The following is a 220,676-nucleotide window of genomic DNA, read 5'->3' as shown; positions in this document are numbered from 1 at the left end:
AGCAGGTGGTGTTCGTGATGGTGCCGCCGCTCGGCCTGATCTTCCTGGTGCTCGGCACCATCTTCATCGGCGTCGCTACGCCGACCGAAGGCGGCGCGATGGGTGCGGCCGGCGCCATGCTGCTGGCGCTGATGAAACGGCGCCTGACCTTTGGCCTGACCAAGCAGGCGGTCGAGTCGACCGCCAAGCTCGCGGCGTTCGTGATCTTCATCCTGATCGGCGCCCGGGTGTTCTCGCTGACCTTCTATGGCGTCAACGGCCATCGCTGGGTCGAAGAACTGCTGGTGTCGATGCCCGGCGGCCAGCTCGGCTTCCTTTTGTTCGTCAACGCCTTCGTGTTCATCCTGGCGTTCTTCCTCGACTTCTTCGAGCTGGCATTCATCGTGATCCCGCTGCTCGGCCCGGCGGCCGAAAAGCTCGGCATCGACCTCGTCTGGTTCGGCATCATGCTCGCGGTCAACATGCAGACCTCGTTCATGCATCCGCCATTCGGCTTTGCGCTGTTCTTCCTGAGATCGGTGGCACCCAAAGTGCCCTATATCGACCGGATCAGCGGCAAAACCATGGAACCAGTGACCACCGGGCAGATCTATTGGGGCGCGGTGCCGTTCGTGATCATCCAGCTGGTCATGGTGGCGCTGGTGATCGCATTCCCGTCGATGGTGATGCACTACAAGGGCACGGCGACAATTGTTGACCCCTCCAAGGTCAATATCGACGTCCCGCAGATCGAGATGCCGCCGCTGGATTTTGGTCCGCCGAAATTCTGACGGGTACGTCGAGGCGCGCTCTACCTCATTGCGAGCGAAGCGAAGCAATCCAGATCAGTGCACAAACATGGATTGCTTCGTCGCTTCGCTCCTCGCGATGACGGCAGTTTGAAACCAAGCCGCAGACAATAAAAAGCCCGGCCTTCGCATGAAGGCCGGGCTTTGTTTTAGATATCATACCATCGGGTTGTACCAATGACCGTCATACCCGCGCTTGTCGCGGGTATCCACGTCTTGAAATCGTATCAAGATCAAAGGCGTGGATGGCCGGGACGAGCCCGGCCATGACGTGCGGATAGGTTGGTATCAATCGCCGTTGCTATCAGCTCGATCAGCCGCGGGTGCGCGAGCGGATCTGGAAGCTGTCATAGGTGTATTCGGCAACCTGCCACCACAGATACTGGTCGGAGCGATAGGCCTGCATCGCTTCGATCGACTTCTTGAACTCGGCGTTCTTCTCCGAAATCTCGCTCCACAGCTGGTTGGTGGCCTTCAAGCAGGCGTCGAGAATTTCATTCGAGAATGGACGCAGCTGGGTGCCGCTCGCCACCAGACGCTTCAACGCCGGCGGGTTCTGCATGTCATAGCGCGCCTGCATCCAGCTATTGGTGGCCTGCGCCGCGTTCATCAGCACCGACTGGTAACTCTTGGGCAGCGAGTTGAACTTTTCCAGATTGGTGAAGGCGTGCACGGTCGGGCCACCTTCCCAGAAGCCCGGATAGTAGTAGTACTTCGCCACTTTCTGGAAGCCGAGCTTCTCGTCGTCATAGGGGCCAACCCACTCGGCGGCGTCGATGGTGCCCTTTTCCAGCGCCGGATAGACGTCGCCGCCGGCGATCTGCTGCGGCACCACGCCGACCTTCTGCAGCACCTGGCCGGCAATGCCGCCGATCCGCATCTTCAGGCCGGACATGTCGGCCACGGTCTTGATCTCCTTGCGGAACCAGCCGCCCATCTGAACGCCGGTGTTGCCGCACGGAAAACCGATCACGCCGTACTTCTTGAAAAACTCGTTGGCGAGTTCATTACCACCGCCCTGATACAGCCAGGAATTCTGCTGCCTCGCGTTGAGGCCGAACGGCACCGCCGCAAACACCGCAAAGGTCGGGTCCTTGCCGACGTAATAATAGGAGACGGTGTGGCTCATCTCCACGGTGCCGTTCGAGGTAGCGTCAAGCGCCTGCAGGCCGGGAACGATTTCACCGGCTGCGAATACCTGGATCTGGAACTTGTTGTCGGTCATCTCGGCGACCTGCTTGGCGAGGTATTCGCCGCCGCCATAGATGGTGTCGAGCGACTTCGGGAAGCTCGAGGCCAGTCGCCACTTCACTTCCGGCGACGATTGCGCGATTGCCGGAGACGCCACCGCGGCCACTGCGGCGCCGGTTGCAGACACTTTCAAAAAGTCACGACGTTTCATCGAGCCATCTCCTTGTTTCCGGCGTTCCCGGGCTTCCCCTACGCTGCACTGATCGGCAGACTCAATCACTTGCGCCGATCGAGCGGCGTTTGGTGTGTACCATGGAAGAACGGCCGCAGAAAACGCGGCAATCGATCCACGTGTAACCATACAACCAAAGTCGAAGCTAGTCTTGCAACCGCTTAAAGCGCTTTGGAGCGAAGTTGATTTCAGTACACGTTGGGAGAGCGCGGCGGAAACAGCCGCAGCGGGCGCGGTTCTGCTTGGCTTCGAACCGCGCCGACGCCATCAGGGCCGCAACTGATCGAGCAGCTGCACGGCAATGGCGCGATAGGCCATGGCGTGCACGCCTTGCGGATCGCTGACCATCACCGGCGTGCCGGCGTCCGAGGTGGCGCGAATGTCCATATGCAGCGGGATTTCGCCGAGGAACGGCACGCCGAGCCGCTCGGCTTCATCGCGCGCGCCGCCATGGCCGAAGATGTCGGAGCGGGTTCCGCAATGCGGGCATTGGAAATAGCTCATGTTCTCGACAATGCCGAGCACCGGGACCTCGACCTTGGTGAACATCGCAAGGCCGCGCCGCGCGTCGATCAGCGCCAGGTCCTGCGGCGTCGAGACGATCACCGCGCCGCGCAGCGGAACGTTTTGTGCCAGCGTCAGCTGGGCATCGCCGGTGCCGGGCGGCATATCGACCACCAGCACGTCAAGCTCGCCCCAATCGACATCGCGCAGCATCTGCGTGATCGCCGACACCACCATCGGCGCGCGCCACACCACCGGGCTGTCCGGATCGATCAGGAAGCCGATCGACATCACCGCCAGGCCAAACTTTGCCAGCGGCACCATGCGGCGATTGTCATCGAGCTCCGGCCGTGCGCTGGTGCCGATCAGCTTCGGAACCGACGGGCCGTAAATATCGGCGTCGAGCAGCCCGACCCGCAGGCCGAGTTCGCGCAGGCCGAGCGCCAGATTGATCGCCGTGGTGGACTTGCCGACGCCGCCCTTGCCGGACGCGACCGCAATCACCGCGTTCACGCCGGGAATAGCAGCCTGACGCGACATCGGCGACGGCGCGCCCGCGCCGGGCGAGCGATGGCTGCTGGCCGGCGCAATGCCGGAACGGGGCGCCGGCGCGGCGCCGGCTGCACGCTCAGCGGTCAGCGCCACCATCACCGCGGCAACGCCGGGCACGGCCCGCACCGCGGCCTCCGCCTGCGCGCGCACCGGCTCCCAGGCTTTGACTTCGCCGGCGTCGACATTGATCGCGAAATAGACCTTGTCCTTGACGATGGTGATCGCCGACAGCACGCCGGCATTGGTGAGCGCGCCGCGCGGCGACGGCACCTTGGACAGGCTTTCGAGAATTTGCTGTTGCGTTACGCTCACGATGTTCTCCTGCAAGCACCACAGACAGACCAGCTCGCGACGCATACGGGATCACTGGTCAGAACCGCGCCACTCGGCCGCGGTTCGGCTGGCAAGAGGACCTTGCCGTCGATCTGGCCGGGTTTATGCTGTCGCGCCCAGCTCCGCAACGGGCTCGCAGCCGTTGCGGCCGCGAACTGCAACACGGCCTCCCCTCGCCCTCATTTCAGGATCGATCGCATGGCGAAAGTCGCTTTTCTGGGTCTCGGCGTCATGGGTTTTCCCATGGCTGGCCATCTCGTCGTCAAGGGCGGCCACGAGGTCACGGTGTACAACCGCACCGCGGCAAAGGCGCAGGCTTGGGCGGACAAGTTCGGCGGCCGGACCGCGCCGACGCCGCGCGAGGCCGCGGCCGGTCAGGATTTTGTGATGGCCTGCGTCGGCAATGACGACGATCTGCGCGCGGTCACGATCGGCGCCGATGGCGCGTTTGCCGCGATGTCGCCGGATGCGATCTTTGTCGATCACACCACCGCCTCGGCCGAGGTCGCGCGTGAACTCGACGCCGAGGCGCGCCGGCGCGGCTTCCACTTCGTCGACGCCCCGGTGTCGGGCGGTCAGGCCGGCGCCGAAAACGGCGTGCTGACCGTGATGTGCGGCGGCGACGAGGCGGCCTATGCGCGCGCCGAAGCGATGATCGCCAGCTATGCGCGGATGTGCAAACGGCTCGGCCCGGCCGGTGCCGGCCAGCTCACCAAAATGGTCAACCAGATCTGTATCGCCGGGCTGGTGGAAGGGCTGTCGGAAGCCATCCACTTTGCCAAGAAGGCCGGGCTCGACGTCAATTCGGTGATCGAGACGATCTCCAAGGGCGCGGCGCAGTCCTGGCAGATGGAGAACCGCCACAAAACCATGGCGGAAGGCCGCTTCGATTTCGGCTTCGCGGTCGAATGGATGCGCAAGGACCTGGCGATCTGCATCGCCGAAGCGCGCCGTAACGGCGCCAGCCTGCCGGTCACCAGCCTGGTCGATGCCTTTTACGCCGAGGTCGAGGCGATGGGCGGCACGCGCTGGGATACCTCCAGCCTGATCGCGCGGCTGGAGCGCTGACCGATACCGGCCTGCGCAACGCCTGCGGGTGTTGGCCGCGCTCATCTTTAGGCAGTTGTTAACCGGAATGGCGTCCCTTCTAAGGCGTCCTTAACGATTTCTGACTGAAACTGCCAAAAGCTCGCGCGCGTCTGCGCAGGAATTGTATTGGTTGATGAGCACCTCCGCGGACAGGCCAGAAGTCGTTCAAATCCCGGCTGAAACTCCGGCCGCGTCACCGGCGCGCACCCGGCGCGCCGCGGCGCAGCGCGTCCGCGAGGCCCGCGATCGGCTGACTTCGACCAGTGGCACGCGGCCGGCTTTCGACCACGAGTTGCTGCGCCAATACGCCCAGACAAGACAATCGGCATCGCTGGTGGTGCTGCTGCTGGTGCTCGGCACCGGCCTGCTGTTCGCGATCTGGATGCAGCCGATGGCCGCCGCGATGTGGACCTGCGGCATGATCTGCATCCACACGGTGATCATCCGCAACTGCAACCGCTTTTTGGCCGAGCCGCAATCGCCGCAAGCCACCCGCCGCTGGCGCCACCGGTTCGTGCTGCTCGATCTGCTCTATGGCGTGTGCTGGACCCCGGTGCTGCTCAATCCGCCCGGCGCCGACATGGTGTCGAACACGCTGCTGATGTTCTTGATGCTGCTGGTGGTGGCGCTCTCGACCATGCTGTCGGCCAGCCTGCCGATCGCGGCGCTCGCGGCCACCGTGCCGGTCACCTTCGCGATCGCCATCAATTTCATGCTGACCAACACGCTCGACACCTATGTTCTCGGGCTGCTGACCCTGGCGGCGGAAGGCTATTTTGCACTTTTGGCGCGGCGGCTGCATTCGACAACGCTGGCAACGCTGGAGGCGCGCGCCGAGAAGGACGCGCTGTTTGGCGAGCTCGAACAGGCCAAGGCGATTTCCGACGAAGCGCGCTACCGCGCCGAGGCGGCCAATGTCGCAAAATCGCGTTTTCTGGCGCAGATGAGTCATGAGCTGCGCACCCCGCTCAACGCCATCCTCGGCTTTTCCGAAGTGATGAAGAGCGAGATTTTCGGGCCGCATGCGGTGCCGGTGTACAAGGATTACTCCGCCGACATCCATAATTCCGGCGTGCACCTCCTTAACCTGATCAACGAAATCCTCGATCTGTCGCGCATCGAGGCCGGCCGCTACGAACTCAATGAAGAAGCGGTGTCGCTGGTCAATGTGGTCGCCGATTGCCATCATTTGCTGAAACTGCGCGCCTCAAGCCGCGGCATCACCATTCATGAGGTGTTCGAGCAGGGCATGCCGCGCATCTGGGGCGATGAGCGCGCCGTGCGCCAGGTCGTGCTCAATCTTTTGTCGAACTCGATCAAGTTCACGCCGCAGGGCGGCGAGATCTGGCTCAAGGTCGGCTGGACCGCTTCGGGCGGCCAGTATCTCAGCGTCAAGGACACCGGCTCCGGCATCGCCGAGGAGGAAATCCCGGTGGTGCTGGCCTCGTTCGGCCAGGGCTCGAACTCGATCAAATCGGCCGAACAGGGCGCCGGCCTCGGCCTGCCGATCGCGAAAAGCCTGATCGACATGCATGGCGGCACTTTTACGCTGAAATCCAAGCTGCGGATCGGCACCGAAGTGATCGTCACCTTCCCGCCCGAGCGGGTGATGGCGGCGCTGGCGCCGCTCACCGAGGATTCGCCGTCGCTGCAACCGGCGGCACCGGAACCACCATTGTCCGACGACAAGCGCCGGGCACGGCACAAACCGATCATGAGCGCGGGCACCGGCCTATAAGTCCGGTTCGCGACCGGGGATCGCATGAGCGTCGACGTGAGAAAGGACCTGACACAGCATTGCCGCAGCTGGCGCACGCACCGCCAGCGCTGCGCCTGTGCGCCCTGCCCGCGCCAGGCGGCTAGCGCGACGGAGGCGGGACGGTGATGGTCCGCTTTCTGCTGGTGCTGCTGATGCTGGTCGCCACCGCGGGCGCGGTGGTGGCGTATGGCGACCCGGAACGGCTCGCCACCGCCAGCGACGTGGTCAGCTCGATGCTGCACCAGAAGGCCAAGCCGCGGCCGCGGGTGGTGCGGATCGATCGCGCCGACGACGGCGAGTTCTCGCTGAAAGCAAAGATCAACGGCATCGCCGCGCCGATGGTGATCGACACCGGCGCGACTTCGGTGGTGCTGAGCTATGAGACCGCCAAGGCAGTCGGGTTGCCGCTCGAGCTGCTGAGCTTTGATGTCGATCTGGAAACCGCCAATGGCCGCACGCGCGCCGCGCGGCTGTCGCTCGACCGGCTGGCGATCGGCAAGCTGGTGGAGTGCTCAGTGCCGGCGCTGGTGGTGCCGCGCGGTCAGATCAAGACCAATTTGCTCGGCATGAGCTTTCTGAACCGGCTGGAAAAGTGGGAAGTGCGCGCCGATCATCTGGTGCTGCAAGGCTACCCGTAACAGCGACTACGCCGCCACCGGATCGGCGTGATCTGCGACCAGCGCCACCGCCTCGCGCAGCACCTCAATGCCGGCTTCCGGCTTGACGCCCTGCTCGGCCAGCCGGCGGCGGAACGCCCGCGCGCCCGGCACCGCCTGAAACGCCCCGACCAGATGGCGGGTGATGGCGTGCAGCCGCAGGCCGCGCGCCAATTGCGCGGCGATATAGGGCTCGAGCGCCGCCAGCGCCGCCTTCATGTTGGGATGCGGCGCCGCCTCGCCGAACAGCTCCGGATCAACCGCAAGCAGCCGCCACGGCTCCTGATAGGCCGCGCGCCCCAGCATCACGCCATCGACATGGGCAAGATGCGCCTTGGCTTCGGCAATGCTGGTGATGCCGCCATTGATCACGATCGGCAGGTTGGGCAGCGCCGCTTTCAGCCGATAGACCCGGTCGTAATCGAGCGGCGGGATATCGCGGTTCTGCTTGGGCGACAGGCCCTGCAGCCAGGCTTTGCGGGCGTGCACGATCAAGGCATCGACCCCGGCCGCCACCGTGGCCTGCGCCAGCCGGTCGAGCGCCTGTTCGGGGTCCTGGTCGTCGATGCCGATCCGGCATTTCACCGTGACCGGCACGCTGACCGCCTGCTTCATCGCCGCCACGCAATCGGCGACCAGCTCGGGCTCGGCCATCAGGCAGGCGCCGAACCGGCCGTCCTGCACCCGATCGGACGGGCAGCCGACATTGAGATTGATCTCGTCATAGCCGTACTGCTCGCCGATCCGCGCCGAGCTGGCGAGATCGCGCGGATCGGAACCACCGAGCTGCAACGCCACCGGATGCTCGCTGACATCAAAGCCCAGCAGCCGGTCGCGGTCGCCATGGATCACCGCGCCGGTGGTGATCATCTCGGTGTAGAGCAGCGCGCGCCGGCTGAGTAGCCGGTGAAAGACGCGGCACCGGCTATCAGTCCAGTCGATCATCGGCGCGACGGCAAAGCGACGGATCATTGATTTTGCTGAGTTTTCAGAGAAATCAGGCATTTAGACGGTATCCTTAGGCGACTTTAACAAGTCCTGCTTTCCATATTTGGAAGCGTAACTTGCCATTTCCGGTCATTTCCCCCCTTATTCAGTACATTGTACCGAGCTTGGGCGGCTGTACCAAATACCTGGGATGGCATGTACCAAGCCAAATTAGGGGCTTGTACCAGATGGGGAGCATTCTCAATCGGCCACGGGCGGACGGCTCAATGGCATACCTAGCCAAAATCGCAATCATGAAGGACGGGAAGGCGTTCAGGCAGAGCCGCACCTTCGACCGAAGGCAGGCGGCGGCGGAATGGATCGCTAAGCGCGAGAAGGAATTGGCAAAGCCCGGCGCGCTTGCCGCGGCCGCCTTGACTGAGGGCCGGCTCACCGACGCGATCGAGCGGTATATTTCGACCAGCGTCAAAAAGATCGGCCGCACCAAGATCGCGACCCTTCGCGTGATCCAAAAGCACCGCATCGCGAAAATGCAATGTCGAGATATCGACAGCGCCGTGATCGTGGAATATGCGCAGGAACTGCTCACGACCGGCAGCCGGCAGCCGCAGACAGTTGGCAATTACCTGTCCCACCTCCAATCGGTGTTCGCCATCGCCCGCCCGGCCTGGAAATTCGAGCTTGATCCTCAAGCGATGGTGGACGCCATCAAGGTTCTTAAGCGTCTTGGCGCCATCAGCCGCTCGCGCGAGCGCGACCGGCGCCCCACCCTGGATGAGCTCGACGTGTTGATGCGCTACTTCGTCAAGTGCTCCGAGCGGCTGCCAGATAAAGCCCCCATGCACAAAATCGTCCCTTTCGCGCTTTTCTCAACGCGACGGCTGGACGAGATCGCCCGCGCGAAATGGGAGGACCTCGACGTAGAGGGAAGCCGGATGTTGGTGCGGGACATGAAAAACCCAGGCGAAAAGATCGGCAACGATACGTGGTGCGACCTGCCTCCCGAGGCGCTGCGGATCGCCCTGTCCATGCCGCGGACCTCCGAGTACATCTTCGCCCCGGTCAACAAGGTCCAATCCCGTTCGATCAGCGCGGCATTCACGCGGGCAGGCATCTTTACCGGCGTCAACAACATCGACATGCCTGACGAGCAGCGCCTGCACTTCCACGACCTCCGGCACGAAGGCATCTCCCGGCTTTTCGAGCTGGGGAGGAATATCCCGCAAGCTGCCGCCGTCTCGGGACATCGATCATGGACCTCGCTCAAGCGTTACGCCCATATTCGGCAGACCGGCGACAAATGGGCCGGCTGGAAATGGCTTGACATCGTATGCACGCCAGATCGGGAGAAGGTTTCGCCTTTGGCAGCATCGCGTCCCAGGCTGCGAGCGGTATGATGCCGGCGCAACTGATAGGAGACCAAAATGCTCTCAGGCGAACAGATCGAGGCGTGGATCGTCGGGCTCGTCATCGGCTTCGCCATCTTCGGCGTCTATTTCCTCCCGACCATTGTTGCGGCGCGGCGCGGCGCGGAACGCACCAGCGCAATCGCCGCGCTGAACATCCTCGTCGGCTGGACATTCCTTGGATGGGTGGCGGCGTTCGTGTGGGCGCTGGCGGACCGGACAGCGCCGAAAGCGCAAGCCTGATGCGGCCGGGCGTTACCCGGCAGGCCGTGCCGCCCGGCTTCCGGCTACTTCTGTGCAAAAAATGCACTTAATACCCGGCAATTGATACCAATCACCGTGCACGCCATGGCCGGGCCAGCCCCGGCCATCCGCGTCTTTGATCTCGCGGCGATCGCCAGCGCTGGAACAGCGCCCTGGCATTGGAGTTTTCAGAGGGCCAAAAAATCTCCCGCAATATCGCCGAGAGCTATTTACAAAATTATCGCTCTAAGCAATATTTAGGGCATGAAATCGATTGCCTACACAGCCACCGCCGCCCGCGCCCTGCTACGCCATGCCAACAAGGCCAAGCTGATCCGCGGCAAGATTGAACAATATGCGGCAGACCCCGCCTCGCAGGCCCGCAACGTCAAATCATTGACCGGCAGGAACGTTAGCCGGCTGCGGGTTCAGAATTACCGAGTGCTGTTCAACGAGACGGCAGACGCGATCACAGTGCTCGACATTGGCCCGCGCGGCGAGATTTACGACTGACCGACTGACCGACTTACGACTAAGGAGACAACATGCCCGTAATGACGAAAGCGCCAAACGGCGACGAAATTGTGATCCTTGCCCGCAAGGAATATGACGAGCTGATCGCTGCTGCGGCCGTCGAGGACGCGGCCGACATCGCGACTGCCAGCCGACTGATGGCGCGCATCAGCAGCGGGGAAGAAAAGCTCCTCACCAGCGCGGAGATGGACGAGCTGCTGGCGGCAAAATCACCGCTGGCGTTCTACCGCAAGCGGGCCGGCCTGACCCAAGCCGCGCTGGCGCAGCGCGCCGACCTCGCCCAAGGCTATGTTTCGGAGATCGAGGCCGGCCGCAAGAGCGGCGACATCCAGACCATGCGAAAGATCGCATACGTTCTCGGCGTGCAAATCGATGACCTCGTTGTCGCCGATGCCCCTGTTTGCAGCCGCGCGAAGCGCAAGGCAGCGCAATAGCGGCGACGCCACCGATGATCGACGGCGACCCCAACGAGGCATACGAAATTGACCCCGAGCGCGACGCAGCGTTGCAGCCCCCGCTTTGGGTCGTCCGCTGTAATGGCATCAAGGTCCGCTGGTTCGCCGCCCATAACCAGGCCGAGCGTTATATTGCGGACCCCGAATTGCGGGCCAAGATCAGGCGGGAAGAGAAGCCGCTGCATTTGGGAGGTAGGGGGCTATGACCGACACCCCGCGCGACGGCGAACTCGTAGAGGTCGAGTATAAAGGCCGCTGGCTCCCGGCCAAATTCGCCGCCGCCGATAGCATCGCTGCATCAGACGGCGGCGACGAGGTTTGGTGGCTCGACCATTTTTTGGTCCTTAGCGATGATCCGTCAGAGCCGCTAACCATCCCCGAAGACACACAATCCGGCAGCCCTTTGCCGCGATGGCGCCCGCAGCGACATTGAGGCCGATGGGGGAGCTAAAACGCAAAAAAGGCCCCCAGGACACCCGGCGCTATGGCCGGGGCCTGGGGGCCAGATTTGTGGGGGCAATCTCCCGGCCGCAGGTCGGGGGAGGCATTGATGATGGCGGGCGGCCGCCAATCCGCAGGTCACGGATGTCCCGTTCAGCCGCGTCAATCCGCGTCTCAAGGACTTTGATCTCGCCGCGCATGTCGGCCTGGGTGATCAGGATTTGCCCGATCTGTTTGATCTCGGTCTGAATTCCGGTGATGTCGGCGCGGGTTGATTTTTTGAGCTCCGCAAACTCTGCCTTGAGAAAGGTAACCGTGACACGTAGCGCAGCGATCGTCCCGCCAACGCTCGATACAGCCAACAGCAGCTCGAACCAGCCCTTCAAGGCGGATTGGTCAACGTCCACTGCCATCCCCTCCCGCGATCGCCCGGCAGCGGGCGCGGAGCGTCCCATAGTCAGCGATCAGCCGGGCAGCCCGCGAGCCGTGCGGCATGGCCCGCACCTCTCGCGCAGCAGCCTGCTGATCTCGCTTCGAGTAGACCGCCAGCGGCGGACAGCGAATGGCCGGCGCAGGGGCCGCCTCCGCGGCCCCGCACCACATGATGAGCAGCCCCACGCAGATCATCTCAGAACTCTCCGTTTTCGAGATCGTCGGCGGCCTTAGCTACCGACTTTTCAGCGACCGCGGCGGATCGCCGTTCTGCGTCCGCCGCGGCTTTTTGATCTGCGGCTCGCTGCTCTGCGCGCCCGGCCGCCTTCAATTCCTCGTCTCGGCGCGCGTCCGCGGCAAATCGCGCGAGGAAATCAGCGACGAGCCGCAACAGAGCAGTCAGCCACAGCGGCATGGCTTAGGACGCCTTGCCGCCGGTCACATTCCAATCCTTGCCGAACAGCAAACCGACACCAGCGACAATGGCGCCGAAATCAGCGAACAGCTCGTTGCCAGTGAACGTGCCGTTCGCGACGTTCGTGGCGATGTGGCCTGCGCCGAGCAGAATGGCGCCGATGCCGGCGACGGTCGTTTTCCAGTTCGTGAACATAGGTCTCTCCTTTGACTGCCCGGCAGCCGGCCGGGCGCACGGGAAGCCGTCAGGCTTCGTTGATCGACGCGCCGGCCGTCGAGACGACGGGCAGCGTGTCGAAGCCGATGCGGGTCGGCAGCGGGTGCTTCGCAGGCCACCAGAAGCCGCGGTCGAGCCGATCGCGCGGGAAGCCGCGGATGCTCACGGCATCGCCCTGGTTGCCGCCCAAGCCCGCGATGAGGCCGGCGCTGGTCTTCCCAGCAACGACGGTGATGTGCCCCCCGCCGGGGCGCTTCATCGGCGCGAAGGCGCCGAGCGCTGGACCCGACAGCCGGACCGCCGGCCACTTGCCTGCGAAGTCCAGCGCCCAAAGCGTTTCGGTGCCTTTGAGATCGCACTTGGTCAGGATGTGGTTCGCGAACAGCGCGCACCACGGCGTCGCGTCGTGCTTGTAGTTTGCGGCGATGTCGCCGCCCTCCTCCTCGGCCCAATCGATGATTGCGGGATTGTCTTTGCTGCCGGCGCCTTCTTTCGTACCGAGCAGCGACAGCCCATAGATCAGCCAGGGAGGGCGCCCGCCCGCCGCGGGCTTCACAACCTGCGGCGTCGTCGGGGTTGACGCGTTCTCGTCATCGATCGATCGCGCAGTGACCGGGCCAACGATGCCGTCAGGCTTGAGCCCATGCTTCAGTTGATAGTCGGTCACGGCGATGTCGGTGAGATTGCCGAAATAGCCGGTACCCGTGAGCCCGTAGCCCCGGAGCGCGAGCCGCTTTTGCAGGATTTTGACGGCAATGCCGCTGTCCCCAAGCGACAAAGCCCCATCCGCGGCGACGAGCGCCGAAATACTGCCGACCACGGGCGCCCCTGATCGGCTGGCAGTTGCATTAGGCTGGTCCACCAATTTGGTTCTCCGCTTGCGCAAAGCAAAAGGGCCGCCCGATGGGGCGGCCCTTTTCGCTCTGCTGGTTGTGATGGTGGCGGCTTAGTCTTTGCCGCGGTTGTCTTTGCCGGCCTCGCCGGCTGGGGCTTTGATGTCGAGGCGCGTCGTGAAGCCGGAGCTGCGGGATAGCTCGTGCTGCACTTTGTCAATCTTGTAGAGGCCATCGACGCCGGGGCGCGCCCCAACCAATGCGAAAGCCCCCTCGGGCTGTGCAGTAATGTCGCCATCAATGGTGGCTGTGCCGCCGCCCTTGTTGCGCTCACTTTCCTTCGCAGCGCTGTCGGCGTGCCCTTTCGCTTCGTCGGCATTGGCGCTCGTCCAGCGCATCGTCTGCTCGGCCTCGGCATCCATGTCGTTGACTTCGACCTTTTCCTCCCGCCACTTCGCCGCCTTGGTGTCGTACCAGCGGACGCGAATGCGATTGTAGCGGGGCCTCCCCACGATCGGCGACACGTCCCAATCGATCAGGTTTCCGCCGCGCCGGCCGATGACGGTCGGGAGCGCGATGCCGGACGCCGAGATGCCGCCGTTGCGCGCGGCCAAGATCGCCGTCTTCCCGACGACCTTAAACGTGCCGCCGATCTCCTCTGACAACCGATGCCCAAAATGCAAAAAGCTCTCGGCGCTCATGGCCCAATAAGGGCGCTCGATCTTGCCGAGCTTGGGATCAACGATCGCGGTGAGGCCGGCAAGCCGGGCAGCATCTTGGAACACCGCCGAAAGCGGCTTCTTGTCCCAATGCTTCTCGACCGATTGCTTGACCTTGGATTTGGTGTCGGCGCCCTTGGCGCTAATCACCATCCGCATCCCGCCGCCCCTGTCACCGACTGAGCGCGCATCGCTGACGGTCCCATGGAATACGGGGGCGATGCCGCGATATCGCCAGCCCAACCAGATCGCGATATCGGCGCTCTTATCCGGGAAGGCAATTTGTGCCCCGATGTCATCGAGCTCAATTTCGGCGGCGTCGCTTGTTGTGCCGGCTTGATCCGTCACCGACAGCCTGTGGAGGATCGGGAAGACCTTCTCGCTGATATCAAGCCCACCAACCACGATGCGGTAGAGCGATTGGTCGGCCATACTAACCCCACAGGCGAATAACTTTGACGGTCTGCGGCTGATCACTAACCACTGGCATCTTAAACGTTGTGCCCACCGGCAGTATTGGCGACACGGCCGCCAGCCCAGGGTTGATGGCGAACACCTGCTCAGCGAGCCCCGGCATCCGGCGGCGATAACGCCGCCAGATCATCCGCGAGACGGTCATGCCTTCCGATTTGACGGTGACGTCTTCCGTGGTCATAGCAACCTCATCAGCGCTGCGACGTATCCCTGCGCTCCGGGCGCGTCGGCCCGCTTCATGGACACGTCAACGTCAATGATCTGCCCGACGCCGGCAGGGTCTAGATACGTCGATTTTTCGCGGACCTGCACAAGGCAGAACCAGCCGAGCGGCACTCCATCGCCGCGGATCAGGATGTGCGGAACGCCTGACGCTCTAATCGCGTCGAGCACCGCCAGAGATGACATGCCGCCGAATTTTGCCGGAAACAGCCGAGCGCTGATGTTGAATTCTTCGGGGCCATCACCGACGAATTCCAGCGGCGGCCGGCGGCCGATCACCTGCTTTTCGACAAACCCTGCCTCTGTCGCGCGGTCTGTCGTTTGCGGGTTGAGCGGATAGACCTCGAAGGCCACCGGCCCGAACGCCATCAATGTCATCGTGCCGCCCCCTTGTCGTAATCGGAGTGTGCGCCGTAATAGCCGGCCGTCCGGCGCGCTTCGGCAGAGCCGCCGGCAGCGCCTGCCGGCGCGGGGGCGAACTGCGGTGCGATCTTCGGGCTCGCCGTGAAGCTCAGCGTCCCGACCATCGCCTGGACGCGCGCGCGGATCAGCGCCTCCGCGCGATCCAGCTCGCTATTGATCGCCTGGGTGAAGCTTGCCCCGACGTTCTGCCCGATCGCCGCGGCGCGGCCTTCCTGCCCGGTCAGCCCCTGGATAGGATTTGCGCCGCCCTCCCAAACGCTGGCCGAGCCATCGGGGCGCGCGCCGCCTTTCAGCGCCGGGTGCTCAGTGTTCGGCACAACGTTGCCGTTGCCGTCGCGCTTATAGAAGGGCACCTCGCCGCCGTTTGCCTCCCCGGTCATGCCGAAGTACCAGCCCAGCGGGCCGAGCAGCCGCATAAGCCAGCGGCCGACACCAGCACCAGCCGCCGCCTCGCCAATTGCAATCTCGCCGCCGGCAGCGCCGCCAAATAGGCTCTTTGCGATCCCGGCCGCTTTGCTGGCCGCATAGGCCGCGGCAGCAGCACCGCCGGCAAGCAGCCCGCCCCCTACCGCAGCCGCCTGTTCTGGCTTCGCCGACAGATACGAACTGATGCTGTTGATCACCCCAGCCAATCGTTCAAGATTGGTTGCGGCCACCCCCATGATCGGATCACCAACGACCGATGCGAAGTTGCGCATCGACGCCATGAACCCCTCCCACGCGACGAACGGGTCCTTGGCCGGCAGCTCCTTTGCCGCTTTCAGACCAGGGGCGCCCTCATAGGCTTTCTCCTTGTCCTGATATTGCTGGCGCTGAGTGATCATTTTGGTGAACAAGTCAGCGACGATCTGGTTGCTGAAAATCTTGTTCAACACTTTAGCCACCTCGATCGGATCGTCAGTATTCACCCCGCGCTTTTGTAGCGCCGGGATCAGCTTCTCAAGCGAGTACCGGAAGGGGTCGGACATGATCAATTGCTGATCCTTCCACCCCTTCGCATCGCGCAGCCCATACCGTTCCTGCTCAGCCTTCGCCCGCTTAGTCGCCCGATCGCCGATCACCTGGGCGAGCGTGGAGCCCAGCGCGGTACCGAAGCGCATCGGCGTCATGTCGCCCATCAGGCCCGGTGCGATTGCCATCAAGAACCGCTCGGAAAGGCCGGGGCCGGCAGACTTCGACATCTTCGCGACCTCGAACAGCGAGCCCATGTTCAACTCGGCGCCTTCCCAGCCGAGCGCGCGAATATATGCGTCGTAATACCGCGCGATCTGCGCCGGGTCCTGGTTCTTGCCGAGCGTGTCCAGCGCTCGGAAAAACCGCTGGTTCTCCTCGACAGCCTGCTCTTTGCCCTTGAGCGATTGCAGAACAACCAAGCCCTTCGCAATCGTTTCGGACAGGTCCATGGCCTTGCCGAAATCGCGCATGGACGTTCCGGCCTCGCGCAGTTGCGCGTGCATGGTCGCCATATCCACCGACGAGTACTTGCCGGAAAGCTGCAACGCCCGAGCGGCAAGCGCTGCACTAACTTGCGGATCAACACCCGCCAGATAGTCCCGCGCGCCCTCGCGCATGTTGGTCGATGCGTTGCGGGCAGCATTCCGCCCGACCCGCCCGAGCCCATAGACGCCGCCCGACGCCGCGAAAGCGGCGCCGGCCAACTTCGTCGCCTTCGCGATCGATGTCCCGGTGCTGTCCGCCTCGCGGCGAACGGAGCGCAGATGCGACAGCATGTTGCGCTGCCATTCGGACATCGCGCCGAGCTGCACGCTGGCTTTGAGCGGTGTCGGGCCGGTCAAAGCCCGCTGCAACTTCTCCCATTCCGCGCGGACCTTCGCGAGCTGGGCCGGCGCGAGCTTGAGCTTATCAAGCTCGGCCTGGAAGGACGAACCCCAGCCCCGAATGCCGTTCGATTGCTTGCCGATACCCTGCAACGCCTTTTCGACGCCACCGAGGTTCTTGGCTGCATTGGCTGCCGGTCCGCTCAGCCGGTCAACGAGTTGGAGGATCAGTTGGGCGGTTTGGCTCGCCATGGTCAGCAGTCCTTTGTGCCGATCAGCTCGCTCGCGTCCTGATACCACGCGAGTAGTTCAAGCCAATCCATAGCCATAAGCGCCGGGATCGGCGTATGCAGCGCGCGGGCGACTACCGCGACGAACCATCGCCAGTCTGCGGGAGCGAGGCGCCGGCCTCCCGCAGTGCGCGGGGCAAAAAATCCATCACCGCCGCATCAACGCGTTCGCCGTCGTCCGCATCGAGATGCGGCAGCAGCTCGTGCGGGCAATCGTACATCGGCAGTTTCGCCTTGCCGCCCTGCTCGTGAACCGCCGCCATGAAGTCAGCGACCTGCGCCGTGGTCATGCGACTGACCGTCACCTGATCGTAACGCTTCCCATCGTATTCGACGGGGAATTCCAGCGGGATCGAGCGCGAGCGCGGCTTGTCGGAGACGTACCGAACCGCAGCCACGTCGGCGTCAGGCTGCGGCATCATCGAAACTTCGGTCATTGCCATGCCCCTTAGATAGAGCCAGGGATGCGCAGGATCGCGTTCTCGGCGGCGAACTGGCTGACACCATCCACTTCCCAGACGTTCGTGAAGAAGTCGAACATGAACTTCCGCTTGTCCTGAAACCAAAGCTCATAGTGCAACACTTCATTCAGCGCGTAGTCGTGGCCTTGAAGTTCCCCGCGCTTGAAAGCCTCCGGGTCGATCTTGCCGAGCCGGGCCTCAATGATCGCCTTGCTCTCAAGCGCAACGCCTGCGCGCTTGTCCCGGATCACGCCGTATGCCGTGTACACTTTGCGCACACGCGACCCGAGGCCGAACTGCGACAGCAGGTCCGGGTCCCACCCCGCGAGCTTGAACGTCGGCGTCAGCTTACTGAGGACGTTCATGCCAAGCTCGACACCTGCCCGGCCGCCGCCGGGCAGGTGATCAACGAACTTCTCCTCAAGCATCGGCAGCTTGAGTTCAGCAATGGTGAGATGCTTGGACTTGGTCGGGTCTTCGTCGCCGCAAAACAAGTTCACGGCTTCCATGAGATACATCGTGGACACTGTAGTCTCCGATTAGTTCGAAAGATGATTTGCAGCGCTATGCAGCAAGCTCAAGCTGGGTCAGCAGGTCATCGAGCATCGCGTTCAGCGCTTCGCGGTAGCGCGCCGACTGGATCGTCAGATGACGGAAGACCGGCGGCTCCTCGGCCGCGAAGCGGACGCAGAACCGCCCCTTTCGGATATTCTCCGGCGAGTTCTTGTCCTTCGTGAACCCGACCGTGTAACCGAGAATATGCTCGTCGGCTTTCAGGTCGCGAAGCGCGAACGACATCGTGTTGAGAACCGATTGGATGGCGTGTCCGGTGATGTTGAAGCGCCCGAGATAGTACCGCAGGGTGCGCAGGAACATCAGGTGGATGAAATCGCGCCCGCGAACCTGATTGTAGAATTGCCACAACGTATCTGCCGAGCAGGTATCGGTGCCGATGAACACGAACCCGCTGTCAGAAATTGCCGTATCGACGCCCATCTCGCCGCGCACGATCACCCCGCCGTTCATAGCGAGGATTTCTTGGCCCTCGGTCGCCCCGTCAGTCAGCGAGTAATCGATCGGACGGTTCGGCCCAGCAATGCCCTGGACCGGCTGGTTAGCCCACGAGTGAAACGGGAAGCCGCCTTTCTCGAAATCGCGGCGAACCGCAACGCCGAGGATGCGCCCAGACGCCGGCCGCACGCTGGTGGTGCCGTCTGCATTGCCTGCTTTGACCGCAGTTTCGATCGGGATCAACCGCTCGCTCTGCATGGTTTCCCGCCAGTTGGTGAAGCCCTGCAACGAATTGGCCGGGCCATCGACAGCGGCGACGGCCATCAGCTTCGCCAACACACCCGGCAGCGAGGCGCAGATAAGGTTCGCCTCATTGACTGCCGTCTGATGGCCGGTCAGCCCCGGGCACGCGATAAGCCGCGGGATCACGCCGAGCGCGGGGCCGGCCTTGAGCAGCCCGTACATGCCGCTCCCTTCGGCTTGCGTGCCAACAGCGCTGCCGATGTTCTCGTTGATCTTTGTCGCGGGATCAGCGGAAGTGGACGCCGGGGTGCGCACAAGGACGACGCGCGCCGCCCGTTGGAAGTCGGCGAGCTGGTCGTTGATCCCGCGCACAGCATCGGCAACATCATTGCTGCCAAGCGCGTTCAGCACCGATGTGTCGTCCGAGTTGAACGTGATGGCGCGGTTGATCGGGATGCCATCCTGGGCATCGGCCATCGGCCCGAACAGGCCAACGACAGACATATCGGCGGTCACCGCCGGGCGCGGCTCATTGTCGTCGCGCAAGAAGCTAATACCGAACGTGGGCTCGGTCATCTGGGGGGCTCCTACTCCATAAAAAAAGGCCGCCCATCAGGCGGCCCAGGTTCGGTCCACGTCGGAACGGATGTCCCGGCGTGCAGTTAGTTTGCGGCGTCTACAGCGCCGCCGCTTGCTGGAAGAAGGCGTCGATCTGCGCCGCCGATTGGCCGTGCGCCGCGCCGATGATCTCGACCAGAGGATGGTCGCGGCGAAATTCCGCGCCGCCAGCGAGCAACATGCGCGCCGTGAAACGCTCTTGCTCGGCGAGCGCATCGACGGCCGCGCCAAGCGGCGCCGGGATCACGCCGGCCATGGCCGCAAGGGCTTCGGCTTCGGTGATGTATTGCGACCGCGCCAGTGCCTCATAGAACTGACGGCGCGAAAGCGGGACGATGGGACGCGGCAACGCCGGGTCAACATCTGGTGGGTCTGCAAATTCGCGCGTTCGCGGCTTGATTGAATAGCCGGCGCCAGACCAGCCCGGTTCTGCCCCAAATACAACGTCAGCACTGCCCGGGATTTCGATCCGCGCCGGGATCACCTCCCACCACCCGATCTCCGTGTGATCAGCATCACGGATCAGAGCAAAGCCATCCTTCGTCATCACTAACCCCAATCGATATAACAGCGGCCGTACCCGCCACCAGCCCCGGACGCCCCGGCGATATAACCAGAGCCACCGGGACCGCCGACGCCTGGGGCGCCGAGTTCAACAAGGCACGACAGCAGCGCCGCGATTTCGCCCCAATAGTACGTCTTCGAGCAATAGCCTCCGTTGCCGCCTGTTCCGCCTGTCCCGCCGACAACGGAGCCCCAAACCCCGCCTGCACCGCCGCCACCACCGAGCGCGCCACCGCCACTGGTGTTGGTGTCCCCACCAACACCAGTTCCGACGCCAGAAGTCGTTCCGTTAGCTCCGCGCGGAGCGGATGGGATTGCCCATTGGCCGCCCGTTCCATAACCGCCGCCAGTGGCATATGGCCCGCCATTGAAGCGGGCAATGCCGGCGCTCGTACCAGCACCGCCGCTCGTGCACCCGGCGCCGATCCCGCCGCCGCCGCCACCGCCAGCGCCAGGCCCCCACAACTGAACTCGAAACCAACTAAAGAACTGAGGCGTGCTGATATTCCACGTTCCGGACTTCCAGCCACTGTCCCAGTTGCCGCTCGACGCGGTGCCGGTCGTTACAGACCACGTCGAACTTCGTCCGCCAATCGTGACCGTGGCGGATGCCTGCGTCGCCCAGGCGTTTGGTGTGGTAAGCTTGAGTTCAATTGTCTCGCCCGGGGCGATATAGGTGACAAGCGACGTCCATGCGCCGCCATTGATCCGCACCTGACCGCCAACCACGGCCACCTCGGCCGGCGTATCGTATCCGATAGGCGCTATCGCGCCGCTCATCACCGTCGCCGACTTCGGCGCGTTCACAACATTCGCGAACGAAAACGGCGCCGGCATAGAGTTTCCTGGGCAGAAGGCCGGAAATGGGAATGTCATTGGAGCGCCTGAATATGCAGGTGGCTCGCGCTGTTGGTGCGAGTGATGAACATCAAGAACTTGTGCCCGGCTGTCGCGGTGTAAGATGCGCCAGTGACCTTTGCGAAGCCGGATGTCGTCAGCGCCCCAGCAGAGGCGCCGTTGGTGTATTCGACAACGAAGGAGCCGGGCGCATCCGGCGGCGACAGGGTGTGCGCTCCGTTGTTGACGATGTGCTGGAAATTGCCCGTCGCCGGGATCGGCTTGTAGGAGCCGCCCGAGATCGACCCGACATCTCCACTCGTCGCAGCAAATCCACCTTGAAGCGTCTGGTTTCCATAAATCAGCACCCGCGCAGCAAGGCCGTCAGCCACCTTCTTGAACGTGTCGAATGACGCCGGAGCGTCTTTGATTACTGACAACAAAGTCGCCAGCGGCAGCGAGCAGACTTCGCCACCCACGTTCCGCCAGAACAGCTTGTTGTCGGCTTCGTTGATCGCGACCTCGCCGCTCCCCAAACTAGTCGGCACCTCTCCTTGGATGGTCGATCGCAGCAACTTGATCTTCTGGGGGCGCGGGGATGAAATCGTCCCCGCATCGACCCCGCCCGCCAGCGCGGCGCCAAGCTGTTCAGTTGCCTCGGAAATGAAGGCTGAAAGATTGGCGTTCGCCGCGTCGATTGCTGCGTTGAAGTTGGAGGCGCCTTCGTTGATCGTGACTTGGACGGCCGCTTGCGCATCATGCAGCAGCTGCGTTGCGTCAGCCATCGCCTGTTGCGATTGCTGGATCAGCGGGTTGAACGTGACGTTCACCCGCTGAATTCCGATAGCAATCAGTTCTTGGGCAGCCCGATCGATCTTCTCTGCGTCGCGCTCCCGCGCATCAAGGCGGATGTCGATGTCCTTGAGCCGGACGTTCCAAAACTCGGCGGAGCCGAGGTTATCGCCACGCCACACACGGTAAAGCTGATCGAACCGCTGCATCACATCACCCGATCTTCTTCGCGCCCGCAATCTTGTCCCGGATCAGCTCCGCGACTTCGCCGCTGACCACCACATCGCTGATCGGGCGTAGGATCGCGCCGGACGGCAGCACAGCGAGGCCAGACAGCTTCACCCGATATGTCGCCGCCGGGTCGAACTTGGCCGGAACCTTGCTCAACCCCGCAGCATCGGCGAGCAGCGCGTCCATTGCCGCCCGCTGGGGCATTACCCCCGAAAGATGCGACGTATCCCCTGCAGCCTGCTGGGGGCCGGCAGCAGCGCTTTCATTTGCCATTTCTCACTCCTCTGCTTTCTTGATTGGCTGGGCGCCGATCTACAGCGCCCAGAAAACACGTTCCGCGATGTGGTAGACGGTCGCCGGGGAATTGGTGGTTCCTACCGACACGATCGAGAACGTGGAGGTCGGCGCTGCAAGGGTGTAGTTGCACACGACCTCGTAGCGCATCACCGATGCGTCAACGAGCGTCACCGTGGTCGTCGCCGGGCTGACGTACTGCCCCCCGACACGCAACTGCCCCGAGAACGTGTGCGGCGTCGGGTCGTACCCCTCCAACAGATACTTGACGGTGATGTTGCTGGAAGGCGCCGCCAGAACTTCGGGGGCAGCGATGTGCCGAAACGCGGTCTTGGGACGCGACACGTACACCCGCGACCCCGGCAGCCGAAGGCCGGGCTGCACATCAGAAGTTCCGTTGAACCGAGCGCGGAACTGGCAGAGCGCCGGGGCGCCGTTCAGTGCCGTGAGATTTTCCTTCGTCAGCGGCTGCCACGCACCCGAGCCATTGGCTCGGATTTCATAGATCAGGTCAGTCGATGCCGGGACGATCTGCTGCGCAGTGATGTCGATGTTGCGCAGGCCGCCGTCCAAGTTGATTACGCCAAACTCGATCGTCACCTGGGCGGCGCGGAATTTGGCCGCCCGAACACGGAGCATCAAATCCTTCGTCAGATCGCCGAGGAAGTACACGCCGTCGGTGTTGTAGAAGAACGTCCCGTCCAAATAGGACTGACCGCTGGTCATCCCGACCTTGTGGTTTGCGCCAGTGGTCAACACAACTGCATAGCGCCCCCCCTTCGAGAGGAAGGTCGGCGGGATTTGAGCCGTGTTCCAGCCAGCGACGATGCTCGCATGCGGATAGGCAACGTGCGCGAGCGTCTTGGACAAATCGGGCTGCCCTCCGGTCACCTCGCAGAGCGTTACCCAAATGTCCTCGGCTGCCGCCTTTGACGTGACATAGAAGTCGAGCCCCGTCGCCCACATATCCGATGAGTTAAGGAACGTCTGCGCGACCTGGGCACCGCTGATCTTATGCTCAACGGTTTTCAGCTCCCAATACGGCTCCGCCCAACTGTCGTGCCACCAATAGTCATAATACTCGATGAGATGGCTGTAGTTGCCGTTATTGCCGACGGCAGCCACCGAGCGATAGGTCGAGAAGTTCGGCAACCAGTAAGGCGCGTCGCCGGTAGCCGATGCCGTCTGCCACTGCGACCCGTTCGAGCAGACCGCATAGCGACCGCCGTAACGCAACCGCTCAACCTTCATCTGCTTTTGCTCGAGCGCGTACGTTTGCCACCCGAACTGCCCGAGCGCGAGGTCGGTGTAGAAATCACCTGTCGAGAGCTTGACGACGCTATCGTATGCGGGCAGCAGCAGGCCATTGCTATAAGCGGCGTTCGCATCGTTGGCCGAGAACAGCGAGATTTCGAACTGAGTGGCGTTGGCCGACGGGAAGCGGACGCCCATCTCGACTTCGGCATCGAAGCCAAGGTTCTGGGTGTTGTTGATGTCGCTTCGCGCGGTGTCGGGCCACAGGAAGTAGTCAGCCCCGTATTGAGAGAACGCCTGCGGCAAGCCTGCCTTTTCCTTCACTTGCGCGAGGTCCTGATACAGCTTGACGATGTGGATGTTGCTGCCAGCCATATCGACCCGTTTCGCCAGCGCCGAGATATCGGACGCCAAGCTGTCCACGCGCGGCTGGACGATCGACCGCCACGCTTCGAGCGCCAGCGCCCGCATGTCGAGCCCTTCGGTTGACGCCACCTGATTGCGCGTCAGGGCCGTGATCGACACGACTTGCGTGGGATCGAGCAGGATGTTGGCGATAGCCACGTTGCTCGCAGGGATCGCGGGAGGCTGCGGATCGGCATTCTCCGCGCCGGCAGTGAACGCCAGCACAGCGTTGCGCGCCCGCACAGTAGCAACGGCCCGCGGCTCGGTCTGACCAGTATCGACGTTGGTCAAGAAATCCCGGGTCTCAACATCGGTGTCGGCTTCGACGCCGGATACGGACACGGTCACAATCCGCCGAGCGATGACCGGCAGGAACGACACCAGCAGCTGAGTTGTCGGGGTTGCGAGGTTGTAGACAGCGCCGCCTTGATCATAGAACCGACCGCCCGAGACAATCACTTCGGCTTGCGCGCTCTTGACGACGCCGAAGCCCGAATATCGGCGCGACGCCGTCACCGCATCGGTGACGATGTGGTCGAGCGATTGCTCGGTGAAATCCTGCAAGTTCGTGTGGTCCGCGGCCTGCTGTTCTTGGTAGTCGCGGAACTGGACTTTCTTTTCCATCTCGGTGGACCTCGTTATGGGCGCCCAACAACGAACTTGTCGATGCCGGCAAGGAACGGCTTGTCGGCGACAAAGCGCGGTATCGGGCCTGATTGCAGTAGGAGCTTGTCGGACAGCCGCTTCGCCAGCGAGATCGCATTGCGGACGCGCTGGAACGGCTCAGGATTGCTCGGCAGCCAATAGCGGGCTCCCGGGGTGGTAATGCCCTCGCCAGCGGCGTGCCGGCTGCGGCGGCCAGGGATTGAGACGTGGATGATTGCAGAATGAGCCGGGGCGCCATAGCGCCCCGTCCCCATGAACTGAACGTTTGGGCGTTTCAGGCCGACCGAGCCGTCGAAAACGGGGTAACGATCGAACAGGCGCATCGGCGCCGTCGTCGGCACGAAGTAATTGCGGCGCAGGAACGAACCTGTGCTGCGGTAATAGACAGAGCCGGAGAACACGCCGCGCCCGCGGATGCCGTGTTCCGCAATCCGCTCGGGCTCGGCTTGGACTGCCTGCAATGTGGGCCCCACTGCGATCCGCCATGGCGAGATCGCTTTCGGCGCGATCGTTACCAGCCGGCGCCATGCTTCGCTCGGCACGAAGTAGCGCCGTGCGAACGGCCTATCGCACATCACCCGACGACCGGCGGAGCTGCGGAGATGGAGTTGGAAGTGGCTCCCGAACTCCGTGACGCGCTCGTCTGTTTCCTTGCCGCGGACGACCCACCGAGCTTTCAGCCCCATGTGATCGCGCGCAGTTGATGGCGTCGCAACGATGGCGGCCATATAGAACCGACGCGACTTGACGCGCCCCGATCGGCCGCCGAGGAACGCCTTGTGGGCGGCAGCGGTGCCGGCTTCGCGGAAGGTCCACACGCGGACCTGCGGCAGCTTAGACAGCCAGGCCTCGCGCTCCTCGCGCGTCAGCGCCGGCCCGCTGAATACGCGCGACGGCGGGCGCTCGATGCGGATAACCTCGCCGTCACAGTAACGGACATACTCGCGGATCGCTTTGGCGGTCCCGAGCTTGAAGTGCAGGCGCAGCGATGCGTCGATGACGTTGCGCTTTCGGGATTGCGACCAGTCGCCATTCCACAGCGCGACGGCGCGCTCCCAAGCGAGCAGCGGGACAAATCCGTCCGGCGTCTCATAAGGCCGCTTGAGCAGATCGAGCGGCACCGGCAGGCGCTGCAATCGCGCGCCGGCCGCCGCCAGCGTCTCCATGAGGGGAGACGCATTCGGCGGCAGCAAATGCTCCGCGAACTGGTTGGGCTGTGCCATGGGATCAAATCGTCTGTGTGGTGATGCGGACCGAGCGGAGCCACGGGATTTGCGAGGGGCCGCACTCGATGTCGCCAGCCGGCGCCGTGCGGATCAGGTTGGCGGCGCCAGGGCGCAGCGCTGCACCGTCCATCGCCTTTGCGTAAGCCGTCGCCCCGATCTTGTACCGCTCTGCCCCGTAAGCCCGCACAGCGGCCGTAGCGGCGGCGATCATCGCCGCCGGATCAGGCCCGCGGGGGATTTGCAGCACAGCCTCGTAGTCATAGGCCAAGACCTCGGCGCGGATCACCGACACGATGTCCGTCAGCGACGCGACATCCTCGCGGGTGAAGAAGGCCACAAGCGCATTGATGTCGCTGTCAGGCACCGGCTGCCCATCGAAGCCGGCGACGTACACGTCCACGCGGCCGTCCGCCTTGCCGGAAACGCCAGGGGACACCGGGTTAGCGTCCTTGACTGTCGGGGCGACCGTGCGCGCCCAGTAGATATAGGCCCCCGCGGGGCCGAGCGTTGAGAAGGCGTTCGGGGCAAGCTGGATACGGCTCCGATAGTCTTCGTCGCTTTCCATCACGGCGGCGACCGGCGGCGACGCCGTAGGGTCCGCAGGGGAGCGCGTCAGCCGGAAGCAGTCGTAGCCGGCGCCGATGTGGTCAAGGTCGCTGCCGCTGGCGTATGCCAGCATGCTCGCCTTCGCCTTGTCGTTCATCACGCCGCGAACGATCGTCTCGCGGAAGGCGTAGCTTTCGAGAATGATCGTCATCGGCTCGGTTTCGAGCCCGAGCGTGTCGAACGCCGGCAGGCCGGGCCGCTTCTTGCGGACCTCCTCCCATCGCGCCATCACCCACGCCTTCTGATCGGCAAGGATCGCCTCAAAGTCGAGCTCTTCGACCACCTTCGCCGGGGGCAACAGCGACAGGTCGAGAGTAACGAAACGAGTTGACGACACCGAGACCCCCATCAGGTAGCGCGCCGGACGGAAAAGGAACCGCCGGACCAATCAACGTGAACAGCGCGCATCCCTTCGGGCGTAAGATCGCCTTCCAAAGCACGCGGGCGGTACTCGCCGTCGATGCGGATGCCAAGCACGCCGCGCCGCACCTTCTCAGCGCTGGTCTGCAATGGCGTGATTTTGATGACGCGGAAGCGCGGCTCCCACAGCTCGATGGCCGTGCAAATAGCCGAGTAGATGTTCACGACAAGGCTTGGGACCAAGTTGTTGCCGAGCTGTTTAGGGACCAGCGTCCCGAACCATTCGCGCATAGCTCGTGCGCCGAACCCAGTCGTGAACAGCTCCATCAAGCACTGCACAACATGGTCCCAGCCGTCCAGCAGCCGGCCGGTTTCGCGATCCATTCCAGCCATACTCACACCTTCGCGAATACCTGTTTCGCCGGCTGGTCGGGATCGACCTTTGCCCGCGGCGCGCCCTCGCCCGCGCTATCCAGGCCAAGGAACGTCGCTCCAATCGTCTCGACACGATCGCCCGTGACGCGCAGCTTGATCTGCCCGACCGCGATTTCGACCACGCCGTCTTTGACCGTCAGCTGAACCTTGCCGAATGTCGCCACGACCGCGCCCGGGTCTTTGCTGGGCGCCGGGTGATCGCTCCACCACGTCAGCGGGATAGCGACAGCCTGTTGAGGATCGCCAGCGGGCGAAAGCATCGTCATCTGGGCGCCGACCTGCGGCACGTAATGAACATTCAGAGCGCCATTGCCGAACGCCACCTGCGAATATGGCACCCACGGCCCCAGCATCGGCTCGGCATCGGTGCCGCCGACGCGGAGCCGAACGTGCCAGCGCTTCGCGTCGTCGTCGTATTTGCGCGCCGCGACACGGCCGTGCCGGAACATGCCGTCAAGTTTGCGCTCGATCTCGGCGACGCGCGTCATCAGCTCAAGAACTTCCGCTGGGATCATTGCGTGGCCTCATCCAGCGAGACAGTGACGCCTTGCGCCCCGTCATCCGGCTCGATGACGATTTCTGCCGCGGCGATGCCGTCGGCGGCGTCATCAATCGGCGCTATGCCGATCGCTGCGGCAGTATCCCGGTTGACGCCCAGCGAAGCCGCTGCGCGCCGCCAATCCGGGAGCGGCGGCGTCGCGATCTCGGCGGCGATCAGGCGAGACATCGGCTCCCGATCCGGGATCGCCGCGAGCGCAGAGATCAGACGCGCCCAAGGGCCGCCCGGCGCTGCCGGGGCGCCGAATTCCGGCTCGCTCATCGTCTCGCAACCAATGATGATCTGCCGCGCAGCCCAGCGGACGCCCTTTTCCGCGCTGGCGCCGCGAATGGAATTGATCGAGTTGACGCGCATGACGAACGATCGCCAGAGCTGCGCCCATTCGGTGTCGGCGGCCGCCAGAGCGCGGGTGATTTGCCGGCCCATGATGTTGATCGCGGCCTCAAGGCCGGGGTCAGTGTGCGGGATGACGATTTGCTCGGCGCCGCCCGGCTCGGTTGCCTCCACGCGGCTTGCAACCGAGACCTCGATAACCAGAGAGACATTGCGCTCCCCGTCCAGCAGGTCCATGCCAATTGGCCGACAGCTGTCGTCATCGATATAGACGACGATGACGGGCGCCTTCTCTTTTGTGATGCGCTCGTCAATCGCGTCGATCTGGCTGTCGTAAACACGCTCGTCGGCATACGTAGCGCCGCGCAGCGCATGGATCGTAACAAGCCGCAGCGCGAGATTAACTAGGCTCATTCAGCCCTCGTCTGTCAGGATGAGCGTTACGTCGCCAAGGTCAGACGGCGTAGCGCGTGAAACCGCATAAGTTGGCTGACCCGGCGCATCGAGCAGCGTGACTGCATCACCACGGACAAGCTCGTAACCGAGCGAGGCGTAAACAGCTGCACGAACCCATAGCGTCGTCGGCGAGGTCGCCATCAGGCTCGACCCCTGCATTCTGCCGCCGCGCCGGCCGCGGTCGATCGGGTCCGCTTCCTGCCCCTTCGAGAACACCGCTTTGATGTCCCGCGCCGGCCGGGCGGGATCGGGCGCGCCTTCGGCGTACTCGCTCGCTATCCGCGGCGTGATGCGGACGCGCTCGCCCATATACCCGTCGATCTGCCGCGATATGCGGTCCCAGCGCTCCAAGAATTGCGACATGATAGTCCCCAAGCGCCCCCCGGCCTCATCGGCCGGGAGGCTTTAGCCAGCACACCGATCAGGCGCTTGCCTTGCCCCGCATGAGCACGCGCGGGCGCGTGCAGATCGACAGCGGGTTGGTCTGCATCTCCAACCGGGTCGATTTGCCGTTGTCAGACGGGATCGACTTTGCATAGCGGGGCAACCCGAGGGTGTTGACCGTCTCTTGGTAGTCGGCCGGCGCAAAATAGGTTTGAAACAGGTTCGGGACCCCAACCGGGAAGAAGCGGCATTCGTTCGGCTCGATGAACGGCACGACCGGCGAGCCATCGAAGCCGCCAACCCATCCCTTGTAGTTCTCGAACGTGATGCCGCCGTAATTCAGCGTCTGGAACGCAACGCCGTCACGAAGCGCCCGCCCCTCCTGATATTTGTAGGTTTCGCGAACCTCGTCATGGTCGATCAGCGTGTCCCAAAAGTCATCGCCGGCCATACCGATCACGCCATTGAAGCCCACGCCGCCGAGGTTCTTCGCCAACGTGCGAACGACCTGCGTGCACTTACTGCGAACCTTCGTGGTCCCGGTGGTCAGTGCGAAATTGACCGGGGCCTCGGCCTGGACGCCGAACTCGCTGAACAGGTCATAGATCGTGTTGCCATCGCGATCGAGGATCAGCCCCTTGATTGCGCCAACACGCTGGTGCTCAAGGGTAGCGTCGAGGTTCGCGGTGAACAGGCTCATCCGCCCGGACAGGTAGGTGTCAACAGTCCGCATGCCCATATTGAGGCCGGCCTCGCGAACGTTCTGCACCTCATCGGCGAGAATGTTGTCATCGAGCTGGTAGTGCGGCACGTTCAGCGTGCGGGCGTTGCGGCCCAGCTTCGGCCGGGTCTCGCCGGGGCCGCCACGCGGCGACGGCGCAACGAGGCTCAGCTGCCCAGCGACTTCCTCGATTGCGATCTTCGTCGTCGGGACGGGGATTTCGTTGAACAGCCCGAAGCTGCCAAGGCGGCCAGGGACGAACGGGATTTTGTTGATGCTGGCGGTCAGCGACATAAAGCTGAAAGCGTCGCCAGCGAAGACGTCGAGAATTTCGGGCATTTTTGTCCCTCAAAAAGCGAAAGCCCCGGGCTTTCGCCGCGGGGCTCGCAAACAGGTGGATGGATTGTTGGTAGTTCGGACGCTTAGCGGACGACGATGCCGGCCGCCTTGAGCTGCGCGTGCTTCGCGGCTTTCTTGGCGTCGGTGTCCACACTGGCGTCGTAGTACAGGCCGTGGTGATTGACCTCGGCGTGCCGCATGATGCCGGTCGTCTCTACGTCATGGTCGGTCGCATCGACTTCATCGATCAGACACGCCGAAGCGACTTGCGAGCCATCATTGCCGGCTTCCGGCGACGGCACGTACTTCTCGGACGCGGCGACCATGCCGAGCACAGTGCCGGGCCGGAGCTTGCCCGAGCCCGCCGCGACGGTGATGATGTCGCGCGAGAGCCGGCCCTCGTCGTCTTCGGACAAGATGAAATTGCCCTTGCGGGGACCTTCGGTCAGAACACCCATTGCTCTTTCTCTCCTTGCTTCTCTGGCTCTGCCGAGGATTACTTGCGCGCCGCGGCGACCGCCGCCTGACGGGCGGCGTAAATGCCGCCGAAGTCGATCGATGCGCTCTGCACCGCGGGTTGCGCGTCAGCGCCGACGGGGCCTGCGAACTTCGACATGGCGCGATCGAGCGGCGACTGAGCGGCCATCGCGGGCGCGGTTGCTTCCAGCGCCGGGGCTTTGCCCATCATCGCGACCGCCTGATCTGCGGACATGTCCGTCTCGAAGGCGCAAAAGTGCGCCATGGCCTCGCGGCCCTTGGCGGCTTCCGCGCCCAGGATTGCAGCGCAGCGGGTGCGCTCGGTCTTAACGGCTTCGGCGCGCCCCTTCTGCTCGCCCTCGGCAAAGCCCTCGGCGCGGGCCTGGGCGATCTGCGCGGCGCTGGCGTCGATCACGCGGGCCGTGGCGCCCTGATCCGGGGCATCGGCGGCAGCGTTCACAGCCGCCAAAAGACTGTTGTTCATAGATGGTCCTCTCAGTGGTGGCGGCGCTTGTTGACGGCCGCGATGAAGCTGCTGAACGCAGCGTTGGCATTGCCAACAGCGTCGGCGAGACCCAGGGCAACGGCATCGCTGCCGTCATAATCCTGAGCCTCGGTCGCCAGCGCCGCCGCCGCAGTCAAACGGCTGCCGCGGAAGCGACCAACGTGCTCGGCAAAGCTCTGCCGGGCTTTCCCCAGACCCCCGCGGATGCGGTCCGCGGTTTCCTTCGGGAGCGGCTCATACGGGTTGCCATCGGCCTTATGCTCGCCGGCTGCGAGGATCGTGACGCGAACCCCGTTCTTTGCCAGCGCGGCCGAATAGTCCGCGTGAAGGGTGATGACGCCGATCGATCCGGCGCGGCCGTGCGGCGGCATGATGACTTGCTTCGCCGCGCTGGCGAGCAGGTATCCAGCCGAGAGTGCGTGGTCGGTCAAAATCGCGATCGTCGGCTTGATCTGCCCTAGCTCGGCGATCATCGAGGCCGTCTCGAATGCCCCGGCGACCTCGCCGCCGAAGCTATCAACCTCGAACACGACACCAGCGATCGACTTGTCCAGGGCAGCACGCTTGATCTGCGTCTGTAGCCCCTGGTAGCTCGTCCGCCCCGACGACATCCCGATGAACGCGCCCTTGTGAACGAGCGTCCCTTCGATGCCGATCACGGCGACATTGCCGACGCGATCGAGCGTGTCGATCTTGTTGGCGTCGTAGTAACGCCCCATGCGATCCGAGATGCGCGCGGCGCTCGGCCGCCCGCGCTCGAATGCGACGTGCGCGATCGGAACCGCGCCCTCGAATTCGAGCCCGCCGTCAACAAGGCGTCCGCCGATCGCCGACAGGATCGAGGCCGCCTTGCCCGGGTGCATCATCAGCGGTGTGCCGAAAATGCGTGTGGCAATCTCGGGATAGACCAGCCCATTCATGCCGGCTCCTTTCGCTTCTTCTTCGGCCGCGGTTCTTCGTCGTCGTCAGCCGGCGGCGCCGCGCCGCCGGGTTGCGATCGGAACTGCTTCCAGTCCATCCCGAGCGAAGCGATCTCCTTGCGCTCGCGTGCGGTCTGCCGAAGGTTTTCGAGATAATCCTCGCCCGCCGCTTCGGCGGTTTCCCGCTCAAGCGTGGACAGCCCGCTCGCGATGCGGAACGCAGACGCCTGCGCTTCCTTGAGCGGATCAACCCAGCCGCGGCCGGGGCCGATCCACCGCGCGGCGCAGTAGGCCGCCTTCGCCGCATAGAAGTCAGGCGCGCCGGAAGGGAGCTTGACGCGCCCCTTGTCGATCGCCTCCTCCAACCATGCCGCATAGATCGGTTGGACAGCCTGGGCGACGAAGTGACCGCGCCGCGCGGTGTAGCCGCGCCACACTTCAAGCAGGGCGGCACGGGCGGACGAGTAGTTGACCTGCCCCCAATCCATGGACAGCTGCTCGTAGGACATGCCGAGCGCCGACGCGACATTGCGCAGGCTTGCTCGAACGAAGTGCTCGAACACACTGTTCGGGTGGCTCGGCTTCGTCAGCGTCACCTTCTCGCCCGGGAAGGCGAACGCCATCTTTGCGCCGCCGAGGTTGATCGGTGAGGCGTCGTAATAGCCGAGGCGCTGCGTCTGATACGACGACAGCTCGTCGCCGCCAGCGAGCGCGGCTGCAAACTGCTCGTGGTCGAACGGGCTCTCAACGATCGCCGCCATGACGGCGTTGATAACCGCTGCCTGCAATTCGGCCTCGTCGTAGCGGCCGAGCATCCGAAGCTTCTTGATGATCGGCGCAAGCACCGAGATGCCGCGAACCTGCCCGGCCCGCTCCGCCTCAAACGCATGCACCATCATCCGGCGGCCGAATGTCGTCTCGCGCGCGAAATACTCCCACCGCCAGATGTTCGGATTGTAGACCCCGGCATCGCCGGGATGCGCCATGCGGATGTGATAGCCGATCGGCTCCTCGTGCGCGCCCAGCGCGATACCCATGCGCAGCGATACGGTGTCGATCTGGTTGTGCGGGTTGGACAGCCGATCCGGGTCGATCACCTTGACCGCGGTCGAATAAATGCCGCCGCGCCCGGGTAGCCATTCGATCTTTGCCAGCGCCTCGCCATCCACAAGGCGGTGTCGAAACATGAGCCCTAGATTGCCGGTGAAGCTGTTCCGACGCCCGGCGTCGCAATAGCAGTCGGGGTCGTCAGCCCACATCGAGAACTCGGCCTCGATGTTGTTGGCAAGCTCGTCCGCGGCATCGTCGTCAATGCCAAGGACGCGCGCGATCGGCTTCGACGTCAGCCGAAATTGGGCGCCGATGATCGTGTCAACAACGCGCGTAACGCCGCCCGCCGTCCATCCGTCGTTGCGGACAAGATCGTGGACGCGGGCCGCCAGCGGGTTCCGGTCCCCCATGTACGCGGCATGGGCCGAGTACAGGTTCGGTGTCCAGGCGGCGAGGTCGGGGTCGGAATACGACGCGCCGCGGAAGCCGCCAGCCATGACGCGACCACGGTTGCCAACGCTCCGGATCGGGTCGCCATACTGGTCGAACAGAGCGGTAGCTTTGCTGGACATCAGAACACCACCCGCCGCGCTTTGCCGCGACCGCCGCCGACATTCACGCCTGCCTCGGCCAACTTGCCCCGAAGCTCCGCGATGTAGCCGGCAAGCTCACTAAGCGAGACGCGGCCTGTTTGAACCTCCTTGTCACCGTGGCGGATGCGGTTGACGGACCCGCTCATTCGAGCCTCGTGATACGCCGCCTCAGCTTCGGCGAGCTGCTGCCGCCAAAGCGCGATTTGTTCAGGCGTCGCCATGTTAGCGTCCCATCTGGTTGAGGCGCGCAAGCCCGGCCAAGCCCCGCGGGGGCGCTGCGGCTGGGATGGTTGCGCTGGTTGGTTTAGGCGGCGGCGCGGGCGGCTTCGGCCGCTTCGCGCCATCCCTGAGCATGAACACGCGGAGCAGATACGCCGCGCCGTAGGCCATCGCCTCACAATCGAGGTAATGGTTCTCCCCGGTCCGAACCCACATGAAGCCGCCTTTCGGCTTCGGCACGCGGCTTTCCGCTACTACCTGCTTGCAATATTCGTCCGTCGCATCTTCCGGGATGTGCCAGCCCCCCGGCGAGGCCGCATCCCAAAGAATGCGTCCATGCACAAATGACTTGAGCATGTCCGTATCGAGCAACGCGAGATCGAGCCCGTACTTCGCCTTTTTGCCGCTCGGGACTACTTCGATACGGCTCAGCGAAACGGGCGCGTCACGATGGTCGTACCCTTTCGACGGCAGAGCGATGCGCTGATGCTTCCGACAGAACTCATAGACCATGTGCACAGGCACGTTGTCTTTTCGCCCAGGCCGGAAGCCGGCATCTACAAACGCCTTACGGATAGTTAGCCCGCCGTAGTTGTTTGCAAGCAACCCGGCCAGATCGTCCCAGACGTGCGGCAAGTGCGTGTCGCCCCACAGGACGCCATGCTCAATGAGCCAGCTTTCCTGTCGCGAACCCCAACCGCGAATGACGTAGTGCAGCCGGCGAGCACCAACGTCGATGCCGGCCGTCAGAAACACAACGCCATCCGGCACGTCGCCGGCCTGATACGGCAGCCGAAGCGCCGCAACCTCTGCCCAATCCGGGGTGTCGGCGCCGGTTGGCGTCCACAACTCGCCGAAGTCGGCGTTGACCGCCGTCTGAATTTTCGGGTTCTCGCCGCTCGCCAGCGCTTGGAGATAAGCCTCAGCGCGCTGGCCGATCGTTCTGAATGGCGAGCAGAGCCCGGACACCCAAAACGACACCGTGGAGCTTTCCGGCGGGGCGCCTTCAACTTCCCCAAGGTCGTTGATCGTTTGCCCCGGGGCGACATAGATGCCCTGCGCATTCAGCGCAGCCTTATGGCGTTCCTCTACGACACCCCCGCAGCACGGCGCGGCGATGTACGCCGAGCGCAGCGCTTCGGCTGGCGTCGCATTCTTCGGCCACCGCAACAGCTTCAATCGAGGGATGAACCAGCCGCCGCAATGCGGGCAGCGCCACGTCCAATGATAGCGCGTGCCCTCCTGCCAGAGGCGCCAGATAGGCGAGAACAGATCAGTGGCGGCGGCGACCTTCCAAAATTCAAGGCCGGACTTTTGGTCGATCTCCGTTTCAACGGCCCCGACGGAGGGTGTCGAGGAAACAACCGCGACGAAATCCGCGTATGTGTGGCCTCGGGCCTCAATTAGCCCGAGCGGGTCGCCTTGCTTGCGGACGTTCGCAAGCATTTCGTCGTACTCGTCCACGATGGCGAGCGCCGCCGGGTCCGACTTTAGGGCGGTCGATGATCCAGCATGCGCAAGGCGCACCGGCACGCCGGCAACTAGTTTGCGCGTCTTCCTGTTCGATTTGCCGCGCGTGACCTTGAGTGACAGCGTCGCGGATTGGTCAAACAGTTCGTTCAACCGCGGCTCGAACTGGTCCCGGATAAAGTCGAGCGACGGCCCGGCATACAGGATCGGCGCCGGCTGGGTGTCCAGCTTGCAGCCGATCAGGTCGAGCTCGGTATCGGTTTTGCCCATCTGCGCGCCACAGACGAGCACCGCGCGCTTTGCTGCGCCGATCATCGCGGCCCGGCCGAACGCCACCGTGTATGGCGTTAGGTGAGGATCGCGGCGCCCCGGCACACCGGCAGTCGGCGGATAGATGCGTTGGGTACCCCAAACGTCAGGCGTTACCCTCGCCGCCGGCCGGATGATCGTTTCCAACGACAGGCAGGGAGAGACGATATTCTCGAATGAGATCGGCCACTTCGACGCGGATTGCGTCAATGGAGCCTTCCAGCCGGCGACGCTCATTCAAATCTCGCGTGAATTCGGCGGGCAAGCCCGCGACGCGCGAGATCAGCAAGCCGACCACGCGGTTACACAGGGCGACCGCCTCCTCTGTTGGGAGTAGTTCGCGCTGTTGCCGCGCGATCTTGAGCTCAATTTCTTTTGCGCGCGCATCGCGCACGCGGCTATCTGCGGCCGATTTGCTCGACCGGCGATCTTCGTCCTTAAGGAACTTGATGTATCCTTGAACGGCAGCAACTAACGGGATCACGCCCTTGACAGGTCGTGGCACATATCCCGACTTGATTAGTTGCCGGACGCGCTCGCCTGTTACCATCAGCAAGCGGCCCGCCTGCTCAGTGGTAATCATGCCGGCTTGCGGCGCTTCCTGCTGGCTCGACATTTTTTCGCTAACAACGGTTGAGGAGGTTGAACTTGTTAGTGTTGCGCATAGTGTCGCGACAGCCGGCAAGGCAAGGCCGGACAGATTGGCAAGTAACCGATGACACAGGCAACCAAACTCTCGCGGCTCAAGGCCGCGGCGGATCGTGCCGATTGGCGCGAAGCGCTGCGGATCGCCGCCCGCTTTCCCGAACTTGGGAAGCACGGCCCGGCGATCAAGCGAGCCCACGAGGCGTTCGAAAACGGGCGCTTTTACGAGCAGCTTGGCATGAAGCCCGCGGAACTAATCGCCGCCGGCATCGACGCGCTGTGCAAGCGGTACAGCCTCAACGCAACTACTCACGGGGTTAATACCATGTCGAAGACCTACACCGCCAAGTCCGCAGCCGTGCGCGCCGCTCGCAAGGAGCTGAACAACCCGCAAGCCAAGCCGGGCGAAGATTTCAAGGTCGCAGGCAGCGACGAGCGCGGCTGGCGCTACACGATCCCCAGCAAGGGCGCCGCGGCGCCGGCGGCCGAGCCGGCGGCCGATCCCAAGGCCGAGCCCACGCCGGCTGCGATGCCCGAGCGCGATCCGCTGCAAATCCCGGCGTCGCTCCTGCGCCCGCCGATGACCGAGGAAGAAAAGGCCGCCGTTGCCGCCAAGGCGCGGCGCGCGGCCAGCCCGGAGCGCGAGATCGTGGTGCGCAAGACGCAGGCGCCCAAGGCCCAAGCCGCGAAGGCGCCGACCGACGGAAACGCGCCGCGCGAGGGGACGATCTCCCGCCAGGTCTATGACCTGCTGATCCGCCCCGAGGGCGCGACCACCAAGGACATGAAGGCCATCGGCCTCGTGGACATCAGCGTCCTCGTCCGGGCGAAGAAGTTCGCGAAGTCCTACGGCCTGGAAGTCCGGCACGAGAAAGAAGGCCCCGTGACGCGGGTATATTTGAGCCAGCCCGCCGCGTAATCTTGCCGCGGCTCAATGCGAGGGGGCGCCTGCAAGGGCGCCCCTTTTTCATGCCAACCGCGCGGGGAACTCAATGGACTGCATCTGGCCGCACCGCCGGCACGACACCCTGCGAATGCAGGAGCCGAAGCCCTGAGATAATCGCCTCGAACACGGGCTCGCCGACCCAGATCAAGCGAACGTTTTTTCCGTTTTCGTCGATCAAGCCATGCAGCGAGACCAGAGCGTCGGCGATTTCACCGAATGATGCTTTCGGAAGATCAGACATTGCTACCTTCATCTTCGGCCCAGGGGTCGCTCACCAGATCATCGGCATCTCCTGCCGCATCCAACGCGGCGCCGAGGTCGATCGTCCCCGGTTCGCCCTCACCAAATTCGACATCACCGATCGCGGCCACTGCCTTGACCGGATCGCCCTTGCAGAAGACGAGGACATTCTGGTGCGATTTGCCGAGCTTGCGCGACGCCTGAAATTGCTTGCCGGTGCGGATTGGCAGAGAGCCAATCGCCGTCAGCAGCACAGCCTCGTTGTACAGGCGCAGGCCGGCGCGCTGGAACGCCTCAATCGTGTGCCACGGGAACCCGCGATACATGCCGTCCTTGTCGCGCACATCCCCCACAACGAAGCAAGCGAAGCGATCCGGCTTGAGCAGCTGGCATGTCCGCTCGATGATGTCGGCATAGGCTGCGCGGAAGTCCTCATAGTCCATCGTTGACAGGTCGCGAGGATCGTTGCTGTAGACTTCGAGGTCCGCGTATGGCGGGCATGAGAACACGAAATCAGCATCGACCCCGGCGAGAAGCCCGATGATCTGCGCGCTGTCCCCGCAAACCCAGGTCGGCATGTTGTCCGGCGTGATGCGCGCGGCCTGTTCGTGGTTCGCCTCGATCTGCTCGGCGCGGAGGTCAACGCCGTAGTATTGGCGCCCCAGCTTCGCCGCGACCAAGCCGCGAACCGAGCCCCCAGCGAAGGGATCGACCACGACGCCGCCGGGCGGGCAGAACCAGCGATAGGCCAGCTCGCACAGCACAGGGTCGAACACCGACGTCCCGGTGGTCGGCAACTCGCCGCCCTCGCCCGAATACTTGGGCGCCATCTCGCCGAACGTCAGCCCTGATCTGCCGGCCTTGCGATCGCCCTTGCGCCGAAGCGCGGCAGCAGGCGAAGCGCCGCCCGTGTTGAACGTCTTTGCGTCAGGCTTCCGCATTGGCGCGGCCTTTCCCTTTCTTCCCGGTGCCTTTGACGGGGCGCCCGCGGCTGTCAGACCGAACGATCTTGCCCGTCTTGGGATCGCGCGCCGGCATCAGCGAGCCGCCCGGGGCGACCTTGCTGCGATATGAGCGCCCGCCTTCGCCCTGCTCACCGGCGCTGGCGCCATGATCCTTCGCCAGCGCGCCGCGGCCGAGTTCAGATTGGATGCCGAGGCCAAGCCAAGAGCGCTTGCGCTCCTGCCACCGCCCATCGCGGGCGCTCAGAACTGAAAACGGCGGGACGCCAAACCGCTCCGATAGCCGCCCATGCGATGCGCGCTGCTCGGCCTTGGGATCGACCGGCGCCAACATGGCGTCGATCTCATCCGAGCTAAACCCAAGCAAGCCCGTGTCAAAATCAGCCGCGGCGAGATCGCCGATTTCCAGCTTAAGCAGGTCCTCGTCCCACTCAGCGTTCTCCGCCAGCTTGTTGTCGGCGATCCGATAGGCGCGGGCCTGATCATCGGTCCAGCCGCGCGCAACGATCACCGGCACCTCATCGAGGTCGAGCAGCTTCGCCGCCTCATAGCGGCCGTGCCCGGCAATGATCTCGCCGCTCTCGTCAACCAAGATCGGAGTTGTCCACCCCAGCTCGCTGATCACCGCAGCGATCTGCCCGACCTGCTCCGGCGGATGCCGCTTTGTGTTCCGGGCATAAGGGCGAATGTCGGCGATCGGCCACCGCTCAACTTTGTCGGCGGGCCATGTCTTCTCGATAGTCATCGGCAACCTACAGCAGATTGGCGCCCGGCCGGGACGCAGCACATACCCGGCCGGGCCTTTCGGGCGGCAGCAGTTGCGCCCACGAATGATCATGGAGGCGGATCACCGCCCGGCGGATGGAACGGGTGGCCACCCGCGACCTATGCGTTTTCCGCAGGACAACGCCGCCCGCCTTGCCGCCGCGGCGGTATCACACGGCCGGCCGCCCCCCGCCGACCAAAACAAAACCGATTTTTTGTCCGCCCAACTTTTCAAAAGTATTGGGCTCCTCCCCCGCGCAGCCCCCTCGCCCCGCCACAAGTACCTTTGACGGGGCAGTCGGGGGCGCTGGGCATGGGTTCGCGCTCGGTTCCCTTGAGAGATTGGGGCGGTCGAACGCCCATCAGCGACCATCCTAGGGGTTCTGTGCCCCATGCCCCTCGCGCCTGATGGCGCTGGCATGGGGCAGCCCAAGCCGGAGCCGGCCCCGCTCGTCCTGCGCTGTGCGCATGGGTCATGCGGTTTTGGTGGGGTAAGTGGGGTACCCCCCCATGGGGAGCCCCCTTGGGTGGGTGGTGCCACCGCCCTAGCGCGGCGCGCGTCTGCCAGGGCCAGGGCGAAGGATTGGGGTCCCCTCCCCTCCTATGGAGCAGGATGGCCGCGGCAAGTCCGCCAGGCGGTGGCGAGCTGTTGCCCCGCCAATGCCACCAGATGCTCGGCGCTGCGCACCCCGGCCCAGGCCATCAAGAGGCCGCGGCCCGGCGTCGCCGCCGGCCATGACCCAGCTCCTACACCCCGCCCATCAGGTACGTCAGCTCGTGCATGATGCGGTCCGCCATCCCGCCGGCTGCGCCCTGGAATGCGTCGGCAGTCGCCCCCTGCACCATCTCTGCCGGGATCACCACGCCTGACTTGGCCGTCTTGATCGGCAGCCGGGACTTGCCGGCGCGATACTTCACCTCACCCCCGAATTTCAGCGCCACGCGGGCCGGCCATTTGCCGCCGCGGATGAAGTAATGCGGGAAGCGCGTCAGCGTGTTGTGGGGATACGCGGTGACGCCGGACTGCGTTTCGCGAGATCGGAAGAACTTGAGCCGGACGTCGCCGCCCGCGCTCTCCATGAGGTACTGCATCCGGGCGCCGCCCCCGTTGCTGCCGTCATAAGCGCCGATCCGCTTGACTGCCCGGGCGATCACCTGCCGCTGCAAGCCGGTCTGATCAGTCAGGGCGGCGATGACCTTGGTGCGGGCTTTGTCGCCTTCATGGTTCAGCGCGCGGCACATCGCGAGGCGCGCCTTATCTGATCCCAGCACGGCAACCATGTTGTGGAAGCGCGTAACCTTCGCGGGGTCGAATTCGACCTTGAGTTCCAGCCCGGACATAGCGCCCCCATAAAACGGCCCGCCGCCCGAGGCAAGGCGGGCGGCGGGCTACGGCTTGCCATTGGGTGGTAGCCGAGGCTCAGCGTGGGGGAGAAGGCGGATTGGCAACCGCGCAGCGCCAAGGGGTGGGCGCACGCCCCCCATCGAGCGAGCGCGCGTATGGGGCAGCAAATCGCGGCGCTGGTCAATCGCCCGCGGCGGGGTTGCAACGCGTTATATTGTGTCGAGCACAGCGCTCGCCACCACAAGAAGTATGCGCCTGCCCGGCATTACTTGACGAATGCTGTGTCGCTCGGCACCAGCCAAAAAAATCGGCGCCACGGCAAGGCCGGGCGCCGAAAGCGAAGCGGACGAACGAACCCTAGTCGCCCAGCACCAGGTTCGGCGTACCAGTTTCGAACTGGATGAATTGGTCGCCGAAATCGACGTCGCACAGAGCGCCAGATTTGAAAACTCGAACAACTTCCCCCCGCCGGGCGGCCATATCGCGCTCGCCGGCATCGGTCGTGCTCGTATCCTTGCAAAAGGCGTCGGCGTATCGCACTCGATCGCCTACTCTAAAACGCATGGATTTCAGCCCTTCCTCCAAATCTCGTGCAGGTCGCCGTTGAAGCCGAGCTCGACCAGCGCGTCGCGGATCGGCTCGGTGATTGGGTCGATCCCGATGAAGAAGCCCCGCTCCCGGTGCCAATCGACAACGCGGCGAAGCTCGGCCTTGAAATCATCTGCATTCTCGGCCCACGCGCGGCTGATGTCGCCCTCGCTGTAGCTGACAATTTCCCGGGTGGTCGGGTTGCACCATGTCCCGTAATAGGGGGCGTCCTGTCGGGTGTCGATCTGCGCCCACCCCCTCTCCGGCGAGCACAGCTTGAAATCGAACTGATAGCGATCGCCCATCAGATCGAACGATGCTTCACGCTTCATCGGCGCCTCCCTCCTAGCATTTCACGTTGATGTCGTGCTTGGCCGCGAGCGCGGCGCCGGCCGGCGTGAATTCAATAAACGCGCACCCATCCTCAACGAACGTCGTGATCAACCCTGCCTGCTTTAGCTGGGTCAGGTTGCCGCGGTCTGCCTTGGAGCCGCCGACATTGCCGCCAACAGCCGGGGTGCCCGACCAATTCACAGCGTCCTTTGCATACGCAAGGAACAGTTCGAGGCTTCGGTCGGTGAGTTCTTGCTTGCAGGTCATTGCCTTTGTCCTTGCCTTGACAAACAGAGGGCGGCCCTGAGGCCGCCCTGATCCAGCTCCGCGCGTTAAGCGCGAGCCTTGATGTACGAATGGACGTATTCATAGGCCAGCTTCTTGGCCGCATCGCCGTGGGCGATGTCGTTCACGATGATCGCACGGGCGATCTCATCGCAGATGCCATCATCGCCCAGGCGCTGGGAGCGGGCATCATCGAGCGCGGCGGCCAGGATGCCGAGGTCTGCGGGGGAAAGCTTGCTGATGGTCATCTACTTCGTCCTTGCCTTGGGATCATCTATCCCGTTGATCTTGTTATGATATTATCGGCGGACTGATGACGTGGCGAGCCCCACGTTACAAAAAATCGCAATTATTTATTGCGCCGACGCGATTAGTTCGCTGCTCACTCGCTACTAACCACCCACGCTTCAAACTCGCGCAGTGCCGCGATCAACTTCGCGGCCGCATCGGCGAAGTCATCGCCGCCTCCACCCGGCTTCGCCGGGTGGCATACAAGGACCCATGACCAACCGCAGACGTGACGCCAAACTGTGCCGAGCCAATCATCACCGCGGTAAAGCTTGGCCCCGCCGAACTCGTCGGTGTTCGCGTATTTGGTCGGCCGGAATTCCAACATCAGCCCCTCCTAAAAACGACCTTGAGTGCATCGCCATACTCAAGCCCCGCGGCTTTACCATGCGCCGGCCGGCTTGCGATCTGCGCAACCATGTGCCGGCGAAAGCGGTTGTAAGCCTCGCCATAGGTCATGAACCGCTCGCCGCGGCTCATGGCTTGCTGCCGATAGTTCTTGAACGCCGTGTTGAAGAACTTTAGCCCGCCGGCCGCCTTGGCTTGCGCCAGCGCGGTGTCGAGATGATCGATGGCGGCGCGGACACGCCCGAGCGCGACATCATGCCGGGTCGCCGTCCAGCCGTTGCGATCAATGACAGCATCAATCGCGCCCACCAGCCGTTCGCCGCGCACCTCAAAGACGCCCTTGGTGCTGCTCGCCAGCGACGGCCCGAATACCGCGGCGACCTCATCAACGATCGCCTCGGCGCGCTGATGATTGGAGGTCCAGATCGCGTAGTTGATGAAAATCGCCGGCTGCCATCGCTCGCGCAGCTTCGCGAGGGCGCGGCCAAGGTCCCGCGCGACGCCGATCGCCGCGGGCTCGCCGGAAAGCGGGGCCGCCACATATACCGCAGCGACACCGAACGCGAGCAGATATTCCTTGGTCGCGCCGTGCGGGATTTCGAGTTCAACGGGCATGGAACAGCCCCTCGGTGATCTCGCGGGCGATGGATGCGCCAAGGGCGGACACGAACCGATCCCGGCGCTCGGCGCGCTCGTGGAATTCCGCGGCATTCTCGGGGGACAGGCCGGCGGCAGGATCGGCCGGCGGCGCAATCGCCGCCAGATCGAGGGGCATGATCGCCTTTGATAGCGACAGCGTTTTGCCGTCAATGTTGATCCGCACCTCGCATACGAAGGGCAAGTTCATCGTTCATGGTCCTCAGTTGGGTTTCAATGCAAGCCTCGAAAGCGTCCCGGCGTTGATCGATGAACGCCAATGCAGCTTCGCGACTTGGCAACCCGTGAAAGACCGTCGAGCCCGGTGCCGCCGGGTCGCTCTCGATGACAGCGAAGCCGGCGCCATCGCGCGCGACCTGCCATTCCCGACTAAAAACGCACTGCTGGGTCATCATGCACGATCCTATTCCAAACCCTTGCTTCATGGACGAAATACGCGCGGCCGATTTCGTTGGTATCGAACCCCGCGTTCAAAAGCCGCCGCAGATCACTGGCTGTCACAAGTTCGAAATCGCTCGTGCCGGCGATGCGCCTCACCCGCTGGTCGTTGATAGCGACGCTCACCACGGCTGCAATCCTTCCCTGTTCAGTGCCCAGGCGACCATTTGCAGCCCGCGACGGTTCTGACGCAGCACAGTCGGCAAATACCAGCCACGGCGCTGGCAAAGCCGCTCCTGCCGCCTCAACAATTCGTCGTCATCGCGGGAGAACGCCCGCGCGATAGCGATCAACTGGACAATCCGCATTTGCGCCGGGACGCCGCCGAGAATGCGGCTCGGCCAGGAGATCGCCTCCTCCATGTGCGAAATCTCAGCCGGCGCGAAGCGGCGGCGCTGGGGCTGCCGCTGCTCACCCTCATCGCTGATCTCATCGGCGGCATCGCGCACGTAGTCGGGCCATGCTGTCACCATCGCGCCGTGAGCCTTGATCGGCACCCCGGCGAGCGTTTGGAAGGCCTCGGCGAGCCGCTTCCCGGCATGCGGGCCTGTCCATTCGGGCGGGATGAAATCACCCATCGGGCCGTCTTCCAGCGGATTGAACTTGCTGGCATCAAACACCGCACATCCCCTCGCATTCGTGATTGAACATATTCAACTGCCCGCGATCCTCCGCGGTTGACAGATCAACATCGCTCAGTGGGATGCGCTGCGCGTGCATGAACTGAGAACCCCGCATCTTGGGAACGCCTGGGCGATCGACCGGGTTGCGAATAATGCGGTCGATCTCCACAGCATCCGCCCAGGCGCCAACGTCGTTGTCTCTCATATCTCGCCACATCGAATTAGAGTGGAACGGGCACCCGATGCACGATGACTTCGGCGGGGGCGGATAGCCGTTGCGCTTCAGCCAAGCGAGGCAATCCTGTCGGCTCATCCGCTTTTCGATCAGCGGATGACGATTGACCTCAAACCGAACGCGAGATGGCGTCGCGCGGATGATCTCGTCGGTCGAAATACCAATCCACTTCTCGACAGCCCCCGGCGCGATGCGATCCCTGGGGCCTTTGCCGAGCAGTTCGCGAACCTTCTTTCGCACAGGCTCGATCTTGTAGTGGTTGGAGCATTGCCGCCGGCTGATGCCATGCTTGCCGTTCGCGTGCTTGAGGAAGAACGGCACAGTGATGAACCGCCCGCCCTCGCCATTGCTACGCGCGACAAGATCATCGCGGATATTGCCCGCCGACACGATATGAACGGGGAACGGCAGCACGTTCCCTGACATCAACCATCTAAGATGGTCATAGACAGCGGCAGGCTCCCACCCGGTGTCTCCCATGATCGCACAATCGGGCATCGGCCCGATTTCTCCGTGGGCTGCCATAAGCGCCAAGGTAGTTGATTGCACGCCTGCGCCAAGGCTTAGGACACGCAAGACAGGATCACTCACAAGTCACTCCCGTTGATCTCTTGGTCGAGGCCGTCCGCCCATGACGTGTCGCCGCCTGATAGCGGCGGGCGGGGCAGTTCGAACGCAGCCACAGCGCGCTCAAATCCGCGAACCGGCTTTCCTGTCAGCCAGACGAACGGGTTGTCGCGCTTAATGACGCCGTATTGCATCAGCTTCGCGCCGCCGCTCTTGAGCGCCTTATTGACGCGATCGGTGATCGTTTTCTCGTCGTCATCGTCGGATGCCGCCGGGTCGATCGCCTGATATGCGGCCTTCCAATGCGAGGCACGCACAGCGATTGACGTCTCTGGGATCGATGCGTGGCCGGCGGGCCGTTCACCGTGCGCTTGGAGCGCTTGAAGCAGCGCGCGGAAGACAATGTTCTCATCGGCGTTCAGGCGGACGCCCTGATCCTTTTTCTCGCCGCCGGGCTTGATATCGGCCTCCCCGCCGAGCGGCTGCACAACGCAGGACGTCAGCGGCTTCCCATTCGGCCGCACCCCGATCTCAACTTTTCTCAGCCTGAAGCGGATACGAACGCCGTCCTCATCGTCCTTTTGCTTGTCGAGGGTCGCTGTTCGAATGTTCGTTTCTTCGTCGCGGGTCACAATTATGACCTGGTCGATGTTCGCGAAGATCGATGAATGCCCGCGCAGCTTGGTGCCTGCGGCGTTCAGGTGATGGACGAGCGCTACGTGCGTGCCCGGCAGCGCCTGGACGATGCGATCGATGTTCGCCATGACGGCGCCCATGTCCTTTCCGCTGTTCTCATCGGCGCCGGCAGTCGCAGTCGCCAAAGTGTCGATAAATAGGGCGCGCAGCGGCACGTCGTACATGTCCGCGATAGCTTTGCATTCTTCGATCAGCGGCGTGGTGTCCCCATCCGCCGAATAGAGGTCGATTTTCGACTGCAGGAGCACGAACGGAACGCGGGTCCCAGATGAGATGTTGTGGTGCTTGCGATAGGCGCGCAGCCTCTTCTTGACGCCCCTCGCGCCCTCGCCAGCCTGATAGATAACCAATCCCTGCACCGTATCGCGCTGAAAGAACGGTACACCGCGGGCGATCGACATGCCCGCATCAATTGCAAGGAACGATTTGCCGGACCGGCTAGGGCCGCCGATGATGGACTTGTCGCCGATCGTCAAAAAGTCATCGATTAAGTATTCATGCTCCGGGCCGGGCTGATCCAAGTCCTCCCAAGCGAGCGCTCCAAAGCGGCTCTTGAGCTTCGGGCGGCAGATTTCGAGCGCCGCTGCCTCGAAATCCTCAAACGATTGGATCGCGGGCATATTGGTCACGCCGCGCCCTCCATACATCCCATGAGGACGTCGTTCCAATCGCTCCCCTCGGGTGCCATGTGGACCGAGACCGCCTTCCCGGCGGCGCGGTAGCGCCGGCCGGCGGTCAGAAGATGCGCAACGGTGGTCGGGCCGTCGCTATCGCCGTCGCCGAGCAGGATCACTTCGCGGGCCCAATCGGGCAGGATGATCCCCGGCCGATCTTGGTCGGGAATGCCGTTGTAGATTGTCCGCCCCTTAATCGTCGGGTGGCGCATCGTATCGGTGGCGCCGCCGCTCATGTTCCCGAGGGAATAGGCCGCAGCGATCGTCACCTCATCCGGGCCGATGCCGAGCGCATACCACGCGCCGGCCGTCTCAATGCCCTCGCCAATAGCGACAACCGGGCACGGGCGGCCGAGCCAGATGATCGAGCCCCGCGCCTTGCCGAAAACCTTCTTCGCCTTGTTGCGGTTGCGGTCGCCCGGCGGGACCAGCTTCACCGGCCGATCCGGCGCCAAATACGTTCGATGGACGGCGACGATCCCGCCGGCCGGGTCGCGCATAGCGGCCACCATCGCCGGGAATTCACCGAGCGACGTTTCGGCCTGCGCCTGCTCGTCTGCATAGCCGCGATATTCCAGCGATGGGATGAAACGCAGGTTCTCGCACTGATCGGGCGTCAGCGTAACGCCGCGGCGCGCCAGATAAGCCTCCGCGAAGCTGCCGCCGAACGGCAGCGCTTTGCGCCAGAGATCGGATACCGCCTGCGCCTGCCAATCGGAACGCCGCTGTTCATCCTGCTCCTTGCTGATCTTCCGGTCGCGGCGTTCTTCCTTGCGCTCGCGAACAATATCGGCGTCGATCTGCCGGCCGTCGCGCGGCGGCGCCTCGCCAGTCAGCTGCTCGCAAGCCGCAAGGAACGGCAATCCGCCCGCGTGCATCAACAGCGAAATACTGTCGTTGCCGCCCTCTGCGCCGCGGCAGTTCCACAGCCCTTTCCCCTCGTTGATGCTGAACCGATCGGTGCCGAGGCACTTCGGGCAAGGCCCGATCATTTCGTGGGCGCTGCGCTTGAGCTTGGCGCCGGCCATCGCCGCAGCCGCCTCAAGGCTGACCTCGCGGGCGCGATCAACCCATGCCTGGAATGCGGGGTCGGTGTCGTTGCTCATGACTGCGGGCGCCTGTGCTTGCGCGGCGCCGGGGCCAAGTCCCGCCCCAGCATAGTCTTAACCCCATCATCCAGAATGCTGTCGGTCAGGTTCTCGCAGGCGACGACTGATAGTATCTTGGCCGCTAAATCATCCAGCGGCACCCCGCGGGCCTTCGCGGCGATCGTCAATCGCGACGTGGCAATTGGCGACAGGCACGCGATTAGGCAAAGCCCCTTTCGGCGGCGCGACGCTCGCGCGCCCCAGGCGCGCAGTTTGACGCCAAGCCACTTGCCGCTAATGCCGCCGATCTCATCCGCGATCTGCTCATAAGACCAGCCGCGGCCGGCAAGATACGCTGCGCGCGCAGCTCGGGCCGGCGTCCATCGATTTGCCCGCTGCCGCGACATTAGGCGCCCCACAGCGGCAGGAGCTTGACAGAATGCTGGGGCGCCATGTGCGCGGCCTGATAGCACCACAGCGCCAGGGCGTCGGCCGCGTTGTCATCTTGCGGCGACCAACCGAGCTTCCGGCATTTGTATTTGGTGGCGTCCTTGGCGTCTGCGCGTTTAATCCGATTGGTGCCAAGGAAGAACGTTCTAACGTCCGACACGCGCGCCTCACGGACGTCAGCGCGATCGAACAGCAACTCGTCCACGGTCTCGGCGATACCGATTAGCAGCCGAATGCTGTCGATGTTCGTGTGCCCCTGCAATTGGCCGGGCGTCAGCGGCGCCTCGAATACGACCAGCCGCGCCGGGCTGGCGACTAGGAAGCTGACCATCCATTCGCGGCAATTGCGCAGAACACGCGCCCGCGTTGTGTTTTCATTGCCGAACGTCACCGAGCCATAAATCGGCTCCTCACCGGGGGCGCCGTAAGCCCAGCCGGTGGTCTTGGCGAGATCGAGCGCCAGAATGTCCCCAGCCCAAGCCATCAGACGACCACCTTTTCGATCGCCGCAATCCCGCGCTCGATACGGCCGAGCGTCCGCGAGCACTCGCCTACCTGGTTGCGGAATTGCCGGTCGATCGTCGCGTGGAGTTCGGCGGCTTCCGCTGCCATTGCCGCGCATTGCGTCTTGATGACGTCCAGGCGGTCCAGCGATCCCGACACAGCCTTGAGCATCGTCGCCGCGTCGTTGGCGACAGCTCTGGCCTCGCCGAGCGCGGCGCGAACATCCTCGCTATCGGCCGCTGGGCCGAAGCGCTTCTCGCGGATTTGGCGAACCCAATCGCGGGGGACGTTCAGGCTTTCGGCGACAAGCTTGTCCGACCAGCCGTCGCCGTATCCCTTGTCGCGGCCGGCATACACTTCGGTCAGCTTTTCGGCGATGATCAAAGCATCATCGACGCCAAGCTCACGCGGCGGCTCGGCTTTGACGGGCGCGGGCTGAACGGTCGGCATCGGGGGCTCCTTCATTTGTGCGTGGGCTTTGCGCCTGATCATGCCGGCGCATGTCGGGCAGATGTCGCGGTTCGGCTTGTGTCCAAGCTCCCAACCGGCGCGGGCGAGAACCTTCATCAAGTCCTCTCTCGCGCGCGCGCCGCCGTGCGTGTTTGCTGATACGTCATGCTGCGCGCCGCAGCGCGAGCATTGGAAGCGATAGACGCGCCGTCGCTTTGATCTATCGCCTTCGACCTCGACTGAGATCGGAAGAAGTCGCCTGCCCCCTGACATGCTTGCCTCATGTTCGATGGAAAGGGCGCCCGGCGGCAGCAGCGCCGCCGGGCCGTGCTAACTAATCGTCGTTTTCGGATGCCTCGATCGCGGCTTTGAACAGCGGCAGGTCCGCCGCCTCGCCGAATGCTTCGGCGAGCATCAAGATCGTCTCTTGCTGATCGCGCTCGAGTTCTTCGATCGTGGCGCGGGCTGCGGCCAGCTTTGCGCGCGTGTCGATCATGATCCGAAGCTCTTTCTTCGGGATGCCCCGGGCCTTCGCTTCCTGATAGACGCCCGAAATACTCTCGCGGATCGAGCGGCACGCCTTCATGTACTTTCCGCGCTCGCTGTTCAGATCGACAACGTACCCCTCGATCTTGTTAACGAGCGACTTGACCAATTCCGGGTCGTAACTATTCGAGGCTGCGGCTGGCTTGGCCATGGTCCTCTCTCCCTATTCCGCGGGCGCGGAATTGCGCTCGCGTGGTGCGCACTTCACGGGGATGAAGAACCGCTTGTAGTGATCGGCGCAGTAATCCCGCCGATGGACAGGCGCCCCACACATCACTGCGAAGCCGTCGGGGCCGCAGCAATCCAGAACCGCGGCGCATTGATCGCGCCGCCTCGACATCAACCCGACAGCACCAGGGGGGATTGACGACGCAATCCGCGCATCATCCGCGGTTGGCGACTTGGCCTTTGCAGCGCGCTGGCGGCGCGGGCCTAAAGGCATGGCGCCGCCAGCGCCATGGCCGCGCCTGATGCGATAGAGCTTCCCGACAACGGAATTGACGGTAACCCCCAATTCCGCAGCCATAGCAGCGCGCGTCATGCCGCTGGCGTCCATTTCAGACAGCTGCCGGCACATTTCGGCCGTCCAAACCACCATGCTCACGATAGGCCCCCTGTTGTTGCGCGATCAGCGCTTGCAACGACAGCTTGCATTTTTTGCAAGTTTTACTTGCAACATAACTGGTCGCCGATACTATTGCGCATGGCGCTTATGTCGGATCGGGGAACACATCGGGGCGCAGGATATGGAGGGGGTAGCCGGTCACATCGCTGACAATCCGCGCGCGCTCGGGCGGGACTTGACGCCAGTTATCGATTGCTTGCCGAGTGATGCCGCAGCGCTGTTGGATTTCTGTACGCCAGCCCTTGTTCGCCACGATCTCCGCGACGATTTCGTCCCGGCCAGTTTTCGCGCCCATGGTAATAACCCCTTACCTGCAAATCAGTGCGGAGCCGAATTAAGCAGCGCTTGCCAATTTTGGCAAGCTTACCTTTCAGCCTTTAACCGATCCTCAAGGGGGGAAAAAATGTCATCTGACGATCTTGATACGTTGGGCCAGCGACTTCGGGCGGCCCGGAGGTCCCGCAATATGAGCCAGGACGATCTCGGCGAGATCGTTCAGGTGTCGCACGCAGCAGTCCAGCAATGGGAGAAGGACAAAACCAAGCCATCGATCGACAACCTGACCGCCGCAGCCGAGGCGCTGGAAGTTCCTCTTGCGTGGCTGACGTCGGGGGTCGGGCCAGCGCCAGACCTTACCCCGCCAGAACCAAAAGGGCGAAGAAGCTGGCGCAATGCGCGCCCATCTGCGCAGTGCGTTAGTTTCGCGTCCCGCATCCCCGAAGTGCAAAGCCGATCGCTTGCAAGCCAGGGCTCAGCTCAAGACGCCGATAAGGCCGCCATCGCGCATTGGTGCATCCCCGCCGATGTCGTGCGGAACATGCTACACACGAGCGCCGATGCGCTGACGATCATGCGCGTTACGCGGCCAACCGCGGCCCCGGCAGTCAACGCAGGGGACTATGTCGTCGTGGATCGATCCCGCACAGAGGTAAATGAACCCGGCCTATGGGTCGTTCTGGCTGGCGGCGCCGCGTTCCTCTGTCGCGCCGAGGTTGGGGCGGGGCCGGCAGAAGGCGGCATCTCCTTGATGCTGACGACCGCCGACGGCAGCCTACCCCCAATGCACCCAAGCAATCCAGCCGTGAAACTTGTCGGCCGAGCCGCCGGCCACTTCAGAGCGCTATGATCTCACAGCGCCCATTCCCAACAACCCACCCGCAAGGATCGGTAACTATCTAATCAACAATCAATTGATTGATATCATTATTATAAATGATCAGGGGGTCCCCCCTTAGGGGGGGAACCCCCTTTATTTTAATAATTGGATCATTACAGATTTGGCAAGCAAGTCTTTCTCATTCTCCCTCAAAAAGCTGTCACGATTGCCAGAACCGTAAAGTCCCGCTTGCAATGACCCCTTGCGCGGCATAGCCTGATCCTTGCCTGATTTGGCAAGACAGGCTTTCATTAGGGGTACAAAATGCAAGTGGGGATATCACTGCAACAATTGGCCGCCCAGATCGAGGGCGCCAAGAGCTTGAAGCACGACCTGATCGCTCACACCTCCGCGCTGGAAATGGGTGTTGATGACGACGGTGTGGCGCGGATTGACGTTCATGCCCAAGGGATGGCAGGCGGCTCCTACCCAGTTCGGCCTATCGCTCACAGCCAGATCGGCGAGCGGCTTGCGATCCCGGCCAAGTATTATAACCGGCTGCTCGCCGGGACGCCGGCAGATCGCGGCCTCCTCGCGTCCAACGTCAATCACTGGTTTGCTACCAAGCCCGAGAAGCGGATGATCCGCACGCTCGGAGGCGACGTTCGGGCTTTCCTCTCCAACCGATATCAGCGGATCGATCACGAGGAAATCGCGTCGGTCGCTTTGCCGATCCTCGCCGAAATCCCGGACGTCAAGATCGTGTCGTGCCAGATGACTGAGGCCCGGCTGTATATCCAAGCGGTCGCGCCGCGGATCAGCGGCGAGGTCAAAGTTGGCGACCGCGTGCAGGCCGGCGTCATTATCAGCAATTCCGAGGTCGGGCTTGGGAGCGTGTCCGTCCGGCCGCTGATCTACCGCCTCGCCTGCCTCAACGGGATGATCATCGCCGATGGCGCTTTTCGCGCCTACCACGTCGGCCGCCAGATCGAGGACAACGCTGCGCTTTGGGCCGACGATACTAAGCGCGCGGATGACCGCGCAGTGCTCCTTAAAGTTCGCGACATGGTACGGGCGTCTGTCGATGATGTTCGATTTGCCGAGACGGTCGGCCGCATGTCTGAGCTGACCGAGCAGCGCGTCACAGGCGATCCGGCGAAGGCCGTCGAAGTGCTTGGCCGCAAGGTCGGCGCTAGCGAAAGCGAGCGGGGCGGCATCCTCCGCTCCTTGATCGAGGGGGCCGATCTTTCCGCCTGGGGCCTCCTCAACGCTGTGACCCATCAGGCCCACACGGTCAAGGACTACGACCGCTCGATCGAATTCGAGGAAGCCGGCGGCGCCGTGCTCTCAATGTCGCGCAAAGACTGGCGCGAAATCTTGGAAGCGGCCTAACGCCTGATCCGGCGCCCTGCCTGATCGCGGGGCGCCGCCCGCACTAACCCCATCAATGGTATCAGCATCATGTCGATCTCCGAACGCATCTGCGATGCGGTCTGCGGCACTTTTGCAATCGCCGTTTGGCTCATCGCCTACGCTGTCATCTGCCCCGCCGACGCTGCCGCCAGCGAGCTTAGCGGCTCCGAAGTGGTCGCCCTGATCATGGTCGCTTATGCGATCGTCGGCGCAATCGCCGCGCTCATTGCGATCGCCGCTGCCGTCGCCGCGATCCTGCGCCGCTCCCGTCGCGAAAACGGAGCACGATGATGCGCGCCGCCATCACCCGCCTTTCGCTCGTTGCAGCAATGCTCGCCTGCGAAGCGGCGGAAGCCAAGCCTGCCCGAAAGCCGCTCACCAGCGGATACGGAGTTGTTTCTTACTACTCACACGGCAACCGTGTTGCATCAGGCCGCCGCTTTGACCCGCACGGCATGACGGCCGCTCATCGCTGGCTTCCATTTGGCAGCCGCGTGCGGATCACCCGTGGCCGCCATTCTATCGTTGTGATCATCAACGATCGCGGCCCATTTGTCCGCGGGCGATTGTTCGACCTTTCGCTTGGCGCTGCCCGAGCGATCGGCATCACCACCTCTGGCGTGGCCAACATCCACTACGAGGTGTTGCGATGACTGAGGAACGCAAGAACGAACCGCTCGACGTCATCCACATCGGGCGCCTCGAATACCTGACGTGGGAAAGCCCGTGGAAAATCGGCGCCGTGGACATCCGCCGAGACTTTTGGCGCGCGGCGATCCGCTGGCGCGGCAAGCCGTGCGTCCACGAATACGGCCACGCTCATTACGGGCTCTACCCACGCAATGCCGCGCGCTGGGAGCTGCATTGGGAAACTATCGGCGGCGGCCTGATCCTGCGCTCGCGCGAGAGCTTCGGCTTTGTGAACGTCGCCGCGTACTTCGAGGACGCCATGATGCGGATGAACGGCCGCGGCGTGATCTTCGAGGCTAGCGAAACGTCGCTACTCCTTCGCGCCGATCCTGCCGACGAAGTACCCGGCCGCCTCTACCACAAGAGAGGCAATGAAGCGGTGATCCCCCCGGGCGAGGAAAAGACTGTCTGCAAGGTAGGCGGCGCAGACGCCTGTCTATTTGTCGCGTGCGGCGACGACGGCTTCACCTGCCTCAAGTTCGAAGGGCCTGCGGCGCGGTCGCTGTTGGCCCGCAAGGCTGACGGGACGATCCGCGCAACGCGGATCGGGCCATGCGCCATCATTGGACGTAGCTAACTACAAGGATACGCGATGTTTACGACGGAAGAAGAAGCCAAGCGGAAAGCGTGCCCATGCGTCGAGCGTAACCCGCTCTGCCTCGGTGAGGAGTGCATGGCGTGGCGGTGGGCCGAAGATGAAACCGAAGTCGCGTTCACCGCCATTGGCGCGCGCCCCAATGGAGACGGCTGGGAAGGCCCGACCGAATATCGCGACACCAACGGTTGGGTTGGCCACACATGGCAGCGCCACCGCGTCGATCGCGTCGGTTTCTGCGGCTTGATCGGGATCGCTGAGGGCCAACAATGACAGCGCTGCACATCGTCTACGCTAGCGCCTTCGTCTGCTCGGCGATCGCGCTCGGCGCTGCCGCATTCGCGTGGGGGTATGCCATCGGCTGCGAGCGGACTGCCGCCAAACTCAACGAGATGATTGACAAGTATCGTCGCGCCCATGGCGCATCGCCGTCATGACAGCAGCCCCCGGAAACCGCCAGCCCGTCAGCACCACCCGCGATCTAGCCGCGCTGGACGCTGATGAAGTAACCGCCGGCTATTTGATCGGCTTCGCTGGCGGCCAATGCCCGCCCGATGCGTCTCGTTCATTCTGGCACGGCTGGCGAAACGGCCTTGTGGATGGCGGCCACACCACCCCTGACGACGATCAGCGCGCGCTTGCGCGCGAGTATCACACGCTAACGAAAATGCCGGCGCAAGGCCGGGCATAGAGGCTCACATGGACTACTCATTGCGTGAGGCATTTGCCGATCTTCTCGAATTCGCTGTCGACACTGCCGTCGAAAAGCACAAGGCGCGGCAACGCGCCGACGAGCAGCGCGAAATCGCTCAAGAGGAAGTGCGCCGCCGCAGCTGCGCGGAACAGAAGGCCGCCGAGCATCAATCCAAGATCGATCTGCTTGAAGCAGAGGTCGGTCGCTACGTCGCCAAATTCGGCCCACTGCCCACCAACAATGAGAGCGCGCATGGACACAAGTGACGAAATGCTGCCGGATGGCATCCACTTCGGCGTAAACGCCGATGCCGTTTATCACCCCCATGAAGGGCTTGGGTCCGGGGATGTCCGTCGCCTGCTGCTGAACCCCGCGGAATTTTGGTGGAATAGTCGGCTTAACCCGCTGCGCCCTACCGACACGGACAGTGCGTTCAAGACTTTCGGCCGCGCTGTGCACGTCCGTGTGCTGGAAGGCGAGGAGAAGTTCAACCGGCTCTACGAGCGCGAGGACACCAGCGACGACATGTTGCGCACCGACGCCGATCTGGCGGCATGGCTACGCAAACGCGATATCAAGCCGCTGCGCAGCAAAGCCGAGAAGATTGCCCAAGCCCTGTTCGCTGATCCGGGCGTCAAGATCGAGGACGACATCAAGGAACGCGCCGAGAAGGAAGGCCGCACGATCCTCAAGGCCGATGACTACGACCGCATTATCATCTCGTCAGCGCTGATCGCCGACAACCCCGACCTCGAACATGCGTTCGACGGCGGCATGCCCGAGGTCGCGGTGATCTGGACCGAGACGATCGACGGCGAGCCGGTGCGCTGCAAAGCGCTGTTTGATTACCTCAAAATCCGCGGGATCGGCGACCTCAAATCCACTTCTAATCCGAAAGAGATGGATTTCCCGCCGCTTTGCCGCATCCGCTTCGCTGAGCGAAGGATGGACTTGCAGGCTGCGCACTACATGCGCGGGCGCTCCTTCATTCGTCAGTTCGTCAAGGATGGCGCCGTTTTCGGCGACCACGATCCGCAATGGCTGCGGAAGGTAGCCGATCAGGCGGAGTACGGGTTCGCGTTTGTCTTCTTCCAAACGACAGGCGCGCCGTCGTCTTGGGCGTGCTCGCTGTCGCCCGAGAATAGCATCCTCCGCGATGCCGCGATCTACCGCGAGGCCGCGCTCAAAGCGTTCGTGCTTTGCCGCCGCAAATACGGCGACGGCATGTGGCTCAAGCGCGAGCCCATCCAAGAACTCGACCCGGCCGACCTGCCGATGTGGTTCGGCCGCCGCTAATCCGCCCCAAGCAACCGAGGACCAAATGAGCAACGACATCATTACCAGCAACGGCGAAGTGATCGAGGGCGACTTGCCGGCGCTGCTCGACACCACGATGGCGAGCGCGCTGGCGCGCGTCGAGATCGACAGCCAAGTCGCCACCGCCCGAAATTTCCCCCGATCCATTCAAGCGGCTGTCGATGCTATTAAGGCGCTGGCTACGCTGGACGAACAAACCGCCGCCGAATGCGTCTATGCCCTGCCGCGTGGGGGCAAGACGCTGCGCGGCCCTTCGATCCGGCTTGCCGAAATCATCGCCTCGCAATGGGGCAACTGCCGCGACAGCGCCACCGTCGTAACGATCGACCGCGTCAACAAATTGATCGTCGCCGAAGGTGTGTTTCACGACTTGCAGACGAACCGCGGGACGCGCTGCACGGTTCAGCGTCGGATCAGCGACAAGAAGGGCCGGCTCTACAACGAGGACATGATCGCTGTCACCGGCAACGCCGCCTGCTCGATCGCCCGGCGCAATGCCATCCTCGCGGGCGTGCCGAAGGGCGTTTGGCGCAAGGGGATGGACGCGGCCGAGCAGGTGATCCGGGGCGACGCGAAAACGCTTTCTGCGCGCCGCGAAACCGCCATTGCCTCGCTCGCCCACTTCGGGTTGCTGCCCGACCAGGTGTTCGCGATCCTGGGCGTCAAGGGTGTCGATGACATCGATCTAGATACGATGGTCACGCTCCGCGCGATCTATTCGGGATTGAAGAACGGCGAAACTTCCGCGGAGGAACTGTTGCGCGGCACACGGCCCGAGGCGCCCGTGCACAAGGTCATTAGCAACCCGCTGTCTGACAATGAACCCGAGCCGGCCGATCAGGAAAGCGGCTCGGACAACTCTGGCGCCCAAGTTGATGAAATGCCGGAAGCTGGTGAGAAGCTTCCCGCCACTGACCTGATCATTGTCACTGCTCGCGCGCGCGGCGCCCAGGCAAAGCGCGACGGGATGGCGAAGCGCGCAATCCCGCCGGAATACCGCGCCCCCGGCCGCGAGGCCGAGGCCGAGGCATGGAAGGCCGGCCACGATGCCGAGCCGGCGCCGGCAAAAGTCGCGGAGTAACTGCCATGACCGAGGCATCCCGCACTTTGACCCGCGACGACGCCGCGCTGATCCGCGCATTGTTGCCGAGCATGTATCAGCACGACATTGCCGCGCTGTTCGACTGCAACATGGGCCGCGTCGCTGAGATTGCGCGCCGGCAGAAATTCGCGGGCGTAGCGCCCGCGGACCTCAAGCACCCGGCTGTGGCGCGCCGCGTCGTCTGCTTGCTTGCAGACCACCACGACAAGCTGAACCGCGAAGTGCGCAAAGCGCTGGGGGCCGCGAAATGAATTCGCTCCATCGCAGCGTCGCAAAGACGATTGAAGCCCTTGGCGGGACTAACGTCCGCATCCGCCCGGGCAGGCGCCACACCATTGCCGAGTTTGAAGCTGGCGGGCGCCCGCTATCGATCCCCGTGCACAGCGGGAGCATCGCCAGCCGTCGCTTTGAACCGATGATCCGATCCCAAATCCGCCGGAAAATGGAGGCCGCCCGATGATCGCAACGGATAGCGATGCCCGCACCAAATGGTGCCCGCACGCGCGGATCGCGCGGCGCGAACTCGGCGTCTCGGGCGGCGAGATCATCGGCGGCGTGAACCGCGACGCGCTCAGCACGCACGGCGGCGCAATCCCAGCGTCGTGTCGGTGCATAGCCTCCGACTGCATGGCGTGGCGCCTGCAATGCACCGTCCACATCGCATCACCCGAAGGCACTCAGCAGGCGACCCGCCAACTTGGGTACTGCGGCGCATTCGGCCACCCGTAACTACCAACCACGAGAAAGCACATCATGAAAATCGTCGGACTGATCGCAGAAAACGTCAAGAAACTCACGGCCGTCGAAATTGCCCCTAGCGGGGCTGTGATCGAGGTGACCGGGAAGAACGGCAACGGCAAAACCAGCGTGCTCGATGCGATCTGGTGGGCATTGGCGGGGGCTAAGCACATTCAAGCGGCGCCGATCCGCCGCGGCGCCGATAGCGCCCGGATCAGGCTCGACCTCGGCGAGATCAAGGTGACCCGCAAGTTCGAGCGGAAGGGCGACGACGATTTCACCACGTCGCTGATCGTGGAGAATGCCGCCGGCAATCGCGCGCCGTCGCCGCAAAAGGTGCTGGACGATCTGGTCGGCGCGCTGACCTTCGACCCGCTCGAATTCGCCAACGCGGACGCGCAGACGCAGTGGCGCATGATCCGCGACTTGATGCCCGAGATCGACTTCGACGGCGTCGATAAAGCGAACAAGGAGGACTTCGCCGCCCGCACCGATCTCAACCGGCAGGCCAAGACGCTGCGCGCCCAGGCCGCCGGCATCGAGGCGCCGATCGGCACGCCGAAGCAGCCGATCGATGAGGCGGCGTTGGTCGCCGAATTGGAGGCGGCCGGCCAGCACAACGCCGAGGTCGCGCAGCGCCGGGCGCGCCGGGAGCAGGCGAAGACCGACATCGCGCAGGCTGAGGTGACGGCGGACGCGCGCCGGAAGGAAGCCGCGGACCTTCTGGAACACGTCAAGGAACTGAACGCGCAGGCGGACCGCTATGCCGCCGACGCGGCATCGATGCGCGCCAAGCTGGAAGCCGCGCCGCCCCTGCCCGATCCGATCGACACCGCGGCGCTGGTCGAGCAGATCGCAACCGCGAAGCGCACAAACGCTCATGTCGCGGCGCGACAGCGCCACGCCGAATTGTTGGAACAGGCAACCGGCATCGAAGCACAGGCGCAGGCGCTGACCGCCGCTATGGACCGGCGCAAGGAAGCGCTCGCCGCGCAGATCGCCGCGGCGCAGCTGCCCGTTCCCGGCCTTTCGTTTGACGACGGCGCTGTGCTGCTCAACGGCCTGCCCTTCGACCAGGCCAGCACCGCCGAGCAGCTGCGCACGTCAATCGCCATCGCAATGCGGATGAACCCGAAACTGCGCGTGCTGCGCATCCGGCACGGCAACGATCTGGATGACGATAGCATGGCGATCCTCGCTGAGATGGTCGAAGGCGCGGACTATCAGTGCTGGGTCGAGAAGATCAACGCGAGCGGCAAATCGTTCGTCGTCATCGAAAATGGCGAAGTCATCGCCACCGAAGCAGGGGCCGCCGCGTAAGCGGCCCCACCCCACGCAAGGAGCATTGCAATGAAAATCATCGGGACGGCCGGGGTCAACGATTACCTCGTGCAGATGTCGGATTACGAAATCGTCAAAGCGGCAGGGTATTCGTCCAGCTACGACAAAGGGTGGCCGTTCCGCGACCGTAGCATCCCGGTAGGAGCGACGATCGAAATCCACGCCGCCTGCGACTTCCACAGCCGGATCGCCAACAATCAGGACAGTGCCCGCAAGGCCGCCGGCACTCTGCGCGCGCTCGCCGATCTGCTCGACGGCGCGATGCCCGACGTGGTGATCCCGCCGCCGGCCGAAGCCCCGGCCGAAGCCCCGGCCGAAGCCCCGGCCGAAGCCTAATCCACCACCGCATAGCAAGGACAAGCCATGGCCCGCATCATCGCAACTACCCAAGAAACGATTGCTATCCACGAAGCGCTCAAAGGCCATCTGTCTCCGACGGGCGACGGGGCATTCTTCTATGCCGGCGGCCTGACGGACGAAGATATTGCCCGCAAGGCCGCCCCGCGCCTCTCCGCCGCGCACGTCGCCCGCATCCGAACCGAAATGTTCGGCAAGCTCGGCAAGCCGCCGGAAGCTGAGCCGGCTGACTTCGCTGCGATCGCCGCCAACATGACAACCGACTTGGCCCAGATCAAAAGCGCAATGACCCGGCTCGGCGCCATCGACACCACGCTGAACAGCGTCGAGGCCGCAGTCGCCCGCATCGAACAGCGCGTGGCATCCATCGATAGCGCCGCGCGCCAGCAGTTCTAAAGGGGGCAGTGCAATGGCCGGCGATATGAACCGGGCGACCTTGATTGGTCGCCTGGGCGGCGATCCAGAATGCAAAAGGCTGCAAAATGGCTCGCGCGTCGTCAACTTCTCGATCGCTACGTCAGAGAGCTGGCGGGACAAAAATACAGGCGAGCGGAAAGAGAAGACGCAGTGGCATCGCGTCGTGATCTGGACGGAAGGTCTGTGCAACGTCGCCGAGCAGTATCTGCGCAGGGGCTCTAAATGCCTCGTTGAGGGCGCGATCGAGCACCGCAAATGGACCGATCAGAACGGCGTCGAGAAATACACCACAGAAATCGTCCTCAAGGGGTTCAACGCGCAGCTGATCCTGCTCGGCGGCAGCGGCGGGGGCGATGGCGGGGGCGACAGCGGGACACCCCGCAGCGCCGGCCGCGCGCCGAGCCAGAACATCCCGATGGATGACGACATCCCCTTCTAGAGCCAAGGAACACACCATGACCACGATTAGCAAACTCGCTGACGCCTTCGCGTCCGACGAAAAAACAATTCCCCTCACAGGCGAGGAGTGCCAACTGATCGCCGCCGCCCTGCGCACCATGGACCGCATCGAGACGGTGCTGCCCAGCATCGTTATGACGACGAAGCGGGCGTTGCAGGATAACGCGAAGCCGGCACATCGGCCGAGCCAGCCGGGCGCCGCCCCCGAGAACGGGTGGACGATCTACGAGGGCAACATTGTGTTCGTCGCGAGCCGGATCGCCGAGGCTGTCGAGCGCGCGCAGAGGGGAGCCAACGCGAAAACCACGCTGTCGCTGCATTACGCGCGGCAGATGGCAAACGCCTGCTACAACCTGAAACAGGACATCCGGCTGCCCGATGATGCGCGCAAGGCCCTGGGTGATGCGCAGGCGGCGTTCGACGCAGCGGCGGCGACGCTGCCGGATAGCTTTGAGAGCTTCGTCCGGAAGATGGTGGAGCGGCTCACGGAGCAAAATACGTTCGAGCAGACCGTCGCTGAAATCGTCGCCCATCTCAAAATGGCGCGCAGCGCTGCATTTTATGCCACCGGCCGGCGGCCGACGGCCCCGCAGATGCCCGACAACTCCGAGCCGGCGCCGCGCAGCAAACCTTATTGCGTTTGGTGCCATCAGATCGGGCACGCGGCGACTGATCGCTGCCGCGCCCGGTACTATGCGACCAACGAGCAATGGGAGTGCGAGGGGGCATAACCCCTCGCAACATCTCGATGGATCGAACGCGGCTGATTAAGCTGATGATGCTAACCACATCATCAAACGACAACGAGGCGCTGAGCGCCCTGCGGATGGCTAACAGGATGCTCGCCGACGCATCATTGGCTTGGTCCGAAGTGCTTGGCTCAGGTCGGCAGCCGCAGCGAGCCGCCGACCCGCCGCGGCGCCAGCCGCCGCCTCCCCCGCCATCGCAGCGCCGGCAGCAAGCCAAGCGCAACGACGCTGACGATGGCGACGCCGACGATATCGAGGCGATGTTCGAAGAACTGACCACCGCCGAGTTCGCGAACAGCTTCATCGAGAGCCTGCACCGGCAATGGAAGGAGCGCGGCCGCCTTACCGCGAAGCAGATCATCGCGTTGAGGCGCGTGCACCTCGCGGCGATGAAACAGAAATACGGGCGAACCAGCTATTACGGGCGTTTTTCATGAACCAGCGAAGCAAGACCGTTAGCTCAGCGATTGGCCGAGGGTGGGCATCGATCGCGTCGAAGATGATGACCTATGCAATGGAGCGCGCCAAGGAAGGCGACGGCGCGAGCGCCGCGACGGCAATGCTTCAAGTCGAGGTCTGGCTTGATAAGGCCGGCGCCGACGCGACGCGCTATCACTTCACGGTGCGATGATGATGAAAGCTCAAGTCATCGTGTGGCGCGCATGCGTCGCCGTGGCCCTGCCATGGGGCATCGCAGAAGCAATCACGCACGAGGTCCGGGTTTTCCTGCGCTCCGCATACCTCGCGGTGCGCTTGGAGATCAGCACGGCGCGGGAGTGCTGGAATGAGGCGCCGCCAACGTGAAGAAGCCCCGCCCGCTGACGCGCCGGGAGCGGCACATTCTGGCGCTGCTGTATCCCGACAAGTCGCTGGCGGTCGGCCTTTCGATCTGTGCCGAACTATACGCCCGCAAGCTGATCACCATCGATCGGTTCCGCAGGCGCTATGTGCTCACCGAGGCCGGCCGCGCCGCGCTATCGCAACAAGAACTGACACTCTGACCATGGCAAATCGCCGCCATATCCCTCTGAAAATCAAGCTCGCCGCAGCGCTGCTACAGATGAAGCGGCCAGACGATGCCGGCCGCCTCGTCCCGGTGATCCCGCACGACGAGGCCAAGCGGCTGACGGCCGACCAGATCGTCAGCCGTTTCGAGTTCAATCACTACCCGATCCCGCACGCCGCGGGTGGGCCCGACGAGCCCTGGAATTTGGACCCGATGCCGAAGGCCGATCATCGCGAGCGGACGGCGAAGATCGACATTCCAGCCATCGCCAAGACCAAGCGCGTCGCCAAGGCGCAAGAGGAATTCCGGCGCAGGCTGCTCGCCAAGGGCGAGCCCGATGCGGCGCAGGATCGCCCCGCCCGGAAATCTAAGTGGCCGAGCCGCCGGTTCGGCCGGGCGAAGTGGAGCAATGAAGCATGAGGAATGAACACCAGATCAAAAGAACCAACCAAGCTTGGCAGCCGATCAGCGGCTGCTCGGCGGTCTCCTCGGGCTGCGATGATTGCGCGATGGGGCTGAGGGAGACGCCAGCGCTGAAACGTCTGTTGCGCACTGGCTTCGTCAACATGACGGACGCCGGCCCAGCGTGGTCCGGCTCGGTGAAACTCAACAAGGGGACGTTGCTTCAGCCTATGCGATGGCGGCGGCCCCGCAGCATCTTGGTTTGTCCCCATAGCGACCTGTTCAACGAAAGCGTCCCCGACGCTTGGCGTGATCTCGTGTTCGCCGCGATGACGCTGGCGCCGCAGCATACGTTTGAGCTCTCGACAAGGCGTAGCGAGAAGATGAGGGCGTGGGTTTCTGACCCTGCAACGCCGGGGCGCATCGCGCGCTCTATCTTGGACATGGTGATCGCGAGCATCATCTCGCCGTCGCGGATGATGGCCGACGATTGGCCGGTTACCAGCGTCGGCCCAAACCCAGAAGAACCTGACGACGTGACGCTCATGGCGTGGCCGCTTCCGAACCTTCGGCTCGGAGTAGCGGTTGAGGATCAGCAGCGCGCAAACGAGCACATTCCGAACCTTCTGGCGACGCCGGCAGCTGTGCGTTTTGTCAGCGCTGTGCCGCTGCTGGGGCCGATTGATCTCACCGACATTGATCTTTTGCCGATGCTTTTGCGCGGCCGGCTGCGCAGCGAGAACGACCCGAAGTGTACCTTCGATGCGCTCACCGGGAAAACGAATGTGCATCCGGTACACGGGGTTGATGATCCGTTCGATCGCGGCGTGGATTGGGTGATTTGCGGCGGCGAAAGCGGGCCGAAGGCTCGGCCGCTGCACCCCGATTGGGCGCGCGGCCTCCGTGACCAATGCGCTGCGGTCGGCATCCCGTTCCTGTTTAAACGGTGGGGCGAATGGGTGCCGGAAGACCAGTCGCCGGAAGACGCCATTCTGCCGGGCTGGGCGCGCTGCCCGTGGGCCGAAAGAGATCGCGATGGGGGATGGAGCCATGGCGACCAAACGAGCGTCTACCGCCTCGGCAAGCGCGCCGCGGGCCGCTTGCTTGACGGCATCCTACACAACGGCACGCCGGGGGCGCAGTGATGGCGGACAGGTCGATCCGTTTTCCTGCACCGATGATCCTAGCGGCGCTCGATGGCCGCAAGACGCAGGCGCGGCAGCTCGCGTGGGGGAAAAACAACCGCCAGCGAGGCGTACTCACTGACCCAAAAGACTGCTTTGAAAAGCCAACGCCATGGCAGGCTTTGAAGCCCGGCGATCGGTTGTGGGTTAAAGAGGCTTTTGCGCAGGTCGGAACGGTTGATCCGCCGTGGCTCGTAACCAAGGCTGACTATCCGGAATGCGCTAAGATATATGGTTTCGACTGTATCCCCGAGACGATCGAGGAGGTGGGGTATCGCTGGCGCCCTTCCATCCACATGCCGCGCTGGGCGTCGCGCCTCACGCTGATCGTCACCGGAGTCCAGATCGAGCGGCTGCAGGATATCAGCGAGGCTGATGCCGTTGCGGAAGGATGCCGCGGCACGTTGGGGGCAAACTCGGAATTCCCGGACGAGTGGGACCCATCGCCAGCCGAAGAATTTCGCGACCTATGGAGCAGCCTCTACGGCCCCGAGGCTTGGGCCGCCAATCCCGAGGTTGTGGCGATCACGTTCCGAACGATCCGCGCCAACATCGACAGCCAGGAAGCGAAATGAAGGAAGAAGAATGAGCCAACCCCTGAACCAGATCATCGCCGCGATTGAGGCCGGCGGCGCAGATGAGACCAACGGCAAGCCGGCCGGCGACATCATTGAGAAGGGGTGCGAGGCGGCCGGGTATATCCACCCGGCCGACGCCGCCAACGAATTCTGCCTCGAAATCGCCGACGCGATCCTTGCGCCGGCACATCCGCAAAAGGAGCCGAGCCGATGAACACCGCATTCCTGCTCATGGCGCAATACGCCGGCCGGGCCGTGATCCCGATCGAAATTGTGCAGGCCGACTACTTCCCGCACCTGCAATTGGAGCAGCTGGTCCGCAAGATGTGCCGCGGCGAGATCAAGCTGCCGCTGATGCGGATCGAGGGGAGCCAGAAGGCCGCCCGCGGCGTGCACCTCCAAGACCTCGCCGCCTATCTGGATGCCCGGCGGGCTGCTGCGGCAAAGGAGCTTGAGCAGATGACGCGCCCGTAAACGCCCGGTGCCAGCACATGTACTTAGTACAAACAGAGCCAAGCCCCCGGCAAGGCTCTGTTTTTTTTGGCTTATTCCGCGGACGCAATCCAGTCGATCATCGGCGCGACGGCAAACGTCCGATCCAGCATGGCGTCCTAACATCCGATCCAGTTGCGCCGCGGCGGCAAGCGCTCGCCCCGGCTCACAGCGAGCCCAGCTCAAGCACGGCAGCCCCTTGGCAGGCAAGCCACATCCCCCTCGTAATTCAACGAGGCTGCAAGCGCGGCCGGTTCCGCTATCAAACAGGCTGACGGGTATTGCTATAGCTCAATGCGGTATTCCGGGAACGGCAGACACTCGCTGCATCTCCGCAAGAGGGGGTAGATATGCTCAAGATCGCAATCCTCATCTGGATCATCGGCGGCGCGACGCTGGCCGGCATGTGCATGGTGGCCGTCCTTGTGGCTGCCAATGACCAACTGATCCCGGCCGCGGTCGCTACCGGCTTCGTGCTCGCCATGCCGATTTCGGTGCTGGTGGCGCGCAAGATCGCCAAGCCGGCGGCGTAGCCAGACCACCACAACCGCTCATGGCGATGCCGCGCCAAACGGTCCGCCGCAGGAACTAGGTCATATTGCTGCCACCGCGGCGGCCGACGCTGCGCAGGCGTTCAGCTCGGGCCGTCACGCCTTCGGCTGTCACCTCTGCGACGCCGTCAGGCGCCGCCATCGCGCTTTTGCGGTGCAAGTTACCTGCGGGCGCCTCTTGCCGCACCCGCTGCTTGCCCGCGCGCCCATCGCGCCCGCGCGGCCCGTTTCAGGCAAGCATTTTGGCGGACCGAGGCTGCCCAACGACACGCCCCACCCGCCGCAACAAGGAGATCATCATGACCAAGCTCTTGTCTTTGACCGCCGCCGCCATCGCGGTGCTGACGATCAGCGCCGCGGCGCCGGCGCTGGCTCAAGACGGCCGCGGCCCGGTCGGCACGATCTGCGCCAAGGATATCGACACTTATTGCCGCGGCCTGGCGCATGGCAGCGGCGAAGTGCGCGCCTGCCTGGAGCGCAATCGCGACAAGGTTTCGCCGGACTGTAAGACCGCGCTCGACACCACCGGCGGCGGCCGGATGGCGCCGATCAGCCGCTAAGCCGATCGATCGCTGAGATCATCGTCAGGGTCTCCGCCCGGGTAACCCGGGCTGAGACCCTGCTCAGATTTCCAATTGCGTACCGAGTTCGACCACCCGGTCGGTCGGGATCTTGAAGAAGATCGTCGCCCGTGTCGCGTTCAGCGTCATGAAGGTGAATAGCCGCTCCCGCCACAACGCCATGCCCGGATTGAGACTGGGCACATAGCTCTCGCGGCTTAAGAAGAACGAGGTCGACATCATGTTGAACTCGAGCCCGAGCGGCTTGCATAGCGCCAGCGCCGCCGGCACGTCGGGCGTCTGCATAAAGCCGTAGCGGATCAGCAGCCGGTAGAAGCCGTTGCCGAGCGTGGTCAGCTCGATGCGCTCGCTATCGGGCACATAGGGCGAGTCGGTGGTCATCACCGTCGCCAGCACCACGCGCTGATGCACCGTCTGATTGTGTTTCAGATTATGCAGCAGCGCCGGCGGCACGCCGTCGGTGGCCGCGGTCAAAAACACCGCCGTGCCGCGGGCGCGGGCGATGTCCGAGCCGAGCGCGCGCATCACGACATCGAGCGGCACCGCCAGCTTCTTGACCTGGTTGCGCACCAGTTCGCGACCGCGGCGCCAGGTGGTCAGCACGGTGAACGACAGGATGCCGATGAACACCGGGAACCAGCCGCCCTGCGCCACCTTAATGACGTTGGCGGTGAAGAACGCGAGGTCGATCATCAGCAGTGAGCCGGCCACAATGATCACCACCGCCAGCGGCCAGCGCCACAGCAGCGCCATCACAAACGCCACCAGAATAGTGTCGATCATCATGGTGCTGGTGACCGCGATGCCATAGGCCGCGGCCAGATTGCTCGACGACTGGAAGCCGATCACCAGCGCCATCACCGCGATGTACAGCGTCCAATTGGTGAACGGCACATAGATCTGCCCTTCCTCGGAGCCCGAGGTGTGCACAATGGTCATGCGCGGCAGAAGGCCGAGCTGGATCGCCTGCCGGGCCACCGAAAACGCGCCCGAGATCACCGCTTGCGAGGCAATCACCGTGGCGCAGGTGGCGAGCAGCACCATCGGCACCACCATCCAATCCGGGCTGAGCCGGAAGAACGGGTTCTGAATCGCCTCCGGTTCGGTGATCAGCAGCGCGCCCTGGCCAAAATAATTGAGCAGCAGCGACGGCCACACCAGGGCGAACCAGGCGATGCGGATCGGCAGTTTGCCGAAATGGCCCATATCCGTGTACAGCGCCTCGCCACCGGTCACCGACAGCACCACCGAGCCGAGCGCGAAGAAGCTCAGCAGCGGGTGCTTGACGATGAAGTCGGCGGCATACAGCGGGTTGATCGCGGCCAGCACGTGCGGCGCGGCCACCACATTGATGATGCCCAAAATGGCAACGGCCAGGAACCAGATGGTCATCACCGGGCCGAACAACATGCCGACCCAGCCGGTGCCGCGCTTCTGCAGGAAGAACAGCGCGGTCAGCACCACGACGGTGATCGGCACCACATAGGATTTGAACTGCGGCGCGACCACTTCGAGGCCTTCGACCGCGGACAGCACCGAGATGGCCGGCGTGATCATACTGTCGCCGTAGAACAGCGCCGCGGCGATCACCCCGAGCAGCATCAGTGGGTATTGGACGCGAAAACCCTTGGTCAGCTCGGTGACCTGCGCCAGCAGCGCCAGGCTGCCGCCCTCGCCGTGGTTGTCGGCGCGCATGATGATGATGACGTATTTCACCGTCACCAGCATCATCACGGTCCAGAACACCAATGACAGTACGCCAAGGATGTTCTCCGGTGTCACCGGAATCGGATGATGGCCCGAGAAGGTTTCCTTGAGGGCGTACAGCGGACTGGTGCCGATGTCGCCGTACACCACGCCTATGGCGCTGATCAGCAATCCGGCGCTGAGGGTCTTTTGCTGGCTCATAGCGTCATCCTGGCTGGGGAATTCCGTGGGGTTCGCTGGCAGAAGTGAAACGGCTTGTCCGGCGGCTAGGCTGTGCAGTTGATGCCCAAGGACCGCGCTGTGCGATTGGCAGAGTTCGACAAATGGCGCCGTTAAGCCTTTCTTAAACGGAAATTCTAACGCTGGTTTAGATCACGAAGCTGCGGCTTGCCAAGCCGGGCCCCCGGTTTGTCTTTGGTTGTTGCACAGCGAATTGCGTGCCAACCGCTATTGCCGTTAGTTCGCCACGCACACCGGAACAAGTGGCGAATTGTCTCCCCAGCCGCCACTCGATCGATCCCGAGGCGCACGTTTTCGCGCAAACTGTCGTGATCCACCGCCTTCGCCCGCCGAACCGGCGGCTTTTCACTCTGTTTCAGGACTGGCGAACGCGCCGCCTCCCCGCGATCGGCAGCGCCGGGACGCGCCTTGACCACTGGGATGTGGTATGCCACGAATTACTCGCAAAGAACCGAGGCACCGGCACTCGCGCCGCTTTGCATTGCGCGCAAGACCGGCAGAGCGACCGCGCAGGGATTGGCAAGGATGGATGCAGCGGAATTGTCGATCGCCCGGCTGGTGCCGGAGACCAGCTATAAGGCCCGGGCCTATGAGGCGCTCAAGGATGCCATCTTAAAGATGGACATCTACGCCACACCCGAGCCGGTGATGCTCGACGAGCGTGCGCTCTCCGAACGGCTCGGCGTCAGCCGCACCCCGATCCGCGAAGCGATCGCCATGCTGGAGCAGGATGGCTTTGTAAAAATCGTGCCGCGGCGCGGCATCATGGTGGTGCGCAAGACCAAGATCGAGATCGTCGACATGATCCGCGCCTGGGCGGCGCTGGAAAGCATGGCAGCGCGCCTGATCACCGCGGTCGCCAAGAAAGACGACATCGCGGCGCTGCGCGACTTCTTCAAAGACTTTTGCGACGACCACCAGCCGCAGCATCACATCGAGGAATATTCGCGCGCCAACATCGCCTTTCATCAGGCGCTGATCTCGCTGTCGCAATCGCCGACGCTGATCAAGATGACCAATGACATCCTGCTGCATGTGCGCGGCTATCGGCAGTTGACCATCGGCCGCGCCGATCGCATCGCCGCCTCGCTGCCCGAACATCTGGCGATCATCGAAGCGCTCGAGCAGCGCGACGCCGAAGCCGCCGAACGCCGCTCGCGCGATCACACGCTGGCGCTCGCCACTTATGTCGATACCCACGGCCAGGAGCTGTTGGCATGACCACCGCGCGGCCGGTTCACCATCTTGCGCGCGCGATCAGACCGATCCCGCGTCATCGCGAGAAGCGAAGCGACCAAGCCATCCAGCGCTCCCTGCTCTGCGCCCCTGGATGGCTTCGCTTCGCTCGCCATGACGAGTTGAAATTGCAGTTAGAAACGGCGGAGTAACTCGATGACCAAAGCGCTCGATGGCGTTCGCGTTCTGGATTTCACCCATGTTCAGTCCGGCCCGACCTGCACGCAGCTGCTGGCGTGGTTCGGCGCCGACGTTATCAAGATCGAGCGTCCCGGCTCCGGCGACATCACCCGCGGCCAGTTGCAGGACATCCCTCATGTGGACAGCCTGTATTTCACCATGCTGAACCACAACAAGCGTTCGATCACGCTCGATACCAAAAACCCCAAGGGCAAGGAACTGCTGACCGAGCTGATCAAGCAATGCGACGTGCTGGTCGAGAATTTCGGACCCGGCGTGCTCGATCGCATGGGCTTTCCCTGGGAGACCATTCAGGCGATCAACCCCAAGATGATCGTGGCGTCGATCAAGGGCTTTGGCCCCGGCCCTTATGAAGACTGCAAGGTCTATGAAAACGTCGCGCAATGCACCGGCGGCGCCGCCTCGACCACCGGCTTTCGCGACGGCCCGCCGCTGGTGACCGGCGCGCAGATCGGCGATTCCGGCACCGGGCTGCATCTCGCGCTCGGCATCGTCACCGCGCTCTATCAACGCACCCGCACCGGCCGCGGCCAGCGCGTCACCGCGGCCATGCAGGACGGCGTGTTGAACCTGACGCGCGTCAAGCTGCGCGACCAGCAGCGCTTGGCCCATGGCCCGCTCAAGGAATACAGCCAGTTCGGCGAAGACATCCCGTTCGGCGAAGCGGTGCCACGCGCCGGCAATGATTCCGGCGGCGGTCAGCCCGGCCGCATTCTGAAGTGCAAGGGCTCGGAGACCGACCCGAACGCCTACATCTATGTCATCACCCAGGCGCCGGTGTGGGAGAAGATCTGCGACGTGATCGGCGAGCCGGAGTGGAAGACCCATCCCGACTACGCCAAGCCGGCCGCGCGGCTCAAACACCTCAACGCGATCTTCGCGCGCATCGAGCAATGGACCATGACCAAGACCAAGTTCGAGGCCATGGACATTTTGAACGAGCACGACATTCCGTGCGGCCCGATCCTGTCGATGAAGGAGCTGATGGAAGACGAATCGCTGCGCGCCACTGGCACGGTGGTCGAGGTCGATCATCCGACGCGCGGCAAATATCTGTCGGTCGGCAACCCGATCAAAATGTCGGACAGCCCGACCGAGGTGAAACGTTCGCCGCTGCTCGGCGAGCACACCGACGAGGTGCTACGCGAAGTGCTCGGCTTTTCCGACGCGCAACTCGCCGATGCCCGCGCCTCCGGCGCGCTCGATCCGCAGCGCCAGGCCGCCGCCGAATAGGTAATGATGGCGGTGCACGGCGTTCGATTTGTTTGAGACCAGATTGGCTGGGAGGTTGCTTTGAAGGTGTGCATCTACGGCGCCGGCGCGATCGGCGGCTATCTTGGCGTGCAATTGGCGCGGACCGACGCCGAGGTCAGTCTGGTGGCGCGCGGCGCCCATCTCGAAGCGATGCAGCAGAACGGCCTGAAACTGCTGATCGGTGACCAGCAGCGCGTCGAAAAGGTGCGCGCCACGGCCAATCCCGCCGAACTCGGCGTGCAGGATGTCGTGATCATCTGCCTGAAGGCGCATTCCATCACCGGCGCGATCGATGCGATCAAGCCATTGCTCGGCTCGCACACCCGGATCGTCACCGCGGTGAACGGCATCCCCTATTGGTACTTCTATCGGCACGGCAATCAGTTCGAGGGCACGACGCTGGAGAGCATCGACCCGGGCGGCCGGCAGTGGCGCGAGCTCGGCCCGGAGCGCGGCATCGGCTGCATTGTCTATCCGGCCACCGAGCTGGAAAGCCCGGGTGTGATCCGGCACATCTATGGCGACAAGTTTCCGATCGGCGAGCCGTCTGGCGAGAGCACGGCCGACGTCGAGCGCTTGTCAAAACTGTTCGAGGCCGCCGGGCTGAAGGCGCCGGTGCTGGACCGGATTCGCGATGAGATCTGGCTGAAATTGTGGGGCAATGTCTGCTTCAATCCGATCAGCGCGCTGACCCACGCCACGCTCGATGTGATCTGCTCGGAACCAGCGACGCGCGCGCTGTCGAAGGCGATGATGCTGGAGACCCAGGCGATCGCCGAGACTTTTGGCGTCACATTCCGGGTTGATGTCGAACGCCGCATCGAAGGCGCCCGCAAGGTCGGCGCGCACAAGACCTCGATGTTGCAGGACCTGGAGCGCGGCCGGCCGATGGAGATCGATCCGCTGGTCACCGTCGTTCAGGAGATGGGCCGGCTCACCGGCATTCCGACCCCGGCGATCGATGCCGTGCTCGGCCTGGTGATCCAGCGCGCCAAGGTCGCGGGACTATATTGACGCAGTCTCAGCGGTGGTGATGGCAACGGCGCGCCGGCCTGCTGTTGCCGTCGCCGTTGTTCGGAACCAGTCCTAGATCGATCGCCCGCAGGCGCGGCCGCCACTAGCGGGCGCTTTTCCGATCGCGATCGCCCTGCTAAACCCGCGCGCATGAGCGAGAACGCAGCTGCCCTCAAAGCCCGTGTTGCTGCCGTGTCCGTGCTGGCGAGCGCCAGCATGGCCGCGGCCAAATTCGCTATTGGCATTGCCATTGGCAGTCTCGCGCTGATCTCCGAAGCGCTGCATAGCTCGATCGACCTGGTGGCAACGATCGTCACCTGGTTTGTGGTGCGGGTCTCGGATCGGCCGGCCGACGAGGCTCACCATTACGGCCACGGCAAATTCGAAAGCCTGTCGGCGCTCGGCGTGATCGCGCTGCTCTATGTGCTGGCGGGCGGCATTTTGGTGGAAGCCTATAGCCGGCTGAGCGAAGGAGCGCCGCCGCCGGCGTTCTCGCCGCTGGCATTCGGCATCCTGTTCGTGGACATTGTCGTCAATCTGTGGCGCGCCCGTGCGTTGCATCGCACCGCGGTCGCCACCAAGAGCCAGGCGCTGGCCGCCGACGCCCTGCACTTCGCCTCCGACGTGCTGAGTTCGTTCGCGGTGATCGCGGGCCTCACGCTATCGGCGTTCGGCTATGTCTGGGGCGACGCCGCGGCCGCGATTGGCGTCGCGGTGATGATCTCGGCGCTCGGCTATCGGCTGGGCCGCTCCACCATCCAGACCCTGCTCGACCGCGCCCCCGATGGCGTATCGGACCAGGCGCGTGCCGCGATCGGCGCGGTGCCCGGCGTGGTCGGCGTCGAACGGCTGCGGGTGAGAATGGTCGGCCCGACCCATTTCATCGACGCCGACGTGCAGGTGCCGCGCAGCTATCCGGCCGATCGCATCGCCGAGATCAAGCGCCGCGCCCAGGAGGCGGTGACCGCGCTGCTCGACCACACCGACCTCACCTTCACCGCGATTCCGGTGGCGCATAGCAACGAGAGCGTGCGCGAGCGGATCATGGTGATCGCCCGCAACTCGGGCCTCGCGGTGCATCACGTCACGGTGCACGATCTCGGCGGCAAGCTCACGGTGTCGATCGATCTCGAAGTGGATGGCGAGCTGCCGTTGATCGAGGCGCACGACATCGCTCACAGGCTCGAGGACAGTATCCGCGAGGAATTCGGCACCGATGTCGAGGTCGATACCCATATCGAGCCGATGGAGCCGGAGATGCCGCACGGCACCGACGCTGCGCCGGCCCGCGTTGCCGAGATCAAGCAGGCGCTGTCACGGTTCGCCTCCAACAGCGTGATCCATGACATTCATAGCGTGCGGGTGCGCGACACCGAGGGCGGCGAGATCGTCAACTTCCATTGCCGTGCTGCGCCCTTGATGACCGTGATCACGGTGCACGAACATTGCGACGAAATCGAACGCGAGCTGCGCCGCGCGTTCCCGACGGTGAAGCGTGTGATTAGTCACGCCGAACCGCCGAATGCCGATTGATCGGGAACCTGCCGGCTGCGAATAATGCAGCCGGAATCATTAACCGTTCTCGTTTCGGACTCACCAGATCACTTCGACGTGTCGCTATTTCGCATTGGACAAGATATTTTTCGCGTTAAGGATTTGTTGACTCTCGACAGGCTGCGAAAACTCGATTCAAATCGGCTCGATTCGAGGCGGCCGGGGGGCTGTTCGGACACTTCAGGTTTGGGCAATCCGTTGGGGGCCAGAGGTATGGCGCGCGCGCAAAGTGCGAGCGCCTGCGCATCATCCGATTCTATTAAGGGTCTCGCGCAGTCGATCGCAAAACCGGCTTACCAAAGGCTTCTGATTGCAGAGCCCGCGTTGCGCCGGGCCGTGCCGACCTTGATTATCGGCTTCCTGCTGACGATCTGCGTCGGCGCCTTGGTGCAGATCATCGATCAGTCGCGCCAGAAGCGCAGCATCATCACGCGCGACCTCTCCGCCCTCGCCGACCTCGTCGCCGAACGTATCGATCGCATGACCAGCGACCGCACCGAGCGTGGCGTGATGCTGGCCCGGCTGCAAACCACGCTGCCGTCGCTGATCCCGTCCTGGGCGGCCTCGCCCGATCGCCACGTCATCGTGGTCGACTCCAATCAGCGCGTGATTGCGCGCGTGCCCCCCGACGAACCGCTCGGCAGCACCGGCCGCATTCTGGAAGTGCTGAGCGCCGCGCAGCCGCTCACCACCTCGGGCCTGCAGACGGGCGTGATCGACCTCAAGCTGCCGAGCGGGCGCTCCGCCTATGCCGTGCAGCGCATCGTCAGCTCGATGCCGGGCCATGTCATTATCATTGAGGAGAAAGCCGGATCGCTGTGGTCGGCCGACACCGCGCTGTCGGTGACGCTATCGGCCACCACCGGCTTCGTGGTGCTGATCCTCGGCTTTGCGTTCCACTGGCAATCGACCCGCGCCCGCGAGAGCGACGCGATCAACGACGCGGTGCGCGGCCGGATCGACACCGCGCTCAACCGCGGCCGCTGCGGTCTGTGGGACTGGGACCTGTCGCGCGGCCGGATCTTCTGGTCGCAGTCGATGTTCTCGATGCTCGGGCTGGAGAGCCGCACCGACCTTTTGACCTTTGGCGAGGTGAACGCGCTGGTGAAGTCCGAGGACATCGACCTGTTCTCGATCGCCAACCAGCTGATCGCCGGCAACGTCTCGCAGATCGATCGCACCTTTCGCATGCAGCACGCCAACGGCCACTGGATCTGGCTGCGCGTGCGCTGCGAGATCAGCCAGGGCGCCACCGACGACGGGCTGCACCTGATCGGCATCGCGGTCGACATCACCGAGCACAAGAGCCTCGCCGAACGCACCGTGGAAGCCGACCTGCGGCTGCGCGACGCGATCGAGACCATTCCGGAAGCGTTCGTGCTGTGGGACGCCGACAACCGGCTGGTGCTGTGCAACTCGCACTTCCAGCGGCTACACAAGCTGCCGGACTCCGCGGTGATCCCCGGCACCGCCTATGAGACCGTGATCGAGGTCGGCAACATTCCGGAAGCCAAGACCTGGCCGTCCGAATGCGGCCCCGGCCCGCTCGGCGCCCGCACCTTCGAGGCGCAGCTTGAGAATGGCCGCTGGCTGCATATCAGCGAGCGCCGCACCAAGGACGGCGGCTATGTCGCGGTCGGCACCGACATCACCCGCATCAAGGAACACGAGCGCAAGCTGATCGAGAACGATCTGCGGCTGCGCGCCACCGTCGCCGATCTCAAGATCTCGCAGGTCAAGCTCGAGCGGCAGGCGGTCGAACTCGCCGACCTCGCGCGCAAATATGCGCAGGAAAAGACCCGCGCCGAAGACGCCAACCAGACCAAATCGCGCTTCCTCGCCAATATGAGCCACGAGCTGCGCACGCCGCTCAATGCCATCATTGGCTTCTCCGAGATCATGGGCAGCGGCATGTTCGGCACGCTCGGCTCGGAGAAGTATCAGGAATACTGCCGCGACATCATGACCAGCGGCCACTATCTGCTGGAAGTGATCAACGACATTCTCGACATGTCGAAGATCGAGGCCGGCCGCATGAAGCTCGATTTCGAGCGGCTCGATCTCGCCGCCTCGCTGACGGAATCGCTGCGCGTGGTGTCCGGCCGCGCCGACAACAAGCATCTCGAACTGCGCGCCGAGATCGGCGAGGAAATCCCCGTGGTCGGCGACCGCCGCGCCATCAAGCAGATCCTGGTCAATCTGCTGTCGAACGCCGTCAAGTTTACCCCCGAAGGCGGCGCGGTCACCGTGCGCAGCCACGCGCTGCCGGATTCGATCGTGCTGCTGATCGCCGACACCGGCATCGGCATCGCCCCCCACTCGCTGCACCGGCTCGGCCAGCCGTTCGAACAGGTCGAGAGCCAGCTTTCCAAGAGCTATCACGGCTCGGGCCTCGGCCTTGCGATCGCCAAGTCGCTGACCGCGCTGCATGGCGGCTCGATGCGGCTGCGCTCGCAGCTCGGGGTTGGCACGGTGGTGCGCGTGGTGCTGCCGCGCCAAGCCTCCGCCGACGTTGCTGCCGCCGCCTGAGCACGCACCGACCTCACAACAGCAACCGACAGCCGCCGTCCTTGACGACAGCGCCATCATGACAACGCCCGGCAGAGCCGGTCGTTGTGGTTCAGTATCGGGATTACAGTGCGCGTCAGTGTCGATCGCGCGCGTCATGCCGCCGCGATCACAGCACGCTTAATGACCGGGATCGAGCGTCAGCTCTCGATCTGCAACAGCGCCGAAAACACCGCTCGCACCTCGGCCTGGGTCTCCTTGACCCGCGCTTCCAGCGACGAGAAGTCCGGCGCATCGCCGGCCCGCACCAGCGCGCGCAGCAGGTCCTCGCCGGCAGTGGCGGGGCTGAATTTTTCGCTGACACACAGCCGGAGAATTTGCGTGAGGTTGTGATAGAGCCGCGCCGCGCCGCGCAGCACGTCGGCGTCGGAGCTCGGCAACACGCCGAGCCGCGCGGCATTGTCGAGCACCGTGACCGTTCCGACGCTGAGAATGTCCGGCATCTCGGCAGCGTGCACCAGTTGCAGATACTGAGCGATGAAATCGATATCGATCAGGCCGCCGGCGGCGTATTTCAAATCCCAGATATCGTCCTCGCCCTTTTCCTGGGCGATCGCGCGGCGCATTTCGGCGACATCGTTGGCGATCACCAGCCGGTCGCGCGGCCGGGTCAGGATCTCGCGAATGATGCCTTCGATCTTGGCACGGAATTCCGGCGAGGCCGAGATCACCCGCGCCCGGGTTAGCGCCATGTGCTCCCAGGTCCAGGCCTCGTGGTCCTGATAATCAGCGAAAGCGCAAAGCCGCGATGCCACCGGGCCGGCGCGTCCGGACGGCCGCAGCCGCATGTCGACTTCATACAGCACGCCGTAATTGGTGCGCGTGGTGAAGGCGGAGATCAGCCGCTGCGTGAAGCGCGCAAAGTATTGCGCGCCGTGCAGCGAGCGCGGCCCGTCGGAATCCGGCTGCTCCTCGTCGAAATCGTAGATCAGGATCAGATCGAGATCGGACGATGCCGTCATCTCGCGGCTGCCGAGCCGCCCCATCGCCAGGATCGCGGTCTGCTGGCCGGCGATCCGGCCGTATTGCGCGCTGAAATGATCGATCACCAGGCCATGGACCGTGTCGACAATGCCTTCGGCCACATCGGCGAACGCGATCGACGCCTGCTGGGTCGACACGGTGCCCGACAGGATGCGGGTGCCGATCAGGAAGAGGCTCTCCTGGCCGAACAGCCGCAGCCGATCGAGAAACTCTTCATAGGAGCCGGCATCGGCCAGCGTCGCCGCCAGGCGCGACGACAATTCGCGCCGGTCCGGCATGGCGCCGAAGAACCGCGGATCGATCAGGCCGTCCATGATCTGCGGCTGCCGCGCCACCATGTCGCCGAGCCGCGGCGCCGCGCTCAGCACCAGCGCCACCAGCGCTACCAGTTCCTTGTTCTGGCTGAGCAGCGCCACCAGCCGGCCACCGCGATGCAGTTCCTGCAGCAGCCGGTCGAACGCGATCACCGCATTGTCGGGCTGCTCGGCGCGCGCCAGCCCATCGACCAGGGTCGGCACGAATTCAAGGAAGGCGCGGCGCGTCGAGTCGACGCGCAGGATGCGATACTCGGCGGCCATCCATTGCCGCAACGTTTCCGCCACCATCGCCGGCTTCTTGAAGCCAAGCGACACCAGGTGCTCGGCAAGCCGCTGATCCTCAGGGCCGGCCGCGTAGTCGACCGGCGGCAGCGACGCCGCGTCGACCACCTCGTCGGCCTCGAACAGCTTGCTGTAATGGCCCTGCACGCAATTGAGATGCGCCAACAGTTGCTCGGCAAATGCCGCGCGGTCGGCAAAGCCGAGGAAGCGCGCAAAGCGCTCGATCGTGGCCTCGTCTTCCGGCAGCGCGTGGGTCTGTTCGTCGGCGATCATCTGCAAGCGATGTTCGACCCGGCGCAGGAACAGATAGGCTTCGGTCAGTTCGTCGCGCGCCTGCGTCGTGATCCAATTGCTGGCGGCGAGAATGTTGAGCGTGGTCAGCGTCGGCCGCACCCGCAATTCGCGATGCCGGCCGCCCGCGATCAACTGCTGGGTCTGCGCAAAGAACTCGATTTCGCGGATGCCGCCACGGCCGACCTTGACGTTGTGACCTTCGACCGCGATCTGGGTCTGGCCGCGGAACGTCTGCATCTGCCGCTTCATGTCATGAACATCGGCGAGCGCGGCGAAGTCGAGATGCTTGCGCCACACGAACGGCGCGATCTCCGCGATCACCCGCTCGCCGGCCTCGGCGTCGCCGGCGCACGGCCGCGCCTTGATCATCGCCGCGCGCTCCCAGGTGCGGCCTTCGCGCTCGTAATAATCCATCGCGGCGGCGGTCGAGATCGCCACCTGGGTCGAAGCCGGATCGGGGCGCAGCCGCAGATCGACACGGAACACATAGCCATCGCCGGTGCGCTGCGACAGCATGCGCGCCATCGCCTGGGTGACGCGCACGAAGAATGGCTGCGGCTCGATATCGGGCGCCAGCGTCGGCGCTTCGAGATCGTAGAACACGATCAGATCGATATCGCTGGAATAGTTCAGCTCGCCCGCGCCCATCTTGCCCATCGCGAGCACGACCAGGCCGCTGCCCTGCTCCGGGAAATCGGTGCAAGGCGGCTGCAAGCGGCCGCGCGCGGCTTCCTGGCGCAATTGATAGCGCAGCGCCTGCTGCACGCCGGTGACCGCAATGTCGGTCAGCGCTTCGGTGACCCGCATCACCGGCCAGACATCGCCGATGTCGCATAGGGCGATCAGCAGCGCGGCTTCGGCCTTCATGCGCCGCAGGATGGTCATCGCAGCAGCTTCGCTGCTGGCCGCGAGAATTTCGGCCTCGGTGCGCGCGATCAGAGCGGTGAGCTGCTGATCGGGGTCGCTGCGCAGCAGCCGCAGCGCGCGCGGCGGATCGGCGCGCACGAGATCGAACAGATAGGGCGACGCTTCCACGATCGCCTGCAGCACGATCTGCGCCTTCGGCGTCGATGCGAATAGCTCGCGGAACCCGTCGGCAGCGGCCGGCTCCAATTCGGTGAGCCAGTCGTTGAGCCGCGCGGTGGCGGCCTCAGGGTCAAATAGCTGCGGACCGGCCGCAAAGCGCGTTGCCAGTTCAGGGAGGTCCGCGTCGATCGCGGAAAGGGTCATGCCGATTTCTGTTCTGCAGTCTGCGTTGCTGACTGTGCATCACCCGCGCGCGCTGGAAATGCAAGCGTGGCGCGCAAACCAGGCCCCGCGTCGGTGAGCCGCAATTCGCCGCCATGCAGGGTGGCGACCGCGGCTGCCAGACTAAGGCCGAGCCCGGAGCCCGGCAAGGTCCGGCTCGCCTCCAGGCGAACAAAGCGCTGCACGGCATGGCTGCGGTCCGCCTCCGGGATGCCCGGACCATGGTCAGTGACCGACAACAGCACCTGAGAGCCTTCGCGGCGGGCCTCGATCAGCACTTCCTGGGAGGCTGGCGCGGCGTCCGCTTGGTCCGAGCGGCCGTATTTGATGGCATTTTCCACCAGATTGGCGAGCGCCTGGCCGATCAATTCGCGATTGCCGCGCAATTGCGCCGGCTGCGCCTCGATCCGCAAGGTCAGCCCGTTGTCTTCGGCGAGCGGCTCATACAATTCGTGGATGCCGCCGGCGATCTCGGCGGCGTCGAAATCGACCATATTGTCGCGCGCCTGCCCCGATTCCGCGCGCGCGATCATCAACAGCGCGTTGAAGGTCCGAATCAGTCCGTCGGATTCCTCGATGGTGCGCTCCAGTGCCGCGCGATATTCGGGCTCGCTGCGCGATTTCGCCAGCGCCTCCTCGGCGCGGTTGCGCAGCCGGGTGAGCGGCGTCTTCAGGTCGTGGGCGATGTTGTCCGACACCTCTTTCAAGCCCATCATCAAGGCTTCGATCCGCTCCAGCATGGCGTTGAGGTTTTCGGCCAGCCGGTCGAGTTCATCGCCGCTGCGGCCCACCGGCAGTCGGCCCGACAGATCACCAGCCATGATGCGCTGCGCGGTGCCGGTCATGGCGTCGATCCGGCGCAGCACGCGCCGGCCGACGAACACGCCGCCGCCGAGCCCGAGCACCACCACCACCAGCACTGACCATTGCGCGGCCGAGCGCACCACGCCGAACAAGCGGCGGCGCTCCTCAAGATCGCGCCCGACTAACAAACGAAATCCGCCGCTGAGCTGAGTGACCCGGACCAGGGCGCGGTGATGCGGCGCATCCTGATCGTCGAGCCGGCGATACAGCGTTTCCGACCAGCCATTGGTGGCCATCACGCCCGGCGCCAGCGAAGCGATGTTGCCGGCCACCGCCTGCCCGGCCGGCGTGGTCACCAGATAGAGATTGGCGCCGGGCCGCAGCGCGCGGTTTTCCAGCGTGAACACCAGACCGCGCAGGCCGCGCCGCGAATAGATGTCGGCGATCTCTTCGACCTCGCCATTGACGGTGGTGGTGATCTGATCGGTGATCAGCCGCCTGGTGTTCCAGGCGAAGTAAGCGAGCAGCGACGCCGCAAACAGCGCGAACAGAAACAGATAGACCAGCGTCAGACGAAACGCGGTGGTCCTGATCAGCTTGCCGAAAGCGGTCACAGCACTATTCGCGGATCATGTAGCCGGCGCCGCGGATGGTGTGCAGCAGCGGCCGGTCAAAGCCCTTGTCGATCTTGCCGCGCAGCCGCGAGATGTGCACGTCGATGACGTTGGTCTGCGGATCGAAGTGATAGTCCCAGACATTTTCGAGCAGCATGGTGCGGGTCACCACCTGCCCGGCATGCTTCATCAGATATTCGAGCAACCGGAATTCGCGCGGTTGCAGCGTCAATTCTTCGCCGCCGCGCATCACCCGATGCGACAGCCGGTCGAGTTCGAGGCTGCCGACCTTGTAGCTGGTTTCCTCGGCGGGGCCACCCTGACGGCGCGACAGCACTTCGACCCGCGCCAGCAATTCGGCAAAGGCGTAAGGTTTGGGCAGATAGTCGTCGCCGCCAGCGCGCAGGCCCTTGATGCGGTCATCGACTTGGCCGAGCGCCGACAGGATCAGCGCCGGCGTGCGGTTGCCCTTGTCGCGCAGCGCACCGATCACCGACAGCCCGTCCCGTTTCGGCAGCATGCGGTCCACGACCAGCACGTCGTAATCGCCGCTTTCGGCCAGCGCGAGGCCCTCCTCGCCATCAGCGGCGTGGTCGGCGATATGGCCGACCTCACGGAACGCTTTCACCAGATAGTCCGCAGACTCGCGGTCATCCTCAATGATCAGCAGGCGCATTTCGTTGTCGGCTTGGGTCATGGCGGGCAGGTCTTTCTCACCATGGCGCGCTCAGGCGGCGCTGGCAAGGCGCGGCGCGCCTCCGAAAAAGCGGAACGGGCGGCGAAGCTTGGGGGCACCTCGCCGCCCGCCAGCCTTCCGACGGAGGGGGGCTTTCTCCTGCGGAAGGTTTCGATGGGAACGGACCGGAGCCCGTTCCCTGAGACGGTCGCGGTGGGGGCGGACCGACGACAGTCTCAATTGTTGCGGGCGCGCTTAGCCCTTGGCGAGCGGCAACGCCACGAAGCGCGAGGCACCACCGCTGCGCACCCGCAGCAGAATGCTGTTCTTGTTCTCGGTCTTGGCGGCCGCGAGCGCATCACGCACGTCACCGGCGCCGGCCACCGCCTTGCCACCGACTTCGAGGATCACGTCGCCTTCCTTGAAGCCGCGATCGGCCGCGAGCCCCTTGGGATCGATATCGGTGACCACCACGCCTTCCTTGCCGGCGCCCGCAACGCTCGAAGCCGGCACCACGGTCAGGCCGAGCCGCGGCACATCGGCGCCGCGACCGACATCGCCGCGGTCGAAATCAGCCTTGGCTTCGATGGTGTTGGGCAACTGGCCAAGCGTCAGATTGGCGACCTTCTCCTTACCCTTGTGAATGATGTTGAGCTTCACGGTGTTGCCGGGCGCAAAGCCGCCGATGGTGCGGGCCAGCTCGCGCGCATCCTTCACAGGGGTATCGTTGACGCCGATAATCACGTCGCCGGACTCGATGCCAGCCTTGGCGGCCGGGCCATCAGCCTGCGGCTCGGCGACCAGCGCGCCCTCGGCCTTCTTCAAGCCGAGACTGTCGGCGATCTCCTGGGTCACCGGCTGAATCTGCACACCGATCCAGCCGCGGCTGACCATGCCCTTATCCTTGAGCTGGGTGATCACCGCCTGCACGGTATTGGCCGGGATCGAGAACGCGATGCCGACATTGCCGCCCGAGGGCGAATAGATCGCGGTGTTGACGCCAATCACCTCGCCTTCGACGTTGAACGCCGGGCCACCGGAATTGCCCTTGTTGACCGGCGCGTCGATCTGAATGAAGTCGTCATACGGACCACTGCCGATATCGCGGCCGGAGGCCGAGACGATGCCGGCCGTCACCGTGCCGCCGAGACCGAACGGGTTGCCGACTGCCAGCACCCAGTCGCCGATGCGCGGTTTGCCTTCCGACAGCTTGGCGTAAGGGAAGTTGGAACCACCCTCGACCTTGATCAGCGCCAGATCGGTACGGGCATCGGTGCCGATCACCTTGGCGGTGTAGGTCTTGCCGTCATCGGTAGTGACTTCGACCTTGTCGGCGCCGTCGACCACGTGATTGTTGGTGACCGCATAGCCGTCGGCCGAGATCAGGAAGCCGGAGCCCTGGCCGGTGACCATGCCGCGGCCGCGATTGCCGCGCATGCCGGGCGGCATGCCATCGGGCCCGCCGAACCGGCGGAAAAAGCGTTCCATCGGCGAGCCGGGCTGGAACGGCGAGTCGTCGCTGAGGCCGGCCACATCATCGCGGCCACGATCGCCCATCCGCACTTTCACGGAAATCACCGAGGGCTTCACGCGCTCGACAATGTCGGCAAAGCCGACCGGCTGCGCCACCTTGCGGACTTCGCTCGAAACCTGCGCCGCCGCTGGCGTGCTGAACCAGTTGCCAGCACCGTTGATCCCGAGGCCATACGCGCCGGCACCGAGACCGGCGACCACGCTGGCCATCAAGGCCCATTTGCGCGCGGACAGCACCGAACGGTGCGAGGACTTCTCTTGCGGGGACATCGTCGGGCGGTTGGTCATCCAAAATCTCCGGAACCTGAAATGGCTGTGGTGCGATCAGCGCACCGTGTGGTCCAGAAAATGGGGGTTGCCTCCTTACCGCGCGCTGGCGAGGGAATTAATCTTTCGTAATCTTGCCAGTTCAGATCCGGCTTTGTCGGCGTCCTGACAAAACCGTGTCCGGCCGCAGCCGATCAGGCGGATTCCCGACAATGTTAAGTCTCTGATAATCCGCAAGTTCCCGTTGGCCTGGTTCTTGCCATGCAGCGCGACAACACGTCGTGGGTCCTTCCGCGCCGTGCTTGCGAAACGGGAGAAGGTCGTGGCCAATATTACGTTTTCCTCGCCGGTCATGGCGAGAGATGTCACGGTTTACGCGGTCGCCGGTGATCGCGGCACTATTCTGGCTGTCGCCAAAGCGCATAAGATTCCGATCCCCTTCGACTGCCAGGACGGCGAATGCGGCTCCTGCCTGGTCAAGGTCGAGCACTTCAACCCACTCGCCAAATCGGCGGTGGCGCTGACCGAAAAAGAAAAAGAGCTGCTGAAACAGCTCGGCAAGATCACCAAGGAGGAGATCGAAAACGCCGAAGTCAATGACGTACCGCCGCCCTATCGGCTGGCCTGCCAGTGTTTCGTGCGCCATGAGGACATTCTGGTGTCGTTCGAGGGCGACAAGACGCTGCCGGCGCAGCGTCCGCACGTCACCAGCGTGGCGCGCACCTACAAAGGCGGCATGGAGATCAACGCGCTCGATGAATTCTTCGGCTACGCCGCCAAGGTCGAAGAAGATGCCGCGCAGCACTATGATGACCTCGCCGCGTCAATGGCGAAAGTCGGCAATGCCGAAGTCGCCAAACTGTTCAAGCAACTCGCCGACTTCTCGCGACTACATCTGGCTGAGGTGAAGGCGCGCGCCGGCAGCATCGATCTCAGCAAGCACGTGCCGCCCGATTATGCCTGGCCGAACCACGCTTCGCCGGAAGCCTCGGCGGATTGGGCCGGCGATTCAGCCATCACCCGGCTCGGCGCCCTGAAAGTGGCGCTGCAAGGCGAGCGCCGCGGCTACGAATTTTACGGCGCCGTCGAAGCCACCACCAAGAACCCGGAGGTTGCGGCGGCCGCGCGTGAGTTCGTCAAGGAAGAAGCCGACCACGTCAAAATTCTGGAGGCCTGGATCACCCAGGAAGAGTGGGCGATCCGGCACGCCGCGCCCCAGCCGGCGTAACACCGTTCAGCCCCTGCAGCGCGCTTAGTCGCGCTGACTTCGACACCGACGCGATTGGCCAAGCCATTTCTGGCCGCTGATCACGTCGTCGTCGGTCAATCACGGAGCACCACAATGGACACCGTTGAAGAGTTTCTCGCCTATTCCATCAAACTCGAACAGGAAGCCGCGCTGCGCTTCGGCCAACTCGCCGATGCCATGGAGTCCTGCGGCAACCGCGAAGTCGCAAAACTGTTTCGGCAATTGTCGGACTATTCGCGCATGCACCAGGCCGATGCTCAGGCGCGCGCCGGCTTTCGCGATATTCCGGAATTGAAGCCGGAAGAATTCGAGTGGCCGGGGCTGGAAAGCCCGGAGACCGCGGCGATCTGGGGCACCGATCCGTTCATCAGCCGCGATGTTGGCCTCGAGATCGCGCTCGAAGCGGAGACCAACGCCTTCAACTGGTACAAGAGCATCTACGACAACACCACTGATCCCGAGATCAAGGCGCTGGCCAAGGAATTCGTGGAGGAAGAAAGCGGCCACGTCGCCGAGCTGCATCGCTGGATCGCGCTGCATAAGGCCGGCCAGGCGCTGCCGCAGGAAATTACGCCGTTCTAACAGGCCGGGAACGGCCCCGCGGCGAAGCTGCGGTGGAGCCGCCAGGCGTAAGTGATTGTCGGCGGCCGGGTGCCCATCAAAGGCCCGGCCGCGAACGTGTTGTTGTTGCCGCTCGCCATCTCGCCCGCCCCCAGCCGTCAGCGGCCAATCGTGCGTGGCGCCAGCCGGTGCTGGCGCACCGAAAGGAATTTGACCCTCGACCGACCTCCTGATACTATTTAATGTGATGTTATAACATTACATTGGTGATGTAAGTGTCGAACAGTCAGGATTCTGTGCCTCGCCTCCCGGTGACGGTGCTGTCGGGTTTCCTCGGAGCCGGAAAAACCACCCTCCTCAATCATGTGCTGAACAATCGCGAGGGCCGCCGGGTCGCGGTAATCGTCAACGACATGAGCGAGGTCAATATCGATGCCGATCTGGTACGCGAGGAGACCACGCTCAGCCGCTCTGAGGAGAAGCTGATCGAGCTCACCAATGGCTGCATCTGCTGCACCTTGCGCGATGACCTGCTGATTGAAGTGCGCCGTCTCGCCGAGGAAAACCGCTTCGACTACCTGTTGATTGAAAGCACCGGCGTGTCCGAGCCGCTGCCGGTCGCCGCAACTTTCGAATTCCGCGAGGAAACCGGCCTCAGCCTGTCAGACGTCGCTCGTCTCGATGCAATGGTGACGGTGGTCGACACCGTCAATCTGCTCAAGGACTACTCGTCCACCGACTTTCTCTCGAACCGCGGCGAGACCGCCGGAGAAGATGATAACCGCACGCTGGTGAATCTGCTGGTCGAGCAGATCGAATTTGCCGACATCATCGTGATGAACAAGGTCTCGGACGCCACCACGCAGCAACGCGACGCCGCCCGCGCCATTATCCACGCGCTCAACCCCGATGCCCGGCTGATCGAAACCGACCATGGCCGCGTCGATCCATCACAATTGTTCGACACCGGGCTGTTCGATTTCCAACGCGCACATCAGCACCCGATGTGGTTCAAGGAACTGTATGGCTTCGCCGATCATGTGCCTGAGGATGCCGAGTATGGCGTGACCAGCTTTGTCTGGCGGGCACGCCGGCCGCTGCAGCCTGAGTTGTTCAACGAATTCCTGCAGACGCCGCTACCGGGCGTGATCCGCGCCAAGGGTCATTTCTGGCTGGCGACCCGCCCGAACTGGGCCGGCGAATTCAGCATCGCTGGCGCGTTGGCTTCCGTCCGTGCGCTTGGGCATTGGTGGGTGGTGGTGCCGCCTGCCCGCTGGCCGGTCGATGCCGGCGTGCGCGCCAAGGTTCTCGCCAAGTTCGACCCGATCTATGGCGACCGCCGCCAGGAGATCGTTTTCATCGGCATGCTGGGCATGATGAACCGCGCCCGCATCACCGCCATGCTGGAGAAATGCCTGATTGCGGATAGCGAGGAAGCGTTCGATCCGGCCGCCTATGCCCATCTGCCAGACCCGTTCCCGCAATGGGAACGAGCCAGCGCCGACTGATAGCTACGGGTCATGTCGTGCGGGTGCGTTGCCCGCCATCAGCCGGTCGAGCCGCGCTTGTTCATCGGCAGAGAGCGTCGGCGCGGCGGTGGCTATTTCGGGCGCTGCGGCCGAGCGCTTGCGGCTATAGCGCCACAGCCCGAACGCGCCGCCGAGCAGCGCCAAGGGCGGCAACAGCCACAGCATCAGCGTGTGCCATTCAAGGCGCGGTCGCAGCAGCACGAACTCGCCATAGCGCGCCACCAGATAGTCGAGCACTTGGCTGTTGCTGTCGCCGGCCGCGAGCCGCTCGCGCACCAGCACGCGCAAATCCTTGGCAAGCGGCGCGTCGGAATCGTCGATCGACTGGTTCTGGCACACCATGCAACGCAGCTCTTTGGACAGCTCGCGCGCCCGCGCCTCCTTGGCCGGATCGGTCATGATCTCATCGGGCTGCACGGCATAGGCCGCGGGAGCACCTGCCAGCACCAGCGCGGTCGCCACCGCGGCCAATAGATGCTTCATCGCACTACTCCGCAGCTTGCAGCGCACGCGCCGCCTTGGCCGGTTTCGGCGCGCCGACCCGCAACCGGCGATCGGACAGCGACAACAAGCCGCCAAATGCCATCAGCAGCGGGCCATACCAGATCAGCAGCACCCAGGGCTTGTGATAGATGCGCACTGCGACGGCGCCATCGGCGCGCAGATCGCCGAGCGAGACATAGAGCTGGCTGACGCCGCGCGTCATCAGCGCAGCTTCCGAGGTCGACATGCCACGGGTCGCAAAGCTGCGCTTCGAGGGCGTCAGCGTGCCAAGCACAGCGCCCTGCTGCGACACCGAGAACGACGCGAACACTTCACGGTAGTTCGGTCCCTGGCGCTGCGACAGGCCGTTCAGCTTGAACTCATAGCCGCCGACCATGGCGCTGTCGTTCGGCTTCATGGTCGCGATGTATTCGCTGTTCCAGGTGCTTTCGCAGACGATGCCGATCAGCGCCACGCCGATGCCGGCATGGGCGAACGCGGTGCCCCAGGCGGCGCGCGGCAGGCCGCGGGCGCGGCGCCAGGAAATGCCGAGCGGCACGCGGAACAGCGCGATACGTTCAACCAGATCGACCAGCGCGCCGACGATCACAAACACTGCAAGCCCGATCGCCAGCGGCGCCAGCGTGCTGCCGCCACGCACAAACGCCCACAGCAACGCCACCGCAAACAGCGCCAGCAGCCCCGCGGCCAGCAGCCGCTGCGCGGCGCCGAGCAGATCACCGCGCTTCCAGGCCAAAAGCGGGCCGAACGGCATCGCCAGCAACAGCGGCACGCATAGCGGGCCGAAAGTGAGATTGAAGAACGGCGCGCCGACCGAAATCTTGTCGCCGGTCAGCACTTCCAGCGCCAGCGGATACAGCGTGCCGACGAACACCGTGGCGCAGGCGGTGGTGAGGAACAGATTGTTCAGCACCAGCGAGCCTTCGCGCGAGATCGGCGCGAACAAACCGCCCTGCTTGAGCGACGACGCGCGCCAGGCATACAGCGTCAGGCTGCCTCCGATGAACAGGCACAGGATCAGCAGGATGAACACGCCGCGCGACGGATCCGTGGCGAAGGCGTGCACCGAGGTGAGAACACCGGAGCGCACCAGGAAGGTGCCAAGCAGCGACAGCGAGAAGGTCAGGATCGAGAGCAGGATGGTCCAGATCTTGAGCGCGTTGCGCTTTTCCATCACCAGCGCGGAGTGCAGCAGCGCGGTGCCGGCCAGCCATGGCATCAGCGAGGCGTTTTCGACCGGGTCCCAGAACCACCAGCCGCCCCAGCCGAGTTCGTAGTAAGCCCAATACGAGCCCATCGCGATGCCAAGGGTCAGGAACACCCAGGCCATCAGCGTCCAGGGCCGCACCCAGCGTGCCCAGGCGGCATCGACCCGGCCTTCGATCAGCGCGGCGACGGCGAAGGAGAACGAGATCGAGAAGCCGACATAGCCGAGATACAGCATCGGCGGATGGATCGCGAGGCCGATGTCCTGCAGGATCGGATTGAGGTCGCGGCCCTCGACCGGCACCTCGGCCAGCCGCAGAAACGGATTCGAGGTCAGCAGGATGAACAGATAGAACGCCGTGGCGATCCAGCCCTGCACCGCCAGCACATGGGCACGCAGCGACAGCGGCAGATTGCTGCCGAAAATCGCGACCAGGCCGCCAAACAGCGCCAGGATCGCCACCCACAGCAGCATCGAGCCCTCGTGATTGCCCCAGACGCCGCTGATTTTATAGATCAGCGGCTTTTGCGAGTGCGAGTTCTCAAAGACGTTGGCGACCGAGAAGTCGGAGCCGACATGGACCAGCACCAGCGCCACGAACGAGGCGCCGACGAACAGCAGCTGCGCGACCGCGGTCGAGCGCGCGACATTCATCAGCGCCGGATCGCGCAACTTGGCGCCGATCATCGGCACCAGCGATTGAATCAGCGCCAGCGCCAGCGCCAGCACCAGCGCGTAGTGGCCGGTCTCAGCAATCACTGCGTTGCTCCCTGCGCCGCGGGTTCGGCATTGGCGCTGGAACCAGCGCCCGGCTTCTTGGCGTAGTCGTCTTTCCAGTGGCCCTGCTTCTTCAGGCTGTCGGCGACTTCGCGAGGCATATAGGTCTCGTCATGCTTGGCGAGCACGGTGTCGGCCTTGAACACGCCGGCAGCGTCGAGCGCGCCTTCGGCAACCACGCCCTGCCCTTCGCGGAACAGGTCGGGCAAAATGCCCTGATAGCTCACCGGAACCTTGGCGCTGCCGTCGGCGACCACGAAGCTGACCGCGAGCTTATCGCCCCGTTGCAGCGAGCCGGATTCGACCACGCCGCCGAGCCGGAACCGCTTGCCGGGCGGCACCGGATGTTCGGCCACCATCTGCGGCGTCGAGAAGAACACGATGGAATCGCGCAGCGCGTTCAGCACCAGCGCCGCGGCAATCACGAGCACAACGCCCGCTCCGCCGATCATCGTCAACCGTCGCTGCTTGCGCGTCATGGCCACCCCTTCAATGGCTGCATTTCGGTTCCCGTCCTGCGCGGCGGCCGTGTCGCGGGCGGCGCCAGGCCGCCCCCAGGCTTAGCCGTCCAGTCCGAGGCTTTTCAGTCCCGCATCGAGCTGCTTGAGGCGTTCCGCGTTGCCGGCCAGCGCCTGGCGCGCCTCGGCGAGAGCGGTCTGCGCCTTGTCGCGCTCGCCCATCACCATATAGGCGCGCAGCAAGCGCAGCCATCCCTCGACGTCATCACCATTCTGCTTGAGCCGGGTCGCCAGCCGGTCGACCATGCCTTGAATCATGGCGTTGCGCTCAGCGGGGCTGAGATCCTTGTTGGCGTCGAGCGCCTCCAGGCTCGGCTGGCTGCCCCCGGACACCCGCGCCAGCGCCGCCTCGACGGTCGGCCGCCACGTCGCATCCTCCGGGCCCTTGTCGAGCATCGCGCGCCAGATCGCGGCGGCATCGGCATTGCGGCCGTCCTGCTCGGCGGCAAGGCCGGTGAAATAGCGCGCCTTCGGATCATCGGAATCAAGCGCCAGCGCGCGCTCGAATTCCGCCTTGGCATCGGCGGTGATCACGCCGCCGGCGGCCGCGGTCAGCGCTTCGCCAAGATCGGTGCGGCGCTCGGCACTCTCGGCACCATAGGTGAGCGCATTGCGATAGGCGCGCGCCGCGTCGTCATAGCGCCGCAGCCGCATCAGCACCGGCGCCAGCACGGTCCAGCCGCGGGCATCGGTCGGGTTCTTCTCAAGATGGGCTTCGACCTTGGCGATCAGGTTTTCGATCGGTTCGGCGGCGGTCGCGGTCTGGGTACGCGCGGCCGAGGGCCGGCCTGCGATCTGCGGCGATCCGAGTTGCAGATAGACTACAACCGCCAGCGCCGGCACGCCCAGCAATCCGATCAGGGCCACCGCCCGGCGCATCCCGGTGCGGCCGGTCATGGTGCCGGCGTTTTGTTCCTGATCGGCGGCGGCGAGCAGCCGGCGGCCGATCTCGACCTTGGCGGCCTCGGCCTCGGACGGGCCGATCAGGCCGACCGCGGCGTCGCGTTCCAGCTCGGCCAGCTGATCCTTATAGACGACAACCTCTTTGCCCTCGCGCAGCGGCTGGCCACGGCGGCCAAGCGGCCACACGATGGCAAACACCGCCGCGATCGTCATCGTCGCGAACACAAACCACAGCGTCATCAATAGGCTGATCCGGGTGAGAAGTCAGGATCGGGCATTCCGGTGCCATCGGTTACACCACGCCCGATACGCCCGCGCAATCGCGATTTATCGCCCCGGCTGGCCTTGCTGCGCCGCAAGCGATCAGCTGGCGCGGCTGGCCTTGCGTTCCACCGCCACCAGGGCGTTTTCCGCCGCTCGGCTCATGGTGGCGGCATAATCGCGGCCGTACAGCACTTCGCAGAACCGGATCGCGGCATCCATCTGCATCTGCCGGAACGCTTTGACCCGCGAATCGCCGCCGCGCAGCGACTGCACCAGCGACTCGGTCGACTTCTCGACATATTGCTGCAGGTCCGAATAGGTGCGCAGCGTCACCTCGTTGATCGCGAGCTCACTGGCAAAGGTGCGGCACACCGCAACAAAGCCGATCAGCGCCTCGACCTCTTCGACCTCAGCCGGATCGACCTTCATGGTCGGGGTGATGTCCTTGTCGGGCCGCTGCCGCAGCAGCCGGCGCACCCGGCCCGGCACGCTCTCGATTTCCGATTTCAGCGCATCGGAGACGCTGACGCGGATCGCGGCGACCTGCCGGCCCCAATTGGAATCGTTGCGCAGATCAAGCTCGGTGCGCACGCCGCGCAGGCCATCGTGGACGATCTTGAGACGTTCGCCAAAATCCTGGAACTGGGCGCGTTTGATGCGGCCGCGCAGTTCGGCGACCTCGTGGCCAAGGTCATGCAGCGCCATGGTGACCGCAACGCCAAACGGGGTTGCCGCCACTTTCAGCTCGTCATCGGAAGCGGCCATGCGCACCGCAATCCGGATGATCTGCCAGGCCGAGGCCAGCCGCTCGATCACCAGCCCCAATGCGAATGGCAGCACGGTCGCGGTTTGCAGCGACGGCACGTTGAGCGAGCCGATCACCGAATTGACCTGACCGTCGCCGAACGCGCCGATATTGCTCGGCAGCTTGCCGGCCAGCGCTTCCAGCACATCGCGGTGACTGAGCACGGCGCCGACCGAGCGCAGATCATCGATCACGGTCTGCGGACCGATCCGCACCAAAATCCGGTGATTGTCGACGCCGGGCGTCACCGCGGTGACATTGCGGATCGCTTCGGCGACCGCGCTCTGCATCAGCCGGGTGGCATGGGCCACTTCCGCCGAATTGCGGCTGCTATTCAGAGAGGATTCAAAGGCTTGCGCCTGCTCGGGCGCGCCGTCACGGCACAGCCATTGCCAGATCTGCGGCAGTGAGCCGCGCCGGATCTGTCCCGGGCGCACCGCGCCGCCATGATCGACCAGATAAGGCTCAAGCGGCCGGAACACCACGCGAGCCGGTTCCTCGCCGCGCGCCGGCGCCGGCTCGTCAGTCTTCCGGACGATTTGCCGCAGCTGACCGAGCACGAAATTGGCAACGGTGACGTCTTCGCCGCGCTCCAACGACCGCTCAAACTCGCGCATCAACAGCGCCTGCGACTGCGGCGGAAGCTGTGCGAGATAGTCTCTCAGCCGCTCGGTCGATGTCTGGCTCATTCTCGCAGGTTCTTAAATGAGTGTTTCGTGCCCCGCATGGCGGCACACGCCCATCTTCACTCAAAGTTCAGTCAACCTCAGGTTTGTATCAGGGCTGCCGTTAAGAAGGTCTTGAAAACCCGGAACACAGTGCTCGCGAATGGCCGGTCTGCTCAGATCACGCTAGCTGGCGGCCGCCGCCCAAGCGCCTTCCGCGCTGCGGCAAACAGTGCCGCGCGCGATATCGAGCTGTCCTGCGATTGAGACGCTGTGTGAATAACCGCGGCAGGTCGCGCCCTGCCGGTTATAGGGCGGGCCTGGGACGATATTGCCGTAATTGCCAGAGCTTGGATTGCGCCACGGCACCGGAGCGCCGGCGACGCCATGGTCGAGCGCATCGAGCTGCGCCTGTGCGGCCAGCCGGCGATCCTCATCGTCGAGTTTGACGCTGATCTTGGGGCTGAGCAGATCGCCTTGGCCGAGTTCCGTGACCGCGGCGGCGGCCGCCTGCTCGTTGCGGCCGGTCAGGCCGGAAGCGCTGAATGAGCGCACCAAACCGCCCGTGCCCGGCGCGTTGCCGCCGGTCACATCGCAACCGGCCAACGCCAAAGCTGCCGCAAGCAGCAAAATGGTGTTCCGCTGGGTCATGGCTCTGTTCAGTCGCACATGGGTTTCACCGCACGCTCGCGGCACGGCATCGACTTCCGTCTAATCTACTCCAATGCGAGGAATGGGGCAGCAAAGCGGCAAGAGGACTGAGTGGTCTCACACCGCCGGCAAGCGCAGCTCGGCGCGCAGGCCCCCGCCCGGCGCCTCGGTCAGCGCCAGGCTGCCGCCATAGAGCGCGGCGAGATCATTGACGATCGACAGGCCGAGACCCGAGCCAGGCTTGCTTTCGTCGAGGCGCTGGCCGCGGCGCAGCACCTTGGCGCGCTCGGCCGGCGACAGGCCGGGGCCGTCATCATCGACCACCACTTGCAACATCGGCTCGGATTCTGCGGCGCTGCGCGGTGCCAGGCTGACATCGATCGACACCCGGCCCGCCGCCCATTTGCAGGCGTTGTCGATCAGATTGCCGACCATCTCCTCAAAATCCTGACGCTCGCCGCGGAACCTGGCTCCGGACGCCATCGAGCATTCGATCGCGAGCCCGCGGCTGCGGTGGATCTTTTCCATGGTACGGCGCAGGCCGTCGATCACCGGCGCGACTTCGGTGATGGTGCCGATGATCGACACCCGCGCCGCGATCCGAGCGCGCTGCAGATGATGGGCGACCTGATCGCGCATCATGTCGGCCTGCTCCAGCACTTTTGCGGCGAATGGATCGGCGTCATGGGCCGAGGCTTCGTTGATGATCACCGATAGCGGCGTTTTCAGCGCATGCGCGAGATTGCCGACATGGGTGCGCGCCCGCTCCACGATCTGGCGGTTGGCGTCGATCAAGGCGTTGGTTTCGCGCGCCAGCGGCGCGATCTCCACCGGGAACTCACCGACCAGCCGCTCGGCGCGCCCGGAGCGGACATCGGCAATCGCGTCGGAAATCCGTTTCAGCGGCGCGAGGCCAAACCGCACCTGAAAAATCGTGGTCAGCACCAGGCCAATCGACAGCGCCACGAATGTGCCGGCGAGATAGTAGTCGAAGGTGCGGGTTTCCTCGAAAATCTCGGTGGCGTCGCCCGCCACCATCACCAGATATTTGCCGTCGCCGCCAAGATCGACCGGCCGCTCGACCACGCGCAAAATCTGCCCTTCCGGGCCATCGACATAACCGAGCCGGACCCCGGCCGCGGTGAGATCGTCAGCGTGGTGCTCGAGTTGCGGCAGCTTGCGGTCCCACAGCGAGCGCGACGCGCGCCGTTCTGGTTTGTCGCCATCGGTGCGCGCCACCTGCCAATACCAGCCCGACAACGGCAGATCGAACAACGGCTCGCCAAGCGACTGGAACTGGCGCTCCGGGGTTTCTTCCGGGGTGGCAACTTCGGCGACCAGCGTGCGCAGATAGAGATTGAGCCGGCGATCGAAGGCGCGTTCGGACGACTGACGATACACCGAGGACAGCACGATGCCGGTCAGCGCCAGCACCACCACCACCCAGGCCGTGGCCGACAGGAACAGCCGCGTCGCGAGCGAACTTCCGCGCATCACTCCCACGTCACGGCGCTCCCGCGGCCATCAGGTCGAACGCGGCGGCGTCAACAGATAGCCGAGGCCGCGCACGGTTTGGATGATATCGACATCGAGCTTCTTGCGGATCCGGCCGACGAACACCTCGATGGTGTTGCTGTCGCGGTCAAAATCCTGATCGTAGAGATGTTCGACCAATTCGGTGCGCGACACCACCCGGCCGGCATGGTGCATCAGATAGGCCAGCAGCCGATATTCATGCGACGTCATCTTGACCGGCGCGCCATTGACGCTGACCCGGCCGGTGCGGGTGTCCAGCACCACCGGGCCGCAGGTCAGCTCAGATTGGGCGTGGCCGGTGCTACGGCGCAGCAGCGCCCGGATCCGCGCCAGCACTTCTTCAAGATGGAACGGCTTGGCGACATAATCGTCCGCGCCGGCGTCAAAGCCCTGCACCTTGTCGCTCCAGCGATCGCGCGCGGTCAGAATCAGCACCGGCATCACCCGGCCGTTGCGGCGCCAGGCTTCCAGCACCGAAATGCCATCCATTTTCGGCAGGCCGATATCCAGCACCACCGCGTCATAGGGCTCGGTATCGCCGAGGAAATGCCCCTCCTCGCCATCGAACGCACGGTCGACGGCATAGCCGGCATCGGTGAGCGCGGCGGTGAGCTGGCGATTGAGATCGGGATCATCTTCGACAACGAGCAGACGCAAGATTCTCTCCGCAAACAAAACAATTTGGCACGATCGCCAGGAGCTGAGGCGATCGGGCGTGAATGGGCGATGAATGGTGCCGCAATGTCATATTACGTTTTGTTCACGCGGTCTGCATCCTGCCATCAACGCCGCCGCGCCGCCGGCGGCGCCGCGGTCTGGCCCACCGCGAAGGTGCGGCCACCGGGACCGGCGCGCAGCACCACGCTGCCAAGGCCGAGACAGGCCGCCAGCAGCAGATAGGCCCATTCCACCGTGGTGCCGGACGACGGATAGGCCCGGCCGGCGATCGCGACATAGGCCGGAATGCCCAGCTGATGCCAGAGCAGCACGGCAAGCTGGCTGTAGATCACCGCGGCAAAGGCGCGCTGCAGCAGCGGACTGTGCCGCGTCGTGGCCAGGAACGCGCCATAGCTCTTGGCCAGCGTCTCCGCATGCTCCTTTTCCACTTCGGCCGCTGCACTGACCAACGCCTTTTCCAGCTCGGCGCGCAATTGCGCCTCGGTGAGCTGCTTGTTCTGATAGTTCTGCACCAGTGTGATCACACGGCCGAGCAATCCATCGGCCAACGGCCCGGCCAGCGCCGCGAGCACTGCCGACAACATCACAGCCCTCCCCGATCAGCCTGCGTCTGCAACTCAGCGGCCGGCGACGGTTCGCCGACCGGGCCGGCTGCCAGCCGCCGCAGCCATTCAAACAACGCGCCGGTGATGGCGAGCGCGAGCGACAGCAGCAACGGCCGATAAGGCTCGGCGACGAAACCGAGCACCAGGGTGGTGAGCGGCGTCCAATCGACGCCGGCCAGCGCCGGAATCACCGCGTCGTGCAGCGCGAGCGCGAGGCCGCCGATCCAGTACAGCCGTGCCAGCAGCACCGAACGCCAGCCGCGCAGCGCGGCGACCGCGCGACTCCCAAGCGAGCCGCTCGTAGCGTGGAAGTCGGCGAGCAAACCGGCAAGCACCGGACGGCGTGCCAACAGCGGCTGCAGCCAAGCCCAATAAGCGACCGCAAGCGCGGCCAGCACCGCCAAGGTCGAGAGCCATTGCATGATGAAGTTTCCATGTTGCGGGGTGGAAAAAGCGATCAGGCCGACGCAGTGACGATCGGGAGTGACACGGTGCCCGGCATCGGTTGCTGCTGGCGGATCACACGCCGGCGCCGCAGCAGCACGATCACAGCCGCCGCGATCACCAGCACGGCGAATGCGATCAGCGCGGTCTCGACCGGGTGTGCGGCAATCAATGAAGGATCGATGAGGGCGACGGTACTGCCCGCCGCCGCGAGCGGCGCCGCCACCTGCCGCACCGGCTGCGCGGGCGGCACAGCGCCTTTGCCCTTGGTGGACGCCTTCGGTGCGGCGGCGGCAGCGCCGCGCGCCATCGCCAATGCCGCCGCGCGCACCTCGGCAACGCGGCGTCCCCAGCCCTTGCCGAACACCGGCCAGGTGCGCAGCGACTTCAAGAACCGCAGCCGCTCATCGCACAGCGCCGCCACCAGCGCGGCGCTGTCGCGCGTCGCCACCGCGGCGATCACCGCATCATTCACCGCCGCACTGCTGTCCGGCAACGCCAGCAGCCGGCGCAGCACCCGCGCCGCACGGCCAATCCCGGAATTCACGCCGTAATCGAACAAGGCATAATCGAGCCCGGCCGGCAGCTCGGAACAGCGCAGCGCGCTCCAATATTTATTGCGATAGATCGCCTTGGCATCGGCGAGCGGCATCGCCTTGACATCGGCGGCCGTGACCTTGCGGCGCTTGAACGCCGCATAGTCAGCAAGCGTGATGCCGTATTTGGTCGGGCCGCCCGGATCTGAGGGATGGTGACTATAGCCGCCCTCATGGGCGAAGAGACGCGCCAGCGCGTCGTCGTAAGACGCCTCCATGATGTTCTCCAAAATGTGGGGTGATGGGCGCGGCGGCTCAGAGATATTGGCCGCCGGTCGCGGTGGTGCCCGCCGCGTTGCCCGGCAGATAATTGGCGCCGCCGCCGTTGCAATTGACGACGCCATTGCCCGATGCGCGATAACGCACGCCGGTCGCGCCCGAACCGGCGAAGCTGACGCCGCTGATCTGCACTAGGCCGAGCAAACTCGCGGCTGCAAAATTCGTAAAGGCCGGGGTGCCGGCCAGCGTCAGCGTGCCGCCCGTCACCTGCACCATGCCGGTGTTGATGGCCGCGGCATGGGCGGCCGCCGCACCGCTGATCGTGTAGTTCACGGCGGCGATGATCTTGCCGCCGCTATCGGCATGAAGATGCGCAGGCCCTGCGACCGCACCGAACTCCATGGCGCCGCTCAGCGTCACCACGCCGCCGGTCAAAGCCGCGACACCAGCGCCGCTGCCGGTGGTGCTAAGTTTCAGCCCGGCCAGCGCCAGCACCGCGCCGTGACTGACCGCAATGGCATGAGCGCCAGCGACCGCGAGCGTGACATTGCCGGGCGCGGCGGTGTCGCCGCGGATCGTGACCGTGCCGCGCCCGGGCAGGAAGCCGGACACCTGCACGCCACCGCTATAGCTACCCGCGGCGAGCTGAATGGTGACGTTGAAGCGGGCGAGATCGAGCGAGCCCCACACCACATCGATGGCGCGCTGCACGGTGCGGAACGCGCCAGCAGCATTGTTGACCAGCCCAGAATTGCCGTCATTGCCGTCGGGGCGCACAAAATAGCTGCGATCGGCGCTCAGCACTTCGCGCGGCCCGCCATTCACCGGAAAGCGCAGCCGGCCGCTGCTGCGTTCGATCACCAAGGCTTCGATCCAAGTCGCGCCATCGGGCGAGACCTTGAAGCGAAAATCATCATCCCCGGCGAGGCCGAATTCCGCCCGACCGGAATAATTATTGGCAAACAGCACCGACGCGGTGTTGCCGGTGTTCTGTTTGGAGAGTTGCAGCCGCACGTCGCCGCTGCCACCGCTGCCAGGATCGATCGCGGCGAACAGCACCGCGTTCGATTTCGCGCACAGCTTGTTCCAGGAATCGGCGCTGGTGTTGACTCCGAGCCGAACGAGATTGTCGAGCGCGAGGGTGCGAACATCGCGCCATTGCGTGCCGTCGAACACGATCATCGCTTCATCGGCGATCGACCACACGCACCAGCCCGCGCGCGGCTGCAAGAACGCCCAGGCGTTGTTCTGAAACGTGGCGACGGCATTGTCTTTGCCGCTCCAGGCGCCGCTGGCGCCGGTGCCGACGATATGACGATCACCATCCGATGGCGCGGCCGGCGGCGCGCTGCGATTGCGGTCGCGCACTGCGATCTGAATCGCGGCATCGAGAATGCGCAGCGCTTCATTATGGGTGACATGCTTTTGCGCTTGGCCTGCTTCGATCAGCGGCAAAGCGAGATTGGCGGTGTCGGTCATCAACAGCCTCACATGGCAAGAGAGATCACAGCGTCAGCAGCCGCGTGGTAGCGAAGCCGGCGCCGACTGCCGCCGACAGCTGCGCGACCCGCACCTGCAATTGCGTCTGCGGCCCGCCGAAATCGGCGACTTCCTGCGCCGCCGGGTACAGAGCTTGCGGCGCGGTGCAGCTGATGCTGCGCACTACGGTGCTGCCGGCCAGGATTTCCAGCAGATAGGCTTCGCTGTCTTCGCCGAGCGGCACTTCGCCGCTCCAGCTATCGGCATCGACCCGGCTGCGCCGTATCCACGACAGCTGCACGCCGGCGCCGGTCCGCTGCGCCCTCAGATGCGCCGGTGCCAGCGGCCGCAGTGCGGTTGGCCCTGGCGTGACGGTCAGCGCTGACGCCATCACGTCGTCATGGCTTCGGCCCGTGGCGGCAACCCGCACCGCTATCGGCCGGCCGAGTGCTTCGCGTCCTCGCGCCAGCGCCACCAGATTGCGATCGAGCAGCACGAGCGGCGCGCCGGCCGGCAGCATCGGCACCATCGCCTGCTCGCTGCCGAGCTGACCACGCAGCAGCCGCGACAAACGATAGGTGTCGTGATCGACCAGCTCGGCTGAACCGAATTGCAGCACTTCCCAGCCTGCCGGCGTGCCGATCGCCGCGGCGTTGCCGCCATCGAAAACAAGAGCGTCCGCGATCGAGGCCAGCGTGCCGCTCGACAACCGAACGCGGAACGAAGTGCCGCGATCCCACAGCGCCAGCGGCCCTGCCGGCAACGGATCGAGCGTCTCGCCGATGGTGCACGGCGCGCGCGCCACCGCCGCCGGTGCAAAGCTCGAACCATCCGGCGAGGTCCAGATCGTCATCTCGCCCGGCCAGGGATCAGCAAACACCGCCAGCCGCGTCAGCGTCGCCGGCTCGACGCTGTCGAGCATCGGCAGATCGAGTGCAATCACTTGCGCCGGGCCGAGTGCCGCCGGCATGTCCGGCGCCAATCGGCGCGGCACCGGCAACGGCGCGGCAAAAACGCTGGGATCAATGCTGCGCGCCTTGACCACGCGATAGTCGGTGTCGATCAGCTCGGTGATCTCATAAAGACCACGGCGCTGCTGCACCGTCAGCGCCACCACATCGCCCGGCACGAGGCCGATATGCGCGCGCCCGAGCGCAAACTGCGCGCTGTCGCGTCCGGCCCACACATCCTGCAAGGTGATCTCGGCGCGCCGGATCGCGGCCTCTGACGAACTGATCACCGCAAGATCAGCGTGCAGCATTCGGCTGGCGCCGCCGACCAGGCGCCGCGAACGCACCGCGGTTCGGCGATAATCAGTATCGGCATCGCTGAAGCCGATCGACATCTCGCGTGGCAGCTCGCTCTCTTGCGCGCGCGTCAGCCGCAAAGGTGCGCCGTTATCGGGCAGCACCAGATCGTGCTCGCCGAACTCGGCCTTCGGCAAGCCGCCGCGCGGCAGAAAGCGCAAGGTGCCGCTAGCCGCGCTGGCATCAAATGCAAATGCCATCGCCAGCGGCTCGATCATGGCGCGCGGCGTCATCGGCCGGTCGACCACATAGCCGTCGCACAGCTCGCGCAGGCTCGACGCATCGACGCCATCAACGCCGGCATCCTCCAGGATCGCACCGACCAGCGCATCGAGCGGCGCGCCGCCCAGCCGGCCGGTCAGCCAATGCCCGGTCTGCCAATTGGCGGCGTCGCTCCAAACTTGTTCGGCAGCCGGAAACGCCGGAAACGGCCGTGCGTCCCAGGTCCACAGATAGATCGCGCTTGGCTCGACCATGCGGCCGCCATAGCGCGGCGACAGCGGATTGAACGCAGCGGATGCACCAAATGCCGGATCGAAACTGCCGAGCACCGCCTCGAGATAGCGGCGCTGCATCAGGTCGTCGCGCTCGCCAGAGGAGAAATGCGGCGCAAAATTCTCGCTGGATTTTGGGTCGGGAAACACGCTCGGCTGATTGGCGCCTTTGTCGACGGCGGGGCAGCCGAGTTCGGTGAGCCAGATCGGCTTGCTCATCGGCGTCCACGCGGTCGGCGTTGTCAGCTCGACGCCGCCGACACGCTCATAATGAGCACTGCCCCACCAGTTCCACAGATCCTTAGGCCGATAGAGCCAGGGCTTGCCGAGCCCGTCGGTGATCGGCAGCCGCTGCTGCGCCATGCGGCCGGCCTGATCGGCATAGTACCAGTCATAGGCTTCGCCGCCGCGCAGATTGCCGGCGAGATAGTCGCGCTCATAGATCGATGCGCTGCCGGCGGCGTCGAGATGATCGCCACCATCGCGCCAATCGGCGAGCGGTGCATAGTAATCGATGCCGACCGCGTCGATCGCGGGTGACGCCCACAGCGCATCGAGCGGAAAGCGCAGCTCGCTGGCGTCCGGCGTGACGACATCGGCGCCATATTCGGTCCAGTCGGCGCCGTAGCTGACCAGGGTTGAGCTGCCGACGATCGCTTTGACCTCGGCTGCCAGCGACACCAGCGCCGACACCGCCGGATAAACGCCGCTGCCGGAGCGCACCCGCGTCAACGCTTTCAGCTCCGAGCCGATCAGCAGCGCGTCGACGCCGCCGGCATCGCGCGAAAGCCGCGCATAGTGCAGCACCATACGCCGATAATTCCAATCGCCGCCGGTGAAGAACGCCGCAACTTGGCTCGCCGCCGCCGCGCTGCCTTGCGGCGAGCCGGGACGGCCCGGCGCCGGATCGCAAGTGATCCGGCCGCGCCACGGGTAAGCCGGCTGGCTCGCCGCGCCGGTCCAGGGATCGGGCAGCGCATTGCCGGGCGCGATGTCCATCATCACAAACGGATAGAGCGTCACGCGCAGGCCGCGTGCTTTCAGCTCGCTGATCAATTGCCGCACGCTGTCATCGGATGGCGTGCCGCCATAAGCCGGCCGGCCATCAACCTGCGACACCTGATAGGCAAAGGTGCGGCTGACGCCATCGACCGACCAGCTCAGCGGCCAGGTGACTTTGCTGAGATTGTCGATGCCGGGCCGCACCCGGCACTGCCCGGCACGCAGATCTGTGCCGAACCACGCCACCACCACCGCAACCCGCGTCAGATTCGGGCACAGCGTCTGCAACTCATCGAGCGCGGCTTCGACATCGGAGGCCGCGGTGCTGACATGGCGATTTTCCGGCGCCGAGCTGCCGTAGCCGCGCAGCTGCACTACCGTCGAGGGCGCGTAGCCGAATTCGGTGCTGCCCGGGATCAGCGTCACCGCGCGCACCATGCGCTCAAGCGCGCCAACCGGCCGGATGATTTCGAACGACAATTGCGGAATGCGATTGCCGAAATCCTGCAGCGCCATCCGTTCGAACACCACATAGGCCAGGCCGCGATAGGCCGGTGCATTGGCCGCACCTTCGCGCGCCACGATCAGTTCGTCCGGCTGCTGCTGCTCACCGCCGCGGTGCACGCGGATGGCGAATTGCGAGCGATCGAGCGGCCGACCGTCGGCCCAGATCCGGCCCACTTGTGCGATCTCGCCCTCGCACAGCCCCACCGCGAAATTGGCGAAGTAACTATAGGTCGTGGTGGTCACGCTCTGGCCGCCGCCACCACCGCCCTTGCCGCCCGACGAGCGCTGCACCGTGACCACTTCTTCGAGCGCCGTTGCCCAGATCACCTGCCCGGCGAGCCGCGCGCGGCCATAGACCCGCGCGATCGGCGCGCCTTCGGTCGAAGCCATCACATCGAGATCGGCGAGCCGCGGCCCCTCGACGCTGCGTTCGGCGCCAAACAGCGAGCGATCGAGGGCATTGCCAACCAGCGCGCCCGCGAGCCGACCGGCGATCGCGCCGATCGGTCCAAACAATGCGCCGACCGCTCCGCCGGCAACCGACAATACCAGCGCCGCCATCATTGCACTCCCGGAAAGGAAAAGGCCTGAACCAAGCGCCGCCGCCACCAGGGCGTGATCGCGATCTCGCACACCGAGGCGCCGTCATGAGCATGGATCATGCGATCGGCCGCGCTGGCGATCGCGACATGCTTGGCGAGACAGCCGTCGCGATAGCGAAACAGCAGCACGTCGCCGGCCGCGAATTCCGCAGACGGCCTCAGGTGACGCAGTGCCGCTTGCTGCAGCGTCTCGACGCTGCCCGCCTCAGCCCAATCCGGCGCATAAGGCGGAGGCAATTCCGGCTCAGCGCCAAGACAGCCGCGCCACACGCCGCGCACCAGGCCAAGGCAATCACAACCGACGCCTTTCACCGAAGCTTGGTGCCGATAGGGCGTGCCGATCCAGCTACGCGCCTCTTCAAGCAGCGCGGCGCGTGTCACGGCAGCGTTCATCATAGCCCCTCCACCTGCAGTTGCCGGCGATGCAGCCGAGGCCCAGCGCGCTCAGGAAACGCTCGGACCGCCGCGCCCGGAGCCGCCGCTCCGGCCCGGCACGGGATAGCTGATGACGAAGTCATTGCCGGGGATCTGCGGAAAGCCGCGAAAATTGACGGCATTGCCGAAACGATCGCGGCAAGTGGCAAAGCGCTTGTCGCAGCCGGCGCTGATCGCGAAGCGGTCGCCGACCGCGATCAGCGCCGCACTCGCCTGCCACAGCGTCAATTGCGTTTCGGCTGCGCGGCGGCGATGCAGCTTGATCTCGATCGCCGCACCAATATTGGCGCCGCTCGACCAGCTCAGCCGCCCGGCGGTGAACAGCCCGTCGACAAAACTCTCAAGCCCGCTGACGGTGATCAGCGACGGCGACAGCGCGGCGGTGACCACGCCGCTGCCACGCCACGACGCCGCATTCAGATTGACGCGGCAGCGCCCATCGCCGAGATCGGCGCCGCAATGGGCGGTGTAGAGCCGCCCGCTCTCTTGCGACAATAGATCGGCAAGGCCGCGCAGCTCGGCGGTGAACGCCTGGCCCTCGCGCCGCACCTCGCCAAGACTGCCGCGCGCGGTGAGCAGCAGCAGCGACGGATCGCTCCAATCGACCAGCCAGCTTTCCACCTGCGCGGCGTCATAGCGCCCAGCGGCGAGGTCGTGCTCGCTCAGCGTGTCGTCGGATAACGCGCCAGAAATCTCGGCGCTCTCCACCGACAGATCGAAGCGGCTGCTGGCTTCAGAAGCGCTCAATCCGCTGGCAGCGCGGCAAACTACGCCGTTCACTATCAAATCGCGGTCGTGGTCGGTAAAGCCCTGCACCACGCCGTCGCGGCGCCGGATGACCCAGCACTGCGCCAGCGTGGTGACGCCGGCATCGAGCCTCGCCTGCAAGGCGGCTGGCACGCTGCGCATCGGTAGCTCCTTTGCTTTGCGCCATCACGGCACAATTTCCAGCAGTGGAATTTTGGGAATGGCGCCGGCCGCGAATGCCGCGAGATCAACTTCGAGATAATCGGTGTCGAACCGCACCGGCACATCGAACAGAAAGCCCGCGGTGATCGCGGCGCCTGGCGGCGGCACGGCGGCGGCGTGAAAGGTGACGATGCCGGTTACCGGATCGCAATCGAAGGCGTTGCCGTCGAGTTCATCGCCAGCGACTGCGACACGCACGCTGCCAGCGACCGGCTTGCGGATCGGCCGCTGATAGGGCGCGAATGCTGCGCCATAGCTCTTGGAAAGCGCAAAGCTCGCGGTGACGCCGTCGCCGACGCCGATCGGCTGATCGTGCGGCGATGGCGGCGCGCCGCCCGGCGCCGAACCGTGATCGAGCCGGTCGCGCCAGCGAAAGCCATAGAGCCGACCGCGGCGTTCCTCAAAGAACGCCACCACAGCCTGCAATTCGGCGATGGTTTTCACGCCATAGCCGGCGTCATAGCGCCGCCGCGAATGCGCCCAGCGCGCGTTGCGTTGCTCACGACCAGAACCGAAGCTGACGATCTCGGTGCGCCGCTCCGGACCGCCGGCGCTGCGCAGCGCGATGTCGAGCGGAAACAGAATGTCGTGAAAGCCGGTCATCGGCGTTCCTTGCTACGCTGATCGCCGCCACGCGGGGGCGATGGAGGCGAATGAGGCTCGGTCACATCGCGCGCCGGCCGCGCGCCACCGCGCGGGCGATCTGCCCGGTGAGGTAGCTTTCGGAGCGGCGGAAACTGTCGGCATCGGGCGTCGCGATCTGAATATTGACGGTGACCGCGCCGCCATCTGGACTGGCAACGCCGAGCCGGCCATCGGCGCCGCGCGCCAGCGGCAAGATCGCCTCCGGACCCGCCTCACCGGCGAGGCCAACGCCGCCGCCCAGCATCGGAAAATAGCTCGGCGTGCCGATCACGCCGCCACTGGCAAACGGTTTGATGCCGCCCTGCGCCTGCGGCTGCACCGCGCCGCCAAGGCCACCGATCAGCCCGGACATCAGGCTTTGCAGCCCGCCAGACAGCGCGTTCTCCAGCGGCTTGAACGCAGCCTTCAGCGCCAGATTGGAGATGCGCAGCGTCAGCGATTTCAGCACGTCATCAAATTGCTTGCCGCCGCTCACCGAACTGGCGAACGCGCCGCTCATGGCGTGGGCAAAGCCGTTCGCGGCACTGGTCAGTTCGCGGGTGCGCTGCGTCAGGCCATCAAGGCTGTCGGCTTGGTCGAGCCAGGCGGGGTCGCTATCGCTCATCACGCGCTCCTTCGCTGCGGTCGGGAAAACGCTGCATCAGCGCCTGCAAGGTGTGACGATCGAGCGGCGCACCAGCATCGCCGCGCCGGGCGCGGATCGCGGCGGCGAGTTCGCGCGGCGTCATGCTCCAGAACGCGGCTGGTGACAGCCGCAGCACGCCTAGGCCAAATCCGATCGCCGCCGCCCAGGGGAACGGCTGGCGTTGCGCTGCGCTCATCACAGGCCGCCATCGTCAAAGGTCGCGGCGATCAAAGCGGCCGCGATGCGCACATAGCCGGTTGCGCCACCCTCGACCGCCATCGCCGCGACTTCGTCGTCGCTGACCGCCTCGCCCGCGCCGCGCAGTCCGCAGCCGATGATGCGGATCAGATCACGTGCCTTGAGCCGGCCAGCGCCGAACCGCTCGGCGAGCGCCACCAGATCGGGCGCGGCAAACGCCGCTTCAAGCTCAGCGAGCGCGCCGAGCGTCAGCACCAGCGTGCGCCGCCGCCCGCCAAGCTCGGCGTCGATCTCGCCGCGATATCGATTGGCCATTGCGCGCCTCCGTCAAGCAGCGGTGAAGGTGAGCGCGCCGGCGCTTTCCAGCGACAGCTCAAACGTCACCTCGCCATTATGCTCGCCGGCAAATTCCAGGCTCGCGATCTGGAACGGACCTTCGATGGTGCCGAAATCCGGCACGACCAGCTGACTGTTCAGCACCGCGCCGTCAAAGAATGCCTGGCGCAGCAGCGCGTCGGAGCTGGCATCCTTGAACAGCCCGCGGCCCGACAGCGCCGCGCGGCGCACCCCGGCGCCGGCCAGCAATTCGCGCCAGCGATCGACGGATTCGGCGTGGGTGATATCAACCAGCTCGGCATTGAAGGCGATGCGCCGACTGCGCAGCCCGGCGACGGTGACATAGCCGGCGCCGCTATTGATCTTCAGCAACAGGTCCTTGCCCTTTTGCGCGCTCATGACAATCTCCCATTAGTCCGCAGGTTCAGTGACGGCGCGAAAGCGCACCACGGCGTGATAGGCGCGGCTGCTGTCGCGACGGATGTCGGCAATCGCAAAGCGCAGATTGACCAGGCGATGGCCGGACAGCGTCAGCGGCGCATCGTCGAGCGCCGACAGCAGCGCCGCGGCGATGCTGTGCGCTTCCTTGTGACCGCCATGGCGCGACCAGGCGTGCAGCGTGAGCTGATGCTCCTCGATCCGGCCGCCATCGACCGACAGATCAGTAAGCCGCGCCTCGCCGAGCGTGACATAGGGAAAGGTCAGCTCGCGCGGCGGCTCGTCATAAACCCGCGGCCCGCCCAGCACCGCGAGCAGCGCACTGTCTCGCAGCAGCGCGCGATGAATGGCGGCGCGCAGCGCCGAACTCGAACTGAGCATCGCCTCACCTCAATTGAACGGAATTCATGCCTGGCGCTGCAGCGCATCAACCTCGAGCCAGCGGCCATTTGCCAGTTCGCGCCAGCCGAGGATGCGATAGCTTCGCGTGCCATCGCTGAATTGATGCTGCCGCGTCAGTGCCACGCCGCCGCGCAGCACGATTTTGCAGTGCAGCTCGGCGCCGTCGGCATCGGCCTCATCGCCATCGCGCAGCGCGAGCGGCGTCACTGCCGCCCAGAGCGTCGCCTGCGGCACCAGCGCGCGCACCACGCCGCCCTCGCCGTCATCGCTCTCCACCGGCTGCAGCAGCGTTAGCCGGGTGCGCAATCGACCAGGATTACTAATCGTTGCGGTGCTCATAGCGACAGTCCGCGCGCTGAGCCGAGCAGCGTCGCGAGACCCGCCGGCAACGGCGCAGCGCTGCCCTCGGCGATCACGCCGCGCTGGTCATACCAATGCGCAGCTAAGCTGCGCACCGCCTGGCGCAGCGGCTCCGGCACGCTGGCTGGGTCGCTGCCAAAGCCAAGCTCGCAATCGATTTCGATGCCGGCGCAGGCGCGGCCGGGCTGCGGCAACACCGGCGGGGTGACGATCCGATCCGCTGCGCGATCGACCACAAAGCCCGTGACATCGAGCTCCTGCGCCGCGCCGGCATGGTCGAACACCCGCGCCGCAAGCACCGCGCGCAGCGGTCCGAGCCGGCACAGGATGCGGCGCTGATCCGGCCATTGATCGAGCGTCAGCCGCCATTGCTGGCTGAGCAGCACGCGCCGGGTGGTGGTCTCGACCTGGGCGCGCGCCGCCGCGATCAAACTCGCGATCAGCGCATCCTCGGCGTCATGCGTCACCCGCAAATAGCTCTTCAGCTCATCGACCGTGCACGGCTCCGCCGTCGGTCCAAGCAGCCGCGTGGTCGCCATGGCCTGCTCCTGTTGGTCACGTTGCTGTTCAAAGCTGGTTGACAGCGGCGAGCGGTGCGGCTTGATCACCGCCATGATCCGCCGCCTCGCTGTCATGTTCGCAATATTGTCCGCCGCGCCCGCGCACGCGCTGGTCGGCGGCGCCGCGCCGCAGCCGGATGGCATCGGCCGCGCGGTCGTTACCGTGGTCGGCTCGCGCGGCAATTTCTGCTCAGGCGCGCTGATTGCGCCCGATCTGGTGCTGACCGCGGCGCATTGCGTGCCGCTAGGTGCCGACTACAAGATCGTCGATTATGACGCCAAGCCGCAGCCGCAACTGCGCGACCTGCGCCGGGTGGCGCTGCATCCGCAATACGATGCGCGCGGCATCGCCGCCCATCGCGCCTCCGCCGATATCGCGCTGCTGCAACTGGCTGCACCGCTGCGCGGCCGGCCGGTGGTCAGCACCGCAGCGCCGCTTGAGCCGATCGCGCCCGGCCAAGAATTTCTAGTGCTCGGCGCCGGCGTCACCGTACGCGGCGATGGCAGCAGCGGCGGCAAGGTGCGCGCCGCCGCGCTGATCTCGACCTCGCAGCCCGGCCGGCTGCAGATCCGTCTGGTTGATCCGGCGACCAATAATCATCGCCCCGGACTCGGCGCCTGCACCGGCGATTCCGGCGCGCCGGTGCTGCAACAACAAGGCGCTGACCTCCGCGTGGTCGGCGTGGTGTCGTGGTCAACCGGCCCCGGCAACAGCGCTGGCTGCGGTGGCCTGACCGGCGTCACGCCGCTGACGCTGTATCGCGACTGGATCGTGCGCACCGCGCGCAGCTTTGGCGCGGCGCTGCCGTAAGCGCGCGCCGCCATGGTTAATCTTTGTTAACCATGTTGCGGCAGGGTGCGGCGAACATCCGGAGTTTTTGCAATGTCGCGCCTGCTGATCGCATTGTCACTTGTGCTGCTGGCGCTGCCGGCGCGCGCCGCGGACCTGCCGGTGCGCAGCAAGATCGGCAAGATCTTTGCCGAGCCCGAGACCGTGGTGGTGGTTCAGGAACGATCCTACACGCCGGGACAATTTCCGGTGCTGTCGCTGCCCGGCTATTACGGCCGGCCGAACTCCTTCATGTACAGCAACTACTACGGCTCCTCGCTGATCGATATCTACGGCCGGCTGCCCTATGCTTGCGGCATCTACGGCTATTGCTGATCGAGAGCACGCAGCCAGGTGGGCTGCGGCGCTGTGCGCGCAACCCACCCGACGCATCGCCCGCCCCTCTCTCAGCTCGCCGCGAATTTCAGCAGCTTGATGGCGTCGAAATCCTGCACGCCGCCGCCAACCCGCTTGGTGGTGTAGAACAGCACGTAGGGCTTGGCGGAATAAGGATCGCGCAGCACACGCACGCCCTGGCGGTCGACGATCAGATAGCCGCGGCGGAAATCGCCGAACGCGATCGACAATGAATTCGCGGCGATGTCCGGCATGTCCTCGGCCTCGACCAGCGGAAAGGTCATCAGCGTGGCACGGCCACCGGCCTGCGCCGGCGGCTGCCACAGATAGGCGCCGGTCGAATCCTTGAACTTGCGGATCGCCGCCTGGGTTTTGCGGTTCATCACAAAGCTGGCGTTCTGGCGATAGCCGGCTTTCAGCGCATAGATCAGATCGACCAACACGTCCGAAGCATTGCTGGCCGCAAACGCGCCGGCATTGCCGGACGCGACATAGCCGAGATTGCCCCAGCTCCACGATCCGTTGGCCACCGCCGGATAGCTGACAAAGCCCTTCGGCTTGTTGACGCCGTCGCCATTAACGAACGCGGCGCCCTCCTGCACCGCGAACACCAGCTCGACTTCGGAGGCGATCCAGTCGTCGATATTGACCGCGGCATCATCGAGCAGCGTCGCGGTCGCCGCCGGCATGGCATAAAGCTCCATCGCCGGAAACGACAGCGCATCCAGCGTCGGTGATGCGGTTTGCGGCCGGCCATCGGTCTCGCCGACCCAGCCGGTCGCCGGGCCCGCGGTCATGAACGGCTTTTTGTAAACGCTGCTGGAAATCTCGCGCACTGCGGCGATCGAGCGGATCGGCGAAATCGCCGCCAGCCGTTCACCGATGGTGTGTTCAAGCTCGGGCGGCACCAAATAGCCGCCATCGGGATTGGAGCCGACCGACAGCGCCTTGGTTTCCAAGTTACGCAGATTGCCGGCATCGCCGCTGCGCACATAGGCCTCGAACGCGCTCTTGTGCTCGAGCCGCGCGCTGTCGCCACCCGTGCGGCCGCGCAGCTCCAGCGCCGGGCGGGCCTGACGCAGCACGATGGCATCGAGCCGACGCTGCTGGGCATCGAGCGCGTCATTGATGCGGTCGACCTTTTCTTCCAGCAGCACGTCGCCCTTGCCAGCCTCGATCGCCTTCAGCCGCGTGTCGTTCTCGGTTTTGTAGTCCTCGAACGCGCGCATCAAGGCGTCGAATACCTGCTGCGCATCGTCGCCGGCGATGCCGGCCTTGGTCTCGGGAGCGTGGTCGAAGGTGGGCATCAGCAGACTCCGTTGCATCGCTTGTTGAAAGTGATCAGTGAAGGCCTTGCGGCTTTCCTCACGCTGCTCAGCGGGAAAGGAAAAACGGCTCAACTCTGGCGGCTCACGCCCGCCAGCGCCTGTTTGCGTGCTGCGCGGCCGGCGATTGGGGTGATCGGGCTAGTTCGACGCGCGGGTGGCGCCGGGGCATCCGCGGCATCCCGCGAACCGGTCGATGCGGCCGAGCTGACGCGGCGCCATGCCGCTTCCGCCGCGGCGCGCTGCGGCGAGCGCGCCGTGGTCTTGACCGCATTGACGCGGGCGCCCTGCAGCAGCGGAAAGGTGACGATCGAGATTTCCCAGAGATCGACCTGAAGCAGTTTGCGCACCCGGGTTTTCGGATCGATCCGGCCGCGCACCGTGCGATAGCCGATCGACAAGCCGTCAATCGCGCCGCCGCGCAGCAACGCCAGCACTTCGCGGGCGCGCTGCACATCGGGGATCAACCGGCCGCGCGCGAACAGACCGCGCCAGTCTTCGTGCAGCTCCAGCCACACCCCGACCGGCTCGGCGGGATCGTGCTGAAACAGCATCGGGATTTTGCGCAGGCCGCGCTGCTGCAATGTCGCGGCGAACGCGCCCGGCATCACCATGTCGCGCGCCTGATCGATGGCGCCGAACAGGCTGGCATAGCCCTCGATCGTGCCATCAGGGCTGAGCGACAGCCGCATGGACTTCGACGCAGGCGGAAGCAACGGGGCGTGCATCAGCGGCCTCGCAATCAAATTGAGATGTGATGAGATCAGCGGCGGGCGGCCAGCGCGCAGCAGGTGGCGATGGCGTCAAAGAAACGGCGATTGATACCAACCACTCCGCGCGTCATGGCCGGGCTCGTCCCGGCCATCTACGTCTTGGATGCTGCACCGCTGCTTAAGACGTGGATACCCGCGACAAGCGCGGGTATGACGGTCATTGATACAATCTGTTGGTATTACTTCGGCCGCTTGGCCGCGCGCTTGCGCAGATGCGGTCGCGGAGAGCCATGGCGCACTGGCGATGCGGCGCGCTGCATCTGGTCGAGATGCGCCAGAAATTCGCGAAACACCGTGATCGGTTTTGGCGTCGCCTTGGCTTCGCTGCGAAGATGGCTGAGCATGCTGTGCAACGTGTCCATGTCGGGCTCCGTTAGCTGTCGCGATCCGGATCAAGGCGCGGCGCGCGGCCGAGCCTGCGATCGCAGCGGCGGTTGAAGGATTGCAGTTCGCGCACAAAATCATCGAAGCGGCGCCAGGCCGCAGTCAGCTCGCGCAGCGTGAACCACAGCGCGCCGCTGGCCGCGAGCGCCCAGCACAGCAGCGCCAGATGGGCGAGATCGCCGCGCGCCGAAAATGTGTCGATCAGGTCGGACATGCGGCGCCTCGCGAGCCTAACGCTACAGATGGCGCGCCGCAGTCCGGCGCGGCTCAGCCGAGCCGGTCGCCATCGGGCAGCGGGCCGTAGCCCACTGCCTCGCGCTTTTCGTTGACGGTCAGGAACTGCGCATCAGCCACGCGCTGCCACAGCGCGGCGCGATCGCCGCTCAGCGCTTCGATGCGGTCGGTGTCGATCTCAAGCCGCAGTCCGTCGCCATGCAGCGGCGCCAGCCATTGCGCGAGCGCGTTGCCGACCCGGCCAGCGAGCGGCAGCACGGTCTGGCGCCAGAAGCTGCGGTTGGCTTCCTGATAATTGGCAAAGGTGTTGTCGCCGGGAATGCCGAGCAGCATCGGCGGCACACCAAAAGCCAGTGCGATTTCGCGCGCCGCGGCGTGCTTGGCTTCGAGAAAATCCATGTCTTTTGGCGTCCAGGCCATCGCCTTCCAGTCGAGCCCGCCTTCCAGCAGCAGCGGCCGGCCGGCATTGGCCGCGCCTTGATAAGTGTCGGTGAGTTCACGCTTCAGCCGCTCGAATTGTGGCTCCGACAACACCGAGCCTTCCGGGCCGACATAGACCAGCGCGCCGGACGGCCGCGCGGCATTGTCGAGCAGCGCCTTGTTCCAGCGCGCGGCGGCGTTGTGGGTATCAACCGCCGTCGCCGCGGCTTCCAGCGGCGCCAGCCCATAATGATCATCGAGCGGATGAAATAGCGTCAGATGCAGGATCGGCGGCAAGGGCGAAGCGTGCTGATCAAAGCGCACGCTGCGGCCGCCGACGCTATACTCATAAGCCTCGGCCCAGCCATCGGCGCCGGGGATCAGCTTGATGCGGTCCGGGCGCAGCGCATAAAGCTCGCGCACCACGCCATCGAGCGTCACCGCTTCGACATAGCCATTGCCAGCCAGCAGCAGATGCGCCACCAGCGTTTCCAGAAAAGTGGCGCCGTCCTGGCGGGCATTGGGATGAGTCAGCAATTGCAAGAGTGGATGGCCGTCCCGCTCGCGCGCGCCGTCATAGACCAGATAGCGGCACGCCGCGGCGTTTTCCGCGATCAAGCGAACGCAGCGATGCACAATGGCATTGCCGAGATAACCCTCGCGCGCCAGCGCGCTGTAATCACGCGGCGTCCAGCGCGCGATGCCGCCGCGCTCCACCGCCAGCAAATGCGCGGTGCGCGAGGCTTTGAGTTCGGGCGCAGCAAGCAGCGATTTCAGGCGATCAAACATCGGCCTTCCCCAAGCAAGCAATCGTGTGTCAGCAAAGCAGCGCAACCCGTGGCGGTTACAGCGAGCGCACCCGCGGCCCGCCGCTGCGGCCGAGCGCCAGTGTGCTCACCGCCCACACCAGCGCATCGAGCCGGTCCGGCGAACGACCGCTCGACAGACCATTGATGCCGAAGTCGCACATCTCATCTTCCAGCGCCGGAAAACAGCCGGCGTGGTGCACCCGGCCCTGCTCGTACAGCGCCGCCACCGGCTCGGCGCGCAGCCATTTGCCGCGTGACGCATGAACGGTTTTCACCGGCACCGCGGCGTCGATCTGTTGGATCACAGTGCGCACCATCTCGCCGCCCTGATTGACTTCGGCGACCAGCGCGTCAGCGCCGAGCTTGCGCCACAGCGCAATGGCGCGCGTCGCCCACGCCGTCGGTGTCGCGCCGGCGATGCTATCGTCTGCCAGCACATGAACCACCCCATTGCCGGCCAGCCCGGCAGCGACAATGCCGCAAGCATCGGCGCGGGCATTCGATGACGCCGGCGGATCGACCGCGACCACGATGCGTTGCAGATCGCGCGGCGGCGCCGCCACCCGGCATTGCTCCAGCAACGCGCGCGACCACAGCGCATCGGGGCGATCCTCGATGATCTCGCCCTCAAGCTCCTGACGGCCAAGCCGCGTGCCGTGGTAACGCGCCATCACGCTCTGCAGAAATCCGGGCGCGAGATTGAAGGCGTTGGCGCGGGTCGGCGCCCGCGTCACCGCGCTCGACGGCGCCGCCATCAAGCGCTTCAACAGCGCGATCGGCCGCGGCGTGGTGGTGATCAATTGCCGCGGCTGCGCGCCGAGCCGCAAACCGAATTGCAGCATGTCGAATGCCGCTTCCGCATAGCGCCACTTCGCCAGTTCATCGGACCAGGCGCAGCCGAATTGCGGCCCGCGCAAGCTTTCTGGATCATCAGCAGAAAACGCCTGCGCCACCGCGCCGTTTGGCCATTGCAGCCGTTTGCGCGATGGCTGCCAGCTTGGCCGCTGCTGGCGCGGATGCACCGCGAGCAGCCCGGACACGCCTTCGATCATCACTTCGCGAACATCGTGCTCGGTCTCGCCGACCAGCGCGATCCGCGCCACCGCGCGATCGGCAAAGGGCGGCAGGCCGAGCGCCTGCGCCCGCACCCATTCGGCGCCGGCGCGGGTCTTGCCGGCCCCGCGACCACCGATCAGCAGCCAGCTCAGCCAGGGCTGGCCGTTGGCCGCCAGCAGCGGCGGCCGCTGATGATCATGGGCAAACACCTCCCATTGCGCGGCGAGAAAGCCGAGTTCGGCCTCACTCATCCCCTGCAGCAGAAAGCGGCGCTGCGCCGTCGACCAGCTGGTCCAATCGTCGCGAAAGCGCGCGGCGCAGCTCGTCAAGGTCGCGGGGGATGGCGTCGTCATCGGCCGTTCTCTGCACATCATCGTCGGCGCGCAGCCGCCGCAATTCGAGCAGCGTGCGCGTCAGGCTGGCGAGCGTGCGCGCGCGCCGTTCGGCGTCGCTGCGCGGCTCAGTCAATTCGTCGGCGCCGCCGACCATGGCTTCGATCTGCGCGATTTCGCGCTCGACCGCGCGCTCAACCCGCTCGATCAGCGAGCCGGCCGCTTCCTCCCTCTCGACAACCGGCGGCTTGGCTGCCTTGCGCGTGCTGGTGGCGCGCGCGGTCTTGGCGGTCTTAGCCGTCGCGGAGGTTTTGGCTGCAGAGGCTTTGGCAGCAGAAGTTTTGGCGGCCCGCTTGCGCGCAGCCACGGTTGTTCGCCCCGTCGGCGTCTTGGCCGACGAGGTGGCACGGGTTGTCTTCATGTCGCAGCAAAACCCCTGTCGCGGAACGCGGGCGGTGTCGGCTCAACTCCGGAACATCACCACCCACACCAGCGCCATCAGCAGCACGGCCAAGGCCAGCGATGCGGTGAGCAGCGCCAGCACAGACGGGCCGCGCTCGCCCTGGCGGGCTTCGGCCTGCGTTTCGATGATCTGCTGGTTGCGCTTGATTGCCATCGCGGCCTCCATTGCTGGCATGCGCCGCACCTGGGCGTGGCGGCCAAACTAGCAACGCGGCTGCGAAAATGATGTTCCGGCTTGCGAGCGGCTGCTCCGGCGCCGGACCCAATTGTGGAGCATGCCCGGACATTACCCAGGCAGCGTCACGCTGTCAAGGTATATTTTCCTAGATCGTGCGGCGACCGCCCCCAAACGACAACGGCCCGCCGAGTGGGCGGGCCGTTGCCGAGTAATGGGCGTCGCGATTTAGGCGGCGCGCACGGTCTCCAGGAAACGCATCACCTCGTCCTTGAGCCGGTTGCTGTCCTGCGACAGCGACTGCGCCGCCGACAGCACCTGCGAGGAGGCCGAGCCGGTCTCGGAGACGCCGTGCTGCACCTCGATGATGTTCGAGGACACCTGCTGGGTGCCGGACGCGGCCTGCTGCACATTGCGGGAGATTTCCTGCGTGGCAGCGCCCTGCTGTTCGACCGCCGAGGCGATGGTCGAGGAGATTTCCGACATCCGGCTGATGGTTTCGCCGATCTTGCGGATCGCCTGCACCGAGTCGTTGGTGGCGGCCTGGATGCCGACGATCTGCTGGCTGATCTCGCCAGTGGCCTTCGCGGTCTGCTCGGCCAAAGCTTTCACTTCGGAGGCGACCACCGCGAAGCCGCGGCCGGCATCGCCAGCGCGCGCCGCTTCGATGGTGGCGTTCAGTGCCAGCAGATTGGTCTGGCCGGCGATGGTGTTGATCAGTTCGACCACGTCGCCGATCCGGCTCGCCGCCTGCGACAATTCGCCGACGCTGGCATTGGTGTGCCGGGCCTGCTCCACCGCTTCGCTGGCGATCCGCGCCGACTCCTGCACCTGGCGGCTGATCTCGCCGATCGAGGACGACATTTCCTCGGTCGCCGACGCCACCGACTGCACATTGGTCGAGGCTTCCTCGGAGGCCGCGGCCACCGTGGCGGTCCGCTCCTGCGAGCGCTGCGAGGTCATGGTCAGGGTGTTGGCCGAGGCTTCGAGTTCGGTCGAAGCCGTCGAGACGGTGTGCACGATTTCGCCGACCGCAGCTTCGAACGAGCTGGCGAGACGATGCATCTCGGACTTGCGCATCTCGGCGGCCTTGGCCTCCTGCTCGCGCTGCGCCTCGGCTTCAGCGGCAGCCTTTTGCTGCGCCTTGACCTTGAAGCGCTCGACCGCGTCGGCCACTTCGCCGATTTCGTCCTTGCGGCCCAGCCCCGGCAGCACCACGTCGAAATTGCCGTCGGCCAGTTCCAGCATCGAGCGCGCCAGCGCCTGCACCGGCTTGGCAATGGAGACGATCGAGAACACGCAGGTGCCGATCAGCAGCAGCGCCGCGATGCCGCCGACGATCAGCCCCATCCTTTCCACTTCAACGAAGCGCGCTTCAGCAGCGGCAATCGACTGCTGGCTGGTGAGCTTGCCGCTTTCGACGATCGCCGAGGTCAGCGCATCGAGACTGGTGATCACTGGCAGCGTCACTTCATGCCGGAACTTGTCGCCTTGCGCGGCGATCTTGGCGATCTGAGCATCAATGTCCGCGGTGTTGCCAGCGGTCGTCTTCTTCGCTTCCAGAGCCAGCATCTGTTCGCGCATCTTGGCGATCTCAAGCCGGCCATTAGTCAAGGTGGTGACATCGGCGCGGATCTTGTCCATGCGCTCGACGTTCTCCTTCAGCTTGGCGACCCTGGCCAGCTCCTCAAGATAGCCCATCGCACCGGCCAGGTTGGCCTTGTAGCTGTCGGCTGCGGCCTCGAGTTGCTGCGTCGAGTTCGCCACCAGCGTATCGCGGAAGCTGACCTGCATCGATCCGATCTTCGCCGCCAGGTCTGCGGCAATGCGCGCCGCGGCCTGTTGACGCAGCGCGGTCTTAAAGCCGTCCGCGACCGCGGACCCGCCACTGTGTTGATTATAAATCATCAGGCCGATCAGCAGGATGCTGAGGCCCGCGGTGATGGCTAACTTGATGCCGATACGAAGGTTCTGGACGAATCGGAGCATGATTACTTCCTGTCACGTTCATTGCACGGTTCCGCCGCACGAAGCGGATGTCCCTGCCGTCACTATCCTCCGGTTGCGTTCCAACCCCGTAAAACCACTAGGCGCCCCGAATATCCAAATCGCGAACGTAACAGTATTGTGACACTACCCTCTAAAGTTGAGCACGCATCGGTTGTCATTCGGAAGGTGAGACAGCCGGATTTTGCGCGATGGCGGCACACTGACGCCTTCTCGAATCGCGAACGACCGAAAACACCAACGGCCCGCCATTGCCGGCAGGCCGCTGCGCTGGGATGACCGGCTGGGTTAAGCCGCCCTGACCGTGTCCAGGAAACGACTGACTTCGTCTTTCAAACGGCGGCTATCCTGAGACAGCGAGCGCGCGGCGGTGAGCACATGCGCCGAGGCGCTGCCGGTCTCCGTGGCGTTGCGCTGCACCTCGACAATATTGATCGAGACCTCGCGCGTGCCATGCGCCGCCTGTTGCACATTGCGCGAAATCTCCCGGGTCGCGGCGCCCTGCTGCTCGACCGCCGAGGCGATGGTCGAAGAGATGTCCGACATGCGCGTGATGGTCTCGCCAATGCCGCGGATCGCCGACACCGATTGCCGGGTCGCCGCTTGAATGCCGGCGATCTGCTGACTGATCTCGTCGGTGGCCTTGGCGGTCTGCTCCGCCAGCGCCTTGACCTCGTTGGCGACCACGGCAAAGCCGCGCCCCGCCTCGCCGGCACGCGCCGCTTCGATGGTGGCGTTCAGCGCCAACAGGTTGGTCTGGCCGGCGATGGTGTTGATCAACTCGACCACATCGCCGATCCGCGACGCCGCACCGGCGAGTTCACTGACGCTGGAATTGGTCTGCCGGGCCTGCTCGACCGCCTCATTGGCAATGCGCGCCGAGTCCTGCACCTGCCGGCTGATCTCCTGCACCGACGACGTCATCTCTTCCGTGGCGGACGCCACTGATTGCACATTGGAGGAGGCTTCTTCCGAGGCGCCGGCCACCACGGTGGCACGATCCTGCGAACGCGCCGCCGTCGAGGTCAGCGTGGTCGCCGAGCCTTCCAACTCGCTCGCGGCCGACGACAGCGCCTCGATGATGCGACCGATCGCGCTGTCGAAGTCATTGGCGAGCTTCATGGTGTCGGCACGGCGCTGCGCGGCGGAGCGCGCTTCCTGCTCATGCTGTTCCGCTTCCAGCCGTTGCCGGGCGGCAGCGTTGTTCTTGAACACTTCGACCGCGCTGGCGATCTCGCCGATCTCGTCGCTGCGGCCGATGCCCGGCACCTCGGTGTCGATCCTGCCCTCGGCGATCACCTTCATGGTGCTGGTGACCCGGTGCAGCGGCTTGGTGATCGAGCGCGCCACCAGCGTCGAGATCAGCAGGGTCAGCAGCGTCACCGCCGCCACCACCAGCAGCGAATGCTGGGTCGAGACCGCAAGCTGGGCATCGAGATCGTCAATATAGACGCCGGTGCCGATCACCCAGCCCCACGGCGCAAACCCGACCACATGGGACAGCTTGGGCGACGGCGCGCTCGCCCCCGGCTTGGTCCATTGATAATCGACAAAGCCCGAACCGCTGCGCTGCACGAGTGCGGTCATCTCCGCGATGAACGCCTTGCCGGTGGGATCCTTCAGCGCCGCCATGTTCTTGCCGTTGAGCTGCGGCGCCATCGGATTCATCAAGGTGACATTGTTCATGTCATTGACAAAGAAATAGTCGTTGTTGCCGTAGCGCAGCGCCGCGATCCGTGCCAGCGCGCGCTTCTGCGCATCGGCCGCGGACAAATCGCCCTTCTGACTGCCGGTAAATTCATCCTTGGCGATCGCGACCGCGATCTCGCCGAGATGCTGCAGCTCCATCTGCTTCTGATGCTTGAGCGCGCTGCCGAGCTCGCGGGAGTCCAGGACCACGTTGGCCAGCAAACCGGTAAAGCCGACCGCGATCAGTAGATAAATCCGTCGTGCAATTGTCAGTTTCGGCAAACGCACCGTCCTGGCCGACATTCCGTTCTCCCTGACTACGATCGATAATCTGTAAAAGTACTAATCGATTGAATATAAGAACAAGTTAGCGACATCTTTGTCCGCCACACAAAATCTGCCTGCCAGTATTTTCTGCAATACTCGTATTTGTACGAATGATCTACGCAGAAACCACCGATGATGGATTTGGTGATTTCATCGACTAACTTGTCAGGTGACGAGCGGCAGCCGCCGCTGCGACCGCAGCCACTGTCCTGAACAATTAAAAGGCCCGCCCCGAAGGGCAGGCCTTTGGTTATCCCGCAGCGCGGCAACGGACTACGCGGCACGCACCGTATCAAGGAAGCGGCTGACTTCGTCCTTCAGCCGGCTGCTGTCCTGCGACAGCGACTGCGCGGCCGACAGCACCTGGGTCGAGGCCGAGCCAGTCTCGGTGACGCCGTGCTGCACCTCGACAATGTTCGACGACACCTGATGCGTTCCGGCTGCGGCCTGCTGCACGTTGCGCGAGATTTCCTGGGTCGCAGCCCCCTGCTCTTCCACCGCCGAAGCGATGGTCGAGGAAATCTCCGACATCCGGGCGATGGTCTCGCCGATCACGCGGATCGCCTGCACCGAGTCATTGGTGGCTGCCTGGATGCCGACGATCTGCTGGCTGATCTCGCCGGTGGCCCTGGCGGTCTGCTCCGCCAGCGCCTTGACCTCGCTGGCGACCACCGCAAAGCCACGCCCCGCTTCGCCGGCCCGCGCCGCTTCGATGGTGGCGTTCAGCGCCAACAGGTTGGTCTGGCCGGCGATGGTGTTGATCAACTCGACCACGTCGCCAATCCGGCTGGCCGCGCTGGTCAGCTCGCCGACGCTGGCATTGGTGGCACGGGCCTGCTCCACCGCCTCAGTGGCAATGCGCGCCGACTCCTGCACCTGACGGCTGATCTCGGAGATCGAGGACGCCATTTCCTCCGTCGCCGACGCCACCGACTGCACATTGGTGGAGGCTTCTTCCGAGGCCGCAGCCACGGTGGCCGTCTGCTGCTGCGAGCGTTCGGAGGTCTTGGTCAACGTCTGCGCTGACGCTTCCAGCTCGGTCGACGCCGACGACACGGTGTGCACGATCTCGCCTCGAGCGGCGGGTATTCCTGCCTCATGATCTCATCGAACGTCCGCGCGGCCTGATCGAAATCCGCAGCAAATCTCGGCAGACGTTCCTTCGCTTTGTTGATCTGATCGTGGAAGTCCTTGGCATTGCCCGCCACTTCCAGGCTGGTGCGCTGCATATCGGCCATCTCGGTCTCGGCGATAATAAGCCAAGCCAACCGACCAAAATTAAAGATACGCTGGTTGGCCCGTAGACCGGCCTTCATGCCCTGCACGTCCTTTTCCAGCATCTCGGAATAGGTCTCGTCGATCTGCGCCATCTTCGAGGTCGCAAACCAAAGTCCGCCGCCAACCACGATGCTCAGCATCAGGAAACAGGCCAGAAAAACACGGCGAAGAGAACGATCAGCCAACTAATCGCCGCGCGGCTCACAGCGACGCAGGCAAGGTCGCCCGGCAAGCCGGTGCTGGCGCCAAGAGACTGACCGACGTTACGCCATTTTGCGATCGCCAAGCGGCGATGGGGGAGCGGTGCCTGCCTGGCGCTGACCGCGCAAAGCCAAACGGGCCGCCCCTCAGGTGAGGAGCGGCCCGCTGAAATTTCGATGCCTCGCGGCGGCGGATCAAACCTTAAGCCCGGTCGCGGCCACGCGCGAACCGGGATCGTGCGGCGCTATTCGACCAGCAGCAGCACGAAGCCCAGAGCGGGCGCCAGCACCATGCCGACCGCGATCAGCGCGGTCACGGTCGCCAGCAACTGCCGCATTGGGCCTTGGGTGGACAGTGTTTCGTGCGTCGTCTCGAAGCTGCTCATGGCGCCCCCGCATTCAATGAGTGTCGCCATGGTATGGGCCGAGACCCGCTAACATTCCGGCTGCGGATTGCCGGGGATTCTCATGACGCCTCTCAACCTCGGTTAACTACTTGGCCGTGGTCGCGGTCGCGAGCGCCTCATAGTGCTTGCTGAGGTTGGTGCCGACCAGTTGCACCGCTGTCAGGATGACGATGCTCAGTCCCACCGCGATGATGGCGTATTCGATCGACGTCGCGCCGGATTCATCGATCAGAAATTCAGACAGCAGACGGGGCACACGTTGCTCCTGTGATGAACTGCGGAAAAACCCTTGCCCGCATCATAGTACGGTATTGGCGATTTGTTGCAGGAGCGTTGAGCCTCAGCGTCAACAGCCCGTAAACGGCATTGCCGACACCGGCCTCAGGCTGGCCGCTTCTTCAGTTTGGCCTGTCGCGGCAGCAGCGCCGGCCACGACACGATGTGGTCTTCCAGCTCCTCGACGCTGATCTCGCCTTCCTGGCCCTCGACCCGGCCGCGCACCGAAACGCCCGCCTCGTGCACGGTGCCCGGATCGCCGGACACCAGCGGATGCCACCAGTACAGGTCGCGCCCTTCGGCCACCAGCTTGTAGGCGCAGCTCGGCGGCAGCCAGCTCAGGGTGCGGACATTGTCCGGGGTGAGACGCACGCAATCGGCGAGCTTGTCGGTGCGGTTCGCATAATCCTTGCAACCGCAACCGTCAGGATCGAGCAGCCGGCAGGCGATATGGGTGAAATAGATCCGCCCGGTGTCTTCGCATTCCAGCTTTTCCAGGCAGCAGCGGGCGCAGCCGTCGCACAGGCTTTCCCACTCCGCCGCCGACATCTGTTCCAATGTCTTGGTTTTCCAGAAGAAACCTTCCTGTGGCGAAGGCCGTTTGCGCGCTGCTGTCATGCCGAGCCTTGAGGTCGAACCTGCGGAAGCAGCGGTTCTAGGCGCAGCGCCGCCGCTGGCGCAAGCCAATGTCGCCGAAACGCCCGCGCTCGCACGCGCGCCAAGCGCAAAACTCCTTGAGGCAGCATTGGTTTAATCGCCTTGGTCGGGTACAAGAGCATCTGAGTCTCCCGGGGCTTGGATGGCCTTGGGTTTGCCGCAACATTTCAGCACAACGTTCTTCCGGCGCGGCTTGGCGCCCGATGGATTGCAACTGCCAGGGCTCCGGTGCGCCACATCCTGCCCCCCGATTGGATAACCAAGATCCGGCACCGGATGCTGGATCTCGACGCGCGCCTGAACTCGTCGGTGTTCCGCTCATTCGCCGGGCTGCGCGAGGGCTATGAGCGCTTCTCGGTGTTCATGGACCGGTTTTACGTCGGCCGCTGGAAGCGCTGGGTGTTCATCGAGCCGCTGTCGGAAGCCGCCACGCTCGGCCTGTGCGGGCTGATCCTGCTGCTGACGCTGGCGCAATCGGCGTTCCGCGAAACCGCCGACGAAGACTGGCTGAAGAAAAGCGACCTCGCGGTGACGTTCCTCGATCGCTACGGCAGCCCGATCGGCAGCCGCGGCATCAAGCATAACGACTCGATCCCGCTCGAGGACTTTCCCGACAATCTGATCAAGGCGACGCTCGCCACCGAAGACCGGCGCTTCTACGACCATTTTGGCATCGACATCGCCGGCACGTTCCGCGCGCTGGTCACCAATGCCCAGGCTGGCGGCGTGCGCCAGGGTGGTTCCTCGATCACCCAGCAGCTCGCCAAAAACCTGTTCCTGTCGAACGAGCGCACCATCGAGCGCAAGGTCAACGAGGCGTTTCTGGCAATCTGGCTGGAAACGCGGCTGACCAAGAACGAAATTCTCAAGCTCTATCTCGATCGCGCCTATATGGGCGGCGGCACGTTCGGCGTCGACGGCGCCGCGCATTTCTACTTCAACAAGAGCGCGCGCGACGTCACGCTGGCGGAAGCGGCGATGCTGGCCGGGCTGTTCAAGGCGCCGACCAAATACGCCCCGCACATCAACCTGCCGGCGGCGCGCGCCCGCGCCAACGTGGTGCTCGATAATCTGGTCGAAGCCGGCTTCATGACCGAGGGCCAGGTGTTCGGTGCCCGCCGCAATCCGGCGATCGCGGTCGACCGCCGCGACGAAAACTCGCCGAACTATTTCCTCGACTGGGCTTTTGACGAGATGCGTCGGCTGGTCGACACTTTTCCGAAATCCTATTCGGAGCGCGTGTTCGTGGTGCGCACCACGATCGACATGAATGTGCAGCGCGCCGCCGAGACCGCGATCGAAAACCAGCTCCGGCAGTTCGGCCGTGACTATCACGCCACCCAGGCCGCGACCGTGGTGTCCGACATGGATGGCGGCGTGCGCGCCATGGTCGGCGGCCGCGACTATGGCTCGAGCCAGTTCAACCGCGCGGTCGATGCCTATCGGCAGCCGGGCTCGTCGTTCAAGCCTTATGTGTACACCGCCGCGCTGCTGAACGGCTATAAGCCGACCACGACCATCGTCGACGGCCCGGTGTGCATCGGCAATTGGTGCCCGCAGAACTATGGCCATTCTTATTCCGGCTCGGTGACGCTGACCCAGGCCATCACCCGCTCGATCAACGTGGTGCCGGTCAAGATTTCGATCGCGATCGGCGGCAAAGGCGGCCCGAAGGCCGGACGCGCCAAGATCGTGGAAGTGGCGCGCAAATTCGGCATCAAGGCGCCGCTGACCGATACGCCGTCGCTGCCGATCGGCTCGACCGAAGTGACGGTGCTGGAACATGCCGTCGCCTATGTCACCTTCCCCAACAAGGGCCGCGCGGTGACGCCGCATGCGGTGCTGGAAGTGCGCACCGGCGCCGGCGATCTGGTCTGGCGCTGGGACCGCGACGGCCCGCAGCCGCGCCAGGCGATCCCGGCCTCGGTGGCCGCCGACATGGCGGAGATGATGAGCCACGTGGTCAGCGAAGGCACCGCGCGCCGCGCGGCGATCGACGGCATTCCGACCGCGGGCAAGACCGGCACCACCAATGCGTATCGCGACGCCTGGTTCGTCGGCTATACCGGCAATTACAGCTGCGCGGTGTGGTACGGCAATGACGACTATTCGCCCACCAACCGCATGACCGGCGGCTCGCTGCCGGCGCAGACCTGGCACGACATCATGGTGGCCGCGCATCAGGGCGTGGAGGTTCGGGAGATTCCCGGCATCGACACCGGCAAGAAGCAGCCGCAGGCGCAGAGCGCCGCTGCCAATGTCGCCTCCAAAGCCACCGATCAGCGCCAGGGTCCGCCGCCGATCCTGACGCGGCGCGGCGCCGAAATCCTGGTGCGCATCGAAAAGGCGCTCGACGAGGCCGGCAAGACGCTCGGCCGGCTGCCGGGCGATCCCATCAAGCCGCTGTCGGCCAATCCGGTGGCGTTCCCGGACAGTTTTGCGTCGATGTCGGGCGGTGAGCCGCCTGCGCCACCGCGCCGGAACTGAGCGGTGCAGATCCGACAAGGAACGCTAGTCACGTGCGCCTCATCCTCTCGCTTCTGATCGCGCTGATCATCGCCGCCACGCTCGGCGTCGGCATCACCTGGGTCACCGCCACCCGCGGCATCGATCTCAACACCCTGACGATCGGCGCCTGGACCGCGCGGCCGCGGATCGGCACCGCCGATATCGATCCCTATGCGCGCGCGGTGATCGCACGCAGCGGCGAGCTGCCGATCGGCACCGGCGATGGCATCACCTTCTCGGCCGGCACCGACGACGCCAAGCGCCCGCTCGATGGCCGCTGCGACGTGACGGTTAGCGGCGTGACGCCGGCGGCGCGGTTCTGGACGCTGACGCTTTATGACACCCGCGGCTATCTGGTCGCCAATTCGATGAACCGCTACGGCTTCACCAGCCAGGAAATCGTGCGCCGCGCCGACGGAGCGTTCGAGATCAAGATCGCGGCGCGCGCCCGCGCCGGCAACTGGCTGCCCACGGGCGGCGTTGAGCGCTACACGCTGGCGCTGCGGCTCTATGATACGCCGGTCGGCGTCGCCACCAGGACACAACGCGACGCGCCGATGCCGGCGATCACCACGGTGGGCTGCCCATGATCCGCACCCTGTTCATTCTGATCGGCGGCGTGGTGCTGGGGCTGATCGTGCATCTGGTCAGCGTGCTGGCGCTGCCGCGCATTGCCAGCAAAGACGCCTATTCCCGCCTCGAACCGATCAGCGCGCTCAACGCGGTGACGGCGCTGCCGCAGGTCAGCCCGAGCGAAGCGCCGATGCCGTTCCTCGATCCGGCGTTCGCGCTTGCGGTGTGCCGCTATGATCTGTCGTCGGGACCGATCAAGCTGACCGTGCCGGTCAGCCAAGCCTATACTTCGGTGTCGTTCTATACCCGCAGCGGGCTCGCTTATTACGCGATCAACGATCGCTCCGCCGGCCGGCGCGTGATCGAACTCGATCTGATGACCGAGGATCAGCACGCCGAACTGCCGGACGAGGAAGACGTCACCTCGGCCGACCGGCTGATCATCGATTCCCCGAGCACCACCGGGCTGATCCTGCTGAAAGCGCTCGCCGCCGAACCCGGCTTGATGGTGCAGGCCAAGGCATCGCTGGCGGCTGCGACCTGCAAGGTGCAGAGCGAGCCCGGCAAACGCTGAGCGGCTCGCCGCTCAGCCGCGCACGCTGAGCGCGACGCCGCGGCCCGACGGCGCCAGATCGTCCTTGCCGGCCATTGCTTCCAGCCCGCCGATCAGGCGATCGGCATCGGCGGCCATATTGTCCGGCCCATGCAGCACCAGCCGTTCCAGTGCCCAGCGATAGGACGCCACGCGGCGATGCAGGCATTGCTGCACCCACTGCATGATCAGCGTGTTTTCTTCCATGCGCGCGACCGCATCGGCACGCTCGCGCGGCGATAGTTCCGAGACATAGCGCAGCGAGGCGTTGCGCTTCTGATCGAGCGCCAGCACCTTCATCGCGGTGTAACGGAAGGTTTCGAACTGCGTCATGTCGTTGCGCACGTCATCCATCAACTGCGCGTAGCGCGAGGTGTGGGCGCGGTGCGGCTCGTCGATCAGCAGCCGGCCATAGGCGGTGCGATCGAACGTCACCTTCTGGCGCCAGGGCGATGCGATCACTTGATAATCGCCGAACACGCTTTTCCAGGCCGGCCGCGAATGCGGCGGTTCGATCAAGGGATAGGCGAAGTCGCGCAGCGCGCGCTCATATTCGGTGAGCTGATAATTGGATGGGAAAATGCCGACGCTGCCGGTCGCTTCCGCGCCGACCCAGCGATGCATATCGTCATTGAGCATATCGGCGCGGGTGCGGCCGAAATCGCCGCCGCTGCAACCGGCCGTCAGGATACACAGCGTTGCCACCGATGACAGACGGAACGCGATACCCCACCGCGTCAAACTTCGCTGCGCCATTGCCTCCGTCCGATCAGGAGCGCGCCCGGCGCCGCCGCCGTCGTCCCGCTGCCGCGCCCTCTTTCGGACCGTTACCGTCGCTGCCGTCGCGATGCCGTTCAATCCGGATCACCGGCAGGATCAGCACCGTTGCTTCAATCTGGCGCGGAGCTGGCGCCAGACGCCCATCGAGCCGTCCCACCGCGTATGCTGGAAATGCAATGACCGTGCCCATCTCGATTTTCCCCGCGCCCAAGAGCCGGCGCTTAGTCATTAAGAGCAGGCATGGTTAATGAGATGTTAAACCTCCCCTCGTTCAATGACGGGGAGCTGGAACGAGCATGCTAAGTGTGGCCGCGCGGCCATAGAAGCGGCCGCCCTGACGCCGCACATCGTGCTTGCCGGCCAGTTTACGAAAGGTTGCCGTTAACGAGGCGTTTACCTACGCCATTGCGAAGGCCGATTGCAGCAATGCGCCGTTGTTTGTCCGCCGAGGCTGGCTCCTTTGCGGTGAGCTTTATGAATAAGGACCAGCGCCATGCCTGTTACACCCAACGAAGCGGACAGCGAGGACACAGCCGACATCGCGATCGCCCGCCGCGTGATGACGCGCATCACCAGCGGGGACGAACAGCTCCTCACCAGCGCGGAGCTGGACGAGCTGCTGGCGGCGACAACGCCGCTGGCGTTCTACCGGCAACGGGCCGGGCTCACCCAGGCTACGCTGGCGCAGCGTACCGGCCTGGCGCAAAGCGAGCTTGCGGCGATCGAGGCCCGGCGAAAGAGCGCCGACATACCAACCATGGGCAAGATTGCCGAGGCTCTTAATCTGACGATTGATGACCTCGTCGTTTCCAAATCCCCAGCTTCCCGCCCGGCAAACCGCCAGGCCGCGCGATAGCAGCGCATCCTGGGGAAACGTTACCAATGAGATCAAAGAGTTACTTCGCGTCAATCTTAACGCGCTGTTAAATCAAGAACTCTAGTTTGAATCGAATTGTACAGGTTCGCGCGTCCCGCTGACATGATCGCTTCACCGCAGATTCCCGGCCTTGATGGGCTGCTGACGCTATCGCGCCGCGAAGGCGTCGATATTCGTCCGACGCTGCTGCGCGTGCTGACCGATCTCTATGTCCAGACCCGCCTGCACACCACCGACGAAGAACGGCAATATGTCGAGCTCGCCAGCCGGCTGATCGATCAGGTCGACGACTGCACCCGCGCCGCGGTGCGCGCCCGGCTGTCGATCTATCCGAATACGCCGCTGCCGATCGCCTACAAGCTCGGTCTGCGCCAGCCCGATCCCGAAACCTTGCCGCTGGCTGAGCCGATCGCGCCGGCCGCGAGCGCGCCGGCACCGCAGCGCCCGCCGAGCGAGGCGCAGCTCCGGGTCTCGGCGACCTTGACCATGCAGCCGGAAGACGCGGCGCAGATCAACGACATGTTCTTTGCGGCCGGACCGCGCGAGCGCGCCCAGATCCTGCAAAACCTCGCCGAGACGCCGCTGCGGCCGGCGGCGCGTATTTACGGTCCGCGCGCCGAGCTTGCGGTGCAGGCGCTGGAAATGGCGGCCTATGCGGTCGATGCCGAGAATTTCGCCCGCGAATTGTCCGAAGTGCTGATCTTGCCGTTCAGCGTTGCCGAGAAGGTGGTGAAGGACGAAGGCGGTGAGCCGATGGCCTGCGCGGTGAAGGCGCTCGGCATGCCGGGGCCGGTGTTCGAGCGGGTGCTGATGTTCCTCGATCCGACGCTCGGCAGCTCGGTCGATCGCGTCTATCGGCTGTCGCGACTCTATGATGTGCTGAGCGAGCGCGCCGCGCTGATCATGCTGGCCGCTTGGCGCGGCACCGCGGTCGCGGTCACCCGCGCCAAATATCGCCCGACGCTGTACAATGACGAGCGGCAGCGCGCGCGCGGTGGTTCAGTCGCCACGCCGCTACGTCCGGCAGCGCCGGCCGCGCAACCGGGCCGCACCGCGAGCCAGGGCTGAGCGTTTTCGCGCGCTGTACGATAGCAGCTATTTATACCAGCGGCTCCTACCATTGACACGTCATGCCCGCGCTTGTCGCGGGTATCCACGTCTTGGAAGCGCTGCAAGATCAAAGACGTGGATGGCCGGGACGAAGCCCGGCCATGACGTGCGGAGTGGTTGGTATCAATTGCCGTTGGTATTACTTCGCCAGATCGAGAAAATGCCGCCCGGCGCGGTCTTCCAGTTCGACAATCCAGACATCGGGATCGAAGCCGGTTTCCTTGGCGAGCCGTTGTTCAACGGCCGCCTCCTCCACCGGCTGCGGCGTCGCGGCGACAAACACCCGCTCGAACGGCCGCTCATCATCATAGACGGTCTGCGGCGCCGGCATATAGAGCATGGCCGTGCCATCGAGCAGCGCCACCTTGATCAGCACCGCCCCTGCTTCCTCGGCGCCGCGGCGCCGGATCGCGCCGAACACTCCTTCGGTCTGGCAGCGGCGCAGATAGGCCGCCACCCAGATGCTGCTCTTCAATCGCATGACAAAACCTCGGGCGCGCGCGACTAATCGATCGGGCGGCCGGTCATCGCCGACAATTCCTTGACGAGCCGATCAGAGACCTGACCGGTGACCGGCATGCGGCGATCGCGCTCAAAGCGCTGAATGGCGGCCTGGGTGTCGCTGCCGGCGACGCCGGTCGCCTTGAGCTGGCCATAGCCATAATCGGTCAGCGCGCGCTGCACTGCTGCGATCCGGCGCGAAGAGTCGATCAGATCGCCGAGCGGATCGCTGCGGGTGCTGACCGGCACCGGGGCCGGCGGCCGCGGCTGCGCGGCAACCGGCGCCGCGACGGGCGCAGGCGCTGCGGCGGTGACCTTGGTCGGGCTATTGGCAAACAGATCAGCGCTGCGCGGCTCCGGCGCCCGGCCATCGAGCGCGCGCGGCTCGAGCGGCTTCAATTCGCCGACCCGGGGCTCAGCGAGGCGCTGCGTCGCTTCGGACGGCCGTGGCCGCGGCAGCACGCCAACCGCCGCCGCTGTGGCCTGCACCGCCGCCGGGGGCGGCGGCGCGGCGCCGAACATCGGCGACGGATGACGGCCAGCCTGCATCAACAGCGCATTGCTGATGATCGCGATCGCCGCCGCCGCAGCGAACATCGCGGCGATGACATCCTTGGGATGGTTCATCAGCAGCCGCATCGCCAGGCCGCGCTCATCATCAGGCTCCAGCGCTACCGCGCGCGCTCCTGACGAACCCGGCTTCTGACGAACGGACTTTTTAGGCACTCTTCTTCACCTGAAATGGTTGGTTGCGGATCTCGGTCGGCGCCGACGACGCCGGACCGATGGTCGCGATCTTGCTCGAGGCGCGTGCGCCCTTGGCGGTGAGCGGCAGCAGCACGGTGACCGTGGTGCCCTCGTCCAGCTTGCTGGCCAACGAAATGGTGCCGCCATGCAGCGCCACCAGCGTCTTCACGATCGACAGCCCAAGCCCGGTGCCTTCATGGCGGCGCTGATAGGTCTTGCCGGCCTGGAAGAACGGATCGCCGATGCGCTTGAGATCATCTGCGGCGATGCCGACGCCGGTGTCAGTGACGCGCAGCGCGAGATACGGCCCTTCGACCGCGGCCGACACCGTCACGCTGCCACCGCGCTCGGTGAACTTGATGGCGTTCGACACCAGATTGATCAGAATCTGCTTGAAGGCGCGCGGATCGCCATCGACGTCGGGCAGATCGTCGGGCGCGCGCGCCACCAGATCGATGCCGGCTTCGCGGGCCTTCAGCGCCAGCAGATCGCAGCAATTGACCAGCGCCGGGCGCGGCGCAAACGGTTCCGGCTCGATTTCGAAATTGCCGGCCTCCATCTTCGACATGTCGAGGATGCCGTTCACCACCGACAACAGATGCTGGCCGGAATCATGGATCAGCTGCGCGTATTCGCGGCGGCGCGCGGCATCGAGCACCAGCTCTTCGTCGCGCACGATCATTTCCGAAAAGCCGATAATGGCGTTGAGCGGCGTGCGCAGTTCATGGCTGACCGTGGCAAGGAACCGGCTGCGCGTGGCGTCGGCGCGCTCGGCTTCTGCGCGCGCTTGTTCCAGCGCCTGCTCCTGCTGCTTGCGCGCGGTGATATCGCGCATCACCGCAACCACGTCGCTGCTGGCGGACCCCGCCGCACCCGCCGCCATCGGCCGGCAGCGCAGTTCCACCCAGATGAATTCGCCAGTGCCGAGACGTTCTTCATAAGGCAGTTCGCGGCGCAGCCGGAACTCGACGCTGCGCGCTTCACCGCCGCGGCCGGCATCGGACAGCGCGGTTAGAAACGCCGGACGATCGATGACATGCACGCGATCAAACAGACCATGACCGAGCAACTGCCGCGCCGGCGTGCCGATCATCGCTTCCACCGCGGGCGAGATGAACTGCACGGCGCCGTCGCGGCTGTGGCACGAGATCACATCGCTCATATTGCAGGCCAGCAGCCGGTAGCGTTGTTCCTCGGCATTGAGCAGCGCGACGCTGGTGCGGCCGAGCACTTCGGCGCAATAGGCCAGGCCGCAGCCATAGAGCAGCGCCGACAAGACGCCGCCCGCCATCAGCACGCTGGTAGATACACCAGCGGCCTGCGACGGCGGCAGCGTATCGAAATGGGTCAGCCCAACCAGCAGCAGCGCGCTGCCGATCGCGAGCGCGGAGGCAAACGCCACCACGCGCCGCGACGCCGACAGCGCCGCCTCGAGCGGGATCACCACCAGCCAGATCGCCGCGAATGACGCGATGCCGCCGGTGTTGATCGCGACCAGCAGCACCAGCCCAGCCAGCGCCAGCGACGACAGCATGTTGGCGGCTTCGTAGCGACCGGTGCGCGACAGGAAATAGGACAATAGGATTGGCGCGGTCAGCCAGGCGAAACCGACCACTTCCAGCCCGGTCGGCGCGCCATGCAGCGCCAGATAGACCGGAAACGCCGCCAGCGCGGTGAGCGAGCCGAGCAGCCGCGGCGCGATGAACGCCCGGTGATGCGCGCGCGCAAGCGCATCGCGACGCGCTGAGGGATGCAGCAGCGTGTCCAGACAATCGCGAATGATGCTTGATACGGTCACGTTGATTGACGCTTTGGCTTGCTCTGACAAGGACGCGCCGTAACGCTCCCTTATCGTTTGCGCCAAACTGTCAGAGTGAAATTAAGCGAAACCTAAGGTCCATAGATAGCCAGCCCCCGGTGCTGTGCCTGCACAGTTCGCAAGGTCGACATGGTGAACGAGCGGTTTCCAAACCGCACCATGGTTTCCAAGAAGTCACTAATCATCGGGCTTGAATTAAATCGCACGCAAATCAATGGAAAATTTACGTCGAATCGATCCACGCGAGGGGCAAGGTGAGTTGCATCAAATTTGAAGCAACTCGCTCACCTCATATTTATCGACCATTGCTACCCGTGATCCGATTGCGAGTACAAATGTCGCAACGGGGGTCAATCGAGACGACGGGGTCGCGTGATGATGTTCCTGCTCCGCATGGCGTTCTGGCTCGGGCTGGTTCTCGTCCTGTTACCGCGCGAGAAGACGCCGGAATCCGAAAAGATGCCGCAGATCGGTGCTGCTGATGCTGTGTCCGCAGCAAGCGCCGCGGTATCTGACATGAGTCAATTCTGCAAGCGGCAGCCGGCCGCGTGCGAGGTCGGCGGCCAGGCCGCCAGCATGATCGGGCAACGCGCCACTGATGGCGCACGCAAGCTCTATCAGATGATCACCGACAAGAAGCCGAACGATCATACCAGTTCGATCGGCGACGATCCGTCGGAATCACCTGAGGGGGGAACTGCACCGCACGATACGCTAGAGCCTGGAGATCTCGACGTGGAATGGCGGCTGTCAGCGGCAACTACACAGGTGCCGCAGATCAGCGTACCGGACAGCACACCCGCGAACTGAGCCGCAAGCGCAGGCAGCTTGCACAGACTACGCGCAGCCCTTGAATGCGGCTATTCCGCGCGACGGTGATGATTTCTGCGCCTTTTGTTTCTGCGCCGGTTGTTTGAGCGGCTTGTGGTTGCGACGTTGGTTTCAGCGACGGATGCGCGATTATCGCTTTCAGGGCGCTACGAACCAATATATCTGTCGGGGTCTCGCCACCCGCCGACGCCATTGCCGACGCGTTCCCTGGGATGGCGGAACCGGGGAATGGGCCGTGATGACGATTGACGAGATCAGAGACAATTTCGCCCTGCTCGACGACTGGGACGATCGCTACCGTTATGTGATCGAGCTCGGCCGCATGCTGGCGCCGTTGCCGGAAGCCGATCACACCTCCGAGAACAAAGTGAGTGGCTGCGCCAGCCAGGTCTGGCTGCTGCGCAGCGTGACCCATGATGCCGACGGCACGCCGCGGCTCAACTATCTCGGCGACAGCGACGCCCATATCGTGCGCGGTCTGATCGCGATCTTGCTGGCGCTGGTGTCGGGCCGTACCCCGCAGGATATTCTCGCGATCGATCCGATCGCGGTGTTCGACGAGTTCGGCTTCAAGGAACATCTGACGCCGCAGCGCTCCAACGGGCTGCGCTCGATGGTCGAACGCATCCGCAACGACGCCCGCGAGGCGCTGGCGGCGACCTGAGCGCCGCCTGATCGCCAGACGCTAGTCGACGCGCGGCACCGCATCGTCCGCCCACCACGACCGCAGCCGCGGATCGATCCGGCCAACGGCACGGTCACTGAGACCATAGTGCCGCGCCAGCCGATCGAGCGCCAGTTGCAGCACGATTTTCGCCGACCGGCTCGGCCAGCCGCGGTTGCGCTCGACCTCCTCAAGCCCCCGCAAGAAGCAGCAGACATCAAGCAGCAGGCCGGCAAACTCCGGACCGCAGGCATCGAGCGCGGCGCGCACGCTCTGCCGCGCGGCGATCACGGTATCGGCGATGTGGCCGCCAAAACTGGCGCCGCGCCGCCGTCCGGTCGGCGCCTCCCAACTGGAGGTGACGCGCGGCATCATCTGCGCGCGGGTAAAGTCGGCACGCAGCCGTTCGCCGGCGATGAACTGGGTCTGGCTGATCATCGCCGCCCCGTCCCGCCCCTTGCGGCGCGCCAACCAGGCCAGCGGGCTCTCGCCATCGTCAATGGTGACCTGCTCGGCGCCGGTTTCACCGGCGAGGCGCTGGGTGGAGCATTGCAGATGCTGAGCCCGGAACCGGTCGATCTCAGGCTGCGGGCCGGTGGCAGCGGCGGCACGGCGGGTCTTGGTCATCGCCCGCCTCCGTCTTGAAGGCACGACGAAACAGCGCGCGGCGAAACCGAACCGGGCAACGCCGCGCAAAACCAGCAAGGCACGAAACCAACAGGCAGATCACGGTCAACCAGTCGCATGGGGCACCTCTCTATGGGATTATAATCCCATAGCCCCACACAACTGGCAACCTGAAAGACCGTCTTTTGCGGATTATTTTCCTGAAGCGCCGAGAGGCAGCCCGCCGCTCTATTTGGTGCGGCGCTTGCGCTGCTGGCCGAGCCCCATCTTCTTGGCGAGCTGGGAGCGTGCCACCGCGTAATTCGGCGCCACCATCGGGTAATCTGGCGGCAGCCCCCACTTCTCGCGGTATTGTTCCGGGGTCATGTTGTACTGGGTGCGCAGATGGCGCTTCAGCGATTTGAAGCGTTTACCGTCTTCCAGACAGACGATGTAGTCAGAGGTCACCGACTTTTTCAGCGAAACCGCGGGCTTGGCGGGCTCGGGTGGCGGCTCGGCGCGCCCCGCAGAGATGCGCATCAGCGCTGCGTGGATCTGGTTGATCAGACCCGGAAGCTCGTTCGCCGGGGTGGGATTGTTGCTGACATAGGCCGCGACAATGCTCGCGGTCAGGTCGATGAAGGATTTGCCCGCACTTTCGGTCATTTTTTTGAGTGTGCTCGGATGGAGGACGGGATCGCATGATCGCCCGCCACGATCAGCCACCGCCGCAACACCCCGAGAATTCAAGCATGTCGCAACAGCGCTTGCGTACAACGATTATTGGCGGATTGCGTACGGCGTGACAATAACCGAGCAGCGATTCCGACACTCAAATGTAAATTGTACGTCCTGACAGGTCGCTGACATCAACTGCGCTGATCGAGATAAGAACGCAATTCCTCAATTGACGCAAAGCGCATCAGCCCTTCGGGCATCTGCGCCTCCATTGAACCATCCGAATACAGTGAATAGGCCATGCCATCGACTTCGCCACTTTTGAGCAGCGTGACCTTTTCTGGCTGGTCGGAGGTTTCAGCCGTCGGCTCGGCCGCAGGCGCGGGCGTTGCCGTGGCGTCGGGGGTCGGGGCAGCCGCCGATTCGGCGCTCGCCGGCCGGTCCTCGGCGATCGACGATTCGCTGGCGCGCCGGCGCAGCTGATCGCCGCGGGCCCGTTCCGGCTCCGGCCAGGCTTCATCGAAGGCACTGCGCCGAAGATCGTCGAGCAGCGATCCCTGCTCGCCGCCCAGCGCATCGGCACTGCGGCTGCGCTGCCGCTCGCGCCGGGTCGAGTGGAACAGCAGGTTACGACGCTGCCGGCCGGCTTCGGCCTCCGCCTCGGCAGCAGCAGCCGCCACTGCGGCATCGCTGGCGCTGTCCGGCGGGGCCGGTTCAAGCGGGGCCGCGTCCGGCGGCGCAGCGGACGGCGGCGGTTCGGGAGCCATCACGCGCTGCCGGGCGCGCTCGCGCTCCCGCGCCGCATCCTTCTGCCAGGGCGGCATCTCACGATCATTGAACGCGGGTTCGGCCGGCGGCGCCATCGGAGCCGGTTCGCCGCTCAGTTCGCCGAGATCATGACGGCCGGTATCATGGCGCGGCGGCTCGGCCGCCGCAGGCTCGGCACGCGGCGGCATCTGCACCACCGGACGCGACCAGTTCGGCTCGCGCGTGGCGGCCGGAGCCTGCTTCGGCAAAGCATCAGTGGCCGGCGCGTGGCCCTTGAGAGCGGCGATCAATTCGGTGACGGCGGCGCGCAGCCCGAGCATGATCGTGCCGGTTGCCACCGCGATCGTGCCGGTGATGATCAAGGTGTTGCCGAAGCTGAACTCCTTGACCGGAATCCCATACCCGATCGCAGCCAGTCCAATCAGTATCAGGCCGATCCCGGCCGACATCAGCAAAACCATCTACCACCCCACCGCCGCGTTTTGGCGTTCCACAGCCATTGTATCGTCATATTCGGCTTGTTGCCATTCAGGAATTCGCTCTGGCGCGCGGTCCGGCCGCGTCCCCAGCCCCCACGCGAACACGCACCACGGCGGGCCTACCCTGGCCCGATCCCCTGCCCGGTGTTTAGCCCGATTGCAGAACGCATAGCTTCGGCGTAGCCTTGCGGCATACACCCTCTACGCTTTCTGGAATGAAACGCCGTCCAATTCCGGGCGGCGTTTTTGCGTCAGGCCCTTGGCGTCAGCGCCGCGTTCAAAACGGCATCTCCGCCAGCGCGTGCATCACCCGCACCCAGGAGCGGATGCCCTTGTGGAAGCTGCGCAGGTCGTACTTCTCATTCGGCGAATGAATGTTGTCGTCGTCGAGGCCAAAGCCAACGAGCAGGGTATCAACGCCCAGCACGCGCTTGAAATCGGCGACGATCGGAATCGACGCGCCGGAGCCGATCAGCACCGCCTCCTTGCCCCACTCCTCGGTCAGCGCGCGCTTCGCCGCGGCGAGCGGCTTCATGCTCCAATCGAGCGCGATGCCCGGCGCGTTGGAGTGCTCCAAAAACTCCGCCGAACAATCCTCCGGCAGCCGCGAGGTCACGAACGCGCGGAAGGCGTCGCGAACCTGCGCCGGGTCCTGGCCTTCGACCAAACGGAACGACACCTTGGCGGACGCTTCGGCGGGGATCACGGTTTTCGAGCCTTCGCCGGTGTAGCCGCCGACGATGCCATTGATGTCGCAGGTCGGCCGCGACGAGATCTGTTCGATCAACAGCCGGTCGGCCTCACCCGCCGGCCGCGACAAGCCGACCGGCTTGAGAAACAGGTCAGGCGTCAGATTCAGCGCCTTCCACTGCGCCAGCACCTCCGGCGGCACTTCCTGCACGCCGTCATAGAAGCCGGGAATGGTGATGTGACCGCTGTCATTGTGCAGACCGCCGAGAATGCGCGTCAGCACCCGGATCGGGTTCTGCGCGGCGCCGCCATAGATGCCGGAATGCAGATCGCGATTGGCGGCCTTGATCTTCACTTCCTCATAGACCAGGCCGCGCAGCGAGGTGGTGATCGCCGGCGTGTTGCCGTCCCACATGCTGGTATCGCACACCAGCGCGAAATCGGCGGCGAGATCGTCCTTGTGCTGCTGCAGGAACGGCACGAAATGCTTGGAGCCGACCTCCTCCTCGCCTTCGATCACGATCGAGACGTCGATCGGCAGCTCGCCGGTGACATCGCGCCAGGCGCGGCACGCTTCAATGAAGGTCGAGAGCTGGCCTTTGTCGTCCTGCGCGCCGCGTGCCACGATGATCTTGCGGCCATCGGCGTGATCGGTGAGCACCGGCTCGAATGGCGGGCGATGCCACAGGCTGAGCGGATCGACCGGCTGCACATCGTAATGGCCGTAAAACAGCGCGTGCGGCCGGTCGCCGCGATTGCCGCGCGCCTTGGCGATCACCGCGGGATGGCCGCCGGTCGGCCGCACCTCGGCATCAAAGCCCAGCGACGTGATATCGACCGCGAGATGGTCCGCCGCGGCCTGGCAGTCGCCGGCAAACGCTGGGTCCGCGGAAATCGACTTGATCCGCAGCAGTGCAAACAGCCGCTCCAGGCTCTGATCCAGACCGGCATCCACCTGGTCAAGGACCGCTTGCAGGTTTGACGTATTGGCCATGACTTCCCTCGCCGGTTCGGATGAGCTCCAGATTCAATAGGATCGCGTATCAACATGCTCGCGTGTCAATCTCGCGTCGTCGAACGCAGTGACGGCCGGTTCGCTTCGAGAAAACGCATCAGAACAACAATGGAGCATTGCGGCTCTGATTCCATCAGAACCGCAACCAGCATAGCGCCGCGACCGGCATCAAATCAAAACTGTCGTGTGCACATCGACGCGGCCATGCCGTGCCTCAACGCCGCAATAGCCCGCCGAGCGTGCCACGCACGATCGAACGGCCGACCGAACCACCGAGCGAGCCGCCCACTGACTTGCCAAGATCGGCCGCAATGCCGCCAATCACCTTGTCGGTGACGGTGCGCGCGACATTGCGCGCCACCACCTGGCCGGTGCTGAGCTTGCCGCGCGGCGTGTTGGTGCCGAACACGGTGGCGACGATCGCGCCGAGCTGGCCGAGCAGGCCGCCTTCGGCCGCCCCGCCCTCGCCGCTCGCTTTGCCGTCGATCCGGCTGCGCAGCATCTCATAGGCGGATTCGGAATCGATCGCGGCCTCGTATTTGCCCTTGAGCGGGCTGGCCGCCAGGATCGCCTTGCGCTCCTCGGCGGTCACCGGCCCGATCCGCGCGGTCGGCGGCCGGATCAGCACCCGCTCCACCATCGCCGGGGTGCCGTTGCCTTCCAGGAACGACACCAGCGCTTCGCCCTTGCCCAGCTCGGTGATCACCTTGGCGGTATCGAGCTTGGGATTGGGCCTAAAAGTTTCAGCCGCGGCGGTGACGGCGCGCTGATCGCGCGGCGTGAAGGCGCGTAGCGCGTGCTGCACGCGATTGCCGAGCTGGGCCAGCACGCGGTCCGGCACGTCGATCGGGTTCTGGGTGATGAAATAGACGCCGACGCCCTTGGAGCGGATCAGCCGCACCACCTGCTCGATCTTGTCGAGCAGCGACTTTGGCGCGTCGTTGAACAACAGATGGGCCTCGTCAAAGAAGAACACCAGCTTCGGCTTCTCGACATCGCCGACCTCGGGCAGCTCCTCGAACAGCTCCGACAGCATCCACAGCAGGAAGGTGGCGTACAGCCGCGGATTATTCATCAGCTTGTCGGCGGCCAGGATATTGACGATGCCGCGACCCTCGGCGTCGGTGCGCAGCATGTCCTGCAACAGCAGCGCCGGCTCGCCAAAAAACTTCTCGCCGCCCTGGTTTTCCAGCACCAGCAATTGCCGCTGAATGGTGCCGACAGTCTGCTTGGTGACATTGCCGAGCGCCTGCGCCGCCTGCCGGATGTCGGCATTGACGTCGCCATGCTCGGCCACTTTCTGCGCGATCGGCGCGATGGCATCGAGCATCGCGCGCAGGTCCTTCATATCGACCAGCGGCATGCCATTGTCATCGGCGACCCGGAACGCGACGTTGAGCACGCCCTCCTGCACGTCGTTGAGATCGAGCATCCGCGACAGCAACAGCGGCCCCATCTCCGAGACCGTGGCGCGCACCGGATGGCCCTGCTCGCCGAACACGTCCCAAAATACCGTCGTGAACTGGTCGGGCTGCAATTTCAGCCCCATGTCCTTGGCGCGCTTGATCAGCGCGTCATTGGGCGTGCCGGCCTCGGCAATGCCGGACAGATCGCCCTTGATGTCGGCGGCAAACACCGGCACGCCGGCGCGCGCAAAGCCCTCGGCCATCACCTGCAGCGTCACGGTCTTGCCGGTGCCGGTGGCGCCGGTGACCAGGCCGTGCCGATTGGCCAGCGCCAGCGTCAGCCATGCGGCCTGCTGTTCCTTGCCGATAAAGATCTTGTCTTTGCTGTCTGCGATGCCATCACCGCTGGTCGCCATCGTCTCGCATCTCCGGACCTAGAACAGTTTGCTGGGACTCTATTCTAATAGAGTAAAGCGCCGATCAAAACTGGGATCGGCGCCGCCATGGGCGGCATTCGGACCCAGTTGCATGCAGGTTGTGACGCATTGTGCAGCCGCGTAATCCTACGAAAAAAGAGCAACGCTGCACCTTTGCTCTTGCATTGCTGCAACACTTGAAAAGCGATCGCCGCCGAATCGTTGCGCTATTGTGCGGATCGCTTGTATTTCATGGTGGGGCTGATCAAGATCGGGGCACAAGAAAGATCCGGACAATATCCGGAAGTGGGGGCGTAATGGACGAGTTGATTGAGCGGCTGACCAGCAAGGTCGGCCTCGAGCGAGATGTGGCCACACGGACGGTTGGCCTGATCCTCGGCTTCCTTCGCAACGAAGGCCCGACTGACAAGGTTCAAGCGCTGATCGATTCCATCCCTGGAGCTGCAGAAATCGTCGAGCCGGCCGCCCCGCGCAGCGGTTTCGGCAAGCTGCTCGGCGGCGGCGTGATGGCTCTGGGCGCCAAGCTGATGGGCCTTGGGCTCGGCATGGCGCAGATTCAAAGCATCGCGCGCGAATTGTTCAAATATGGCCGCGACAAGATCGGCGAAGACGGCATGCAGGAGATCATCGCTGGCACGCCTGGCCTGAGCAAGCTGACCTGATCCTTTCATTTTTGTAGTTTTGAGTGCCATGACATATTCCATCAGCAAACTCGACAGCATCGATCCCGATGCCGTGTCGAAACTGAAATCGGTCGGGATCCGCACCACCGATGCCTTTTTGGACGCCGCCAAGACCGTGAAAGGGCGCAAGGCGCTGGCTGCGAAAACCGGCATCAGCGAACAGCAATTGCTCGAATGGGCCAACATTGCCGACTACATGCGCGTGCCCGGCATGGGCAGCGCCAAGGCGCTGCTGCTGCGCGCCTCCGGCGTCAGCACGCTGCGCGAATTCACGCTGCGCAACCCGGCCCGGCTGGCGCAGAACATGAAAGACGCCAACGATAAGCGGAAGCTGGTGCGGGCGCTGCCGTCGGAAAAATCGGTCAGCGAGCTGATCGAAAAAGCCCGCAAATTGCCGCTGAAAATCACCTATTAGCAACGGCGGCGGGACTTTCAGCCGCGCGCGTTCGCGGCGGCTTGACTCCGCGGCACGGACCGCGCAAAGCGAGCCCCATGATCACAACCAAGCTCCCGCTCGCGGCGGCCAAGCCGCCGGTTCATCCGCTGTTGCAACCATGGCTGACGCGGCGCGTGCCCGCCGTGATGGGCGTGCTCAACGTCACCCCGGATTCCTTTTCCGACGGCGGCAAATTCCTGGCTCCGGACGCTGCCCGCGCCCAGGCCGCCAAGCTGATCGCCGACGGCGCCGACATCATCGATATCGGCGCGGAATCGACCCGCCCCTACGGATCGCAGCCGGTCTCGGCCGCCGAAGAAATGGCGCGGCTACGCCCGGTGCTGGCCGATGTGGTGGCGCTCGGTACGCCGGTGTCGATCGACAGCATGAAGGCCGAAGTGGTGGCGTTTGCGCTCGATACCGGGGTCGCGATCGCCAACGACGTCTGGGGCCTGCAGCGCGACCCGGCGATGGCCGAGGTGGTGGCGTCCTACGGCGTGCCGGTGATCGTGATGCATAATCGCGATGCCGCAGATCCCGCGATCGACATCATGGCCGACATCGCGATGTTCTTTGACCACTCGCTGACCATCGCCGCCAAGGCCGGCGTCCGGCAGGAGCAGATCGTGCTCGATCCGGGCATCGGCTTTGGCAAGACCCCGGAACAGAGCATCACGGTGCTGGCGCGGCTCGATGAACTGCAGCGTTTCGGCCTGCCGCTATTGATCGGCGCCTCGCGTAAGCGCTTCATCGGCACGGTGTCGCCCTCGGAGCCGCAGCAGCGGCTCGGCGGCTCGATTGCCGCGCATCTTCTGGCCGCGCAGCACGGCGCCCAGATCATCCGCGCGCACGACGTTGCCGAAACGGTGCAGGCGCTGCGCGTCGCTTGCGCGATCGACGACGCCCGCTGATGACCGATACCATCTTTATTCGCGGCCTGTCTGTACACGCCCGCCATGGCGTCATGGAGCACGAGAGCAAAGTCGGCCAGCGCTTCGTGATCGATCTCGAACTAACCGCCGACCTGTCGGAATCCTCGCGCACCGATCGGCTTGCCGACACCGTGTCCTATTCCAACGTGGTTGATTGCGCGACCGCAGCGTTCAAGCACGTCAATTATCGGCTGCTGGAGCGCGCGGCCGGTGCGGTCGCTGACGCGATCCTGGCGGCGTTCCCGAAGATCACCACCATCAAGGTCACGGTGCACAAGCCGCACGCGCCGATCGCCGCGATTTTCGACGATGTCGGCGTGATCCTGACCCGCAGTCGTCCCAAGGCCGATGGCTAGCGCGCTGATCGCGCTGGGCGGCAATGTCGGCGATGTCCGCGACACGTTTACCCGCGCCATCCCGATGATCTGCGGCATGGCGCAGGCCTCGCTCGAAGGCCGTTCCTCGGACTACGCCACCCCGCCCTGGGGCCAGGAAGATCAGGCGCGCTTCGTCAATGCCTGTATCGAGATCGACACCCCACTCAATCCGCTGACGCTGCTCGAGGTGCTGCACAAGGTCGAGCGGCGGTTCGGCCGCGATCGCACCTGCGAAACCCGCTGGGGGCCGCGCACGCTCGACCTCGATCTGTTGGCGTTCGAGGATGCCGAAATCGAGCGCAGCGATCTGCAATTGCCGCACCCGCGGCTGTTCGAGCGTGCCTTTGTGCTGGTACCGCTGATGGAGATCGCGCCCGACCGGCTGATCGCCGGACGCACGGCGCGCGCCGCACTCGCGGACTTGTCCACCGCGGGCATCGAGCGGCTGCCGCCGCCATCTCCGAATTAGCCGAAAGGCTGCAAACTACTGTTTGGCTTGGCGGCCGCCACATGGCATTTTCCGCCCGGTTTTTCTCCCCCGACGTTTCCGGAGCTTTTCTCGACAATGTCCACTGCACCCGACCACCTTCGGCTCGCGGCCGATTTCGAACCGGCGACCTACGATCAATGGCGCAAGCTGGTCGACGGCGTGCTGAAGGGCGCCCCGTTCGAGAAACTGGTCAACAAGACTTATGACGGGCTGACGATCGCGCCGATCTACCAGCGCGCCGAGAACGTCGCCCCGATCATCGGCCGCCGCCCGGCGACGCCCTGGCAGATCATGCAGCGCATTGATCATCCCGATGCCAAGAAGGCCAACACCCAGGCGCTCACCGACCTCGAGAACGGCGCCACCGGCCTGACTTTGGTGTTCGCCGGCGCCAATGGCGCGCGCGGTTTTGGCTTGGAAGCGACCGAAGAAACCATCGCGCAGGTGCTGGACGGCGTCTATCTCGACGCCGGCATCGCCATCGAATTGCAGATCGGCCCGGCGGCGCGCATGGCCGCGGTCTATCTCGCCGACTACGTGAAGGGCAAAGGCCTCGATCCGGCCGCCTGCGATATCCGCTTCGGTCTTGATCCGATCGGCGCCTGCGCGGTGTGGGGGTCGAGCGCCCATGACTGGTCGGAAATCGCCCCGGCCTTCACCGAGGCCGTCAAGAAGCTGGCCTCGCTCGGCTTCAAGGGCCCGTTCGCGGTCGCCGATGGCCGGGTGATCCATGATGCCGGCGGCTCCGAAGTGCAGGAGCTGGCCTACGTGCTGGCCACTGCGGTGGCCTATCTGCGCGCGCTCGAAGAAGCCGGCGTTGCGCTCGACGACGCCCGCAACATGGTGTTCGCGCGGCTGTCGGCCGATGCCGATCAGTTCCTGACGCTGGCCAAGTTCCGCGCGCTGCGGCTGCTGTGGGCCCGTATCGAAGAGAGCTGCGGCCTGACCCCGAAGCCGCTGCTGGTGTCGGCGGAAACCGCGTGGCGGATGCAGACCCAGCGCGACCCGTCGGTCAACATGCTGCGCGCCACCATGGCGACCTTCGCGGCCGGTCTTGGCGGCGCCAATGCGATCGGCGTGCTGCCGCATACGCTGGCGCAGGGCCTGCCGGATTCGTTCGCGCGCCGCGTGGCCCGCAACACCCAGCTGGTGCTGCTGGAGGAATCCAACCTCGCCAAGGTCGCCGACCCGGCCGCCGGTGCCGGTGGCATCGAGGCGCTGACCAAGGAATTGTGCGAATCCGCCTGGGCGCTGTTCCAGGAGATCGAGCAGGCTGGCGGCGCGTTCGCCGCGCTCGTCGCCAATCTGATCCAGCCCAAGGTCGCCGCCACGCGCGCCGCGCGCCAGGCCGCGGTCGCCAAGCGCCGCGACGTGCTGACCGGCGCCAGCGAGTTCCCCAATCTGCATGAGGAACGCGCCAGCGTGCTCAAGGCCAAGCCGGCCGAGGCCGAGCCCTATGGCAAGCCGAACATCACCTTCAAGGCGCTGACGCCGATCCGGATGGCGCTGCCGTTCGAGGCGCTGCGCAACAAGTCGGATCACGTCCTGGCCCGCAAGGGCGCGCGCCCAAAAGTGTTCCTGGCCAATCTCGGCACCCCGGCCGATTTCACCGCGCGTGCCACCTTCGCCAAGAGCTTCTTCGAGACCGGCGGCATCGAGGCGATCGACACCCAGGGCTTTGCCGATCCGGCGGCGCTGGCGGCGGCCTATGGCGCCTCCGACGCCGCGATGGTGTGCCTGTGTTCCTCGGACAAGGCCTATGAAACTCACGCAATCGCGGCCGCCAAGGCGCTGCGCGACGCCGGTGCCAAACATATCTATCTGGCAGGCCGGCCCGGCGAGCAGGAAGCGGCGTATCGCGAGGCCGGCGTGCAGAACTTCGTGTTCGTCGGCGTCGACGCGCTGAAGATGCTGACCGACGCCTGGGACCAGATCGAGGGCGCATGACCGACGTAGCGCAACCTGTGCTTACCGGCGGCTGTCAGTGCGGGGCGATCCGCTTCGCGCTCACCGCCGTGCCGCTACAGGTGTCGCTGTGTCATTGCCGGATGTGCCAGAAGGCGAGCGGCGCGCCGTTCGCCACGCTGGCCGAGGTCGCCAACAAGGATTTTCGCTGGACCCGCGGCGAGCCGGCCTCGTTCCAGTCCTCGAACATCGCCGCCCGTGACTTCTGCAAGGCCTGCGGCACGCCGCTGAGCTATCGCCAGATCGACGGCGACAGCATCGAGATCATGACCGGGGCGTTTGACCGTCCCGATCGCCTGGTGCCCAAGCTGCAATTTGGCACCGAATCCCGGCTGGGCTGGGTCGGCACCATCGCCGCCCTGCCGAGCAAGACCACGCAGCAGAACTACGGGGCGGATAAGCTCGCCGGCATTTGCAGCCGCCAGCACCCCGATCACGACTAGGATCACTGACGCGCCGCCGGGCCCATGCTAGGCTCAGTGGCGGATAATAGGCAGGATGAGATGAGCCGCATTCCGAATTTCGCCGATATCGCTTTTGCCCGCGCTGCAGGGCCGGCCGCCGACGTCAGCGGCGAGCCGTGGCTGACGCCGGAAGGCATTTTGGTCAAGCCGGGCTATTCCGAAGCCGATCTTGCCGGCATCGATTTCCTCGACACCTGGCCGGGCGTCGCGCCGTTCCTGCGCGGCCCCTACCCGACCATGTATGTCAATCAGCCGTGGACCATCCGGCAATATGCCGGCTTCTCGACCGCGGAAGATTCCAACGCCTTCTATCGCCGCAACCTCGCCGCCGGCCAAAAGGGCCTGTCGGTGGCGTTCGACCTTGCCACCCATCGCGGCTACGACAGCGATCATCCGCGCGTCGCCGGCGACGTCGGCATGGCCGGCGTGGCGATCGACTCGATCTACGACATGCGCACGCTGTTTGCCGGTATCCCGCTCGATCAGATGAGCGTGTCGATGACCATGAACGGCGCGGTGCTGCCGATCCTGGCGCTGTATGTCGCAGCCGCCGAAGAACAGGGCGTGCCGCCGGAAAAACTGTCGGGCACCATTCAGAACGACATTCTGAAAGAGTTCATGGTGCGCAACACCTACATCTATCCGCCGACGCCCTCGATGCGGATCATCTCCGACATCTTCGCGTTCACCTCGCAGAAGATGCCGAAGTTCAACTCGATCTCGATCTCCGGCTATCACATGCAGGAAGCCGGCGCGACGCAGGATCTCGAACTCGCCTACACGCTCGCCGACGGCGTCGAATATGTCCGCGCCGGCATCAATGCCGGGCTCGACATCGACCGCTTTGCGCCGCGTCTATCGTTCTTCTGGGCGATCGGCATGAACTTCTTCATGGAAGTCGCCAAGATGCGCGCGGCGCGGCTGCTATGGGCCAAGCTGCTGACGCCGTTCAATCCGAAGCAGGCCAAGTCGCTGTCGCTGCGCACGCACTGCCAGACCTCGGGCTGGTCGCTGACCGCGCAGGACATCTACAACAACGTGATGCGCACCACGATCGAGGCGATGGCGGCGACCCAGGGCCACACCCAGTCGCTGCACACCAACGCGCTCGACGAAGCGCTGGCGCTGCCGACCGACTATTCGGCGCGCATCGCCCGTAACACCCAGCTGTTCCTACAGCAGGAGAGCGGCACCACGCGCATCATCGATCCGTGGGGCGGCTCGTACTATGTCGAACGCCTGACCCACGATCTGGCGCACAAGGCCTGGCAGCACATCCAGGAAGTCGAGAGCCTGGGCGGCATGGCCAAGGCGATCGAAGCCGGCGTGCCGAAGCTGCGCATCGAAGAAGCCGCGGCGAAAACCCAGGCGCGCATCGATGCCGGCATGCAGGCCGTGATCGGCGTCAACAAGTATCGTCCGACCGACGAGCCGCCGATCGACGTGCTCAAGGTCGATAACTCCACCGTGCGCCGACTGCAGATCGACAAGCTGGGACGGCTCAAGAAGGAGCGCAGCCAGGCCGAGGTCGACGCCGCGCTGCATGCGCTGACCCGCGCCGCCGACGAAGGCAACGGCAATCTGATGGCGCTGGCGATCGACGCCGCGCGCAAGAAGGCCACCGTCGGCGAAATCTCAGACGCGATGGAGAAGGTGTTCGGCCGGCATCGCGCCGAGATCAAGTCGATCACCGGCGTCTACAAGCGAGAGGTGGCGAGCATGGCCAACCGTCTGGACAAGGTGCAGGCGCTGATCGAAGCGTTCGAGGACGCCGAAGGCCGCCGGCCGCGTATCCTGGTCGCCAAGATCGGTCAGGACGGCCATGACCGCGGCCAGAAGGTGATCGCCTCGGCGTTCGCCGATCTCGGCTTCGACGTCGATATCGGGCCGCTGTTCGCCACCGCCGATGAAGCGGCGCGGCAGGCGGTGGAAAACGACGTGCACATTCTGGGCGTGTCCTCGCTCGCCGCCGCGCATCTGACCGCGGTGCCGGAGCTGAAGGCGGCGCTCAAGAAGCTCGGCCGCGAAGACATTATGATCATCATCGGCGGCGTGATGCCGCCGCAGGATTTCGACGCGCTGTATCAGTCCGGCGCCGAGGCGATCTTCCCGCCCGGCACCGTGATCGCCGACGCCGCCGAGGAGCTGATCCACAAGCTCAACGCCCGGCTCGGCCATAGCGAGGCGGCGGAGTAACCCTCCCCGTCCGCTCGCCGCGAATTGACGGATCAATCTAGTTAAACTAGTTTAACCAGATGAAGCAGGTCGGCATTTTCGAGGCGAAAACCCACCTCTCCAGCCTGCTCGACGCGGTCGAGCAGGGGGACGAGATCACCATCACGCGCCACGGCAAGCCGGTCGCCAAGCTGGTGCAGATCAAGGACGAGCTGACCGCGGATCAGATTGCCGAACGCCGCCAGGCGATCCGCAATCTGCGCCAGCTCGCCCGCGACTTGCAGACCGGCGCCTCGCCGGCCGAGCTCAAGAGCTGGATCGATGAGGGCCGGCGTTGTTAGTCATTGACGCCTCGGCGGCGCTCGCCATGGTGTTTGACGAGCGCGAGCACGATGACCAGGTGTTCGACAGCTTGGCCGAGCAGCAGCTGATCGTCCCGGCGCATTGGCATGCCGAGATCGGCAACGCCTTGACCACCGGCATGCGGCGCGGCCGGCTCGATGACGCGCAGCTCGGCTATGCGCTCGCCAATCTCAAAGTGCTGCGCGTTCTGACGGAGGCGCTGCCCGAAGGCGAGGACATCGCCGCAGGCGTGCGCCGCGCGGTGGCCTCGGGATTGACCTATTATGACGAGCTCTATGTCCGGCTCGCCGAACTGAGACAGATTCCGCTGCTGACCTTCGACGCCCAGATGCGCGTTGCAGCCAAACAGCGCGGCGTGGCCCTTCTTCCCAATTGAGCGCTCTCTTGAACAATCTGCTATGGATGCGATGCATGACCACGGCCATTGAGGCCCTGCAACACTGCGACCTTGACGCGCTTGGTGGATATCACTCGTGAAACAGTTTGCTCGATGGGCGGCGGCACTCGTCGTACTCGCCACCGCCTCCCTGCCCTGCTCATTGTCGGCCGGCGATCCCAAGCCCGACTTCCAGATCGTCAGCAAGTCGATCGAGGCCAGCGTGCTGCTTGGCGCGCCGATCAAGGCTGACGCCGCGCTCGCCACCGACTGCCTCGCCGAAGGCCGCAAATGGGCGGAAAAATATCGCGCGGAAGCGGATGCCGCGCGCAAGGAGATGCCGGACGCTTTCAGGGACGGCGGCTGGACCGTGGAGCGCAAATACGACCAGCGCTCGCTGGTCGCTGAGCGCTATGTCAGTATCGTGCGCAGCGACTACACCAACACGGGCGGCGCCCACCCCAATTCCGATCTCGACACCATTGTGTGGGATCGCAGCGCCGGCAAGCGCATCAGCATCCGGCCGTTCTTCAAAGACCTTGCCGATGATGGCGCGGCGCTGCGCGCGATCCGCGATGCGATCATCGTGTCGCTGAAAACCGAGAAGCTGAAGCGCGACATCGACGAGCCCGCCGATCCGGAATGGACCAAGGCGATCGCACCAAAACTGTTGAAAATCGGTGCGGTGACGCTGGCTCCATCGACCGAACCCGGCAAGAGTTCGGGGCTGACATTCCACTACCCGCCCTATGCGGTCGGGCCCTACGCCGAAGGCAGCTACGTCGCCTTCGTTTCCTGGGACAAACTGAAGCCATATCTCAGCGTCGAAGGCGCGGCGATATTTGGCGGCACACGGCCGAAGGGCGATGAAGACCTCTAAAACCATCAATATTGCTGCGATCGCCGATCGCGTCCGATCTGGCGACCGCGCGGCGCTGGCGCGCGCCATCACCTTGATCGAAAGCCGCCGCGCCGACCATCAGGTCGCGGCGCGCGAACTGGTGCAGTTGTTGCTGCCGCACACCGGCCAGGCGATGCGGGTCGGCATCACCGGCTCGCCGGGGGTCGGCAAATCCACCACCATCGACGCGCTCGGCCACTATCTGGTCGAGACCGGGCACAAGGTCGCGGTGCTGGCGGTCGATCCGACCTCGGCGCGTTCCGGCGGTTCGATCCTCGGCGACAAGACCCGCATGGCGCGGCTGTCGATGGCGGATGCCGCCTTCATCCGGCCCTCGCCGGCCGCGGGCACGCTCGGCGGCGTCGCGGCCAAAACCCGCGAGGCGATGCTGCTGTGCGAGGCCGCCGGCTTTGACGTGGTGCTGGTGGAAACCGTCGGCATCGGCCAGTCGGAAACCGCGGTATGCGACATGACCGACTTCTTTTTGGCCTTGATGCTGCCCGGCGGCGGCGACGAATTGCAGGGCATCAAGAAAGGCCTGGTCGAACTCGCCGACATGATCGCCATCAACAAGGCCGACGGCGACTACATCAAGCGCGCCAACCTGACCGCAGCGGAATATCGCGGCGCGCTGCACATCCTGACGCCGCGCTCGACCGAGTGGCAGGTGCCGGTGCTGACCTATTCGGCGATGACCGGCAATGGCATCCCCGAGCTGTGGGCCAAAGTGGTCGAGCATCGCGGCATCGTGCAGCGCTCCGGTGAATTCGATAAGCGCCGCAGCGAGCAGCAGGTGCGCTGGATGTGGACCATGCTGGAAGACCGCTGGCAGTCCAAGCTGCGCGCCGATCCGGCGATCCGCACCAAGGTGCGCGCGACTGAGACTGCGGTCGCGGCCGGTCGGATCGCGCCGTCGCTGGCCGCCGATCAGATCGCCAGCTGGCTGGTCTGATAGCAGCCACTTACATCACCCTCTGCACCCGTCATGGCCGGGCTCGTCCCGGCCATCTACGCATTAGCACCTTGCCCCGCCTTCAAGGCGTGGATACCCGCGACAAGCGCGGGCATGACGAGGCATGGGTGGGAGAAGCTGATATGAGCCGCAGTCTTCTCGTGCGACCATCTTGAATAGTCTCACCGCAGTGCCTTTGTGAGTGCGGTGGCGCCGGGCGTGCCACGCGAGCACGGGAAGCTGGCCGATGAGCACGGCGCTGCGCATTCTGATCACCGGGTTCGGCCCGTTTCCGGGCGCGCCCTATAACCCGACGCCGCAACTGGTCGAGCGGCTGCTGCGGCTGCGCCGGCCGGCGTTTGCCGAGATCGAACGCATCGGCCATGTATTCCCGGTCAGCTACCACGCGGTCGACTGGCAATTGCCGGAACTGCTGGCGCGCTATCGCCCCGATGCGCTGCTGATGTTCGGGCTGGCGGCGCGCACGCCCTATCTGCGCATCGAAACGCGCGCCCGCAATTCTGTGTCGCTGTTGTGGCCCGATGCCGCCCAGCAACGCGGCTGGCGCGCCTGCATCGCGATGGGTGCCGCGCCGGAATCGTTCGGAACGCTGCCGCGGCAATTGCTGCGCGCGGCCAGCGCCACCGGGATCGACACCAGGCTGTCGCGCGATGCCGGCCGCTATCTGTGCAATTATCTCTGTTGGCGCGCGATCGAAGCCACCGGCCGCGCCGACGGGCCGCAGCTCGCGGCTTTCGTGCATATCCCGCTGGTGGCGCGCCGTGGCGCCGTCCCGCCCCGCTTGGCGCAGGACCGGATCAGCGCCGAGCAATTGGTCGATGCCGGCGAAGCGATGCTGATGACATTGCTGAGTGCCACCCGGCGCCGCCGGCGTGAGGCAGCGACCCGTTCCGCACTTACAGCGTCGGCCGCAGCAGCGGATAGCGCCGCTGAATTTCTTCCAGGTTGAGCGGCGCCGAATAGCTCTGCGGCGCGTCGTCCTCGGGCTCGTCGTGTTGATCGACGTCATCGGCCACGGCGGCGATCAGGCAATCGAGCGGCGCCACCGGCGGCGCCTCTTCTTCCGGCACCTCGATCGAGAATGGCGGCTCGGGAACCGGATCGAACACCGGTTCGTCGTCGCTGAATGAGCGGACGCGCGGCGGCACATTGGGATTGCGGCCGAGCCAGGACAGGTCGATCGGCCGGTTATCGGCGCCCGCCTCGCATTCCAGAATGCCGCGCCAGGCGATCACCGCCTGCTTGGCTTCACGGATGTTGTCGATGAAATCCGGCTCGGTATGAAACCGCCGCCAACGGCCGGTCTCGTACAGCTCGGTCAAATAATCGAGCCGCTGCTCGGCCAGAATGCACCAGCGCTCCACCAGGGCGCGCCCCCGAATGACGTCCAGATGTTCTGCCATATGACTGGTCCAGCAATTGAGGAACGGGACACGACGCAACCCAAGCAACTGGTTAAGAAAGGTAGAAGAAACATCGCTAACAAATGATTAACTGCCGCCGGACACCGGCGCGCAAAGACGCCGACGGCATCGAAATCAGCAAATGACTTCAGAAAAACTTGCAGCCGGATGACCGCCTAGCGACCATTTTGCGCGCAATTATGCTGCGCTCGGCTCACCGCGAGCGTCTGGCTGGTCGCCACAGCCAGCGCATGGTCGCAAGCTCGTCGTGGCGGTGGTGGTGGCGGAACAAGAAAAGACCCGCCCGGGGGGACAACCGGGCGGGTCTGAGCCATATTGGCGCTTTGGGTGGATGGGCGCACGCGCCGAATACGGCCCCTAAGGGGAGATCCTGCTCCCAACTATTAAGTCTGGTGCTGCCGGCAAAGGTTCATCGCCACAGCGAATTATTTTCGGATGGCGAGAAACGAGAAGGCGGCGCGGCCGCGAGCACCGACCCGCAACAACGCAAGCGCCGTTGCCGGTTGGTCAGCCTGAGATGGGAACGATCTGCTCAGGGGTTACGGCGCGGCCACCGCGAGCATGACGATCTTCTCGGCCTGCAGCTTGGTCAGCACGCCTTCGAGTTCCTTGCGCGGCAGCGGCCGGTCGCCGAGCTGCACCCGGAACAGCCCGCCTTTGCCGTTCTCCAGCACCGCGGCCTGATAGCGATCGAGCAGCGCCACCACCTCGGCGATCGGCGCCTGCGGGGCAAAGCGCAGCAGCGCCTGCGGCATCGGCGCCGGTCCGACGCTGCGGGTGATCGGGGCGCTCTCCGCGCGCATCGGCGCCTCGGCCATGCGCTGCATCTTGGAATCGGCAGCCATCATAGGCGCGGGCTGCGGGGCACTCGGCGCCGCCATTGCCGGCGGAGGCGGCGGCGCGCTGGGCGCCACGGCGTTCGGCGCGCTGCGCTCGGCGGTCTGCACCGGCACCCGGCCCTGATCGTCCTGCAGCAACAGCGCCGCGATCACCCCGCCCTGCACCAGCAGCAACGCCAGCGCGGCCACGGCGGTGAATGCGACGGTGCGCGGCGACAGCGCCGCCAGCATGCCGCTGAACCAGGAACCGCCGTGCGATCCCCGGCGCTGCGGCTCGGCATCGATCGCCAAAAACAGCTGTTCCAGCGCGTGCGGCGACGGTGCGCCAAGGCTTTCGCTGACCTGGATGGTGGCGGCGCATTCCTCCTGCACGATCGCGAACTGCCGGGCGATCTCGGGATCGCGCTGAATGGCGTCTTCGACGCGGCGCTGGTCCTGGGCGCTGAGCTTGCCGGTGGCGTGCCAGGGCAGCAGCGCTTCGATGGCTCCAGGTTCTTGCTCCCGGACTTTTTTGTTGGTCGCCATCATGGCCAGCCTCGCTCTACGCCGGCTGCTGTGAGCAGTTCGGCCAGTTTCTTGCGCGCATAAAATAAGCGCGTTTTAACCGTGTTTGCCGGAATGCCGACGATCTCCGCTACCTCGTCCACGGAACGCTCGTGGTAGTAGACGAGATCGATGATCTCCCGGTGATCTCGCGAGAGCGAGCTGATGCACCCTCGCAACGCTTCACTGGTGTCCTTCTTCTGGACTGCGATGTCCGGAGTGTCGGCGCCGTCTTCGATCGCTTCGGCAGCATTCTCATCGAGTGCGGCATCCCTTTTGCGCCGCAAGGCGGAGAGTGCCTTGTACCGCGTGATCGCGAGCAGCCACGTCGACACCTCGGAGCGTCGCTCGAACTTCCCGGCCTGCCGCCAGACATCCAAAAACACCTCGCTGATCAGGTCCTCGGCGAGTTGCTCGTCCCGGACAATACGCAGTCCGAAACGATAGACCCTGACGTGATGACGGCCATAGAGCACTTGCATCGCGAGACGATCGCCCTGCGCTATACGAACGAGCAGATCTTCGTCAGCCGCCTGATGGGAACTCACTGGCAGTCTCGCAAAATTAGTCGCTAACCAAACAGAAAGGTTCGACCGAAGGCAGGTCAATCAGGACAATGACGGAGGTTTTTGCACACGTATAGCTGTTCCAAAGTGGGACCCCGCCACCGCCTGTGGCCGGACACCCTGGCGCGAGCTACTCAAATCACTCGCGCAAAAGGCGAAAAATCAAGACGTACCAGAGTGTTGGTTTGTTCCCGGGGAGAGCGCGACACCGCGCTGCAGATACCAAACCTAAAGGCTTTGGCCGTAGCGTGAGCCAACAAAAATCAAATGGCAGGCTCATGGGCGTCAGCGCTCCGATTTACTCACCCCTCCAAGAGGACAATTCTCTCGGCGAGCAGGATTCGCGTGAGTGGTCGATTCGCGTGCGGCTGGCCCGTCAGCGCCGCACCATGCTCGACCTGACCGCTCTGAGCTATCTGGTCGATTCCGGATTGTTGCTGATCTACGGGCTGGCTGGCATGATCCCGCTGACGGCCGGTTTCGGTTTTGCCGCCTGTGGCCTGACCGCGGTCGCCGGTTATCGCGTGCTGCTCGGCGCAGGAATCTGCACCCGCTGGCCGGAACATGTCTGGGTGATCCCGCAGATCATCATTCATTCGGCAGTGCTGGTCGCGTTCGCCTGGGTGTATCCCGAGGTCGGCTTCCTGTTCATGTGCTCGTTGTTCGTGATGTGCAGCTTTGCTGCGCTGCGCGCGACGCTGCGCGAGGCCATCACCGACTGGTGCCTGATCGCACTGGCGGTCGGCGCGCTGCTGATGTTCGGCGATCGGCCGCTGTCACTGCCGCAAGGCACCAGCTTTGAACGCTTCATCGCGGTGGTGGTGCTGATCGCTGCGTTCGGACGCAGCCTCTATCTCGGCACGCTGTCGGCGGCGCTGCGCGACAAGCTGTATCGGCGCAGCGTCGAGCTGAAGCAGGCCTATGACAAGATCGAAGAACTTGCTGAACTCGACGAGCTGACCGGCGCGCTGAACCGGCGCAGCATCATGCGCACGCTCGACGATCAGCTCGACAGCGCGCGGCGCGGCGGCGAGCCGTTATCGATCGCGCTGATCGACCTCGACTGGTTCAAGCGCATCAACGACGTGTTCGGCCATCCGACCGGCGACGAGGTGCTAAAGACCTTTGCGATCTCGATCTTCGCCAACATCCGCACCGCCGACCGGTTCGGCCGCTATGGCGGCGAGGAATTCTTGCTGATCCTGCCGCAGACCGCGCAGCCCGACGCGGCCTTCATTCTGGAACGGCTGCGGATGATCGTCGGCGATCTCGATTGGAGCGCGTTCTCCGACGGCATGCAGGTGACGCTGTCGGCTGGCATCGCCACGCTCGAGTCCGGCGAAACGCCAGACGCGCTGCTGGCCCGCGCCGACGCCGCGCTGTACCAGGCCAAGGAACTCGGCCGTAATCGCATCGCGCTGGCGAACGCCGACGTCGACATCGGCCGTACCGACTGCCTGCCCCCTTACATCAGGATCGACGCATGAGGGGCAAGGCCAACTCCGCCGACAGTCTGCTCGACGAACTGCAAAACACCCTCGCTCACGGCACGGTGGCGCGCCGGGTCGAGACCCTGCGCCGCGTCACCGACCTGTTCATTGAGGGCGCCGTCGATTACTCCGACGAACAGATCGAGCTGTTCGACGACGTGTTCAAATGCCTGGTGCTGCACATCGAGTCCAAGGCCAAGGTGCTGCTCGCCGAACGGCTGGCGCCGCTTGGCAAGGCGCCGCCGCGCATCATCCAGCATCTGGCGTTTGACGATCAGCTCGCGGTCGCCGGCCCGGTGCTGTCGCAATCGCCGCAGCTCGACGACAAGACGCTGATCGAGAATGCCCGCCGCAAGAGCCAGGGCCATATGCTGGCGATCTCGAAACGAACGGCGCTGAGCGGCGACGTCACCGAGGTGCTGGTCGAGCTCGGCAATCATGAAGTGGTGCACAGCACCGTCAATAATCCCGGCGCGCAGTTTTCCGCCAAGGGCTACGCCAAGCTCGCCGAGCGCGTCGAGAACGAGGACGAACTGGTCAGCCTAGTCGGTGTGGTCGCCTCGATGCCGCGGCATCATTATTTGAAACTGGTCGCGAAAGCGTCGGCCTCGGTGCGGGCGCGATTGGAAGCCGCCAATCCGCAGGCCGCTCACGAGATCGCCTCGGCGGTGCGCGAGATCGGCCGCCGTGCCCGCTCGCCCAAAGTGGCGAGCGAAGAAACTACCATCGCCCACGGCCTGGTACGCTCGCTCTATGAAGACGGCCGGCTCGACGATGCCATGGTGTACAGCTTCGCTTCCACCGGCAAATTCGACGAAACCAACGCTGCGATCGCTTGCCTGGCCAAAGTGTCGGTGTCGATCGCCGAGAACATGATCGTGCAGGCGCGCGCCGAGGGCGTGATGATCCTCGCCAAGGTCGCCGGCCTGACCTGGCCGACCGTGGAAGCGATCATCCGGCTGCGCGATGAACTATCCGGCATGCCGCCACCGGAACTCGACGCCTGCCGATCGACCTATGAACATCTGCGCCCCTCGACGGCGCAGCAGGTGCTGCGTTTCCACCGCATGCAGCAGGAAACCGGGCGCGCCGCGCCCGCGGCCTAGCGCTTTTTCGGTTGTGATGGAAACAGAACCGAAGCTCTAACTTGATGTTCTGACGGGCTTTCTTGACGCGAACCGGATCCACTTCGCTCAAAAACGCGATAGCCCCGCCGCAGCGGACCGCATGGATTACCTCCTGCCGTCGTTTTGCCCCGAACAGCCCAGTTTGCCCTTGTTTTCGCCGCGCTGACGACACCGCGGCCGTTTTAGGTCCAGCCCCGGGACTGGCAACCGGGAGATCGTCATGTCATTTACGACCCGCTTCGCCTTCGCGCTGGCAACAGGGCTGTGGATCGGTTTCGGGGGCCTCGCGCTCAGCGGCGCCGTCAATCCGGCATCGGCCGCAGGCGCCGTCAGCAAACAGAAAGCCGACGCAGCCACGCCAAGCGAGACGCGCAAACGCGCCAGCGGGCGCCACGCCAAGACTTCGTCAAAGCCGGCGGCGACTGCTGCCGCTGCGACCGGCGCGGCAGCAGCTGCTGCGGTGGCGACGGGCGCGGCCACTGCGGCGACGCCAACGCCGGAACTGCCGGACGCGATCGCCAATGCCCATGCGCAAATGTCCGATATGCGCACCGACAGCGCCGCCGCACCGTTGGCAGCGACCGAACAGCGCAGCGCCGAGGCCGAGGTGGTGGCCGCCGACCAGCTCAATGAACTCGACCGCCAGGCCAGCGCGGCGACGTCAGCACAGCACAGCAGCGCCGCAGCGACGCAGCCAACCGCCAGCAAGGCGACGCTGTGGGACCAGACCTCGCTGATCGGCAAGATTTTTATCGCCTTTGGCGCCCTGCTCACGGCGGCTTCGGCGGCACGGCTGGCGATCGCCTGAGCGGCGGGAACTCGCGCCGGGGTGGCAGCGGCGGCTCGCCGCCTCCCCCTTGATGCCGGCAGCGCCAGCGGGCAGATTGCCGCCCTCATTCAGAGTGCGGGGTCCAATGAACAACTACGAATATCTGATCGTCGAACGCCAGGCAGCCGTCGGCCTGATCCGTCTCAACCGCCCGAAAATGCTGAACGCGCTGTCATTTGGCGTTTTTCGTGAGATCGCGACCGCGATCGACGAATTGGAAGCCGATGACGCGATCGGCTGTATCGTGCTGACCGGCAACGAAAAGGCTTTCGCCGCCGGCGCCGATATCAAGGAAATGCAGCCCAAGACCTTCATCGACATGTTCAACGCCGATTTCCACACGATCGGCGGCAACCGTGTCACCACCTGCCGTAAGCCGACCATTGCTGCGGTATCCGGCTACGCGCTGGGCGGCGGCTGCGAGCTGGCGATGATGTGCGACTTCATCATCGCCTCCGACACCGCCAAATTCGGCCAGCCGGAAATCACGCTCGGCACCATTCCGGGCATCGGCGGCACCCAGCGCCTGACCCGGGCGATCGGCAAGGCCAAGGCCATGGATCTGTGCCTGACCGGGCGCATGATGGACGCCGCCGAAGCCGAGCGAGCCGGGCTGGTGAGCCGGGTCGTGCCGGCCGACAAGCTGATGGAAGAGACCATGGCGGCGGCCGAAAAGATCGCTGCGATGTCGCGGCCGGCGGCAGCGATGGCCAAGGACGCGGTGAACCGCGCCTTTGAAACCACGCTGTCGGAGGGCATGAGCGTCGAGCGCGATCTGTTCCACGCCACTTTCGCGCTGGAAGACCGCGCCGAGGGCATGGCCGCCTTCATCGAAAAGCGGCCGGCGACGATCCGCAACCGCTGAGCTTGCTCACGCCGCCCGGTCGGTTCGATCCGAAGCGACCGGGTTGGCGGCTCAATGACGGCGACACCGCCGCCGTCAACGCCGCGCATCAGCAGGCACAATCTCGAACAACCGCGAAAATTCAGCAGGCTTCCGGCAGATCGGAGCTTGAACGCAGGCTGGCGGGCACCGCCACCTCATCGAGCGCGGCCGCATGCCGCGCCGGCTTGGGCGGAAACACCGGCAGCCGCCGCGCCGTGTTGCGCTTGCCGGTCTCGCTGAGCACATGGCCGGTGGCGACGCAGATGAAATGCTGCTTCGAGCACGCCAGACAGGTCACCAGCTCATAGGTTTCGCGATCGCCGGACCACAGCTCTTTCGGGAGCCATGTCTGCGTCATTAGTCCGGTTTGCGGACAGCGATATACGAGCAAGGACGACATGCGAACAAACTAGGCATCGGCAGGCGCCCTTCGCTTGACTTAAGTCAAACCATGCCTGCGCCGATTTGACGCCAAGCCGCGCCGCGGCATCCCACAAAGCCGCTCGGGCGCTGGTTCCAGCTTGGAACCCGCCTGTTCGTCCCGCACTGCAACGCGAAAGCCGCGCCAACACTCGTACTCGTACCAGTGGGCTAATTGATTCAATTTTAGGCCGCACCACCACAAATTATGCGCGTGACAGCGCCTTGTCGGCGCGATCGAGACCGATGATGAGCTACTTACGTATCGACGGTGCGGGCTTGTGATGAATCACCCTGGTCCGCTCGGCACCATTTCCGAAACCGAGACGCTGTGCCGCGCGGCGCATCGGCTGGCGCTGACCATTGCGCTGGTGATGGCGGTCGGCGGCCCGACGCTGGCAATCAGCGCGGCGCTGCTGGTCGGAATTGATCTGAGCGCGCTGTGGCTGTCGCCGCCGCAAACGATGATCGCAATCGCGTTGCTCAGCCTGCTCGGCGGCGGTGCTATCTACGCCGTGATCCGCCGCGCGGCGCTGCAAACCATCACCGGCACCTTGCAGCAGATGGCGACCAAACACCATGACATGATGGCAAGCATGGCGACGCTCAGCGAGCAGAACTGCGCGCTGGTGGCGCAAGAGCAAGCGCTACGCGCCGCCGAGGTGGCCCTTGAGAAGCGGACCGCACAGCTGCGCGACGCGCAGCGGCTCGGCCAGATCGGCGACTGGAGCTATCGGATCGGCGATGCCGAGATGTGGTGCTCCGACGAATTGAAGCGACTGCTCGGCTATGATCCGGATCGGTTCGTAGCGACGCGCACCGCAGTGATGGCGCTGCATGTCGGCGACAGCGCGCGCCAGGTGCTAACCTCGCAGGCCCAGGTGATGCGCACCGGCGACATCCACTGCGTCGACGTCAAGCTGCGCCGCGGCGACGGCTCGATCGGCGACTTCGCGGTCACCAGCAAGGCGCTGATCGATGCCGATGGCCGGGTGGTCGGCTTCAGTGGCACCATTCAGGATATTTCGGCGCGCAAGGCCGCCGAAAATCAGCTCGCCCAATTGGCGTTCTTCGATCCGCTCACCGGGCTCGCCAACCGCACTTCATTCCATCGCGAAACCGCCGAGCTGCTGCGACGCAGCCGGCGTTCCGGTCAGCCGGCCGCGCTGCTGATGTTCGACCTCGACGGTTTTAAGGACATCTACGACTCGCTCGGCCACACCATTGCCGACGAACTATTGGCCAAGGCCGCCGAGCGCATCGCTGGCACGGCCGGAGCCAAGGCGACCGCCTCGCGGCTCGACGGCAGTGAATTCGCGGTGCTGCTCGGCGAAGCCAGTTTGCAGGAAGCCGAACTGGTCGCCAATGCCATCATCGCCGCGCTGTCGGTGCCGATCGAAACCGAACGCGGCGAAGTCAGCGTCGGTGTCAGCATCGGCATCGCCACCATGCCGCGCGACGGCATCACCTTTAACGACCTGCTGCGCGCCGCCGATCTGGCGCGGCACCACGCCAAGGCGGCAGGACGCGGCGTCGTCAAAGTGTTCGAGCCGGGCATGAGCGCGGCCGTGCAGCAACTGATCGCGCTCGGTCACGATCTGCGGCTGGCGCTCGAATGCGGTGCCGGGCTGCAACTGCGATATCAGCCGCAGCTTGAACTGGCGACGCAGCGCGTGACCGGTCATCAGGCACTGGCGCTCTGGGATCACCCGAGCGCGGGCGTGCAGCCTCATCACCAATTGATGGCCATTGCCGACAGCGCTGGTATCAGCTGCGAAGTCGCGCTCTGGCTGCTGCGCGAAGCGGCGGCACAGGGCGTTGTGTGGATTCATCGCGGCGCGCCGCGCATGATCGCCGTGCAGGTGCACGCCGCGCCGCTGCTGCGCAGCGATTTCATCGGCGAGCTGGCGCAGATCCTGGAGCTGAGCAGCCTGCCGCCGCATCTGCTGTGCCTGGAGCTGACCGCGAGCCTGCCCGACGATCAGCACGCCGAACAATTCGAAGCGCTGCTCAGCCGGCTGAAACGGCTCGGCGTGAGCGTGCGTCTCAGCGGCTTCGGCACTCACACCTGTTCGATCCGCCATTTGGGATTGCTGCCGCTCGATGGCGTCTCGATTGATGGTCAATTCCTGCACAACATCGAGCAATCCGAACGGGCGCGGCGCGCGCTGCACGGCATTATCGCCTTGGGGCAAAGCCTCGGGCTCACCGTGCTGATGCAGGGCGTCGAACACGTCGCGCATGCTGATGTGCTGGCCGAGCTCGGCTGCGACCTTGCGCAAGGCTCGCATTTCGCAGCGCCGCTGCTGCCGGCCGCGGCGGCACGGTTCGCCGCGGAGCGCGACCAACTGGCATCATCCGCTGCACCGTCGAAAGGAGTGGACGAGACCCGGCGATCCGTCACCGGCCGATAGTAACGTCGCGGTTTGACGACTAACCGGAACTCCAGCGCGGCGGATGGCTGCCGAGCGGCATCGCTGGTCTGGTCCATGCTGCCGGCGTCGCCGACAACTCGGCCGCGTGACGCACGGCTTCAAGCTCACCAAAGCCAGACGGCAAGCGCTGCAGCAGCGGCGCGATCGTATCGCGGATGATGTCCGGCGCAGCCAGCCCCTGCGGCAGCCGGCCCATGTCCCACAGCCATTGCCCGATGCGCGCCAGCGACACTTCCACATGCCAGCTGCCACCTCCGCGCGCCTGCCGGGCAAGCGCCATCATCGCACCGGCCGCCATCAGATAGCCGGTGGCGTGATCGAGGATCTGCATCGGTAGTTCCTTGGGCAATTCCTTGGGGCCGTTGCTCCCAGCCGCCTGCCCTTCGGCGTGATTGAAGCCAGTCGCGCATTGCACCAGCGAGTCAAAACCGCGCGCGGCTCATCGCCGGTCAGCGTCACCTGCTCGAGCGCGGCCGCATCGCCGCCCAGCACGGCCCAAAGATCGGCAAGCAGCTCGCGGGGCGATGGCATGGCGCGTGGTGTCCTCTGTGTCGGTCTATTCGGTATCGATGGTGATGCAGGATGAATGGCCGGATCAAACCCGGCAAGAAGGAAGTCCAACACTACGCTTGCTCATTGGCTGGGTCGCTGTGCGCCTTGCAATGACGAGCAGCCGTTTCAATGAAAATCCCGCGATTTGGGCAGGATGCGCACGTCGCGCGGATGACGGACCGGCTGTGCCGGCTCATTGGGATGGTCGCGGCGATCATCATTGAGCGGCTCGTCGCGGCTGATGCCGGGCGGCGCGACCAGGCTGTCGGACAATTGCTGGAGCTCGGCGCTGCGATCGACCAGCCGCTCGGCCACCAGATGCACCACGCCCTCCGGGCTCGCTTGAATCCGCCCTTCCGCCCACAACAGCCGCGCGCCCATCACTTCTTTGCGATAGCGTTCCAGCACCGCCGGCCACACCACCAGATTGGCGATCCCGGTCTCGTCCTCCAGCGTGATGAACACCACGCCCTTGGCGCTGCCCGGCCGCTGCCGCACCAGCACCACGCCGGCGCAGCGCGTGAGCCGGCCGCTGCTGCGCTGTTCGGAAATTGCCTGGCAGGTCTCGACCCGTTCACGCGCAAACAGCATGCGCAGAAACTGCATCGGATGGCCCTGCAGCGACAGCCGCACGGTCTGATAATCAGCCACAACATGTTCGGCGAGCGGCATCTGCGGCAGCGGCGCCGCGGCTTCGTCGCGCTGCTCGCGCGCGCTCGCGGCCTCGAACAATGGCAGCGGCACGTCGTCGGGCAGCCGCCGTACCGCCCACAGCGCCGCGCGGCGATCGAGCTGCAACGAGCGGAACGCATCGGCATCGGCGAGCAGGATCAGCGCGCGCTTCGGCAGGCGCGTGACGCGCGCGAACTGCTCGAGCGAGCTGAACGCGCCGCGCGCCCGCGCCGCAACGATCCGCGCTGCCCAATCATCGCTCGGCGGTTCGCCGGCGGCGCGCCGCACCCGCTCCTCATCGGGATCGGCCCAGCGAAAGCCGTCGATCTGCCGAAAGCCGAGCCGCACCGCATGATGTCGGCCGCAATGCGCCTCCAGCGTGCACTGGCCCTCGCTGAACGCAATGTCGATCGGCCGCACCTCGACGCCGTTGCGGCGCGCATCGCCAACAATCTGCGCCGGCGCATAAAAACCCATCGGCTGCGAATTGAGCAGCGCGCAGCAGAACGCATCGGGATGCAGACATTTCAGCCAGGCCGAGACATAGACCAGCTTGGCGAAACTGGCGGCATGGCTTTCCGGAAAGCCGTAGGAGCCAAAGCCCTTGATCTGCTCAAAACAGTTTTGCGCGAATATCGGGTCATAGCCGCGCTTCACCAGATTGCCGATCATCTTGCTTTCGAACTTGCCGATGGTGCCGACATTGCGAAAGGTCGCCATCGCGCGGCGCAGCTGATTGGCTTCGTCAGGCGTGAAATGCGCGGCCTCGATCGCGATCCGCATCGCCTGCTCCTGAAACAGCGGCACGCCCAGCGTCTTGCCCAATATCTGTTGCAGCTCATTCTTCTCGCCGGCATGCCCGGCCGGCGATGGATACACCACCGGCTCCTGACCATTCCGGCGGCGCAGATAAGGATGCACCATGTCGCCCTGGATCGGCCCGGGCCGCACGATCGCGACTTCGATCACGAGGTCATAGAAGCAGCGCGGCTTAAGGCGCGGCAGCATGTTCATCTGCGCGCGGCTCTCGACCTGAAACACGCCGATCGACTCGCCCCGCTGCAGCATCTGGTAGACCTCGTTATCGTCCTGCGATTTGATGTCGGACAGTTGCAGCGCCGTGCCCTTGTGCTTGCTGATCAGATCGAACGCCTTGCGGATGCAGGTCAGCATGCCGAGCGCCAGCACATCGACCTTCATCATCTTGACCGCGTCGATGTCGTCCTTGTCCCATTCGATGAAACTGCGATCGGCCATCGCCGCGTTGCCGATCGGCACGAATTCGTCGAGCCGGTCCTGGGTCAGCACATAGCCGCCGACATGCTGCGACAGATGGCGCGGAAAGCCGATCAGCTCGGTGGCAAGCTCGACCGCGCGGGTGATCATCGGGTTTGTCGGGTCAAGCCCGGCCTGCCGCACCTGCATCTCGCTGAGCCCCTTGCCCCACGAGCCCCACACCGTATCGGCGAGCGCGGCGCAGACGTCTTCGGACAAGCCCAGCACCTTGCCGACATCGCGGATCGCCGAACGCGGCCGATAATGGATCACGGTGGCGACGATCGCGGCGCGGTGCCGGCCATAGCGGCGATAAATGTATTGCATCACCTCTTCGCGCCGCGAGTGCTCGAAATCGACGTCGATATCGGGCGGCTCGTCGCGCTCCTCGGACACGAAGCGCTCGAACAACAGATCGATTTCGGTCGGATCGACGCAGGTGATGCCGAGCACGTAGCACACCGCCGAATTGGCGGCCGAGCCGCGACCCTGGCACAAAATGCCTTGCGAGCGCGCATAGCGGACAATGTCGTGCACGGTCAGGAAATAATGCGCGTAGCCGCGGCGCGCGATGATCGCCAGTTCCTTGTCGATGGTGGCGCGCAGCTTGGCGCTGATGCCGTTTGGAAAATACTGCGTGATGCCAAGTTCAGTGAGGTCATGCAGATGCTGCTGCGCGCTCTTGCCGGGTGGCACCGGCTCATCGGGATAGTGATATTTCAGCTCATCGAGCGAAAACGAGATGCGGCTCGCAAAGCGCAGCGTCTCGGCGATCGCCTCCGGATCGGCGCGGAACAGCCGCGCCATTTCCGCCGGCGGCTTGAGATGACGCTCGGCATTGCTTTCAAGGTGCCGCCCGGCTGCATCGAGCGTGGTCTTATTGCGCACGCATGACAGCACGTCCTGCAACGCGCGCCGATCCGGGTGGTGATAGAGCACGTCATTGCTGGCGATGCACGGCACCTGCGCCGCCGCCGCAACATGCCGCAGCCGCGCCAACCGCCGCTTGTCATCACCGCGATAATAGGGCGCCAGCGCCAGCCAGACGCCGTCCCGCTGCAACGCCGTCAGACGCTGCAAGGCAGCGGCGATCTCGGCGGCATGAAAACGATAAGGCGGTATCAAGACCAGCAGGATTTGCGAGTGCTGTTTTTGGGGATCGTCATGCCCGGCCTTGGGCCGGGCAGCCACGTCTTTCAACCGTTGCCGCTGCCAAGACGTGGGTGGCCGCGATCCCGGCCATGACGACGTGGTGGGCTCGGGGACGAAGGCTTCGAGGTCGGCGAAGGTCAGATGGCACTCGCCTTTATCGGCGCGCATCTTGCCGGCGCTGAGCAGCCGGCACAGCCGGCCATAGGCGGCGCGGTCGGTGGGATAGGCTAGTAGCTCCGGCGTGCCGTCGGCAAAACACAGCCGCGCGCCGATCAGCAGCTTTGGTTTGTGGATCAGTTCGTCATTGCCAAGCTCGCTATAGGCGCGCACCACGCCGGCCAGCGTGTTGCGGTCGGCAATGCCGATCGCATCCAGGCCAAGCAGGCTCGCCTGCTGCACATAGTCCTGCGGATGCGAGGCCCCGTGCAGAAACGAGAAATTACTGGTGACGCCGATTTCGGCGTAACGCGCGATCATGCGATCCGCCTCGGATGAGATTTTCAGATGACGTTTCTTTTCGTCATTGCGAGGAGCACCCGGATCGGCGCTTTGCGCCGTCCGGGCACAGGCTTCGCGACGAAGCAATCCAAACACTCAGAGCACCGGCGCTTCTGGATTGCTTCGTCGGCTTCGCCTCCTCGCAATGACGGCGGAGACATTGTTCGACGTCGCTTCGCTCGCAATGACGAAAGGGACATTGTTCGTCGTCGCTGCGCTCGCAATGACGAAAGAGAGATTGTGCGATGCTGCGTTCGCAATGACTAAGCCTAGCCTCTGGCCCTAGCGCCTGCCCTCACGCGAACAGGCCGTGCACATACCAGCGCGGTTGGCCGTGGCCATCGGCGCTGGGCAACACCTCGCGGCCATAGAGCCCGTCGCGGTACAGCCAGAACCGCGCGCCGACCTCGTCCTCGATCCGGAAGTAATCGCGGGTCAGGCCCGGCTCGGACGCGCGCCACCATTCCATCGCGATCCGCTCCGGGCCTTCGGCGCGGGCGATGCGATGGGTGACGCGGCGCCAGGTGAATTGCGCCGGCGGCCCATCGGGCACTTCGGCCAGCACCTCGACCGGCTCGGGCGGTTGCAGCAGCCGCAGCGGCCGCAAAGGCGGCTCGTCGGCGCGACCCGGCCACGGCGTCTCGTGACAGGTTTGCGGCGGACAATGCTGCACCGGCACCGCCAGCGCCGCGCGCTCCGGCAGATGGCTGTCCTGCGGCAGATAACGCAGCACGCGCCGCGCGCCGAGCCGCGCCGACAGCGTGTCGGCCAGCGCCGCGACATCCTCGGCCTGATGAGCGGTGCTATCAAAGCCGCGCTGCGCGGCATCGACCAGCACGGTGTGACTTGCGGCGAGCCGGATCAGATCGAAGCCGAAACCGGGATCGAGCGGATCAGCGAGCGCATCGAGCTTTTCGGCGAACAAACGCTCGACCATTTCGGTGCGCGTCACCGGCTGACCGGCCTCGACCATGATGGTGCGCACCGCGCCGTCGCTGCGGAAAAACGACGCCAGCAATTGCCGCGCGCCCTTGCCGCTCTTTTCCATCGCCGCGATCAACAGCCGCGCCAGCGCCAGCAGCGTCGGCATGATCACTTCAAGCGTCGCCACCGGCTCGGCAAAGCGCTTGTCGACCACATAGTCCGGTGCCGGACGGCGCGGCGAGATCGGCGCATCGTCCGCGCCGCTGGCCTGGCGCAGCACCGCGACAAAATCAGCACCAAACCGCGCCGCCAGTTCCGAGGGCTGCCGCGCCAGCACATCGCCGATCGTCACCAGCCCCGCGCGGCGCAGCCCGCGCACGATGCCGGGATCAACGCCAAGCACCGCCACCGGCAGCGGCGCCACCGCCTCGGCCTCGCCGCCCGGCGGCACGATGGTGCGCGGCGCACCGCGGCTCAGCGCCCGCGCCGCCACCGCGGTGCCGGCAATCGCAGCGCGCGCCGCAAAACCCTGGCGCTGCAGCCCCTGCAGCAGCGCGGTAAGCAGCCCCTGTTCGTCGCCGAACAGATGGGCGCAGCCGGTGATGTCGAGGCACAGGCCGTCATCGCCATCCAGCGCCACCAGCGGGGTAAAACGGTCGCACCAATCGGCGATCGCTGAAAGCAGCGCGGCATCGGCCACGGCATCATGCTCGATCACGTCGAGCGAGGGATGCATGGCGCGCGCGGTGGCGAGCGGCATGCCGGGCGTCAGCCCGCCTTGCGCCGCGCGGGCGTCGCAGGCCACCAGCACGAGCGCGTTGTCGCGTTTGGCGACGACGACGCGCGGTTCAGCCGGCGAGCCGTCGCGGGGCGACGACAGCCGTTCGATACGATCGGTCGGCAACCGCGGCAACCAAAGGCCGAGGATGCGTCTGCGGTTCACGGAAGCGGCACGCATCACAATTCCATTCCATGATCCAGCGGCCGGTCGGGCCGCGACGATTGCGGATGAGCGAAGTTTCAAGCACCGGAGCGCCCCAGCCCTCCACTGGCGGCGAATGCGCGGCGCGCACCACCCAGCGCGTTTCGGCGGTCGAGGTCTGCGGCGCGGCGGCGATGCGCAGCATCAAGGCGGTGACCCCGGATTGCTGCGCCGCCAGGCTGAGCTTGCGGCTGGCGACCGCATCGAACGCGCAGCTTTCGCCCCACAGCTCGGTGACCACCGCGCCGAGCCCGGTGCAGGCCAGCGCATCGGCGGCGCTGCGCAGCGCGCTGTCGGCATCGGGCGCGCGCACCACCACGATGCGGCGCGGATCGAGCCCGAGTTCGGCAAAGCCGGCCATCGCCAGATCGCCGCTCTCGCGCGCCGCGAAATCGACCCGCACCCACAATAGAAAGCGCTGCTCGCTGGCGCGCCGCGCCAGCCCGGCGACAAAGCCGGTGGCGGCGCCGGCGGCGCGACCTTCGCCGAACACCTCATGCAGCGCCCCGAGCGCCAGCCCGCCCTGCAACGCCGCATCGACCGCGGCATGGCCGAGCGGCTGGCGCCGCAGCGGCTCCGCCAGGCCGTGTTCCAGCCGGTCAATGGCGCCTTGCAGGCGCGCAAGCGTGCTCATGCGGGCACTGGGCATGCCGCGCTCCTTCATCGATTGGCGGCCGTTTGCCGGTTGTCCTTAAAACCCGTGGCTGGCCGTTTCGTTCATGATATGTTCTAATATAAGACCCAGGCGCCCCGAGGAGTCAATCGGGATCGCCACCTGAGTTTTGGACTGCCCCCTTGTGAGGAATTTTGGGATGGATCTGCAACGCAAGCTGGCCATTCTCGCCGATGCCGCCAAATACGACGCTTCTTGCGCCTCCAGCGGCACCAACCGGCGCGACTCCCGCGATGGCAAGGGGCTCGGCTCGGCCGGCGGCATGGGCATTTGTCATTCGTTTGCGCCCGATGGCCGCTGCATCTCGCTCTTGAAAATTCTGCTGACCAATGCCTGCCAATATGACTGCCTGTATTGCATCAACCGCGCGTCCTCGAACGTGGCGCGCGCCCGCTTCACCGTCGAAGAAGTGGTGACGCTGACGCTCGGCTTCTATCGCCGCAACTATATCGAGGGGCTGTTTCTGTCCTCCGGTATCATCCGCAGCGCCGACTACACCATGGAGCAGTTGGTGGCGGTGGCGCGCACGCTGCGTGAGCGCCAGTTTCGCGGTTACATCCATCTCAAAACCATTCCCGACGCCGACGAGGCGCTGATCAGCGCCGCGGGCCGCTATGCCGACCGGCTGTCGATCAATATCGAGTTGCCGGAGGAGCATAGTCTTTGCCGGCTCGCGCCAGAGAAGAACGTGCGCTCGATCCGGCGCAGCATGGGCCGGGTGCGGCTGAAACTCGATGAAGCGCAGGAGGCACGCCAGACGCCGAGCCGCAGCAAGCCGCCGCGCTTCGCGCCCGCCGGGCAAAGCACGCAGATGATCGTCGGCGCCGACAGCGCCTCCGACAAGACCATCCTCGCCACCAGCGCCAATCTCTATGGCGCCTATCATCTGAAGCGGGTGTACTACTCGGCGTTCAGCCCGATCCCCGAGGCCAGCCGGGCGCTGCCGCTGGCGGCGCCGCCTTTGGTGCGCGAGCATCGGCTGTATCAGGCCGATTGGCTGCTGCGCTTTTATGGCTTTGCCGCCGACGAAATTCTCGACGACACCGACATGCTGTCGCTACAGCACGATCCCAAACTGGCCTGGGCGCTGCGCCACCGCGAGCGCTTTCCGCTCGACGTCAACCGCGCCTCGCGCGAAGACCTGCTGCGGGTGCCGGGCTTTGGCGCGCGCACGGTGGAACGGATTCTGACCCTACGCCGGGTCGGCACGCTGCGCACGGCTGATCTGGCGCGGCTGCGCATCCCCAAAAACAAGGCGCTGCCGTTCATCGTTCTGCCCGATCACCGCCCGGCGCCGGCGCTGCTCGACAGCACCAGGCTTGAGGCGCGCTTTGCGCCGCAAGCGCAGCAACTGGGTTTTGGCTTTTGACGCGCCCCACGCTTTCGACTGCGATGCATCAGATCAAACTTGATAGCGACATTGATTTTGCCGGCTGGCGCGAGGCAGCGCGCGCGCTGGTGCTATCCAATGTTGCGCCGGCCGAGGTGCGCTGGAGCGTTGCCGGCGCCGCGCCTGATCTGTTTGCCGAACCGGCACAGCCCTCGACGCTGCCGCGCGTCTCCGGCAGCTTCAACGTGCCGGCGCTGTTTGTCGACCTTGCCAAAACCGTGATGCTGCACCGTGATCCGCAGCGCTTTGCGCTGCTCTATGCGGTGCTGTGGCGGCTGCGCCGCGATCCCGATCTGCTGGCGCGCTGCACCGATCGGCAGATGACGCAGCTTGAAGCGATGGCCAAGGCGGTGCGCAGCGATCAGCACAAGATGCAGGGCTTTGTGCGCTTTCGCGAGATCGGCCGCGAGCCGGATAATCATTTCGTCGCCTGGTATGAGCCCGAGCACCACATTGTCGAGGCGACTGCGCCGTTCTTCGCACGCCGCTTTGCCGACATGCCCTGGTCGATTCTAACGCCGGAGCGCTGTGCGCATTGGGATGGCCATGCGCTCAGCTTCACGCCCGGCATCGCGCGCGATATGGCGCCGGGCGCGGACCGGCTCGAGCAATTATGGCTGACCTATTATGCCAGCACGTTCAATCCGGCGCGTCTGAACATGAAGGCGATGCAGGCGCATATGCCAAAACGCTTTTGGAAAAATCTGCCGGAAGCGGCGTTGATCGAACCGCTGATCGCCGATGCCGAACGCCGCACCAGCGCGATGATCGACGCCGCACCGCCCGCGCCAAAACCGAACCGGCAGCGCCGGAAGGCGCTGTCAAGCAATCGCGACCACGACGATTCATCGCGGTGATGCATTATTTACGTCATCATTAAATGCACCGTCATTGCGAGCGAAGCGAAGCAATCCAGTTGTTCGCGCAGCAGAACTTAGCTGGATTGCTTCGCTTCGCTCCTCGCAATGACGTGGTTGACGTCGTGCAGTGAAGGCAAGCGCTCCTCGCAATGACGTCTTGAAGACTTCACCGGCTGCCAAGAGAGACGTATTCAGCGACAATCGTCCTACGCCGCGGCGGCGATGTTGACCGCCGTCTCCGCCAGCTCGGTCAGCGTCTGGTCGGTCTTCTTCTCTTCCTGCAGCGTCTGGTCGAGCAGCCGCGCGACGTCCTTCATGCCGAGCTGGGTCGCCCATTGTTTGAGTGTGCCATAGCGCGAGATCTCGTAATGCTCGACCGCCTGCGCCGCAGCGAGCATACCGGCGTCGAGCGCTTCGGCGCCCTTGTACTCCTCCATGATCTCCTTGCCCTCATCGAGAATGCCGATGATGGCATCGCAGGTCTTGCCGCGCGCTGGCTTTTCCAACAGCTCGAACACCTGCTCCAGCCGCTCGACCTGGCCTTCGGTCTCGCCGTGATGCTTCTCGAAGGCGGCGCGCAGCTTGTCGGACTGCGCGGCCTTGGCCATCCGCGGCAGCGCCCTCAAAATTTGCTTCTCGGCGTAGTAGATGTCCTTCAGCGTATCGAGAAAGAGATCGTGCAGATCCTTGTCCTTGGCCGGCATGACGCACTCCATGGTTGGCGATAGCGGGACAATGCCTGCCCCCAACGCCATGTGCCGCCCATGGTTCCGGCCGCGCGGTCAGCTTCACGCCGCCAGCGTGGTCTCCACCAGCCTGATCCAATACGAGGTGCCGAACACGATCGCATCGTCGTTGAAGTCATAGGCCGGGTGATGCAACCCGGCGCTGTTGCCATTGCCGATGAAGATCAGCGCGCCGGGGCGCGCCTCCAGCATATAGGCGAAATCCTCGGCGCTCATCAGCGGCGGCATGTCCATCACCCGGCCCTCGCCGACGATCTCGGCGGCGACCGCCGCGGCATGGGCGGTCTGCGCGTCATGATTGACCACCACCGGATAGCCGCGCTCATAGCTCAGCTCGATCGAGGTGCCGGTCAGCTGCGCCACGCCCGCCACCACTTCGCGCACCCGCTGCTCCATCAGATCGCGGATCTGCGGTGACAGCGTGCGCACCGTGCCCTTCAGTTCGGCGGTGTGCGGAATGACGTTGCGCGCGCTGCCGGCGTGGAACTCGCACATCGACAGCACCGCCGACTCGAGCGGATCGACCGAGCGCGACACGATCGATTGCAGCGCAATCACCAGTTTTGCGCCGGCCAGCACCGGATCGATGGAATTATGCGGCCGCGCGGCATGGCCGCCGACCCCCTCAATGCGCAGATCGATGGAATCGGTCGAGGCCATGATCGCGCCGGGCCGGAGCGAAAACGTTCCCAGCGGCATGCCGGGGCCATTATGCATGCCGTACATCTGATCGATCGCAAAGCGCTCGACCAGACCGTCGGCAATCATCGCCGCGGCGCCGCCGCCGCCCTCTTCGGCTGGCTGAAAGATCAGCACCGCGCGGCCGGCGAAATTGCGGGTTTCGGCGAGGTAGCGCGCCGCGCCGAGCAGCATGGCCGTATGGCCGTCATGGCCGCAGGCATGCATCACGCCCGGAGTTTTGGACGCATAAGGCAGCCCGGTCGCTTCTTTGATCGGCAGCGCGTCCATGTCGGCGCGCAGCCCGATGCAGCGCACCGCCTGGCCATCGGCCGGCTGCCGGCCGTTGATCACCGCGACCACGCCGGTGCGGCCGATGCCGCTCACCACCTCATCGCAGCCAAATTCGCGCAATTTCTCCGCGACCAGCGCCGCGGTGCGATGCACGTCGTACATCAGCTCGGGATGGGCGTGCAGGTCGCGGCGCCAGGCGACGATGTCAGGCAACAGATCGGCGACGCGGTTGATGATCGGCATGGTCATTCCCAATGGTCAGAGCCTAGCTCTAGCATGACCGCCTCGCGCGCCCAAGGCACCGCCCAAGGAGGCCGGTACGCCACCGGCCTCCGCCGACATGCCAGCTGTACAGGGCCGTGCAGCGACGCTAAGCCTCAATGATCCGCGGCAAAGACCGCGAGCAAAAACAACAGGTGCACGGGATGGCGAAACGGCTCGAGGGCGAGTTCGACTATATCGTGGTGGGCGCAGGAACGGCGGGCTGCATCGTCGCCAACCGGCTGTCGTCCAACCCCGCCAACAAGGTGCTGCTGCTGGAAGCCGGCGGCCGCGACAACTGGATCTGGTTCCACATTCCGGTCGGCTATCTGTTCGCGATCGGCAATCCGCGCTCCGACTGGATGTTCAAGACCGAGCCCGAGCCGGGGCTGAACGGCCGCGCGCTGGCCTATCCGCGCGGCAAGGTGATCGGCGGCTGCTCGGCGATCAACGCCATGATCTCGATGCGCGGCCAGGCCGCCGACTATGATCATTGGCGGCAACTCGGCCTCACCGGCTGGGGCTGGAACGACGTGCTGCCGGCCTTCATCAAGCTGGAAGATCATTTCATGGGCGCGGGCGATTACCACGGCAGCGGCGGCGGTTTTCGGGTCGAGGCGCCGCGGCTGTCCTGGACGGTGCTGGATGCCGTGGCCGACGCCGCCACCCAGCTCGGCATTCCGCGCACCGCCGATTTCAACACCGGCGATAATGAAGGCATCGGCTATTTCCACGTCAACCAGAAGCGCGGCCGGCGTTGGTCGTCTGCACGCGGTTTCCTCAAGCCAGCGCTGAAGCGGCTCAATCTGCGGCTGGAAACCGACGTGCTGGTCGAACGGCTGCTGATCGAAGATGGCCGCGCCGTCGGCGTGCGCTACAGCCAGCGCGGCGAGACCATCGAGGCGCGCGCCAAGGGCGAGATCGTGCTGTGCGCCGGCTCGATCGGCTCGGTCCAGGTGCTGCATCGCTCCGGCATCGGCCCGGCGGAATGGCTGGCGCCGCTCGGCATCACGCCGCTTGTGGATCGGCCCGGCGTCGGCCGCAATCTGCAGGATCATCTGCAGCAGCGCGCCATCTATCAGGTCAGCGGCGTGCGCACGCTGAACGAGACCTATCACTCGCTGGCGCGGCGCGGGCTGATGGGGCTGGACTACGCGCTGCGCCGGCGCGGCCCGCTGACCATGGCGCCGTCGCAGCTCGGTATCTTCACCCGCTCCGATCCGCATCAGGAGCGCGTCAATATCCAGTTCCATGTGCAGCCGCTGTCGCTCGACAAGTTTGGCGATCCGCTGCACCGCTTTCCGGCGATCACGGTCAGTGCCTGCAATTTGCGACCGACCTCGCGCGGCGAGATCAGGCTGCGCAGTGCCGATCCCTTGGCCGCGCCCTCAATCGCGCCGCATTATCTGTCGACCGATGAGGACCGCAAAGTCGCGGCCGACGCGATCCGCGTCACCCGCAGGCTGATGAAACAGCCAGCGCTCGCCAAATATCAGCCGCAGGAATATCTACCCGGCCCCTCGGTCGGCGACGATGATGCGGCGCTGGCGAAAGCGGCCGGCGATATCGGCACCACGATCTTTCACCCGGTCGGCACGGCCAAGATGGGGCTGCCGAGCGATCCGCTCGCGGTGGTGGATGAAAGGCTGCGGGTCTATGGCATCGGCGCCTTGCGCGTGGTCGATGCCTCGATCATGCCGACCATCACCTCGGGCAACACCAACACCCCGGCGGCGATGATCGGTGAAAAAGGCGCGGCGATGATTTTGGAGGATGGCAGGTAGTTCTTCAGCTCGTGCGACCGCGAGAAGCTACCAAGCTCGCCGCGTCAGAACCGGGGTCTTCACCCTGCACGGACTCTAAGACGTGGACGCCCGCGACAAAGCGCGGGCATGACGGCCTGGGTGGGGCTGATGGCGCGAACCGCACACAGCCAACAAGGTCTGCGCACGGAACGCTGGATTGCTTCGTCGCTGCGCGCCTCGCAATGACGGACTTGAGCGCGCCTCGCAATGACGAACCTCGAAGCAACCGAGCTGCAAAGTCCGCTTAAGCGGACTTGCGCACCGCGTTGTCGACCAGGGTCTTGCCCAGCGACCAGATCGCGCCCGGCACCTTATGGCTGTCGGCGATCACCTGATCGAACGAGCCCGCGATCCACTTGCAATCGTCCTCGGTGATGGTGAGCGGCGGCAGCAGCTTGACGGTGTGGCTGGCGTGGCCGGCCACCTGGGTCAGGATCTTGTGATCCTTGAACAGCGGCACGGTGATCAGCTGGCAGAACAGCCCCTTATTGGCGGTCTCCAGCATCGCCCACGACGCCTTGAGGCGCAGCGATTGCGGCGGGCCGAATTCGACGCCGATCATCAGGCCCTTGCCGCGCACCTCTTTGAGCATCTCATAGCCCGGCACCAGGCTGTTCAGCGCCAGCCGCAGCTCGGCGCCGCGCTTGGCGGCGGCCTCGACCAGCTTTTCGGCTTTCAGCACTTCCAGCGTGGCGATGCCGGCGGCCATCGCCAGATCGTTCTTGCCAAAGGTCGAGCCGTGCACCACGGCGCGGTCCATGCGGTTGAAGATCTTTTCGAAGACCGACTTGCGGGTCAGCACCGCGCCAACCGGCACGTGACCGCCGGACAGCGCCTTGGACAGCAGCACCATGTCGGGTTCGACGTTCCAGTGCTCGACCGCCAAGAAGCGGCCAGTGCGGCCAAGGCCGGTTTGAATCTCGTCGGCGACGAACAGCGTGCCATAGCGTTTGCACAGCGCGGCAGCGCCGGGCAGGAACTCGTCGCTCGGCATATTGACGCCCTTGCCCTGGATCGGCTCGACGATGAACGCCGCGATCTTGCGGGTCGAGAGCGCCTTCTCCAAGGCTTCCAGGTCGTTGAACGGAATCGCCGAGCAGCCCGGCAGCAGCGGCTCAAAGCCGGTGCGGAAATTCGGATCGCCGGTCAGCGACAGGCCGCCATAGGTCAGGCCGTGGAACGAATGCTCGCAATGGATGATGCCGGGCCGGCCGGTGGCACCACGGGCGAATTTGATCGCGGCCTCGACGCATTCCGCGCCGGAATTGGCGAAAAACACCTTGTCGAGATACGGCACATGCTCAAGCAGCCGCTCGGCGAGCACGCCGGCCAGCGTCGAGACGTCGAGCTGCACCAGATTGGGGAAGTCGCTGTCGAGCACGCTTTTCAGCGTCTGACGCAGCACCGGATGATTGCGGCCGATCGCGAATACGCCAAAGCCGCTCAAGAGATCGAGATAGCGGGCGCCCTCGCGATCGAACAGATACTGGCCTTCGCCGCGCTGAAAGCCAACGTCGTAGCCGATAGTCTTCAGGACTCTCACGAGCTGTTCGTTCAGGTAGCGCGAGTGCATCGCACTGCGCTGGCCCTCGCGATTCGCGAATATCTCGGAAGCGTCTAGGTTCGGATATTGCATCGGCTACTTACTTCGTTTGGTGGGCAGACCGTCAACAGAAATCGCCGCATGCGGCGATTTGGCAGGCGCTAGCAGATCGTCCAACGCAGGTTCAGAAACATCATGCATGTCCACGGAGTGTCTGCGGAATATGGCGTGCGAGGGACCGCCCTCGCCGGACCGTCACCGCTGGCGCTACTCGGAATGTGCAAGTCGGAGACAAAGCCGCTCCACCCAAACGCAACAGGCGACGGGGGATGCTTGGCGCGGCTCGTCACAAAGACGATACAGGGCCGCAACGGCGAGAACAACCCCGATCCCCAGAAAGCGCACATGCCCCAGCGGCTTCCGCCGCCGGGGCTGCGCTCGTTGCCGGGCTAGTCTGCAATTTTGCGCGGCTTGCCCATCAAGGCCGGCTGGAACAGCAGCACCGCCGCCAGCGTGGTCACCAGCGACAGCGCGAGCAGCTTGCCCATGCTGGCTGTGCCCGGATGGCTCGACAACCAAAGGCTGCCAAACGCGGTGGCGGTGGTCAGGGCGCTGAAGAAGATCGCCCGGGTCAGCGCCGATTGCAGCAGATTGGTACGCCCGGCCCGCCAGGCCGTGACGTAATAGATCTTGAACGCCACGCCGATGCCGAGCAGCAGCGGCAACGCGACGATGTTGGCGAAGTTGAGCGGCAGCCCGATCAACACGCAAATCTCGAGCGTCACCGCTCCGGCCACCAGCAGCGGCACCAGCGTCAGCAGCACGTCGGTGATGCGGCGCAGCGTGATCCACAGCAGCAGCGCGATCACGCCGAGCGCCCACCAGCCGGCCTGCATGAAGGCCGAGACGATGGTGTCACCCGATTTCAGGATCGACACCGGGCCGCCGACCGCGTTCGGCTCTGCTTTCAGCACCGCGTCAGCGAAGGCGCGCAACGTGTCGTTGTCGTTCGGGTCGCCGCGCGGCAGCGCCTGCACCCGGACCTGACCATCCTTGGTCTTCCACCCCGACACCAGGCTGGCGGGCAGATTGTCGAGCGTCACCGGGCCGGCCTGCAGCAGATTGCGCAGCTGGTCGAGCGCCATTTTGAGCGGCACCACGAACACCGCCTGCACCTTGTCGCGGGTGGCGGCATCGGCCTCCACCAACTTGTTCAGCGCGTCGGCGAGCCGGCGCGACGCCAAAGCGCCCGAGCTGTTGCCGTCGCCAGCCGCCTTGCGCAGCGCGGCAATGGTGCTCTTGAGCGCCGCGACGTTCTCCTCATCGCTCGGCGGCGGATCGATCGCTTCCGGATTGAGCGCCGGCAGCAACACCTTGGCGCCGTCCGCGATCAGCTTGAGCTTGGCGTCCTGATCAGCCGGCACAAATGTGTCGAGCGAGATCGTGCTCTGCACTTCAGGCACCTTGGCAAGCTTGGCCTGCACTTCGCGCGCCGCTTCCACCGAGGGCACCAACACATTGACGGCATTGGCGCCCGTGTTCGGATCCTTGCGCAGATCAAGGAAGGTGGCGATCGATTCCACCTTCGGACTGCGCAGATTGATCGGGTTGAAGTCAAAATGCAGGAAGTACAGCAGCGGCAGACCGGCCACCGCGATCAGCAGCGTGCCGCCGACGATCGCGACCCGATAATCTTCGAGAATGCGGTCGAGCGGCGCCAGGAAAGAGTAGCCGACCGGCTCCTTTTCGCCGGGCGGGTTCAAGAGCTTGATCAGCGCCGGCAGCAGGGTGATGCTCGACACGAACGCCACCACCATGCCGAGGCCAGCGATCTCGCCGAGTTCCGACACGCCCTTATAGGCGGTCGGCAGGAACGACAGGAACCCGGCCGCGGTCGCCATCGCCGCCAGTGACAGCGGCACGGCGGAGTATTCCGCAGCCTTGGCGAGTGCCTGATCGAGATTGTCGTTTTTGTAGCGCTCGGAGCGGTAGCGCACGCTGAACTGTATCCCGAAATCGACGCCGAGGCCGACAAACAGCACCGCAAACGCAATCGACAGCAGGTTGAGCGAGCCGACCAGCATCAGGCCGAGCGCAGTGGTAATCGCCAGTCCGACGAACAGGTTGACGAACACTGCGAAGATGATTTTGGAGGAATGCAGCGCCAGCCACAGGATCAGCAGCACCACCGCCACCGTGCCGAGGGCGTTGACCACCGCGCCTTCCTGAACGGTGGCGAACTCCTCATTGGCGATCGGCACCGGCCCGGTCAGCCGCACCCGCGCGCCATACTCACCGGCGAGGTTGAGATCGGTGGCCGCCTGGCGGATCGCATCGGTCGCAGCGCGGCCGGGTTCCAGCGCCTTGAAGTCCAGCACCGGCTTGACCTCGATGAAGGCGCGGCGATCACCATCCGTGACCGGCGTATCGCTCACCAAGGCTCGCCAGGAGAACGTGGCGGAGCCAGTTTTCAGCACCTGGTCCACGGTATCGGCGATCATCGAGAACGGCCGGGTGGTGCCATCCAGCGTGATTTCGCCGCGCTTGATACCGAGCAGGCCGGTCTCCAGCGCCGCGGTCAGGCCGCGCAGGCTGGGGTCGCCGGCCATGATTTCCAGCAGCGGTGCCGCCGCCTGGAACTGGCTGGTCATCTGCGCCACCTGCTCGGTGGGCAGGAACAACAGCCCATTTTTATCGAAAAATTCACCACCTCCGAGCCGCTGCACGGAGTCGAAGTCTTTATGGTTATCCGATAATTTTTCCGTGAGCCGGGTCGCCGCGGCATTGGCGAATTCCGGGGTCGGCGCCTCGACCACCGCCAGGATCAGGCGTTCCTGATCGAAGGCTTTATCGAAGGCGATATCGCGCTGCCGCCAGTCCAAGCTGGGGGAGATCAGCCGGTTGATATCGGTGTTGATCCCGAAATTCTGGACGCTGTAAATACCGCCAAGAACTGCAAGAATTGCCGCAATAACAACCGTGATGGGTGCGAAGCGGGTCGAGGTCCGAACGATCGCTACGACTACTTTCTTGAGCACAACTTGACTTTCTATCGCTCTTGGCGTGCCTAGAATGCGCCAGATCCTGATGGAGTTCCGATCCGCAGGTCTCTCCCGCCAAGTCGAACCTTCAAGTACGGAACGACTTGGCCTATGACGGACCGGCGTGCTGACGCCGAATTAATCTGTCAAACGGCAATTGCCAACCGCGTTGCACTGCGGTGACAAGCTCATATGTTCCCGGTACGGTGTGCCACCCGTACCTTGGTATGGTATCTGTTTGCTTTTGATCAGTCCGACAATAAGGATCGTCGACCTTGTATAATGTTCGTCCCCTTGAGGTATTCCTGGCGCAACCGCGTGGCTTTTGCGCCGGCGTCGTGCGGGCGATCGAGATCGTCGAACTCGCTTTGGAGAAATATGGCCCGCCTGTCTATGTGCGCCACGAGATCGTGCACAACAAGTATGTGGTCGAAAGCCTAAAAGCAAAGGGCGCGGTGTTTGTCGAGGATCTGTCGGAAGTGCCGCCGAAGGCCGTCACGGTGTTCAGCGCCCATGGCGTCGCCCGTTCCGTCGAGGAAGAAGCGGCGCAGCGCGGCCTGCCGGTGCTGAACGCCACCTGCCCGCTGGTCACCAAGGTTCACAATCAGGGCAAGCGCTACATGGCCAAGGGCCGGGTGCTGATCCTGATCGGCCATGCCGGACACCCCGAGGTCGAAGGCACCATGGGCCAGGTTCCCGGCCCGGTGCTGCTGGTCCAGAACCTGGACGATGTCGCGGCTTTGACGCTACCCCGCGATACCGCGGTGGCCTACATCACCCAGACCACGCTCAGCGTCGATGATACCCGCGAGATTATCGCCGCGCTCACCGAACGTTTTCCGGACATTCAAGGCCCTGATACCCGCGATATCTGTTATGCAACGCAGAATCGGCAATCCGCAGTGCGGGAGCTGAGCAAGCTGGTCGACCTAATCCTGGTGGTCGGCGCCAACAACAGTTCCAATTCCAACCGGCTTCGTGAAATCGGCACCGAAGCCGGCATTCCCAGCTATCTGATCGCCGATGGCAGTGAGCTCGACCCGGCGTGGCTGAACGGCGTCCGGGCCGTTGGCATCACGGCGGGGGCCTCTGCCCCGGAAGTACTGGTCGATGACGTCATCGAAGCACTGCGCCGGATCGGTCCGGTGACGGTCTCGGTGCTGCCCGGCCGGGAGGAGGACATCGAGTTCCTGCTCCCCACTGAACTCGCTCCGGCCTGAGACCGCCCCGGTCCTCGGCTATTTTTGGATCCAGAAGAAAAGACCCCCGAAATGGCAATCCCCTTCTTCAAAGAGCTGCGCATTGGCGGCTATCTGCTCAAGCAGCGGCTGCTCGGCCGCAAGCGCTTCCCACTGGTTCTGATGCTGGAACCGCTGTTCCGCTGCAATCTCGCCTGCTCCGGCTGCGGCAAGATCGACTATCCCGACGCCATTCTCGACCGCCGTCTGACCCCGCAGGAATGCTGGGACGCCGCTGAGGAATGCGGCGCGCCGATGGTGGCGATCCCCGGCGGCGAACCGCTGATCCATAAGGAGATCGGCGAGATCGTGCGCGGCCTGGTGGAGCGCAAGAAGTTCGTGTCGCTGTGCACCAATGCGCTGCTGCTCGAGAAGAAGCTCGATCTGTTCGAGCCCTCGCCCTACTTCTTCTTCTCGGTGCATCTCGACGGCCTGAAGGAGCACCACGACAAGGCGGTGTCGCGTGACGGCGTGTTCGACCGCGCGGTGGCTGCGATCAAGGCCGCCAAGGCCCGCGGCTTTGCGGTCAACGTCAACTGCACGGTGTTCGACGGCTACGCCGCCGAGGACATCGCCAGGTTCATGGACTTTACCGAGGAACTCGGCGTCGGCGTGTCGATCTCGCCGGGCTACGCCTATGAGCGCGCCCCGGATCAGGAGCACTTCCTGAACCGCGCCAAGACCAAGAACCTGTTCCGCAAGGTGTTCGCGCTCGGCAAGGGCAAGAACTGGAGTTTTATGCACTCCAGCCTGTTCCTGGACTTCCTGGCCGGCAATCAGAGCTTTGAATGCACGCCCTGGGGCATGCCGGCGCGCAACGTGTTCGGCTGGCAGAAGCCCTGCTACCTGATCGGCGAAGGCTACACCAAAACCTTCAAGGAGCTGATGGAAACCACCGATTGGGATTCCTACGGCACCGGCAAGTATGAGAAGTGCGCCAACTGCATGGCGCATTGCGGCTACGAGCCGACCGCGGCCAATGCCGCCCTCGCCCATCCGCTCAAAGCGGCCTGGGTCGCGCTGCGTGGCATCAAGACCGAGGGGCCGCTGGCGCCGGAAATCGACCTGTCACAGCAGCGTCCGGCGCAGTACGTGTTCTCCGAGCAGGTGCAACAGCAGCTGTCAGAGATTCACGGAGACGAGACCGCCAACGTCAAGCATCACGCCCCGACAGCCGCGTAGGCTGCGGAGCGCGCGATTGAAATCGAGGCCGGTCGAGACCAGCGCCTTGATCGAAGCCGGGTTCCGCGCCACGCCGCGCAGAACCTTGCGGACGTCGATGTTGCCATTGGGCTTGATCGCGGTCGACACCACCGCAGGCAGTTCGCGGGTCGCCGGATCGCTGACGACCCGCAGCGCCGCGAACGGCAGTCCGGCCTCATGGGCATAATGCGCGGCGATGTGGCTTTCCATATCGACCGCGGCCGCGCCGGTCTTGGCATGCAGCGCCGCTTTGACGTGACGGGTGCCGACCACCTGCTCGCTGCCGACCAGACCGCCGCGCACCACGCGCCGGCCGCCAAAACCAGCATCCGCCAGCAGTTCTTCGCTAAATTCCAGCGCCGTTGACCAGCGGCGATCGCCGGCCCGGACCTCTGACGCCACCACGATGTCGCCGGAGCGCAGTTTGGGATCGAGGCCACCGGCCACCCCAAAACTGACCACGCCGCGCACGGCGCGAAAATCCATGTCAGACAGCAACACCCGCAATTGCTTGGGGTCGCTGCTGCTGCACACCACGGTCAATCCCGGCCCCGCGGCGATGCGCGCTTCCTGGATCAGCCCGGTCACGATCAAAACCGGTCGCGGATCCCAAGGATTGCTCGCGGCCGCTGCACTCTGCGCCCCCAGATTCACCGTCTGAACCCCTACACTCTGCGCCGGTGCTCCCGCGGCTCAAGCGCGCTGTCGCCCACAGCAGGACACCTGCAAAAACGGGCGTGACAATACTGCAAAGCCCGCGGCGGCGAAAACCGCCCGCGGCATATCCTGTTTATTCAACAGCGATTTTTCCGCCCCCTGTGGTTTTTACGGCACGGCTGTTACCGCGCTGCGAACAGCGGCGGCGTCAGCCCTGCCTCAAAACCAGATCGGCGGCGCGATTGCCGGACTGCACCGAGCCCTCGATGGTGGCCGGCAGCCCGGTGTCGGTCCAGTCGCCGGCCAGGAACAGGTTGTTCCAGGAGGTGACCGCGCCCGGCCGCAGCGCATTCTGCTGCGGCGTCGCCGCAAAGGTGGCGCGGCGCTCGCGCACGATCTGCCAGGGCGGCAGATTGGCGGTGATGCCGGTCAGCTTGCAGATGTCCTGCCAGACCTCGCGGGCGAGCTGCTCGCGCGGCATATCGACCAGCCGGTCGCCATTGCTGATGGTGACCGACAGCCGGTTCGGGAACGCGAACAGCCATTCGACCAGGCCGCCGACCACGCCGAGCAGCGCCGGCTGGCCGGGCGGCGGCACGTAGTTGAAATGAGCGTTGACGATGGCGCGGAACTGGCCCGGCGTCTTCAGGCCGGGCAGCAGCGACGCCGCCGGCCGCGGCGGCACCGCCAGGATCACCTTGTCCTCGGCGCCGAGCGTGATCACGTCATCGCCGAAATCGAGCGCGCTGATCCGATCGCCGGACATATTCAGCCGCCGCAATTCATGGCCGAACAGCACCTCGGCGCCCTGGGCGCGCAGCTTCTCGATCGCGGGCTCAACCAGCACCGCGCTCAGACCGTCGCGCGCGATCAGCGGCCGGCAGGCTTGGCCGCCAGCCAGCAGCGTCTTGCGCACCACGGCGCCCGCCAGCCCCGCCGAGCCTTCCGGCGGATCGACATTGAGCGCCGCCAGCAAGAGCGGCGCCACCAGCTTGCGGTACAGCGGGCCTTCGCAAGGAATGGCATCGCCGACCAGGCGGCTCGCCGGCGACCACACCAGCGGCGCCAGCGCCAGATAATCGCGGACGGTGGTGCCGGGCACGCGGCGCTCGGGATCGAGCACCCACAGCGGCAGCCGGCTATTGCCGAGCGACAGCGTCCAGCGCTGGCCGTCAGCGAGATCGGCAAAGTAGAACTCGGCGCTGTCCGGCCCGACCAGCCCGGCATCGGTGCCGATGCTGCGCGCATAATCGACCGCGGCTGAGTTGCCGGACAGCAGCAGATGGTTGCCGTTGTCGATGGTCAGCCCGGTCGCGGCGTCGAAATAGGACCGGCAGCGGCCACCGGCCTGCTGCATCGCCTCATGCACACGCACCTGGTAGCCGGCAGCGGCGAGCCGCACCGCGGCCGACAATCCGGAAATGCCCGCGCCGATGATATGAACGGTTTTTGACATCAGATGATCGCGTATTGCAGCAGGATCGCGATCCGCGATGCCTTGCCGAGCTTGACCGGCCGGCGCGGCTTTTCAAAACCGCGGGCGATCAAGAGTTGCAGGATGGAGTGATAATACTTGCCCATGATCCGCGGTGCGCGCACCACGCGGCGCGGGTTGCGGCTCATGATTTCGTCGGCGCGCGCGAAATGCTCGAGCGCCCGCTTCACCAGCGGCGCGCACACTTGCGGCAGCGCTGGGCTCGCCATCACCTCGCGCGGATCATGGCTGGTGATGCCGGCGGCGAGCAGCCCCTCGCGCGGCAGATAGAGCCGGCCGATGCCGGCGTCTTCATCGAGATCGCGCAAAATATTGGTGAGCTGCAGCGCGCGGCCGAGATGATACGCGAGATCGATGCCGTCCTGCTCCGGCAGGCCAAACACCCGCACCGACAGCCGGCCAACCGCGCTCGCCACCCGGTCGCAGTACAGATCGAGCGTCGGCTCATCGGGCGCGCGGATATCGGCCGGCACGTCCATTTCCATGCCGTCGATCACGTCCAGAAAATCCTGGCGCTTCAGGCCGAACTGCTGCAGCGAGGCGACATAGTCGCGCAGCCGCGGCGGCGGCGCGCCGCGATACAGCGCGTCGATATCGTCGCGCCATTGCTGCAGATCGGCGAGCTTCTGCGCGCGCGGCGCATCGGAATCGGCGATGTCATCGACAAAGCGGCAGAAGCTGTAGATCTGGAACATCGCCTCGCGCTGCGAGCGCGGCAGGATGCGCATCGCGGCGTAGAACGAGGAGCCGAGCGCGACGCCCTGATGCTCAGCCGGGGTGGCGGTGGATTGCTGGTTCATGCGCCGGTTGCCGGTTTGGAGGGCGAAGTCGCGGTGGTGGCGCGCCGCCAGATGCCGGTGGCGAGCGCACCAAGGCCGATGCCGGTCAGCTCCAGCTTGGTGAGGTGCACGCGCTCGCACAGCGGATCGCGCAGCTTGAGATAGCCGAGAATCCGGTGCGCATAGGCCTGGATGATGCCGATCTCGCACGCCAAGCGGCTATCGACCACCAGCGGCGCCAGCGCCTCGCTGTCGAGCAGCAGCGTTTCGCAGCGATCGGCGAGCCGATGCAGGCAGGTGAGCAGCGCCTCGGACGAGCGCGGCTGCGCGATCATGTCGATGGTGGCGCCGGTTTCGGCCATCGCGTCGGCCGGAATATAGACGCGGTCGAGCTTGCGGTAGTCCTTCGCGCAGTCCTGCAGGTGATTGATGATCTGCAGCGCGGCGCACAGCGCATCGGACGCCGCCCAGGTGCCAGGGCTTTCGCCATGGACGTCGAGCATGAAGCGCCCGACCGGCATCGCCGAATAGGAGCAATAGTGGATCAGTTCGTTCCAGTCGTTGTAGCGGCGCTTGATGACGTCCATCCGGAACGCGGTGATGACGTCGCGCGCGTGACGCGGCGACATGCCACGCGCCGCAAACGCCTCGCGCAGCGCCAGCGCTTCCGGCTGGCCGCCGCCGGTGCCGATCAGATCATTGTCGAGTTCATCGAGCAGCCGCAGCTTGGTGCCGTCATCAAGCTCGGCATGGTCGGCGATGTCGTCGGCCGTGCGCACGAAATTGTAATAGGCGAGAATCAGCCCGCGGTGCCGCGGGTGGATGATCCACGACGCCACCGGGAAATTCTCGTCCTTGTGAGTCTTGCCGGAGCGCAGGGCGCTCGCCTTCGTCGCCTGGTCTGAAAACTGGGTCACTTGCTCGGTTCGGATCATTGCCAATAGAACGCGCGCCCCAGCGCTCCCCGAACAACCGGGGAGTGATGGAACGCGACGCCATATACGGGAATTTTGCCGGCTAAACCAACCTTATCTCGGTTGAGCCGCCTGCCCGGCCCGGACGTGCGGCTCAAAGCCGCCCCGCCGGGCGCGCTGGCTCACTGGCCGTGGCTGAGCAACACCTGGTTGCAGGCCTTGCTGATCTTCTGCCGGTTCTGCTGCAGGCAGGCCAGGATTACGAGGTCGCCCTGGTCCATCAGCGGACGGCAGAACCGCGATACGTCGCGCGCGCAGGCTTCCTGTTCCTGCTTGGTGCCGCTGCGCTGCGGCTCGTATTGCTGCGCCAGGGCGGAGGTGGACAGGGTGACTGACGCCAACAAGACGGCAACGACAACTTTCGGCATTGGCTTCCTTTTCTTCAATGACGGCGACACACACGAATCCCGGAACGCAAACCCGTAGCGACAGCCGCGGCGTCCGTCCATCGCTAGCCGCGCGATGAACAGCATTCGGGACACCCGTCGCAGCAACTGCGACGGGTCGGCCACAATGGGACACGCCGCGCTCCGGCTGGACGCCTGCCGACCGGCCGCACCCGCAGATACCGGAGCAAATGCGGCCAAAATTGCGGCACTTTGCTTGCCTAAAGGCTTTTTGCATGACCGTGTCGATCTTGCATCGTTTCGGTGCCCTCAGCGCTCAAAACACCCGCGGGGCACAGAATCCTGCCCGATGCGTTATCCCGTTCGTCACCATTTTGTGTCAAAGTTCCAACCGTGTTCCATCTGCTTCGCCAATCCGCTCTCTCACCCCAATTGGGTTGAACCGATCCAGGACCGAGGAGACTAACCGTCGGCTTTGGCGATCCCGTCAGGACGGATAATTCCAGAGGTATCGAGATATGAGACTGCTTCGCGCCCGCCTCTCCATGCCCGCCTTGCAGGCGGCCACACTCGCCGCCGCACTGACGCTGACCGCCACCTTTGGTCACGCGCAATCGGGACCGTTTGCGGGGTTTGAAGGAGCTTGGTCGGGGACCGGCACCGTGGCGCTGTCCGATGGCACCAAGGAGCGGATTCGCTGTCGCGCTACCTATCGCGTGCAGTCCGGTGGCCAGGAGCTGCATCAGACGCTGCGCTGCGCCAGCGACAGCTACAAATTCGATCTCAACAGCAATGTGATCAGCCAGGGCAGCGCGATTTCCGGCACCTGGAGCGAAAGCAGCCGCAACATCAACGGTAATCTGCAAGGCCGCGCCGGAGGTGGCCAGATCGACGTGTTCGTCGAAGCCGCGGGCTTTGCCGCCAGTCTGACGCTGGTGACGCGCGGTAACAAGCAGTCGGTGTCGATCAGCTCCAAGGGCGAAATCCAGGGCGTCAACATCTCGATGTCGCGCAGCTAAGCGCGCTGCACGCCGCACTGCTATCCGTTGACGTCTGATCAGCACGCGCCGGCTTGACGCTCAGACCAACTACACGAGCTTGATCCTGCAAATCCCCCGCGCCCTGGTCGCGGGGGATTTTTGTTTGGCGCGTTTGTCTCGCACTTCAGCGATTCGCGCCTCGCTTGTTTCGGACGGATCGGCGCCAACAGCGCAACATGATCAAGTCACATTTCAGCCGCAAACAACTCACGACGTCCACAGTGAGTGAGCCCCGCGGCATGCAGCGTAGCCTGAAGCGAATATTGCAGTTCATTGGAGTGGGGCTGCTTGCAGCATTCGCTTTGGCGCTTGCCATTGCGCCGGTTTCTAATTCGCTTGTAGATCAGTGGTTCCGCGCCGACGTCGAGGCCCGCTCTCGCCTGGTTTACAACGCCGTCAAGATGCCGATCGTGCGCGCACTCTCCGATCGTGATTTCGATCGGTTGTCGGGGATCTTTGACAGCGTGGCGCTCGATCCGCGCATTCTCGCGGTCGGTCTGTGCGACGACACCGGCAAGCTGACGCGGCCAACCAAGCTGATGCCAGCCAATTTCTCATGCGACAAAGTGGCACGCTCGGAAGGCGTTAGCTTTTCCACCATCATCAACGACGGCATGCACATCATGGTCGGGACATTCCCGATCACTGAGCGCAATCAGAAGTCCTACTTCGTCATCCTGCACGATCTGACCTTCATCGATACGCGGTCGGACGAAGCCCGCGCCATGCTCGTCGCCGTTCTGCTCGCGGTAGCCGCTGTTCTGCTGATCACCTCCGCCGTGGTGTTCGCGCTCGCGCTGCGCAGCTGGATGAATTCACTGCGCAAAGCAGTCGAAGAAATTCTGCCGGGCTCGGCCCGCATGGCCGGCAAGCGCGATACCGCGTCGGTCGATGATGAAATCAAGCGCATGCTGCGCGCCGTGGAGCGCGGCCGCGAAACGATCAGGTCCGCCGAGGTCGATTGGAATCCGGATACGCTGCAGCGGCTGCTGGTCGAGATGATGCCGGATGCCGAAGTGCTGATCGTATCGAACCGCGAGCCTTACATCCACAACCGCGCGCCGGACAGCAACAAAATCGAAGTCCAAATTCCGGCGAGCGGTTTGGTGGCCGCGCTGGAGCCGGTGATCCGCGCCTGCGGCGGCACCTGGATCGCGCATGGCAGCGGCTCCGCCGACCGCGAGACCGTCGATGCCAACGACCGCCTGCCCGTGCCGCCCGACAACCCCTCTTATGTGTTGCGTCGGATCTGGGTCAGCGATGAGGAGCAGGACGGCTTCTATTATGGCCTTGCCAATGAGGGCCTGTGGCCGCTGTGCCATATCGCCTTTGTCAGGCCGCTGTTCCGCGAAAGCGACTGGCACTATTACCGCGCGATCAACGAACGCTTTGCCGAAGCGGTGGTGCATGAGGCCAAGACCGACGATCCGGTGGTGCTGGTGCAGGACTATCACTTCGCGCTGGCGCCGCGCATGATCAGGCAGCGCCTGCCCAAGGCCACCATCATTTCGTTCTGGCACATCCCCTGGCCCAATGCCGAGACCTTCGGCATCTGCCCGTGGAAGGAAGAGATCATCGACGGTCTGCTCGGCAGCACCATCGTCGGCTTCCACACCCAGTTCCATTGCAACAACTTCTTCGAAACGGTCGATCGTTTCATCGAAAGCCGGATCGACCGCGAGCACGCCACCGTGACGCTGCGCGGCGAGGAAACGCTGGTGCGCGCCTATCCGATTTCGATCGATTGGCCGCCCAAGGCGCTGGCGGGCCAGGCCCCGGTCGCGGAGTGCCGGGTCGCGGTCAGGCGAGCGCTGAAGCTCGCCGACGATATCAAGCTGGTGGTCGGCATCGAGCGCTTCGACTACACCAAGGGCATTCTCGATCGCATGAAGGCGCTCGACGATCTGTTGACCCGCGAACCGCAATGGAAGCACCGGCTGGTGTTCGTGCAGGTCGCGGCCCCGACGCGGTCGCGGCTGGAGAAATACAGCAAGCTGCAAGAAGAAGCGGTCGCGCTCTCTGACGACATCAATCAGCGGCACGGCGACGGCAGTTACAAGCCGATCCAGCTGATCGTGCGGCATCACGATCAGAAGGAGGTGTTCCGGCTGTTCCGGGCCGCCGATCTGTGCATCGTCAGCAGTTTGCATGACGGCATGAATCTCGTTGCCAAGGAATTCGTCGCCGCGCGCGAAGACGAGCGCGGCGTGCTGATCCTGAGCAGTTTTACCGGCGCGTCGCGCGAACTGTCCGAGGCGCTGATCGTCAATCCCTACAACACGCGCGAAATGTCGGAAGCACTCGGCACCGGGCTGCGGATGCCGGATCACGAGCAGCGGGCGCGCATGCGTTCGATGCGCCGCCAGGTGCGCGAATGGAACGTGTATCGCTGGGCCGGCCGCATGCTGATCGACGCGGCGGGTACCCGCCGCCGTCAACAGATCATCGATATCGCAAACGGCTGATACAGGCTGGGACGAGCACGTGGTCAGCGCCCGCTCCCGGCGCCAATGATCACTTCCGCCAGACGAGCAGTTGGACGATCACGCCCGCGGCTTGGCCGCGCGTAGCAAGGCTCGGGCCGCTTCGTGATCTCGGGCATTGGCGGCCGGCGCGAACAGCGCAAAGCTGTCGCCGATCCGGGCCGCGGCGCTGCCCTGCTCAATCATCCGCAGATTGTCCGGCAACAGGTCGGAACGAACGACCCAGGGGCTGACATCGTCCACCGGAGCGCCGCCGCGGTAATACGCGTCGGACGCAACCGGCAGAGCGAGTAGTGATAGTCCCACCAACAGCACGTATTTCGGATGCAACATAGGTTTCGCGCCTCCTTATGATTGAGGCAACGATGAGGCCGGCCTGTGAATAGAGCGTTGCCGGCGACGAGCTAGCGCTGGTCGTGGTTGGCGCTTCGTGAACGACGGCCGCGCGGCCAGTGCCGCGCTACCGCAGCACTACTCGGCCGGCTTGGCGCGGCGACGGGTCAGCCCGCGCAGCCGCTGCGACAGGTTGAGCAGGAACATCGCGGTCGGCCGCAGGATGAACAGGTCGGCGATCAGCGCCGCCACCATGGCAAAGGCGCTGAGCCAGCCGAACAGCCGCAGCGACGGCAGATCGGAAAACACCGTCACCACCAGGCCGCAGGCCAGCACCACCGTGGTCAGGATCAGCGCCGGACCGACCAGCACGGTGGCGCGTTCCACCGCATAGGCGGCATCGACCCCGGGGCGGTTCTCCAGCCGCAAGCGGTTGAGGAAGTGAATGGTGGCGCTGAGCCCGAGCCCGAACGACACCGTGAGCGCCACCACGCTGGCAAATTGCAGCCCCTCGCCGAGCGCCCATAGCACGGTGCCGGACAGCACCACCGGAAAGATGCCGGGCAGGATGCTGGCGAACAGCACCACGAACGACCGGAACGCCAGCCCCATGAACACCGCCACCAGCACGAATTCGATGGTCAGGCCGCGGTTCAGCTTGTCGATCATGCTGGCGCTGTTGCGCGCCGCGATCGCCGACAGTCCGGTGACCGCGATCTCATAGCCGGGGTGCTGGCGGCGCACGCCGTCGAGCGCGCCGTCGAGCTTTTCCACCACCGGCAAAATCTCGCTGGAGTCGAGATCGGGCACCCGCCCGGAAATCACCACCGCGGTCTGATCGGCGGAGATGAAGCGCCGCACCAGATGTTCGGGGATGACGTCGACATATTCCTTCAGGGTGGCGACGTCGGACGAGCCGGCCTTTTCCGCCAGCCAGCGCCGCAGCGTCTCCAGCGACCAGACATTGCCGACCCCGGCCTGCTTCTCGATCGTGGCATGGACGTCGGCGATGGTTTTCAGGGTCTCGTCGGAATAGAGCGACGCGCCTTGCGGGAACTCGATCAAAATATCGATCGGGTTGGCGCCGGTCAGCTTGGCGTCGAGCCGGCCGCTGGCCTCGACCGCCTGCTGCTTGTCCGGCACCTGATCGGCGAGACGGTAGCGCGGTTCAAGATTGGCGTAGATCACGCCCAACGTGCCGACGAATACCACCGCGATCAGGCTAAAGAGCCCGGGCCGGCCGACCATGCGCACCGCGATCCAATAACAGAACCGGCGCAGCGCATTGACGCCGGCATCCGCGGTCTTGAACTTGGCGGCGAACACTTGTTCGTTGCGCACCAGCAGCACGCCGAACACCGGCACCAGCGACAGCACCGCGATCAGCGCGATCACGGTGGCGACCAAACCGGCCTCGCCAAAGGCGCGGATCAGGTCGGAATTGGAGAATTGCAGCGCGATGAAGGAAATGCCGGCGGTGGCGTGGGTCAGCACGCAGGCCGGGCCGACCACCAGCACCGCATTCCGGAACGCCGAAAAACGGTCCTCGCCCGCCAATAGCCGGTCGCGCGCCGCAAAGGTCAGCTGCATCGAGTCGGCAAAGCTGATCACCATGATCAGCGGCGTCATCACGTTCAGGAACATGTTCAGGCTAAAACCGGCCCAGCCGAGCACGCCGAGCGACAACAGGATCGCAAGCAGCGGCGGGAACGCCGCCACCACCATGAACGACACCCGGCGGAAGAACACGATCGCGATGATGCAGCCGGCCAAAATACCGGCGATGTTGTAGATCAGGCCGTCGCGCTCGACCGCATTGCGGATTTCGAGCTGCATCACCGGCACGCCGGATAGCTGCTTGGATAGCCCGCTGCCGTCGAGATCATCATGCATGATCTTGCGGATCTCGCCGATCGTGTCTTTCAGCTTGTTGTTGCCGACGATCGAAGGCTCCAGCGACAGCACGATCAAGGCCAGCGTGTCGTCTTCCGATAGCAGCTTGCCGCGAATGATTTCGTTGGCCTTCACCGTTTCGATGAAGGCGTCGTAGTCGGCGCCCTCCGGCAGATCTGGCGGGAACAGCGCCGCCGGCAGCTTGCCGGGCGCCGGCGCCTGCCGCGCCGAGAACAGCGATATCAGACCGCGGGTACCATCGACCAATTGCAGGTCGGTGACCATGTCGCGCAGCTTTTCCAGATTGCCACGCTCCAGCAGATTTTTACCTTCGACCACCACCAGCACGTCGAATTCGGTGGCCGGGAAGCGCCGCGTCACCTCCTCATACTGCCGATACTCCTTGGTATCGGACCGGAACAGCTGGCTCAGCGAATCGTCGATCTTGATGAGCTGGATGCCGAAGATCGCCGCGATCACCATCGCGGCCAGCACGATGCAGGACAGGATCGGCGCCCGCACCGCGATCAGCCCGATCCGTTCGACGCCAAAGGCGATGCTGACCGGACGCCGCTGCAATTCGGTCATGTCGCTGTCATTCACGTTCCGATCGAGCATGAACAGTCCAGTTCTAGAGGATTGGCTGATTTACAGTCGATTCTCGGCACCAATACGACAGCGTCGAATCGCACGCGCGTGCGGCAAAGCATGAATCAGAAAATGGCGCTGCACGATCCTTATCAGCAGCGAATCCGCCGCCGCAAGCGACGCACAGACGCCATCCCCGGTGCGTTAGGACATGTTGCCGCGGGTCAGCCCGGCCGCGGCAGCGGGGCGGCGGCCGTATCAAACGACACACTTGGCGCAGCCTCGAGCAGGCTGTCGTCTTTGAGCGCGACGCCGGTCAATTGCCGGGCCAAAGCCTCGCGCACCAGCCAGGCAATGCGCTGCGCGGCCTGCTGGTCGCTCAAGCCGGCCGCGTGGATGTTGGAGACGCAATTGCGCTCGGCATCGGTGCGCCCCGGGCGCGGCCCATAGGTCAGATAGGCGCCGAGGCTGGCCGGCACCGACAGGCCAGGCCGTTCGCCGATCAGCACCACCACCAGCCTTGCGCCGAGCGCCGCGCCGATCTGATCGCCAAGTGCTACTCTGGCACCACACGCCACCACGGCAGGGCCGACCGTGAGCCCGGCAGCGGCGAGCCGCGGCAGCAGATCCGCCAGCACCGACGGCACGCGCTGCTGCACCGCCTGCGGCGACAGCCCATCGGCCACCACCAGCACCACGTCGGCGCCCTGCCCGGCACAGTCTTGCAGCCCTGGCAGCGCCTGCGGATCAAGCTGCCGGCCAAGATCGGGGCGGACCAGATAGTCATGGCGATCGCGGACGCGGCTGCGCACGCAATCGACCCGCAGGCCGAGTTCGCCGAGCTGGGCCGCCAGCGCCACTTCATCGAACGGTGCGTGCACCGCGTCGCGGGCGCGGGCATGGTCGAGCGCAAAGCCGAGCCACGCCGCGGTCGGCACACTGGCACCGCTGCGGCCAAGGCCGACCCGCGCCGGCGTCAGCCGTTGCAGATCGCGCAGCGTCGTGATCGCGGGCGGGGTTTCCGTCATGACCTGCTCACTCCGCGGCCATCTGCGGCTCGCGCTGCCGCAGCGAATAATTCGAGGCATTGGCCTGGCCGGCGCAGGCGCGCTGCGCATAACGGATCAAATGATGGGCAACCAGCATCGAACTGATCAGATACTCGATCTCGCCGCGGCGCAATCGCCGCCAGGCATAGTCCCAGAACGCGCGGCGATAATCGCCGCGCACCCCGATCTGCCACAGAATGTTGCGCAGCATGGTCATGCCGCGCCTGATATTGGCCTTGGAGGCGCGCTGCGGCGTCGCCGGCACCGCGCGCCGGTTGATATAAGTATGCGTGATCTGGTGCTCGAACCGCGCCAGCAACCTCTCTGGCCGATAGGCCTCGGCCATGCACATCCGCCACATCATCACCACGTCGTCATAGGGCCGCAGGAATTTGACGTTGGATTCGCGGCTCTCATCGTGCAGCAGCCGGTTCTCGCGCGAAAGCCGATCCCACAGCGGCGTTTTCGGCAGCGCCTGCAGCAGATTGATGGTGAGCAGCGGGATTTGCGACTGTTCGATGAAGGTCAAGAGATTGCGGCCGGTGTTGGGCGTATCGGTATCAAGGCCGAGAATGATGCCGGACACCACCTCGATGCCGTAGCTATTGACGGTGGTGATCGCCTCCAGGATCGGGACCATCATGTTGTGGTCCTTGTGCATGGCGTGCAGCGCTTCCGGCTCGGGCGTTTCGATGCCGCAAAACACCGTGGTGAAATAGGCCTCACGCATCAGCGTCAGAATTTCCGGGCGCTTGGCGATGTTGAGCGTCGCCTCACAGGCCAGCTGAATTGCAAAGCCGGTGCGCTGCTGCCATTCGACCAGATGCGGCAGCAATTCCAGCGTCGCCTTGCGGTTACCGATGAAATTGTCATCGACGAAGTAGACCGAACCGCGGATGCCGCAGGCCAGCATCTGGTCGAGTTCAGCAATGATCTGTTCCGGCGTTTTCAGCCGCGGATTGCGGCCATACAGCCCCGGAATGTCGCAGAATTCGCATTGATAGGGGCAGCCGCTGGAATATTGCACGCTGCCGAGAAAATAACGGCCGCAATCGGCCAGCTCATAGGCCGGGATCGGAAACAGCGTCATGTCGAGCCGGTCCTCGGTGGTCAGCACCACCTGCCGGCGCCGGCGTGACGGGTCCTGCGCCAGCCGGCGGATGAGATCGTCGGTGGCGTCGCCGAGTTCGCCGATGTGCAGATAATCGAACATCGGATAGTGATCGGGACAGGCGCTGACCGAGGGACCGCCGAGCACGGCGGTGCGGCCCGCCTGATGGGCGCGCTGGCAGATATCGATGATCTGATGCTGCTGGATGTGCATACCGCTGACGAACACGGCATCAGCCCAGGCCATTTCTTCCGCCGTCGCCGGCCGGATGTTCTCGTCAACAAAGCGGACGTCCCAGTTCTCGGGCAGATAGGCCGCAATCAGCAAAATGCCCTGCGGCGGCATGAAGGCCTGCACGCCGTCGGTCAGCGGATAAGCGTACTCGAAGGTGCCGAACGAGGATGTGTAGCGCGGAAACACGCAGAGGATGCGCCGGGCCGTCAGCCCGCCTTCAGCTCTCATCGCAGTACCTCCCCAGTCCCAACGATCGCTGGCGGCTCTGCGTTCCAACCCCCAACCGAGCAGCGTGGGATTGCGGCGGCAGACGCCCAGAACAGTAATCCGAGCGGCGCCGGACCGTTCCCCGCTTTGCACCCGGCAAACCGGCAGCGATCAACATCCGCAGCCTAAGCCCGGCGCAGATTTCTTCAAGATTGTCAGGCAATGTTATGGCGCGACATGACGCCGTCGCCGTCAGCGCAGGGCGAGCAGCCGCGATGCAAACTCAGGCAGCGCCTGATCGTGGCTGGTGAGCCGCCAATCATCACTGACGATCCCGTTGTGCCGCAGCCAGGTTTCGAATTCGGGCGCACGCGGCAGGCCCAGCAGCGCGCGCACATAGAGCGCGTCGTGGAATGAGGTCGATTGGTAGTTCAGCATCACGTCATCGGCGCCCGGTACGCCCATGATGAAAGTGACGCCGGCCGCAGCCAGACAGGTGAGCAGCACGTCCATGTCGTCCTGATCGGCCTCGGCGTGATTGGTGTAGCAGATATCGACGCCGTGCGGCAGGCCGAGCAGTTTTCCGCAAAAATGATCCTCCAGCCCGGCGCGGATGATCTGCTTGCCATCGGCAAGATACTCCGGACCGATGAAGCCGACCACGCTGTTGACCAGCAGCGGCGCATACGCCCGCGCCACCGCATAGGCCCGTGCTTCGCAGGTCTGCTGATCAACGCCATGATGGGCGTCCGCCGACAGTGCCGAGCCCTGCCCGGTCTCGAAATACATGACATTGTCGCCGACCGTGCCGCGCCCTAGCGACAGGCCGGCGTCATGCGCCTCGCGCAGCAGCGCCAGATCGATGCCAAAACTGCGATTGCCGGCCTCGGTGCCGGCGATCGACTGAAACAGCAGATCGACCGGCAGCCCCTGCTCGATCAGCGAAAGCGTGGTGGTGACATGGGTCAGCACGCAGCCCTGGGTCGGGATCTGCCAGCGTGTGATCAGCTCATCGAGCAGCGTCAGCAGCCGGCCGATCGTTGCCGGATCATCGCTGGCCGGGTTGATGCCGATGCAGGCATCGCCGCAGCCGAGCAGCAGTCCATCAACAATCGAGGCGGTAATGGCGCGCTCGTCATCAAACGGATGGTTGGGCTGCAGCCGCACGCTGAACCGGCCCGGCAACCCGATGGTGTTGCGCAAGCGCGTGGTGACGTTGATTTTCTTTGCGACCAGGATCAGGTCCTGATTGCGCATCAGCTTGCTGACCGCGGCCACCATTTCTGGCGTCAAACCCGGGGCGAGTTGCGCCAAATGCTGCGCCGTGGCCTGATCGGACAACAGCCAATCGCGAAATTCGCCAACGGTGAGCGAGGCGACCTGAGCGAACGCTGCCGCGTCATGGCTATCGACGATCAGCCGCGTGACCTCATCGCTCTCATAGGGGATCACGGTTTCGTTCAGGAATTGCCGGAGCGGCAGCTCGGCGAGCGCCATCTTGGCCGCCACCATCTGCTCGGTGCTGTCAGCGGCAATGCCAGCGAGCTGATCGCCGGAGCGCAGCGGCGATGCCTTGGCCAGCAGCTCGCGCAGATCCGCGAACACGTAAGACACTTGGCCGACGCTGTGACGATAGACCATGACCGCCCCGCCCCTGCAGCGCCGCTGCCGGCGCCTTGCGGATCATGGTAGCAAAGGACGTGCCGTTAGGCGACCCGCACGGTGTGCAGGAACTTGTTCACTTCCTCGCTGAGCCGCTGGTTCTCGCGCGACAACAGTTGCGCTGAGGTCAGCACCTGGGTCGAGGCCGCGCCGATCTCGGTGGCACCGCGCGACACATCGCCGATATTGTTGGCGACCTGGCTGGTGCCGATCGCGGCCTGCTGCACATTGACGGCAATGTCGCGGGTCGCGCCGCCCTGGGTCTCGATCGCGCCGGAGATGCGCTCGGCAATGCCCGCCACCCGGCGGATGGTGTCGCCGATCTCCTTGATGGCGCGCACCGACTCCTGGGTCTCGGCCTGAATGCCGGCGATCTGCGAGCTGATTTCGTCGGTGGCCTGCGAGGTCTGCGCCGCCAGTGCCTTTACTTCCTGCGCCACCACAGCGAAGCCGCGCCCGGCCTCGCCGGCACGCGCGGATTCGATGGTGGCGTTCAGCGCCAGCAAATTGGTCTGCGCCGCGATCTTGGCGATGATCTCGGTGACGTCGCCGATCCGGTTGGCGGCATCCGCCAGCTTGGCAATGCGCGCGTCAGTCTTCTCGGTCTGCTCGACGGCCTCCAGCGTGATCTTGGCTGACAACTGCACCTGGGTGCCGATCTCGTTGACGGAAGCCGCGACCTGCTCGGTGGCATCGGCCACGGTCTGGACATTGCCGGAGGTTTCCTCGGACGCCGAGGTAACCATGGTACTCAGCTTCTGGGTGGCATCGCTACTATTGGCGAGCAGCTTGGCCGATTCCTCCAGTTCGCGCGACGCCGAGCCCACCGTCTCGATGATCTTGCCGACCGCCGCCTGAAAGCTGTCGGCGAGCTGATGCAGCTCGGCGCGCCGCGCCTGCGCCGCCTCGCGGCTTTTCTGCTCGCGCTCGGCGACATCGCGCTCGGCCTTGGCCTGGGCCTGCACTTTGAACTCCTCGACGGCCTTGGCCATCTGGCCAACCTCGTCGCGGCGGCCAAGCCCGGGCAGCCGCACGTCGAAATTGCCGGCGGCGAGTTCTCGCATCGCCCGCGACATCGCCACCACCGGCCGCGAGATATCGCGGCCGACCACGAACGACACCAGGACGCCCATCATTGCGACCACGATCAACAGCACAAGCAGCACCGATTGCTGCTCCGACAACTTCACGTTGGAGCGCGCGATCGCCTGATCGCGGGCCTCGCCGCTGATCAGCAACACTTCGTCGGTCAGCTTATCGATCTCGCCAAAATGGCGCTCGGCGTTTCGGATGAACAGCATCGCCGAGCCGGGATCGCCGTCCGCCATCTCGATCGCGCTTTTCGACTGCTTCATATATCCGGCAACGCCGGCCTTGAGCTTGGCGAGCAGCGCCGGCTTCACGGTGGAGGGATCGGCGGCGGCTTCGATCACCTGCAGCGCGACCGGAATCTTCGCGGACGCGGCGGTGGCGTCATTCATCCCGGCTTTGATTTTCTTATCATCAGTCTCATTGGCGGCCATCGCCGCCAACCGATACAGCTTGGCGTGCGCCTTCCACAGCGTGGAGTCGAGTTCGGCAACCAGCTGCGTTTGCCGGATCGGGCCGTTAATCAACGCCTCGGCATCGGCCATGTTGGTGCGCAGATTATATAGCGTGTAGACGCCGACGCCGACCAGCGCGCCGATCAAAACCGTCGGCGCGAACTGCACCTTCCATGGCAGCTTGAGGTTTTTCACCCAGCCGAACATGTTCATCACCCTGCAGTTTTCGGAAGACGTCGGCGACGGACCAAACGGCCCTGCGGCGCGCTACTTGTAAACGCCAGCACACACCGCGCTGTTGTCGAGGCGCTCGCAATACATCTGCTTCGGCTCGACCTTCTTGCTGACCGGGTTGACGAATTTGTAATCCTGCCAGAACGACGGCTGTTTGGCGGCGAGTTCAACACGCTCCTTGACATAGAGCTTGCCGTCGACGTCCTGCGCCTCGATCATATCCTTGCCGACAAACTTCTCATTGGCACCGTGGGCCAGCACCTTGCCGTCGAGCTGATAGACAACGACATAGAGATCGCGATCAATGAACTGACCGGCTCTGTTGCTGATCTCGGGATAAGCCTTGTCCGGCCCCTGCTCCTTGATGAACACCACCGCCTTTTTCACCATCGCCACGGCGTCATCTTTACTGGCACCGTCGCCAGCATATGCCGGCCCGGCCACAGCCAGCGCGGCCACCGCGGCGAATGAAGTCAAGGTCGAACGCATCATAACGGGAGCTCCTCGGAAAATGCAGCACCTAACTGCTGGTTGAACGCAGAGTGACCATATATTCTTCAACCATCAGTTAAATGACGTACCTCGCATAACTACTAGTCCGGGAGATGCGCACCGCGATCACTGCAATTGACTAATCGCCGACTAGTCGTCGCTCGCTGGCACGGGTGTTATGAGCGCAACTGCTAACTGCGTTTCCAGTGCAGCGACCGCCCCTAACCGCACCACTGTCAAATTTCACCACTGTCAAATTACACCACTGTCAAATTACACCACTGCCAAATGACACCACTATCAAATTACAATGGCACGGGCGCAGGACCACGCCGGCACTGAGGAAATACTATCCTTGCTGACCGCCGCCGCCCCGGGTCTCGCCCACCCATTGCCGGGCGGCGCTGGCCATCATGCCGATATCGCTGAGCAGCGTGACCAGCTTGAAGCCGAGGTCGATAGCGCGCTTGGCGCCGGCCGGACCGGAGCAATGGATGCCAGCATAAAGCCCGCGCTGCTCGCATTCGCGCAGCAGCTTGCGAAAAATCTCGATGATGTCTGGCTCGTCGCGATCAAGTTTAGGCGTCAGACCGTAGGAAAAGCCGAGGTCGCTCGGCCCGACATAGACCCCGGCGATGCCATCGACGTCGAGGATCGCTTCCATATTCTCAACCGCAGCACGGGTTTCGATCATCGGCAGGCACAGCGTCTGCTCATTGGCGGTCGCTTGATACGCGCCGCCCGGACCACGAAATCCGGCACGCACCGGGCCATTACTACGCGCGCCGCGCGGCGGATATTTGCAGGCACGGACCAGCGCCTCGGCCTCCTCGGCGCTGTTGATCATCGGACAGATCACGCCATAGGCGCCCGCGTCGAGTACTTTGCCGATGATGCCCGGTTCGTTCCACGGCACCCGCACCATCGGCGTCACCGGAAAAGCCCCCATCGCCTGCAAGCAGGCCACCATCGAGTGATAGTCCTGCACGCCGTGCTGTAGATCGACCGTGATGCTATCAAAGCCGCATTGCGCCATTACTTCCGCGGAAAACCCCGACGGGATCGACAGCCAGCCATTGATCACCACCTGGCCTGACGTCCATATTTCCTTAACCTTGTTGGTCATGATGCAACCCCTCCGCAACTACTATAACTAAACCCGGCCAAGCAGGCCGCCACGGTTCCGACTCATTTCAGTGGTCATTGCCGCCGTCGCCCAGGACCATCGATTGAGCTGATTTTAATCACTCAACTTTGGCGCGAACACCTCCGGCAACTCAGCGATCACCTGCCGCACCGGCATTGTTGCGCCGGGCGAAGGCTGGAGGGCAACCGGCGAGACGTCGTGGATCACGCGGCGTCAATGCGCAGCACAGCGTCCATGCAAAGAGCAGACGCAGGTGGCGTTCACCGCGCAGATCGGCCATGGCCGGCGGCGTTTTTTACTAAGTCTCGGCAGTGGCGATGACGCGGCTGCCAAAGGAGAGAACTTTTGATCAAACGTGCTTTGATTGTTGCTTCGGTGGCCTTGTGCAGCGATGTCGCGCTGGCACAGCATCCCTATGACGGTCTTTGGAACGTGACGGTCCACACCAAGGCGGGCGACTGCCAGCCGTCGATGCAATATCCGCTGGTGGTGACTGATGGCCGCATTGCCGGCACGCCGGATGTCACCGGCAGCATCGGACGCGAAGGCAATGTGCGCGTCTCGATCCGCGGCGCGCTCGCCAACGGTCAGCTCAGCGGCAATGGCGGCTCCGGCAAGTGGAACGGCGCCGCCGCCGGCGTGGCCTGCAGCGGCCGCTGGGAAGCGGCGCGCCAGTAAGCAGTTCTGTGCCTTACACGCCAAACGGCGGCGATGATTTCGCCGCCGTTTTTTGTTGTCTGGTTTGGCGTCAGCCGAGGATCGGCAGCGTCACCACGTCATAGCCGTGGCGCAGCGTGCGCTTCAGCACCGGGTCCTCGAGTTCGCACTCAAAGCGCGTCGACGGCCGCACGCCGCCCTTGACCGGAATGGTGCCGCCGAACATCGCGCAGCCATCGGGCATCTCACTGCCGTTGAACGCCTTGGCGATGATCTCGGCGACCGGCAGCACGCCGCTGAGCCGGCCTTCCTGATACAGCACCCGGTTGCCGCCGATGGTGGCATAGGAGCGCAGCACGATCTGATCCCAGTGGTCGGCAAGCTCGGCGTAGTCCCAGAGCTGCGACGACATCGGCTTTTCGCACATCTGCTTGGCGACGGTCAGTCCGTAGCGCTCGACCTTGCGGTCGGTGTGATCGGAGCCAACCCCAACCATCACCCGGCCCTGCGCGGCGATTAGCACGAATTCCGCTTCGCCGGAGGAATCGCCGCCGACCACTTCGATGCGATCGGCGGTGGTGACCCGCGCGGCGGCAACCCGGTAATAGATCGGCGTCGCGGCCGGACGCGCGATCCCGATCGCCATCAGCTCGGCAATGTGCTTATCGCGCGCGATGGGGTCGCGGCCAGTCCAGCCGGCAATGACGGCCTGCTTGATCGGCAGCGACAAGGGGATGACACCTTGGGCGGTATCAAGCGTGAAGTTCAGTTCAACCACGGATTAGGGCCTCCATTCCGGCAGCAAGTTCAAAGATGCGGCGGTCCGCGCCGCTAACGGCCGCCAGCATCAAGCCAACCGGAACCTCGCCTTCGCGATGGCAGGGCAGCGAGATGGCGCAGCCGTCGATCATGTTGATCAGCGTGCAGTTGCGTAAGCTCAGCAGATTGGCCTTGGTGAACGCCTTGTCATCGGCAAGCTCGGCAATGGCCGGCGGCGTGATCGCCGCGGTCGGCATCACCAAGGCATCATAGGGCGCAAGCCGCACCGCGGCGCGCGCGATCAGCGATTTGCGGGCGCTGACCAGATCGACATAGTCGGCCGCGCTCTGGCTTTCGCCGCGCATGATGCGTTCGCGCACCCGCGGGTCATAGACCTCGCCATGGGCCACGATCAGATAGCGATGCCAGGCATAGCTTTCGGCGGCAGCGAAGCCGCCCTTGGCGCTCATCGGCGCCACATCCAAAAATTCCGGGATCGCGACCCGCTCCACCACCGCGCCGGCGCGCGCCAATTGTTCGAGCGCGCGCTCGAATGCTTCGGCGACCGCGTCGTCGAGGTCGTCGAGCGCCACCGTGGTCGGCACCGCGAGCCGCATGCCCTGCACCGACCGCGCGGTCAGCTCGGTCACCGGCTCGTCCGCCAGCACCGAATCCAGCGTGGCGCAGCACTGCACGCTGCGCGCCAGCGGCCCGACGCTGTCGAGCGAGAATGACAGCGGCACCGCGCCATCGCGCGGCACGCGATATTGGCTCGGCTTAAAACCGACGATGCCGTTGAACGCCGCCGGAATCCGGCACGAGCCGCCGGTGTCGGTGCCAAGCCCGGCATGGGCCATGCCGTCCACCACCGAAACCGCGGCGCCAGCGGATGAGCCGCCCGGCACATGGCCGACCTCGCGGCGCCACGCGCACTTGGGCGTGCCGTAATGCGGGTTGAGTCCGATGCCGGAATAAGCGAACTCGGTCATGTTGGTGCGGCCGATCACCACAAAACCGGCACGGCGCAAACGCGCGACCGCGGGAGCATCGGCCTCGGCGCGCGGATTGTCGTCGAGCGCACGCGATCCGGCGCGGGTGATCTGCCCCTTGATGTCGAACAGATCCTTGATCGAGATCGGAATGCCGGCAAAGGGGGACGGCGCGGCATTGGCTTTGCGCAGCGCGTCCATCGCCTCGGCCGCGGCGATCGCCCCTTCGGCATCGACCTGAATGAACGCGCGCGCGCCCTCACCGCTGGCATCGTTGATCCTGGCCAGACACTGATCGACCAGCTTACGGGCACTGGTGCGGCCGGCTTCCAAATCCGCGGCGAGCGTGGCGAGGGTCGGATGCTGCGTCATGATCATTCCACCTGCTGAGGCGATCGACACCAATCGAAGCTGTTGCAGGTATCGCCGATACGCAGAATGTTTTCCAGCCAGAGCGGCGAGGAACTGGGCAATTTGCATGCGAATTGCGCGTCCGCCTGCCGAAGTTCACGCAAATAGCGGTCATTCCATCCAAAAGTCGAACGGGTTCTAAGGGACCTGAACGCCTCAGGGCGGTCGCTGCGGGCGGCTTCCAAGGCGTGGCCGCGCGCGCACCTGCCGACTCGGCGGCAGCGCTGCGCCGGGCCAATGGCACCATGCGGCGGCACCGATGCCGTTGACGACGCGGCGTTCTACACGCTCGATCGCTGCGCCGACATTTTGGCTGGGATGCGATCTAAGGAAGGCCGGTTATAATCTAAAATGCCGTTCCGGACGCGGCGCTGGAGGTGACACCGCGTCCGGAACGCGAGGTCACTTCACCACGAACTCGATCCGGCGGTTCTGGTTGCGACCTTCGGCATTGTCATTGCTGGCGATCGGCTTCGATGAGCCATAGCCAACCGCGGTGAGCTTGACCGCGCCAACGCCCTTTTTGCTCAGGGTGTCGACGACGGCTTCGGCACGCCGCTGTGACAGCGCCTGGTTCGCAGCCTTCTTGCCGCCCGCATCGGTGTGGCCGGCGACCTCGATCGCAACTGCCGGACACTGGGTCAGCACAGTGGTGAGCTTGTCGATCACCAGCAGCGACGGCTTGGTGATTTCGGCACTGCCGCGCTCGAAGTTGATCTTCTCAGCCGCCACCACCGCGGTCAGCTTGCTCTGGCAGGTCGCCGCCGTGGCAGCGGGCACGGCACCGACCGCATCGGCGGTCTGCGCCGGCGCAGGCTTGGCCACGTCCTTGGCCACGTCCTTGGCCACGTCCTTGGCCACGTCCTTGGCCGCGTCCTTGGCAGCGGCTTCCTTGGCGGCAGCCTCCTTAGCCGCAGCCTCCTTGGCGGCCGCTTCCTTCGCAGCAGCTTCCTTGGTAGCGGCCTCCTTGGCAGCAGCTTCCTTCACCGCCGCCTCATGGGCCGCGGCTTCGGCTGCCGCCTTGGCCTTCTTGCTGGCCGCCTTGGCTTCCTTGGCGGCAGCTTCTTCAGCCGCCGCTTCCGCCGCAGTCTTGGCCGCCGCTTCGGCATTGAGCTTGGCGATGGTCTTGGCCGACAACGCCGGTCCGGTCAGGTCCTCGACCTCGGTGACACGGCGCACGCCTTCCACCAGCAAAATCTCGGTGACGAGTTCGGCGCGCTTGGCCTGCTCGATATCGGTCGGCAGCAACACGTCGCGACCGGCGATGTCGAGATTGATCGCATCACCGCCCGCCTTCTCCACCACCGCGACCACGCGCTCGCGCAGATCCGGCTCGATCTTCGGATAGGCGATGATCGCAAAGCCGATCCAGATCACGCCGGTCGCAAACAGGCCGACCCACCAGCCTTCATAGCGCACCGGCATCAGCTTGGTCGCAACACCGCCAATCACGCCGCCAACCACATAGGCGACCAGCATCGCGACCGCGACTTCCAAGAGCAAGCCGCCTTTGCCAGTGACGACCTGCATCACCAGCAACAGCACCGGCACGGCGGCCACCAGACCGACGCGCTTCAACCAGTAATCTTCAAGATCGGCGGTCCAACCGAACCGTGCGGCCAGCAGCGGCGTTGCCACACCGGCTGCCACCGCGGCGGCAAGCCAACCCCAATACTGCATCAGATAGTAACTCATCGACGACAGTCCCTCTCGGCAAGTCATGGCCTTTGCGAAGCCGATGCCGATCGCCGGACTGGCACCCGGCTTCACGTTGACGCGAAGCTGGAACCAAGCTTTGCACAGTCATATTTCTGACTAAAGCGTAATCACCTAGCCGCCCCTGACTACGGATTAGGCAGCGCGCATCGCAAACCGGCAAATGCGATGACAATTTGAAGAACGTGAGTATCGGAATGGGGAAACGCTGCACGCCAATACCGCACCGCGGCATGAGGACTGCGCAAAATATCTGCTGCGCTTTAGGGCGCCGCAGCGTGGCGGCGCCTATCAGCGGTGCACAATGAACGCACCGGCAACCGCCGCGCGCATGAGTCGCGATCAAAAACAGCCCGCGAAGCCGCCCCCGCCCGCTTTGCGCGGGCAACCAAGCTAGCCGCTGTTACGCAGGCCGGCCGAGATGCCGTTGATGGTGAGCTGAATGCCGCGCAGCACCTGCTCATCGGCACCCTGGGCGCGATGCAGCCGCAATAGTTCGACCTGAATGTGGTTGAGCGGATCGAGATACGGGAAGCGATAGCGGATCGAGCGATCGAGCTGCGGATTGCCCTGCAGCAAGCGCTGGTGACCCATGATGGCGAGCAGCGCCGCGATCGAACTATTCCACTCGCGCCGGATGCGATCGAAGATTCTGGTGCGCAGCTGCCGGTCGGGCACGAGTTCAGCATAGCGCGAGGCGATCGCGATCGAACTCTTTGAGAGCACCATGTCCATGTTCGACAGCAGGCTGCGGAAGAACGGCCACTGCCGATACAGCTCCTGCAAGAACGGCATGCCCTGCTCGGGATGCGCCTTCACCCAGGCCTCGATGGCGCTGCCAAAGCCATACCAGCCCGGCAGCATCAGCCGGCACTGCGCCCACGAGAACACCCAGGGAATGGCGCGCAAATCTTCGATGCGCCGGGTCTTCTTGCGCGACGCCGGACGGCTACCGATGTTGAGCGTCGAGATTTCGGTGATCACCGTCGAGGCCCAGAAGTAGTCCTCAAAGCCCGGGGTCTCATAGACCAGGCCACGATAGGCGCTGAACGCCAGCGCGGAAATCTCGTCCATCGCCTGCAGATATTCCGGGCGCGGCGCGCTGATCTTGGGCTGCAGCAGGCTGGCTTCCAGCGTCGCGGCGGTCAGGATTTCCAGATTGCTGCGGCCAACCTCGGCGTTGGAATATTTGCTGGTGATGATCTCGCCTTGCTCGGTGATGCGGATCTGGCCATTCACCGCCCCGCCCGGCTGCGCCAGAATGGCGTCATAGCTCGGGCCGCCGCCGCGACCGACCGAGCCGCCACGGCCGTGGAACAGACGCATGCGCACGCCATGGCGCTCGAACACGTTCATCAGCTCGATCTCGGCCTTGTACAGCTCCCAGCCCGAGGTGACGAAGCCGCCATCCTTGTTGCTGTCGGAATAGCCGAGCATCACTTCCTGCACACCGCCGCGGCTATCGACCAGCCGGCGATAGTCATGCAGGCTGAGCAGCCGGTCCATGACGTGCGCGGCGTTGCGCAAATCGTCGATGGTTTCGAACAGCGGCACCACATTGATGGCGCTGCGCCCGGCGGGATCGACCAGCCCGGCCTCCTTGAGCAGCACCGCGACCTCGAGCAGATCGGACACGCTCTTGGTCATCGAGATGATGCTCTGCGAGATCACCGCCGGGCCATATTTGGCATGCGCCTGCGCGGCAACGCGGAACACCGCCAGCTCGCCGGTGGTTTCTTCGCTGTAGCTGACAAACGGCGATTGCAGCGGCCGCGGGCTGCGCAGCTCGGCGGTCAGCAGCGCGATACGCGCGTTCTCATCCATCGCCATGTAGCTGGTGCCCGGGATCGCGGCGTCGATCAGCTCGGCGATGGTGCGCTCATGCACGGCGGAGTTTTGCCGGATGTCGAGCGTGGCGAGATGGAAGCCAAAGCAATCGACCGCGCGCCGCAGCCGCCGCAGCCGGCCGCGCGCGATCACCGCGCCGCGATTGGCGACGAGCGAATGATGCATCACGTCGAGGTCGGCTTTGAACTCGGCGGCGTCGGCATAAGGCTGCGACTGTGCCACCGGCGCGCGGATGTCATCGATGCCGAGCCGCTGTGCGGTGGCCGCGAGCCGCGCATAGATGCCGGACACCGCCAGCCGATACGGCTCGGCGCGGCGATGCGGCGAGGTGTCGGGCGAGGCTTCGGCCAGCGCGCGCAGCTCATCCGAAATGCCGGCGAGATTGGCGGCAATCGACAGTTCCAGGCCGAGCGCCTGCAGCTCGGTGAGATAGTGGCGGAACGCACGTGCGCTCTGCATGCGCACCGTGCTGCGCATCACCTCGGCGGTGACGAACGGATTGCCGTCGCGGTCGCCGCCGATCCAGCTGCCCATGCGCAGGAACGAGGCCAGCTCGCGTGTCTCGCCATCATCCTGTGCGAGTTCGTCTTCGAGCACGCCATAGAGCCGCGGCAGCTCGCGCAAAAACGTATAGTCGTAGAACGACAGCCCGTTGCCGACTTCGTCAAGCACGGTGAGCTTGGTCCGCCGCAGCATGTTGGTCTGCCACAGCGTCAGCACCGCGCGCCGGAGCTGCTCCTCGATGTCGCCGGACTCCTCCGGCGTCATCTGCAGCCGCTCGCGATGATCGATCAGCCGCGCGATCTCCATCTCGCGGTCCATGGTGCGTTTGCGGCGCACCTCGGTCGGATGCGCGGTCAGCACCGGCGAGATCAATGCCTGATCGAAGAATTCGCGCAGCTGCTTGGCGCTAAAACCCGCCTCGCGGGCATGCGCCAGCGTCGCCAGCACCCGGCCCTTCTGGGTGCCGTTGCGGGCCCGCATCTGGCGGATGTTGTTCTGGTCCTCGGCGATGTTGGCGAGGTGCGAGAAATAGCTGAAGGCGCGCACGATCCGCACCGCTTCCGAAACGGGCGATCCGTTCAAGAGGGCGGCGAGTTTGTCGAGCGCGTCGCGGTCATTGTCGCGATGAAAGCGGATCGACTTCCGGCGGATGCGCTCGACCAGAAAAAAGACCTTGTCGCCTTCCTGATCGCGCACCGTGTCGCCGAGAATGCGGCCCAGCAGCCGGATGTCGGCGCGCAGCTGGGCGTCTTCATCAGTCAGCGTGACCGCGCCCGTGGCAACAGCCTGTACATCCGGCTCAGTGGGCAGATTTCTGGACGGCACGGCGATGACTCCGATCAATTGCGCATCGACTCTTGCTCGCAAGTTTTGTGCGGCCACGCAAGATCGCATCAGCGCTGTTCACCGCGACCAGTGCGCGCGCTGCGGCAGCTTTGGTCAGACCGCCGACACCGTTTCCATGGCCGGCGCGGTGCGCAGCAGCCCAGGGCGCAGCGCCTCGGCGGCCAGCGCGCCGGAGATCACCACCGCCTCGATGCCGGCGCCATGGGTATATAGATCGTGACCGGCGCCGCGACTACGCGCGCCGCCGTGAGGGGATAGGTCAGAGCATGCCGCGCACGCTGTCGCGCTCAGAGGTCGAGCAGTTCAAGGCGCAGCTGTGTGCCGCCGCCGAACGGCTGATCGAACGGCGCGGCAGCACCGACTTCACCATGCGCGAACTGGCCACCGAGCCCGGCTTTCAAAAGCTGCGTGCCGCGCAGATCGAGGCGCTAATCAACGGCCTGCGCCGGCGTTGAGCTGGCTGTTAGAACGCCAGCCCGTAGCGGCGCCCGATGTTCCACACGACACGGCAACGCTTCTTCGATCCCGAATACAGCAGCTCAAAGCGCTTCGGCAAAGTCACTGGCCCGCAAATTTCGATGCAGGCGCCGCCCGCCGAATAGTCGATCAGCGTACATTCGATCACCGGCGATTTCGGATCGACGATGATCTTCGCCTTTGTCGCCATTAGTCCTGACGGACGTACTCTGGCAAACCGCCTCGGATGCATGTTCCACTCGATCTGATCTGCCTAATAATGGGCGTTATGTGACACTGAATGCTTTAAATATTCCGTTCAGTGATATGGTTACGAAGTTAAAATGCAACCCGTCACACCGCCCGCCCAGGCCGGGCGGTTTGTTCTGCGTCAAACCGCGCTCGGCTGCGGCAACGTAAAGAAGCGCACCCCGTTGGTGCAAAGGACGTCGCGATGTCGCTCGAAAAGCAGCTTGAAGCTCGGATGGCCCGGATTGAACTGGCGGTTCAGCGCGTGCAGCTTTTCATCCTGATGGTGACCGGCGTGGTGGCCATCAATGTCTGCCTGAACTTTGCTGAGATGTATTTCCCGGACGCCGATCTCTGGATGATGCTGGGCACGCGCGGCGGCGCGGTGTTGATCGGCATGCTGCTGGCGTTCATCGCCGCCAAGATCATCGGCTACCCGCTACAGGTGCTGGCCCGCGCCTGAGCCACCAGCACCTTCCGGCGACGAACTTGGTCGAAGCACCCAGCTTCCGGATACGATCGGCTTACCATCCCAGCGCGCTGTTGGTCGTCTCGGCAAAAATCCCGTCGCCCGCTACCAGAAGTTGCACTATAATATGATTCGGCGTGGCCGCCAGGGCGCGCCCTGCGCTGCTGCAGGCCTTCGGAACTTCCGTTTTCTGCAGCAGCGGCCGTGGCTTGCCTTCGCCTTGTGACATAACCGCCTGATCTTCCAACCGGCCCCGCCGCCGCTTCGGCCTTGGGAGTACCGAGTGAAGGGATTACGCCTTTCCACGCGCCTGACCATCGCGATCGTGGCGCTTGTCGTCGCCACCGCCGGCACCGTCGGCTATCTCAGCTATCGCGCCATCGAAGCTATCGCCATACCGCGCGCCCTGATGCGGCTAGATGCGCAAGTCGACACGCTGGCCCATGGGCTCGGCAACATGATCGCCGCCGCGCGCGCTGATCTGAAGAGTTTTCGCGATGCGGTCGGGATCGAAGAGGTCATCACCCTCAGCCGGGCGCCACCGGGTGACAGCATCGGCGGCATGACGCTGCCACAATGGCGGGCGCGGCTGGCCCGTTGGTTCGCGGCCAAGCTGGAGGCCCAGCCGGACTACGCGCAGATCATGCTGATCGGTCTTGGCGATATCGGTCTTGGCGATATCGGTCTTGGCGATATCGGTCTTGGCGATATCGGTCTTGGCGATGACGGGCGCAAGCTGATCCGGGTGCAGCGCAGCAGCAACGGCACCACCGAGATCGCCCCGGACATGATGCGGCTGCCGCCGGACCAGCGCGACGCGTTCCGCAGCGCGGTCAAAGCCTCGCCGGGGGCGATCCTGGTCGCGCCGATCGAATTGCAGCTTCAGGATCAAAGCGCACCAGCGCCGCAGGCGGTTCCCGCCATCCAATTGACCGCACCGATCCTGACCGCCGATGGCCAGCTGCTGGGTCTGGTGGTGTTTCATGTCGATCTGCGCACCACCTTCAGGCGCGTCGATGATACCAGCCGCTCAGAAAGCACGATCTATGTGGTGAACGACAAGGGAGACTACCTGATCCACCCTAACCCCGATCGCGAATTCGGCTTCGCCCGCGGCACACCATTCCGCATTCAGCAGGATTTTCCCGCGCTCGCTGACGCGATCAGCACCGGGCGGTTTGAACCGGAGATCATCAATAATCATACCGGCGAGCCGTTCGGCGTCGCGCTGTCGGCGGTGCAGCTCGGCGGCGGCCGGCAGCTCGCGGTGATCGCCGCCATCCCGGAGCATACCATTGTCGCGGTGGCCCTGACCGCGCTGCGCAACTCCAGCCTGGCTGGCGGGTCGATCGCGGTGCTCTGTGCGATGCTGATCGCCTTCGTGCTGGCCCGCACCTTGACCCGGCCGGTGACGCAGATGACCGCGGCCGTGACCAGCTTTGCGGGCGGCTCGGCTCTCGAAGTGCCGGAAAATGCCGGCGGCGAAATCGGCGTGCTGGCCCGCGCCTTCAATCGCATGGTGCGCGAGGTGCGCGAGAAGAACGCCGCTATCGAGCACGACAAAGAGATCTTCGAAGGCATCATGGGCGTGATGTCCGAAGCGGTGCTGCTGATCGACGCCGATGGCGGCGTCGCATTCGCCAATCAGGCCAATCAGCGGCTGCTCGGCCCGATCGATATGACCGATCCCTATTGGCGCGCCCCCTATGACATTCTCGAAATCGACGGCATCACCCCGGTGCCGCGCGACCGCTGGCCTTCGAGCCGCAGTCTGCGCGGCGAGGAGGTCGATGATTACGAACTGATCTACCGGCGCCGCGACACCGGCAAATCGATCCACGCCATGGGCAGCGCCCACCCGATCCGCAATGCCGAGGGCAAGGTCACCGGCGCGGTGGTGGTCTATCGCGACATCACGGCCGCCAAGGAAACCGAACGGCTGCTGCTGCAATCGCAGCGGCTCGACGCGGTCGGACAGCTGACCGGCGGCGTCGCCCATGATTTCAACAACACGCTGACGGTGATCACCGGCACGGCGGAAATCCTGATCGACAATCTCGCCGACCGGCCGGAGCTGCAACGGATCGCCAAGCTGATTGACGAGGCCGCCAGCCGCGGCGCCGAACTGACCAAGCACCTGTTGGCCTTCGCGCGGCGCCAGCCGCTCAATCCGCGCAATATCGACGTCAACAGCCTGGTGCTCGACACCGCACGGCTGCTGCGCTCCACACTCGGCGAGCATATCGAGATCGAAGCCATGCTCGGCAATGATACCGAGCCGGCGCATATCGACCTGTCGCAATTGTCGTCAGCGCTGCTCAATCTCGCCGTCAATGCCCGCGACGCCATGCCCGATGGCGGCAAGCTGACCTTTGAGACCGGCAATGTGGTGCTTGACGAGGTCTATGCGCAGAACAATCCCGGCGTGCTCCCCGGCGCCTATGTGATGATCGCGGTCAGCGACACCGGCAATGGCATTCCCGCGGCGGTGCAGGACAAGGTGTTCGAACCGTTCTTCACCACCAAGGAAGTCGGCCGCGGCACCGGGCTCGGGCTGAGCATGGTGTATGGCTTCATCAAGCAGTCGAACGGCCACATCAAGGTCTATAGCGAGGAAGGCCACGGCACCAGCATCAAGCTCTATCTGCCGCGCGCCTCCGCCAAGGCCGAAGAACTGAGCGCCGCAGAGCCGGTCGAAGGCGGCACCGAGACCATTTTGGTGGTGGAAGACGATGCCATGGTGCGGCGCTTCGTGGTGGCGCAGCTCACCGCGCTCGGCTATCGCGCGCTGACCGCCAACAACGGCGCCGCCGCGTTGGCGATCGTCGATGGCGGCGCCGAGTTCGACCTGCTGTTTACCGACGTGATCATGCCCGGCGGCATCAACGGCCGGCAGCTTGCCGAAGCGGTGCGCGAACGGCGCCCGGACCTGAAAGTGCTGTTCACGTCGGGCTATTCCGAAAACGCCATCATTCATCACGGCCGGCTCGATAGCGGCGTGCTGCTGCTGCAAAAGCCCTATCGCAAATCCGAACTGGCCCACATGGTGCGCGCCGCGCTGGAGCGCACCAGCTCCAGTGCAGCCGCGCCGCCCCCGATCGCGAAGTGCGACGAGTTCACCTTGCCGAGCCGCGACAAGCCCCGCACGCGCCCCCGCCCAACACTTATCATCAATAGATCCGATTGATTGAAGCGATATAATCTGTTGGATTGATGGAACGAAAATCCCGATGGTGAGCAAAACCACGGAGGATTTCCGTCATGTCAATCACTTTACCGCCCGTCGATGCACCGCAACCGCACGCCCCCCGTTTCAGCAGCGACGCCGCCCAAAGCAGCGCAACCAGCGTCGCGGCCGCTGATCCCGCTCCGGCCGGGCTGTGGCGCGGCCTGCTGCTCACCGTCGCCATTGCCGCCGCTGCGGTCGCTTTGGTGCAGACGCCATGGCTCGCCGCGCTCAGCCCGATGATGCTGGCGATGCTGATCGGCATCGTGCTGCGCAATACCGCGGGCGCCATGCCCTGGGCCAGGCCGGGCATCGCTTTCAGCATCAAACGGCTGCTGCGGCTCGCGATCGTGCTGCTTGGGCTGCAGCTCACCGCCGCGCAACTGATCGCAGTCGGCGGCCGCGGCCTTGCGATCATCGCGGCCACCCTGCTCGCTACCTTCCTGTTCACCACCTGGGCCGGACGGCGGCTCGGCGTCGATCGCAAGCTCTGCCAATTGATCGCGGCCGGCACCTCGATCTGCGGCGCGTCTGCGGTGATGGCCACCAACACCGTGACCCGCGCGCCGGACGAGGATGCCGCCTATGCGGTGGCCTGCGTCACGGTGTTCGGTTCGCTGCTGATGCTGCTGTACCCGCTGCTGCCGACCGTGGTCGGCCTCGATGTGCCCTCTTACGGGCTGTGGGCCGGCGCCTCGATCCACGAGGTCGCGCAAGCGGTGGCCGCCGGCTATCAAAACGGCTCGCGCGCCGGCGAAGCGGCCACCATCGCCAAGCTGGCCCGGGTGATGCTGCTCGCGCCAATGGTACTGGCGCTCGGCGTGATCGCGCGCCGCAGCGCCGCCGAACAGGCCGCGCCGCGCCCGCCGCTGCCATGGTTCGTGTTCGGCTTCATCGCCATGATCGTGCTGGGCAGCGTGGTCGAGATCCCCGCGTCCCTCCAACACCAGCTCGCGCTGTTGACCAGCTTTTTGCTGGCGACGGCGCTGGCCGCCATGGGGCTCGACACCGATCTGCGAAGGCTGGCCGCCGAAGGGTTTCGGCCGGCGCTGCTCGGCGCGCTCGCCACAACCTTCATCGCCACGTTCAGCCTGGCGCTGATCAAGCTCACTGGATGATCCCATGACTCTCGAACAGCTACGTATCTTCATCGCGGTCGCAGGCCACCAGCATGTCACCCGCGCCGCTGCCGAATTGCATCTGACGCAATCGGCGGTGAGCGCGGCGATCGCGGCTTTGGAGCGGCGCTATGACGTGCGGCTGTTCGACCGCGTCGGCCGCGGCATCGTGCTGACCTCCACCGGCCAGCAGTTTCTGCGCGAGGCGCGGGCCGTGTTGGCCCGTGCCGATGCCGCCGTGCAGGTGCTTGATGAGCTCGCCGGGCTGAAACGCGGTAGCGTGACGCTGGCGGCGAGCCAGACCGTCGCCAACTACTGGCTGCCGCCGCGGCTACAAGCCTTTCGCGCCGCCCATCCGCACATCACGCTGCAGCTCGAGATCGTCAACACTACCCAGGCGGCGCAGGCGGTGCACGAGGGCCGCGCCGAACTCGGCTTTGTCGAGGATGACATTGATGACCCGACGCTGGCGGTGCGGCGGATCGACGAGGACCGGCTGGTGATCGTGGTCGGCTCGCGCCATCCCTGGGCCGGGCAAAAGACCATCGCCGCCAGCCGGCTGAAAGCGAGCTGCTGGGTGCTGCGCGAACCGGGCTCGGGTACGCGCGCGATGTTCGAGCGCGGCCTGCGCAAGGCCGGCATCAAACCATCGGAATTGCGGATCGCGCTGGAACTGCCGTCCAACGAAGCGGTGCGCGCCGCGGTGGAAAGCTCGGACTGCGCCACCGCGATTTCCGAGCTGGTGGCCGCCTCGTCGCTGGCGGCCGGCACGTTGCACCGCGTCGATTTCGAGCTGCCGCGGCGCTCATTTTCGGTGCTGCGCCACAAGGAGCGCAGCCCGAGCCAGGCGGCAAAGGCGCTGCTGGCTCAGCTCGGCTGCTGATCCAAGCAGCGATCGACGCAGATGGTCGCGCAACTACACGTCGGCGAAGCGCGGCGGCCGCTTTTGCAGATTGGCAAACACCGCCTCCATCTGGTTCTTCGAGCCGATCAGCTTCTGCTGCTCGATGCTTTCGGCGAGCAGCGCCGGACCGGGATCAACCGATAGCTTGTTGATCATGCGCTTGGCGGCGCGGATCGCATCCGGGCTCTTGCCGGCGATCTCGCGCGCCAATTCCAGCGCCGCGGCGAGCGGGTCCTCCGCGATCCGGGTCACCAGGCCATAGCTGCGCGCTTCCTCCGCCGAGATCACGCGGCCGGTGTAGATCAGGTCGCGCAGAATATCGTCGCGCAGCAGCGTCGCCAAAATCGGCGTGCCGGCCATGTCCGGCACCAGCCCCCATTTGATTTCCATGATCGACATGCGCGCATCCGGCGCCAGCACCCGAATATCGGCGCCGAGCGCGAGCTGGAAGCCGCCGCCATAGGCGACGCCATGCACCGCGGCGATCACCGGCACCGGCAGCTGCCGCCAGCCCCACACCACCTGCTGCGGCGCATTGGCCTGGCCGTGCGTGCGTTTGGCAAGATCGCGCGCCGCTTCCGCGAGCAGGCCGGTGCTGCTCGAGGAACTCAGCGCCGCGAACTGCGCCATGTCGAGGCCCGCGCAAAACGCCTTGCCCTCGCCGGACAGCACCACCGCGCGCAGCCCCTTCTCGCTGTGCAGCCGATCGAGCGTTGCCAGCAGCGCTTCAAACATCGCCGGATCGAGCGCGTTCATCTTGTCGGCGCGCGTCAGCCGCACATCGGCCACGCCCTCGGTGATCGTCACTGCAACCCTGTCGTTCATCGCTGACCGTCTCCTGCCCAACCAGTTTGTCGCGCCGTACAGAAAAGCGTTGTCGATAATTAGTCAATCGCCTAATTAACGCAGCTAGCACATCACTGTTGCGGGGATCATCATGTTCCAAGATCAGCTTCTCGCCGGCCGACGCATCCTGGTGACCGGAGGTGGTACCGGGCTCGGCAAATCGATGGCCGCCAAATTCCTGAGCCTCGGCGCCGAAGTGCATATTTGCGGCCGCCGCAAGGGCGTGTGCGACGATACCGCGACCGAACTGATGGATAGCTATGGCGGCCGGGTCGCGACCTATGGCGTCGATATCCGCGACGCCGGCGCCGTCGATCAGATGATCGAGACCATCTTTGACGACGGCCCGCTCACTGATTTGATCAACAACGCGGCTGGAAATTTCATCTCACGGACAGAGGAACTGAGCCCGCGCGGTTTCGATGCCGTCGCCAACATCGTGATGCACGGCACGTTCTACGTCACGCACGCGGTCGGCAAGCGCTGGATCGCCGGCGGCCATCGCGGCAATGTGGTGTCGATCACCACCACCTGGGTCCGCAATGGCAGCCCCTATGTGGTGCCCTCCGCGATGAGCAAGGCCGCGGTGCACGCCATGACCATGTCGCTGGCCGCCGAATGGGGCCGCTACGGCATCCGCCTCAACACGATTGCGCCCGGCGAAATTCCCACCGAAGGCATGAGCAAGCGCATCAAGCCGGGCGACGAGGCCGGCGCGCAAACCATCAAATTCAATCCGATGGGCCGGGTCGGCACCATGGAGGAATTGCAGAACCTCGCGGTGTTTCTGATCTCGGGCGGCTGCGACTGGATCAATGGCGAAACCATCGCCATGGACGGCGCGCAGGCGCTGGCGACCGGCGGCAATTTCTATCAGCTGCGCGAATGGAGCGACGACGACTGGCGCATGGCGCGCGAAACGATCCGCGCCCAGAACAACAAGGACCGCGCCCAGCGCGACTAAAGATCCTTCCGGAAAGGCGATCATGACGCGCCCTCCCTCTCCCCCGCGCCCTGGCGGAGAGGGCGGCGCGCAGCACGGCCGAACACCCGGCCCGCGTGCTGCACCTGCTAACAATGCAGCGCGGCAACCGACAAACTATTGTCCTTAGATGGTGTTCGTCATGCCCGCGCTTGTATTCGCTGGCAAAGCGCGGCAGTCTGATCGCCAACAATAACTAACAATCACCATTGTGGGAGCGAACATGTATGGCCCGAGGGAAGCGGCCACACTGGCCGATGTCGTGCGCCTGCAGGCCAAGGCGCGCGGTGATCAGATCGCATTCGAGTTTGAGGGGCGCTGCACCTCGTTCGCCGCGCTCGACCGCCATACCAACCAGGTCGCGCACGCTTTGATCGCCACCGGGCTAAAGCCGGGGCAGCGCATCGCCTATCTCGGTAAGAACAGCGACGCCTATTTCGAGCTGTTGCTCGGCGCCACCAAAGCCGGCGTGGTGATGACGCCGATCAATTGGCGGCTGGCCGACCCGGAGGTTGTGTATATCGTCAACGACTGCAAAGCGGTGCTGCTGTTTGTCGGCCACGGCTATGTCGACGAGGCGCGGCGGCTGCGCGATCAATTCACCAGTGTCAGCACCATCATCACCACCGAGGGCGACGCGCCGGACTGGCCGGACTACACGGCCTGGCGCAACGCTCAGCCAAGCAGCGATCCCGGCATCGCGCTGCAGGAAAGCGCGGTCGCGATCCAGCTCTACACCTCCGGCACCACCGGCCATCCCAAGGGCGCGATGCTGAGCCACGGCAATCTGCTGGCGTTGGTGCGCGCCAACGGCACCGAACCGCCGGAGTGGTATCGCTGGAGCAGCGACGACGTCTCGCTGGTGGCGATGCCGATCTTCCATATCGGCGGCTCGGGCTGGGGCGTGCTCGGCGTGTTCCACGGCGCGCGCGGCGTGATCGCGCGTGAATTCGAGCCGCACAAGGTGCTCGATCTGTTCGAGCAGCACGGCATCACCAAACTGTTCATGGTGCCGGCGGCGATGCAGTTCGTGGTGCGGCAGCCGCGCACAAGGCAGATGGATTTTTCGCGGCTGCGCTACATGATGTATGGCGCCTCGCCGATCCCGGCGGCGCTGCTCAAGGAGTGCATCAACGTCTTCAAATGCGGTTTCGTGCAGATGTACGGCATGACAGAAACCACCGGCACCATCGTGGCGCTGGCGCCGGAAGACCACGACGTCGAGTCCGAAAAGATCCGCTCGGCCGGCAAGGCGCTGCCCGGCGTCGAACTGGCTATCCTCGACCCGGACGGCAACCGGCTGCCGCCGCGCATGATCGGCGAGATTGCCACCCGCTCGGCGTCGAACATGATCGGCTATTGGAACCTGCCGGAGGCGACCGCGCGCGCCATCGATGGCGACAATTGGCTGCGCACCGGCGATGCCGGCTATCTCGATGAAGACGGCTTTCTGTACATTCACGACCGCATCAAGGACATGATCATTTCCGGCGGCGAGAACATCTATCCGGCCGAAGTGGAGAGCGCGTTGTGCGACCACCCCGACGTCGCCGAGGCCGCGGTGATCGGCATTCCCGACGATCTGTGGGGCGAAACGGTCAAGGCCATGGTGGTGCTGAAACCCGGCCGCGAACTGAGCGCGCATGATCTGATCGCATTCGCGCATCAGCGCATCGCCAAGTTCAAGACGCCGCGCTCGATCGACTTCTTGCCGGAACTACCGCGCAATGGCTCCGGCAAGATCCTGCGCCGCGAACTACGCGCGCCCTATTGGGTCGGCAAGGATCGCCAGGTCAATTAACGGCGCCAGATTTGGCCTCGCCGTCCGTAGCGATCGGGGCAGTGATCCGTCGCGTCTGATAGGCTGACGCGCCGCAGGTGCAACGTAGCCACACGCGATAGTTGCCTCACCAAGACACCGAAAATGTGGCAGCGAATCCGCGGAACCGGGAAGTGCCCGTTCGGCTGACGATGCTTTTAGGTCGTTTCTTCTGAGGGTTGCAGTCAGGTCCATCGAAGGAACAAATGCCCGGGGGGCAGGAATCTTGATCAAAGCTTGGCAAATTTGAGATTGCTCAACTTCGCGCAGACCGTCAGCGTCATGGTCCTGCAAGTTTTGATTGCAGGGCAGGTCCAATGAAGCACCAACGAATCACAAGTGAGCGCGCCAAGCTCGCGGGCGTCGTCTCTTCCATCGATTTCGCTTCTCGCTTCGCTGGTTCCAGCGCCCTGCGAGGTCGCGCTCATGCCGTCATTCCTGGCGGGGCGCATACTTACGCCAAGGGCGATGATCAATACCCGCTGATTGCGCCCGGCTTCATCGAACGCGGCCTCGGCTGTCATGTCTGGGATGTCGATGGCAATGCCTTCATCGAATATGGCATGGGGCTACGCGCGGTGACGCTCGGCCACGCCTACCCCGCGGTGATCGCCGCCGCCGCTCGGCAAATGGAGCTTGGCGCCAACTTCACCCGCCCCTCGCCGTTGGAACTGCAATGCGCCGAAGCGCTGTTGCAGGTGGCCCCCAGCGCCGACATGGTGAAATTCACCAAGGACGGCTCAACCGCGACCACGGCGGCGGTGCGGCTGGCGCGCGCCTATACCGGCCGCGACATGATCGCGGTATGCGCCGATCACCCGTTCTTTTCCTATGACGACTGGGCGATCTGCACCACGCCAATGAGCGCCGGCATTCCGCATCAGGTGTCGGGCCTGACGCTCAGCTTCCGCTACAACGACATTCCCGGCGTGGCGGCGATGTTCGCGGCCTGCCCGGGCCGGATCGCCGCGCTGATCCTGGAAGCCGCCAAGGATGTCGAGCCCGCGCCCGGCTATCTCAGCGCCCTGCGCGAGCTGTGCCATCGCAATGGCGCGCTGCTGATCCTCGACGAGATGATCACGGGGTTCCGCTGGCCCGACCAGAGCGCGCAGCGCCATTATGGCGTCGAGGCTGATCTGTCCACCTTCGGCAAGGCGCTCGGCAATGGCTTTGCGGTGTCCGCGCTGGTCGGCAAGCGCGACATCATGCGGCTTGGCGGTGCTGACCACGACAGCAATCGGGTGTTCCTGCTGTCCGCCACCCATGGCGCCGAGAGCCATGCTTTGGCCGCCGCGCTGGCGGTGATGGACATCTATCGCACCGAGCCGGTGGTCGAGACCCTGGCCCGGCAAGGCGAACGGCTGCGCGCAGGCGTGGAAGCCGCCGCCGAGCGCCACGGGGTCAGCGAGTACTTCCAGCTGCGCGGTCCGCCCTGCAATCTGGTCTATATCTGCCGTGATCACGACGGTGCGCCATCCCAGCTATTCCGGACCTTGTTCTTGCAGGAGACCATTCGGCGCGGCGTGCTGGCGCCGTCGCTGGTGGTCAGCTACTCGCACGGCGATGCCGAGATCGACCACACCATCGACGCCGTCGACGGCGCACTCGGTATCTATCGCCGCGCGCTGGAAGACGGTGTGGAAGCGCATCTGGTCGGCCGGCCGGTCAGGCCGGTGTTCCGCTGCCACGGCGATCTGCATCACTGATGCCGGGCGGACAGCACCACCCCTCGCCGACTGATTTGCGACCGCGGGCAGCCAGTGCTGGCCGCTCGGCGCTATCAAGTAGTTCGCGATCACCATCCGGTATGTAGATGCCTTGGCGCAGGCGCTTAGCTGCTATCTCGCTTCAGCAAGCCCACAACTAAAAAGCGGTTGTACTTCGCGCCTCGCTCTCGTAAGTCTCCGAGGGTACAGGGAGAAAGCGCAATCACTGCGCGCAATCATAGCGGAATCAGGGGATCACGATGTCGTTACAGTTTTCCACGGTCGATCGCCGTGGACGGGTGACTATTGTCACCTTGTCACGTCCCGACGTGATGAATGCGCTGCACAGCGATGCCCATTTCGAGCTGCACCAAGTTTTTAATGAATTCGCGAGTGACCCCGACCAGTGGGTGGCGATTGTCACCGGCGCCGGAGATCGGGCGTTTTGCGCCGGCAACGACCTGAAATGGCAGGCCTCCGGCGGGCGGCGCGGCTGGGATAGCAGTGGCTTCGCCGGGCTGACCGCGCGCTTCGATTGCGACAAGCCGATCATCGCCGCGGTCAACGGCGTGGCAATGGGCGGCGGTTTCGAGGTCGCGCTGGCCTGCGACCTGATCATCGCATCCGAAAACGCCGTGTTTGCGCTGCCGGAGCCTCGGGTCGGGCTGGCGGCGCTGGCGGGCGGGCTGCACCGGCTGCCGCGCCAGATCGGCATGAAGCGCGCGATGGGCATGATCCTCACCGGCCGCCATGTCAGCGCCAAGGAAGGTTATGAGCTCGGCTTCGTCAACGAGGTGGTGCCGCAGGGCGAAGCGCTGGAGGCCGCCGAACGCTGGGCCGAGCAGATCTGCAAGAACAGCCCGATGTCGGTCCGCGCCTCGAAACAGGCCACCCAGATGGGCTCGATGGTGACGCTGGAACAGGCGATCGCCGACCAGCGCGACTATCCGGCCGTGCGCGCCATGATCGCCTCACAAGACTATATTGAAGGCCCGAAAGCGTTCGCGGAAAAGCGAATACCGCGCTGGCTGGGGAAGTAATCGTCTCGCCGGCGCGCCGCCGTCCACCGGAGGCGCGCCACATCTCTCAAACACGCAGACGACGCTGACAGCAACGCCGTGCGGTAACTTGCCGGGTTACTTGCCCTTGAACTGCGCCGGCCGCTTTTGCAGGAACGCGGTGACGCCTTCGATGAAATCGCCCGCTGAACCGGCGATCTGCTGCGCCTCGAATTCCAGATTGAGCTGATCCTCAAAACTGTTCTCCGAGCTGTCCCAATAGAGCTTGCGGATCAGCGACAGCGCCACGGTCGGCCCAGCGGCGAGTTCGCGCGCCATCTTCATGGTCTCGTCCCAAAACACCGCATCGTCATAGACGCGGTTGACGAGGCCCCATTGCAGCGCGGTTTCAGCCGGCAGCTTTTCGCCGAGCAGCGACAGTTCGAGCGCGCGCGCCTTGCCGATCAGGCGCGGCAGCAGCCAGGTCGAGCCGCAATCCGGCACCAGTCCAATGCGGCGGAACGCCTGCAGAAAGTAGCTGGAGCGCGTGCACAGGATCATGTCGCCCATCATCGCAAAGCTCATGCCGGCGCCAGCCGCCGGGCCATTGACCGCAGTGACGATCGGACAATGCAGCTTGCGCAGCCGGCGCAGGAACGGGTGAAACGCGGTTTCCAGCGCCGCGCCCGCGAGCTTGCCGGTGCTCATCTGGTTGTTGTTGCCGCGGCCCTGCAGATTGGCGCCCGTGCAGAACGCACGGCCGGCGCCGGTGATCACCAGACAACGCACCTCGGCCTTCTTGTCCTCGATCGCGTCGAGTGCCTGCGACAGCCCGCCGAGCATATCGACCGAGACGGCATTCATCACCTCCTGATGATCAAGCGTCAGGATCGCGACGGCACCGTCGAACGCAAGTGTGGCGTGTTTGAACTGCATGGGCTTCCTCAATCAGTCCGCGCGGTTGATCCCGCGCGATGGAATTCGATTTGGTTGTTCGCTGCATATTTGATTTTTCGCGCCCGCTTGTCCATGGTCGTCTGGTCACACCGCCCTCACGCAAGGACGCGCGGTCAACGCGCGCCGCTACAGCTGGAAACGCGCCGCATGACCGACACAAACATCTTCGATCTCAGCGGCCGGGTCGCGGTCGTCACCGGCGGTAATGGCGGCATCGGCCTTGGCATGGCGCGCGCCTTGGCGCTCGCGGTGTATCTGATGAGCCGTGCCTCGTCCTATCACACCACCGATACGCTGGTGATCGACGGCGGCTACACCGCGTTCTAACGCTGCGCGGTGGCTATCGCGGCGCCGTCTTGCGCGCATAGCGCTGAAACCAGCCGAGCCCGGCGACGGTGTCGCCGCGCGGCCAATATTCGCAGCCGACAAAGCCCGTGTAGCCGAGCCGGTCGAGCTCGTCGAACAGGAACGGATAGTTCAGCTCCTCGCCATCTGGTTCCTGCCGCGACGGCACACTGGCGATTTGGATATGGCCGATGATCGGCAATAGCTCGCGCAGCCGCATGGTCACATCGCCATGCAAAATCTGGCAGTGATAGAGGTCGAGTTGCAGCTTGACGTTCGGGATCTGCAGCTCACGGATGAGATCGCGCGCGAAATCGACGTCGTTGAGAAAATAGCCCGGCATGTCGCGGCCGTTAATGGGTTCGATCAGCACGTCGATGCCGTGCGGCGCGAAGAAATGCGCCGCCACCGCCAGCGATTTGCGAAATGCCGCCACCGTCGCGATATCGTGCCGGTCGGCGATCCCGGCCATCATATGCACGCGCTTGGCGCCGGTCGCCTGCGCATAAGGCAGCGCGCGGCGCAGACTATCCTGCAATTCCGCGAATTTGTCCGGTCGGGCGGCAAAGCCGCGTTCGCCGCTCGCCCAATCGCCGGGCCACAGATTGAACAGCGCCTGGGTCAGGCCGTGCCGCTCCAGCCGGTCGCCGAGCGCTCCCGGCGCGTAGTCATAGGGGAACAGCATCTCCACCGCTGTAAACCCGGCCGCCGCCGCTGCCGCGAAGCGCTCGAGCAGCGGCACTTCGGTGAACATCAGCGTCAGATTGGCAGCGAAGCGTGGCATGGCAGCTTACGAGCGTGCGCTCTCCTCCGATCGTTGATTGTTAACGCAGTCTGTCATTGCCGGCGCAGCGAAGCAATCGCGCTGAACGCGCGCCTACGCCCCGCCACCGTCATTGCGCGCGGAGCGAAGCAATCCAGCTTGATCCAAGAACTCTGGATTGCTTCGTCGCTACGCTCCTCGCAATGACGGCGAGGACCAAACCCGGCTCTCGCCGCGACGATGCTCATCGAGCGCTTCATCAGCCAAACGATCGAGCAGACCTGCCGACGCGTCGTCGGCGAGACGGCGATCGAAACGTGTTGCATCAAAGGCAGCAAACCACGCCCGAAAACGCGCCAATTGGTCGTCGGGAAGCTTTTCGACAGCCTTCTCGATGTCTTCAACGCTGCTCATGGCATAAGCCTAGCAAATTGCTGCGGGGGCGCAACCTCGCTCACAACCCCAGATACGCCTTGCGGACGTCGGGGTTGTCGCCGATGTCGGCGGCGGTGCCCTGCATCAAAATCTTGCCGGTTTGCAGGATGTAAGCGCGGTCGGCGATCTCCAGACACTCGGCCATGCGCTGCTCGACGATCAGCACCGTCATGCCGGTGTCGCGGATGGTCTTCACCGCCCGAAAAATCTCGTCGACCAGTTTGGGCATGATGCCTTGCGACGGCTCGTCCAGCATCAACAGCCGCGGCCGCGTCATCAGCGCGCGGCCGATCGCCAGCATCTGCTGCTCGCCGCCCGACAGCGTTTCAGCGCGCTGATCCAGCCGTTCCTGCAACCGCGGGAACATTTGGAACACAAGGTCGAGCGGCGCCTCGCGATCGGCCTTGCCGCGATACATGTAGCTGCCGAGCCGCAGATTGTCGGCGACCGACAGCCGCGGGAACAGCCGACGGTTTTCCGGCACATAAGCGATCCCGCGCGCGGTGATCTGATGCTGCGGCAGACCATCGATACGCTGGCCATCGAAGGTCACGGTGCCGGAGCGCGGCCGCTCCGCGCCCGCAATCGATTTCACCAGCGTCGATTTGCCGGCGCCATTGGCCCCGGCCACCAGCACGATCTCGCCCTTGGCGACCTCGATCGACACTTCGGAAATGGCGACCAGGCCCTGATAGGCGGTGGTGATCTCATGCACCGACAGCATGACGATCTCCCAAGTAAGCAGAGATGACTTTCGGATCGCGGACAATATCGGCAGGCTTGCCTTCGACCAGCACCTTGCCGAGATCGAGCACGATGGCGCGATCGACCAGCGGCATCACGATCTCCATGACGTGTTCCACCATCAGCACCGTGACGCCGGAAGCGCGCACGCGCCGCACCAATTCGACGCCCTTCTCGGCCTCCTTGGCGGTCAGCCCGGTCAGCACCTCGTCGAGCAGCAGCAGTTTTGGCTCGGTGGCGAGCGCGCGCGCCACCTCAAGCCGGCGCTTTTCCGAGGGAATGAGATCGCTGGCCGGCACCTCGGCGCGCGCATCGAGGCCGCAAAACTCCAGCACCTCATGGGCCTTGCGCCGCGCCTCGCGCATCACCGTGGTGCGGACCAGCGCGCCGACGATGACATTGTCGATCACGCTCATGGTCTCAAAGCTTTTGACGACCTGGAAGGTGCGCGCGATGCCGCGCCGGCAGCGCTCCGCGGCCGGCAGCCGCGTGACATCCTCGCCGTTGAAGATGATCGAGCCCTGGGTCGGCGGCCGCACCCCGGCGATCAGATTGAACAGCGTCGATTTGCCGGCGCCGTTCGGCCCGATCAGCCCGACGATTTCGCCGGGCTCGACCGCGATCGAGACATCGCTATTGGCGACCAGGCCGCCAAAGCGCTGCCACACCGCCTTGGTTTCCAGCAGCGGACTCATCGCGCGCCTCCCTTACGGCGCCGCGAGAACAGGCCGAGCACCCCCTCCGGCCGCGCCAGCGCGATCAGCACGATCAGGCTGCCATAGACGATCAGATCGACGCCGCGGCCCGAGCCGCCGATGAACGAGCGCGTCAGCTCGGTGACCGGGATCAGGATCGCGGCGCCGAGCACCGGGCCCCACAGCGTGCCGATGCCGCCCAGCACCGCAGG

234 protein-coding genes and 4 pseudogenes (2 of these 238 only partly in view) are annotated in these 220,676 nt (G+C 64.7%); 93 read left to right on the top strand and 145 right to left on the bottom strand.

Translation table 11 applies throughout. The features are described 5' to 3' along the window. Positions 1 to 770, top strand: partial view of a TRAP transporter large permease gene (locus BJ122_RS03135; RefSeq protein WP_110779701.1) — the final stretch only. 1,072 nt of this gene lie to the left of the window's left edge; the window shows 770 of its 1,842 coding nt (coding positions 1,073-1,842); its start codon lies beyond the left edge, outside the window; its stop codon occupies positions 768 to 770. Between the two features lie 331 nt (positions 771 to 1,101). Here BJ122_RS03135 and BJ122_RS03130 read toward each other — a convergent pair whose 3' ends face one another. Both BJ122_RS03130 and BJ122_RS03125 read right to left on the bottom strand, forming a co-directional pair. Continuing rightward, positions 1,102 to 2,190, bottom strand: coding sequence for a TRAP transporter substrate-binding protein (locus BJ122_RS03130; protein ID WP_110779700.1), 1,089 nt, complete (start codon positions 2,188 to 2,190; stop codon positions 1,102 to 1,104). A 288-nt stretch (positions 2,191 to 2,478) separates the two neighbouring features. Next, a complete protein-coding gene (locus BJ122_RS03125) occupies positions 2,479 to 3,579 on the bottom strand; it encodes an Mrp/NBP35 family ATP-binding protein (RefSeq protein ID WP_110779772.1) in 1,101 nt (366 codons plus the stop codon). Between the two features lie 219 nt (positions 3,580 to 3,798). Here BJ122_RS03125 and BJ122_RS03120 point away from each other — a divergent pair, with 219 nt between their 5' ends. The 3 genes from BJ122_RS03120 to BJ122_RS03110 all read left to right on the top strand — a co-directional run bounded on the left by BJ122_RS03120 (position 3,799) and on the right by BJ122_RS03110 (position 7,086). After that, the gene (locus BJ122_RS03120) at positions 3,799 to 4,668 is read left to right on the top strand and encodes an NAD(P)-dependent oxidoreductase (protein ID WP_110779699.1); all 870 of its coding nucleotides are present in this window, start codon (positions 3,799 to 3,801) and stop codon (positions 4,666 to 4,668) included. A 154-nt stretch (positions 4,669 to 4,822) separates the two neighbouring features. Then, a complete protein-coding gene (locus tag BJ122_RS03115; RefSeq protein ID WP_110779698.1) occupies positions 4,823 to 6,427 on the top strand; it encodes a sensor histidine kinase in 1,605 nt (534 codons plus the stop codon). A gap of 146 nt (positions 6,428 to 6,573) precedes the next feature. Then, on the top strand, positions 6,574 to 7,086 hold the full coding sequence (locus BJ122_RS03110; RefSeq protein ID WP_110779697.1) for a TIGR02281 family clan AA aspartic protease: 513 nt from the start codon (positions 6,574 to 6,576) through the stop codon (positions 7,084 to 7,086). Between the two features lie 6 nt (positions 7,087 to 7,092). Here BJ122_RS03110 and dusA read toward each other — a convergent pair whose 3' ends face one another. Then, the gene (gene dusA / locus BJ122_RS03105; RefSeq protein WP_110779696.1) at positions 7,093 to 8,109 is read right to left on the bottom strand and encodes a tRNA dihydrouridine(20/20a) synthase DusA; all 1,017 of its coding nucleotides are present in this window, start codon (positions 8,107 to 8,109) and stop codon (positions 7,093 to 7,095) included. A 170-nt stretch (positions 8,110 to 8,279) separates the two neighbouring features. Between dusA and BJ122_RS03100 the strand changes: the two genes are divergently transcribed. The 6 genes from BJ122_RS03100 to BJ122_RS03075 all read left to right on the top strand — a co-directional run bounded on the left by BJ122_RS03100 (position 8,280) and on the right by BJ122_RS03075 (position 11,123). Further along, the gene (locus tag BJ122_RS03100) at positions 8,280 to 9,449 is read left to right on the top strand and encodes a site-specific integrase (protein ID WP_110779771.1); all 1,170 of its coding nucleotides are present in this window, start codon (positions 8,280 to 8,282) and stop codon (positions 9,447 to 9,449) included. 27 nt (positions 9,450 to 9,476) lie between these two features. Further along, entirely contained in the window at positions 9,477 to 9,701 is a 225-nt protein-coding gene (locus BJ122_RS03095) for a superinfection immunity protein (RefSeq protein ID WP_110779695.1), read from the top strand. 264 nt (positions 9,702 to 9,965) lie between these two features. Next, positions 9,966 to 10,214 (top strand): type II toxin-antitoxin system RelE family toxin, encoded by a 249-nt coding sequence (locus tag BJ122_RS03090; RefSeq protein ID WP_110779694.1) that lies wholly within the window; start codon positions 9,966 to 9,968, stop codon positions 10,212 to 10,214. Positions 10,215 to 10,255: 41 nt separating this feature from the next. Beyond that, positions 10,256 to 10,669: a helix-turn-helix transcriptional regulator gene (locus BJ122_RS03085; protein WP_210205426.1), complete on the top strand. Its 414-nt coding sequence runs from the start codon at positions 10,256 to 10,258 to the stop codon at positions 10,667 to 10,669. A gap of 14 nt (positions 10,670 to 10,683) precedes the next feature. After that, a complete protein-coding gene (locus BJ122_RS03080) occupies positions 10,684 to 10,896 on the top strand; it encodes a hypothetical protein (protein ID WP_110779692.1) in 213 nt (70 codons plus the stop codon). Next, positions 10,893 to 11,123, top strand: a complete 231-nt coding sequence (locus BJ122_RS03075) for a hypothetical protein (protein ID WP_110779691.1) — start codon at positions 10,893 to 10,895, stop codon at positions 11,121 to 11,123. The genes BJ122_RS03080 and BJ122_RS03075 overlap by 4 nt, the downstream gene beginning before the upstream one ends. 49 nt (positions 11,124 to 11,172) lie before the next feature. Here the strand turns inward: BJ122_RS03075 and BJ122_RS03070 are convergent, their stop codons facing one another. From BJ122_RS03070 to BJ122_RS19510, 30 genes are all read right to left on the bottom strand, one after another. Then, positions 11,173 to 11,538 (bottom strand): hypothetical protein, encoded by a 366-nt coding sequence (locus BJ122_RS03070; RefSeq protein ID WP_210205425.1) that lies wholly within the window; start codon positions 11,536 to 11,538, stop codon positions 11,173 to 11,175. A gap of 221 nt (positions 11,539 to 11,759) precedes the next feature. Then, positions 11,760 to 11,978 (bottom strand): hypothetical protein, encoded by a 219-nt coding sequence (locus BJ122_RS03060; protein WP_110779688.1) that lies wholly within the window; start codon positions 11,976 to 11,978, stop codon positions 11,760 to 11,762. 3 nt (positions 11,979 to 11,981) lie between these two features. After that, on the bottom strand, positions 11,982 to 12,173 hold the full coding sequence (locus BJ122_RS03055) for a hypothetical protein (RefSeq protein ID WP_110779687.1): 192 nt from the start codon (positions 12,171 to 12,173) through the stop codon (positions 11,982 to 11,984). A gap of 49 nt (positions 12,174 to 12,222) precedes the next feature. Further along, positions 12,223 to 13,014, bottom strand: coding sequence for an NlpC/P60 family protein (locus BJ122_RS03050; protein ID WP_146227148.1), 792 nt, complete (start codon positions 13,012 to 13,014; stop codon positions 12,223 to 12,225). 126 nt (positions 13,015 to 13,140) lie between these two features. Continuing rightward, positions 13,141 to 14,178: a phage late control D family protein gene (locus tag BJ122_RS03045; protein WP_110779685.1), complete on the bottom strand. Its 1,038-nt coding sequence runs from the start codon at positions 14,176 to 14,178 to the stop codon at positions 13,141 to 13,143. Position 14,179: 1 nt separating this feature from the next. Beyond that, positions 14,180 to 14,401: a tail protein X gene (locus BJ122_RS03040; protein WP_110779684.1), complete on the bottom strand. Its 222-nt coding sequence runs from the start codon at positions 14,399 to 14,401 to the stop codon at positions 14,180 to 14,182. Then, on the bottom strand, positions 14,398 to 14,820 hold the full coding sequence (locus BJ122_RS03035; RefSeq protein ID WP_110779683.1) for a phage tail protein: 423 nt from the start codon (positions 14,818 to 14,820) through the stop codon (positions 14,398 to 14,400). The genes BJ122_RS03040 and BJ122_RS03035 overlap by 4 nt, the downstream gene beginning before the upstream one ends. Beyond that, positions 14,817 to 16,895 carry a hypothetical protein gene (locus BJ122_RS03030; RefSeq protein WP_110779682.1) on the bottom strand — a complete coding sequence of 693 codons (2,079 nt, stop codon included), beginning with the start codon at positions 16,893 to 16,895 and terminating at the stop codon, positions 14,817 to 14,819. Before BJ122_RS03030 ends, BJ122_RS03035 begins: the two co-directional genes overlap by 4 nt. 112 nt (positions 16,896 to 17,007) lie before the next feature. Continuing rightward, positions 17,008 to 17,370: a phage tail assembly protein gene (locus BJ122_RS03025; protein ID WP_146227147.1), complete on the bottom strand. Its 363-nt coding sequence runs from the start codon at positions 17,368 to 17,370 to the stop codon at positions 17,008 to 17,010. Between the two features lie 11 nt (positions 17,371 to 17,381). After that, a complete protein-coding gene (locus BJ122_RS03020; RefSeq protein WP_245407596.1) occupies positions 17,382 to 17,912 on the bottom strand; it encodes a phage major tail tube protein in 531 nt (176 codons plus the stop codon). Between the two features lie 46 nt (positions 17,913 to 17,958). Beyond that, the gene (locus BJ122_RS03015) at positions 17,959 to 19,224 is read right to left on the bottom strand and encodes a phage tail sheath protein (protein WP_110779679.1); all 1,266 of its coding nucleotides are present in this window, start codon (positions 19,222 to 19,224) and stop codon (positions 17,959 to 17,961) included. A gap of 100 nt (positions 19,225 to 19,324) precedes the next feature. Then, positions 19,325 to 19,813, bottom strand: coding sequence for a hypothetical protein (locus BJ122_RS03010; RefSeq protein WP_110779678.1), 489 nt, complete (start codon positions 19,811 to 19,813; stop codon positions 19,325 to 19,327). Positions 19,814 to 19,815: 2 nt separating this feature from the next. After that, complete coding sequence (locus BJ122_RS18940) at positions 19,816 to 20,667, bottom strand: hypothetical protein (protein WP_146227146.1); 852 nt, start codon at positions 20,665 to 20,667, stop codon at positions 19,816 to 19,818. Positions 20,668 to 20,702: 35 nt separating this feature from the next. Continuing rightward, positions 20,703 to 21,668 carry a hypothetical protein gene (locus tag BJ122_RS03005; RefSeq protein WP_110779677.1) on the bottom strand — a complete coding sequence of 322 codons (966 nt, stop codon included), beginning with the start codon at positions 21,666 to 21,668 and terminating at the stop codon, positions 20,703 to 20,705. 4 nt (positions 21,669 to 21,672) lie between these two features. Beyond that, positions 21,673 to 21,963: a hypothetical protein gene (locus BJ122_RS03000; RefSeq protein ID WP_146227145.1), complete on the bottom strand. Its 291-nt coding sequence runs from the start codon at positions 21,961 to 21,963 to the stop codon at positions 21,673 to 21,675. Between the two features lie 39 nt (positions 21,964 to 22,002). Then, complete coding sequence (locus BJ122_RS02995) at positions 22,003 to 24,267, bottom strand: hypothetical protein (protein WP_110779675.1); 2,265 nt, start codon at positions 24,265 to 24,267, stop codon at positions 22,003 to 22,005. A gap of 14 nt (positions 24,268 to 24,281) precedes the next feature. Further along, the gene (locus tag BJ122_RS02990) at positions 24,282 to 25,532 is read right to left on the bottom strand and encodes a phage tail protein I (protein ID WP_110779674.1); all 1,251 of its coding nucleotides are present in this window, start codon (positions 25,530 to 25,532) and stop codon (positions 24,282 to 24,284) included. A 4-nt stretch (positions 25,533 to 25,536) separates the two neighbouring features. Continuing rightward, the gene (locus BJ122_RS02985; RefSeq protein ID WP_146227144.1) at positions 25,537 to 26,490 is read right to left on the bottom strand and encodes a baseplate assembly protein; all 954 of its coding nucleotides are present in this window, start codon (positions 26,488 to 26,490) and stop codon (positions 25,537 to 25,539) included. Next, the gene (locus tag BJ122_RS02980) at positions 26,490 to 26,894 is read right to left on the bottom strand and encodes a GPW/gp25 family protein (RefSeq protein ID WP_110779672.1); all 405 of its coding nucleotides are present in this window, start codon (positions 26,892 to 26,894) and stop codon (positions 26,490 to 26,492) included. Before BJ122_RS02980 ends, BJ122_RS02985 begins: the two co-directional genes overlap by 1 nt. A 2-nt stretch (positions 26,895 to 26,896) precedes the next feature. Next, positions 26,897 to 27,424: a phage baseplate assembly protein V gene (locus tag BJ122_RS02975; RefSeq protein ID WP_181418866.1), complete on the bottom strand. Its 528-nt coding sequence runs from the start codon at positions 27,422 to 27,424 to the stop codon at positions 26,897 to 26,899. Positions 27,425 to 27,447: 23 nt separating this feature from the next. Next, positions 27,448 to 28,242, bottom strand: coding sequence for a hypothetical protein (locus BJ122_RS02970; protein WP_110779670.1), 795 nt, complete (start codon positions 28,240 to 28,242; stop codon positions 27,448 to 27,450). Beyond that, positions 28,243 to 28,647 carry a hypothetical protein gene (locus BJ122_RS02965; RefSeq protein WP_146227143.1) on the bottom strand — a complete coding sequence of 135 codons (405 nt, stop codon included), beginning with the start codon at positions 28,645 to 28,647 and terminating at the stop codon, positions 28,243 to 28,245. A 58-nt stretch (positions 28,648 to 28,705) separates the two neighbouring features. Further along, positions 28,706 to 29,728 (bottom strand): major capsid protein, encoded by a 1,023-nt coding sequence (locus BJ122_RS02960; protein ID WP_210205424.1) that lies wholly within the window; start codon positions 29,726 to 29,728, stop codon positions 28,706 to 28,708. Positions 29,729 to 29,811: 83 nt separating this feature from the next. Further along, positions 29,812 to 30,186, bottom strand: a complete 375-nt coding sequence (locus BJ122_RS02955) for a head decoration protein (RefSeq protein ID WP_110779668.1) — start codon at positions 30,184 to 30,186, stop codon at positions 29,812 to 29,814. Positions 30,187 to 30,224: 38 nt separating this feature from the next. Continuing rightward, positions 30,225 to 30,665, bottom strand: coding sequence for a hypothetical protein (locus tag BJ122_RS02950; protein ID WP_146227142.1), 441 nt, complete (start codon positions 30,663 to 30,665; stop codon positions 30,225 to 30,227). A 35-nt stretch (positions 30,666 to 30,700) separates the two neighbouring features. Beyond that, the gene (locus BJ122_RS02945) at positions 30,701 to 31,630 is read right to left on the bottom strand and encodes a S49 family peptidase (protein WP_110779666.1); all 930 of its coding nucleotides are present in this window, start codon (positions 31,628 to 31,630) and stop codon (positions 30,701 to 30,703) included. Next, entirely contained in the window at positions 31,627 to 33,252 is a 1,626-nt protein-coding gene (locus tag BJ122_RS02940; RefSeq protein ID WP_110779665.1) for a phage portal protein, read from the bottom strand. The genes BJ122_RS02945 and BJ122_RS02940 overlap by 4 nt, the downstream gene beginning before the upstream one ends. After that, positions 33,252 to 33,494, bottom strand: a complete 243-nt coding sequence (gpW, locus tag BJ122_RS02935) for a gpW family head-tail joining protein (protein WP_181418865.1) — start codon at positions 33,492 to 33,494, stop codon at positions 33,252 to 33,254. Before gpW ends, BJ122_RS02940 begins: the two co-directional genes overlap by 1 nt. Position 33,495: 1 nt before the next feature. Then, complete coding sequence (locus tag BJ122_RS02930; RefSeq protein ID WP_283808418.1) at positions 33,496 to 35,337, bottom strand: terminase gpA endonuclease subunit; 1,842 nt, start codon at positions 35,335 to 35,337, stop codon at positions 33,496 to 33,498. Between the two features lie 40 nt (positions 35,338 to 35,377). Further along, on the bottom strand, positions 35,378 to 35,887 hold the full coding sequence (locus tag BJ122_RS19510) for a hypothetical protein (protein WP_245407583.1): 510 nt from the start codon (positions 35,885 to 35,887) through the stop codon (positions 35,378 to 35,380). A gap of 99 nt (positions 35,888 to 35,986) precedes the next feature. Here BJ122_RS19510 and BJ122_RS02925 point away from each other — a divergent pair, with 99 nt between their 5' ends. Continuing rightward, positions 35,987 to 36,835 carry a hypothetical protein gene (locus BJ122_RS02925; protein ID WP_110779662.1) on the top strand — a complete coding sequence of 283 codons (849 nt, stop codon included), beginning with the start codon at positions 35,987 to 35,989 and terminating at the stop codon, positions 36,833 to 36,835. Positions 36,836 to 36,905: 70 nt separating this feature from the next. Here BJ122_RS02925 and BJ122_RS02920 read toward each other — a convergent pair whose 3' ends face one another. From BJ122_RS02920 to BJ122_RS19155, 21 genes are all read right to left on the bottom strand, one after another. Further along, on the bottom strand, positions 36,906 to 37,103 hold the full coding sequence (locus BJ122_RS02920; RefSeq protein WP_110779661.1) for a hypothetical protein: 198 nt from the start codon (positions 37,101 to 37,103) through the stop codon (positions 36,906 to 36,908). Beyond that, positions 37,096 to 38,043, bottom strand: a complete 948-nt coding sequence (locus BJ122_RS02915; RefSeq protein ID WP_110779660.1) for a DNA methyltransferase — start codon at positions 38,041 to 38,043, stop codon at positions 37,096 to 37,098. The genes BJ122_RS02920 and BJ122_RS02915 overlap by 8 nt, the downstream gene beginning before the upstream one ends. Continuing rightward, complete coding sequence (locus BJ122_RS02910; RefSeq protein WP_210205423.1) at positions 38,030 to 38,902, bottom strand: ParB/Srx family N-terminal domain-containing protein; 873 nt, start codon at positions 38,900 to 38,902, stop codon at positions 38,030 to 38,032. The genes BJ122_RS02915 and BJ122_RS02910 overlap by 14 nt, the downstream gene beginning before the upstream one ends. Positions 38,903 to 39,576: 674 nt before the next feature. Further along, positions 39,577 to 40,170 carry a hypothetical protein gene (locus BJ122_RS02905; protein ID WP_110779658.1) on the bottom strand — a complete coding sequence of 198 codons (594 nt, stop codon included), beginning with the start codon at positions 40,168 to 40,170 and terminating at the stop codon, positions 39,577 to 39,579. A gap of 361 nt (positions 40,171 to 40,531) precedes the next feature. Continuing rightward, positions 40,532 to 40,714, bottom strand: a complete 183-nt coding sequence (locus BJ122_RS02900; protein ID WP_110779657.1) for a hypothetical protein — start codon at positions 40,712 to 40,714, stop codon at positions 40,532 to 40,534. Positions 40,715 to 40,743: 29 nt separating this feature from the next. Next, positions 40,744 to 41,094, bottom strand: coding sequence for a hypothetical protein (locus BJ122_RS02895; protein WP_110779656.1), 351 nt, complete (start codon positions 41,092 to 41,094; stop codon positions 40,744 to 40,746). 13 nt (positions 41,095 to 41,107) lie between these two features. Continuing rightward, complete coding sequence (locus BJ122_RS02890; RefSeq protein WP_110779655.1) at positions 41,108 to 41,362, bottom strand: hypothetical protein; 255 nt, start codon at positions 41,360 to 41,362, stop codon at positions 41,108 to 41,110. A gap of 65 nt (positions 41,363 to 41,427) precedes the next feature. Then, on the bottom strand, positions 41,428 to 41,628 hold the full coding sequence (locus tag BJ122_RS02885; protein WP_110779654.1) for a hypothetical protein: 201 nt from the start codon (positions 41,626 to 41,628) through the stop codon (positions 41,428 to 41,430). A gap of 134 nt (positions 41,629 to 41,762) precedes the next feature. Then, on the bottom strand, positions 41,763 to 41,996 hold the full coding sequence (locus tag BJ122_RS02880) for a hypothetical protein (protein ID WP_110779653.1): 234 nt from the start codon (positions 41,994 to 41,996) through the stop codon (positions 41,763 to 41,765). Further along, on the bottom strand, positions 41,996 to 42,631 hold the full coding sequence (locus BJ122_RS02875) for a hypothetical protein (RefSeq protein ID WP_110779652.1): 636 nt from the start codon (positions 42,629 to 42,631) through the stop codon (positions 41,996 to 41,998). The genes BJ122_RS02880 and BJ122_RS02875 overlap by 1 nt, the downstream gene beginning before the upstream one ends. Continuing rightward, positions 42,621 to 42,863, bottom strand: coding sequence for a hypothetical protein (locus tag BJ122_RS19165; RefSeq protein ID WP_110779651.1), 243 nt, complete (start codon positions 42,861 to 42,863; stop codon positions 42,621 to 42,623). The genes BJ122_RS02875 and BJ122_RS19165 overlap by 11 nt, the downstream gene beginning before the upstream one ends. 179 nt (positions 42,864 to 43,042) lie before the next feature. Next, positions 43,043 to 43,240 carry a hypothetical protein gene (locus tag BJ122_RS02865; RefSeq protein WP_110779650.1) on the bottom strand — a complete coding sequence of 66 codons (198 nt, stop codon included), beginning with the start codon at positions 43,238 to 43,240 and terminating at the stop codon, positions 43,043 to 43,045. Next, complete coding sequence (locus BJ122_RS02860; protein ID WP_110779649.1) at positions 43,234 to 43,731, bottom strand: hypothetical protein; 498 nt, start codon at positions 43,729 to 43,731, stop codon at positions 43,234 to 43,236. Before BJ122_RS02860 ends, BJ122_RS02865 begins: the two co-directional genes overlap by 7 nt. Next, positions 43,724 to 44,494 (bottom strand): hypothetical protein, encoded by a 771-nt coding sequence (locus BJ122_RS02855; RefSeq protein ID WP_488225877.1) that lies wholly within the window; start codon positions 44,492 to 44,494, stop codon positions 43,724 to 43,726. The genes BJ122_RS02860 and BJ122_RS02855 overlap by 8 nt, the downstream gene beginning before the upstream one ends. A gap of 62 nt (positions 44,495 to 44,556) precedes the next feature. Further along, positions 44,557 to 45,852: an AAA family ATPase gene (locus tag BJ122_RS02850; protein ID WP_245407594.1), complete on the bottom strand. Its 1,296-nt coding sequence runs from the start codon at positions 45,850 to 45,852 to the stop codon at positions 44,557 to 44,559. A gap of 5 nt (positions 45,853 to 45,857) precedes the next feature. Continuing rightward, positions 45,858 to 47,012, bottom strand: coding sequence for a DUF7146 domain-containing protein (locus tag BJ122_RS02845; protein WP_110779646.1), 1,155 nt, complete (start codon positions 47,010 to 47,012; stop codon positions 45,858 to 45,860). 388 nt (positions 47,013 to 47,400) lie between these two features. Further along, on the bottom strand, positions 47,401 to 47,928 hold the full coding sequence (locus BJ122_RS02835) for a hypothetical protein (protein WP_110779644.1): 528 nt from the start codon (positions 47,926 to 47,928) through the stop codon (positions 47,401 to 47,403). Next, the gene (locus BJ122_RS02830) at positions 47,928 to 48,515 is read right to left on the bottom strand and encodes a hypothetical protein (protein WP_146227138.1); all 588 of its coding nucleotides are present in this window, start codon (positions 48,513 to 48,515) and stop codon (positions 47,928 to 47,930) included. Before BJ122_RS02830 ends, BJ122_RS02835 begins: the two co-directional genes overlap by 1 nt. A 217-nt stretch (positions 48,516 to 48,732) precedes the next feature. Further along, positions 48,733 to 49,095 carry a hypothetical protein gene (locus tag BJ122_RS02825; RefSeq protein WP_110779642.1) on the bottom strand — a complete coding sequence of 121 codons (363 nt, stop codon included), beginning with the start codon at positions 49,093 to 49,095 and terminating at the stop codon, positions 48,733 to 48,735. 12 nt (positions 49,096 to 49,107) lie between these two features. Next, positions 49,108 to 49,548 carry a hypothetical protein gene (locus BJ122_RS19160; protein ID WP_181418861.1) on the bottom strand — a complete coding sequence of 147 codons (441 nt, stop codon included), beginning with the start codon at positions 49,546 to 49,548 and terminating at the stop codon, positions 49,108 to 49,110. A 106-nt stretch (positions 49,549 to 49,654) separates the two neighbouring features. Next, complete coding sequence (locus BJ122_RS19155) at positions 49,655 to 49,864, bottom strand: helix-turn-helix domain-containing protein (protein ID WP_181418860.1); 210 nt, start codon at positions 49,862 to 49,864, stop codon at positions 49,655 to 49,657. Between the two features lie 108 nt (positions 49,865 to 49,972). Here BJ122_RS19155 and BJ122_RS19150 point away from each other — a divergent pair, with 108 nt between their 5' ends. The 8 genes from BJ122_RS19150 (at position 49,973) to BJ122_RS02785 (ending at position 54,054) form a co-directional block, all read left to right on the top strand. Continuing rightward, positions 49,973 to 50,695 (top strand): helix-turn-helix domain-containing protein, encoded by a 723-nt coding sequence (locus tag BJ122_RS19150; RefSeq protein ID WP_283808411.1) that lies wholly within the window; start codon positions 49,973 to 49,975, stop codon positions 50,693 to 50,695. Between the two features lie 321 nt (positions 50,696 to 51,016). Then, on the top strand, positions 51,017 to 52,057 hold the full coding sequence (locus tag BJ122_RS02810) for a DUF932 domain-containing protein (protein WP_210205422.1): 1,041 nt from the start codon (positions 51,017 to 51,019) through the stop codon (positions 52,055 to 52,057). 69 nt (positions 52,058 to 52,126) lie between these two features. Next, positions 52,127 to 52,369 (top strand): hypothetical protein, encoded by a 243-nt coding sequence (locus BJ122_RS02805; protein WP_110779638.1) that lies wholly within the window; start codon positions 52,127 to 52,129, stop codon positions 52,367 to 52,369. After that, complete coding sequence (locus tag BJ122_RS02800) at positions 52,369 to 52,731, top strand: septal ring lytic transglycosylase RlpA family protein (protein ID WP_245407582.1); 363 nt, start codon at positions 52,369 to 52,371, stop codon at positions 52,729 to 52,731. Before BJ122_RS02805 ends, BJ122_RS02800 begins: the two co-directional genes overlap by 1 nt. After that, positions 52,728 to 53,345 (top strand): hypothetical protein, encoded by a 618-nt coding sequence (locus tag BJ122_RS02795; protein WP_110779636.1) that lies wholly within the window; start codon positions 52,728 to 52,730, stop codon positions 53,343 to 53,345. The genes BJ122_RS02800 and BJ122_RS02795 overlap by 4 nt, the downstream gene beginning before the upstream one ends. 15 nt (positions 53,346 to 53,360) lie before the next feature. Next, positions 53,361 to 53,636: a hypothetical protein gene (locus BJ122_RS02790; protein WP_146227137.1), complete on the top strand. Its 276-nt coding sequence runs from the start codon at positions 53,361 to 53,363 to the stop codon at positions 53,634 to 53,636. After that, the gene (locus BJ122_RS19145; protein ID WP_181418858.1) at positions 53,633 to 53,800 is read left to right on the top strand and encodes a hypothetical protein; all 168 of its coding nucleotides are present in this window, start codon (positions 53,633 to 53,635) and stop codon (positions 53,798 to 53,800) included. Before BJ122_RS02790 ends, BJ122_RS19145 begins: the two co-directional genes overlap by 4 nt. After that, positions 53,797 to 54,054 carry a hypothetical protein gene (locus BJ122_RS02785; protein WP_110779634.1) on the top strand — a complete coding sequence of 86 codons (258 nt, stop codon included), beginning with the start codon at positions 53,797 to 53,799 and terminating at the stop codon, positions 54,052 to 54,054. The genes BJ122_RS19145 and BJ122_RS02785 overlap by 4 nt, the downstream gene beginning before the upstream one ends. A gap of 17 nt (positions 54,055 to 54,071) precedes the next feature. Here BJ122_RS02785 and BJ122_RS18930 read toward each other — a convergent pair whose 3' ends face one another. Beyond that, positions 54,072 to 54,311 carry a hypothetical protein gene (locus BJ122_RS18930; protein WP_146227136.1) on the bottom strand — a complete coding sequence of 80 codons (240 nt, stop codon included), beginning with the start codon at positions 54,309 to 54,311 and terminating at the stop codon, positions 54,072 to 54,074. Between BJ122_RS18930 and BJ122_RS02775 the strand changes: the two genes are divergently transcribed. The 19 genes from BJ122_RS02775 (at position 54,310) to BJ122_RS02690 (ending at position 65,310) form a co-directional block, all read left to right on the top strand. After that, positions 54,310 to 55,353: a PD-(D/E)XK nuclease-like domain-containing protein gene (locus BJ122_RS02775; RefSeq protein WP_181418857.1), complete on the top strand. Its 1,044-nt coding sequence runs from the start codon at positions 54,310 to 54,312 to the stop codon at positions 55,351 to 55,353. The two genes, BJ122_RS18930 and BJ122_RS02775, sit on opposite strands and share 2 nt — an antisense overlap. Before the next feature lie 25 nt (positions 55,354 to 55,378). After that, on the top strand, positions 55,379 to 56,455 hold the full coding sequence (locus BJ122_RS02770) for a hypothetical protein (RefSeq protein ID WP_110779631.1): 1,077 nt from the start codon (positions 55,379 to 55,381) through the stop codon (positions 56,453 to 56,455). 26 nt (positions 56,456 to 56,481) lie between these two features. Further along, positions 56,482 to 56,727 (top strand): hypothetical protein, encoded by a 246-nt coding sequence (locus BJ122_RS02765; RefSeq protein ID WP_146227135.1) that lies wholly within the window; start codon positions 56,482 to 56,484, stop codon positions 56,725 to 56,727. Positions 56,728 to 56,932: 205 nt separating this feature from the next. Next, the gene (locus BJ122_RS02760; protein ID WP_110779629.1) at positions 56,933 to 57,205 is read left to right on the top strand and encodes a hypothetical protein; all 273 of its coding nucleotides are present in this window, start codon (positions 56,933 to 56,935) and stop codon (positions 57,203 to 57,205) included. Positions 57,206 to 57,229: 24 nt separating this feature from the next. After that, a complete protein-coding gene (locus tag BJ122_RS02755) occupies positions 57,230 to 58,534 on the top strand; it encodes an AAA family ATPase (RefSeq protein ID WP_110779628.1) in 1,305 nt (434 codons plus the stop codon). Positions 58,535 to 58,564: 30 nt separating this feature from the next. Next, entirely contained in the window at positions 58,565 to 58,891 is a 327-nt protein-coding gene (locus tag BJ122_RS02750) for a hypothetical protein (RefSeq protein ID WP_110779627.1), read from the top strand. 27 nt (positions 58,892 to 58,918) lie between these two features. After that, complete coding sequence (locus tag BJ122_RS02745; RefSeq protein WP_110779626.1) at positions 58,919 to 59,308, top strand: hypothetical protein; 390 nt, start codon at positions 58,919 to 58,921, stop codon at positions 59,306 to 59,308. A 13-nt stretch (positions 59,309 to 59,321) separates the two neighbouring features. Next, positions 59,322 to 59,768 (top strand): single-stranded DNA-binding protein, encoded by a 447-nt coding sequence (ssb, locus tag BJ122_RS02740; RefSeq protein ID WP_110779625.1) that lies wholly within the window; start codon positions 59,322 to 59,324, stop codon positions 59,766 to 59,768. 16 nt (positions 59,769 to 59,784) lie between these two features. Next, positions 59,785 to 60,519, top strand: a complete 735-nt coding sequence (locus tag BJ122_RS02735; RefSeq protein WP_110779624.1) for a hypothetical protein — start codon at positions 59,785 to 59,787, stop codon at positions 60,517 to 60,519. Positions 60,520 to 60,536: 17 nt separating this feature from the next. Beyond that, positions 60,537 to 60,974 carry a hypothetical protein gene (locus tag BJ122_RS02730; protein ID WP_110779623.1) on the top strand — a complete coding sequence of 146 codons (438 nt, stop codon included), beginning with the start codon at positions 60,537 to 60,539 and terminating at the stop codon, positions 60,972 to 60,974. Next, a complete protein-coding gene (locus BJ122_RS19140) occupies positions 60,971 to 61,168 on the top strand; it encodes a hypothetical protein (RefSeq protein ID WP_181418856.1) in 198 nt (65 codons plus the stop codon). Before BJ122_RS02730 ends, BJ122_RS19140 begins: the two co-directional genes overlap by 4 nt. Positions 61,169 to 61,337: 169 nt before the next feature. After that, the gene (locus tag BJ122_RS02725; RefSeq protein WP_110779622.1) at positions 61,338 to 61,538 is read left to right on the top strand and encodes a hypothetical protein; all 201 of its coding nucleotides are present in this window, start codon (positions 61,338 to 61,340) and stop codon (positions 61,536 to 61,538) included. Between the two features lie 2 nt (positions 61,539 to 61,540). Next, complete coding sequence (locus tag BJ122_RS02720) at positions 61,541 to 61,963, top strand: hypothetical protein (RefSeq protein WP_110779621.1); 423 nt, start codon at positions 61,541 to 61,543, stop codon at positions 61,961 to 61,963. After that, positions 61,960 to 63,090, top strand: a complete 1,131-nt coding sequence (locus BJ122_RS02715; protein ID WP_110779620.1) for a DUF5131 family protein — start codon at positions 61,960 to 61,962, stop codon at positions 63,088 to 63,090. The genes BJ122_RS02720 and BJ122_RS02715 overlap by 4 nt, the downstream gene beginning before the upstream one ends. Further along, positions 63,090 to 63,704 (top strand): ASCH domain-containing protein, encoded by a 615-nt coding sequence (locus tag BJ122_RS02710; protein WP_110779619.1) that lies wholly within the window; start codon positions 63,090 to 63,092, stop codon positions 63,702 to 63,704. The genes BJ122_RS02715 and BJ122_RS02710 overlap by 1 nt, the downstream gene beginning before the upstream one ends. Positions 63,705 to 63,714: 10 nt before the next feature. Next, positions 63,715 to 63,921 carry a hypothetical protein gene (locus tag BJ122_RS02705; RefSeq protein WP_110779618.1) on the top strand — a complete coding sequence of 69 codons (207 nt, stop codon included), beginning with the start codon at positions 63,715 to 63,717 and terminating at the stop codon, positions 63,919 to 63,921. Then, positions 63,918 to 64,181: a pyocin activator PrtN family protein gene (locus BJ122_RS02700; RefSeq protein WP_110779617.1), complete on the top strand. Its 264-nt coding sequence runs from the start codon at positions 63,918 to 63,920 to the stop codon at positions 64,179 to 64,181. Before BJ122_RS02705 ends, BJ122_RS02700 begins: the two co-directional genes overlap by 4 nt. A 368-nt stretch (positions 64,182 to 64,549) precedes the next feature. Next, positions 64,550 to 64,732, top strand: a complete 183-nt coding sequence (locus BJ122_RS02695; RefSeq protein ID WP_110779616.1) for a hypothetical protein — start codon at positions 64,550 to 64,552, stop codon at positions 64,730 to 64,732. 317 nt (positions 64,733 to 65,049) lie between these two features. Continuing rightward, on the top strand, positions 65,050 to 65,310 hold the full coding sequence (locus tag BJ122_RS02690) for a cysteine rich repeat-containing protein (RefSeq protein WP_110779615.1): 261 nt from the start codon (positions 65,050 to 65,052) through the stop codon (positions 65,308 to 65,310). Between the two features lie 63 nt (positions 65,311 to 65,373). Here BJ122_RS02690 and BJ122_RS02685 read toward each other — a convergent pair whose 3' ends face one another. Next, entirely contained in the window at positions 65,374 to 67,239 is a 1,866-nt protein-coding gene (locus BJ122_RS02685) for a potassium transporter Kup (protein ID WP_110779614.1), read from the bottom strand. A 564-nt stretch (positions 67,240 to 67,803) separates the two neighbouring features. Here BJ122_RS02685 and BJ122_RS02680 point away from each other — a divergent pair. From BJ122_RS02680 to BJ122_RS02660, 6 genes are all read left to right on the top strand, one after another. Then, positions 67,804 to 68,499 carry a GntR family transcriptional regulator gene (locus tag BJ122_RS02680; protein ID WP_181418855.1) on the top strand — a complete coding sequence of 232 codons (696 nt, stop codon included), beginning with the start codon at positions 67,804 to 67,806 and terminating at the stop codon, positions 68,497 to 68,499. Next, positions 68,496 to 68,666 (top strand): hypothetical protein, encoded by a 171-nt coding sequence (locus BJ122_RS19135; protein WP_181418854.1) that lies wholly within the window; start codon positions 68,496 to 68,498, stop codon positions 68,664 to 68,666. The genes BJ122_RS02680 and BJ122_RS19135 overlap by 4 nt, the downstream gene beginning before the upstream one ends. Before the next feature lie 4 nt (positions 68,667 to 68,670). Then, positions 68,671 to 69,948 (top strand): formyl-CoA transferase, encoded by a 1,278-nt coding sequence (gene frc / locus BJ122_RS02675; RefSeq protein WP_110779612.1) that lies wholly within the window; start codon positions 68,671 to 68,673, stop codon positions 69,946 to 69,948. A gap of 60 nt (positions 69,949 to 70,008) precedes the next feature. Next, positions 70,009 to 70,983: a 2-dehydropantoate 2-reductase gene (locus tag BJ122_RS02670; RefSeq protein ID WP_110779611.1), complete on the top strand. Its 975-nt coding sequence runs from the start codon at positions 70,009 to 70,011 to the stop codon at positions 70,981 to 70,983. Positions 70,984 to 71,133: 150 nt separating this feature from the next. Next, the gene (locus BJ122_RS02665) at positions 71,134 to 72,516 is read left to right on the top strand and encodes a cation-efflux pump (RefSeq protein WP_110779610.1); all 1,383 of its coding nucleotides are present in this window, start codon (positions 71,134 to 71,136) and stop codon (positions 72,514 to 72,516) included. 234 nt (positions 72,517 to 72,750) lie between these two features. Continuing rightward, positions 72,751 to 75,066 (top strand): PAS domain-containing sensor histidine kinase, encoded by a 2,316-nt coding sequence (locus BJ122_RS02660; RefSeq protein WP_110779609.1) that lies wholly within the window; start codon positions 72,751 to 72,753, stop codon positions 75,064 to 75,066. Between the two features lie 179 nt (positions 75,067 to 75,245). Here the strand turns inward: BJ122_RS02660 and BJ122_RS02655 are convergent, their stop codons facing one another. From BJ122_RS02655 to BJ122_RS02640, 4 genes are all read right to left on the bottom strand, one after another. Then, a complete protein-coding gene (locus tag BJ122_RS02655) occupies positions 75,246 to 78,212 on the bottom strand; it encodes a bifunctional [glutamine synthetase] adenylyltransferase/[glutamine synthetase]-adenylyl-L-tyrosine phosphorylase (RefSeq protein ID WP_110779608.1) in 2,967 nt (988 codons plus the stop codon). Continuing rightward, a complete protein-coding gene (locus tag BJ122_RS02650) occupies positions 78,209 to 79,648 on the bottom strand; it encodes a sensor histidine kinase (RefSeq protein ID WP_110779607.1) in 1,440 nt (479 codons plus the stop codon). Before BJ122_RS02650 ends, BJ122_RS02655 begins: the two co-directional genes overlap by 4 nt. A 4-nt stretch (positions 79,649 to 79,652) precedes the next feature. Then, positions 79,653 to 80,345, bottom strand: coding sequence for a response regulator transcription factor (locus BJ122_RS02645; RefSeq protein ID WP_110779606.1), 693 nt, complete (start codon positions 80,343 to 80,345; stop codon positions 79,653 to 79,655). A gap of 234 nt (positions 80,346 to 80,579) precedes the next feature. Next, positions 80,580 to 82,145 (bottom strand): Do family serine endopeptidase, encoded by a 1,566-nt coding sequence (locus BJ122_RS02640; RefSeq protein WP_110779605.1) that lies wholly within the window; start codon positions 82,143 to 82,145, stop codon positions 80,580 to 80,582. 301 nt (positions 82,146 to 82,446) lie between these two features. Between BJ122_RS02640 and BJ122_RS02635 the strand changes: the two genes are divergently transcribed. The 3 genes from BJ122_RS02635 to BJ122_RS02625 all read left to right on the top strand — a co-directional run bounded on the left by BJ122_RS02635 (position 82,447) and on the right by BJ122_RS02625 (position 85,442). Next, positions 82,447 to 83,352, top strand: a complete 906-nt coding sequence (locus tag BJ122_RS02635; protein ID WP_110779769.1) for a 2Fe-2S iron-sulfur cluster-binding protein — start codon at positions 82,447 to 82,449, stop codon at positions 83,350 to 83,352. Positions 83,353 to 83,466: 114 nt separating this feature from the next. Beyond that, on the top strand, positions 83,467 to 83,955 hold the full coding sequence (locus tag BJ122_RS02630) for a ferritin-like domain-containing protein (RefSeq protein ID WP_103012720.1): 489 nt from the start codon (positions 83,467 to 83,469) through the stop codon (positions 83,953 to 83,955). A 275-nt stretch (positions 83,956 to 84,230) separates the two neighbouring features. Next, a complete protein-coding gene (locus BJ122_RS02625) occupies positions 84,231 to 85,442 on the top strand; it encodes a GTP-binding protein (RefSeq protein ID WP_110779604.1) in 1,212 nt (403 codons plus the stop codon). A 3-nt stretch (positions 85,443 to 85,445) separates the two neighbouring features. Here BJ122_RS02625 and BJ122_RS02620 read toward each other — a convergent pair whose 3' ends face one another. The 23 genes from BJ122_RS02620 to BJ122_RS02510 all read right to left on the bottom strand — a co-directional run bounded on the left by BJ122_RS02620 (position 85,446) and on the right by BJ122_RS02510 (position 106,248). Beyond that, a complete protein-coding gene (locus BJ122_RS02620; protein ID WP_110779603.1) occupies positions 85,446 to 85,946 on the bottom strand; it encodes a cytochrome c-type biogenesis protein in 501 nt (166 codons plus the stop codon). 4 nt (positions 85,947 to 85,950) lie between these two features. Continuing rightward, a complete protein-coding gene (locus BJ122_RS02615) occupies positions 85,951 to 87,933 on the bottom strand; it encodes a heme lyase CcmF/NrfE family subunit (RefSeq protein WP_110779602.1) in 1,983 nt (660 codons plus the stop codon). Continuing rightward, on the bottom strand, positions 87,930 to 88,430 hold the full coding sequence (ccmE, locus tag BJ122_RS02610) for a cytochrome c maturation protein CcmE (protein ID WP_110779601.1): 501 nt from the start codon (positions 88,428 to 88,430) through the stop codon (positions 87,930 to 87,932). Before ccmE ends, BJ122_RS02615 begins: the two co-directional genes overlap by 4 nt. 81 nt (positions 88,431 to 88,511) lie before the next feature. After that, positions 88,512 to 89,612 (bottom strand): c-type cytochrome biogenesis protein CcmI, encoded by a 1,101-nt coding sequence (gene ccmI / locus BJ122_RS02605; RefSeq protein WP_110779600.1) that lies wholly within the window; start codon positions 89,610 to 89,612, stop codon positions 88,512 to 88,514. Positions 89,613 to 89,735: 123 nt separating this feature from the next. Beyond that, positions 89,736 to 91,130 carry a hypothetical protein gene (locus tag BJ122_RS02600; protein ID WP_110779599.1) on the bottom strand — a complete coding sequence of 465 codons (1,395 nt, stop codon included), beginning with the start codon at positions 91,128 to 91,130 and terminating at the stop codon, positions 89,736 to 89,738. 162 nt (positions 91,131 to 91,292) lie between these two features. Further along, positions 91,293 to 91,757 (bottom strand): RT0821/Lpp0805 family surface protein, encoded by a 465-nt coding sequence (locus BJ122_RS02595; protein ID WP_110779598.1) that lies wholly within the window; start codon positions 91,755 to 91,757, stop codon positions 91,293 to 91,295. 117 nt (positions 91,758 to 91,874) lie between these two features. Continuing rightward, positions 91,875 to 93,251, bottom strand: a complete 1,377-nt coding sequence (locus tag BJ122_RS02590; protein ID WP_110779597.1) for a sensor histidine kinase — start codon at positions 93,249 to 93,251, stop codon at positions 91,875 to 91,877. Positions 93,252 to 93,281: 30 nt separating this feature from the next. Next, positions 93,282 to 93,950: a response regulator transcription factor gene (locus BJ122_RS02585; RefSeq protein ID WP_027277840.1), complete on the bottom strand. Its 669-nt coding sequence runs from the start codon at positions 93,948 to 93,950 to the stop codon at positions 93,282 to 93,284. Between the two features lie 125 nt (positions 93,951 to 94,075). Next, positions 94,076 to 94,555: a hypothetical protein gene (locus BJ122_RS02580; RefSeq protein WP_110779596.1), complete on the bottom strand. Its 480-nt coding sequence runs from the start codon at positions 94,553 to 94,555 to the stop codon at positions 94,076 to 94,078. Next, positions 94,555 to 94,998 carry a hypothetical protein gene (locus tag BJ122_RS02575; RefSeq protein ID WP_110779595.1) on the bottom strand — a complete coding sequence of 148 codons (444 nt, stop codon included), beginning with the start codon at positions 94,996 to 94,998 and terminating at the stop codon, positions 94,555 to 94,557. Before BJ122_RS02575 ends, BJ122_RS02580 begins: the two co-directional genes overlap by 1 nt. A gap of 35 nt (positions 94,999 to 95,033) precedes the next feature. Then, positions 95,034 to 95,834, bottom strand: a complete 801-nt coding sequence (locus tag BJ122_RS02570) for a glycoside hydrolase family 108 protein (protein ID WP_245407581.1) — start codon at positions 95,832 to 95,834, stop codon at positions 95,034 to 95,036. A 37-nt stretch (positions 95,835 to 95,871) separates the two neighbouring features. After that, positions 95,872 to 97,314, bottom strand: coding sequence for a DUF2793 domain-containing protein (locus BJ122_RS02565; protein ID WP_110779594.1), 1,443 nt, complete (start codon positions 97,312 to 97,314; stop codon positions 95,872 to 95,874). Between the two features lie 25 nt (positions 97,315 to 97,339). Beyond that, positions 97,340 to 101,185 (bottom strand): baseplate multidomain protein megatron, encoded by a 3,846-nt coding sequence (locus BJ122_RS02560; protein WP_110779767.1) that lies wholly within the window; start codon positions 101,183 to 101,185, stop codon positions 97,340 to 97,342. Further along, positions 101,185 to 101,619 carry an NlpC/P60 family protein gene (locus BJ122_RS02555; protein ID WP_110779766.1) on the bottom strand — a complete coding sequence of 145 codons (435 nt, stop codon included), beginning with the start codon at positions 101,617 to 101,619 and terminating at the stop codon, positions 101,185 to 101,187. The genes BJ122_RS02560 and BJ122_RS02555 overlap by 1 nt, the downstream gene beginning before the upstream one ends. 51 nt (positions 101,620 to 101,670) lie before the next feature. Further along, the gene (locus BJ122_RS02550; protein ID WP_110779593.1) at positions 101,671 to 102,570 is read right to left on the bottom strand and encodes a DUF2163 domain-containing protein; all 900 of its coding nucleotides are present in this window, start codon (positions 102,568 to 102,570) and stop codon (positions 101,671 to 101,673) included. 24 nt (positions 102,571 to 102,594) lie between these two features. Beyond that, on the bottom strand, positions 102,595 to 103,233 hold the full coding sequence (locus BJ122_RS02545; protein WP_110779592.1) for a DUF2460 domain-containing protein: 639 nt from the start codon (positions 103,231 to 103,233) through the stop codon (positions 102,595 to 102,597). 61 nt (positions 103,234 to 103,294) lie between these two features. Beyond that, entirely contained in the window at positions 103,295 to 103,879 is a 585-nt protein-coding gene (locus tag BJ122_RS02540) for a phage tail tape measure protein (RefSeq protein WP_110779591.1), read from the bottom strand. Continuing rightward, positions 103,869 to 104,096 carry a rcc01693 family protein gene (locus BJ122_RS02535; RefSeq protein WP_110779590.1) on the bottom strand — a complete coding sequence of 76 codons (228 nt, stop codon included), beginning with the start codon at positions 104,094 to 104,096 and terminating at the stop codon, positions 103,869 to 103,871. Before BJ122_RS02535 ends, BJ122_RS02540 begins: the two co-directional genes overlap by 11 nt. Then, positions 104,096 to 104,413, bottom strand: a complete 318-nt coding sequence (locus BJ122_RS02530; protein ID WP_110779589.1) for a gene transfer agent family protein — start codon at positions 104,411 to 104,413, stop codon at positions 104,096 to 104,098. Before BJ122_RS02530 ends, BJ122_RS02535 begins: the two co-directional genes overlap by 1 nt. 12 nt (positions 104,414 to 104,425) lie before the next feature. Further along, entirely contained in the window at positions 104,426 to 104,833 is a 408-nt protein-coding gene (locus BJ122_RS02525; RefSeq protein WP_110779588.1) for a phage major tail protein, TP901-1 family, read from the bottom strand. 12 nt (positions 104,834 to 104,845) lie between these two features. Continuing rightward, positions 104,846 to 105,253 (bottom strand): DUF3168 domain-containing protein, encoded by a 408-nt coding sequence (locus tag BJ122_RS02520; RefSeq protein WP_110779587.1) that lies wholly within the window; start codon positions 105,251 to 105,253, stop codon positions 104,846 to 104,848. A 24-nt stretch (positions 105,254 to 105,277) separates the two neighbouring features. Next, complete coding sequence (locus tag BJ122_RS02515) at positions 105,278 to 105,613, bottom strand: head-tail adaptor protein (protein ID WP_347337798.1); 336 nt, start codon at positions 105,611 to 105,613, stop codon at positions 105,278 to 105,280. Beyond that, positions 105,610 to 106,248, bottom strand: coding sequence for a head-tail connector protein (locus tag BJ122_RS02510; protein WP_347337797.1), 639 nt, complete (start codon positions 106,246 to 106,248; stop codon positions 105,610 to 105,612). The genes BJ122_RS02515 and BJ122_RS02510 overlap by 4 nt, the downstream gene beginning before the upstream one ends. Between BJ122_RS02510 and BJ122_RS02505 the strand changes: the two genes are divergently transcribed. Both BJ122_RS02505 and BJ122_RS02500 read left to right on the top strand, forming a co-directional pair. Continuing rightward, positions 106,247 to 107,005 (top strand): S1 family peptidase, encoded by a 759-nt coding sequence (locus BJ122_RS02505; protein ID WP_110779586.1) that lies wholly within the window; start codon positions 106,247 to 106,249, stop codon positions 107,003 to 107,005. The two genes, BJ122_RS02510 and BJ122_RS02505, sit on opposite strands and share 2 nt — an antisense overlap. A 72-nt stretch (positions 107,006 to 107,077) precedes the next feature. After that, the gene (locus tag BJ122_RS02500) at positions 107,078 to 107,359 is read left to right on the top strand and encodes a hypothetical protein (RefSeq protein ID WP_110779585.1); all 282 of its coding nucleotides are present in this window, start codon (positions 107,078 to 107,080) and stop codon (positions 107,357 to 107,359) included. Positions 107,360 to 107,430: 71 nt separating this feature from the next. Here the strand turns inward: BJ122_RS02500 and BJ122_RS02495 are convergent, their stop codons facing one another. From BJ122_RS02495 to BJ122_RS02435, 15 genes and pseudogenes are all read right to left on the bottom strand, one after another. Further along, positions 107,431 to 108,687 carry a phage major capsid protein gene (locus BJ122_RS02495; RefSeq protein ID WP_037269025.1) on the bottom strand — a complete coding sequence of 419 codons (1,257 nt, stop codon included), beginning with the start codon at positions 108,685 to 108,687 and terminating at the stop codon, positions 107,431 to 107,433. An 89-nt stretch (positions 108,688 to 108,776) separates the two neighbouring features. Further along, positions 108,777 to 109,433, bottom strand: a complete 657-nt coding sequence (locus BJ122_RS02490) for an HK97 family phage prohead protease (protein ID WP_110779584.1) — start codon at positions 109,431 to 109,433, stop codon at positions 108,777 to 108,779. Positions 109,434 to 109,657: 224 nt separating this feature from the next. After that, on the bottom strand, positions 109,658 to 109,840 hold the full coding sequence (locus tag BJ122_RS02485) for a hypothetical protein (protein WP_110779583.1): 183 nt from the start codon (positions 109,838 to 109,840) through the stop codon (positions 109,658 to 109,660). A gap of 11 nt (positions 109,841 to 109,851) precedes the next feature. Next, a complete protein-coding gene (locus BJ122_RS02480; RefSeq protein WP_110779582.1) occupies positions 109,852 to 110,076 on the bottom strand; it encodes a hypothetical protein in 225 nt (74 codons plus the stop codon). A gap of 53 nt (positions 110,077 to 110,129) precedes the next feature. Further along, positions 110,130 to 111,305: a phage portal protein gene (locus BJ122_RS02475; protein ID WP_110779581.1), complete on the bottom strand. Its 1,176-nt coding sequence runs from the start codon at positions 111,303 to 111,305 to the stop codon at positions 110,130 to 110,132. Between the two features lie 55 nt (positions 111,306 to 111,360). Further along, complete coding sequence (locus tag BJ122_RS02470; RefSeq protein ID WP_110779580.1) at positions 111,361 to 112,632, bottom strand: DNA-packaging protein; 1,272 nt, start codon at positions 112,630 to 112,632, stop codon at positions 111,361 to 111,363. Then, the gene (locus BJ122_RS02465; protein WP_245407580.1) at positions 112,625 to 113,080 is read right to left on the bottom strand and encodes a hypothetical protein; all 456 of its coding nucleotides are present in this window, start codon (positions 113,078 to 113,080) and stop codon (positions 112,625 to 112,627) included. The genes BJ122_RS02470 and BJ122_RS02465 overlap by 8 nt, the downstream gene beginning before the upstream one ends. Positions 113,081 to 113,176: 96 nt before the next feature. Then, on the bottom strand, positions 113,177 to 113,329 hold the full coding sequence (locus BJ122_RS19130; protein ID WP_181418853.1) for a hypothetical protein: 153 nt from the start codon (positions 113,327 to 113,329) through the stop codon (positions 113,177 to 113,179). A gap of 249 nt (positions 113,330 to 113,578) precedes the next feature. Further along, a complete protein-coding gene (locus BJ122_RS02460) occupies positions 113,579 to 115,339 on the bottom strand; it encodes a methyl-accepting chemotaxis protein (protein ID WP_110779578.1) in 1,761 nt (586 codons plus the stop codon). 306 nt (positions 115,340 to 115,645) lie between these two features. Next, positions 115,646 to 117,349: a methyl-accepting chemotaxis protein gene (locus BJ122_RS02455; RefSeq protein WP_110779577.1), complete on the bottom strand. Its 1,704-nt coding sequence runs from the start codon at positions 117,347 to 117,349 to the stop codon at positions 115,646 to 115,648. Positions 117,350 to 117,646: 297 nt separating this feature from the next. Beyond that, positions 117,647 to 118,453: pseudogene (locus BJ122_RS19505) on the bottom strand (methyl-accepting chemotaxis protein); the annotation flags it as partial. Beyond that, positions 118,384 to 118,791: a hypothetical protein gene (locus BJ122_RS19500; protein WP_110779576.1), complete on the bottom strand. Its 408-nt coding sequence runs from the start codon at positions 118,789 to 118,791 to the stop codon at positions 118,384 to 118,386. The gene BJ122_RS19500 and the pseudogene BJ122_RS19505, both read right to left, overlap by 70 nt. 305 nt (positions 118,792 to 119,096) lie before the next feature. Beyond that, on the bottom strand, positions 119,097 to 119,237 hold the full coding sequence (locus BJ122_RS19125; RefSeq protein ID WP_181418852.1) for a hypothetical protein: 141 nt from the start codon (positions 119,235 to 119,237) through the stop codon (positions 119,097 to 119,099). A 106-nt stretch (positions 119,238 to 119,343) separates the two neighbouring features. Further along, positions 119,344 to 119,514: a Flp family type IVb pilin gene (locus tag BJ122_RS02440; RefSeq protein ID WP_080674818.1), complete on the bottom strand. Its 171-nt coding sequence runs from the start codon at positions 119,512 to 119,514 to the stop codon at positions 119,344 to 119,346. 125 nt (positions 119,515 to 119,639) lie between these two features. Continuing rightward, on the bottom strand, positions 119,640 to 120,152 hold the full coding sequence (locus BJ122_RS02435; RefSeq protein ID WP_110779575.1) for a YcgN family cysteine cluster protein: 513 nt from the start codon (positions 120,150 to 120,152) through the stop codon (positions 119,640 to 119,642). Between the two features lie 267 nt (positions 120,153 to 120,419). Between BJ122_RS02435 and BJ122_RS02430 the strand changes: the two genes are divergently transcribed. From BJ122_RS02430 to BJ122_RS02420, 3 genes are read left to right on the top strand one after another with little or no spacing between them, the layout of a single operon-like run. Continuing rightward, positions 120,420 to 122,678, top strand: a complete 2,259-nt coding sequence (locus tag BJ122_RS02430; RefSeq protein WP_110779574.1) for a transglycosylase domain-containing protein — start codon at positions 120,420 to 120,422, stop codon at positions 122,676 to 122,678. 32 nt (positions 122,679 to 122,710) lie between these two features. After that, complete coding sequence (locus BJ122_RS02425; RefSeq protein WP_110779573.1) at positions 122,711 to 123,289, top strand: DUF1214 domain-containing protein; 579 nt, start codon at positions 122,711 to 122,713, stop codon at positions 123,287 to 123,289. After that, complete coding sequence (locus tag BJ122_RS02420; RefSeq protein WP_110779572.1) at positions 123,286 to 123,846, top strand: DUF1254 domain-containing protein; 561 nt, start codon at positions 123,286 to 123,288, stop codon at positions 123,844 to 123,846. Before BJ122_RS02425 ends, BJ122_RS02420 begins: the two co-directional genes overlap by 4 nt. Positions 123,847 to 123,858: 12 nt before the next feature. Here the strand turns inward: BJ122_RS02420 and BJ122_RS02415 are convergent, their stop codons facing one another. Next, positions 123,859 to 124,620, bottom strand: a complete 762-nt coding sequence (locus tag BJ122_RS02415; protein WP_430694737.1) for a hypothetical protein — start codon at positions 124,618 to 124,620, stop codon at positions 123,859 to 123,861. A 13-nt stretch (positions 124,621 to 124,633) separates the two neighbouring features. Further along, a complete protein-coding gene (locus tag BJ122_RS02410; RefSeq protein ID WP_110779571.1) occupies positions 124,634 to 124,834 on the bottom strand; it encodes a hypothetical protein in 201 nt (66 codons plus the stop codon). 303 nt (positions 124,835 to 125,137) lie between these two features. On the opposite strand from BJ122_RS02410, the gene BJ122_RS02405 reads away from it, so the two are divergent. Together BJ122_RS02405 and BJ122_RS02400 are read left to right on the top strand one after the other, a co-directional pair. Beyond that, complete coding sequence (locus BJ122_RS02405; RefSeq protein ID WP_110779570.1) at positions 125,138 to 125,500, top strand: helix-turn-helix transcriptional regulator; 363 nt, start codon at positions 125,138 to 125,140, stop codon at positions 125,498 to 125,500. 123 nt (positions 125,501 to 125,623) lie between these two features. After that, on the top strand, positions 125,624 to 126,589 hold the full coding sequence (locus BJ122_RS02400) for a DUF2336 domain-containing protein (protein WP_110779569.1): 966 nt from the start codon (positions 125,624 to 125,626) through the stop codon (positions 126,587 to 126,589). 181 nt (positions 126,590 to 126,770) lie between these two features. Here BJ122_RS02400 and BJ122_RS02395 read toward each other — a convergent pair whose 3' ends face one another. From BJ122_RS02395 to BJ122_RS02385, 3 genes are read right to left on the bottom strand one after another with little or no spacing between them, the layout of a single operon-like run. Next, positions 126,771 to 127,112 carry a DUF1491 family protein gene (locus BJ122_RS02395; RefSeq protein ID WP_110779568.1) on the bottom strand — a complete coding sequence of 114 codons (342 nt, stop codon included), beginning with the start codon at positions 127,110 to 127,112 and terminating at the stop codon, positions 126,771 to 126,773. Positions 127,113 to 127,135: 23 nt separating this feature from the next. Further along, on the bottom strand, positions 127,136 to 127,858 hold the full coding sequence (locus BJ122_RS02390; protein ID WP_245407579.1) for a peptidoglycan-binding domain-containing protein: 723 nt from the start codon (positions 127,856 to 127,858) through the stop codon (positions 127,136 to 127,138). Next, complete coding sequence (locus tag BJ122_RS02385; protein WP_110779762.1) at positions 127,851 to 129,677, bottom strand: PAS domain-containing sensor histidine kinase; 1,827 nt, start codon at positions 129,675 to 129,677, stop codon at positions 127,851 to 127,853. Before BJ122_RS02385 ends, BJ122_RS02390 begins: the two co-directional genes overlap by 8 nt. 396 nt (positions 129,678 to 130,073) lie before the next feature. Between BJ122_RS02385 and BJ122_RS02380 the strand changes: the two genes are divergently transcribed. Continuing rightward, positions 130,074 to 130,508 (top strand): DUF5330 domain-containing protein, encoded by a 435-nt coding sequence (locus BJ122_RS02380; RefSeq protein WP_110779566.1) that lies wholly within the window; start codon positions 130,074 to 130,076, stop codon positions 130,506 to 130,508. Positions 130,509 to 130,767: 259 nt separating this feature from the next. Continuing rightward, positions 130,768 to 131,193, top strand: a complete 426-nt coding sequence (locus tag BJ122_RS02375; RefSeq protein WP_110779565.1) for a SufE family protein — start codon at positions 130,768 to 130,770, stop codon at positions 131,191 to 131,193. Positions 131,194 to 131,214: 21 nt separating this feature from the next. Here BJ122_RS02375 and BJ122_RS02370 read toward each other — a convergent pair whose 3' ends face one another. From BJ122_RS02370 to BJ122_RS02350, 5 genes are all read right to left on the bottom strand, one after another. Beyond that, positions 131,215 to 131,820: a DUF6456 domain-containing protein gene (locus tag BJ122_RS02370; protein ID WP_110779564.1), complete on the bottom strand. Its 606-nt coding sequence runs from the start codon at positions 131,818 to 131,820 to the stop codon at positions 131,215 to 131,217. 228 nt (positions 131,821 to 132,048) lie between these two features. Then, a complete protein-coding gene (locus BJ122_RS02365) occupies positions 132,049 to 132,465 on the bottom strand; it encodes a Ros/MucR family transcriptional regulator (RefSeq protein WP_110779563.1) in 417 nt (138 codons plus the stop codon). A gap of 203 nt (positions 132,466 to 132,668) precedes the next feature. Continuing rightward, complete coding sequence (locus BJ122_RS02360; protein WP_245407578.1) at positions 132,669 to 133,694, bottom strand: hypothetical protein; 1,026 nt, start codon at positions 133,692 to 133,694, stop codon at positions 132,669 to 132,671. A 307-nt stretch (positions 133,695 to 134,001) separates the two neighbouring features. Then, the gene (locus BJ122_RS02355; protein ID WP_110779561.1) at positions 134,002 to 135,408 is read right to left on the bottom strand and encodes a M20/M25/M40 family metallo-hydrolase; all 1,407 of its coding nucleotides are present in this window, start codon (positions 135,406 to 135,408) and stop codon (positions 134,002 to 134,004) included. Positions 135,409 to 135,643: 235 nt separating this feature from the next. Beyond that, positions 135,644 to 137,251, bottom strand: a complete 1,608-nt coding sequence (locus tag BJ122_RS02350) for a helicase HerA-like domain-containing protein (protein ID WP_110779560.1) — start codon at positions 137,249 to 137,251, stop codon at positions 135,644 to 135,646. Positions 137,252 to 137,568: 317 nt separating this feature from the next. On the opposite strand from BJ122_RS02350, the gene BJ122_RS02345 reads away from it, so the two are divergent. The 13 genes from BJ122_RS02345 (at position 137,569) to BJ122_RS02285 (ending at position 148,356) form a co-directional block, all read left to right on the top strand. After that, positions 137,569 to 137,934, top strand: a complete 366-nt coding sequence (locus tag BJ122_RS02345) for a DUF2267 domain-containing protein (RefSeq protein WP_110779559.1) — start codon at positions 137,569 to 137,571, stop codon at positions 137,932 to 137,934. A gap of 28 nt (positions 137,935 to 137,962) precedes the next feature. Next, complete coding sequence (locus tag BJ122_RS02340) at positions 137,963 to 138,370, top strand: DUF4332 domain-containing protein (protein WP_027277885.1); 408 nt, start codon at positions 137,963 to 137,965, stop codon at positions 138,368 to 138,370. A gap of 77 nt (positions 138,371 to 138,447) precedes the next feature. Continuing rightward, entirely contained in the window at positions 138,448 to 139,302 is an 855-nt protein-coding gene (gene folP / locus BJ122_RS02335) for a dihydropteroate synthase (RefSeq protein WP_110779558.1), read from the top strand. Beyond that, positions 139,302 to 139,679, top strand: coding sequence for a dihydroneopterin aldolase (folB, locus tag BJ122_RS02330; protein WP_110779557.1), 378 nt, complete (start codon positions 139,302 to 139,304; stop codon positions 139,677 to 139,679). Before folP ends, folB begins: the two co-directional genes overlap by 1 nt. Then, a complete protein-coding gene (gene folK / locus BJ122_RS02325) occupies positions 139,672 to 140,169 on the top strand; it encodes a 2-amino-4-hydroxy-6-hydroxymethyldihydropteridine diphosphokinase (RefSeq protein WP_110779556.1) in 498 nt (165 codons plus the stop codon). Before folB ends, folK begins: the two co-directional genes overlap by 8 nt. 96 nt (positions 140,170 to 140,265) lie before the next feature. Further along, positions 140,266 to 142,137, top strand: a complete 1,872-nt coding sequence (locus tag BJ122_RS02320) for a methylmalonyl-CoA mutase family protein (RefSeq protein ID WP_110779555.1) — start codon at positions 140,266 to 140,268, stop codon at positions 142,135 to 142,137. Continuing rightward, entirely contained in the window at positions 142,134 to 142,598 is a 465-nt protein-coding gene (locus tag BJ122_RS02315) for a GFA family protein (RefSeq protein ID WP_103012672.1), read from the top strand. The genes BJ122_RS02320 and BJ122_RS02315 overlap by 4 nt, the downstream gene beginning before the upstream one ends. A 60-nt stretch (positions 142,599 to 142,658) precedes the next feature. After that, entirely contained in the window at positions 142,659 to 144,815 is a 2,157-nt protein-coding gene (gene scpA / locus BJ122_RS02310) for a methylmalonyl-CoA mutase (protein ID WP_110779554.1), read from the top strand. Positions 144,816 to 144,874: 59 nt separating this feature from the next. Next, positions 144,875 to 145,135, top strand: a complete 261-nt coding sequence (locus tag BJ122_RS02305) for a type II toxin-antitoxin system Phd/YefM family antitoxin (RefSeq protein WP_110779553.1) — start codon at positions 144,875 to 144,877, stop codon at positions 145,133 to 145,135. Further along, on the top strand, positions 145,129 to 145,533 hold the full coding sequence (locus BJ122_RS02300) for a type II toxin-antitoxin system VapC family toxin (RefSeq protein ID WP_110779552.1): 405 nt from the start codon (positions 145,129 to 145,131) through the stop codon (positions 145,531 to 145,533). Before BJ122_RS02305 ends, BJ122_RS02300 begins: the two co-directional genes overlap by 7 nt. A gap of 97 nt (positions 145,534 to 145,630) precedes the next feature. Then, complete coding sequence (locus BJ122_RS02295; protein ID WP_110779551.1) at positions 145,631 to 146,413, top strand: DUF3298 and DUF4163 domain-containing protein; 783 nt, start codon at positions 145,631 to 145,633, stop codon at positions 146,411 to 146,413. Continuing rightward, on the top strand, positions 146,400 to 147,386 hold the full coding sequence (meaB, locus tag BJ122_RS02290) for a methylmalonyl Co-A mutase-associated GTPase MeaB (RefSeq protein ID WP_110779550.1): 987 nt from the start codon (positions 146,400 to 146,402) through the stop codon (positions 147,384 to 147,386). Before BJ122_RS02295 ends, meaB begins: the two co-directional genes overlap by 14 nt. Positions 147,387 to 147,633: 247 nt before the next feature. Continuing rightward, a complete protein-coding gene (locus BJ122_RS02285) occupies positions 147,634 to 148,356 on the top strand; it encodes a pyroglutamyl-peptidase I (protein ID WP_110779549.1) in 723 nt (240 codons plus the stop codon). Here the strand turns inward: BJ122_RS02285 and BJ122_RS02280 are convergent. From BJ122_RS02280 to BJ122_RS02260, 3 genes are all read right to left on the bottom strand, one after another. Next, a complete protein-coding gene (locus BJ122_RS02280) occupies positions 148,304 to 148,810 on the bottom strand; it encodes a TIGR03809 family protein (protein WP_110779548.1) in 507 nt (168 codons plus the stop codon). The two genes, BJ122_RS02285 and BJ122_RS02280, sit on opposite strands and share 53 nt — an antisense overlap. 560 nt (positions 148,811 to 149,370) lie before the next feature. Beyond that, positions 149,371 to 150,195: a hypothetical protein gene (locus tag BJ122_RS19120; RefSeq protein WP_181418851.1), complete on the bottom strand. Its 825-nt coding sequence runs from the start codon at positions 150,193 to 150,195 to the stop codon at positions 149,371 to 149,373. Beyond that, positions 150,195 to 150,761 carry a sigma-70 family RNA polymerase sigma factor gene (locus BJ122_RS02260; protein WP_110779544.1) on the bottom strand — a complete coding sequence of 189 codons (567 nt, stop codon included), beginning with the start codon at positions 150,759 to 150,761 and terminating at the stop codon, positions 150,195 to 150,197. Before BJ122_RS02260 ends, BJ122_RS19120 begins: the two co-directional genes overlap by 1 nt. Positions 150,762 to 151,057: 296 nt before the next feature. On the opposite strand from BJ122_RS02260, the gene BJ122_RS02255 reads away from it, so the two are divergent. The 4 genes from BJ122_RS02255 to BJ122_RS02240 all read left to right on the top strand — a co-directional run bounded on the left by BJ122_RS02255 (position 151,058) and on the right by BJ122_RS02240 (position 155,090). Continuing rightward, positions 151,058 to 152,266 (top strand): GGDEF domain-containing protein, encoded by a 1,209-nt coding sequence (locus tag BJ122_RS02255; protein ID WP_181418850.1) that lies wholly within the window; start codon positions 151,058 to 151,060, stop codon positions 152,264 to 152,266. Continuing rightward, positions 152,263 to 153,375 (top strand): DUF2336 domain-containing protein, encoded by a 1,113-nt coding sequence (locus tag BJ122_RS02250; RefSeq protein ID WP_110779543.1) that lies wholly within the window; start codon positions 152,263 to 152,265, stop codon positions 153,373 to 153,375. The genes BJ122_RS02255 and BJ122_RS02250 overlap by 4 nt, the downstream gene beginning before the upstream one ends. A gap of 241 nt (positions 153,376 to 153,616) precedes the next feature. Beyond that, positions 153,617 to 154,204, top strand: coding sequence for a hypothetical protein (locus tag BJ122_RS02245; RefSeq protein WP_110779542.1), 588 nt, complete (start codon positions 153,617 to 153,619; stop codon positions 154,202 to 154,204). A gap of 106 nt (positions 154,205 to 154,310) precedes the next feature. Continuing rightward, complete coding sequence (locus BJ122_RS02240) at positions 154,311 to 155,090, top strand: enoyl-CoA hydratase (protein WP_110779541.1); 780 nt, start codon at positions 154,311 to 154,313, stop codon at positions 155,088 to 155,090. 121 nt (positions 155,091 to 155,211) lie between these two features. On the opposite strand, the gene BJ122_RS02235 is transcribed toward BJ122_RS02240, so the two are convergent. Then, complete coding sequence (locus BJ122_RS02235; RefSeq protein ID WP_181418870.1) at positions 155,212 to 155,469, bottom strand: hypothetical protein; 258 nt, start codon at positions 155,467 to 155,469, stop codon at positions 155,212 to 155,214. A gap of 346 nt (positions 155,470 to 155,815) precedes the next feature. On the opposite strand from BJ122_RS02235, the gene BJ122_RS02230 reads away from it, so the two are divergent. Beyond that, a complete protein-coding gene (locus BJ122_RS02230) occupies positions 155,816 to 157,945 on the top strand; it encodes a putative bifunctional diguanylate cyclase/phosphodiesterase (protein WP_110779539.1) in 2,130 nt (709 codons plus the stop codon). A 19-nt stretch (positions 157,946 to 157,964) separates the two neighbouring features. On the opposite strand, the pseudogene BJ122_RS02225 reads toward BJ122_RS02230, so the two are convergent. From BJ122_RS02225 to BJ122_RS02205, 4 genes and pseudogenes are all read right to left on the bottom strand, one after another. Beyond that, a pseudogene (locus BJ122_RS02225) lies at positions 157,965 to 158,399 on the bottom strand (CoA transferase); the annotation flags it as partial. A 245-nt stretch (positions 158,400 to 158,644) separates the two neighbouring features. Then, positions 158,645 to 162,094: an error-prone DNA polymerase gene (locus BJ122_RS02220; protein WP_110779537.1), complete on the bottom strand. Its 3,450-nt coding sequence runs from the start codon at positions 162,092 to 162,094 to the stop codon at positions 158,645 to 158,647. A 316-nt stretch (positions 162,095 to 162,410) separates the two neighbouring features. After that, positions 162,411 to 163,997 carry a Y-family DNA polymerase gene (locus BJ122_RS02210; protein WP_110779535.1) on the bottom strand — a complete coding sequence of 529 codons (1,587 nt, stop codon included), beginning with the start codon at positions 163,995 to 163,997 and terminating at the stop codon, positions 162,411 to 162,413. After that, positions 163,888 to 164,670, bottom strand: a complete 783-nt coding sequence (locus BJ122_RS02205) for an ImuA family protein (RefSeq protein WP_110779760.1) — start codon at positions 164,668 to 164,670, stop codon at positions 163,888 to 163,890. Before BJ122_RS02205 ends, BJ122_RS02210 begins: the two co-directional genes overlap by 110 nt. 163 nt (positions 164,671 to 164,833) lie before the next feature. Between BJ122_RS02205 and BJ122_RS02200 the strand changes: the two genes are divergently transcribed. Further along, positions 164,834 to 166,063, top strand: a complete 1,230-nt coding sequence (locus BJ122_RS02200; protein WP_110779534.1) for a putative DNA modification/repair radical SAM protein — start codon at positions 164,834 to 164,836, stop codon at positions 166,061 to 166,063. Between the two features lie 23 nt (positions 166,064 to 166,086). Beyond that, positions 166,087 to 166,941 (top strand): TIGR03915 family putative DNA repair protein, encoded by an 855-nt coding sequence (locus BJ122_RS02195; RefSeq protein ID WP_110779533.1) that lies wholly within the window; start codon positions 166,087 to 166,089, stop codon positions 166,939 to 166,941. Positions 166,942 to 167,150: 209 nt separating this feature from the next. On the opposite strand, the gene BJ122_RS02190 is transcribed toward BJ122_RS02195, so the two are convergent. Together BJ122_RS02190 and BJ122_RS02185 are read right to left on the bottom strand one after the other, a co-directional pair. Then, positions 167,151 to 167,648 (bottom strand): YciE/YciF ferroxidase family protein, encoded by a 498-nt coding sequence (locus BJ122_RS02190; RefSeq protein ID WP_110779532.1) that lies wholly within the window; start codon positions 167,646 to 167,648, stop codon positions 167,151 to 167,153. Positions 167,649 to 167,732: 84 nt separating this feature from the next. Next, on the bottom strand, positions 167,733 to 168,905 hold the full coding sequence (locus BJ122_RS02185; RefSeq protein WP_110779759.1) for a M20 aminoacylase family protein: 1,173 nt from the start codon (positions 168,903 to 168,905) through the stop codon (positions 167,733 to 167,735). A gap of 182 nt (positions 168,906 to 169,087) precedes the next feature. Between BJ122_RS02185 and BJ122_RS02180 the strand changes: the two genes are divergently transcribed. Then, positions 169,088 to 170,707, top strand: coding sequence for a GMC family oxidoreductase (locus BJ122_RS02180; protein WP_110779758.1), 1,620 nt, complete (start codon positions 169,088 to 169,090; stop codon positions 170,705 to 170,707). 265 nt (positions 170,708 to 170,972) lie between these two features. Here BJ122_RS02180 and hpnO read toward each other — a convergent pair whose 3' ends face one another. Further along, a complete protein-coding gene (gene hpnO / locus BJ122_RS02175; RefSeq protein WP_110779531.1) occupies positions 170,973 to 172,364 on the bottom strand; it encodes an aminobacteriohopanetriol synthase HpnO in 1,392 nt (463 codons plus the stop codon). Positions 172,365 to 172,720: 356 nt separating this feature from the next. Further along, positions 172,721 to 175,309, bottom strand: coding sequence for a hopanoid transporter HpnN (hpnN, locus tag BJ122_RS02170; RefSeq protein ID WP_110779530.1), 2,589 nt, complete (start codon positions 175,307 to 175,309; stop codon positions 172,721 to 172,723). A gap of 278 nt (positions 175,310 to 175,587) precedes the next feature. Between hpnN and ispH the strand changes: the two genes are divergently transcribed. Both ispH and hpnH read left to right on the top strand, forming a co-directional pair. Beyond that, complete coding sequence (gene ispH, locus BJ122_RS02165) at positions 175,588 to 176,532, top strand: 4-hydroxy-3-methylbut-2-enyl diphosphate reductase (protein ID WP_027277912.1); 945 nt, start codon at positions 175,588 to 175,590, stop codon at positions 176,530 to 176,532. Between the two features lie 51 nt (positions 176,533 to 176,583). Continuing rightward, the gene (hpnH, locus tag BJ122_RS02160) at positions 176,584 to 177,732 is read left to right on the top strand and encodes an adenosyl-hopene transferase HpnH (RefSeq protein WP_110779529.1); all 1,149 of its coding nucleotides are present in this window, start codon (positions 176,584 to 176,586) and stop codon (positions 177,730 to 177,732) included. On the opposite strand, the gene BJ122_RS02155 is transcribed toward hpnH, so the two are convergent. The 5 genes from BJ122_RS02155 to BJ122_RS02135 form a co-directional block, all read right to left on the bottom strand. Next, entirely contained in the window at positions 177,673 to 178,407 is a 735-nt protein-coding gene (locus BJ122_RS02155; RefSeq protein WP_110779528.1) for a phosphorylase, read from the bottom strand. The two genes, hpnH and BJ122_RS02155, sit on opposite strands and share 60 nt — an antisense overlap. A 211-nt stretch (positions 178,408 to 178,618) precedes the next feature. Further along, a complete protein-coding gene (gene hpnE / locus BJ122_RS02150; RefSeq protein WP_110779527.1) occupies positions 178,619 to 179,866 on the bottom strand; it encodes a hydroxysqualene dehydroxylase HpnE in 1,248 nt (415 codons plus the stop codon). Then, positions 179,866 to 180,705: a presqualene diphosphate synthase HpnD gene (gene hpnD / locus BJ122_RS02145; RefSeq protein ID WP_110779526.1), complete on the bottom strand. Its 840-nt coding sequence runs from the start codon at positions 180,703 to 180,705 to the stop codon at positions 179,866 to 179,868. The genes hpnE and hpnD overlap by 1 nt, the downstream gene beginning before the upstream one ends. Then, positions 180,702 to 181,601: a squalene synthase HpnC gene (gene hpnC / locus BJ122_RS02140; RefSeq protein ID WP_245407577.1), complete on the bottom strand. Its 900-nt coding sequence runs from the start codon at positions 181,599 to 181,601 to the stop codon at positions 180,702 to 180,704. Before hpnC ends, hpnD begins: the two co-directional genes overlap by 4 nt. Positions 181,602 to 181,780: 179 nt before the next feature. Continuing rightward, the gene (locus tag BJ122_RS02135) at positions 181,781 to 182,026 is read right to left on the bottom strand and encodes a hypothetical protein (protein ID WP_110779524.1); all 246 of its coding nucleotides are present in this window, start codon (positions 182,024 to 182,026) and stop codon (positions 181,781 to 181,783) included. Positions 182,027 to 182,523: 497 nt separating this feature from the next. Between BJ122_RS02135 and BJ122_RS02130 the strand changes: the two genes are divergently transcribed. Both BJ122_RS02130 and BJ122_RS02125 read left to right on the top strand, forming a co-directional pair. Beyond that, positions 182,524 to 183,024: a hypothetical protein gene (locus tag BJ122_RS02130; protein WP_110779523.1), complete on the top strand. Its 501-nt coding sequence runs from the start codon at positions 182,524 to 182,526 to the stop codon at positions 183,022 to 183,024. Between the two features lie 260 nt (positions 183,025 to 183,284). Beyond that, positions 183,285 to 185,510, top strand: a complete 2,226-nt coding sequence (locus BJ122_RS02125) for an alpha,alpha-trehalose-phosphate synthase (UDP-forming) (RefSeq protein WP_110779522.1) — start codon at positions 183,285 to 183,287, stop codon at positions 185,508 to 185,510. A 78-nt stretch (positions 185,511 to 185,588) separates the two neighbouring features. Here the strand turns inward: BJ122_RS02125 and BJ122_RS02120 are convergent, their stop codons facing one another. From BJ122_RS02120 to BJ122_RS02085, 8 genes are all read right to left on the bottom strand, one after another. Further along, complete coding sequence (locus BJ122_RS02120; RefSeq protein WP_110779521.1) at positions 185,589 to 185,861, bottom strand: hypothetical protein; 273 nt, start codon at positions 185,859 to 185,861, stop codon at positions 185,589 to 185,591. A gap of 138 nt (positions 185,862 to 185,999) precedes the next feature. Beyond that, positions 186,000 to 188,372: an efflux RND transporter permease subunit gene (locus BJ122_RS02115; protein ID WP_110779520.1), complete on the bottom strand. Its 2,373-nt coding sequence runs from the start codon at positions 188,370 to 188,372 to the stop codon at positions 186,000 to 186,002. A gap of 194 nt (positions 188,373 to 188,566) precedes the next feature. Continuing rightward, positions 188,567 to 189,370 carry an ethanolamine ammonia-lyase subunit EutC gene (gene eutC / locus BJ122_RS02110; RefSeq protein WP_110779519.1) on the bottom strand — a complete coding sequence of 268 codons (804 nt, stop codon included), beginning with the start codon at positions 189,368 to 189,370 and terminating at the stop codon, positions 188,567 to 188,569. Between the two features lie 7 nt (positions 189,371 to 189,377). After that, positions 189,378 to 190,964 (bottom strand): B12-binding domain-containing radical SAM protein, encoded by a 1,587-nt coding sequence (locus tag BJ122_RS02105; RefSeq protein ID WP_110779518.1) that lies wholly within the window; start codon positions 190,962 to 190,964, stop codon positions 189,378 to 189,380. 231 nt (positions 190,965 to 191,195) lie between these two features. After that, positions 191,196 to 192,584 carry an ethanolamine ammonia-lyase subunit EutB gene (locus BJ122_RS02100; RefSeq protein ID WP_110779517.1) on the bottom strand — a complete coding sequence of 463 codons (1,389 nt, stop codon included), beginning with the start codon at positions 192,582 to 192,584 and terminating at the stop codon, positions 191,196 to 191,198. A 65-nt stretch (positions 192,585 to 192,649) separates the two neighbouring features. After that, complete coding sequence (locus BJ122_RS02095) at positions 192,650 to 194,356, bottom strand: methyl-accepting chemotaxis protein (RefSeq protein WP_110779757.1); 1,707 nt, start codon at positions 194,354 to 194,356, stop codon at positions 192,650 to 192,652. A 60-nt stretch (positions 194,357 to 194,416) separates the two neighbouring features. Next, complete coding sequence (locus BJ122_RS02090) at positions 194,417 to 194,872, bottom strand: cache domain-containing protein (protein ID WP_110779756.1); 456 nt, start codon at positions 194,870 to 194,872, stop codon at positions 194,417 to 194,419. Positions 194,873 to 195,224: 352 nt separating this feature from the next. Then, positions 195,225 to 196,001 carry an HpcH/HpaI aldolase family protein gene (locus BJ122_RS02085; RefSeq protein WP_110779516.1) on the bottom strand — a complete coding sequence of 259 codons (777 nt, stop codon included), beginning with the start codon at positions 195,999 to 196,001 and terminating at the stop codon, positions 195,225 to 195,227. Between the two features lie 369 nt (positions 196,002 to 196,370). Here BJ122_RS02085 and BJ122_RS02080 point away from each other — a divergent pair, with 369 nt between their 5' ends. Continuing rightward, complete coding sequence (locus BJ122_RS02080; protein WP_103012655.1) at positions 196,371 to 196,700, top strand: hypothetical protein; 330 nt, start codon at positions 196,371 to 196,373, stop codon at positions 196,698 to 196,700. Between the two features lie 70 nt (positions 196,701 to 196,770). On the opposite strand, the gene BJ122_RS02075 is transcribed toward BJ122_RS02080, so the two are convergent. The 4 genes from BJ122_RS02075 to ppc form a co-directional block, all read right to left on the bottom strand. Next, entirely contained in the window at positions 196,771 to 197,457 is a 687-nt protein-coding gene (locus tag BJ122_RS02075; RefSeq protein ID WP_110779515.1) for a DUF2848 domain-containing protein, read from the bottom strand. Further along, positions 197,450 to 198,799, bottom strand: coding sequence for an amidase (locus tag BJ122_RS02070; protein ID WP_110779755.1), 1,350 nt, complete (start codon positions 198,797 to 198,799; stop codon positions 197,450 to 197,452). The genes BJ122_RS02075 and BJ122_RS02070 overlap by 8 nt, the downstream gene beginning before the upstream one ends. Before the next feature lie 441 nt (positions 198,800 to 199,240). After that, positions 199,241 to 200,533, bottom strand: coding sequence for an OmpA family protein (locus BJ122_RS02065; RefSeq protein ID WP_110779514.1), 1,293 nt, complete (start codon positions 200,531 to 200,533; stop codon positions 199,241 to 199,243). Between the two features lie 414 nt (positions 200,534 to 200,947). Beyond that, complete coding sequence (gene ppc / locus BJ122_RS02060; protein ID WP_430694734.1) at positions 200,948 to 203,731, bottom strand: phosphoenolpyruvate carboxylase; 2,784 nt, start codon at positions 203,729 to 203,731, stop codon at positions 200,948 to 200,950. Positions 203,732 to 204,018: 287 nt separating this feature from the next. Here ppc and BJ122_RS02055 point away from each other — a divergent pair, with 287 nt between their 5' ends. After that, entirely contained in the window at positions 204,019 to 204,207 is a 189-nt protein-coding gene (locus BJ122_RS02055; protein WP_110779512.1) for a hypothetical protein, read from the top strand. A gap of 8 nt (positions 204,208 to 204,215) precedes the next feature. Here BJ122_RS02055 and BJ122_RS02050 read toward each other — a convergent pair whose 3' ends face one another. Continuing rightward, a complete protein-coding gene (locus BJ122_RS02050; protein WP_110779511.1) occupies positions 204,216 to 204,461 on the bottom strand; it encodes a PilZ domain-containing protein in 246 nt (81 codons plus the stop codon). Between the two features lie 201 nt (positions 204,462 to 204,662). Here BJ122_RS02050 and BJ122_RS02045 point away from each other — a divergent pair, with 201 nt between their 5' ends. The 4 genes from BJ122_RS02045 to BJ122_RS02030 all read left to right on the top strand — a co-directional run bounded on the left by BJ122_RS02045 (position 204,663) and on the right by BJ122_RS02030 (position 210,153). After that, positions 204,663 to 204,920 carry a hypothetical protein gene (locus tag BJ122_RS02045; protein ID WP_110779510.1) on the top strand — a complete coding sequence of 86 codons (258 nt, stop codon included), beginning with the start codon at positions 204,663 to 204,665 and terminating at the stop codon, positions 204,918 to 204,920. 289 nt (positions 204,921 to 205,209) lie between these two features. Beyond that, positions 205,210 to 208,113, top strand: coding sequence for an ATP-binding protein (locus tag BJ122_RS02040; RefSeq protein WP_110779509.1), 2,904 nt, complete (start codon positions 205,210 to 205,212; stop codon positions 208,111 to 208,113). A gap of 74 nt (positions 208,114 to 208,187) precedes the next feature. Continuing rightward, positions 208,188 to 209,270 carry a YeiH family protein gene (locus BJ122_RS02035; protein WP_110779508.1) on the top strand — a complete coding sequence of 361 codons (1,083 nt, stop codon included), beginning with the start codon at positions 208,188 to 208,190 and terminating at the stop codon, positions 209,268 to 209,270. Between the two features lie 4 nt (positions 209,271 to 209,274). Further along, complete coding sequence (locus BJ122_RS02030) at positions 209,275 to 210,153, top strand: LysR family transcriptional regulator (RefSeq protein WP_110779507.1); 879 nt, start codon at positions 209,275 to 209,277, stop codon at positions 210,151 to 210,153. A 33-nt stretch (positions 210,154 to 210,186) separates the two neighbouring features. Here the strand turns inward: BJ122_RS02030 and BJ122_RS02025 are convergent, their stop codons facing one another. Next, entirely contained in the window at positions 210,187 to 210,999 is an 813-nt protein-coding gene (locus BJ122_RS02025) for a crotonase/enoyl-CoA hydratase family protein (protein ID WP_110779506.1), read from the bottom strand. A 112-nt stretch (positions 211,000 to 211,111) separates the two neighbouring features. On the opposite strand from BJ122_RS02025, the gene BJ122_RS02020 reads away from it, so the two are divergent. From BJ122_RS02020 to BJ122_RS02005, 4 genes are all read left to right on the top strand, one after another. Beyond that, entirely contained in the window at positions 211,112 to 211,984 is an 873-nt protein-coding gene (locus BJ122_RS02020; RefSeq protein WP_110779505.1) for an SDR family oxidoreductase, read from the top strand. A gap of 241 nt (positions 211,985 to 212,225) precedes the next feature. Then, complete coding sequence (locus tag BJ122_RS02015) at positions 212,226 to 213,803, top strand: fatty acid--CoA ligase (protein ID WP_110779504.1); 1,578 nt, start codon at positions 212,226 to 212,228, stop codon at positions 213,801 to 213,803. A gap of 335 nt (positions 213,804 to 214,138) precedes the next feature. After that, positions 214,139 to 215,527, top strand: coding sequence for a glutamate-1-semialdehyde 2,1-aminomutase (locus BJ122_RS02010; protein WP_110779503.1), 1,389 nt, complete (start codon positions 214,139 to 214,141; stop codon positions 215,525 to 215,527). A 260-nt stretch (positions 215,528 to 215,787) separates the two neighbouring features. Beyond that, the gene (locus BJ122_RS02005) at positions 215,788 to 216,567 is read left to right on the top strand and encodes an enoyl-CoA hydratase-related protein (protein WP_110779502.1); all 780 of its coding nucleotides are present in this window, start codon (positions 215,788 to 215,790) and stop codon (positions 216,565 to 216,567) included. Between the two features lie 96 nt (positions 216,568 to 216,663). On the opposite strand, the gene BJ122_RS02000 is transcribed toward BJ122_RS02005, so the two are convergent. Beyond that, entirely contained in the window at positions 216,664 to 217,461 is a 798-nt protein-coding gene (locus BJ122_RS02000) for an enoyl-CoA hydratase/isomerase (RefSeq protein WP_110779501.1), read from the bottom strand. A 168-nt stretch (positions 217,462 to 217,629) separates the two neighbouring features. Here BJ122_RS02000 and BJ122_RS19115 point away from each other — a divergent pair. Further along, positions 217,630 to 217,731 (top strand): annotated as a pseudogene (locus BJ122_RS19115) (2-deoxy-D-gluconate 3-dehydrogenase); the annotation flags it as partial. Next, a pseudogene (locus BJ122_RS19860) lies at positions 217,726 to 217,809 on the top strand (2-deoxy-D-gluconate 3-dehydrogenase); the annotation flags it as partial. The pseudogenes BJ122_RS19115 and BJ122_RS19860, both read left to right, overlap by 6 nt. A gap of 13 nt (positions 217,810 to 217,822) precedes the next feature. Here the strand turns inward: BJ122_RS19860 and otnI are convergent. From otnI to BJ122_RS01970, 5 genes are all read right to left on the bottom strand, one after another. Further along, positions 217,823 to 218,611, bottom strand: a complete 789-nt coding sequence (gene otnI, locus BJ122_RS01990) for a 2-oxo-tetronate isomerase (protein ID WP_110779499.1) — start codon at positions 218,609 to 218,611, stop codon at positions 217,823 to 217,825. 168 nt (positions 218,612 to 218,779) lie between these two features. After that, positions 218,780 to 219,004, bottom strand: coding sequence for a hypothetical protein (locus BJ122_RS01985; protein ID WP_110779498.1), 225 nt, complete (start codon positions 219,002 to 219,004; stop codon positions 218,780 to 218,782). A gap of 40 nt (positions 219,005 to 219,044) precedes the next feature. Then, positions 219,045 to 219,749 carry an ABC transporter ATP-binding protein gene (locus BJ122_RS01980; protein ID WP_110779497.1) on the bottom strand — a complete coding sequence of 235 codons (705 nt, stop codon included), beginning with the start codon at positions 219,747 to 219,749 and terminating at the stop codon, positions 219,045 to 219,047. Then, positions 219,733 to 220,464: an ABC transporter ATP-binding protein gene (locus BJ122_RS01975; RefSeq protein WP_103012617.1), complete on the bottom strand. Its 732-nt coding sequence runs from the start codon at positions 220,462 to 220,464 to the stop codon at positions 219,733 to 219,735. Before BJ122_RS01975 ends, BJ122_RS01980 begins: the two co-directional genes overlap by 17 nt. Further along, positions 220,461 to 220,676: the 3' portion of a branched-chain amino acid ABC transporter permease gene (locus BJ122_RS01970; RefSeq protein WP_110779496.1), read on the bottom strand. 765 nt of this gene lie beyond the right edge of the window; only the last 216 of its 981 coding nucleotides appear in the window; its start codon lies off the right edge, out of view; the stop codon is at positions 220,461 to 220,463. The genes BJ122_RS01975 and BJ122_RS01970 overlap by 4 nt, the downstream gene beginning before the upstream one ends.

This window comes from Rhodopseudomonas faecalis (genome assembly GCF_003217325.1).
GTDB lineage: Bacteria > Pseudomonadota > Alphaproteobacteria > Rhizobiales > Xanthobacteraceae > Rhodopseudomonas > Rhodopseudomonas faecalis.
The sequence above is the reverse complement of the archived record's forward strand: the minus strand, read 5'-3'. Positions and strand labels throughout refer to the sequence as shown.

What these genes read in the sequence shown, in the direction of transcription:
- BJ122_RS02645 (WP_110779606.1), bottom strand. Translation starts at nt 80,345, where the DNA reads ATGACCCAAGCCGACAACGAAATGCGCCTGCTGATCATTGAGGATGAC.
- BJ122_RS02280 (WP_110779548.1), bottom strand. Translation starts at nt 148,810, where the DNA reads ATGGCAGAACATCTGGACGTCATTCGGGGGCGCGCCCTGGTGGAGCGC.
- BJ122_RS19155 (WP_181418860.1), bottom strand. Translation starts at nt 49,864, where the DNA reads ATGGGCGCGAAAACTGGCCGGGACGAAATCGTCGCGGAGATCGTGGCG.
- BJ122_RS02105 (WP_110779518.1), bottom strand. Translation starts at nt 190,964, where the DNA reads ATGAGAGCTGAAGGCGGGCTGACGGCCCGGCGCATCCTCTGCGTGTTT.
- BJ122_RS02890 (WP_110779655.1), bottom strand. Translation starts at nt 41,362, where the DNA reads ATGACCTGCAAGCAAGAACTCACCGACCGAAGCCTCGAACTGTTCCTT.
- BJ122_RS02490 (WP_110779584.1), bottom strand. Translation starts at nt 109,433, where the DNA reads ATGCACGCCCCGTTGCTTCCGCCTGCGTCGAAGTCCATGCGGCTGTCG.
- BJ122_RS02595 (WP_110779598.1), bottom strand. Translation starts at nt 91,757, where the DNA reads ATGACCCAGCGGAACACCATTTTGCTGCTTGCGGCAGCTTTGGCGTTG.
- BJ122_RS02135 (WP_110779524.1), bottom strand. Translation starts at nt 182,026, where the DNA reads ATGCCGAAAGTTGTCGTTGCCGTCTTGTTGGCGTCAGTCACCCTGTCC.
- BJ122_RS02470 (WP_110779580.1), bottom strand. Translation starts at nt 112,632, where the DNA reads ATGAGTGAGGCCGAACTCGGCTTTCTCGCCGCGCAATGGGAGGTGTTT.
- BJ122_RS03010 (WP_110779678.1), bottom strand. Translation starts at nt 19,813, where the DNA reads ATGACGAAGGATGGCTTTGCTCTGATCCGTGATGCTGATCACACGGAG.
- BJ122_RS02130 (WP_110779523.1), top strand. Translation starts at nt 182,524, where the DNA reads ATGAGACTGCTTCGCGCCCGCCTCTCCATGCCCGCCTTGCAGGCGGCC.
- BJ122_RS02360 (WP_245407578.1), bottom strand. Translation starts at nt 133,694, where the DNA reads ATGTCGGCCGGGATCGGCCTGATACTGATTGGACTGGCTGCGATCGGG.
- BJ122_RS02115 (WP_110779520.1), bottom strand. Translation starts at nt 188,372, where the DNA reads ATGCTCGATCGGAACGTGAATGACAGCGACATGACCGAATTGCAGCGG.
- BJ122_RS02180 (WP_110779758.1), top strand. Translation starts at nt 169,088, where the DNA reads ATGGCGAAACGGCTCGAGGGCGAGTTCGACTATATCGTGGTGGGCGCA.
- BJ122_RS02970 (WP_110779670.1), bottom strand. Translation starts at nt 28,242, where the DNA reads ATGAGCCTAGTTAATCTCGCGCTGCGGCTTGTTACGATCCATGCGCTG.
- BJ122_RS18940 (WP_146227146.1), bottom strand. Translation starts at nt 20,667, where the DNA reads ATGCCGGCGCCGTTTTCGTTCGCGAATGTTGTGAACGCGCCGAAGTCG.
- BJ122_RS02395 (WP_110779568.1), bottom strand. Translation starts at nt 127,112, where the DNA reads ATGCGATTGAAGAGCAGCATCTGGGTGGCGGCCTATCTGCGCCGCTGC.
- BJ122_RS02085 (WP_110779516.1), bottom strand. Translation starts at nt 196,001, where the DNA reads ATGACCAACAAGGTTAAGGAAATATGGACGTCAGGCCAGGTGGTGATC.
- BJ122_RS02640 (WP_110779605.1), bottom strand. Translation starts at nt 82,145, where the DNA reads ATGACCAACCGCCCGACGATGTCCCCGCAAGAGAAGTCCTCGCACCGT.
- BJ122_RS01980 (WP_110779497.1), bottom strand. Translation starts at nt 219,749, where the DNA reads ATGCTGTCGGTGCATGAGATCACCACCGCCTATCAGGGCCTGGTCGCC.
- BJ122_RS02100 (WP_110779517.1), bottom strand. Translation starts at nt 192,584, where the DNA reads ATGGTCTATCGTCACAGCGTCGGCCAAGTGTCTTACGTGTTCGCGGAT.
- BJ122_RS02535 (WP_110779590.1), bottom strand. Translation starts at nt 104,096, where the DNA reads ATGAGCGCAGCGCAACGCCAGCCGTTCCCCTGGGCGGCGGCGATCGGA.
- BJ122_RS03115 (WP_110779698.1), top strand. Translation starts at nt 4,823, where the DNA reads ATGAGCACCTCCGCGGACAGGCCAGAAGTCGTTCAAATCCCGGCTGAA.
- BJ122_RS02880 (WP_110779653.1), bottom strand. Translation starts at nt 41,996, where the DNA reads ATGTTGGAATTCCGGCCGACCAAATACGCGAACACCGACGAGTTCGGC.
- BJ122_RS02345 (WP_110779559.1), top strand. Translation starts at nt 137,569, where the DNA reads ATGGACGAGTTGATTGAGCGGCTGACCAGCAAGGTCGGCCTCGAGCGA.
- BJ122_RS02525 (WP_110779588.1), bottom strand. Translation starts at nt 104,833, where the DNA reads ATGAGCGCGCAAAAGGGCAAGGACCTGTTGCTGAAGATCAATAGCGGC.
- BJ122_RS02420 (WP_110779572.1), top strand. Translation starts at nt 123,286, where the DNA reads ATGATCCGCACCCTGTTCATTCTGATCGGCGGCGTGGTGCTGGGGCTG.
- BJ122_RS02515 (WP_347337798.1), bottom strand. Translation starts at nt 105,613, where the DNA reads ATGAGCACCGCAACGATTAGTAATCCTGGTCGATTGCGCACCCGGCTA.
- BJ122_RS03055 (WP_110779687.1), bottom strand. Translation starts at nt 12,173, where the DNA reads ATGTTCACGAACTGGAAAACGACCGTCGCCGGCATCGGCGCCATTCTG.
- BJ122_RS01975 (WP_103012617.1), bottom strand. Translation starts at nt 220,464, where the DNA reads ATGAGTCCGCTGCTGGAAACCAAGGCGGTGTGGCAGCGCTTTGGCGGC.
- BJ122_RS02785 (WP_110779634.1), top strand. Translation starts at nt 53,797, where the DNA reads ATGACAGCAGCCCCCGGAAACCGCCAGCCCGTCAGCACCACCCGCGAT.
- ccmI (WP_110779600.1), bottom strand. Translation starts at nt 89,612, where the DNA reads ATGACGCTGTGGTTTGTGTTCGCGACGATGACGATCGCGGCGGTGTTT.
- BJ122_RS02250 (WP_110779543.1), top strand. Translation starts at nt 152,263, where the DNA reads ATGAGGGGCAAGGCCAACTCCGCCGACAGTCTGCTCGACGAACTGCAA.
- BJ122_RS18930 (WP_146227136.1), bottom strand. Translation starts at nt 54,311, where the DNA reads ATGCGCGCTCTCATTGTTGGTGGGCAGTGGGCCGAATTTGGCGACGTA.
- BJ122_RS02010 (WP_110779503.1), top strand. Translation starts at nt 214,139, where the DNA reads ATGAAGCACCAACGAATCACAAGTGAGCGCGCCAAGCTCGCGGGCGTC.
- BJ122_RS02125 (WP_110779522.1), top strand. Translation starts at nt 183,285, where the DNA reads ATGCAGCGTAGCCTGAAGCGAATATTGCAGTTCATTGGAGTGGGGCTG.
- hpnH (WP_110779529.1), top strand. Translation starts at nt 176,584, where the DNA reads ATGGCAATCCCCTTCTTCAAAGAGCTGCGCATTGGCGGCTATCTGCTC.
- BJ122_RS02415 (WP_430694737.1), bottom strand. Translation starts at nt 124,620, where the DNA reads ATGGCGCAGCGAAGTTTGACGCGGTGGGGTATCGCGTTCCGTCTGTCA.
- BJ122_RS02555 (WP_110779766.1), bottom strand. Translation starts at nt 101,619, where the DNA reads ATGAACGCTGCCGTGACACGCGCCGCGCTGCTTGAAGAGGCGCGTAGC.
- BJ122_RS02985 (WP_146227144.1), bottom strand. Translation starts at nt 26,490, where the DNA reads ATGGGGGTCTCGGTGTCGTCAACTCGTTTCGTTACTCTCGACCTGTCG.
- BJ122_RS02090 (WP_110779756.1), bottom strand. Translation starts at nt 194,872, where the DNA reads ATGCGTTCGACCTTGACTTCATTCGCCGCGGTGGCCGCGCTGGCTGTG.
- BJ122_RS02505 (WP_110779586.1), top strand. Translation starts at nt 106,247, where the DNA reads ATGATCCGCCGCCTCGCTGTCATGTTCGCAATATTGTCCGCCGCGCCC.
- BJ122_RS02305 (WP_110779553.1), top strand. Translation starts at nt 144,875, where the DNA reads ATGAAGCAGGTCGGCATTTTCGAGGCGAAAACCCACCTCTCCAGCCTG.
- BJ122_RS02380 (WP_110779566.1), top strand. Translation starts at nt 130,074, where the DNA reads ATGATGTTCCTGCTCCGCATGGCGTTCTGGCTCGGGCTGGTTCTCGTC.
- folK (WP_110779556.1), top strand. Translation starts at nt 139,672, where the DNA reads ATGGCTAGCGCGCTGATCGCGCTGGGCGGCAATGTCGGCGATGTCCGC.
- BJ122_RS02710 (WP_110779619.1), top strand. Translation starts at nt 63,090, where the DNA reads ATGGCGGACAGGTCGATCCGTTTTCCTGCACCGATGATCCTAGCGGCG.
- BJ122_RS02285 (WP_110779549.1), top strand. Translation starts at nt 147,634, where the DNA reads ATGAGCACGGCGCTGCGCATTCTGATCACCGGGTTCGGCCCGTTTCCG.
- BJ122_RS02185 (WP_110779759.1), bottom strand. Translation starts at nt 168,905, where the DNA reads ATGCCGATCATCAACCGCGTCGCCGATCTGTTGCCTGACATCGTCGCC.
- BJ122_RS02705 (WP_110779618.1), top strand. Translation starts at nt 63,715, where the DNA reads ATGAGCCAACCCCTGAACCAGATCATCGCCGCGATTGAGGCCGGCGGC.
- BJ122_RS03095 (WP_110779695.1), top strand. Translation starts at nt 9,477, where the DNA reads ATGCTCTCAGGCGAACAGATCGAGGCGTGGATCGTCGGGCTCGTCATC.
- BJ122_RS02550 (WP_110779593.1), bottom strand. Translation starts at nt 102,570, where the DNA reads ATGCGCAGCGTGCCAGCCGCCTTGCAGGCGAGGCTCGATGCCGGCGTC.
- BJ122_RS02350 (WP_110779560.1), bottom strand. Translation starts at nt 137,251, where the DNA reads ATGGCGACCAGCGGTGATGGCATCGCAGACAGCAAAGACAAGATCTTT.
- BJ122_RS02545 (WP_110779592.1), bottom strand. Translation starts at nt 103,233, where the DNA reads ATGACCGGCTTTCACGACATTCTGTTTCCGCTCGACATCGCGCTGCGC.
- BJ122_RS02240 (WP_110779541.1), top strand. Translation starts at nt 154,311, where the DNA reads ATGAACAACTACGAATATCTGATCGTCGAACGCCAGGCAGCCGTCGGC.
- BJ122_RS02540 (WP_110779591.1), bottom strand. Translation starts at nt 103,879, where the DNA reads ATGAGCGATAGCGACCCCGCCTGGCTCGACCAAGCCGACAGCCTTGAT.
- BJ122_RS19120 (WP_181418851.1), bottom strand. Translation starts at nt 150,195, where the DNA reads ATGGCGACCAACAAAAAAGTCCGGGAGCAAGAACCTGGAGCCATCGAA.
- BJ122_RS02960 (WP_210205424.1), bottom strand. Translation starts at nt 29,728, where the DNA reads ATGCCCGAAATTCTCGACGTCTTCGCTGGCGACGCTTTCAGCTTTATG.
- hpnD (WP_110779526.1), bottom strand. Translation starts at nt 180,705, where the DNA reads ATGAACCAGCAATCCACCGCCACCCCGGCTGAGCATCAGGGCGTCGCG.
- BJ122_RS02845 (WP_110779646.1), bottom strand. Translation starts at nt 47,012, where the DNA reads ATGAGCAACGACACCGACCCCGCATTCCAGGCATGGGTTGATCGCGCC.
- BJ122_RS02700 (WP_110779617.1), top strand. Translation starts at nt 63,918, where the DNA reads ATGAACACCGCATTCCTGCTCATGGCGCAATACGCCGGCCGGGCCGTG.
- meaB (WP_110779550.1), top strand. Translation starts at nt 146,400, where the DNA reads ATGAAGACCTCTAAAACCATCAATATTGCTGCGATCGCCGATCGCGTC.
- BJ122_RS02015 (WP_110779504.1), top strand. Translation starts at nt 212,226, where the DNA reads ATGTATGGCCCGAGGGAAGCGGCCACACTGGCCGATGTCGTGCGCCTG.
- BJ122_RS01985 (WP_110779498.1), bottom strand. Translation starts at nt 219,004, where the DNA reads ATGAGCAGCGTTGAAGACATCGAGAAGGCTGTCGAAAAGCTTCCCGAC.
- BJ122_RS02035 (WP_110779508.1), top strand. Translation starts at nt 208,188, where the DNA reads ATGTCAATCACTTTACCGCCCGTCGATGCACCGCAACCGCACGCCCCC.
- BJ122_RS02660 (WP_110779609.1), top strand. Translation starts at nt 72,751, where the DNA reads ATGGCGCGCGCGCAAAGTGCGAGCGCCTGCGCATCATCCGATTCTATT.
- BJ122_RS03035 (WP_110779683.1), bottom strand. Translation starts at nt 14,820, where the DNA reads ATGACATTGATGGCGTTCGGGCCGGTGGCCTTCGAGGTCTATCCGCTC.
- BJ122_RS02405 (WP_110779570.1), top strand. Translation starts at nt 125,138, where the DNA reads ATGCCTGTTACACCCAACGAAGCGGACAGCGAGGACACAGCCGACATC.
- BJ122_RS02050 (WP_110779511.1), bottom strand. Translation starts at nt 204,461, where the DNA reads ATGCATCCGAGGCGGTTTGCCAGAGTACGTCCGTCAGGACTAATGGCG.
- BJ122_RS02980 (WP_110779672.1), bottom strand. Translation starts at nt 26,894, where the DNA reads ATGGCTGGAATGGATCGCGAAACCGGCCGGCTGCTGGACGGCTGGGAC.
- hpnO (WP_110779531.1), bottom strand. Translation starts at nt 172,364, where the DNA reads ATGCAATATCCGAACCTAGACGCTTCCGAGATATTCGCGAATCGCGAG.
- BJ122_RS03015 (WP_110779679.1), bottom strand. Translation starts at nt 19,224, where the DNA reads ATGACCGAGCCCACGTTCGGTATTAGCTTCTTGCGCGACGACAATGAG.
- BJ122_RS02495 (WP_037269025.1), bottom strand. Translation starts at nt 108,687, where the DNA reads ATGCCCACCTTCGACCACGCTCCCGAGACCAAGGCCGGCATCGCCGGC.
- BJ122_RS02895 (WP_110779656.1), bottom strand. Translation starts at nt 41,094, where the DNA reads ATGAAGCGTGAAGCATCGTTCGATCTGATGGGCGATCGCTATCAGTTC.
- BJ122_RS02575 (WP_110779595.1), bottom strand. Translation starts at nt 94,998, where the DNA reads ATGCAATGGCTCTCGACCTTGGCGGTGCTGGCCGCGCTTGCGGTCGCT.
- BJ122_RS02885 (WP_110779654.1), bottom strand. Translation starts at nt 41,628, where the DNA reads ATGACCATCAGCAAGCTTTCCCCCGCAGACCTCGGCATCCTGGCCGCC.
- BJ122_RS02210 (WP_110779535.1), bottom strand. Translation starts at nt 163,997, where the DNA reads ATGCGTGCCGCTTCCGTGAACCGCAGACGCATCCTCGGCCTTTGGTTG.
- BJ122_RS19510 (WP_245407583.1), bottom strand. Translation starts at nt 35,887, where the DNA reads ATGTCGAGCCAGCAGGAAGCGCCGCAAGCCGGCATGATTACCACTGAG.
- BJ122_RS02850 (WP_245407594.1), bottom strand. Translation starts at nt 45,852, where the DNA reads ATGCCCGCGATCCAATCGTTTGAGGATTTCGAGGCAGCGGCGCTCGAA.
- BJ122_RS02830 (WP_146227138.1), bottom strand. Translation starts at nt 48,515, where the DNA reads ATGAAGGTTCTCGCCCGCGCCGGTTGGGAGCTTGGACACAAGCCGAAC.
- BJ122_RS19165 (WP_110779651.1), bottom strand. Translation starts at nt 42,863, where the DNA reads ATGAACTTGCCCTTCGTATGCGAGGTGCGGATCAACATTGACGGCAAA.
- BJ122_RS02795 (WP_110779636.1), top strand. Translation starts at nt 52,728, where the DNA reads ATGACTGAGGAACGCAAGAACGAACCGCTCGACGTCATCCACATCGGG.
- BJ122_RS02000 (WP_110779501.1), bottom strand. Translation starts at nt 217,461, where the DNA reads ATGCAGTTCAAACACGCCACACTTGCGTTCGACGGTGCCGTCGCGATC.
- frc (WP_110779612.1), top strand. Translation starts at nt 68,671, where the DNA reads ATGACCAAAGCGCTCGATGGCGTTCGCGTTCTGGATTTCACCCATGTT.
- BJ122_RS02920 (WP_110779661.1), bottom strand. Translation starts at nt 37,103, where the DNA reads ATGTCTGATCTTCCGAAAGCATCATTCGGTGAAATCGCCGACGCTCTG.
- BJ122_RS02005 (WP_110779502.1), top strand. Translation starts at nt 215,788, where the DNA reads ATGTCGTTACAGTTTTCCACGGTCGATCGCCGTGGACGGGTGACTATT.
- hpnE (WP_110779527.1), bottom strand. Translation starts at nt 179,866, where the DNA reads ATGTCAAAAACCGTTCATATCATCGGCGCGGGCATTTCCGGATTGTCG.
- BJ122_RS02435 (WP_110779575.1), bottom strand. Translation starts at nt 120,152, where the DNA reads ATGACAGCAGCGCGCAAACGGCCTTCGCCACAGGAAGGTTTCTTCTGG.
- BJ122_RS02695 (WP_110779616.1), top strand. Translation starts at nt 64,550, where the DNA reads ATGCTCAAGATCGCAATCCTCATCTGGATCATCGGCGGCGCGACGCTG.
- BJ122_RS02655 (WP_110779608.1), bottom strand. Translation starts at nt 78,212, where the DNA reads ATGACCCTTTCCGCGATCGACGCGGACCTCCCTGAACTGGCAACGCGC.
- BJ122_RS03005 (WP_110779677.1), bottom strand. Translation starts at nt 21,668, where the DNA reads ATGCAGCGGTTCGATCAGCTTTACCGTGTGTGGCGTGGCGATAACCTC.
- BJ122_RS03080 (WP_110779692.1), top strand. Translation starts at nt 10,684, where the DNA reads ATGATCGACGGCGACCCCAACGAGGCATACGAAATTGACCCCGAGCGC.
- BJ122_RS02235 (WP_181418870.1), bottom strand. Translation starts at nt 155,469, where the DNA reads ATGACGCAGACATGGCTCCCGAAAGAGCTGTGGTCCGGCGATCGCGAA.
- BJ122_RS02560 (WP_110779767.1), bottom strand. Translation starts at nt 101,185, where the DNA reads ATGGCGGCGCTGGTATTGTCGGTTGCCGGCGGAGCGGTCGGCGCATTG.
- BJ122_RS02255 (WP_181418850.1), top strand. Translation starts at nt 151,058, where the DNA reads ATGGGCGTCAGCGCTCCGATTTACTCACCCCTCCAAGAGGACAATTCT.
- BJ122_RS02205 (WP_110779760.1), bottom strand. Translation starts at nt 164,670, where the DNA reads ATGCCCAGTGCCCGCATGAGCACGCTTGCGCGCCTGCAAGGCGCCATT.
- BJ122_RS02190 (WP_110779532.1), bottom strand. Translation starts at nt 167,648, where the DNA reads ATGCCGGCCAAGGACAAGGATCTGCACGATCTCTTTCTCGATACGCTG.
- BJ122_RS02195 (WP_110779533.1), top strand. Translation starts at nt 166,087, where the DNA reads ATGCATCAGATCAAACTTGATAGCGACATTGATTTTGCCGGCTGGCGC.
- BJ122_RS02775 (WP_181418857.1), top strand. Translation starts at nt 54,310, where the DNA reads ATGGACACAAGTGACGAAATGCTGCCGGATGGCATCCACTTCGGCGTA.
- BJ122_RS03020 (WP_245407596.1), bottom strand. Translation starts at nt 17,912, where the DNA reads ATGTATCTCATGGAAGCCGTGAACTTGTTTTGCGGCGACGAAGACCCG.
- BJ122_RS19130 (WP_181418853.1), bottom strand. Translation starts at nt 113,329, where the DNA reads ATGGCAATCAAGCGCAACCAGCAGATCATCGAAACGCAGGCCGAAGCC.
- BJ122_RS03090 (WP_110779694.1), top strand. Translation starts at nt 9,966, where the DNA reads ATGAAATCGATTGCCTACACAGCCACCGCCGCCCGCGCCCTGCTACGC.
- folP (WP_110779558.1), top strand. Translation starts at nt 138,448, where the DNA reads ATGATCACAACCAAGCTCCCGCTCGCGGCGGCCAAGCCGCCGGTTCAT.
- BJ122_RS03130 (WP_110779700.1), bottom strand. Translation starts at nt 2,190, where the DNA reads ATGAAACGTCGTGACTTTTTGAAAGTGTCTGCAACCGGCGCCGCAGTG.
- BJ122_RS03060 (WP_110779688.1), bottom strand. Translation starts at nt 11,978, where the DNA reads ATGCCGCTGTGGCTGACTGCTCTGTTGCGGCTCGTCGCTGATTTCCTC.
- BJ122_RS02245 (WP_110779542.1), top strand. Translation starts at nt 153,617, where the DNA reads ATGTCATTTACGACCCGCTTCGCCTTCGCGCTGGCAACAGGGCTGTGG.
- BJ122_RS02320 (WP_110779555.1), top strand. Translation starts at nt 140,266, where the DNA reads ATGTCCACTGCACCCGACCACCTTCGGCTCGCGGCCGATTTCGAACCG.
- BJ122_RS02355 (WP_110779561.1), bottom strand. Translation starts at nt 135,408, where the DNA reads ATGGCCAATACGTCAAACCTGCAAGCGGTCCTTGACCAGGTGGATGCC.
- BJ122_RS03085 (WP_210205426.1), top strand. Translation starts at nt 10,256, where the DNA reads ATGACGAAAGCGCCAAACGGCGACGAAATTGTGATCCTTGCCCGCAAG.
- BJ122_RS02680 (WP_181418855.1), top strand. Translation starts at nt 67,804, where the DNA reads ATGGATGCAGCGGAATTGTCGATCGCCCGGCTGGTGCCGGAGACCAGC.
- BJ122_RS02120 (WP_110779521.1), bottom strand. Translation starts at nt 185,861, where the DNA reads ATGTTGCATCCGAAATACGTGCTGTTGGTGGGACTATCACTACTCGCT.
- BJ122_RS02835 (WP_110779644.1), bottom strand. Translation starts at nt 47,928, where the DNA reads ATGGCTTGGGCTGGGGACATTCTGGCGCTCGATCTCGCCAAGACCACC.
- folB (WP_110779557.1), top strand. Translation starts at nt 139,302, where the DNA reads ATGACCGATACCATCTTTATTCGCGGCCTGTCTGTACACGCCCGCCAT.
- BJ122_RS02730 (WP_110779623.1), top strand. Translation starts at nt 60,537, where the DNA reads ATGGATCGAACGCGGCTGATTAAGCTGATGATGCTAACCACATCATCA.
- BJ122_RS02200 (WP_110779534.1), top strand. Translation starts at nt 164,834, where the DNA reads ATGGATCTGCAACGCAAGCTGGCCATTCTCGCCGATGCCGCCAAATAC.
- BJ122_RS02685 (WP_110779614.1), bottom strand. Translation starts at nt 67,239, where the DNA reads ATGAGCCAGCAAAAGACCCTCAGCGCCGGATTGCTGATCAGCGCCATA.
- ssb (WP_110779625.1), top strand. Translation starts at nt 59,322, where the DNA reads ATGGCCGGCGATATGAACCGGGCGACCTTGATTGGTCGCCTGGGCGGC.
- BJ122_RS19150 (WP_283808411.1), top strand. Translation starts at nt 49,973, where the DNA reads ATGTCATCTGACGATCTTGATACGTTGGGCCAGCGACTTCGGGCGGCC.
- BJ122_RS02510 (WP_347337797.1), bottom strand. Translation starts at nt 106,248, where the DNA reads ATGGCGGTGATCAAGCCGCACCGCTCGCCGCTGTCAACCAGCTTTGAA.
- BJ122_RS02500 (WP_110779585.1), top strand. Translation starts at nt 107,078, where the DNA reads ATGTCGCGCCTGCTGATCGCATTGTCACTTGTGCTGCTGGCGCTGCCG.
- BJ122_RS03110 (WP_110779697.1), top strand. Translation starts at nt 6,574, where the DNA reads ATGGTCCGCTTTCTGCTGGTGCTGCTGATGCTGGTCGCCACCGCGGGC.
- BJ122_RS03075 (WP_110779691.1), top strand. Translation starts at nt 10,893, where the DNA reads ATGACCGACACCCCGCGCGACGGCGAACTCGTAGAGGTCGAGTATAAA.
- BJ122_RS02910 (WP_210205423.1), bottom strand. Translation starts at nt 38,902, where the DNA reads ATGATCATTCGTGGGCGCAACTGCTGCCGCCCGAAAGGCCCGGCCGGG.
- BJ122_RS02975 (WP_181418866.1), bottom strand. Translation starts at nt 27,424, where the DNA reads ATGACGCGCGTCGCCGAGATCGAGCGCAAACTTGACGGCATGTTCCGG.
- BJ122_RS02020 (WP_110779505.1), top strand. Translation starts at nt 211,112, where the DNA reads ATGTTCCAAGATCAGCTTCTCGCCGGCCGACGCATCCTGGTGACCGGA.
- dusA (WP_110779696.1), bottom strand. Translation starts at nt 8,109, where the DNA reads ATGCCTGATTTCTCTGAAAACTCAGCAAAATCAATGATCCGTCGCTTT.
- BJ122_RS02990 (WP_110779674.1), bottom strand. Translation starts at nt 25,532, where the DNA reads ATGGCACAGCCCAACCAGTTCGCGGAGCATTTGCTGCCGCCGAATGCG.
- BJ122_RS02230 (WP_110779539.1), top strand. Translation starts at nt 155,816, where the DNA reads ATGAATCACCCTGGTCCGCTCGGCACCATTTCCGAAACCGAGACGCTG.
- scpA (WP_110779554.1), top strand. Translation starts at nt 142,659, where the DNA reads ATGAGCCGCATTCCGAATTTCGCCGATATCGCTTTTGCCCGCGCTGCA.
- BJ122_RS02475 (WP_110779581.1), bottom strand. Translation starts at nt 111,305, where the DNA reads ATGTTTGATCGCCTGAAATCGCTGCTTGCTGCGCCCGAACTCAAAGCC.
- BJ122_RS19140 (WP_181418856.1), top strand. Translation starts at nt 60,971, where the DNA reads ATGAACCAGCGAAGCAAGACCGTTAGCTCAGCGATTGGCCGAGGGTGG.
- BJ122_RS02715 (WP_110779620.1), top strand. Translation starts at nt 61,960, where the DNA reads ATGAGGAATGAACACCAGATCAAAAGAACCAACCAAGCTTGGCAGCCG.
- BJ122_RS02735 (WP_110779624.1), top strand. Translation starts at nt 59,785, where the DNA reads ATGACCACGATTAGCAAACTCGCTGACGCCTTCGCGTCCGACGAAAAA.
- BJ122_RS02805 (WP_110779638.1), top strand. Translation starts at nt 52,127, where the DNA reads ATGTCGATCTCCGAACGCATCTGCGATGCGGTCTGCGGCACTTTTGCA.
- BJ122_RS02760 (WP_110779629.1), top strand. Translation starts at nt 56,933, where the DNA reads ATGATCGCAACGGATAGCGATGCCCGCACCAAATGGTGCCCGCACGCG.
- BJ122_RS02025 (WP_110779506.1), bottom strand. Translation starts at nt 210,999, where the DNA reads ATGAACGACAGGGTTGCAGTGACGATCACCGAGGGCGTGGCCGATGTG.
- BJ122_RS03100 (WP_110779771.1), top strand. Translation starts at nt 8,280, where the DNA reads ATGGGGAGCATTCTCAATCGGCCACGGGCGGACGGCTCAATGGCATAC.
- BJ122_RS02750 (WP_110779627.1), top strand. Translation starts at nt 58,565, where the DNA reads ATGAAAATCATCGGGACGGCCGGGGTCAACGATTACCTCGTGCAGATG.
- BJ122_RS02940 (WP_110779665.1), bottom strand. Translation starts at nt 33,252, where the DNA reads ATGTCCAGCAAAGCTACCGCTCTGTTCGACCAGTATGGCGACCCGATC.
- BJ122_RS02800 (WP_245407582.1), top strand. Translation starts at nt 52,369, where the DNA reads ATGCGCGCCGCCATCACCCGCCTTTCGCTCGTTGCAGCAATGCTCGCC.
- BJ122_RS02925 (WP_110779662.1), top strand. Translation starts at nt 35,987, where the DNA reads ATGACACAGGCAACCAAACTCTCGCGGCTCAAGGCCGCGGCGGATCGT.
- ccmE (WP_110779601.1), bottom strand. Translation starts at nt 88,430, where the DNA reads ATGACGCGCAAGCAGCGACGGTTGACGATGATCGGCGGAGCGGGCGTT.
- BJ122_RS02915 (WP_110779660.1), bottom strand. Translation starts at nt 38,043, where the DNA reads ATGCGGAAGCCTGACGCAAAGACGTTCAACACGGGCGGCGCTTCGCCT.
- BJ122_RS02455 (WP_110779577.1), bottom strand. Translation starts at nt 117,349, where the DNA reads ATGTCGGCCAGGACGGTGCGTTTGCCGAAACTGACAATTGCACGACGG.
- BJ122_RS19135 (WP_181418854.1), top strand. Translation starts at nt 68,496, where the DNA reads ATGACCACCGCGCGGCCGGTTCACCATCTTGCGCGCGCGATCAGACCG.
- BJ122_RS02070 (WP_110779755.1), bottom strand. Translation starts at nt 198,799, where the DNA reads ATGACGCAGCATCCGACCCTCGCCACGCTCGCCGCGGATTTGGAAGCC.
- BJ122_RS02965 (WP_146227143.1), bottom strand. Translation starts at nt 28,647, where the DNA reads ATGTCGCAATTCTTGGAGCGCTGGGACCGCATATCGCGGCAGATCGAC.
- BJ122_RS02375 (WP_110779565.1), top strand. Translation starts at nt 130,768, where the DNA reads ATGACGATTGACGAGATCAGAGACAATTTCGCCCTGCTCGACGACTGG.
- BJ122_RS02630 (WP_103012720.1), top strand. Translation starts at nt 83,467, where the DNA reads ATGGACACCGTTGAAGAGTTTCTCGCCTATTCCATCAAACTCGAACAG.
- BJ122_RS02665 (WP_110779610.1), top strand. Translation starts at nt 71,134, where the DNA reads ATGAGCGAGAACGCAGCTGCCCTCAAAGCCCGTGTTGCTGCCGTGTCC.
- BJ122_RS02600 (WP_110779599.1), bottom strand. Translation starts at nt 91,130, where the DNA reads ATGAGCCAGACATCGACCGAGCGGCTGAGAGACTATCTCGCACAGCTT.
- BJ122_RS02790 (WP_146227137.1), top strand. Translation starts at nt 53,361, where the DNA reads ATGTTTACGACGGAAGAAGAAGCCAAGCGGAAAGCGTGCCCATGCGTC.
- BJ122_RS02315 (WP_103012672.1), top strand. Translation starts at nt 142,134, where the DNA reads ATGACCGACGTAGCGCAACCTGTGCTTACCGGCGGCTGTCAGTGCGGG.
- BJ122_RS02030 (WP_110779507.1), top strand. Translation starts at nt 209,275, where the DNA reads ATGACTCTCGAACAGCTACGTATCTTCATCGCGGTCGCAGGCCACCAG.
- BJ122_RS02755 (WP_110779628.1), top strand. Translation starts at nt 57,230, where the DNA reads ATGAAAATCGTCGGACTGATCGCAGAAAACGTCAAGAAACTCACGGCC.
- BJ122_RS02570 (WP_245407581.1), bottom strand. Translation starts at nt 95,834, where the DNA reads ATGGAGGCGTCTTACGACGACGCGCTGGCGCGTCTCTTCGCCCATGAG.
- BJ122_RS03040 (WP_110779684.1), bottom strand. Translation starts at nt 14,401, where the DNA reads ATGACCACGGAAGACGTCACCGTCAAATCGGAAGGCATGACCGTCTCG.
- BJ122_RS03000 (WP_146227145.1), bottom strand. Translation starts at nt 21,963, where the DNA reads ATGGCAAATGAAAGCGCTGCTGCCGGCCCCCAGCAGGCTGCAGGGGAT.
- BJ122_RS02480 (WP_110779582.1), bottom strand. Translation starts at nt 110,076, where the DNA reads ATGTCCGACCTGATCGACACATTTTCGGCGCGCGGCGATCTCGCCCAT.
- BJ122_RS02565 (WP_110779594.1), bottom strand. Translation starts at nt 97,314, where the DNA reads ATGACCGACACCGCCAATCTCGCTTTGCCGCTGATCGAAGCAGGCCAA.
- BJ122_RS02370 (WP_110779564.1), bottom strand. Translation starts at nt 131,820, where the DNA reads ATGACCAAGACCCGCCGTGCCGCCGCTGCCACCGGCCCGCAGCCTGAG.
- BJ122_RS02945 (WP_110779666.1), bottom strand. Translation starts at nt 31,630, where the DNA reads ATGAATGGGCTGGTCTATCCCGAGATTGCCACACGCATTTTCGGCACA.
- BJ122_RS02485 (WP_110779583.1), bottom strand. Translation starts at nt 109,840, where the DNA reads ATGGACACGTTGCACAGCATGCTCAGCCATCTTCGCAGCGAAGCCAAG.
- BJ122_RS19125 (WP_181418852.1), bottom strand. Translation starts at nt 119,237, where the DNA reads ATGAGCAGCTTCGAGACGACGCACGAAACACTGTCCACCCAAGGCCCA.
- eutC (WP_110779519.1), bottom strand. Translation starts at nt 189,370, where the DNA reads ATGACGGAAACCCCGCCCGCGATCACGACGCTGCGCGATCTGCAACGG.
- BJ122_RS02460 (WP_110779578.1), bottom strand. Translation starts at nt 115,339, where the DNA reads ATGCTCCGATTCGTCCAGAACCTTCGTATCGGCATCAAGTTAGCCATC.
- BJ122_RS02365 (WP_110779563.1), bottom strand. Translation starts at nt 132,465, where the DNA reads ATGACCGAAAGTGCGGGCAAATCCTTCATCGACCTGACCGCGAGCATT.
- BJ122_RS02400 (WP_110779569.1), top strand. Translation starts at nt 125,624, where the DNA reads ATGATCGCTTCACCGCAGATTCCCGGCCTTGATGGGCTGCTGACGCTA.
- BJ122_RS03045 (WP_110779685.1), bottom strand. Translation starts at nt 14,178, where the DNA reads ATGGCCGACCAATCGCTCTACCGCATCGTGGTTGGTGGGCTTGATATC.
- BJ122_RS02745 (WP_110779626.1), top strand. Translation starts at nt 58,919, where the DNA reads ATGGCCCGCATCATCGCAACTACCCAAGAAACGATTGCTATCCACGAA.
- BJ122_RS02580 (WP_110779596.1), bottom strand. Translation starts at nt 94,555, where the DNA reads ATGTTGTCGGCAGTGCTCGCGGCGCTGGCCGGGCCGTTGGCCGATGGA.
- BJ122_RS02905 (WP_110779658.1), bottom strand. Translation starts at nt 40,170, where the DNA reads ATGTCCGGGCTGGAACTCAAGGTCGAATTCGACCCCGCGAAGGTTACG.
- BJ122_RS02340 (WP_027277885.1), top strand. Translation starts at nt 137,963, where the DNA reads ATGACATATTCCATCAGCAAACTCGACAGCATCGATCCCGATGCCGTG.
- BJ122_RS02690 (WP_110779615.1), top strand. Translation starts at nt 65,050, where the DNA reads ATGACCAAGCTCTTGTCTTTGACCGCCGCCGCCATCGCGGTGCTGACG.
- BJ122_RS02520 (WP_110779587.1), bottom strand. Translation starts at nt 105,253, where the DNA reads ATGCTCAGTTCGAGTTCGGCGCTGCGCGCCGCCATTCATCGCGCGCTG.
- BJ122_RS02410 (WP_110779571.1), bottom strand. Translation starts at nt 124,834, where the DNA reads ATGGGCACGGTCATTGCATTTCCAGCATACGCGGTGGGACGGCTCGAT.
- BJ122_RS03025 (WP_146227147.1), bottom strand. Translation starts at nt 17,370, where the DNA reads ATGACCGAAGTTTCGATGATGCCGCAGCCTGACGCCGACGTGGCTGCG.
- BJ122_RS02045 (WP_110779510.1), top strand. Translation starts at nt 204,663, where the DNA reads ATGTCGCTCGAAAAGCAGCTTGAAGCTCGGATGGCCCGGATTGAACTG.
- BJ122_RS02855 (WP_488225877.1), bottom strand. Translation starts at nt 44,494, where the DNA reads ATGGCAGCCCACGGAGAAATCGGGCCGATGCCCGATTGTGCGATCATG.
- BJ122_RS02720 (WP_110779621.1), top strand. Translation starts at nt 61,541, where the DNA reads ATGGCAAATCGCCGCCATATCCCTCTGAAAATCAAGCTCGCCGCAGCG.
- BJ122_RS02220 (WP_110779537.1), bottom strand. Translation starts at nt 162,094, where the DNA reads ATGATCGCGCGTTACGCCGAAATCGGCGTCACCAGTAATTTCTCGTTT.
- BJ122_RS02065 (WP_110779514.1), bottom strand. Translation starts at nt 200,533, where the DNA reads ATGAGTTACTATCTGATGCAGTATTGGGGTTGGCTTGCCGCCGCGGTG.
- BJ122_RS02620 (WP_110779603.1), bottom strand. Translation starts at nt 85,946, where the DNA reads ATGAAGCATCTATTGGCCGCGGTGGCGACCGCGCTGGTGCTGGCAGGT.
- BJ122_RS02955 (WP_110779668.1), bottom strand. Translation starts at nt 30,186, where the DNA reads ATGGGTGTTCTGACCGAAGGTCCCCGCAAGGGCAATTTCATCTTGTCC.
- BJ122_RS02530 (WP_110779589.1), bottom strand. Translation starts at nt 104,413, where the DNA reads ATGGCCAATCGATATCGCGGCGAGATCGACGCCGAGCTTGGCGGGCGG.
- gpW (WP_181418865.1), bottom strand. Translation starts at nt 33,494, where the DNA reads ATGGCGACGCCTGAACAAATCGCGCTTTGGCGGCAGCAGCTCGCCGAA.
- BJ122_RS02055 (WP_110779512.1), top strand. Translation starts at nt 204,019, where the DNA reads ATGCCGCGCACGCTGTCGCGCTCAGAGGTCGAGCAGTTCAAGGCGCAG.
- BJ122_RS03120 (WP_110779699.1), top strand. Translation starts at nt 3,799, where the DNA reads ATGGCGAAAGTCGCTTTTCTGGGTCTCGGCGTCATGGGTTTTCCCATG.
- BJ122_RS02875 (WP_110779652.1), bottom strand. Translation starts at nt 42,631, where the DNA reads ATGCCCGTTGAACTCGAAATCCCGCACGGCGCGACCAAGGAATATCTG.
- BJ122_RS02590 (WP_110779597.1), bottom strand. Translation starts at nt 93,251, where the DNA reads ATGCGCGGAAGTTCGCTCGCGACGCGGCTGTTCCTGTCGGCCACGGCC.
- BJ122_RS03030 (WP_110779682.1), bottom strand. Translation starts at nt 16,895, where the DNA reads ATGGCGAGCCAAACCGCCCAACTGATCCTCCAACTCGTTGACCGGCTG.
- BJ122_RS19145 (WP_181418858.1), top strand. Translation starts at nt 53,633, where the DNA reads ATGACAGCGCTGCACATCGTCTACGCTAGCGCCTTCGTCTGCTCGGCG.
- BJ122_RS02825 (WP_110779642.1), bottom strand. Translation starts at nt 49,095, where the DNA reads ATGGCCAAGCCAGCCGCAGCCTCGAATAGTTACGACCCGGAATTGGTC.
- BJ122_RS19500 (WP_110779576.1), bottom strand. Translation starts at nt 118,791, where the DNA reads ATGCTGAGCATCGTGGTTGGCGGCGGACTTTGGTTTGCGACCTCGAAG.
- BJ122_RS02095 (WP_110779757.1), bottom strand. Translation starts at nt 194,356, where the DNA reads ATGTTCGGCTGGGTGAAAAACCTCAAGCTGCCATGGAAGGTGCAGTTC.
- BJ122_RS02770 (WP_110779631.1), top strand. Translation starts at nt 55,379, where the DNA reads ATGAGCAACGACATCATTACCAGCAACGGCGAAGTGATCGAGGGCGAC.
- BJ122_RS02995 (WP_110779675.1), bottom strand. Translation starts at nt 24,267, where the DNA reads ATGGAAAAGAAAGTCCAGTTCCGCGACTACCAAGAACAGCAGGCCGCG.
- otnI (WP_110779499.1), bottom strand. Translation starts at nt 218,611, where the DNA reads ATGCCACGCTTCGCTGCCAATCTGACGCTGATGTTCACCGAAGTGCCG.